A 229,342-nucleotide genomic window follows, 5' to 3' on the forward strand; every position below is an offset into this window, starting at 1 on the left:
GCTTCATCACGGGCAGTAGAACCAAATAGAGCCAGTGACTTCACCCCAAATTTTTCGAGCTGATCGCGGCATTTTGCGAGGCTAGAAAGAACAAAACTTTGCTTAAGTATTTCGGGTTTCATAAAATTAACTGCTGACAGCGACGCACTCCCCCTTGTGATTGTCGTTATTGTACTGAATACTTTGGCGATCGCCTTCTATTTTTTCTCTGTCAATAAAGGTTTTAAGAAGCGTCCCGTGTGGGATTGGGGATGCTGGGCTACCACTTCTGGCGTCCCCGTCACGAGAATTTCTCCACCACGATCGCCTCCCTCTGGCCCGAGGTCAATGAGCCAATCACTACAGCGGATCACATCCAAGTTATGCTCAATCACGAGGACAGAGTTGCCTTTGTCTACTAGCCGTTGCAACACATTAAGCAAGTGGTGCACATCATAAAAAGAAAGCCCCGTTGTGGGTTCATCGATCAGGTACAAAGTTTTACCCGTGGCCCGTCGCGCTAACTCTGAGGCCAGTTTTACCCGTTGTGCTTCTCCCCCGGAGAGAGTCGGTGCGGGTTGGCCCAGGCGAATATAGCCCAAGCCCACATCCACCAAAGTTTGGAGCCTGGTTGCCGCCGCCGTAATATTTTCAAATACTCCCAGGGCCTCTTCTACGGTCATATTCAGCACATCGGCGATGGAATAGCCCTTAAATTTCACCTGGAGAGTTTCACGGTTATATCTGGCTCCTTTGCACACTTCGCACTGCACATAGACATCAGGCAGAAAATTCATCTCAATGACGTTCACCCCTTGGCCGCCACAGGCTTCACAGCGACCGCCCTTGACGTTAAAGGAAAACTGGCCTTTTTTATAACCACGGGTTTTGGCTTCTACCGTTTCTGCAAAGAGATTCCGAATTGGGTCGAAAATGCCTGTGTAGGTAGCAGGGTTGGAGCGGGGTGTCCGGCCAATGGGGGATTGATCAATGACGATCACTTTATCAACGGACTTTAAGCCCTTGACGCCGCCTAAATTTTTTGGGAAAGGGACATTGCGATTCAGGCTATGTTGCAGGGCTGGATAGAGCAATTCATTAATGAGCGTCGACTTCCCGGAACCTGATACCCCAGTTACTGACACCAATTTACCGAGGGGAATTTCGACGGTGATGTCTTTGAGGTTATTTTTTGTGCAATGTTCTAGGCGTAAACGTCCGCCGTTACCAGCGCGCCGTTCTGTCGGGGTTTCAATGGCGCATCGGCCAGAAAGATAGGCACTGGTGAGGGATTGTTTATTTTTGAGGAACTTGTCAAAACTGCCCTGGAAAACAATTTCTCCGCCATGGACACCTGCTTTCGGGCCGATATCAACAATGTGATCTGCCGTGCGAATCGTATCTTCGTCATGCTCCACGACAATGAGAGTATTGCCCAAATCCCGCAGTTTTTGCAGGGTATTGAGTAGCCGCTCATTGTCCCGTTGGTGGAGGCCAATGCTGGGTTCATCAAGGACGTACAAAACCCCCGTCAACCCTGCACCGATTTGGGTGGCCAGGCGAATCCGCTGGGCTTCGCCGCCGGAGAGGGTCATGGCCGCCCGGTCGAGGGTGAGATAATCGAGGCCCACATCCAGGAGAAATTTGAGGCGGGCACGGATTTCTTTGAGGGCGAGTTCACCGATTAATTTTTGGCGATCGCTTAACTGGAGATTTTCCACCCGTTCGAGGCAATCACGGATCGAGACACTGGTCAGCTCATCGATGTTGTATTGGCCGAGGCGAACAGAAAGGGCTTCTGGTTTGAGGCGTTTGCCGTGGCACACTTCGCAGGGCTGATTCACCAGATATTTTTCTAATTTTTCTTTGATCGCCTCAGAATTGGTGTCTTCATAGTTGCGTTCTAAAAGTTTTAGAATTCCTGAATAATGGCGGAAATAACCTTTACCAGTACCGTAGCGGGATTCTTCCTCAAACCAAATCGGTTCCTCGGTGCCATAGAGCAAAATATCTTGGTGTTCTTTACTGAGTTTTTCCCAGGGGGTCTGGATTTCAAAACCGAAGTTTTGTCCCAGGTTATACAGCAGTGATAAATAATAGGTATTTTCCTTTTCTGACCAGGGGGCGATCGCCGCGTAGAGCGCTTGGGTCGGGTCGGGGATCACCAGTTCTGGAGAAAAGCGCCGGTGACTTCCTAAACCATGACAGGCAGGGCAAGCACCATAGGGGGAATTAAAAGAAAATAGGCGGGGGGATAGCTCCTCCATCACTGCGCCATGTTCGGGGCAGGCAAAGTTTTCGGAGAAGACAATGTGTTCACCAGTGTCCATTAAGTCAACAATTGCCGTCCCTTCAGAATGCTTTAAACAGGTGGTTAAAGAATCAACTAAACGTTCCTGAATGCCTTCTTTTTTGACAAGGCGATCGACGACAATTTCAATGGTGTGATAGTGATTTTTATTGAGGGAAATATTGTCACTCAATTCGCGGGTTTCACCATTAATTCTCACCCGGGCAAACCCTTCAGCGGCAATGCTCGATAGGGTCTTTTTGTGGGTGCCTTTTTGGTGGCGCACCACCGGGGCCAGCAACTGAAATTTAGTGCGGTCCGCCAAGTCTAAAACGCGATCGCACATTTCATCAATGGTCTGGGGAGCAATGGGGCGATCACAATGGGGGCAGTGGGGCTCCCCGGCGCGGCCAAAGAGAAGGCGCAGATAATCGGCAATTTCCGTGACGGTGCCGACGGTGGAGCGGGGATTGTGGGAGGTGGATTTTTGGTCAATGGAGATCGCTGGACTCAGCCCTTCGATGGCGTCCACATCAGGCTTATCCAGTTGGCCCAAGAACTGGCGGGCGTAAGCACTGAGGGATTCCACATAGCGCCGCTGTCCCTCGGCGAAAATGGTATCAAAAGCCAGGGAGGATTTCCCCGATCCTGACACCCCCGTAAACACAATCAACTGATTGCGGGGCAAATCGAGATCCACATTTTTGAGGTTATGCTGCCTTGCGCCACGGATGCGGATTTGGTCGGATTTGCTCATGGGGCGATCGCCATTATCGAAAAAAAGTGCTTAAACATTATAGATAGAGCAGCGGCGAATTTCAGGGCAGTCCTTGAATCTTGGGCCTACGATTAGGTAGGTGGAAATTCCATCTGGGAGAAAAATTCGACTACCTGCTGCCCACTTGGATGCATAAACTGTAAATAATGGGCATTTAGAAAGTAACCACAATCCCCCGGTAAGGCCGTCCGTTGGTCACCATTCGCAACTTTGGGGAGTCCCCCAGGCAGATAGAGCGGGTCGCCCACAAGGGGATAGCCGATCGCCGCCATGTGAATGCGGATTTGGTGGGGACGTCCAGTAAAAATCTGCACCTGCACCAGAGATAAATCATTGAATCGTTGCAACACCTGCATTTCGCTGTGGGCAAATAGGCCATCCGCTTTTGCCACAAAAATCGTTCCTAAAGTTAAGTGAGCAACTTTCCCGATGGGAGTTTTAATCGTCACTTGGTCGGGATAGTCCCCCGCTGGAATCAGGGCGCGGTAAATTTTCGTAATTTGGTGCTCCCGCAATTGCTGGGTTAAATGTTGCTTGCCCAGAGGCGATCGCCCAAGGATCATCAACCCCGATGTCCCCCGCCCGAGGCGATGAATCGGCGCCAGATTTTCCTGGGGAAATTGGGTTTTGAGCTGCCCCAAAAGGGTATTTTCTAAAAAGTTTCCCGCCGGCATCACCGGTAAACCCGCCGGTTTTTCAATGATCCAAAAGTGAGGATCTTGATGCAAGATTGAAAAATTTAACGGCACATCTGGCTCTTCCCAAGGTTCGCGATGATATTCCAAGGTTTGATTTGCCGCTAAAATTTGCCCCCAGAGCGCCGGTTTGCCATCGACAAAGATTTGTTGTTTGTCAATCCGTGCCGCCCATTCTGGCCGCGTTGAATGGCGGTAATTTTGAGCATAAAAATCTAGGACGGACAAACCTGCCCAAGCGGGTTTGACCCGGTCTCGATACACCCAACCTTGATTCAGCATTTTAGGAATACTGATAGATATTTTTGCGGGGGTTAAAACTTTCTACTTCCCGTAATTTTTCGTATAGCGCTTTCTCTTCTTCGGTGATTTCTGGCGGTAAAACCAACTGTACCTCCACCAACTGATCGCCCCGATTACCCGAGCTACGCGGATAACCTTTGTTGGCTAATCTCAATCTTTGGCCTGGCTTGACCCCCTTGGGCACAGTCATTTTTACTAACCCATCAATGGTCGGAATTTCGATAGAGCCCCCCAAAACAGCCTCACTGGGACTGAGGGGAACTTGGCAATAAATATCAGCCCCCTGCACTTCAAAGAAAGGATGGGCGGCCACTGTGATTTTTAGATATAAATCGCCGCCGTTAATACCTTGATTGCGCAGCCGAATCCGCTGACCATCGACCATGTGGGGCGGCATTTCGACTTCAAGCGATCGCCCGTCTTCGAGGCGAATCCGTTCCCGGCCACCCCGGTAGGCTTTTTCGAGGGGGAGTGTTAGGCGAGCTTCCACATCTCGTTTCGAGGGGGATTTAGGCGTCGCCACTTTGGTTGTTTTCGTTGTGCCAGGACGAAAATCGTCATAGTTTGTGCTGCGTACCCGAGCCGTAGACTGTTGGCGGTCTTTGTCTCCAAAGGGACTCACTGTGCCAATATTGGCAAATTGACTGAAATCATTGCGTTGGGGCCGATTAGGGCGAGAAAAACCAGGGCGACTATATTTTCCACCCATGGCCCGGCTGAATTGATCATATTGCGATCGCCGCACATCATCGGAAAGGACTTCGTAGGCCTCATTGAGGTCTTTGAATTTTTCCTCTGCGACCTTGTCTCCGGGGTTGACATCCGGATGATATCGCCGTGCCAGCCGCCGAAAAGCCCGCTTAATCTCCTCGCTGGAAGCATTGCGGGGTACACCTAAAATTTCATAGTAGTTACGCAAATTGTTCATATTTAGGCGACAGGGTGAGGATTTCTCTCCTTAGATAGTGACGCGCTGTTCCAAACCGTGATGTTTATTATGCGGTAATTGGGCTCGAAAACAAGTCCCTAGAACCATTCATCATCTTCATCCCAATCATTTTCGTAGGGGATGTTCCGCCCTTGGCCCTGGCTATAGTATTTGCGGGACACATTGCGCTGCTCGTAAGGGTCGCGGCTGGTGGGCCGGGGCGCCCGGGGTTCGGGGGGGCGACGGGGCGGTGTGCCATTGCTATAGCGGTCATCCATGGGGCGATCGCCCCCATAGTTTTGTCGGGGCGGCACCGCACGATAATCATAATTTCGCGTCGGTTGCGGTCTTTGGGGCGGACGGGGACCATAATCGTAATTGTCTTGGGGCGCCCCATAACCCCGTTGGGGCGAATAATCTACACCAGGTCGGTAGGTAGAGCGAGAATCATAGTAAGAATCCTCCTCATCATCGCCAATCAACGTTTTCTTGATCGTACTAAAGAAAGAATCATCTCCTTCCTTGTCATATTGCAAGCGCACTTCCCGGTTTAGCTCATAGAGCGCATCCTGGAGATCAGCTTGGGCCCGATCAAGGCGGCGATCGTCATTCTGCTTGAGACTATCTAAAATTTCCTGGGATAAGCTTTCAATGCGGCGACGATAATAACTAGCAAACTGACTGCCAAAATCGAGGGTCACTTCCTTCAGGCGCCGGGAAGCTTGGTCGGTTAGTGCCTTGGCCCGGTTGCGTTTTTCAACTTTTTCCCGTCGTTCCCGGTCTTCCTGGGCAAACTGTTCTGCATCCCGCATCATCCGGTTCACTTCACTGTCTGTTAAGGTCGAAGAGCCTTGAATGGTGATACTTTGCTCCCGGCCCGTGGTCTTATCCCGTGCCGACACCTGCAAAATGCCATTGGCATCGATATCAAAAGACACCTGGATTTGGGGCACACCTCTGGGGGCCGGGGGAATGCCAGTGAGCTTAAACCGACCGAGAGATTTATTCCCCTGGGCCATTTCCCGCTCTCCCTGGAGCGCATGGATTTCCACGACAGTTTGGTTATTTTCTCCCGTCGAAAAAATATCAGAGCGGCGCACGGGGATCGTCGTGTTCCGGGGAATCAGCTTTTTCGTCACCCCACCAATGGTTTCCAAGCCCAGGGAGAGGGGGGTCACATCGAGCAACAAAATATCCTTTACTTCACCACCGAGGATACCTGCTTGGATTGCCGCACCGACGGCAACGACTTCATCGGGATTGACATTTTGGTTCGGCTCGCGATCAATGAAACTCCGTACTAACCCTTGTACCATCGGAATCCTCGTCGAACCGCCCACGAGCACCACTTCTCGAATTTGCACAGGGCTAATACCGGCGTCCTGGAGGGCCCGCTTAATGGGGCGACGCAGACGACTGACTAAATCACCGCATAGGCTTTCAAAGGTGGCGCGGTCCAGCTGAGTTTCAATGTGTTTTGGCCCTTCCTCAGTGGCGGTAATAAAAGGAAGATTGATTTCTGTGACAGTGACACCAGAGAGTTCGATTTTTGCTTTTTCCGCCGCTTCGGTGAGCCGTTGTAAAGATTGACGGTCTTTACGGAGATCAATATTTTCGGCCTCAAGGAACTGCTCGGCGAGCCAATCAACAATTTTTTTATCAAAATCGTTACCACCGAGCTGGGTATCACCGCTGGTGGCTTTGACTTCAAAGACCCCATCACCCACTTCCAGAACAGACACATCAAAGGTGCCACCTCCCAGGTCAAAGACCAGGATTGAGGAGCTTTCTTTTTGCTCTAAGCCATAGGCAAGGGCAGCGGCAGTAGGTTCGTTAATAATCCGTAAAACTTCCAAGCCAGCAATGCGGCCTGCATCCCTGGTTGCTTGGCGCTGGGTGTCATTAAAGTAGGCAGGAACCGTAATCACTGCCCCTGTGATTGGTTCCCCGAGATAGCGTTCTGCTTCGTCGGCGAGGCGGCGGATAATTTTGGCAGAAATTTCTTCGGGGGCAAATTCTTGGCGCAGCCGGGGACAGCGAATTTTAATTGTGTCTTCTTCGGTACGGCGGATGGTGTAAGGAACTTGCTTGGAGTCGGGGTTGAGTTCGCTGTAGCGGCGTCCCATGAAACGTTTAACGCCGTAATAGGTATTTTGGGGGTTGAGCACGGCTTGGCGGCGGGCCATTTGTCCCACAAGCAGTTCGCCATCTTTGTTAAAGCCCACAACGGAGGGGGTGGTTCTAGCTCCTTCGGAATTGGCAATGACAAGGGGTTTACTGCCTTCCATCACTGCAACGACGGAATTGGTGGTTCCGAGATCGATGCCGACTACTCTACCCATGCGCTTCTTGTTTCTCCTTGGTGTGGCTCGACAATCTCTATATATTAGGTTGCGCCACGGTTGTTAACAATATTTACTCTTCATTTTATCGAAGCGGTCAGGGATTTTCAGGGTTGGGCTTGGAGCTGCTCAAGAATTTGTTCTGCCTGGGTCTGGTAAGTGCTATGGCCCTGTTGACCAAAGAGGATGGCCGCCCGTTCCATGTCGGCGATCGCCTGGTCGAGATTTCCTAATCTGTAGTGGGTGATGGCGCGGTTGTAATAGGCTTCGGCAAATTCAGGATTTCCTGCCAGGCTAGCGGTGTAGTCCTGGAGGGCTGCACTGTGATTCTCGAAGCGGTTGTGGGCGAGGGCACGATTGTAGAGGGCTTTGGGGTAGTTGGGCCGAAGGGTGAGGGCGGCATTATAGTCGGCGATCGCCCGGGCATGGTGACCGTTGGCCTGTTGTAGCTGATTGGCACTTTTTGCCTGGAGAGCGAGATCATCGTAGGCATTCCCCCGGTTAATGAAAAAGTCGGGATTGGTACTGTTTAAGATAATCGCTTGGTCGCAGTCAGCGATCGCCTGTTGATAATTGCTGAGGAGATAGGCCGCATAGCAACGGTTCCCATAGGCATCGGCAAATTCAGGCTTTAGTTGGATCGCCTGACTATAGTCTTCAAAGGCGGCCTGGTAATCGCCTAAAACATGGTAGCTATAGCCCCGGTTATAAAAAGCCTCTGGGTCCGTAGCATCGAGGTCAATGGCCGCAGAAAATTCGGCGATCGCCCCCTGGAAATCTCCCTGGGTGAGGGCCTCAACGCCGGCGTTATAGCGTTGAATAGCACTGACTTCTGGAGCATCGGGGGTTTCGGCAACCGTGGGCATGCTCTGGGGCCAAAAAAGGAGGGCACTACCCAAAAGCACCCAAGGTAAGCTGCTAATTTTCATACGGGAAGTCCTCACATGTAACTCAGTGATGATAACTGGCCTACTTCCATCTTAGAGGGCAGGGACGGCCTGAAGTTCCCCTGCTTAAGACTTTGCATTAGTTTTGGCCTGTGGGAGATTAACTTTACGAAAAAACGGCTGTTATCGTCTGGACAGTATGGAGCGATCGCCTAATTACAGCTCAACATCTGCATAAATATCGGTCAAGGCAATGTCACAGTTCACAGATTCTAGACGAATGATCTCATCAATGGCTGTGTATTCTGTGAGACTCCATTGTTTGGGACTGTTCCGGTGGTAATGCTCGACAAATAGCCGTTCCGGTTCGATGAGCAAATAGTCTTGAAATTCTGGGATCGAGCGGTAGTAATGGAATTTTTCGCTCCGGTCATAATTTTTGGTCGCCGGGGATAAGACTTCGGCAATCAGGCAGGCATTGAGCACCGTATCTTTGCGCCCTTCTTGCAACACTAGGGGTTTCCTAGTGACCATCACATCAGGGTAAGTATAAATTTCCTGGGAAGGAACCCAGAGGCGTTGATCAACGTGAAACACGCGATATGGCTGTTTTTTTAGCCCTAGCTTCAAGGCGATGTACAGATTGCCGCTAATTTCATTATGGGTGGGTGTCCCGCTAGCCATGGGCTTGATTTCTCCTTGGATATATTCGTGGCGATCGCCTGCTTGTTCTTCCTGGGCTAAATAAGCTTCTGGGGACACGGGTTGGACCAATGTTTGCGGGGTCATAAGTTTTCTCTCACCTGGGATTTGCCCGTCCACTGTGCTCTCAAGCTAACACAGGTTTTTTGGGGCTGTTTAGGATTCGGAATTGTTTTGGTCGTTGGGCAATTCTTTTGTTTTAAAGACTGTCATAATCCCCTTGTCATAGTTGGAGGCGATCGCCAAAAAAGCCCCCCCAAGGATATACAGTGGCAAGGGCACAAAAAAGCCTTTTAGTAGCTGGAAGACCTGGACGACGATGAAGAGCACAACGACACTGGTTAACCAAACACGCATAATTTTCCCATCCAAGGAGTTTCGATTATTTTTAGCTTACCCGACCGGGCGATCGCCAGCTGTTTAGGCTGTGGGTTGGAGATCGCGGCGGACGATGCGCCCCCGGGGCGTGTCAATCTGGCTGGGGAGGGTACTTTGATTTATCAGGCTGAGACGGTCCATATCGTAGGTGGTGTAGAGCAAATTGGGGCGATCGCGGGGAATATCAATCACCGTTAAGGTCCGATAGGGAGTCAGGTTGCCTTGAACCAAAGAACGCGGCCCGTCCCCCAAAGCACCCGTATGGAGCAATTCCAACTGGCCCCGATAGGCCGGGTAGTAGGCATGTTGGTGGCCGCTGATGTAGGTATGGACGTTATACCTTTCGAGCAAAGTCTGGAGGCGATCGCCCTCGTGGAGATAGTTGCCTGGCTCTGAGCGGCTCCCCGAGGCAACAGGATAGATGGACAAATGGCCCAGGGCTAATCGCAGGCGGCTGCGTTGGGCCTGTTCACTGGCAAGACTACTCTCGATCCAAGTCCATTGTTCTGGGCTAAGGCGCGCGGTAGAAGCATCCAGTACCAAGTAGAAAATATCCTGCTGGGTAAAGCTGTAATAGAAGGGAAAATGGCGGCGATCAATGAAGTCTAGAGTGGGCGTGTGATTCGCATTGAGCCAATAGTTAATGGCTGCTTGGCGGTCAGCGGCGAAAGTATATCGGCCATTGCTAATCGAGCCGGATGCATCGTGGTTCCCCAGGGTAAAAGCTAGGGGCAGATTTGCCCGGCGTAGGGGTTGGGCAATATGACGATCAAAGCCTTGCCACATGGCACTTAGCTGGGCGGGGGTGAGGCTACTTTTTTGGCCCGCGACCATATCCCCCACGCAGAGCACCAGATCTGGCTGCCAATCGGGAATCAGGGCGATCGCCCGCTTCACCTGGGGCAGATAATCTGTGGAACCATAGGCACTGTTGAGATCGCTAATCACCACCAGGCGCACATCCCCTTTGGGGGGGGCACTCAGCCCAGTAGGGGCAGGATTCATGATGGTGGTTTGGGCGATCGCCTGGGATCTTGCCATCATCCCGCGCGAAATGAGTAACCCCCCCAGGGCCAAGCCCCCATAGGTCAAAAATTGTCGTCGATTCCCTTGCATTGGTTTTAGCCCATCACAATTTTTAATTCATCGAGGCTGGCGATCGCCACATCGGCAGTTTCTAAGTGGGCTTGGGTGGCATCTCCCCAACAGATCCCAATGGAACCAGCCGCCTCAGCCGCTTTAGCCATCTGAATATCCCCCGGTGCATCGCCGACCATCAAGGTTTGTCCAGGGGCTGTACCCAACTCAGCGCAGGCTTTGAGAAATAAATTAGGGTCGGGTTTGAGGCCAAATTCAGCGCCCATTTCCAGTTGAATATAGTCCTGCAGCTGGTAGGTTTTGACGAAAATCTCCACATTGGCGGTGCTATCCATCGAGAGAATGCCCAACTTTAAGCCCGCATCATGGCAAAATTTCAGCACCTCTAGGCTCCCGGCAAACAATGGTGAAGTATGACTGCGATCGCCCAACATCTGTTCCGCCTCGGTAAAGGCTTTTTTCGCGATGTCGAGGGCCTCAAACCAACTACGGCCCGTTTCGGCAATGTAGGCGGCGGCGGCGATCGCATTTTCCTGGTGACTGCCCACCGCCATCAACCCCGTCGGGTCTAAAACGCTGTCTACCATCCCAAAGGCCATCAGGAGTGGTTCCCCCACCCCCGGAATTTGGGCATCGATCAGCCGCGCCCGTTTTTGGGCCAGTTCCCGCAAATAACTCTGGGAATCGGCGAGGGTGCCATCTTTATCAAAAATGATCCCTGTGATGTTTTCAAAAAGGCGATCGCCCACTTGCACTGTAACCATGATGCCTTAAGTAAGTTTTTGCTCAAACTGCCACAATGTAACCCATGCTGGCAACTTTCCGACCCCAGAACCAGATCTTTAAGAAGGAGGATTTTCTGGGGTCAGGCGCAACAGTTGCCCTGAGTTGGCATCAGTAAGGACATATAGGTAACCGTCAGGGCCCTGGCGTACGTCTCGCACCCGTTGACCAATGGGAATCCGTGATTCGGCGATGACATTTCCCTGGTCATCTAATACTAGGCGACGGATATCGCGAGAAACTAAGCCCCCCGCGAAGATATTCCCTTGCCAACCCTCCAGGCGATCGCCTGTATAGACCGCCAACCCAGAAGGGGCGATCACCGGCGTCCAAACCCGTTGGGGATCCATAACTCCCGGGGCTGAAGTTTGGGAAGCAACAGGTCGCCCTGTCGAATATTCTGCGCTGAAAGAAACCACTGGCCAGCCGTAATTTTTACTCATTTCCAATAAATTCAGTTCGTCGCCTCCCCGGGAGCCATGCTCCGTAGACACGACCTGTTGTCGGAGCGGATCAAAGGTAAGCCCCTGGATATTGCGGTGGCCATAACTCCAAATCTCCGGTTGCACCTCTGGGTCTCCAAGGAAGGGATTATCTTCCGGGATAGAGCCATCGTCGTTAATGCGAATGACCTTACCCAGATGACTATCAAGGTTTTGGGCCTGATTGCGGATCAATTCACCTTCCAATTCCAGGGGAGGGTTTCCCCCATCACCAATGGCCACTAGTAAGGTCTGGTCTGGCAGCCAAGTGAGCCTTGAGCCAAAATGTTGGGCGCCTGGTTTGGTTAAGGAGCCAGGGAAAATCACTTCCCAGTTATTGAGCTGTTCCCCATCAAACTCGGCCCGTGCCACTTGGGTACGATTCGCATTCTCAGTCCCAGCGGCATAGGTGAAATAGATCCAGTTATTCTCAGGGAAGTCGGGATGAAGGGCAATGTCTAGTAGTCCCCCCTGGCGGGATGCAAAAATTTCGTCGGTCGGGATGCCGGCGATCACCTCAGGCTCCAAGACCCCATCCCGCACAATCCGTAGGCGCCCTGGTCGTTCCGTGATTAACATGTCCCCATTGGGCAACCAAGCGACTCCCCAGGGATGCTCTAACCCCTCGACAATGGGGGTGACGGTCATGGTTTCAACCGGTAAATCCTCAGCCTGGGGGCTCATTATGGAGGGAGATTCCGTCGTTGCAGAGGGGGTTTCACTGGGCATCGAAACCGATTGAGATGAACAGGCGGCTAAGGGTAAAGCCCCCCAACATAGTGCTGTGACAATGAGCTTGAGCTGCAGTTTCATGGTTGCTACTCCGTAAGGACAAACACCCCTAGGGTAGACCACAGCTCTTATTTTTGACCGGCCTCGACTTCTTTCCAGCGCTTGAGGGGGACACAATCAATTTCAAATTGGTCTAAGGCCCGGGCGACGACAAAATCTACCAGATCTTCAATGGTTTGGGGATGGTGATACCAAGCGGGAATGGCGGGAACGACCTTAACCCCCACCTCTGCCAGTTGGGTTAAATTACGCAGATGAATCAAACTCAAGGGGGTTTCCCGGGGGACAATCACCACTTTTCGACCCTCTTTGATGGACACATCCGCCGCCCGCTCCAGGAGGTCGGAACTGAGGCCATTGGCAATTTTTGCCACGGTACTCATGCTACAGGGAATCACGAGCATCCCCTGGGTGCGGTAGGAACCACTGGCAATGCCTGCACCCACATCACCCCAACGGTGGCAGCGCAAAATCCCTTTTTCAGGAACCCCCGCTTGCGATCGCCAAAAGATCGCTTGGTGCTCTGGGTCGGCGGGCATCGTAATGCCATCTTCTGCTTGCCACACCATAAAAGAAGCTTTAGAGGCCACCACATCCACTGTTAAGTTAGCTTCTAATAAATATTTAAGAGTCCGCACAGCATAAATGAGCCCCGATGCGCCACTAATGCCAACTGTGAGGGGTCGATCCATAAGGTTATTGATTTTTTAGGGGGATTTTTTTTGTAACGTTTTTTTAAATCAAACCTTCAAATTCTAACGCTTCAATCATTTGCAGGCCATTGGGATCTCCCACCCGTAGGAGGGCAGCCCTGGCGTCTTCTTTGACACCCACATCTTCATCTTCGACGAGGGCTTCGATTAGGGCGTCAATCGCCGTGGCATAGATGACATTGGAGGGCATTTCCCGGGACAGTTGCCCTAGAGACCAAGCACAATTACTCCGGACAGCGGCCATTTTGTCACGGCGTAGTCCCCGGATAATCGGGGGGATTGCACGCGAAATATCTTCATATTGAAGTTTGGCTACCTGGGCAAGGCTACTGGCAGCCCACAAACGGACAGCGGAAATATCGTTTTCGAGGGCATGGATGAGGGGATCTACGGAGCGGCGATCGCCACAATTACCCAAAGCCCAAACAACCCCTTTGCGGACATAGCCATTCCAATCTTGCTTGAGTACATCAATGAGGGCAGGCACTGCGGCCTCAGCTGCATTACGGCCCAGGGCATAGGCGGCACTCACCCGGGTTAGGGGGCAAACATCCCGTTGGAGGAGCTCAACTAGGGGCAGCACAGCCCGTTCGTCTCGGTGGTCGCAGAAGTAACGGGCGGCGATCATCCGTTGGGTTTTATCGGCATTTTCCAGCTTGGCCAGCATTGATTCTGCCGTGGCTGCGTCTTCTGAGGCGTTTGCTTGGAGCGTCTCTCCAAAGGTCTCGTTAATTAGGTTAAGGTCATTCGGACTTGGCATAATTATTACCCTACTATCGTTGTTGTCCCAGGGGCAACTGTTTTGCGGGGTCTACGGTCGGCGATCGCCACCACCATCGCGTCAAAGTCTACCGGAGCTCCTTTTCTTTGCAAAGAAATAAAACGAAAACTTTATAATGGAGGCTGATCCCTTTGTTTACCCGAAAAAATTATGGCTCTAGCACTGACGACCGAAAACGTCGAAGCAACCCTCGATGAACTGCGCCCTTACCTAAAAGCCGATGGTGGCAACGTTGAGCTCGTTGAAATTGATGGCCCCATTGTGAAGCTTCGTCTCCAGGGAGCCTGTGGCTCCTGCCCCAGTTCCACCATGACCCTGCGCATGGGCATCGAGCGCCGTCTCCGGGAAAACATCCCCGAAATCGCAGAAGTAGAACAGGTTTTCTAAGTATTTTTTCACTGTCTCTAAATTTCTAGGGGTTTGCGACTACCGTAAACCCCTATTTTTTGCATTTAACTGAACTGTTGGCGATCAACCGGTATTGCGCATCCCCGCTGCAATGCCGTTAATCGTGAGGAGGGCGCCCCGCAGTAATTCTTCTTTGCTGTAGCGGAAGTGGACAATACTGGCCTGGGTTTCACGGGTATATTGTCGAAGCCGTTTGAGTAAAGAAACCTGGAGAAAGCCGAGGGGCACAATGGTGGCATTTCTCAGTTGTACTGATCGTTGTAGGGGGCGATCGCTATCGAGCAGAGCCTCGTTTTCTGTGATCTCTAGGATCAGCTTTTTGGTGAGTTTGTACTCTTGGCTGATTTGGTCTAGGAGTTTTTCAAAGCGAGGAATATCTTCCCTTTCGGCCAGCTCATGGACATAGTGACTTGCCATTTGCAGGTCTACCTTTGAGAGGGTCATTTCTACTTTAGAGATTACCATCCGGAAAAAAGGCCATTTGCTGTAGAAATAACGCATCAGCTTGAGATTTTCGACAGGATCTTGTTCAAAGAAACCTTGGAGCGCTGTACCCACACCATACCAAGCCGGCACGAGGAAGCGGCTTTGGGTCCAGCTAAAGACCCAGGGAATTGCCCGGAGGCTACTGAGATCCTTGTTGCCTTTTTTTCGACGGGCCGGTCGAGAACTGATTTGCAGTTGGCTAATCTCTGGGATCGGTGTTACGGACATAAAGAAGTCGATAAAGTCAGGATCTTCGTAAATTAACGCCCGATAAGCGGCCCGCGATCGCTGGGAAAGATCTTCCATGATCCGGTTCCAGGGCTGGATATCATCAAAACCACTGGCCAACAAACTCGATTGAATCACAGCGGTGGAAACACTCTCCAAATGATAGAGGGCCAGATCCGGCAGGGAATATTTTGAGGCGAGGACTTCCCCCTGTTCGGTGATCTTGATGCGGCCATTGATTGTATTGGGCGGCTGGGCCAGAATTGCCGCGTAGGCGGGGCCACCACCCCGACCGACCGAACCGCCCCGACCATGGAAAATACGTAGATCGATGCCATAGGGGTCGGCGACCTGCTGGAGATTTTTTTGAGCCTTGTGAATTTCCCAGTTGCTACTCAGGAAGCCGGAATCTTTATTACTATCGGAATAGCCGAGCATAATTTCCTGGAGATCGGGCATGAGGCGATCGCCAAAGGTTTCATCACAATTAAGATCCTGGGAGGAACCATAGCCCCCCGCTAAACAGGCCCGGTAGAGGGGAATATCAAACAGTGCCTGCATGATTTCTGGGGCATTGCGTAGGTCATCCACCGTTTCAAACAGGGGCGCAATGCGAATGGTTGTTGTCCCCGTAACTGGGTCATATAAACCCGCTTCTTGGGCCAAGAGCAGCACTTCCAATACATCGCTGACTTCGTTGGTCATGCTGATGATGTAGGTCTGGCAGATACCGATGCCAAATTCCTGTTGGAGACGGCGCAGCACCTGGAGCGTTTGGATGGTTTCTACTGTTTTTTCCGAGAATTGCATTTCCTTCGGAATCAGGGGGCGGCGGGTTTTGAGCTCCTGCACCAGCCAATCGGTTTTCTCCTGGTCGCTGAGGTCGTTGTAAGATTTCGGTAATACCCCCAGATAATCAACAATTTCGGCGATCGCATCGGAATGTCTTGTGGATTCCTGCCGAAAATCAAGGCGGGTCAGCACAAAGCCAAAAATTTCCACCTGACAAATCAACTTATCCAGGGCAGCACAGTGAATTTCCGTTTGCACCAAGCTTTCGCGAATCAGTTTTAAATCAGCCAGAAAATCTTGTCCACAGAGGTAAACCGTATCGTCAGCTGCTTCTACTTTATTTTCCCAGGCGGGCATATTCGCCAGGCGACGGTTGCGATCAAGGGTATTTTCTAAGCGCTGCTTGATGTAGGCCAACTTGAGACGATAGGGCTCTTGGCGGTAACGGATGGCGAGAGTTTCGTAGATATCTGGGAAAATATTTTGTTCCTGTTCCAGGGAATCTAATAGATCTGGCAGGACATTACTCCAGTGCAAAGAAAGACTCAACACATCTGAAAGGGAGTCAACGGAAGCCACGTAGCGCTCTAGCACTAAACCCCGCTGGTAGCAGGCTGTCTTCCAGGTGACATCGGGGGTGACGGAAGGATTTCCATCGCGATCGCCCCCGACCCAGGAGCCAAAATTACAAAAATTGGTGGCTGGCGGCTTGAGGCTCGAAAAAGATGCTTTCAGAGCTTGTTGTAAGCGCACTGATAATTCTGGCAGGGTATCAAAAAGCACTTCCTCGAAGTAATGGAGGGCATAGTCCACTTCATCTAAGACCTGGGGCTTAAACTGGTGCAGCTCGTCGGTCCGCCACCAGAGCCGAATTTCTTCTGTGAGTTGCTGCTTGATATTTTCAATTTCCCAAGATTCTGCGGTGCCTGTGTGTTTGACCCCTTCTTCTGTTTGGTCTAACTGCCGCAAAATACCTGCGATGCGTCGTTGCTTGTTACGGATGGTGTGGCGGACAATTTCTGTGGGGTGAGCTGTAAAGACTAGGCGAATGTCCAATTGATCCAAAAGCCTCTGGATCGTCTGAGGGGGCATGTTTTGGCGCTTGAGGTGGGGAAAAAGCCAGTCAAAAGTACCCGCCTGGGTGGGGGCAATTTCTGTATAGACACTTTGACTGTCGCTCTCGGTATCGCTAGCGGCGGCAAGATTCCGGCGAAATTGCTGCTGTTCGCGCTGCTCGTAGTGCTGCTCAACGCTATTGATTAACTGGAAATAAAGGGCGAAGGCCCGGGCGGCCCGGATCGCATCTTCGAGGCTCAGGGTTTCGATGAGCGCTGAAATTTCACTCGGAGAAAAATAAATACTTTGGCCATCATCGGCGCGGGTCGCCCGGAGATGATTCAGGCGATCGACGAGTTTTTGACCACATTCTTTCTGCAACACCGCCTGCCAAAGATCTTCAACCAGCACCAGACGTTGCCGCAGGAGAGATTGGGAAGTGGACAAAAGTTCAGCTTCGGCACTGGGGGGATGCAGGACTTGGTTCATGGTACTTCTTAGGCGTTTCTGGGGATGAGGGAAAGGGGCTGTCTGCTGTGAGAGAAGATCTTGACGATTGTAAGGGCTAAGGTTCGATTGGGGTAGTCCAATGGGACACGGAACGGGCGATCGCCCCCAGGATTCTGGCGGCTATGGGCAGAAAAGACAATGGCAAACCCGAGACAATACGGTGTAAAAGGCTTGGTTAATCTGGTTGCTCTGTTTCAGGAAATGGCAATGAGGGGAGGCGATCGCCGCGAAAAATTTCTTCACTCCAGACGCCAGTACTGACCAGAGCTTGGGTACAGACATGGCCCAAGCGGTGGCCAATGAGATAGATGGGAGCGCAAGGGCTAAGAAGATAGGCAGGAGAAATCGGCAATTGAACTTTCATGGGCGTAGAGAGCGATAAGCCATCCCCATCCTACTAGACCTGTTTGATACAGAACAATTCCGGTGAGTTTCATTGGTCAAAAGTGGCCGTAAAACCTCGTTTTTTTTACGACAATTACAAAAAGAAAATTTTAGGTAAACAAGGCGATCGCCACTTCCCGAAAAACTATCGTTTTGTCAGGGCAAGTTAAATCTCTGGGCAAAGCATCCCCTTGCCTTTTTAGGTCGAGGAATGTCAACTTGGTGGGTGAATGATATTGCCCCCATTAAATTAGCGATCTTCAACTTCTAGCTGTGACCACCGCCCCTCCAACCGATCTGCGCTCCCATTTAGCACCCTGGCTCCGGGATGCGATCCGGCAGGCTGTGCCCTTAGGCGCTTACTTGCGGCTGCAGGTGCGACTCCGGGGCAACACGCTCCACTTGCTCTGTGAAACCACTTGTCCCACAGAAAAAGAAGATATTACCCCAGAAATTCTCCGGGCACTCCAAAGGCAACCAAAACCGATTGTGCTATTGCAACCGCCGCCCTCCCCTGAGATTTACCGATTGGTGGTGTATGGGCGGCTTCGTCAAGCAAAAAAGAGCCTATGGCTGAGTCTAATTGAGCTAGAAACACCCCAGAAACAAAAAGCGGCCATCCCGTCTGCCCAACATTTCAAGAAACAGGCCCGTTCCGGTTCCCCGACAGCGATCGCCCAGTATCTGAGTCAGAACCTAGGCATCTTAGGGGTCAGCATGCGGGTAGAAACCCAAACGTTAAGCAACCCCGAAGCCCACCAAGCCAAACGACGCCTTTGGATTACCTGTGAATGCGACTACAGTCCGGATTATAGCCTCTTGACAGAGCCCCTCGTCCAACGGCTCCGGGAACTGCAAATTAAGGGATTTCGAGATGGGGCCATCCGCTGTCAGATTCGGGGAGAAGCCCAGCCAGAATGGTTACTCTGGGTTGATCTGACGCCGCCGGAGGTAATGTTGCGCCAGTGGGCCCGCTGGGGAGATGCTGAGGCGATCGCCACCCTGTTGACCCAAACCCTCAAGGCCCAAGGCTTCGCGTTCCAGGCTGCCACTACAGACTATCGACTCGCACTCACCTGCGCTATTCCGCCCCATTCAACCATCGGCCAAGCACAAATCCTCGCTGTGATCGAAAATATTTTGGCAGGGTTAGCGCCCCAAGGCTTGCACCAAGTGAGCCTCCAAGGGCGAGCAAAAACATCTCAGGCAGTCCTCTGGGAAACAACATGGCCTCTGCCTGGCGCAACACGATCCGGACGACAGGCGACCCCAGTACAACTGGCCCAACAGGGAAATTTAGTTGCCCTTAAATTTTTGCTCCAGCGGTGCCTTAATCCTCAACTCCAAGAACGCCTCGCCACTGGGGGAGTTCACATTACTCTCCGACGGCGGGAGGCGACCCTCTATGTCATGGTTGAGGCGATCGCCTGCCCTCCCCAAGGGGAAACAATCAAGGCAATCAGCGCTTTATTTCGGACCCTAGAGACCCAACCCTTTACCTGTTTGAACATTTATGGTCGTCGCTCTGGGCAGAGTCAAGCGCTCTGGCAACAGGTGCTCAAGCTTGCCCCTACGCCGTCAGCCCCAGCAGATGTCTCAGAGCCCTCTTCACAGCCCCTGGCCGCGGCAGTGGCAGTAGAGCCGCCCCTACATTTTCGAGAAAATATTGCTCAAATTACCTGTGATCTCCTGAAGGCGACGAAGATTTGGTGTCCAATGCCCGATCGCCATGGCCTGGTTCTCCACCGTGATGCGCCCCGCAGTTATCATTTGTCCTCAAGGCCGCAGCGACGAAAACTGGCCTGTCTTTGGGGTTTGCTGGGTGTCCTGATGGTGGGGCAGTTGGACTGGCTCGCAGGCCGATGGCTCCAGGGAAATATCCTCAATCAAGGGACAATGATCGCCGTTTCTCAGGATGACCCTTCAACCCGCTCCGAAGTGCTCAATGCTCAGCTCCCTCACCCTGACCAGCGTACCACTGCATCTCAGGCGATCGCCTTGTCCGAAACCACTGCTTACCCATCCTTTGACAATGACCTCATCGATGACAAACTAGCCCTCTATCAAAAACGGGTGGCCACCAATGGTGTACCCGACATTCTCATCATTGGTAGCTCCCGAGCACTGCGTGGTCTTGATCCTTTTGTGCTCCATACGGCTCTCCAGGAACAAGGTTATCCGCCCCTTGATATCTTCAATTTTGGGGTCAATGGTGCAACGGTGCAGGTATTTGACTTCCTTTTGCGCCAGGTCATCCCCCCAGAACAATTGCCCAAGCTGATTATTTTGGCCGATGGAGCCAGGGCGTTTAATAGCGGTCGCCAAGATTTGACCTATGATTTGCTGACCGCTTCGCCTGGGTTTCAAGCCCTCCAAAGGGGAGATTTGCCACAGTTTACCCATCGCTCCAAGCAACGACTTAACCCGGCAGACTTGAACCAAGCGGCTGCCCAGTGGTTTGGTGATGTTTCTCAGGTTTACAACCAACGGGCCTTACTGAAAGACTATGTCTTGTCTGGGATGGCCCTTTCCCCTGCAGGCGATCGTCCCCCAGAAGTCTCCCCCACATCGACACAAATCAATTTTAATTTAGACGGTTTTTTGCCCCTCGACCGTCGGTTTGACCCAGAGAGCTATTACCAAAACCATGGCCGGGTCACAGGAGATTATGACGGTGACTACGCTGCCTTTAGCCTTAATGGATCACAGCAGGAAGCCTTTCTGACTCTGTTAGCCCATCTTAAAGCTCACCACGTTGATTTAGTGTTTCTCAATCAACCCCTGAGCGATCATTACCTCGACCCAGTGCGTCAGCGCTATGAAAAGCAGTTTCGGGTTTATTTTCGGCAGTTGGCAGCCCAACAAAACTTTGATTTTGTTGACTTCGTGCACCAACCATCTTGGCGACGTCGCTATGATTTTTTCTCAGATCCTAGCCACCTGAATCAATTTGGGGCCGCCCAGGTCGCCCGGGAACTTGCGGCCATAACGGAGCTCCCTTGGCCCCAGAATCCTTAACTGTTAGAAGAGCGGTATTGTTGAACGACGGCTTGCACCCCAGGTGATAGCCAACTGTCATAGGCAGGATAAACAGCCAGACGGGGTTGTAACTGCCAGCCTTTGGTCGCCAGGAGAAGTTCTAGGCGATCGTGGTCCAGATGGAGATAATCCGGGTTCACCTCATCTTTAGGGACGATGCCTCCTAAGTCCCTGGCTCCCGCTTCGATACATTGGAGCAGCCACTGGGGATCTGCCACCAGATTTGGGGGAATCTGGATTGTCACCTCCGGGGGGAGGATTGTGCGGGCCATTGCAATAATTTTGGGCAGCTGATCTGGGGAAAAAGCTTGACCGGAGTAGTGTTGTTGGCTCCCGGGCCGATGGGGCTGCAAGATCACTTCTTGGATATGGCCATATTGTTTTTGTACCGAGGCGATCGCCTCCAAGGTATTCCAGCAGTCCTGGGGGGTTTCACCAATGCCCAACAGAAGCCCTGTCGTAAAAGGGATCTGGAGCTCTCCTGCCCAGATCAACTGCTGTAAACGCATCTTTGGATCTTTACTTGGTGCCTGGCGATGAACCGGCAGATCCGAGCGTATCTGTTCCAGCATCAGCCCCATCGAGCCATTGACTTCTTTTAAAAATTCCATCTCCGCCCAACTCAAGGGACCTGCATTGGTGTGGGGGATAAAGCCATGCTCCAGGGCCAACTGGCATAGGTCGTAAATGAGTTGGATCAAAGGCGATCGCCGACTCGACGCCGGATGCACCTCCCCGCTCAAGATTAAAATTTCTCGGACACCCTGTTCCCACAACCCATCTAAACGCTCTCGGGCCTCGTCGCGAGACAACCAGGTGTCTTTGCCCGGATCAACCCGAAAATTACAGTACTCACAACGATTAAAACACTCATAGGTCGGCACCAAGGTAAAGGCTGGACTATAGGTCACAACAGCCTTCCGACCTCGAAGCATTTCCCCTGTGGGGCAATTTGCCCTTGACATTTCCAGCGCAGACCCTTTGAAATTCAAAACATTTCCTTAAAACACTTTACAAAAAGCAATAGTTTCACTAATATTAAGGGCATAAGGTTAAGCACCTTGATAATTTCATAGCAATCATAAACACATGACTACTACACTACAGCAGCGCGAGAGCGCTTCCTTGTGGGAGAAGTTCTGTCAGTGGATCACCAGCACCGAGAACCGCATCTATGTCGGTTGGTTCGGCGTCCTGATGATTCCTACTCTTCTCACTGCCACCACCTGCTTCATCATCGCTTTCATCGCTGCTCCCCCCGTGGACATCGATGGTATCCGTGAGCCCGTCGCAGGTTCTCTTCTCTACGGTAACAACATCATCTCTGGTGCTGTTGTTCCTTCTTCTAACGCAATTGGTCTCCACTTCTACCCCATCTGGGAAGCTGCTTCCCTCGATGAGTGGTTGTACAACGGTGGCCCTTACCAGTTGGTAATTTTCCACTTCCTCATCGGCGTATTCTGCTACATGGGTCGTGAGTGGGAACTTTCTTACCGCCTTGGTATGCGTCCCTGGATCTGTGTTGCTTTCTCTGCTCCCGTAGCCGCAGCAACTGCAGTATTCCTCATTTACCCCATCGGTCAAGGTTCCTTCTCTGATGGTATGCCTTTGGGTATCTCTGGTACGTTCAACTTCATGATCGTATTCCAGGCTGAGCACAACATCCTGATGCACCCCTTCCACATGCTCGGTGTGGCTGGTGTATTCGGCGGTTCTTTGTTCTCCGCAATGCACGGTTCTCTCGTAACCTCTTCTTTGGTACGTGAGACCACTGAAACCGAATCTCAGAACTACGGTTACAAGTTCGGTCAAGAAGAAGAAACTTACAACATCGTTGCAGCCCACGGCTACTTCGGTCGTTTGATCTTCCAATATGCATCTTTCAACAACAGCCGTTCCTTGCACTTCTTGCTTGGTGCATGGCCTGTAGTCGGTATCTGGTTCACTGCTCTTGGTGTATCTACCATGGCATTCAACCTGAACGGTTTCAACTTCAACCAGTCCATCTTGGACAGCCAAGGTCGTGTAATCAACACCTGGGCGGACATTCTGAACCGTGCGAACCTCGGTTTTGAAGTAATGCACGAGCGTAATGCTCACAACTTCCCCTTAGACTTGGCAGCTGGCGAGCAAGCTCCTGTAGCTCTGCAAGCTCCTGCAATCAACGGTTAAGAACCGCTTGAGTTTTAGGGTTTAGTTGAAAAGAATGATTGCTTTGACAGAAAAACTGAATAAGTAATTGTTAGCGAGAGCCCCTGCCATTAATGGTGGGGGCTCTCGCTTGTTTGTGCTTTAAAGTGAGGATGCTTCACCCTGGGTTTTTACTTGCCTTTGATGTTCGATGTGCGTAACTAATGGGTATTTGGGCGATCGCCCAAAAACTTTTCTCTGAAAAATACGGAGATCGCCACGAAAAAAATACAATACAACTCAGCGTCGGCCCAGCTTTTGCCAGGAAATTTCCATAATCTATCGAAGGGAATATGGCAAAATGAACAGATTAAAGAAATTGTTAACGGAACGGGTATCGGTTCATGTCTAAATTTATCTTTGTCACCGGTGGTGTGGTATCCAGCATCGGGAAAGGCATTGTGGCGGCAAGTTTGGGGCGTCTACTGAAATCCCGAGACTATTCCGTGTCGATCTTGAAGCTCGATCCTTATATTAACGTCGATCCCGGTACCATGAGCCCGTTTCAGCATGGGGAAGTTTTTGTCACCGAAGATGGGGCCGAGACCGACCTTGACCTCGGCCACTATGAGCGCTTCACTGATACCTCCATGTCCCGTCTCAATAGTGTCACCACCGGCTCTATTTACCAAGCGGTAATCAATAAAGAGCGTCGCGGTGATTATCAGGGGGGCACAGTGCAGGTGATTCCCCACATCACGAACGAAATTAAAGAGCGGATTTTCCGGGTGGCAGAGAATACGAACCCTGATTTTGTGATCACCGAAATTGGCGGCACCGTCGGCGATATTGAGTCTTTACCGTTCCTCGAAGCCATTCGACAATTCCGTAAAGAAGCAGGCCGGGATAACGTTCTATACATGCATGTGACCTTGATTCCCTGGATTCCCTCGGCGGGGGAAACGAAGACCAAGCCCACCCAACATTCTGTAAAAGAGCTGCGCTCTATTGGCATTCAGCCGGATATTCTCGTCTGCCGTTGCGATCGCCCCCTGCCCCAAGGCCAACGGGAAAAAATCTCAGAATTCTGTAATGTGCCAGAGGAGCAAGTGATCACCTCCCAGGATGCCAGCAGTATTTACGAAGTGCCCCTGATGCTGGAACGGGAAGGGCTAGCAGAACAGACTTTAAAATTGTTGCGGCTGGAAACTCGCCAGCCGAACCTGGAGCAGTGGCAGAATCTGGTAGAGCGAATGAAGCGCCCCAGCCGCCAGATGGATATTGCGATCGTTGGTAAATATGTGCAGCTCAATGATGCCTATCTGTCCGTGGTGGAATCCCTCGGTCATGCGGCGATCGCCAATGACATTGATATCAAACTCCACTGGGTGAATGCCGAAGATCTTGAAAAACAAGGTGCCGCCGCCTACCTCACAGAAATGAGCGGCATCGTTGTCCCTGGGGGCTTTGGGGTGCGGGGTGTCGATGGGAAAGTGGCGGCGATCGAATATGCCCGCGTCAACCGGATTCCCTTCCTCGGTCTCTGTTTGGGGATGCAGTCTTCTGTGATTGAATGGGCCCGTAACGTGGCGAAACTCGAAGATGCCCACAGCGCCGAATTTCATCCCGATGCCAAAAACCCAGTCATTAACCTTCTGCCCGAACAGCGGGATGTGGTGGATCTCGGGGGCACCATGCGTTTGGGCTTATATCCTTGCCGTTTGACACCTGATACCCTGACCCATCAGCTCTATGGTCAAGAAGTTGTCTATGAGCGCCATCGCCACCGCTACGAATTTAACAATGCTTACCGGAGTTTATTTCTAGAAACGGGCTATCAGGTCAGTGGAACATCTCCCGATGGGCGCTTGGTAGAAATTGTTGAATATGCAGATCATCCCTTTTTTATTGCCACCCAGTTTCACCCAGAATTTCAATCCCGTCCTAACAAGCCACATCCTCTATTTTTTGGCTTTATCCAGGCGGCAGGCAACCATAAATCGAAACCCGTTGCCGAGCAAGGGGCGTCAGTCACTGAAGAGCTTTCCGCTTCCTTTTCTTAGAAAATCCCTTTGGGTACTCTTACTATGGCAAATTCTATCCATCACATTGTTTTATTCACTTTGGCCGACACCACGGGAGCCACAGAAACCCAGGCGATTATCGACGATGGTCTGATGCTTTTAGGGGCTATTCCTGGGGTTTTAAGGGTTGATCTGGGGTTAAAAGCTCGCGCTGATCGAGATGTCCATCTTAAGAATTATCAGTTGGCTTTGTACGTGCAGCTAGAGAGCGAGGCGGCTCTTGATCACTATGGCCCCCATGCTAATCATCAGGAATTTCTCCAGCGCCACAAGGCGAAATGGACAAAGGTACAGGTGGTCGATTTCTTCGGTCAATAAATTTTGGATATTTCATTATCGTTTCTAGGGGGTAATTCCTTGAGTTCTTACGAAAGTCGTGGTCACCTGTTGACAGAACAGGTGAATCCAGAGAGCCAAAATCTTGACCAAATGTCGGCCCTGGAATTAGTTGATCTGTTTAATCGGGAAGATCAAAAAACCCTGGAGGCGATCGCCAACGCTCGCAAGGAACTCGCCCAGGCCATTGAGATTACCAGCGCTGCTCTGAAACAAGGGGGCCGCCTCTTCTACATTGGTGCGGGAACCAGTGGCCGCCTCGGGGTGTTAGATGCCGCCGAATGCCCACCCACCTTTTGCACCCCTCCCGAACTGGTCCAAGGCATTATTGCTGGGGGCGCAGGGGCTCTCGTGCGCAGTTCTGAAGATCTCGAAGACCGAGCTGAAGATGGCAAGGAGGCGATCGCCCAACGGCAAATTACCGAATTAGATGTGGTTGTTGGCATTACCGCTGGCGGCACAACGCCCTACGTCCAAGGTGCATTGTTGGCAGCCCAGCAACGGGGGGCCAAAACAGTGTTTATCAGTTGTGTCCCCGCTGACCAGGTGCCTTTTGCCGCCGATGTGGATATTCGCCTCCTTACAGGGCCCGAAATTCTGGCAGGATCTACCCGTCTAAAAGCAGGTACGGTCACTAAAATGGCCTTGAATATTCTTTCCACCAGCGTCATGGTCAAACTGGGAAAAGTGTACGGTAACCGGATGATCGATGTGGCGGTGACAAACCATAAACTCCATGACCGCGCCCTGCGCATTCTCCAAGATCTAACGGAGCTGAGCCGCGAAGATGCCGCACTTCTCCTCGAAAAAGCCCACCGTCGCGTTAAAGTCGCCCTCCTGATGCACTGGAAAGAAATTGATTTTGAGACAGGCGATCGCCTCCTTCAGGAATGCCAAGGTAATTTGCGCGATGCCCTTGCAGAATAGCCATTGAACTAACTCCTAACGTCAAATTAGTTCGAGATGGTCCTACTCAGCAAACTGTGGGGCTTTTTTTTGTTAACGGTACATATCCAGTAGCATAGGTTTTAAGCAACCATTGCCTCGGTTATCGATGTTAAACTCAGGGGAAGATATTACAAAACTTTACAATTGGCCCATGACTGCAACATTGTCCAACCAGCAAAAAAACTATGACCAAACGGCTTGGCAAAAAGGTTATGAATCCCAGCGGGAAGAAGCAGCCTACGAAATTACGGAAGTTGAAGGACAAATTCCGGCAGCACTAGAAGGGACTTTGTTTCGGAATGGGCCAGGGCTACTAGATATTGGTGGTACGCCGATTAAGCATCCCTTTGATGGCGATGGGATGATCTGCTCAGTGACCTTTCGCGGGGGGCGGGCTTACTTCCAAAATCGTTTTGTGCGAACAGAAGGATTTGTGGCGGAACAGAAAGCAGGGAAACCCCTTTATCGTGGTGTATTTGGTACGCAAAAATCGGGCGGTCTTTTCAATAACGTGTTTGATATGCGGCTGAAAAATATCGCAAATACCAATGTGATCTATTGGGGGAAGAAGTTATTGGCCCTCTGGGAAGCGGCAGAACCCCACCGCCTCGATCCAGAAAATTTAGAGACAAAAGGACTTGATTATCTTGGGGATATCTTAAAAGCTGGAGATGGGTTTTCGGCTCATCCCCGCATTGATCCGGCCAGCATTTGGGATGGGGGCGAGCCCTGTTTGGTTAATTTTGCGGTGAAGCCTGGTTTGCCGACGCGTTTAGTCATCTATGAAATTAGCCCCAGCGGTGAACTACTGCGCTATCGGGAACATGAGGCCCAGGGATTTGCCTTTATCCATGATTTTGCGATCACGCCTAACTATGTGATTTTTTTCCAGGCGTCGGTGAAGTTTAATCCATTGCCCTATGTGATGGGACTAAAAGGCGCAGGGGAATGTGTCAAATTTGAAGCAGATAAGCCCACTAAGATGATCGTGATTCCACGAGATCCAGCGCGGACGGATGTGCAAACCCTAGAGGCGGAGGCGGGCTTTGTATTCCACCATGCCAATGCCTTTGAGCGGGACAATCAAATTATTGTGGATTCGGTTTGTTATCAGTCGATTCCTCAGGTGCAGCCAGATTTAGATTATAAAAATGTTGATTTTAATGCTTTAGATCCGGGTCAGTTATGGCGCTTTAGCCTGGATCTGGAAACGCAAAAGGTCACCAGGGAATTATTAGATACCCGCTGTTGTGAGTTTCCGGTGGTGCACCCAGCCTATGTGGGACGCGATCGCCGTTATACCTATATTGGGGCAACCGATGCGGCCACGGGGAATGCACCGCTCCAAGCTGTTTGGAAAGTAGATCATCAAGGGGATAATGCTCAGCTCTATTCCTTTGCGCCGAGCGGATTTACCGGAGAACCGATCTTTGTGCCCTGTCCGGGGGCTACGGCAGAAGATGAAGGCTGGGTTCTATTGATGGTTTATGATTCGGCCCGCCATGGTTCTGATGTGGTGATCTTTGATGCTCAGGATTTCACCCAGCCTGTCGCGACATTACGTCTCAAACAGCATATTCCCTACGGGTTGCATGGCAGTTGGACGCCGGAAGTGTTTGTGAGCTTTTAGGAAGAGAGCATCGTTAATCGACAGATTGTTTGGGGCCAGGCGATCGCCAAATCCACCAGGCTCCTAAACAAAGGGTACAATTGCCCACGAGGGTCAGGGCGGCTTGGACGGTGACGAGCCATTCCAGGCTGGGGTCATTGTCGAAAAAATGCCAAGTACAAGCACACATCGCACTGACCAAAGATGGCAGCATCCCCCAGGCGAGGGCCGTCCAACTTTTGTCCTGGGTGAGCTGACCATAAGTTTGAATTAGCCAGATGGCTAAAATCCATTCAAAGACACTGGAAATGTGCACAATCCAGGTGGGAAAAGAAAGGGCATTCATTGGGGCGGGTAAAATTGCTGGCTACAGTTGCTTAATAAAGTCTAATAGATGGTGGGCGATCGCCCCTTTGCTGGCTTGGGGAATCGTCGCTTTGCGGCCCTCTTTGTCGAGGAAAATCAATTGATTTGTTTCACTGGCAAAACCAGAGTTTTCTTGATCTACGGCATTGGCGGCGATCGCATCGAGGTTTTTCCGCTGGAGTTTCGCTAAAGCTGGGGCGGTAATTTCTCCCGTTTGGGCCGCAAAGCCGATCAATTTTTGGTCAGGGCGTTTCCGTTGACCCAGTTGGGCCGCAATATCCGGAATTTCCTCTAGGGCAAGACTTTCGGGCAACTCTGCCTTCGCTAACTTATGGCCATAGTTCACCGTCGGCCGCACATCGCCCACCGCTGCACACAGCACAATCCAGTCGAATTGATCTGCCTGGGACAGCATCATTTGCTCCATTTCAGCGGCGCTGGTCACAGGAAAAAGATTGATATTAGGCAAATTTTCTAATAAACGACTTTCGATCGGCCCATGCACCAGGGTGACCACTGCGCCCCGGTAGGCCGCTGCTTCGGCGATCGCCAAACCCATTTTGCCTGTAGAAGGATTGCCAATAAAGCGCACCGGGTCGAAATGTTCCCGCGTGCCCCCAGCACTCACGAGAACTTTTTTGCCTGCTAGATCCGCTTGGCCCCGACTGTGGATCAGAGCCTGGACCGCTTTAATGATTTGTACTGGTTCTGCCATGCGCCCTTTTCCTCGGCGATCGCAGGCAAGCAGGCCGCTATTTGGATCGAGGATATGATAACGCTGGTCTCGCTGCATTCTGCGCCAGTTAGACTGTACCGACAGCTGTTGCCACATATCCGTATTCATCGCTGGGGCCACCAAAACAGGACAGGTAGAGGCCAAAATGATGTTCGTCAACAACGTATCGGCTAAACCCAGACTTACCTTTGCCAGGGTATTCGCTGTTAGGGGCGCCAGCAAAATTAAATCAGCCCATTCCCCCAGGTCAATATGCACCGGGCGGGGGCGATGGCTATCCCAAAAATCTTCATCGGTGTAGGCGGGATGACGACTTAGGGTTGCGACAGTAAGGGGGGTAATAAAGCGTTGGGCTGAGTCTGTTAAAACAACCCGCACCTCTGCCCCTGCCTGGAACAGCTGAGAAATTACCTCACAGACCTTGTAGGCGGCAATACCCCCACTAAGGCCGACGACAATTTTTTTTTCCTTGAGCATTTACGATTCGTCGTAGGCTTCGATATCTAACAGGTGCCAGTAGGGTTCAACTAATTCTTGTCTCTGGAAGGCGATCGCCCGGAGCAGATGCCAATCCTGGAGTGCCTCAAAGGGCGTCGGATAATCATCCAATTCTAACCGTGCGGCAAGTTCGGCCACTTCTCGTTCGTCCATGTGGTCGATTTCCTGGGGGGTTTTTGTTAAGACTGTCATAGTAAGACCTCCCTGACGCTGCACGTGCTGATAATTCTGTTCAACCCCTATTCTACCCCTAGCGATCGCCAAAACTATTCCCCGTCACGGTTCTTAATTGCTCCCTTGATCTGTCGCGTAAATTAGACGTATCTTAGGGGGAGATTCTGTTCCCCAAGGAGTCAGGCCTTCCATGTTAATTGAACCCAGCGTGTTACGGGCTGCCCAGCAGATCTATAACCAATATGCCGCCGTTCATCCTGTGCGCTTTCAATATGTCACCGGGGTTTCAATCAACTCACAAACTCTCCAGGGATTTGTTAGTTTTCGGGAACATGCAGTCCTTTTGCCCCAAGAAGTTTTTGTGCCCGTCGAGCAGCTCATGAACTACAGCGCTTAACCCCCCTCAAATCAACCTACTAATCCACAACAGAATTATCAAGGCGACAAGCAACCGCCGCCCCACAGGTTTTTCTGTCCTCTTGGGCCTTGATTAAAGTAATCAAATCCGGTCTTCCGGTCAGTTGCAGACGATATTTTGCCCAGACACCATAAATTCCATCGGCCACCTGGCCGATCAGGGGCAATCTTGTAATGCCATAAACCCAGCCCATGCCCAGAACTGAATAGACGTAGCGAAAAACCGCCACATTTTGTAGCACAGTACCATCGGGCAAAACCCCATGAATCCGTTCCATCGCCGCTTGAAAAGTGACACCACCATGGCAGCTCGGCTCATAATCCACCGCCATCACATCCACAAACCGTACTAAACCGCGCCCTTGGTCCTTGCGTCGTAAAAAATTGACTTCCCGGAGACAGAGGGGACATTGGCCGTCGTAGAGCAGGGTGATTTTCCAAGTAGCGGGCGAAGACATATGAAAATTTTGGAGTAATGGGGGCAAGGTTCTATTCTAAAAAATTTTCCCCTAAGAAGCTGGGAGTAAATCAGAATTCACTGTCAACGGCTCCCATCTATTACCACTATCCCCAGTTTTTCCCCCAGGCTGGTACTCGTGGGGTTGATAACGCTTACTCTCCGGCGAATATCAGTGGGGTTCTAGGCTGTTAATTGAGCGAGGGTTGCACTTCGACTTCCTGCCATTGGTAAATGTGTCGGCGATATACTGGGCGGCACTATAAGTCATTTCGACGCGATAGGCTCGAAGTATCCTAACGGCTTTTTAAAACTAAACCAGCGGCACGATAAAAGGGGCGTAAATGCCAGCCATCTGTGCCCCATGGTCCTGGTGAAAACTAGGCATGATGGCTCAATAACAGGGCGATAATACTATCGAAATTGGCAGGATTGAAAAGATGTTTTTCTTGGTAGCGAAATAGAAATTTGCGGGCGATCGCCCAGGCGGCTACCCCCATCAAAATGGGAGGGTGGTTTCCTGTAGTAGCAGTGAGAGGCTTAACCCCGTGATCATGGCGCTACGGAAACCAGATATTAAAAGGGGTTTCACCGGGCGAGATTGTTCCTCTGAAATAAACTGAGGCTCCATTCGGTCACGATATAGGTGGCGATCGCCAAGCAGATCCCCCGTTAAATCGAGCGGCCAGTCGCGGGTACAGACCCTAAAGACTAAAAAAGTGCTCAGAATAGCGATTTGATAATCACAGACATCACTAAAGGGCCCTAAAGCCACTCCCTCACGCAGTGAGAATGGATTGCCCAGAGTATCTATGACAGTAGACTAATTGCTAGAAAGGTTTCTTTTTTTGTAACAAAAAGTCGAAGCAACTTCCCTCCTCCTAAACTTAAATCAGGTCAGCATCTAAGGACATCACTAATTGTTAAAAAGTGTGAACCTTAATTGCCTCAGAAAGAAGTTTTTTCTATCTGAGAAGCGTGCCTAATTATTCTTTTTCAGTGTGTAGGAGTTTTGTGATGCAACTTAAAAAAGTTTTTGTTCCTGTTTTAGCTGTCCTTCTCTGTCTTGGGGGAACTTCTGAGGCGATCGCCCAAGAACTATTGCGGACGATCACTGTAACAGGCCAGGGAGAAGAAGCTGTTTCTACAAGTATTTCTGAAGTGCGCCTCGGGGTAGAAGTACGGGGAGAAACCGCCACCCAGGTCCAGGCTGATATCGCCCAACGTAGTAACCAAGTGGTAGATTTCCTGAAAGGGAAAAATGTCGATAAGCTCACCACCACAGGCATTAACCTCCAGCCAGAATATGACTATAACAATGACAATCGCCGCTTAGTCGGCTACCTGGCTACGAATATTGTCAGCTTTGAAGTACCCACCTCCCAAGCCGGGAGCATCATGGATGAAGCAGTCAGAGTTGGGGCCACTCGCGTTGACGGCATCTATTTCCGGGCCACCGACGATGCCCTGGCAGCCGCCGAACGGACAGCCCTCGCTGAAGCCGCCCAGGATGCTCGGAACCAAGCACAGATTGTTCTTGGTTCTTTGGGTCTGAGTGCCCAGGAAATTGTTCAAATCCAGGTAAATGGTGCCACCCCCCCCGCGCCTCTTTTTAGAGCCATGGATACTGCGCGGACAATGGCCTTCGAAAGTGCAGCCCCTTCCCCCGTTGAAGGGGGTGAACAGACGGTCAATGCTTCTGTGACCCTGACGATCCGTTACTAAAGCCGCCCGTTTAGGGTTAAATTAGGGGCGATCGCCTTTCGGGAGCGCAGACACATTCGGCCATGCTGGATCTCATTAAACTTGCGAGACAATTGCCGGACATGGGGGCCCACCTCCAAGAGCAGGCCGCCATTGGGCACGAACGCATTGGGCGGGGCTTAAGTCTACTCCAAGAGGCCCAAGAGGATTTCAAGGTTCTCCAGGCCCAACAACAAACCTGGGGCGATCGCCTAATTTTTAACTGCGGCATTCCCCTGGAGCCCCTCGATACCCGCATTTCCATCTCGACCCCAGCCCGGGCCCACACCGTTTTTGCCACTGATGGTTCCCAGATTGCCCCTTCCCACCACGAAATCGCCTATTGCTACTTGATTAATATTGGCCGGGTGATGCTCCACTATGGCCAAAGCTTGCATCCCCTTTTGGATCATTTACCAGAGGTTTTTTATCGCAACGAAGATCTCTACACCTCTCGTAAATGGGGTATCCGCACCGATGAATGGCTCGGTTATCGTCGCACCGCCGCCGAAGCGGAAGTGCTTGCCGAGATGGCCTGTAAGTGGGTATTGCCCCCCGGTTCCCACGCCCATATCCCCAATGTGGCGATGGTGGATGGTTCCCTGGTGTATTGGTTTCTAGAAAATCTCCCCGCCGAAGCCCGTCAACAGATCCTTGAACCCCTCCTGGGAGCTTGGCAACAACTGCGGGAAACCTGCATTCCCCTAGTGGGCTATCTCAGCTCGACCCGCAGCGTAGAGGTGGTGCATTTCCTCCGACTCCAGGCTTGTCCCCATGGGCAGCCTGATTGTCAAACCCATTGCCTTGATGGGGAAACCAAGGAGCGAAAGCCAGAATTTCGAGAAACTCTACCCTGTCAAGCTATTGAGCCTTTGCGGGATAGTACCCTCTTTGAAACTTTTCTCAAGCCAGGCGATCGCAGTGGCCTCTGGCTCAGTCAGGCGCGTATTTTAAGTCACTATCCGGCGGCGGATCAGGTGTGTTTTTGTTATCTCCATGTGGGTACAGAGGTGGCCCGTGTCGAAATGCCCCGCTGGGTGGCCGAAGATGCGCCGCTACTAGATCAAACCCTAGGGATTATCCTCGCCCAGGTGCAAAAGGGATTTGGGTATCCGGTAGCGATCGCCGAAGCCCACAACCAAGCGGTGATCCGGGGTAGCGATCGCGCCCGATTTTTTGCCTTTCTCGAACAACAGCTCCTGAAGGCAGGCCTCAAAAATATTGGGGTCTCCTCGAAAGAAACCCGGAAGCGGGGCTCCGTAGCCTAATGTTCTTCTAGAGTGGGGCGCAACAAAATCGAGGCGATCGCGTCGACTATTCACAATGGCCGTGTTACTGCTTGGCCCTGAATAATCAGCCTGAGCTTAATTCAGAATCAGACAACATACAATGGATGAATAGCCAAAATTTCCCCTGACCTGCCAGATATCCCTGGTTCAATGGAATTTTTCAATCAGCATGTAGTCCCAAACTGAAATTCGACATATCTGCAATTTTTCTCCAAGTCTTTACCCACTCAATCACAATGACCGACAACCTCAAATCTCCCATTGAACCCACGAAGAAAGCTCAACAACACCAGGAAAATCCTTGGGTAGAGACATTTAAAACCCTCATAACTGCCGGAATTCTGGCGATCGGGATCCGCACCTTTGTTGCTGAAGCCCGCTACATTCCCTCAGAGTCGATGCTGCCGACCTTAGAAGTACAAGACCGCTTGATTATCGAGAAAATTAGCTATCGCTTTCAGGATCCCCAGCGGGGCGATGTGGTGGTATTTAACCCCACAGAGATTTTGCAGCAACAGAACTACCGTGATGCCTTTATCAAGCGAGTGATCGGCATTCCTGGGGATGAAGTGCAAGTGACGGGAGGAGAGGTTTTTGTGAATGGTCAGCGTTTGGAAGAAGACTACATCACTGAAGCACCCGAATATGACTATGGCCCCGTGACAATTCCAGAAAATCATTATCTCGTGCTGGGGGATAACCGCAACAACAGCTATGACTCCCATTATTGGGGCTTCGTCCCCCGCGAAAAATTGGTGGGGAAAGCTTTTATTCGTTTTTGGCCCTTTAACCGGGTGGGCATTCTCAGCGAAGAACCCCAATTCGTGGAAGGGGAAACCCTGACACCCTAGCGCCATTGCCCAGAGCTCGCTAGGATGTAGAGCAGCTTTTTCTTCTGGGGAACTATGAGTGAATCTCCTCTTCTGTTGCAGGCATCAGGACTTTGCAAAAGTTTTGGTGGCATTCGGGCAGTGCAAAATGCGGTCATTGAAGTGCCTCGGGGCCAAATTACGGGTTTAATCGGCCCCAATGGTGCGGGGAAAACAACTTTATTTAATTTGCTATCAAATTTTATTGCGCCTGACCAGGGAAAAGTGATTTTTGATGGCCAGGAGGTGCAGCACTTACCCTCCCATGCGATCGCCGCCAAGGGATTTGTGCGTACATTCCAAGTGGCACGGGTGCTGTCACGATTGTCGGTCTTAGAAAATATGCTGCTGGCAGCCCAAGGTCAAACTGGGGAAAATTTTCTGCAAGTGTGGTGGCAACAGGGCAAGATTCGTCGCCAAGAAAAGGCAAATCGTGAAAAAGCAATGGCAATTTTAGAATCTGTTGGCTTAGCCGAAAAAGCCCAAGATTATGCAGGGGCGATGTCGGGTGGGCAACGAAAATTATTGGAAATGGCCCGGGCTTTGATGAGTGATCCCCAGCTCATTTTGCTCGATGAACCCGCAGCAGGGGTGAATCCGACTTTGATTAATCAAATTTGTGAACACATTGTCCGTTGGAATCAGCAAGGTATTTCTTTCTTGATCATCGAACACAACATGGATGTGATTATGTCTCTGTGTAACCATGTGTGGGTGCTAGCGGAGGGGACAAATCTTGCGGATGGGACACCCGCTGAGATTCAAAGTAATGAGCAGGTTTTAGAGGCTTATTTGGGGGTATAGGTAATGTCCCCCCTTGAGAAGGGGGGACTCGGGTTTTGGGCTATTGGGTGGCAGTATCAACCCAGGCTTTAAGGGTAGAAACGACATCTTCGAGGGCGAGATCTAGGCGATCGCCTTCTTTTCTTTTTACTACTTCCACCTTGCCATCTTTGAGAGATTTGCCCGTGACCACCCGGAAGGGAATGCCGATGAGTTCAGTGTCCTTGAACTTGACGCCAGCCCGTTCGTTGCGGTCATCGAGGATCGTTTCGACCCCAGCGGCATTGAGCTCTGTATAGAGTTTTTCGGCGGCGGCCATCTGTTCGGCGTCCTTGATATTCGGCACCACCACCACCGCATGGTAGGGGGCGATCGCCACCGGCCAAATGATCCCATTGTCATCGTAGGACTGCTCCACGGCGGCCTGGGCGAGACGAGAAACACCAACCCCATAGCAGCCCATCACTAGGGGTTGTTCCTTCCCATTTTCGTCCGTGAAGGTCGCGCCCATGGCTTCGGAATATTTTGTCCCGAGTTGGAAGATGTGCCCCGCTTCAATGCCTCGGGCCGTTTGTAGCACTTGACTAGGGTCATGGACGGCGCGATCGCCTGCCTTCGCTAAGCGAATATCCACTTGCAATTGGGGGAGTTGAAACTCTGTACCCCAGTTAGCACCGAGCACATGGTAATCCGTTTCATCGGCCCCGGTGACAAAGTTTTTCAGAGAAACAGCGGTTTGATCCACCAGGCGCAAAAATTCTGGGGCAATATCTTTATTGGTTTGCAGATAATCATTGCCCAAGTTCGGCGAAATGTAGCCCAGGGGTAGGGGTTTAGCGGCCCATTTCTGTTGCGCTTCAGCATCGGGCACTGTGAGAGAAATGATTGTATTGCCACCGTAGTTGGGGGCAACTTTTGTCAGTTCATTTTGCAATTTAACTTCGTTGACATCCTGATCGCCGCGAATGGAAACCAGTGCTAAAACTGTTTTGCCATTGTCATACACCACTTGATACAGGACGTTTTTCACAACGCAGGTGGGGGAACAATCAAGGCTATTGCAGAGGGATTCAATGGTGGCTGTGCCTGGGGTTTCCCGTTTCTCAAAGATGGTAAAGGGAGATTCGACAGGATCAGCTGGCAGGGAGGCCGCTTTCTCGGTATTGGCGGCGTACTTTTCGTCCTCGGTGTAGAGAATTTCATCTTCCCCCGCATCGGCGAGGATCATGAATTCCTGGGAACCGGAGCCGCCGATCGCCCCAGAATCTGCTTCCACTGCCCGGAACTGCAAGCCACAACGGCGCAACATATTCCGGTAGGCCTGATCCATGTCTGCATAGGTTTTCTTTAAGCACTCTTCGGAGGCATGGAACGAATAGCCGTCTTTCATGATGAATTCCCGGCCACGCATCAGGCCAAAGCGGGGGCGAATTTCATCCCGAAATTTAGTTTGAATCTGGTACAAATGCTGGGGCAGTTGCCGATAGGAGCGGATCATGTCCTTGGCGATCGTCGTGATCACTTCTTCGTGGGTCGGCCCTAAACCTAACTCTCCATCCAGGCGATCGCGCAGCGAAAACATAATCCCTTCCGCTTTGGTGTAGGTATCCCAGCGCCCAGACTCCTGCCAAATATCTGCCGGTTGCAATTGGGGAAGGAGGGTTTCTTGGGCGCCGGTAGCATTCATCTCTTCCCGGACAATTTGTGAAACCTTTTGCAAGACCCGCCACATCAACGGTAGATAAGCGTAGATCCCCCGCCCAATCCGACGGATATAACCCGCCCGTACCAAGAGCTTATGGCTCGGAATCTCCGCCTCGGCAGGTTCTTCACGGAGGGTGACAAACAAACTTTGGGAAAGGCGCATCGTATTTTTCTTTCTCTCCAGGACAGCTAATGAACCACCGCCTATTATGGGTCACTTTCAGGCTTTTAGATCGAGAAAGCATTGGAACGAAGACAGATCCTGGGGCAAGCCATCGTTGCTGCAATTTCCCTCAGGGGTGGACTTTGCTGGTAATTGTTTGGGTTAAGTGATCCCGTAAATAGGATTTTCTCCGAAGCCCATGGTGGGTTGCGCCTCCAAAAATAATGTTTTTAGCTCGCAACGGTTTATTTTTCTGAAGATTCTCTGAAAAAATTGCCAAATCACTAAAAACTGAGTTTCTGCTTGAAAAAGCGAAAGGGAGACATGATTTGAGTTGTTAGGATAGGGGCTTGAGCAGCACAATTTACGGTGATTTTCCGGTATGGCCCTTTCCCTCCCTCCCTCCTGCCACGAACTATCAGAAGCGAACACTCTTCAAGCTCTGCAAAGTAATGCAGAGTCAGGTCTATCACCGGAAGAGGTCGCCCGCCGCTATGAAGCATATGGCTGGAATGAGTTGACCTTTAAGGGGGGAAAACCTGCTTGGTTCCGTTTTCTCTTACAGTTCCATCAGCCGCTTTTATACATTTTGATTATTGCGGGAACGGTGAAGGCTTTTTTAGGTTCCTGGACCAATGCCTGGGTGATTTGGGGGGTCACACTGATTAATGCCATCATTGGCTACGTCCAAGAAGCCAAGGCAGAAGGGGCGATCGCCTCCCTCGCCAAAGCAGTCACCACCGAAGCGACAGTCTTACGGGATGGCAGCACCCTGAGGATTCCTTCTAAAGATCTTGTGCCTGGGGACGTGGTGTTGCTGACGTCGGGGGACAAGGTGCCAGCGGATTTGCGGCTCCTCAAGGTGCGTAACTTGCAGGTGGATGAATCGGCCCTGACGGGGGAGGCGGTTCCTGTGGAGAAAGCTTTGGGAACCCTGGCGCCGGAAACACCGTTAGGCGATCGCCTGAATATGGCCTACGCGGGGAGCTTTGTCACCTTTGGCCAGGGCAAAGGGGTGGTGGTGGCTACGGCGAACCGCACGGAGATAGGACAGATTTCCCAGTCCATGGAGCGGCAGGTGAGTTTAACCACACCCCTGACCCGCAAATTTACGAAATTTAGCCATTCCCTGCTCTATGTGATTTTGACCTTGGCGACCTTGACCTTTGCGATTGGTTGGGGCCGAGGCGGGGCGATCGCCGATATGTTTGAAGCGGCGGTGGCCCTGGCGGTGAGTGCAATCCCTGAAGGTTTACCCGCCGTGGTGACGATCACCCTGGCGATCGGTGTCCACCGGATGGCCAGCCGCAACGCGATTATCCGGAAGTTGCCCGCTGTGGAGGCCCTGGGCAGCGCGACGGTGGTTTGCTCTGATAAAACGGGTACCCTCACCGAAAACCAGATGACCGTCCAGGCAATCTATGCTGGCGATGTCCATTACAAAGTCAGTGGTGGCGGTTATAGCCCTAAGGGAGAAATTTACCTGGCGGCAACGGCTGAGGATGGGGAAGCAAGCTTTGAGGATTTACCCCTGGCCCTGGCGGAATGTTTAACGGCGGGCTTGCTCTGTAATGATTCCCAGTTACAACAAAAGGGAGAAGATTGGTCCGTGATGGGCGATCCCACCGAGGGGGCACTGATTACGGCGGCAGCCAAGGTGGGCTTGAGTCAATCGGGAGAGTTGACCAATCGGCCCCGCCTGGACTCGATTCCCTTTGAGTCGGAATATCAATACATGGCTACCCTCCATGATGGCCCAGACCGGATGATCTACGTGAAAGGGTCAGTAGAATCTCTGTTGGGACGCTGCGAAACGATGTTAACGGACGCTGGGGAAGCGATCGCCTTCGACCCAGTTGCAGTGGAACAGGTGGTAGATCAAATGGCGTCTAAGGGCCTGCGGGTGCTGGCCTTTGCGGGCAAGTCAGTCAATACCCATCAACACAGCGTCGATCACGGAGATTTAACGACTGGTTTAGTGTTCCTGGGTCTCCAGGGAATGATCGACCCCCCCCGCCCTGAAGCGATCGCCGCCGTCCATGCCTGCCAAACTGCGGGGATCCAAGTGAAGATGATCACCGGCGACCACATTGCCACCGCCAAGGCGATCGCCAAGCGTATGGGCATCCAAACCGGAGATGAGGTAATTGCCTTTGAGGGCCATGAACTGGAGCAGATGGATACATCCCAATTGGCCCAGGCCGCCGAAGATGGCTCTGTTTTTGCCCGGGTGGCCCCGGCCCAGAAATTAGCCCTGGTCGAAGCCCTCCAGGCAAAAGGAAATATCGTCGCGATGACGGGGGATGGAGTAAACGATGCCCCTGCCCTGAAACAAGCCGATATTGGGATCGCCATGGGGAAAGGCGGCACCGAAGTAGCCCGGGAATCGGCGGATATGCTGCTCACGGACGATAACTTTGCCTCCATCGAAGCGGCGGTAGAAGAAGGCCGCACCGTTTACCAAAATCTCCGCAAGGCGATCGCCTTTTTACTACCCGTCAACGGTGGGGAATCCATGACCATTTTGATCAGCGTACTGCTGGCGCGGGAGTTGCCAATTCTCTCTCTCCAAGTGCTCTGGCTGAACATGATCAACTCAATCACCATGACCGTGCCCCTGGCCTTTGAAGCAAAATCACCAGGGATCATGCAATTGCCCCCCCGCAATCCCAATGAACCGTTGATCACCGCCAAATTACTACGGCGGATTTTGACTGTTTCCCTGTTTAACTGGATTTTGATCTTTGGGATCTTTGAATGGATCGAAACCACCACAGGTAATATTCCCCTCGCGCGCACCATGGCAATCCAAGCCCTCGTCGCAGCACGGATCATTTACCTGCTGAGTGTGAGTCAGCTGGGCAGAAGCTTGATTGCTTATATCAGCGGCAAAACCAAAACCATCACCCATGCCCCCTTCTTGCTCATGGGGATCGTCATCGCCGTCGCCCTACAAATTGCTTTTAGCCAGTGGGGCTTGATGAACCAGCTCTTTAGGACCGCGCCCCTTTCCTGGGGACAGTGGCTCATCTGCTTCATCCCGATGTTGCCAATGATTCCCGTGGCGATCGCCGCCAATCGTCTCGATCCATAGGTTTTCTAATGCCCATAGACTATCCCCTGGACAGATACCAATCTGGTGCATCTCTCCAGGGGGTGGTTATCCTTGAGAGGATTTTTCTTTTTTTGTTGTTTCAGCCACCGTCCTGATGCCTAAGCTTTTGACCTTTGCCTTTATTTCCACACCAATCCAAGATCCTGTGCCTGTTTTTTTAATGATTTTGGGGATTATGCTTGTCGCTCCCCTGCTCTTTGAAAAATTGCGCCTACCGGGGATTGTCGGTTTGATTCTTGCGGGAGTCCTTGTTGGCCCCAACGGCCTGGGACTCTTAGCGAGAGACGATACCATTGTTCTGTTGGGAACAGTGGGGTTATTGTTCCTGATGTTTATGGCTGGCCTAGAAACTAGCCTTGATGACCTCAAGTACAATGCCGACAAAGCCGTCATTTTTGGGATTGCGACCTTTATTGTGCCGATGATTCTGGGAACGGGGGCGATTATGTTGATCGGCTATGACCTCCTCCCGGCAATTTTGGTGGCCTCCTGTTTTGCCTCTCATACCCTTTTGGCACTGCCTGTGGCGAGTAAATTGGGGATTATGCGCACCCAAGTGATGACCACAACCCTTGGGGGGACGCTCATTGTCAATATTTTAGCTTTACTGGTTTTGGCGGTAGTGGTGCGGGCCCACCAGGGGGATTTGACCCTCAGCTTTTGGCTAACCCTGATTCCCTCCCTGATTGTTTACACGTTTTTGATTCTTTGGGGACTGCCGCGTTTGGGGCGTTGGTTTTTTCGTCGCTTCGGCCATGATGAAGGGGCAGAATTTACTTTTGTGCTAGCCAGTTTATTTGTGGTGTCCTATGGGGCAGAGCTGATCCAAGTAGAGCCGATTATTGGGGCATTTCTAGCGGGAATTGCGATCACTCAGTTGATTCCGCAACTGAGTCCTTTGATGAACCGGATCCAATTTATTGGTAACACTTTGTTTGTGCCATTTTTTCTGATCTCTGTCGGAATGTTGGTGAATCCTTTGATTCTGTTCCAGGAGCCTCAAGCTCTCCTGGTTTCAGGGGTGATGGTGGTGGTGGCGATCGCCGCCAAATTTATTCCCGCTTGGGGAGTCGGTCAACTATTTGGTTTTAGTACCAGTAGCAGGATGGTCATGTTTGGGCTCTCGGTTGCCCAGGCTGCTTCTACCCTTGCGGCGATTACCGTTGCTTTCAATATCGAACTGGTCGATCAGCTGACGGTCAATGGCACGATCGCCATGATTCTCGTTACTTGCATTGCCTCACCTTGGGTGACTGACCGCTGGGGACGCAATGTCAAACCCGAAGTCAGCCGCGAGGTCCCGACTACCGATAACCAGATTGGGAGGCGAGTGTTGGTTCCCGTTGCGAATCCCAGTACGGAAGACAATCTCCTAAAACTAGCTATCTTACTCACGAAATCTTCCCAGGGGACATTGCTGCCTCTCCATGTGCTGCTCGAAAAAGGGGAACCTGTCGATCCCAACGACAAGCTTAAGCAGCAGCAGCTTCTCTCCACCGCTGAAATGATTGCCCATGCTGCCGTGGTTCAGGTACAAACCGTGAGTCGAATTGATGAGGCGATCGACAAAGGTATTGCCCGAGTTGCCGACGAACAGCGAGCCAGTGTCGTGATTTGTGGCTGGAAAGGGTTTTCTACTTACCGAGAAAATATCTTTGGCGGTGTCATTGACAAGACAGTCCAGCGCAGTGCTGTACCAGTGCTTGTCAGTCGCTTCCCTTTCCCCATCGAACATACCCAACGGGTCTTTTTTTCGTTTACTACGCGCCAGTCCTATCATCCCTATTTTGCCGAGAGTATCCAACTGGCTAAAAGCCTCGCCCAAGAGCTAAAAGCCTCCCTAGAGCTTTTGCAGGTGGCCCCCTCCCGCCGTCCGAGCTTGCCCTCTAATGTTGACCCTGACCTGTTGGATCAAATCCCTCTCCACAAGGTCACAGGCAATTTTGTCCACGAAATTTCTAAATTCCTGCTGCCCAACGATCTCTTGATCTTGGCAGGTGTTGTGGCTCAGAAAAGTCAGTTGCTTTCGTTGATGGATCGTTCCCCAGAACTGATCGCCCGGACACACCCAAAAGTGGGCATGATCATTGCCTATTTTCCTGAGACATAACCCAAGGCATTGGGACGCCCTTCCATGGAATATTCTGAACGTAAGGCCGAGGTCCGGTGGCAGTTGTCATAAACCCTGCGAATCATATACACACAGGCACCCGTGATCGGCTTTTGATCAAGGAATTAGTGCCCAAGACAGCTGGCAATATGGACCTGAGTTGGGGGCGATCGCCCCCGTTTTTTTTCGAAGCTGTCATGAATCAGTTGATCTTCCCAAATCACACCATTGCCCCGTATAGAAAGAAACGTCAACTTTTGGGATAATATGAGGCTTGTTTTCCCAACTGACCCGAGAAAATCCACTATGCCTTCCAGAGAAATGCCCCGCCGCACTAAGATTGTCGCTACCATTGGTCCTGCGACTAGCAAACCAGACGTTCTCCGGGAAATCATCGAAGCTGGGGCGACTACTCTACGGCTAAATTTCTCCCACGGCAGCCATGACGACCATCAACGCAACATTCGTCTGATCCGCCAAACCGCCTTTGAACTCAACCAGCCCGTCGGCATTCTCCAAGATCTCCAAGGTCCCAAAATTCGTCTCGGTAAATTTGAAAGCGGTTTCATTACCCTTAAAAATGGCGATCCTTACATCATCACCAGCCGGGAAGTTCCCTGTACTCAAGAAGTAGGCTATGTCAGCTATGACAAACTCGCTGAAGAAGTGCCCGAAGGTTCCACAATTCTCCTAGACGATGGCAAAGTGGAAATGAAGGTCGAGAAAGTAGATATCGAAGCGGCGAATCTCCACTGTCGTGTCGTTGTAGGCGGCAAGCTCTCAAATAACAAAGGAGTTAACTTTCCCGGCGTTTATCTGTCCGTAAAAGCGCTCACTGACAAAGACCGCGAAGACCTGATGTTTGGTCTTGACCAAGGGGTTGATTGGATCGCCCTGAGTTTTGTCCGCAATCCCCAAGACGTCCTTGAAATCAAAGAACTCATCGCCAATGCGGGGAAAAATGTCCCCGTGATCGTCAAGATCGAAAAGCACGAGGCGATCGAGCAGATGGAAACAATACTCTCCCTCGCCGATGGCGTTATGGTTGCCCGGGGGGATCTTGGCGTTGAATTGCCCGCCGAAGATGTGCCCATCCTCCAGAAAAAATTGATTGCCACCGCCAATCGCTTTGGGATTCCCGTAATCACCGCCACCCAAATGCTTGACAGTATGGTGAGTAACCCCCGCCCTACCCGTGCCGAAGTTTCTGACGTTGCTAACGCCATTCTCGACGGTACAGACGCCGTGATGCTCTCCAATGAAACTGCTGTGGGTGAATTTCCGGTAGAAGCAGTCGCTACCATGGCAACGATCGCCAAACGGATCGAAAAAGAACCCGATGGGATTCGCAAGCAACCCTCTGACAAAAAATCTATTCCCAATGCCATTTCCGCTGCCGTTAGCCAAATTGCAGGGCAATTAGATGCCACGGCAATCATGACCCTCACCAAGTCTGGCGCCACCGCCCGGAACGTGTCTAAATTCCGCCCTTCAACGCCGATCCTCGCCGTGACGCCCCATGTGGATGTGGCCCGCCGACTGCAACTGGTCTGGGGCGCAAAACCTCTCCTCGTGATGGATTCCCCCTCTACGACCCAAACCTTTAAAGCCGCGATCAATGTCGCCCAAGAAAGTGGTCTACTCCATGAAGGGGATTTGGTGATCATGACCGCAGGAACACTCCAGGGGGTTTCTGGTTCGACCGATTTAATCAAAGTCGAAATGGTTCAAGCTGTGCTCGGTGAAGGGATCGGTATTGGCCAAGGGGCTGCCAGTGGTCGAGCTCGGGTTGTCCAAAATAGTGATGATGTCAATGACTTTAGCCTGGGAGAAATTCTTGTTGCTCGTACCACGGATGCAACTTACGTGGAAATGATTCGTAAAGCCAGTGGCATTGTGATCGAAGAAGCTAATCAAAATTGTCATGCCGCCACCCTAGGCATGCGTTTAGGTATTCCCGTAATTGTTGGTTTTAAAGATGCCACCCAACTGATTCGCGATGGTTCAATCATTTCTATCGATGCCCGGCGAGGAACAGTTTATTCTGGCATTAACGTCAGCTTGGGAGATGTTGTGAGTGGTTCGAAATTGTCTTTGACCTAGTGATAGAAAAATCTTTTGCACATTTTTATCGCAAGAATTTGCACCTTCCTAAACGCCTTTCACAAAAAAATTCAATGTGTTTCATTGTGGTAAGTGTGATTTGGATATCCACAACCCTGAATCCCTAATTCGGGATCTGTGGGACATTTTTAGGCAGCGGAATAATTGCGATATCCTAGGGGAGTGTTAGCGGTCTTAAAAAGATCTGTGACGTACTGTGTCCTGTGGAGAAAACATGCGGCAACTGAATTTTTTATTGTTTTTTGCCCTGTGCTTGGCCTTGGCGCTGTTTAGTATCGAAAATACTCAACCCGTCGCAATCAATATCATTCCGGGAATCCAGGCTGAAGCTCCCCTTTCCATTGAATTACTCTTAGCGGTGGGGACAGGGGCGATCCTCGCCTGGATATTTAGTCTTTGGGATCAGCTCCAGCGGCAAATTGAATCTTGGAAGGCCCAGCGAGAACTGAAGCTACAAAGCCAAAAAATTGAGGAACTGGAAAAAACGCTGGCTGAGCTGCAGGCGGCTCCAGAAAATGAAATAGAGAGTGTGTCTGAGCGTGTGTCTGAGCCGATCGCCGAAGTTCGCGCTGATGTGGCAAGCTCAGAGGAGATAGACGCCCTCGCACCTGGGGCAGAAAGTCCGAGTTCCCCGACATTGACCAATGAGCCAGAAAAAATAGCAGCAGAAGGCCTCAGTTCCTGAATCAAAGATTTCTCTGTAGTTTGATTTCGACCCCAAAAACTCTTCCATGGCTACCCAACCCCAAGCGGCGATCGCCACTCTTATCGAACTGGCCCAACAGGGGGAGATTGATCCCTGGGATGTGCAGGTTATCGATGTCATTGATCAATTTCTCAGTGAATTAGGCCTCGCAGGGGATACGGACCAACTCCTTAAAGAAGCCGACCTGCCCCAATCGGGCCAGACTTTTTTGTGGGCATCTAAGCTTGTGCTCCTCAAGGCCGATACCCTCGAAAGTCTGACGGCGATCGAAGCAGAAGTTCAAGAAGAAGATTTCTATGAAGACTGGGCCGAAACAGACACGGCCCGACTCCCACTCAAACTCGAAAGCCGGCTGCGGCGGCGCGCCTCTGCACCGCCCCCAAAAAGACGCCGGGTCACCCTCCAGGAATTCATTGAGCAGATCCAGCAGATCGCCAATGAGATCGAAGATCACACGCCGAAAAAACGCCTAAAAACACCGCGTAAATTATCAAACAAGGCTGCCATTAAACAAATTACCCAATTGGCCCACGATGAAAATTTAACAGAGCTGGCTGCGCAATTGGAGCAATTTTTTCAAACTCAAATGCCCCCTGACCCAGAAATACCCGTGGTATTTGAATTGGATGAGTTGATTCGGCAATGGCTTGCCTACAAAAAAGAACATGAATTTTTTCCCCAAGAAATCACCGCTAAGCAGCATCGTCACGAAAAAGTTGGGATTTTTTGGGCGCTACTGCTGCTCTCGGCTCAATCTAAAGTGGAGCTCCGCCAGGATGATTTTTATGCGCCAGTCTTGGTGCGTCCTCTCTATCGGATGGCGATCGCCCCCAATACTCATTGTTAGTTAAAACTATGCCACCAGGGATTTGAGCAGCCAACCCAAGAGGATTCCGGCTCCGGTAAAGCGTATGATTTGCCAGAAGGGCTCTTGCCACCGGAGGAGATGGCTTTCAAGTTGCAATTCTAGCTTTGCAATTTCGTCGGCAATGAGGTGCAATTCGGTCTTTAGGGAGGCTTGTTTTTGGGTTGCTTCGGATTCTGCTTGTAGGGCGGCTTGTTCTGCCTTGAGATTGGCAATCCGGGTCTGGGCCGTTTGAATCTCTAGATAGCGGGCTTTGAGGGTCACAAGGTCTGTTTCCACTTGGGCGATCGCCTGCTCAAATTCAGAGTTAGAAAACGCCATCACCGCCATCCCCAATGATGATTTCAATTAATGCGGACGGAGAGACTCGAACTCTCACGTCTAGGACACTAGAACCTAAATCTAGCGCGTCTACCAATTCCGCCACGTCCGCAAATGCCTTTAGCCCAGTCAATATATCACATCTATTTTCCGCCCGACAAGGGGAACCTTATACGTTTCTATCGCGTCGCTAAAAGCCATAAGATCTCTCCAAAAATTCATTGCGACGCGCGAGAAATTGAAAATGAGTAAAGATTTGCAGTCTCACCCTTGGATACAAAGTAGCAGTATGGCCCTCGGCCTGTTAGGGTTGGCCGCTAGTGGCGTGGTCGCTCAAGTTCCCCCTGATATTGTTGTCGATACAGACCCTAACGCTAGTGGTACATCTGGGACAGTCGTGAACAATCCAGGCGATCGCCGTTTTGTCTGCCAGTACAACCAGGGGCAATACACCGTGATGTATCAGCCCGAAAGTCGCCAGGGAGAAATGTATTCCTGGGCTGTCCCCCGGGCCATGGGCGGCGGTTGGAGTGCCGATCGCCGTTGCGAAGAAATTGCTCGACGCTTAGAAATGTACCGGGATGACGGTTTAGTCGAGTTAACCACTAGCCGCGAAAATGGCTATGACATTGTTTGTGTCAACACTGAGCGGAATCCGACCTGTCAAATTGTCTTCACGGTTCCCCAAGGACAAAATGCGATCGCCACTCGCAATCAAGTCTTTGAAAATCTCCTCAATGCTGATAGTGGCCTCCAAACCCAGGGGGTGAATACTTTCCTCGGTACTGGCTCCTCTCTCAATAGCCTGCTCGGACAACTCCAAGGTCTTCTGGGCGGTGATTCCCCCAGACCGGTGGCCCAAAGCAATCTTTCCGACGGCATTAGCCTCAAGCCTTTCCTTGATCCCTCCGATGGTGGTACAGGGGAGTATTTAACTCAAAATCGAGGGACGACAACTAGCCCTAATTCAACGAATAACGGTCTGAGACTTAATACCGATGCACTCCGTTAACTATCCAAAAATTTTACAGGCTTAATTGGCTTTGATTTTTGAGCTTAAACCCCAGGCGATCGCCTGGGGTTTTTGGCAATATTTTTGATGGCACTTTATGCAAAAACGGATAGGCGTTTTCCGTACTTCAAGATTCCTTACATTGACGAGTACCATGAAACAAAGAATCCCTGCGTCTCTGGGTCAGGGAGTGTGTCACAATAGGAAAAGAGCTTTCGTGACGAATCCCCATCAGCAGCAGTCAATCCTTTCGATTTGCTTAAAACAGGGTCAAACCAGGTTATTCGTCCCGTAGTCCCAAGGAGTGAGACACATTGTGGCCCATAGTTTTTTGTTGGAAGCAGGTCGCTGGACATTAAACGGCAGTTGGATTGAGCGAAATCACTCACCCATTGCAATGCGGGGTAAGACCATTGTGGCTTGGGGGCCAAATAACTGGTTTACGATGGTGACAAAGTTAGCGTTTCAAGATGGCGATCGCCCAGAAATATCCTATCAATATAAAGGACGCCTAGACAGTGGGGAACAACAATATACCTATGTGTTGCAACAGAGCATCCTCGGGCGCGTGGAAGGGGAAGGCTGGGTTGGCCCAGAATCGATCGTTCAGCGTTATTGGGTACTGGGCGATCGCCAACGGCGCAGCGGCTTTGAAACGTTTTACCAAATTAATGATAACGAGTACCGCTATTCTGGGGGGATCCTCGCTGGCCATTACCTGACCAGCACCATTGAAGGGACTCTCCTGCGACAACTTTAATCGCGGTAATATTTTCTTCTAACTCGCCTGATTTTTCCTCCCTTTGGTTTTTTGTTCGTCCACCCCAAACTATGACTACAGATCCCAACGTCAATCGTCTTCTTGCTGGCCGTTATCGCCTGGTGGACCTCGTCGGCCAAGGAGCAATGGGGCGCGTTTATCGGGGTGAAGACACTGTCTTAGGGGGAGTCACCGTCGCCGTTAAATTTTTATCGCAAACCCTCCTCAACGACAAAATGCGCCAGCGCTTCGAGCGGGAGGCGACCATCTGCGCCCTCCTCAGCGAAAAAAGCATTCACATTGTGCGGGTCAAAGACTATGGCGTTGATGACCAAGATGTGCCGTTCTATGTGATGGAATACCTCGAAGGGGAAAGTCTCAGTGATGTCGTTGCCCACTCGACCATGGCCCTGCCTCGCTTTTTTGGGGTTGTGCGTCAGGTTTGCTTAGGAATGGAAGCTGCTCACCAAGGGATTACCTTTAAGGGAGAACAATGTTCAATCATTCACCGAGATATTAAACCCAGTAATATTCTGATTATGCAGGATGCCTCCCTGGGGGAGTTGGTAAAGGTACTTGATTTTGGGATTGCTCGGTTAAGTCAAGCTGGGGCAGCCCAGACCCAGTCTTTCATGGGAACTTTGGCCTATTGTTCTCCGGAGCAAATGGAGGGGAAAGAGCTGGATCAGCGCTCAGACATCTACAGCCTCGGGATCACGATGTATGAGATGCTGACGGGGGATATGCCCATCATGCCGGAGAACAATTCTTTTGGGGGTTGGTACCGAGCCCACCATGACACGCCGCCAATTCCTTTTGATAAGAGCTTACGGATTCCTGATCCCCTAGCGGAAATCATCATGTGCTGCATGGCAAAAAATCCGCGCGATCGCCCCCAGACCGTACATAACATTTGGCAAGCCATGGCTCCCATCGCTAAATATTATGAGCAGCAGCAAGCGGAGACAAAACGGTCTTTTTTCACGACATCCCAAAATTTACAACAGCAAAACTACCAGACAACAACACCAGTCGCTGGTCCCAATGACCGGACCCGAATTACCAGTTCAACGGCAACGCCGACCTTCCAGGGGGCAACGGTCAGCCGCCAGGGTACTCCCACAGAAAAACTGGGCACAACCTTTACTGAGGCTATTTGTGCTGATCAGGCCTGGCCTGCAGACAAACCCCAAAGTAAGATTGTTTTCCCCCGGATTCTTCCAGCAGAACCCACGGCGATCGCCAGTTTATGGGCCATGCTCGATGGACAAGAACTAAGCAAACGCCGTTTTGATACCCGCTACAATCAATTTCTCTTCATTGAAGCACCCCACCCAATGTTGCTGTGGATCACGGTGCTTTATAACAGTACGGAAGGAGCCCGTTGGCTACCTTGTTATCTAGATCTAAAAACGGCGATCGGCCAACAAATGGCTCGTCTTTTAGCGCGTCAAGGAAACTACCGCATTTTATTGTTTGCTTTAGGACATCCCCAACGATATTTTCACATTACCCAGGCGACGATTTCTCTGAAGCAACGGGAACAATTAAATCGCTGGGCTGACATTGGTCAAAAGACGCCAGCTAGTAATCCGGCTGTGAGTAAGCAAAGTCTGAAGCAAGAATATGAAAAAAGTAAAGGAAAAATCTTAATGAAATTGGCTGCTTCTCGCACAAACAGCAATCTTGGTGGTTTCTAAGTAATCAAGCAAGGAAAAGCGATCGCCTCATCTGCAGGCAGCGTGCGCGGCGTTAAAAATTGGTACGAATAACTCCCGATAGGGATGCAGGTTCACCGCAAACTCCGCCAGCTCCCCTAATGCGATTAATGCGATGTCCGTTGGCGACTATCTGGGGCGATCGCCGTGACCACCCCAATGATTCGCCCCCTTGCGATCAGGGCGCAACTTACTGAAAATCTGTTGGTAACTGCTTCTGAGTTACGCTTTAATATGGCTCGAGGCAGATTTGAACTGCCGACCTTGGGCTTATGAGGCGTCCACCCTCTTCCATGCAAAGCTTGTAACTTCTACGTTACAAGCTTTCGCTTATTTAGACAGCATTTAAAAGAGTCTGATAATTGGTCACAAATTCGGGCGTCCCTGCTGGCTCATCATCCCTCCACAAATCAAACCGAACTTGTTCCTGTAGGTAGCGTGTCCCAGCCAGATCCACCACTTCGCCCCGCGCTGATTCTTTCTTTAGAGTAATGATCGCTTCTTCGGGATAAATCGTTTTCCCAAACCGCGTCACCCTGGGGGCCACCTCTTCGATAGTGGCAGTAAGCCTGATCGCTTCTTCGTCGATCAGTTCTTCGATAATTTCCCGCATTTTGGTTATGCCATATTCCCGACTGGGGGCAAAAATAACGAAAGTTACGCGGCTTTCTAGGGTAGCCTCAATCTTCCATGGCCCCCACTCAAAGAACCGAAATACCCGCTTAAAATCACGCCATCTTAAATTAGGTTTCAGGGATTTTAGGGTAATAGTATGGCGGCTGCTAATTTGCCCCAAAGGAGTCACAAAGGGGGGCTTTGCTTTGTCGCCCCTAAGAATGACTTTCCCAGTTCGGAGATAGGGCTTAGACACTTCGTTCCCCAGGTCTGGGTCGCCGCCAAATTCTCCGATCCGTTGTCCGGCGAGGCTTCGATATGTATTCATTTGGTGCTGTAGCCCAGATATTGCGAGGTTTGAGGGAATTTGTCCGAACCTAAACAAAGGGACTCCGGTTTCGTCTTCTGTTTCTCTTAGGAACACGCCCCCGGTCTGACTTTCCCCAAGCACTTCTAGGGTCGTTTCGTTGGTCTGGGCCATGAGGTTGTCCCAATGGCCCGCAATCACAAATCCCCCAGCGATAAAAGCTTCTTCGAAATTTTCGAGAAATGATTCTAGGCCCTCCCTAATTAAATCATTTGGGATTCTCTCTACAACTTCCTCGAATGCTTCTCCAATTGTCCAGCGCGTCCCCTCTTCTTCCCCAAAACCTTTTAAACCAGGAATCAATTGCTTAACAATCCTCCGGAGGCGAATGTATAGTTCGACTGCGACTCCTTGCCCAAAAACACGGGCCGAAATATTCAAAGCATCCCGCATTTCATCGAAGACCTCATCCCCACGCTCCTGGGCGAGCTTGACAACTGTAGAAAGAGCAAGACCTTTCCCTCCAATAGTCGGGATATATAATGCCCCCAATGCGCCTAAAGCCCCTACCGCAATCGTTCCAAATAGTTGCCCCGCAGCCCCTCCCCATGCGTCAGCTAAAGCCAAATTTCGGGACCTCAACTGGTTCCTTAACTCTTCATCCGTGGCTACCCAGTTAAAATTTTTAAAGGCATAAAAAGCCCCTACCAACCATTGGAAAGCGATTGATGCAGAAATGCGAATTACCGGGGCGATCACCCACCAGGCAGCCCCAGCGATTTTTCCGACTAACCGTCCAAGCCCAGAGAAGAAGCCGCCCCCCGATTCTTGCTCAAAAAAATCCAGGATATCTTCAATTACCCGCCCCTCTGGGGCTACTTCTTCGCGTACCTGGCGGCTGACCAGTTCGCCTATATCAAGAGTAAAAGCCATTAATCTTCCCCCTCAACATTGCGATCTCTGACTCGGAATTTAAGATCTTCATTTTGATTAAATTCTGAGTCAGGATTATTTACTAAATCCTTAAACTTCTCCCAGTCCGTTCGCGTATCCTTTAGCACTTCTTCTACTTGATCTTGCAACGTGTCAATATCTTCTTTTCCTCTCAATGTCGCTGCCTTAATCAGGGACACCCCATAAAGCAACTGGGGCAGATATTCGATCAAAATCTCTCTATCATCAAATTCCCACCCCTGATATTTCCCTTCGTAATTGGTGAGGAAATCGACCAGAGTATATTTTTCTTTTTTGCTGGTTTTTGGCGTAAAAGAAAAATTAGTTTTCCTCTGCTTTTTCTTCAGCCTAAAGCCCAGAAATTCATTGGCCGCCATGATTAAATCTTGAGCCACCAGCACAGCGACCTTAAGGGACATCAGTTCGGTTCCAGTCCTCACCAAGGCGTTTGTTTGGGCATGTTGCATAGTGGTTAGATAAAAGCCTTGGGTGTACAGTTCGGCCATAGTTTCGCTGATATTGCGCAGCTTTACTTTTTTCTCGACTTCTTGATATTGCCCTGGAGCGTTGGGGTTCGGTTCACTCGATTTAACATCCACTTCGATCGGAAATTCTCCGGCCAATGCGTCCATCTGATTGGTCAGCCAGAGAAGGAAACCGGGGATGCTTTCAAGAGTAGTTTTCCCCTTATATTTATCGTCACTCAGCAAGTATTTAGGAACACTCCCTGGGAAGTCTGCCACCCCAACTACTCGGCTAAGATCTTTACTCTCAAAATAAAGATCGGCCAATACTTCCGAAATGCTAAAAACTTCCTTCTCTTCAACAATTGCATCTCCTGCCGACCCATCCGAATTTTTTTTGTATCCGGTGATCACCTCACCTTTTATTGGGAAGTCCCCGATCAATGCGTCAAGCTGAATCATCGCCCAGTCGATAAATTGAGGGGTGGATTCTATCGTTTTTTCCCCGGCCTCTCCCACCAAAAGGCTCACAGGAAGGGTTAAAGGATAATCAGGAACCCCTGTTACCTTGGCAATGCGTTCTAATAAATCCCTGTCGGTTAATTCCTCCCAGTTTTGGCCAGCCCCTGCGCCTCCAGAATCTCCATCCCCAAAATCTTCCCCATCGTCCCCCTTTGGGAGAGCAGGGCAGGCGACCGCAGCAAGAGCGCTTTTAACGGTGTGGCTGTTGTTACCACAAGATAAGGAATAATCCCAAACTTCCCCAGGGATACTGTTTATATCCGACTCAAGGGCATTAACAGCATTCTCAATCTCAGAAAGCGTCGATCGCAGGGAATCCAAAGCCCCTTGGATGCTCCCGAGCCGCCCTAAAATCCCATCTTGATAGTCAAGAATCCGTTGCACTCGCTCATTTACCGTCCCTAAAGTGCCTTGCATCTCAGACGTGCGGCCATTGATCGAATCAACAACGCCCTGGACGCTGAATAGGCGATCATCCACTACCGCGACCCCATTCCGCACTTCAACCACCCGGCTATTTACTGCGCTTATTGCCCCTTGAATATCATCTAGATCCTGTTGAAGGGCATTCACTGCCGAATCAACATCCCGAATCCGAGAATTGGCGGTGTTAACTCCTGACCGCGTTTCTAGGGCAACATCTAACAGGTTTCCAATCTCACTATCAACATCCCGAATAAGCGATCGAACAGTAGCAAACGCCCCCTCGATAAACGCTTCAATCGAGTCAAATAGTCCCCTGATTGTTTCGACAATAATGCTCCTAGCTGTGCTGATAATTTCTACCAACGTATCTACAGCCCCATCAATAGCCGACTTGATCGAATCAAAAATCCCCTCAATAAGGGCTCTCTGGGCATTGATCGCCGCCACAATCGGATCGCGGATTAGGCTTACCAGGGACTCTACGATGTTAGAAATTGCATCCCAAATATTACTAATCCGTCCATTTGTCCCTTCCAGCAAATCCTCAATCCGCCGCAAGGCCGCCCCATGGTCGCTTAAGGTTGATTCGATTCCCCCAAGGCGACCATTAAGAGCACCAAAACGATCCTCAATGGTGGACATCAAATTATCGATTTTCGAGCCCAGGGCATCAACATCGGATTTTTTTGCTAATCCCCCCAGAGCATCAAGAATGCGATTTTCTAAGGCATCGAGATCAGATTTAGTCGCAAGATTGGGACAGCTCATAGTTAAAGAAGATCCGGATCGGTTAACGGTTCAGCGCCCACAAAATTAAATTGCAGGGTATAAAGTTCACGGGCGGCGATCGCCGTTCCGGGCGTCCCACTGGCAGAACTACGACTAACCCTGAGCGTATTTGATTGTTTTGCCAACTGCTCCTCAGAGAAGAGAATATTTTGAACCTGAGTGAAATCAATTTGTGTCGAATAAAATAGCCTAAGCAACATCCATAAAAATGGTTCTATCCGGTCTTTTGGATTATTCCAAATTGGCAAGCCATTTGCCTTGAGCAATTCATTCATTTCATAAATAGAAAATGTTATTGTTCCGCCCGATAAACTCCCACCAAAATCTTTTAAAGTCAATTTTTCACTCATTTAAGTTCTCCTGATAAAAGAATCAATCGCAGCCCCACTATCTGGGCCATAACAGCATACTCGCCCGCCCTCGCAGTCAAGCTCACAGCAAGTCTCCGGCGGGCATTTGCGCTCATCGCAAGAAAAGGCGATCGGCTCCCCTTTGTAAGGGCAAATGTCAGCCAAAACGCCCCCTTGATCTGTCACTTCTAAGCACTGGATGGGGGATACATCAGGGCAAGTTTCACCGTATTCAATTTCTTTTGTTGTATTGTCTGTGAAGGCGATCGTTAAAACACAAGGGTCGGGTAATAAGGAAACATCTGGGTCTATATTTGTGTTTCTTGAAGAGCTTGCTCCTGTATTTGTAGTTATTGTTTTAGTTGTTACACTTCCAGAAACAGTTGCACTACCTGCATTTCTGAAAGCTCCTCCGTTTAAGGAAATTCTTCCCCATTCACAGTTATGTTTATGAAATCTCTGACAGGTGATCGTCCCTGGCCCAGTTAAAGAGAAAGGATTAGATCCGCCCCCTGAAACTTTGTATCCTGGGTTAATCGTCATAGTCCCTGTACTGTTAACAAATCCAGAACTATCAAGAGCGGCCTGATTAACGACACTTAGGTCTACAACATTGCTTCCAGACTGACAACTAGAAAGCTGTAATTTAAGGTTATAACTGAGCCCTCCAGTGGCTATGGTTTGATTGCTGGTGTTTGTTTGTCGTCCCCAAGTTTCCCCTGGCAAAATATCAACATCACCGCCACCCCAATCGACGCGAACGCCACCACCTGAGCTGCCGCCGGAAAGGGAAGTGCTTAAAATTTCTTTTGAGAAGGTTTGAAGCTGACCATTTATTAAGAGAGCTTTTGTTTTTGTGTCGTGGCAGATAGGAGGATTAAGGCTCAAGATTTCGCGACGGTCTAGGCTGCTGGGATTGACGATCAGATACGCGCGATCGCTGCCCTCACAATCACAAGTAGCCATCAGTTCTCTATCCCCTTAAGCTTCAATAAAATCGCCCTTTCTCTTAACAATTGTTCATGAACCTCATCTATTGTTTTTCCCGTTTCTTTGCTCAAACGCTCTAATAAATCGCCCCTTGGTTTGTAGTGATATGGGCGGCCATATCGTCTTTTTACCTTGAGAAAAGCTTTCCTAGAATTAGTTGCCAATTTTGGGTATAGCTGAATTTCCATGGCCTTTCATTTTTCCTTAAAATCTAACATAAAAGTACCTGTACAAACATTGGCTAAGCCACTATAAGTACAGGTACTTTTTGAGGTTAATTTTGCTGAAGAATTAGGGCTATAAATGTGGGTGTTAGATTTTTCTTTCTATAGGTTCTCTTATGGTTTTAGCTTTTTTTGATCAAGCAGTCGTTGCAGGGGCCGGGAATGGCGTCCCTGCTGGCCTGTTCTTGCCGATCGCCGATCTCCCTGGTGTGGTAGCAGGTGAATTTGGCAGTGCAGAAAGCACCGCCACAAAAACAGGCAAAGCAGCCCTGGCGATCGCCAACGCAATTCATTCCTATCTATCTGCCAATGCCGCGCAAATTGTGGGCATGGTTTCGACCCGTGCCAAGGCGTCTGCCTCCGATAGCCTTGATAACCTTACTTATTCCTTTGCTTGCCAATATCTAGCGGATTTGGAAACCCAATCCATGGGCCAAATTCCTCTCCCCATGGCTGGGGCAAATGCTGGCATTGGCGGTTTTGCGATCGATGATGTTTTTCCGACTGCAACGGAAGTAGCGGCGGAAGGCGCAATCAGTGGCGAGGGCGTTGTGATTCCTTATGCTGATGTTGCCGAATATGGCGGTGATGATCCGGCGGCGATCGCAGGGGTAGATAACCGGGATTTTGTGGCAGCACTGATCCGGGCGTTCCCTTCTTTGTTGACTGTTCGGACTGCTTCCGTAGCTTCGGCGGTAACGGCTGTTTCTCAGGCTAACCCCACCGTTTTCACTCTCCCGGCAGCGGCCACAGCAGAAACTAACCCCACCACTGGGATTGTTGCGGGGGATTTACCGAAAATCGGGCTCTTGCAGTTCACCACGTCTTGGACGGTCCAGGTTGCCTTGAATCAAACCGCTCAAACTTTTGACGTTAACGTGGTCGCGGGCTAACCTCTCGCGGCTGTTTTTGTACTAACCTCTTGCGGTTGTTTTTGTAATTTATTCAAGGTTTTTTTATGGCTCGTGAATTTGGCTCCGGTGTGTGGCGATATGTCACCCTGAATCTAGGGGGCAGCCCTCTTAAGTACGTTTTTAACTCAAAGCTCAAGGACTCCCTAAAGACGGAATTTGGGCAAACGGATATTACTGCGCAGTTCAACGTCCAGGGGGCTGTTTTGACCCCCCGACGCCCAAAGCCCGCCCGCGCTTCTAAGCGTTTGATCGATGGCTTCGAGGGTTCCTATTGCTCCAGCGATAAAGTGCGAACCCTAAAAGCAGATGGCTGGTCAATCACCCGTGCCAAAATTGGCACATTTAATCAGACTGACCTAAGCCGCGTGTTGTACGTAAACATCAACGGGGTGAAGTACGCATGGCGACGCCCCCGGAACCTGGGCGGGGAAGTTGATTTACAGGCGCTTGGAGTGGAGACGGCAACAGATCAGACAGATCTTGTTTTTGGGGCTGATTTCCCAAAACCTGCCCAAGCGGTGCGTGATATCACCGGACAAGGGAGCTATCGATCCTTTGTCGATAACAGCCGAGTCGATGGAGCAACCCTCGACAATGGCGCGGTTTCTGCGGGCTGGAAACTGGTTCGCCCCCAAGAGATCAGCTCTGATGCCCTGTTAAACCGCACAATCGGAGCGTAACTATGAGCTTGATTCTGACTCCTGGGGATCCGGAATGGGAATGGACGATGGACAACTTGCCACCGCCCCCCAACTGGCGCACCCATGACCCCCACGGGGAAACCGGATTGATTCAGGATTTAGAATCGGGCGTCTGGGTGGCGGCAAACCAAGGCGAGTTTATTGCCGCCATGTACGAACAGGGCGATCGCCTTTTTGAAGAGGAGTAGGGGGAACCGTGGCAATCTTTGACCAGTTCGGCCAATGGGCAAGCATAGGGGTGATCATCCCTAGCTTTGATTGGCAATTTTTCCCACTTTTTGCCACGACCCCTAATTCCACTTTTCGGATCAAGTTCATGGGAATTAAATCTGATGGCTGGTATCCGCCCCTCTATGTTCGCAATGTGTTCTTTACAGGGTCAGAATATCTTTTTGATAGCCATTGGGTGAAACTTTGGGCAAAAGATGAGCCAGAAACCTTTCAGCTCCCATACCCTGCTGACATGATCCGCGATCCACTCCCCCAAAGACAGATACAAATCAAGCTTGCCCCCAGGTGGCGATATAGCGATTTAGGGATGCAAGGCTGGATTGTGGAGATTTGGGAAAAGACAGACTCTAACGTAATTTACCCCGTCCCAAAAACGGCGACAGAGGAACCTGAGCCACAGCCCGCAGAATGAACGATATCACCGAAATCCTTGTAAATATTTGCGTTTTGATTGCCATGGTCTGGGGGGCAGGGAAAGCTGCAATGTCTCTGTACGGGAATTTTCACCGATTGAGCCATTTATCAGAAGAGATCCAGACCGACCAAGGGGAAACAGAGCGGCAATTAAAGGCTATCTGGAAAAAATTAGACCGTATAGATCAGCTGACAGACGCACGACTAGACCGGATAGAACGGCAGCTCAACTATGTGGCGGGTTCGATGCACATTCATTTAAACAACTTGGAAGGCAACCATGATTAACTGGAAAGACCGGAACGCCAAAGTAAGCAGATATTTCACCGTGGGGGAAGTGATCCAGAATGACGATCGCCGCATTCCCACCAGTCCCCAAGTGCAATTAAACATCATTCGCCTCGCGTGGGAACTGGATAAGGTGCGAGCGGAATGGGGGGCCCCCATTGGTGTGACTTCCTGGCACAGGCCCACCGCCATCAATAAGGCAATCGGCGGCGTCGCCAACAGTCCCCACATTGAAGGGCTGGCGGCAGATATTTACCCGATCGGACGGGATTTGATGCAGTTCCAAACATGGCTTGATGCCCGGTGGTATGGGCGGCTTGGCTATGGGGCGAAAAAAGGCTTTGTTCATGTGGACTTGCGCGGCGGCAAGGGTTTTAACAGCGCCGGGGCAAAGGGCACGCGCTGGAATTATTGACCATGCCTGAGTCTGACAAAGCCAAGCTATTCACTGAGGCGATGCGCCGCGACGGACTCCAGGCGGCGGATATCGCCTATTATTTTTTGGTTTTTCTCCCCCTGGTAACCGGGATTATTGGGTTTGCTTTCTGGGGCAGGGCGATCTTATTTTCCCCAGATATTCCAGAGGATCGCCTAAATCCTTTGTTGTATGCGTCTTGTGTTTTAATGGGCGTCCCCGTTGCCGGGGAATTTTGGCTACGAAAGAGATAAACCCTATTCAATGAGCCCTAACTCAGATTGCTTGATCCAGTGGTCGGCCCCGTCCTCATCTTCGCAGAGATAGGAGCGGCTGGCGTAGTAAACCCCCGGGCCAGGGAGGGCTTTAATCACCACGGCGCGATGCTGAGTAGGCCACCAAAGTAGATCCCCTACTTTGTAAAAAAAGCCATTGCGTCCAGAATCGTTTACAGGATCCGCTAAAAATTGCGGCATTACGTCACAAACAGGCTGTGATGCTTGTGGGGCTGGGGTTTCGGCTGTGACGTAATTGCGATCTAATTGCGTCACACCTGGCGATTGTGGATCCACTTGCGGCACATTTTCGGGAGGCTGTGACGTAACTGAAAAATTACGGTGCAAATTACGGCACACCTCAACGCCTTGTAAATCAATGCTTGTGCCATAAGTGACGTAATTACCGTTATTTATAGGGGTTGTATTATCCCAGGGGGCATTGTTTTTCTCTGGGTTGACCTTGACGCGGATTTGCCGCCCTTCTTTTCGGATCCGGCGCTCTTCGGTGTAACCAAGCTGGTTCAAGATTTTATTAAGCCGCCTTAGCTCCCGCTGGCCCTGTTCCTTGGGTTCGAGCTTGAAAACTTCCTCTAGGATTTCTTTGGTGTTGGCGTAGCTGTGCCAAGATAACCATGCCTCCACGTCTTCGAGCCATGGGTCTTGTTCGGTGAAGTCCATGGCGATCGCCTTGAGAATTGCTTTTTCAGTTTCGTCTGGATACCACCGTGCCCCCGCAAAGTAAGCATCCATAGCGGCGGCCCAAATCCCGTCCCGCTCCTGGGTGAGCAACGCATTATCAATATCCCCGGTGATAGGCACTGTCCAGAATCGCCGGTTTTCGTCATCCATCAAAAATCTGGATGGGTTAACGGTTCCACAAAATACGGATCGGCGGTTGTGCTTCTGGGTTTTTCGTTCGTAGGGGGCGCGAAATTCATCCTGTCTGACGGTCAGATAATGTTTGAGGCTGGCTGCATCTTTTTTGCTGGTGATGCCATCTATTTCAGCAAGCTCGATGATCCAGTTCCCATGAAGCGCCATCAGAGAATTTGTTGACTGGATCTCGCTGATTGAGTCGTTAAAGTAAATCTGGCTTAGGGTCTTGAACCATGTTGATTTTCCCCGGCCTTGGCCCCCCTGTAATACCAGGGTGTAATCGGCTTGGCATCCTAAATAGGTGCTGTCGGCTTCCTTCCCTTCTGTCTCCAGTTGCCGCGCTACTGCTGAAATAAGCCACATCTCGATGCAGCGGTTATACATCCAGGCTTTTCGCTTGTCGGCTTCATCGGCATATTTTTCGGGGTCTTGGCCAAAATATCGTGCGGCCAAATTGTGAATCGGTACGCGCTGGGCTTCTCGGTGGCAACGGCGCAAGTCTTCGACTACCGGATCGAAGCTGTTTTTTTTAGCGAAGTAAACCATCGCCTTATATATATCGTTCTCGCTGGCGGTTTCTCCATACTCATCAAAGAACCAGGCTCGCAGCTCATCGGCTACCCGGAACAGCTTCCCATCGAGCAACATCTCTTTTCGCATTGTGTCAAAGCTCAGGCGGTGGGCCATCTCACTTTGGATAAACTCGAAAAGTTCAGCGTAATTTAAGTTCTTTGTCCCACCGTAGATCCGGCGGGTTTCTGGCTTTGGTGTCGTTAGCGGGGTCGTGGTTTCAGCTTCAATGGGGCGATCTGGTTCTGGGGGGGGTTTTGGCAATGGGGGAGGATCTTGTCTGTGCATTGCAGCAGCGATCGCCATCTCTAAAGCCTCATCGAAAAAAAAATCCTCGTCGCCTTGGGTCTCGCCCTGGCTTTTGATTTCCTTAATCCAGTCGGCTACATCGCCTTTTTCTGGGCAATCCCGCCACAGATCGAGCATATCTAGCACCAAACAGGGGAAGCTATGGGCCGCGCAAGCTTCGATCACTTTCTCTGCTTTTTTTGCCCCCGGCGCGTCGTTATCGGGGATAAAAATCAGCCCGCCGCAGTCGTTGGCCTTTAGCTGAATAATGGTGCGTGATAAGTCTTGATCCGTCCATGAGCCGCCTTGCCAAGTAATCGAGGGAACTCCAATCCATCGCATGGCCTCTACGCATTTTTCCCCCTCAACGGCGAAGATCCAGCGGCCACCATTGCAGGCGGCGATCGCCTCATCGATCCGGTAAGCATCCCAAGGGCGATCGCCTTTCCCCATGTTGTCCCCGTCGAAAGGGCGGATCTCTTTTTTATATGGATCGCCAATTTTTTCGCCCCTGGCGTCCCGGTCAAAATAATCAATCCGGCGCACCGTATGCCCATCGCCATAATCGTAAGTCCAGAGATAGGCTTTCCCGGTATCACCTCTCTTTAGATAGGTGCGATCGCCTGGTAATTCTCTCCAGGTGGGAGCATCTTTTATAAAAACAGGTTTTGCTTTTTGTTTTGGCGGTAGCTTTTTCTTGGGGGCTGGGGCATCAGTCGGGGCGATCGCCTCACGAATCAAAGCTGAATCACACTCATTCGACCAGCACTTATAAGCGCCTGTTTTTTTGCTGATCGTAAAGTTCTTAGAATTGCAAACAGGGCAATTGTAGCGACCCCGTCCTAGGTGGTTTAATCTATCAAGATGATCTAAAATATCGAACATAATCCTTGTCTAAAACATTGAACTTAATCCGAAAAGAAAATAAGGCGATCACCTCTAGGGAAACAGGCGATCGCTTCTTTTTTTAATCTGGTGTGACTCTGGCTAAATCTGCCATTGCATTTAATATCTCCGTCTTGGTGCTGCTAGGAAGCTGCCTCGCTTTCTGAAATAAAGATGCTGAAATCGCGAGAGCAAATTCCTTTGAATCTGATGTGGTTTCTCTCTCTCCATCAGAAATCATTAAGGAGCCTTCCATTTCTTTGATGTATCCCAGAAGGTTTTCTAGTTCCTGCATCAGAAAGAAAAATCCAATCATAAATCCGATTTCATCCCGTCTTTTCATAGGTCAATCCCCGAATTGTTTTCTGTGCAGTCTTGGCAATCTTTAGGCAGAGATGGAGTTGTTATGATTGAAGTGATTCTTTCTCGAAAAAGATTCACCTCATATAACAAGTTCTCTAAGGTCTTTTCTAAAAAATCCCTTTGTTCGATTTCGGTCTTAAGGATTTCGTAAGTGTAGAATTTGAACCCACAAGCAGAACATTGCCGCCGCCGTTTTTCGTTATTCTTGAGAGTTCTACGACTTGAATTAACAGATGTTTCCCCCCCACACTTCGGACAAAGAAACATCACTTCCCCTCGCGTTTCAGATAGGAATTTAGGGATAGACAAACCGAAACGGCTTCGGGAATGCTTTTAAATTCCGCCACCAAAAAACGCGCCCCATCACTAGCAAGGAAATAGATGGCGTAGCCACTGGGGACAAACTCACCAAACATTTCTCTAGGTGGGGCATCGGGAAAGGTAACCCGATCGCCTTCGGATGCGATCGCCTTTTTGTGAAATCTTTGGGAGATGTGGATGGCCAGATCAATTTTTTGATCGATGTTGCCCCCAGATTCCCGACTCAACAAAGTAAGCAGGATTTGTAACGCTTCGGAGCGTAGAGAGAATTTATTCATTTTTTGAGCGTTTGTATTACGCCACAGGTAGAGACTCAGTAGCAGTTGGTTTTGGCTTGGCTCTAAATATGGTGCAACTAAACTTTCTAGGGTGGATAAAACCCGCTCACTGCTTGACCTTGGGCCTCCTAAAATGGAGTGGAATGTATATATTCCAATGGGTAGGAATGGACGGCCATCCATTTCCTACCATTTTTTAAGCGTGATTAGGTTGCACGTTTGAGCGTGCATTTTTAGTATAATGATGAGCGTCAAGGAATGCAATAAATTAACGTTGAAGACTTTACGCAAGTTGTTAGGCATGAATCAGGCTGAATTTGCCCAAGCTTTAGGCCTTGAGCGTCGGCAAACAGTATCAGAATGGGAGCGTGGGAAAGCGCGCCCTAGTTTGTCTGTATCTCAAGTCAAAGCATTGGATAATCTTCTTGATACAGTCGGTCTAAGATTAAAAGACCTACCGGACGATGTTTCCCAGTAGGTCATGAGGTTTTGTTGGGGAAGATGATTAAGGGCGATCCATTTGGGCCGCCTTTTTTATTTCCCATAACGTCGCTGGTTGTCTAATCGAGTCTTAATCATCTCCATTTGCTTCTGAATCTGGATTTTTTGATCTGTAAACCCATCTATCTGGGCCTGTTGTTCCTTAACTTTCTGCTCCAGACGTTGAAAATATCCCAATTGGAACATTGAAAAGTACGCAATGGGGAACCAAACCAACGCAAAGGCAACCCATGCCTGATCGGAATAATCAGCTACTACCAGGAAAAACCAAGGTATCCCGGCAAAGAAAGCGGAAAAGTGGGTGATCATGTAGTACAAGAAAACGACCCGCCATTCCCTGTAAAACTTTTTATAAATCCAGACTTCAAAAGCAAAGGCAATCATCAAAAATAATAAAACAGCGATCCAGTCGTCGCTATATCTGGGCGGACTTGCAGTAACACCATTGGCAATAAAGCCAAACCCTACAGAACCCAGAAAAAACACCCCAAACAGCTTCAGGGTTTTTAGCAAAGTATCAATCATAAATCTTCTTCCAGTGGAGCCATGGGGCGATTCGGATTGTTGGCTATCTGTTGGGCGATCGCCAAAACTTCATCCTTCTCATACCAATGATGATAAGTGCGAAAGTGTACATCGAGGCTATGGCCCATCAGCTTCGCCGCATCGATCGGCTTAATCCCGAATTGCTTCGAGCGGCGGGCGTAGCAATGGCGTAAAACATAGGGCGTAAATGGCAAATCGTACCGGTAAAATTGGCGCGTAACTCGACTCCCAAGGGCTGAATAATCTTTCTTCCCTGACCAGGGTGGCGTTGATTCTTCTAGTAGTCCCCACAGCCCGACCCACTCAGGATAAAGCGGCGACACATGGCGCGGCCCGGTTTTCCCTTCTCTGAGATAAAGCAATGGCGGATCACTTAAATCTGCAAAAAATATCTCATGGGGGCGCAGTCCATAGGCGGCCATAATGCCATAGGCCCAGCGCCATGATGGGTTAGGAATAGCCTTGATTGTTTGGGCGATCGCCTCATCCGCCGGCAACGTGCGCGGCGTTAAAAATTGGTGCGAATAACTGCCACGATAGGGGCGTAGGTCTACCGCAATCCCCGCAAATTCTGCCAGCTTCCCTAAGGCGATGCAGGCCCGCATCCGTTGGCGACTATCTGGGGCGATCGCCGTGACCACCTCAATGATTGCCCCCTTGGTTAACTTGCGACCAGGGCGCAACTTATTAAAAATCTGTTGGTAACTGCTGCGATAGGTAGTGCGAGTTTTAGGCGATCGACCCCGCTTAGAAAAATAATCCTGTTCAAAAACTGCGACCCATTCCCCGCAGGTTTGTATGTCATTTTTCCCATACAAGGCCCAATCAAATTCCCCGCAGGCAATCAGTCCACCGAGCTTAATCGCTTCAGCTTTGGCCCGTTGCAATCCCTGCTCATTGGCGAAAACCCCAAGGGCGATCCGCTGGCGTGATGGACCGGTTTTCCCTGTTCCTGGCTTGGGCGGCAAGGTTGCCCGCAGGTAAACCCGCTTCCCCCGAATTTCTACAGACACACCAATGTTTAGGGCGTCCAAATCCCGGTTAATTTCAACAATATTCATGGCTTTTCTGGCCCATATTTGGCCAAGCCACACGGAAGAATAAGCCTTTCAGCCCACCATGGGGAGCAGAACAAAAATACTTTGACCCTAGTGATAGGGTGTCTTTATTTTGAGCTACGCTGTATATATGGCTCGAGGCAGATTTGAACTGCCGACCTTGGGCTTATGAGTCCCCTGCTCTAACCAACTGAGCTACCGAGCCAAAAACCGTAGACAATCATATCTACAAAAAGTTTAGTTGTCAAGATTGTGACAAAAAGAGACCCGTTTGGAGTTAAGGTGCTTGTTGCGAGATTTTCTCTGACCTTCCACAATACGGAGAAATAGCGGGGATTGTCATGTCTAAACTACCCAAAATTGACCGACAACGGGAACACCAAGCCAATGAACGTACTTTTCTTGCTTGGTTACGCACTTCGATCGCCTTAATTGGCTTTGGGTTTGCGATCGCCCGTTTTGGCTTTTTTATCCGTCAACTCGAAGCAACCCTCATCAACCAGGGGAGGGGAGCCTTGTCTTATCTGGCATCTTCAGAAACCCTAGGAATGATCTTTGCGATCGCCGGAATTATAATTATTGCCCTGGCCCTATGGAACTACCACCAACATTTTCGACAGATTGAACAGGGAGACTACCAGCCTAACCGCTGGATGATTACAGTTACCGGTCTAGTGGCCATGGTTTTAGGGGGATTAAGCCTCATTTTGATGTTAGGAACTAGGGGCGCTACCCTACGAGAAGATTTTTCCCAAACAAAAGCAACCCCAAGCATTTCCCAAAGGATTCACCGCAAAACGAGGTACTAATTCCCCGGTCAATACTCAAGGCAGAGGGTTGTGTGTTATATTTCTATACGACTCGGATCTATGCGATCGCGACGCCCAAACCTTGTCAGGACCGGAAGGTAGCAGCAATACGGGATGCTTGTGGTAGGCGTAGACTCCGGGTCTTTTTGCTGCTTAGGGGTCAATACTTTTCCCGGCTCAGGACGAACACACTCCCTTCATTGCCCCGACCAATGCGTAAGTCTTCATCTAAGTAGGTAATGTCTAGCCAACCATTATTATTTTGGCTATTGATCCCCACATCGATGGGAAAAAATTTTTTCCCAGCCAATATTTGCTCGATCAGCCCCTTCGGAAAACGATAGTTCATGAAACGTTGGGCGCCAATCACATAGCGGTTAAAGAAAACATTGACCCGCTGGTCAGAAACTGGCGTGAAAGATGCTTCTACGAGAATCAGCCCTTCTAGAAAGGGGATGCCCTCAATTTCGGCGATATTGTAGATTTTTTGCACTTCGGGGCGGATGCATTGGTAAACTTGGCCCAACTGCACCAGGGGAAAACGATTAATCCCTAAAATACCTCTGCTTGTGGTGTAAATAAGTCGCCAATCCCCTTCCAGTAGGGTGCTTGCCGCCAACGGCTTTGGGGTTGGATTCTGGTCTTCGAGGCGGTCAACCAGGGTGAGAATATTGGCACGGTCTACCTCGGTGGCGATCAAACCGCGATTTTTACCAGCAATGGTTTCGAGGAGATTGGTTTTTAGGTTCATGAAAAGCTCAGCGAGGGTCAACGCAGGCCTGAGAAATTCGAGGCCATAGGTTATTTTCTCATATTGTTTCGGGGGCGATCAGCAGTGCCAGGTTATCCCGATGAATGACGGTATCGGCACCACCATAGCCAAGAATTTGCGGGATTTGGGCGGAATGTTGCCCCTGAATTTTGCCGATGTCTTGGTGGCCATAATTGACCAATCCCCTAGCGATCGCCTGACCTGTTTTTGTCCTTAGTTCCACCGGATCATTGGGGTTAAATGTGCCTTCCACCTGGGTGATCCCCGCCGCCAAAAGGGACTTGCCATTTTTCAACAGAGCTTGGGTGGCGCCATCATCGAGGGTCAAAATCCCCTGGGGCACGAGGCCATAGGCAATCCAGCGTTTGCGGGCATTGTCCGCTTGGGGTTGGGCTTCGAAGTGGGTGCCGATTTCTTCGCCATTAACGATTTTTAAGAGATTTTGGGGGGTTGTGCCCTGGGTAATCACCGTGCGCACCCCGGCGCTGGTGGCAATGCGGGCAGCGGTGAGTTTCGTTTGCATCCCCCCTGTGCCCCACTGGGAACCACTGGATCCGGCATCCACCTGGAGGTTAAATAGTTCACTGGAGCTGACCAGGGGAATGGGGCGGGCATCGGGGTTTTGTCTGGGGTCGGCAGAGTAAAGACGGTCCACATCGGTGAGCAGCACGAGCCAGTCGGCATTGACCAAACTGGCGACCAAAGCAGAAAGGGTATCATTGTCGCCAAACTTGAGTTCATCGACGGCCACGGTATCGTTTTCGTTGATGATGGGAATGACGCCTAAATCTAACATTGCATTCAGGGCTTCCTGGACGGTGAGATAGGAGCTGCGGTCTACCAAATCCCGCCGGGTCAGTAAGACCTGGGCGATCGCCTGTTGCAGACTGGTAAACAGATCATCATAGAGCCGGATTAAACGGCCCTGGCCAACGGCGGCGATCGCCTGTTTTTCCGCAATTTTTTTCGGCCGTTCTGAGCGTTTCAAAACCCCACAGCCCACCCCCACAGCGCCGGAAGAAACCAAAATTACCTGATGACCCATCTGCTTAAGGCGGGTCAACGTTTCCACGAGAGTGCCGATGGTGGCCAGGGCTAACATCCCCGTCTCTGGGTCAGTCAAGCTAGAAGTACCGATTTTGACGACGATGGTCTGGGGCATAGAAGCGGTAAGAACAGAAGGAACTTTTTCCATTATTTCAGGAAAATCAGACTCAGCGATCGCCCAGCTCTTTCTGTGGGCCTTAAAACCCATCAAGACAGCCCAGTCTAAAATTTATGGGCGCTCAGTACCTCCGCATTACAGAGATAAATGATGCCTGAATAATCATTAAAAAATTGAACACTGATCTGATCAGAAATCTGTTGGGCCAGCTCTCGATTAGCGGTGAGTACCTCAATTTTGATATTTGAGTAATCTTCAGAAACATTCGGCTGCCCCGACGAACGGACGTTACGACTACCTCTCCCGCCGGCCGCAACCACCGTGTAACCACTTGCACCAGCGGCATCAATGATTTTGATAATTTTTTTGAGCAGTAGTTTTTCTGTGACAATAACGAGCTTGCTGGCTTGCTGGGTCATGGGTTTACCTCCTGATACAGGGTCTAGAAATTCACTAAAAAAATTAGGTTGTTGTAACAAAACTGGCCCGCAAAACTCAAGATAAAAATCTATGACTTTGCCTTAAACCATCATCATGAGTCTATGGCAAAAAAGACTTTTGTTGGCAGAGATCGCTTCAGATTAGTGGAAGCATTTCATAAAAAAGGCTTATCTGCTTAGCGGTTTGGCGATCGCCTGACTGAAAAAGTTCAACATCGCAAGACTGCTTGGGATTACATAAGTTTTGTTTATAAATAGATACCGCAAGTTTAAAGCCATTTTCTTCGCAAAATATCGCTTGTTGATTGGATTTTTTATAGTCTAAAGAATATGGTCCTAGGAAAAACCATAGACAAAAATCAATGATTTAAAAAAATAGCTTGAAGGCACCAGTGCAGTTTTAGGGGCACTTCTCTGTTTCTTGCAGATCTTCAGTCGCTATCTCGTTCAAAACAAGTAAAGCCCTTGTCGGGGGATATACCAAAACACGATGGAGCAACGGCAATGAATAAGTTTGAATCAAAACCATCACCGCCCAAGCTGAATGTAAACCAAGGGTGGATTGTGCAAATATATGGCAGCAATCGTCAATTACTCTGGGTCTTAGAACCCTCCCATGGGTGGATGTTTTTAATCGGCTGCAGTATCGGTTTACTGCTAGCTGTCATTTGGATTAATCTCGCCCGCCATAGTCCGCCCCCAGAGGCGACGCCAATAGTTGAGCCCCCTACATTACAAGTAGATTAACTCTTCTGACGTCAGGCTCTTTCGATAAAATGCCGTGATCCTGCTCTATCAGGAATTCCAGAAGCTTCGCCGCTCGATTTTAGGTGGCTTTTTTGTGACTGGCTGCAACTGGCGATCGCCATACAAAAGAAAAACTTATCACGTGAATTGGATATTACATTACCCCTGCCGATGGCAAGACGCAGAAATCCATGTATCTTTAAATAGTCTTAAGCAGATAAAAAAACAAACTATCGATAGCTTTTTGTCTATAGTAAATGGTGCAAGTGACGATCGCCTACCAAGCTCGACCTAGGGCAAGGGGGGCACTTCACCAGGACTTTTTTTAATCTTTCAAGCTCACACCATCACAATTGTCCCTTCCTGCGTAGGGAGGGAAAAGGAGGTATTTGTGGATTTCTTGTCCCTCTTCTTTATGGACTTCGTTAAGCAGTTACAGTCTCCAACCCTCAGCTTTTTGATCGGTGGGATGGTGATCGCTGCTTGCGGTAGTCAACTACAAATTCCAGAATCGATTTGTAAAATCATCGTCTTCATGCTGCTCACCAAAATTGGTCTGACGGGTGGCATCGCAATCCGTAATTCTAATCTGACGGAGATGATTCTACCGGCACTGTTTTCCGTTGCCCTAGGGATTCTCATCGTATTCATCGCGCGCTACACTTTGGCGAAACTACCAAAGGTCAAAACGGTAGATGCGATCGCCACCGGAGGATTATTTGGGGCCGTGAGTGGTTCCACCATGGCTGCCGCCCTGACTCTCCTAGAAGAACAAAATATTCAATACGAAGCATGGGCCGGCGCACTTTATCCTTTCATGGACATTCCTGCCCTCGTCACTGCGATTGTGGTAGCCAACATCTATCTCAATAGAAAGAAACGGGCTTCATTAGATAACCTTGCTGTCCAAGAGTCCTTCAGCAAGCAGCCCGTTGCCGCTGGTGATTATTCTGATGCGCAAGATTACCCCAGCAGCCGCCAAGAGTACCGCAGTATGCAACGGGGGTCAGCGAATAATCGCGTGAGGATATGGCCGATCATTCAAGAAAGCCTCCAAGGACCAGCCCTCTCCGCCATGCTGCTCGGTGTTGCCCTGGGCCTGTTTGCTCAGCCGGAGAGTGTCTATGAAAGTTTCTATGATCCCCTTTTTCGGGGTTTGCTTTCGATCCTGATGTTAGTGATGGGGATGGAAGCCTGGTCAAGGATTGGTGAACTACGCAAAGTGGCCCAATGGTACGTCGTCTATAGCATGGTCGCCCCCTTAGTCCATGGATTTATCGCCTTTGGTCTGGGTATGATTGCCCACTATGCCACCGGATTCAGCATGGGTGGTGTTGTGGTTCTGGCCGTAATTGCTGCCTCTAGTTCTGACATTTCGGGGCCGCCCACTTTGCGTGCTGGTATTCCCTCAGCCAACCCCTCTGCCTATATCGGTGCCTCTACGGCGATCGGGACTCCCATCGCCATTGGTTTGGGGATTCCCCTCTTCCTTGGTCTTGCCCAGGCCCTCATGGGCGGCTGATCAACTATTCTGATCGTCTTTCCGTTCGTTTATTTTTGTTTTTTGCAAACACGCAAGACAAGCATCAAAAAGCCGAGGTTATACCCCGGTTTTTTTGTCATGGGGTGGGTTTTCGGAATGGCGGTAAAATAGACCGATATTTCTTAATTTTCCTTTCATAACGCCCCAATCTTTTTACACTGAGCCATGACCCACATTGCGATCGCCAAAGAAAAACCCGATTGGGCTGGGGAAGACTGGTTATCCCGCCTCGTGAACCGTCTGATCCAGACGAAGCCCCTCTATGCCCTGATGAAACAGCAAGCCCGGCGCGTCTTGATTAAAACCGCCGAAAAAAATGGTGTGCCCTGGCGACAGATTGTTAAAGATTTGGAGAAATCCGAGGCCCAGCAGTATTTTCAGGAACTGACTAAACCTGACTTAGGGTATCCTGACTATTACCAAGTGCCTTTCCACGCCTATAGTGAAGGAAATTTATGTTGGCAAGCGGCTTTTGAAGCAGCACCGGCCACGGCGGCTATGGCCCTTAGGGTCTGGAAAAATGAACCCCTCACCCCCGAGGTCGCCCAGGCCAGACTCCGCAATAGTTTTTTAGATGTTCTAGAACAACATCTGCCCCAAGAGGTAAACCGAGCGCTTGATCTCGGTTGCTCTGTGGGTATTTCGACCTTTGCACTTTTAAAACGGCTCCAGGAAAAAAATCCGGCGGTACAGATGACGGGCCTGGATTTGTCGCCTTATATGTTGGCGGTGGCAAAGGTACAGGATAAAGCCCAGGAGGTGCAATGGTGCCACGGCAAGGCAGAAGCAACGGATTTTGCGGCCAATCACTTTGATGTGGTGACGCTACAATTCGTTCTCCATGAACTGCCGAATCAGGCGACTCGGGAGATTTTCCAGGAATGTCTACGAATCCTGCGGCCTGGGGGCTGTTTGGCGATCGTCGATAATAATCCGAAATCGCCCGTGATCCAGGGTTTGCCGCCAGCGTTGTTTGTCTTAATGAAAAGTACTGAACCCTGGAGTGATGAGTATTACACCTTTGACGTGGAATCGACCCTCAAGCAGGTGGGTTTTGATTATCAAACCACTGTCGCCAGTGATCCGCGCCACCGCACGATCATTGCCCGCAAGCCCCTTTAACGATTGAACTGATGAAAATTGTGATCGCCCAACTAAACCCCACCATTGGGGACTTGTCTGGTAATGCCCAGCGGATTCTGGCGGCAGCAGAGCAGGCGGCGATCGCCAATGTCCGGTTGTTGCTCACGCCAGAATTGTCCCTTTGTGGCTATCCACCCCGGGATCTGCTGCTACACAAGGATTTTATTGAACGGATGCAGGCCGAATTAATAGCTTTGGCGGCAAAAATCCCCCCCAGTGTGGCGGTTTTGGTTGGTTTGGCGACTCCCAATCCAGAGGCAATCACCAAAGGTGAAAAACCTCTCCACAACAGCATCGCCCTCATCGATCAGGGGAAAGTCCAGCACATTTTCCATAAGCAACTACTACCCACCTACGACGTTTTTGACGAAGACCGCTATTTCGAACCAGGCAAGCAATCGAATTGGTTTTTCCTTCAACCCGATCCCACCGCTGCGCCGTTAAAAATTGGTGTCACCATCTGCGAAGATCTCTGGAACGACGACTCTTTTTGGGGCAAGCGGCAGTATGACGTGAATCCCCTGGAGCAACTCGCCGAGGCTGGGGTGGATTTAATTGTTAATTTGTCTGCTTCTCCCTATACCGTTGGTAAACAGCGCCTCCGGGAAGGGATGCTCCACCATGGGGCGCAACGGTACCGGCTGCCGATTCTCTACGCCAACCAGGTGGGGGGCAATGATGATCTTATTTTTGATGGAGGTAGTGTTGCCTTCGATCAAGAGGGTCAACTCATTGGGCGATCGCCTAGCTTTCAGGAATCCCTGCTGGCGGTGGATTATCTCCCTGAGCAACGAGCCCTCAGTCTACCCCAGGGGTTATCCAGCCGCTTTGACCAGGCCATTAGCCCCGAATATGGCGTTGATGAAGCGGAAATTTTTGCGGCCCTGGTGTTAGGACTGCGGGATTATGTGCGTAAATGCGGGTTTTCCCAGGTCGTGCTGGGTCTGAGTGGTGGCATCGACTCGGCCCTGGTGGCGGCGATCGCCGTTGAAGCGGTGGGGGCAGATAAGGTTTTGGGGATCCTCATGCCTTCCCCCTACAGCTCCGACCATTCCATCGGCGATGCCCTGGCCCTGGTCAAAAATCTCAACATGCGTCACGAAATCATCCCCATTGAACCCGCGATGCAAGCCTTTGATGGGATGCTGGGGAATTTATTTACAGGCACAGCCTTCGGCGTCGCCGAGGAGAATCTCCAGTCCCGCATTCGGGGAAATCTACTGATGGCGATCGCCAATAAATTCGGCCATCTCCTGCTTTCTACAGGGAATAAATCAGAGCTAGCCGTGGGCTATTGCACCCTCTATGGCGATATGAATGGTGGCCTCGCCGTGATTGCCGATGTGCCGAAAATGCAGGTTTTCAGTCTTTGCGAATGGTTAAATCGTGACCAAGAAATCATCCCCGCTCAAATCATCTGCAAACCCCCCAGCGCCGAACTGCGCCCGAACCAAGTCGATCAAGACTCTCTGCCCCCATATTCTATTTTGGACGCCATTCTGAAGCGGGTGATCCACCGCAACCAGTCTGCCCCCGAACTTTTGGCAGCAGGCTATGACCCCGATACCGTTGAACGGGTTTTAAAATTACTCCAGCGAGCGGAATTTAAACGACGTCAGGCCGCGCCTGGTCTAAAAATCACTGACCGTGCCTTTGGGACGGGGTGGCGAATGCCGATCGCCTGCTATTGGTAGTTTTTTGAATCAAAAGCTCAAGTGCCTTGAGGTCTTTTGGGCTGTTGATCAATGGGGAGCTTACTACTCCCCCAACCTGCCGCCATCAAGATTTTTTTACCCCCTAGCAACCTTCAATAGTTCAGCGATCGCCTCAGCCGCCGCCTGCACTTCGGGAGCTGCACCATTGGACGAAGCCAGCTCTGCCTGTAACGCCAAACGCATGGCAACTGCCCCATCATTGAGAGCCGTGGGCAAAGCAATCGGATCCCCAGAGGCAAGGGCGGCGCTCAAGTTCCTGAGAATTTGACCAAGGATAACAGAAGTGCCGTTAGGCATCGTAATGGCCATATCTAAAGCATCAGCATTGGTGGTGAGACTGGTGGCGGCTTCTCTTTCATTTGCGGCAGTGATAATCGCCGCCACAGCTTGGGGGTTAGAAGATAAATCAATGACAGCACCACCAGAACCCAGGCCTGTTTCCGCTTGCGCCTGGGTAATGGTGCCCTCATTTAGGGCGATCGCCTGGGAGACCGCCATTGTTTGGATGCCCGCAATCTTGACACTCACCCGATCTTTTTCCGTGGGAAAGTTCACCGCTCCAGTCGGAGTTGAACCACCGGTAGTGACAACATTAAACTGACCAGCAAACGCTTGGTTTGCACCTAAGATGAAAATAGCGCTGGTGGTGGCCACCACACTCAAAACCCCTAGGGTTTTTTTAAGAGTCAGTCGTTCTTGATTCATTGGGGATCTCCTGATCAGAAAAATAAAGGCTTGTGGCGATTATCGTTGGGAAGCAACGATTTGAATCTAGCGTGGGAAAAAACGCCAGACAATTTGACAAAATTGCGGCAGTGTAGCTCACGGTCTATGACGTACCAATGGGCATCGAATAGTCATAGCCTTTACCAACTCAGGGCATAGCCTGCATTGATATTGAAGTTAAGACGATTACCCGTGTTATTCGTGACATCGGTAAGACCCATCGTGAAGGTCAGGGGAGCTCTGAAAGGGGCTAACCCAATACCCAGGTTCAACTGGTTACCCGTCCAACTGGTCGCAAAAGAAACAGTGGGATTAATGACAAGGCCAAGGCTACCAAAGACCTTTGGACTGTTGCTAGGGCCAAAATCCCTACTCTCTGTGAGAGTGCGGAAACTACCACTCCCTAGCCCCAAGCTGACAGATAAAGGTAGCTGATTGTCACTTTCGGGTCTGAGGGCAAAAGTTTTACTGGCAACCCCATAAATCGTATTGGGAGTGTCTACAACGTCTCCCCAAGGGATCGCGTTATCCCAGCCAACCGCCAAGGCTAATCCTTCCGTATTAGGAATAATTTTGTGGAGCTTAAAACCAACGGAGCCACTATCGGCTAAATCCTGAGGGTCAGAACTGGTAAGTGATACGGCAACCTCAAGACCCACTGAATCAAGGGGGTCACCAAAACCAATACCCGTTGCAAAGGAACCATCTGCTGTCCGTTGGCCTCCCGCAAGACCAATGGTACTGGAGACAGTGAAATAGGCTTGCCCCCAAGAAATACCGTAGGCCGTAGGCGTACCAAAGGTGATTCCTGGGGTGGGGCGAGAACGCGTTGGGACATCCGCCAAGGGGGTCAGGTCTTCTAGGAGTTGTTGGAAATCTTCAGGAGAAGTGGCATTTGTCTCGAGGAATTCAGCATCCGTTGCTTGGGTAAAGAAGGTAGGCGTCTCCGATGGATTTTGCTGACCCAAGGGCTCTATCTGGAACGACTCTGAGTTTGATCCAAAGATAAATTCTGACTCAGATGGTTTGCCAAATTCCTCTGATGATTCATCATTGTTTGATGAAACTTCTTTAGATGTTGAATTTTCCGGCATTGCTGTCGCCGGTAGACCCAGGGCTAAAACAGTGCCAGTGATAATCACTGGGATCACTAAATTGCGCACAATAAATTCCTCACACTGATGAAATACACAGTAGCAACCAACAAGGCGATCGCCCATTGACCGTCAAGGATAACAAAGATTTCAGGCATAGACACCATCTCGATCACCAACCAGGGGCACAGAGAGACTTACAGCCTCCAAGACGCGACTAGTCTGCGGGTGAATCGTGAATAACACGGGGTTTGAGGGCGATCGCCGGATTGCCAGCATAAATGGTCATCGGGTCGAGCGATCGCATGGCAACGCCTCCCAAGCAGAGAATGGCCCCTGCACCGATGGTGACACCGGGGGCAACGCTGCTCCGTGCCCCAAGCCAACTGCCTTGCTCGATGTGGATGGAACGGATGATCAGCTTAAACCGAGGATCACTCCAGTCATGGTTTCCGGTGCAGAGATATACATCTTGGGAAATACAAACATGGTCACCGAGGGTGATGGGGGCAAGGTTATCAAACCAGGCATTTTCACCAAGCCAGCAGTGGTCACCAATGGTGAGTCGCCAGGGGAATTTGATCCGAACGCCGGGTTTAATCCGTACACCCCGGCCGATTGTGGCGCCAAAGCGGCGCAATACCCACACCTTAAAGCGAGACAGAGGAATCAGGCGAGTTCGCACCAGAAAGTCACCCAGGAAAAACCACAAGAGTTGCCGCAGCAAAGAAGCGCCGGGAGTGTAGTCTCCGGTAGTGTAGTGATCGAGATGGATGAATGTCACAGTTGTTACATAGAGAGTTTGAATGATTGAGCTATGATACGGCGATCGCGCAGCTGGGGGTGGAGACTGGCTCCAGTGTGGCCGGTGGTCATCCAGAGGATTGATCGTCCGATATCTCGCATCACACGACCTAAGGTTTCCTTCGGTTGTCTAGAAGGGATAGAAATGGGAGTAGTTATAATGCCGCGACTGCCAAAAACAAAGAAGGCGATCGCCCGGGCGCGACGCATATGAAAGTCAGAGGTAATCAAATAGACATGGTGAATATGGCGATCGCGGAAGTCATTGACCAGAGATGTGAAGTTAGTAACGGTATCGATGGCACGGCGATCAATATGGACGCGACTATTAGGAATGCCTGCTTGTTGAAAAATAGCTTGGGCCTGTTGGGTCGGCACTCCAGAAGATACCCAAATATCTAAAGTCGGATGCTCTTGGGCGAAGAGTGCTGTAAATTCTTCTCGACTAAACCCTCCTCCAAGGGTGAAAATCACTTGAGGTGTTGGTGATCGAATCTGGGCAAGAACTAAGCGGATGGGAATAAAACTAACCAGAAGAATAAGAATGGTGAGCGTAAAAACAACCCACATCTTACGGTAGGTTTTTGTTTTTGGATGGGGATACATCAAAGTTCGACTGATGAACATAGTTTCCCCAGTCTATCTATCATAGAGGGGAAATGACTATGGTTCTCGAGATAATGGTCGGGCACTAATTTAGGAAGCTCTTCACAGAGTTCTATACCTGAGTCTTTATCTTTTTAGCTTTATTGGCTTGCATATCAGTTAGCTGCTGTTTTTGAAGTTCGTAGATTTTGGCATCTACTAGGAAACGATACCAAAATCCCTGCAAAAAATGAAAAATCAGACCTTGTTTACCGTCTAAGAACCCTAATCCAAAAATGTATCGAAGCAAAAAGTAAATAAAAGCTCTAAAAAACAAGGGTGAGCTTCCATATAGATTTTTTTTGAGCCAACGTCTTTGTCTGGCTTGGGAATAAGATTGTTTTTCTAGTAGTGGATCTCCATTGCTATCTTGAGAAAGCATATCTTTAACTTCCCGATCTGCATAATGGTTGTGTTTGTCAGTCCAGAAAGTCAAACCCTTTTTGTTTTCATCAATAATGTCATATTGAAGGCTTAAAATTTCTCCCTCTGAAAGAACAATATGTTCGTCCATCCAACGTTGTTCACACAAACCCAAACCATTGCGCCAAATTCTTAAAAGCCATGTGGGATAATATCCTCCATGCTTTATCCATCGCCCCAAAAAGTAAACTCTTCTCTTTAACTGATAACCACTTACCTTTTGACTGGTCTTCGGAAGCTTAGTATTGATTTCAGTGACTAATTCAGGAGTAAGTCTTTCATCCGCATCTAGACGCATTACCCAAGGGGTATCAATAGGCAGATTTGTAATTGCCCAGTTCAATTGTTCAGCATAATTTTTAAAAGGATGTTCATAAACTTCACAGCCAAATTCTCGGGCGATCGCCACTGTATCGTCTACACTGCCAGAGTCAACAATGTAAACTTTTGCTTGTAATTTTTTTAAACTGAATAGGCAAGTAGGCAGATTGGCCGATTCATTCTTTGTCAGAATAATCACAGAAATCATAGAAAAATACCCTTAAATAGGAGCTTATTTCGATCAAATCAGACTGGCTGTATTCTATCTGGTTTCATCAACATTTAAGTTTAAAATATAAGGCACACAGTTTTAAATAGAAGAAAATTTTAAATAGAAGAAAATTGTTTTAGAGATTTTAGAAGTAGAATTTTGATGCCGAATGATAACGAAAATAACTTTTACAGTATACAAATGATTGTTTTTTTTGCAAGACAAGAGATTAGCAGCGTTATGTAATTTTTATCGAAAAATTACATAACGCTTTAAATTTTACATGGGCGATCACCCAAGACTTGTTTATACATATTAACCAACTGGGCGGCAATTTTATCCCAGGTGTAGTTTTCAAGGATAAACTGACGAGAGCGATCACCCATCTCTTTCATTATTTCAGATTGATTTAAACAGTTGAGAATCGCAGTGGCGATCGCTTGTTCATTGAGTTCAGGAACAATTCCCAATTGATATTGTTTGACCACTTCAGAGAGGGCGACCCCAGGAGTGACGATAACTGGAAGACCTGCAGCAAGAGCTTCTAAGACTGCCACACCAAAGTTTTCGGAATAGGAGGTAAGGGCAAAGAGATTAGATCCTTGCAAAAGCAAGTCTTTCTGTTTGCCTTCAACAAAGCCAGGCATGCGAGTGCGATTACTTAGACCGAGTTGATTGATTAAGTGACGTAAATTATTTTCGTAATCAGCATCGCCACTGCCTGCAATGACAAAAGTAAACCGTTGGTCTTGTAGTTGTGCTAAAGCTCGGATTAGCAATTCTAAGCCTTTTTTGGGGTGAATGCGAGAAAGGAACAATATGATGGGTTCATCATTAGGTAAATGAAGCCATTGGCGCAGTTGAATCTGCGCATCAGGAATCAGGGGAGCAACTGTTAGTCCATGGGGAATAATTACTCCTGAGGCTTGTAACCCTAATTTTTTGACTTCAGAATATTCAGCACTAGAAGTAAAATGAATAGCCTGAGCACTATTAAGATTAGCCTGTTCAATTAAGCTTAAATAGAGCTGCTTTTTAAGTTGACTCTGTTGAAGTGACCAATGACATAGTTGACCAAGGGGGCGAACTACATATGGAACTCTTTTTAGACGAGCGATCGCCATGGCAACAGTAGAAGGATAGGAAAAAATTGCATGGATATGAATAAGATCATAATCGTGGAGATGCTGCCACAACCATTGAGTTAGGCTTACAGAAAAAGCAAATTCCCGCACAGCATGAATTTTAGGAGAGAATCGAGCAAAAAATCTAACAGGAATTCCTTGATATCTCTGCAACTTCTCTAGCGACACATCGAGCAATGTTTCTCCGTTGTCGTTTGTAGTGGTAATTTCTATCTCACAATCAGCATTCTGAAGGCTTTGAACCATCTCAATTACTGCTTTACTCGGTCCACCTCTAACAGCAGCAATCGAGGGAATAACATGTAGAATTTTCATGACTATGGGGCCAGAGAATTGACTGGATTTACAAATGACTCTAATGATATCAGAACTTACTTTTTAGGTTCTTGATCACAAAGCTACATTATGGTCACTAATATAGTGTACTCACTGCAGGAAGAATTTAAAAAAAGAACATTACACTTCTCTCAAGCTTTAATGAAGTTACATCAGGATAGGGAGAGATATTTAATCAAAAAAATGGCATGGACTATCAACCTTGCTTTTAATATTCCTTGATCGGGTTATATTCCTGAAGCCTTAAACAAAAGTAGTATGCAACACCCATGTACTACTTATTTAAACTGAGCAGACAAAAGTTTAGATAAGTTTTGTTTGAATTGCTCAAATCCATAAGTTTCAATGACTTTTTTCCTCAAGGTTTCTGGTTGATAAAGAATCGGTAAAGGATATGTTTTCTGAAAGATTTCAATAATTGCTGTACTGATTTCTGTTAAATTATCTGGATCTACTAAAACTCCCAACTCTCCATTACACAATGCATCAATGGCCCCATCTTGGTTACCGCCAATAGTTGGTTTGCCACAGGCCAGGGCTTCTAAATAAACAATACCAAAGCCTTCACCCTTACTAGGCATAGCAAAAATATCACAAAGATTATAGTGATCAGCTAGCTCTGCATCAGGAATAAATCCAGCTAAGGTAACGTGACTTTCTAAGCTTAAATCTTTAATTAATTTTTCAATTCTAGGGCGATCGTCACCTTTTCCCCCAATAAGGTAGTGAACATCAGGGATAACCTTGATTATATCTGGTAGAGCACGGATGATTTGGTCGTAGCCTTTGCCTCGCTTTTCCCCTGCTAATCTGGCTATAGTCAAAATAATATGTTGATCAGAGTTTAATTTATATTTATCTAACAGATACTTGGGTTTTGGGGAGATATTAAATCGAGAATGTTGAAAGGTGCAAGGCAGTAAATCAATTTGTTGAGGATCGATTTTTTCTCTTGCTAGAAGTCGACTGTTTGTATAAGTCCCTATGGATATGATGCGATCACTATTGGCTAAAGTTTTCTTGATCAAAGGATTTTTTATATTCCAGACATCAACACCATAAATAAAAGTCCAGTAAGGAATTCCTGTTAATTTCTTAATAAGATAGGCAACTGGTGTAAAATTAGCATGACCACAAAGAATTAAATCAGGCTTTTTTTGTAAGCTATTAATCAGCAATTGCAAAGCAAAGTAAAGAGTTCTTACTTTAGCAGGAGCATTTCCTCCATAATAAAATTGAGTTGTAGACAGGTAGTTAAAATCAGGAAGAAAATGAGTGTCATTTTTCAAAAAAACATCATACTGATTTTCTGGATAAATCTGCTGAATAGCTTCAAGTAAAAAAGCACAGTAAACTTGAATTCCGCCTTTAAACTGAAATATATCAGGAAACCATAAATGAAGATTATTTTTTGGGTGCATTATAATTAATTTAAACTTATTTTTTGTTGCATTGCTGCAACCATAATTTTAATTGTTTCTTGAATATTCCTTGAAGCAACCCATCCCAGTTTCTCACGGGCTTTACTCGGATTCGCTCGGCTGACTGAAATATCAGTGGGTCTGCATAAAGATGCATCAGAAACTACGTGATCTTGCCAATGTAAGCCCACAGCACTAAAAGCTTCAGAGATAAAATCAGACAAACTAATAGTTTTACCTGTTGCAATAACAAAATCACCTGGCATATCTTGTTGTAACATTAAATACATTGCTTCTACATAGTCTGGCGCATATCCCCAGTCTCTTTCAATATTAATATTGCCCAACATTAATTTTTCTTTTGACCCATTAGCAATGCGACAAGCGGCAGCAATGATTTTTTGAGTCACGAAGCGCTGGGGTCTTAAAGGAGACTCATGGTTAAATAAGATTCCTGAGCAACAAAACAGATTATATGCTTCGCGATAATTAGCCACTTCCCAAAAAGCAGCAGATTTAGCAACTGCATAGGGACTACGTGGACGAAACGGCGTTTGTTCATCAGCGGGTAAACCATGGGTGTCTCCGAAGCATTCACTAGAACCAGCATTATATAGCTTGGTCAGTTTGCCAATAAAGCGAATTGATTCTAATAAATTTAGTGTACCTATAGTAATGCTTTCCAATGTTTCGACAGGTTGATCAAAAGAAAGTCCCACAGAGCTCTGACCAGCTAGATTATAGACTTCGTCAGCCTGCACTTGGTCTAATACTTGTAACACACTACGAAAGTCAGTGAGTGACATAGAAAAACACTGGACTTTATCGCGTATCCCCAAATATTCTAAATTTTTCAAGCTAGACATCTGGGCATCTCGAGAAGTGCCATAAACTTCATAATTTTTATTTATTAAGAGCTTGGCTAAATAAGCTCCATCTTGACCTGAAATCCCGCAAATTAAAGCTTTTTTTGACATTATTACATTTTTATTAATCTAAGTTTCGCCTGTCGTCAGAAATAACGATCAATCAGAAATAACGATCAAGGAACTAAAATCAGTATCTTTGTTTGAACAAATAGAATTGAATGATGTAAAAAAAAGATTCACCAAGTAATATTTATTACTGTCTGATTTTTGTCTATATTTACTCAAGTTTTAATCCATTGGGACGGAACTGAACCAAGTAATAATTCAAGCTGCTTTATGTCTTGTTGATAGTAATCATATAAATCAGAAATTGTGTCAGCGCTTGGATAGTTTTGTTTCCATTTTTTAAGAGGCAGTTTAGACATTATCTTTCTATCTAGCCTTAAAATATTTTGACTAATTAATCCCTGGAATCTATATGCCAATAAAACTCCAATCTCAGTGGATTGAGGTCGGTTCTCCGGTATATTTAATGCTGAAAAATTATAGTGTTCATTCACTTCTAAAAAAGAACAAACCTTATTTAGAGTTTTTTCTGGAGTCTCAATAATATCTTTTTCAAAAAATATGATTAAGACTTGTTTCCGCTCAAAGTATTGAAAATAGTCTGTCAGCTGCTGTGAATAAAGTCCTCGTGTTAGTATCCCAAGCTCATTAACAAAATCATAGCAATCCGGAGATAAAATTTGATTTATACTTATCAAAGGATTAATGCGACCAGCTTGGACATGATGATTCCAAGCAGATATAGCTCGTTTAACTGGATCTCTCAGGATAACTAATAATTTACAATCGGGAAGTAATGATTTAAGACGATTAAGTTTGTCTTTAGGTTCACTGTAAACTTCGCTACAATTAGTCCATAAATAATCAGGTGTTTTTTCACAAAGAATTTTCCTATTCTGAGCATTATCAAAAAATGAAGAATACCATTGAATCCCTTTAGCAAAATTCTGGTCGTTATCAAAATAATGAATCTCCTGTTTAGGAATAAAAACTTCTGGGTGTTGTGAAAGACGACTTGCCAGCCAAGTTGTACCAGCCTTCTGAGCTCCTATAATAAGAGCATTAGGTAACTTGTCCTGATATTTTTGCATAATTAATCACGAGTTACTTTAGTAGATGTCGTTAAAAACCTTTCAAATAATATTTAATTATCAGTTCCATTTACTTACTTTTTCCTCGAATATTAGACCAATTTCTCAAAAATGCAAGCTTGGGAAAAATTAAGTTATTAGTTCGCTAAAGATAATAGTTTATGATAAGTTCGACTTCTATAAAATCAAATCTTAATTTAAATATATTTCTTCAGTTTTGGAGCTATCATTTCAATGTATGAATTTGCATCATAATGATGATTATGAGGATCACTATTGATTAATTTATCATGAACTAGCCCATCTTTTCCTATTGATTCGTCATCAAAATCTAAATATGTAATTTTTTTCTGAAAACAAAATCTTTTCATACTTTTATTGAACTGAATTGTTAGTTGCGTTTTATCTCTTTGGGAAGCTTTGATATCTTTTCTTAGATTTGCAACTTGACCATGATTTTGCCCATCTTTTATAGTTGGCAGTGGTGTACTTAAACAAATAACCTGATATCTCTTTGAAAGGAATAACAAAAAATCTTGATAATTTTTAAGAGCTTTATCGAGCATTTCTTCTACTTTAGTATTATACTTTTCAGACCTATACCAAATCACAAATCCAGTATCAACTTCTCCAAGCAAAACAATAACTATTTTTGCCTTTGAATTTTCTAGATTTGTTTTAAAGATAGAAAAAGCTTGTGTTATAGAATTAGGATTCTCAAGACCTGAAGCAGTTGCTCCTCCAACAGAAACAACATTAAAAAAATACCATGGAAAATTTACACGCATCTTAGGTCTATCAAACACAGCAACATGAGAATCACCGAGGATAAGTATTTCACTAAATAAAAATTTTTGAAATCTTAACGCAATTTTTTTGATGACCCTTAAAACTATAGATGTATTTTTTTTTAAAATCATTTGTTAGACTCCGTATATAGTCAGAAAAATTTAAATTTTGAGAGGTGAGGTTTGTTTTTAAAGAAAAATAATGAAAATGATATTTTTGCCCTATCTAACTTTATTGATGATTGTATTTTTTTAGTGTTTATTATGTAATTTCAGATAAACTTTTGGAAATCCTTAAACTAGATTTTTCTTGAGATTTTCCTGAAACCTAAAAAAACACAAATTGGATAAAATAACTTTATTGCTTGATATAACAAGTTTATATGGTGATACTCAAAGCTTGTCTTTATAGCCAAACAACTCTATATCTTTGCGATAAAAATCGGAGACCCAATTCCAAGCTTCTTGATCATAATAGTCCTTATAATTTTTGTAAAAATCTCCCTTGGAGAATAGTTTAATTAAGCCTTTTTTTATACTATTTTCTGAAATTTTACTCTCTCTCACCTTCAGTAATGCTGGAAAATTTTGTTCAAGAAGTTTTTCAAGCTTTCGAAAATCATCATTTAAATTTTCAAAATAACCAATAAAGTTCATTAAATTTTTACCATCGTTATCAAATATATAGCGATACTGAGGCATCACATGACGCCAACGTAAATCGTCTTTCATCGTTACGATAGAGTCTTCGCTGGGGAAAAATTTAAAAAGCCAATCCTTAAAAGTGTACTTTCGATAATAGCGATGCCATTTATATTCGGAAACTACTCTAGACCAAGGATTACGAACAAAAGCAAATTTAAACAAAATACTGAATTCATCCTGAGTAATATAACCAAATTTAATGTATTCTCGAGAAGTTAGATGTGATAGGCTTTGGGGCCCCTTAGATGGATCATTATTTTTAAGAATCAGTGCTTCATTATGACTAACTTTATAGTGTTGACATAGTGTTTCTTCTATAGAGCTGCCAGCAGTTTTAGGGATGTGAACAAATAAAATTTTTTGATTTTTTAATAGCATTGTTAAAAAAATAAAAATAATCAAATATATATCTCAGAAGTCAATGTTTATGCCTAAAGCATGGTTGGTTCTTTCTGGTTAGTTAACGCATACTGTTTATGATTCCGCTTTTTTTAGTTTGTACAAAGATAATTATGTATGAAAATCAAAGCGCAGGTTTAATTATATCGATTATATCGATTTATGTCTTTGGATTTTATTGTAGATATAAAAATTGTAGACAGTCCAGCATATTCAACAATCCCAGGAAGGCCAGAGCCAGCTGTAAATAATCTAACAAAAAAAGGCAAAGAAGCACACAATAATACACTATCAACTCCATTCGACTCTTTTAACCTTTTTAGGAATAGGCTGAATAGAAGACAAAAAACAATTAACGCGAATAATAATCCTATAAAATCCGAAGAAGCTCCTGCATCTACAATAAAATTATGTGCTGAAGCGGTACCCTCCTCTGGATTTATTTCCGAAAAATAAAGATAATTATCTTCACTAAAGCCGAGTATTTTATTTACATTGTCAAGGAGCACAGATATACGACCTGTGTAAGAAGCTGATTCACCTAATCTTGTTGAAGTCAGCGCAAAAAGCCTAGTTGTAATTGCCGGAAAAAATGTCAATATGGGAACTAAAATAAAAATCAAGTAAAAGAAGCTGTTGGATATCTTTTTTTGATTAGTTATTGATTTTTTAAAATCAAAATTTGAAATTACTAGCCCCAGAAACAAAGCCAACCATGCCGATCTACTCTGTACTATAAAGATAATAAATAAAACAAATGCTTGAGTTGATATAAATAATATCTTTCTAAAATAGCTTTTAGATACTGATTTGGCATGATAAGAAGCAAAAAAGAAAAGTACTGCGAAACTAATACTCAGAGTGTGACGTAAGCCTCTTATTGATTCACCACTTTCTGCTCCAATTAGACCTTGCGCTCCGAAAATCCTGTGAATGATTGATGATGTGTCACCATTAACAATGGCAATACTCATGTAAGAATATAGCTCTGCAGGACTAACTGAGAAATATACAAAAACAGTCAGCAATAAACCTACTATTGCTAATATTTCCGCAGTTAAAAAATCAATCGAGATACCTCGTCTTTCTAAAAAATCATGGCTAGTGAGAAAAAAGACTGAAAAAACAAAGTAAATAAAGGTCTTAATTACATCGAATGGTAACCATAGATTGCTTTCTAGTGTAGTAGACGTTAAAAGATAAAAACAAAATATAATTATTGATAGTGAGATTCCAACATTTTTTTTGATGATTTTTGTCGCATCTCTTCTTATTACTGGATGAATTAAACCGACAAAAACCATTAATATACCCACTAATTGAGGAGGACGTATTAAAAGAGAGCCTAAATTTATTTGTACCCAAAGCGATCCAACTGAAAACCAAAATAAATAAATGAGCCAATTAATTATTTGTTTCACAATAATAAAAATAATCCAAACTAATCAAGCGGGTCCGTAATTGAAGAATTCAAAAAATAGTGATGAAGATCTTTAAAATCAGGTTTTAAGCCTTTTTTCTATAGTTAGGACTTGAGTGTTCTCTAGAAATTAAAAATATTTCCTGGATAGCAGCACACATATTATCGATCTTATTTGAAATTTTCTACTATGAGGGGTATCACAAACTGTACTTATTCTTCTACCTCGACTAGTGATAATTTACTAGTCTACTATTATACTTGATAAAATTAGTGAATTTTGTTTGCTAAAATCAGTTTCAAAAAAAATGCGATTTCTTATGATTTTATCTTCATCCCAATCCCACCAGCAAACTTTCAGAAGCTGTTCGATAATTGAATGACTAAATCGATACTTAATTATTCTTGCAGGATTTCCACCTGCTATGGCATAAGCAGGAATATCTTTAGTAACTACAGCTCCGGCCCCGATAACAGCGCCATCTCCTACAGTAATACCGGGCAGAATGATCACATTGTCTCCAATCCAAACATTATTACCAATGGTTATTGGTCCTTTACTAACGGTAATGTCAGAACCAAAGTATTTTTTTTGGAATTTGACCTGCAAATTTGCATAACCAGTGTGATGATTTGTCGGACGAATCCTCAAATTATGACCAATGGCACAGTATTTGCCAATCAAAACTGGAGAATTTTTGTTGCTGCCAATGAATGCGATCCCATTAATATTTGTTCCTTTGCCGACTTTAGTGTTATTACCAAGAAAACTTTTAGTATTGTTAAAAGCTTTATTCGGGTTGTATACAAAAAAATTTTTGATCCTAATAAAAGCAGTAGTTACTGATTTGAATAAACTCATGATGGTTGGCCTAAATGTAACTTGCTATAGTAACCGCTGGAATTCAATAATGCCAAATGTTTTCCTTGTTCAACGATCTTACCTTTATCAAGTACAACAATATTATCTGCACTTTCAATAGTTGAAAGCCTGTGAGCGATTACAATTACAGTACGGTCATGACTAAAACTATCAATCGCCTGTTGAATCATTTTTTCTGAAGCACTATCTAGGGCACTAGTGGATTCATCGAGAATTAATATATCAGGATTCCTGACAATAGCCCTAGCGATCGCAAGTCTTTGACGTTGTCCTCCAGATAAATTGACACCTCTTTCTCCTAATACTGTTTCATAACCTTGGGGTAAACGGTCTATGAATTCACTTGCATAGGCTTTTGTTGCTGCCTCAATTACTTCCGAATGACTAGCAGACCAATTTCCGTAAAGGATATTTTCATACACCGAGCAGTTAAAAATAAAACTTTCTTGGCTAACATAGGCAATCTTCGCCCGCAGGGAGTCAGTATCTAAGTCTCGCAAGTTATGACTATCGAACAAAATAGCACCTGCCTGGGGTTGATAAAATCCCATAATCAGGCTAGCAATGGTAGACTTTCCTGAACCAGATGCTCCTACTAGTGCAGTTACCCTTCCTTTAGGGATAAAAAGGTTGAAATTTTCTAGCACTTTTCCCGAATTGGATTGATAAGCAAAATTGATGTTTTCAAAAGTAATTCCCTTAGATAGTCCCTCAAAGAGGATATTGCCATTAGACATCTGTAGTCCTTCAGTTTCTTCAAAGAAAGTTTCAATAACATTGAAACTACCAGCATAGTTAGCAGTCGTTGCTCTTAAGTTATTCAAGCTATTTATTCTTGGCACCATCCTGACTAAAACAATTAGAAATGCCAACGAAACTGATGTAGAAGCATCACTCAAAAAAAGTTGGTTAGCTAGAAAAAGAATCACAAAGATCATGAGCACACCAGAAATATCTGATAGCGGCATGACCAGCGACTGTCCAATGGATGAGCGAACCTCTGACTGAAGTCTTTCGTCTAATATCTTGAGAATTTTGGCAGACTCAATCCGTTCTGCAGAATATGCTTTGACAATTCTAATCCCACTAAGTAGTTCAGAAATGCTAGCCGAAAATTCACTGATACTTTGTGCAACTCGTCTGGCTTCCCGCCTGACGCCTCTGATAATTGATTGTAAAAAAAAAGCAATAATTGAAATACAAAATATTGCAATTCCACTTAATTGCCAGGAGAGACTGATTAGCAAAACAAAGAGCGATGTAACTGTCAAAAATTGGTTAAATGTTATCCCAACATTTAGAGTTAACTGTTCACAGCGTTGGGCTTGCTCATTTGTATAACTCGATAAAGTTCCTGTATTTAATTTGTCATAGGCAGATACTGGCAAGTTTAAAAATCTGTCTAGACAACGCTGTCGCAACTCAGTGCTGACTTTCACAGATAAGACTCTTAGGCGATGATTGCCCAGAAACAAAAATACTCCTTTGATCAAAACCAAAATAAAAAAGCAAATACCAATAGCTAGTAATTGATTCTGAGGTGAAAACTGGCCAAAGAAACTGAATAGTAAGCTAACTGATTTTGATTCATTATTTCCATCGCTCTCCAAACTTCCCTCAACCAAAATTTGTAATAAGGGCACAATGATCGCCAAGCTTACCCCCTCTAACAAAGAGGCAATTGTTGAAAAAACAACTGTTTGAGTTAATTCTTTGGGAAACTGGGTTGAGACAAATAGTAGAGCAGATGGTAACTTCATTTAAATCCTAAAAGCAGTAAACATAACAAGTTTTTGCTTCCTAAGAGCATCAGAATGGAGCTGGAGCTTAGCATAAATGCTAAGTCATTAATTCATTCCAACCAGGAGCATCACTTTACCTGAGCTATCTAGACTGTTGAGCTTATACATGTATAAGTACTAACTTGAAGAAAAATCAGCTCATGCTTGCCTGAAATCACAGTGTTCTTGTTGAATTTTGTAGCACCTCTAAATACTGTTCTGCAATTCGTCGGGGCGTGAAATGCGCCTCTAAATATCGCCTTCCTGCTTGGCCCATACTAGCTGCCAAGTCACGATCGCCTGCCAACTCACGAATAAAATTCGCTAACCCTTGACCATCACCATTGGCGATCGCCCGGCCACAGTGTGCCTCTTGAACTAGATCTTTCAAATAGCTATCCGGCGGACATACTGCAGCAATAGGGCGTCCGGCTGCCAGCGCTGAGTAAAATTTACTGGGCGCCAATAGTCGTTCTATACCTGGGCTCACACTCACCAAAGATAAATCACAGGCTGTCAATGAATAGGGCAATACCTCTTTATCTTGGTAAGGCAGCAAGAGTAAATTTGATAGGCCCAATTGTTCACTTTGTTCAATTAATATTTGCCGTTTGGCACCATCACCAATACAAACAAACTGAATTGGCTCGTCTTTTAGCAAAATTGCTGCTTCTAAGAATGTTTCAACATCATGGCAGCGCCCCATGTTGCCAGAGTAGAGTACGGTAAACGGCTGGACTAGCTGATGTTCCTGGGCAAACCAATTTTCCTGCTTGGGTATGGGGACGATTAAATCCGGATTCGCTCAACTGTGAATAACTGTTATTTTTGATTCAACCTCTGGACAAAGTTGCGCAATATGCTGTTTCATCGCTGGACTTAGCACAATCAAGCCCTGGGCACGACGCCAGGCCCTCTTGTTTAGCTCTTGCCAAATGCCAACAATCCAATGCTGCTCCCTAACAACCCCAAGCTCAACGGCAATGTCAGGGTAGAGGTCATATAGCAGACACACATAGGGGGCACGGAAAATAAGATTTACGAAATAGCCCACTACGGGGAGAAAAGGAGGTGCTGTTGTGATTAAGAGCAATTTTGTTTTGCGTCGACGTACTGCGAGATGGAGAATTGTCCGCAGCAAGAACAAAATACCATTGATTGCTTTGCCCCGAATCCGTCGCGGCCAGAGCTGGGCTATACGTGATCGTTTAACTTTAATTCCGTCAACTTGCTCCAGTGTTGGCGCTTCCATTGAACGAAACGCATATCCCGGCTGACCCGTAAAGATATCGATATCTAACCCTTGTTGACTCAGATGTCGTGTTAATTCTTCAATGAGCTGGCCTGTGGGCGCGAAGTCAGGAGGAAAGAACTGAGTTAGAACCGTCAAACGAGGCTTTGGTTTAATCTTGGATGTAGGAAGAGTTATTGACACTTGGATTAAGAATAAATTAAGAGTACAAAAAGAACAGTATTCTGGATTGGAGTAATGGATTATGTATAGATTTCTATCGAGCTAAGGATTAAGCTACTATCCCCCAATCCCAGTAAATTTAATCTATCTAACAATAAACAGGCAGATTACTTCTGCAAAAACTTCACTTTCGTTTCCAAAGTAATGGAACCATGCAAGTGAAGGGATACTGGAGGAACTGAGATTGCAAGAACCGTCAAAGTTCACTCTAGCGCACCAAGACACTAAATGTATATTCTTCAATAAGGTAATTGAAATGTATTCAATTTATTTTAATTAGTCAAGTACCAAAATGTAGAGCATAACTTATTCCAAGTATCATCTTGTCTACATATAAGTATTTCCATACAGCACTAATTTTAGTAAAAATGGCAACAAATTAAACGTTACATCAAACTCTTTTTTGTTGCATCTTATCAAAAAAAATACCGTACCTTTAGGCCCTATGGAGAACTAGTTGACATAGCGAAAGTCTCTGACAGTAGTGGAACTGCGGCATTGTGATTGGCGACGTGTAAATTCACCAACTGAAGGATTGCCTTGGGCTGAGATCACGCCTGTTGCCTGTTGCCATAATTCAGGGGATGCCAATGATATTTGGTACTTATGATCTTGTTTTCGGACATGATACCATTTTGTCTCTTGACAACATCTGCACCAAAAGGCCTCTAGCCATTCTCCTTGTAGTGGGACAGCTGTTCTCGTTGCGACGAGCAGTAGCGCTTTCCTTCGGCTTATGCCACGATTTTGGAGCAGATCTACTCTATCCGCATAAATTGGGTATTTTTGGCTGGTGCTATCTAAATAACACTGATGAATTGGACATAAAATAGCCCGGCGTTTGGAGCGATTGCGGTTGCGATCGCGACGCTTTGTAGATGGCTGGTTATCTGAGTTTCTGGAAGAATTGTGCTTCTGGTTCGTTAGTTTCATACGAGAAATCAGGGTTTCGGCCACTTGCAGCTTTCCCATTCTAGTCTCAATAAATCTGATTTCACTGGGTTGCAGGAGTTTTTAAGACACCAAGCATGGATTATAGGTTCCCCTTCGATCTATGAAACTCGTTCAATTGGCGTAAGATGTTTCTGTATTTTCATGTGTTGAACCGTTGGCAGGACAAGGAATTCGCGTCTTATTAACTTCTATGGCCACTAGCCCAATAATATTCAGAGAGTCCTATTTCTAGTTTTTCTTGTACACTGGGGCTAATGTCAGCCCATCGCTGCCCTGAAACAGCCCATCAGCCGTTATATTGTTGTGTTAAATTTTAAATTCTTGGATTAAGTCATAAATTCCAGGAGCTTGCTCAATGCAATTTTTTATCCTGCTTTGTACATCAGCCTTTGTTCTAATCCCTGGTGCATTAAGGGCTGCTACTGCTTCCAGCATTGCCACAACTTCTAGCTTTGCAGAATATGAATCTTTGCAAGCGCAAAACCCCCAGCGGATGAACATACCGTCAATCTCCGTGCCGGGAATGGATTTTGATCGTACCTATATTCTTGGTGTAGGTGATCAGCTAGAAATCAGTGTGTTTAATGTTCCTGAATATAGTGGCAACCAACGGGTGCTTGCGGATGGCTCCCTTAATTTACCTGCCATTGGCAAGGTCCCCGTTGCGGGGTTAACTATTGAAGCGGCAGAGCAGGCGATCGCCACCCGCTACCAGTCAGAATTACGTCATCCCCGAATCACCCTTGTTTTATTAGAGCCTCGTCCTCTCCGGGTAACTCTCTCTGGAGAAGTGAACACACCTGGTTCATATACCCTAGATGGCAGCGAATCGCCCACCATTGTGCAAGCTATTCAATCCTCAGGGGGACTCACCCAAACTGCCGATTTACGGCAAGTACAAATTCGCCGCCTCACCTCATCTGGATCGAGACAGAGCCTTGCCATTGATCTGTGGGAACTTCTCCAAAACGGAGACGCAAGCCAAAATATTGCTCTCCGGGATGGAGATACTATTCTTATCCCAGCAGTAGAAACGGTGAACTTAATGGAGTCAGCTCAAATGGCTTCCTCCAATTTGATGGGCACTCCTTCTACACTAGACATCGGTGTTATTGGCGAGGTGTTTCGTCCGGGAATCTACCGTCTCACAGGCAGTGGGTCCCAAGCAAATCCCACCGTATCCCAAGCCATCCGAGAAGCAGGAGGGATTAAACCCTCAGCCGATATTCGTAGTATCCAAGTTCGTCGCCTCACTCGTAGCGGTGCTCCCCGCACCATTGACATTGATTTTTGGGAGCTTTTTCAATCAGGGGATCTTACCCAGGATTTGGTCTTACAACAGGGGGATACTATTTCTATTGCGATGGCTGAGTCCTTATCCGATGCCGAAGCCGCCCAAATTGTCTCAACTAATCTATCCCCTGATGAAATTCTTGTGAACGTGGTAGGCGAAGTCGCGAGTCCTGGCGCTGTTCGTGTTCCTGCAAATACGACCTTAAATCAAGCTTTGTTCGCTGCTGGAGGATTCACTGATCGCTCACGTAAAAAAAGTGTGGAACTTATTCGATTGAATCCCAATGGCACCATTCTCCAACAACAATTTGAAGTTGATTTTTCCCAAGGTGCTGACACCCAAGCCAACCCAATACTATGGAACAATGACGTTGTTATTGTTGATCGAAATGCGGCGGCTAGCTTTACGGACGGGCTTTCACTTATTTTGAGTCCATTGCGAAATCTCCTACCTTTCCGTTTCCTATTTTAAAAATTGATTCATGGATAAAAACACTACCAATAACACTATTGCTCAATACAGGAATAACGGAACACCCATTTCGATGTCTGCTCCCGTCGCTCCCTCGTTACAACTGGTAGAGGAGGAAGACTTTGATCTGGGTCAATTTTTATCTGTCGTTCGGCGCCGGGTCTGGTTAATTCTGGGAGTAACCACCGTTAGTATGGGGCTGATCACCGTTAACACGTTATCCCAAGAACGGGTATATGCTTCTCGCTTTCGTCTATTGGTCGAGTCGGTCAACTCTAATAACGACATTTCTAGTCTTTCTAATCTAGCCCAAGGCCTCCAGCAAAATCTTGGCGTCAGAGCAGGCGGCCTAGACTATGAGACTCAAATTCAGGTTTTGCGCAGTCCTGAATTGCTTCAAAAGGTTATTCAACCTCTACAAGAACAGTATCCTGACCTCGACTACGAAAGCTTGTTTGGTAATCTCAGCATTACTCAACCGGGAGATACAAAGATCCTAGAAGTTAGTTATCAAAGCGCGGATCCTGATCAAATCGAAGCAGTATTAGAACAACTAGCCTCGGTTTATTTGGAGTACAGTTTGGCTGAGCGACAAACCAATTTTAGACAAGGCCTGCAGTTTATTGACCGACAGCTGCCTAGTCTACAGCAGCAGGTAGATGACCTACAGGGAGAACTGCAAAACTTTCGTCAAGAATATAATTTCATTGACCCAGAGGCGCAAGCCGATCAACTGGCCGAAACAGCAGCAACCATAGAACAACGGCGTCTCCAACTCCAGCAAGAAATTGCCCAGGCTCAAAACCGAGTCCAGGCTCTCCAAGGAGAAACTGGAGCATTGGCTGCTCTAAAAGATGCGCAGACCTATCAGCAACTGCTTGGTCAACTCCGGTCAATTGACGCCAATATTGCCAAAGAATCAACGCGTTTCCAAGATGATAGTTTAAACATTCAAGTATTGGAGGAAGAGCGCCAAAATTTATTACCTATTCTCGAACAAGAAGCCGAACGAGTGGGGACAACCCAACTGGCAGATGCGATGACTCAGCTGCAAATTTTACAGGCCCAGATCCCCTCCCTTAACCAAGCGGAAGCGGAAGTTGAACAATCTTTTCAGGATTTAGCTGCCCTCAATCGTCAGTATACGGATCTCCAGCGGCGACTCCAAATTGCGACCGGAGCGTTAACGCAATTTCTTACAAATCGCCAAAATCTCGAAATACAAGCAGCTCAGACAGAAATTCCCTGGCAAGTTATTGAAGCCCCCATTCGTCCTACCTCGCCCATTTCACCCAATATCCAACGTAGCTTAATTTTAGGCTTTGTCTTCAGCTCTATTCTTGGCCTGGGCGCTGCTGTACTTCTCGATAAGCTTACCGACGTTTACTACTCCACAGAGGACCTCAAAAATCAAACGAAGCTACCGTTGTTGGGGAATATTCCTTACAACGAGGAGAAGTATGAAGTCATGGAAGGTACGGAATCATTGTTGCCCCCCATGCTTCGCTTCAAACGTTGGTTTGCATCACTTGTTCCAACTCCGGTTGCAGAAACATGGCAGAAATTAGTCGGTGGTAACCGGGCCCGATCCCGTGATTACTATGGTGCATCTGGATTTTCTGAATCACTACGGGTTCTGCATACGAACCTAAAACTACTGAGTGCCGATCGCCCCTTGCGTTCCATTTTGATTACTTCAGCTTTACCAGGGGATGGTAAATCAACAATTTCACTGAACCTGAGCCCAACGGCTGCTATTCTGGGTCAAAAAACATTGCTTGTGGATGGCGACATGCGACGTCCTCAGGTTGCTCAGAGACTTGATCTACGGCAAAATGACGGCCTCAGTACCATTTTGACAAGTGATATTAGCGACGCTGAGATCAAGGACTTTTTTCAGCAACCAATTCCGTTCGTGGACTTTTCTGTGTTGACATCTGGTAACCCACCGCCTGATGCGGCAAAGTTGCTAGCTTCGCAAAAAATGAAGCACCTAGTCCAGGATTTTGAACAAATGTTTGACTTGGTTATCTATGATATGCCTCCCATATTGGGGCTCGCCGATGCCAGTCTGATTGCCTCCCATGCCGATGGTGTGATTTTAGTCGTCACTTTAAATAAAACCCCACGTTCGGCTGTTGCTGAGGCGATCGCCACCCTCAAACAAGCTAATATTCCTATTCTGGGTGTGGTGGCCAACAGCCAAGATAGAAGTACATCTACTGGTCACTCTTCATATGCCTACTATGGAGCAAAGCCAGAAGAAGTCGGCGTTCCGATGATGTAAATGGTTAAATGGTGTCAGCCCCTTGGCTATACCATCGGCATAGGTTCACGACTAATCCTGGCGCCATAGATACAGCCAAGGGAGTGCTGGCTTATTCTCTCGTCTACCCTATTTAATCTGAGATTGACCGTGAATAGGGGGCTTGTCTGGTGCGGTTAAAACTCAAGCCATACCAAGCACAGTCAGTTATAAAAATGAGGGCGCTTCGGCCACCTCCCAGGGGGCTAAACCCAAATAGCGAATACCCGCTGGGTTGACAGCAAAACGACAGGGTAAAATTTTTACACCGGCGGCGATCGCCTGACGAAAAAGTTTGCCATATTTAGGATCTTTGCTATCGCCGGGAGCAAAGCGGTTGCAGTCGGCCCGATTAATAAAATAGAGCATCACCGCCTGAGCATCGGGTAATAGATCCTTCAATTCCTGGAGGTGCTTTTGGCCCCGGGTGGTTTCAGTATCTGGGAACAGTGCCATTTCCCCTTTGGTCCAAGTGGTATTTTTCACCTCTACATAGAAAGGCGATCGCCCCGGTTTTGTCAGGAGAAAATCAATCCGGCTCTTGTTGTCTATGCCATAACGAACTTCTGGGCGCACGGTATCGTAATGATCAGCTAATTCCGGGATTTGTTTAGCCAGCAACATCGCTTTAATGACCCGGTTTGGCAGGGCTGTATTCACCCCGACCCAGGTGGGTTCTGGGGTCTGCAATTGGATCATTTCCCAGGTGTAGGCTAATTTGCGCTTCGGGTCATCGCTTTTTGAGAGCATCACGGGGGCACCCAGCTCACAGACCCCGGTCATAGGCCCCGTATTCGGACAGTGGGCCGTTACCATTTCGCCAGAATTTAGCTCAATGTCGGCAAGAAAGCGTTTGTAACGTCGACGTAAAATGCCGGGAATTAGTTCAGGATAATGGTAAACCAGGGGGAAATCGGTTTCAGGCATGGCGTCGAAGAAAAAATAAGGCAGGCGATCGCCCCTAGAATTTATAATGGGCGTCTTGCCAGTCAAACACTGGGGGGATATAGTCCCGGTGTTCCCAATCGAAAATCACATCTTCAATGTGACGGTGGAGTGCTCCTTGCACAGCTGATTTTTTCAGCGCTTTCGCAATAATCACCTTTAAGGTGTCCCAATTCATTTCTGGGGCGTCAGACTCAATGAGGTAAGAATCCCGCAGGAGTTTTTCGAGGTCCCGCAGGGAAGCCTCGGCCATTTCATATTGGGCATACTTCGGCGGTGGCAAAGGACTAGAAGAGCGAATTGGGTCCCGCTGTACAGCGGCGATCGCATGACGTACAGCCGTATTAACGTCCGCTTTTAGATCTGCCATGCCCTTTTCTTCTTGCTTTTCTTTACCCCGTTGACTAGACGCATAGAGGGGAGGCAAACGGTTTAAGGCATATGTTGCCACTTCAACTGTGTCAATATATTCCAGCAATGATTGGGGCAGGCGCTTAAGCTGTCGATGAATCTCTTTATGCACCAAGCTCTCCATCACATTTTGGTAAGCATGAGAATTATGTTGTTCAGGAGAGGGCACAGCAGCTTGACTCATAATTATGAACCCCGGAAAGCGAAGAAATATTTTAGGCGTAGACCTTCTGTTTCGAGAAAAACAAAGGTAGGAAAAGCTTTTTAAGTGCTTTTTTCTTAAGATACCCTCTCCATCCTACAATGCTCACTGGGGGAGACTAGGGTTTGATGAACAATTATTGCGTTTGGGTACTATGCGCATCAAGTCCGGTGGGCAAAGACCGCATAGAACGGATCTCGGGTTCCAATCCCAAATATTTGCAACAGGTGCGGCTGGGTTGAGCGTTGGGCAATGACCTCTGGGGGAGCAAAACCCGGGGTCTGCTGGAAGTAACGTTTGACCAGTTGCAGATGCTCTTCATCAGAGCTATCCCGCCAGGCGGCGATCGCCTTTTGGTAGAACATCCGATTCGAGAAACTCACCACACAGACACCACCTGGGGCCAACACCCGTTGAATTTCGGCAAAAACCGCTTCTGGATATTGTAAATATTGCACCGACACAGCAATCAACACGGCATCGAAACTTTGATCAGCAAGGGGAAGCTTGGGTGCAACATTGAGATTTTGGACAAAATAGCGGTCAAGACGCGGGTTTTTCGCCAGTTCCGCTGCGTTCATCCCGTGGCCTACCACTTCCTGAAAACGATAATCTGGCAAATGGGAGACCCAGCTCCCCATTAAATCCAGGACACGATTACCCGGCCCGAGGAGTTTTTCGTAGAGTCCGGTGAGTTGGGCGATGAATCCATCATCCACATGGGTGACGAAACGGGGATAGTCATAAAAAAGCTGGTCATCGCTGGGATCGAGCTTTTGGCGTTGGTCAAGGGACAGAATCATTGAAAGTGCAAGGCAAAGAATACGTTAAATTAGTGATTATGTGGGGAATTCCCCTGCTAATCTGCCCCCATCAGGCACAGATGTAATGGATATTTCTAAGGTAACGATTTCTTGTGGAAAAAACGACTGCCCTGGGGTAGCTTCGTTGGCTCAATCCCACTGTCCCCTCTGTCAAACACCGGTAATCAAGCGTTATCTCCGGCTTGTTGGAGCCCCCCATTTACAGCTCACTCCCCGGACATTCGTAGGGGAAGGCGATCGCTATTGGGTTACAGACACGCCGGATATCGTCCTCGATACTAAACCACGGCTTTTACCTGTGCTCACCGAGACCTTTCCGGCGGCCATCGAAAGCTATCTACGTCTGTCCCCACACCTCCTCCACATCCCCGAAGTTTTTGGCTTACTCACCCCCCAAGAGGGCTGGCTACTCGAATATCCCTCGGTACCATTGGGGCAAGATGGCCTCCCCCAATTTCCGCAGCTGTTTGCTGCTCTCACGGAAGCTTGGGCCACGGCGACACCGCTACAACACTTGAATTGGTTGATGCAAATCGCCGGGTTACTGCCAGATTTTCTGGAGCAGGGCGTCGTTCCCACTGCCTATTATTTGGAAGACTGGGCGATCCATGGGGGGATTGTGCAGGTCCAAAAGTTGCGTTTTGAACCGAATCAGCCCCTTAATTTGCAGCGCCTCGGCAAGGTCTGGGAAGATCTGCTCAATCAGGTGGATCCTGTGATTCAACCTTTTTGTACTCGTCTTCAACAGGGGTTACTCCAGGGACACATTCAACAGCCTCAACAGCTCTATGAGATTCTACACCAGGGCGCTTTAGAGCTTGGGCGATCGCAATATGACTACCACTACCGGGTCTATACCCAGACAGATGCGGGGCCAAGCCGTGACCACAATGAGGATGCCTGTTTTCCTCCCCCCGGAAAGCTCTACCCAGAGGAACCTTTAGCCATTGTTTGTGATGGTATTGGCGGCCATGAGCAGGGGGAAGTGGCTTCGGCGATCGCCATTGAGCAGTTACAGAAACAATTGATTATTCTCGCGGCCAATCCCCCCAGAAATCGAGCTCTCATCCAAGAAAAAATTGCCGAAGCGGTCCTGGGAGCTAACGATGTTATTTGCGAGCAAAATGACCAGGAGCGTCGCCAAGACCGCAACCGGATGGGCACGACCCTTGTAATGGGTTGGATCCACGGCCCGGAACTCTATCTGGCCCATGTGGGCGACTCCCGAATTTATCGCATTACCGCTACTAGTTGCCATCAAATGACCTACGACGATGATCTCGGCTCCCGGGAAGTGCGCTTGGGTTATGCCCTCTACAAAGATGCCCTTTCCTACCCGGGGGCCGGGGCTCTGGTACAGGCCTTGGGAATGAGCCCTTCCCATTCGATCCATCCGACGGTAACAACTTCTATCCTTGACCAAGATGCGATCTATCTGCTCTGCTCCGATGGGTTGAGCGATGAGGGTCAAGTAGAAGCCCATTGGCAAACGGAAATTGCCCCTCTTCTACAGGGAGCAAAAGATCTAACCCAGGTGGGTGAGCGATTGATTGAAATCGCCAATACGAAAAACGGCCATGACAACAGTACCATTGCTTTGCTTGATGTGAGGGTACAAAATCACCCCCAGGATCTGGCGATCGCCTTCCCGAAATTGACCCAACTACAACCGACCCTCGTCCAGGCCAAATCCACTGCACCGCCCGCCAAAACCCAAATGCCCAGGTTACGGGGCCAGGCCCCGGCAAGTAGGACCTCTAATCGCTTGCTGCTCATGGCCATTGGCGCTTTTTGTTTATTGGGCATTAGTGGTCTTCTGTGGCAACAATGGCGACGGTCCTCCACCAGGGAGGCGACCCCGCCAGCGACCCCACCCTTGATTAATCCAGTCCCGATTACTGATGCCCCCGAACCCTCCTCCCCGGTCACGCTACCCGGCGGCGAACTAGAAACTGAACCCATTGCCCTCACTAAAAATCAAATCTTGCAGCTCCAAGATGAAGCGAACTTGACCGCCGCGACCATCCCAGGCGCAACCGTACCCGATACGCTTGTGATTCCAGGGGGGAGTATCCTCCGGGTTGAGGAAATTACCGCTGACTTCCAAGTGATGCTCAAGTTATGCCGCAGTAGTGCGCAAACTATTCCCGCCAATTCTCAACCCTTGACAGAAGGCAACAATGGTTGGGTTGCCCTCACTGACTTGGAGGGGCAACTGGTTGAAGATTTTGTTGTGCCGGCGGTGAATCCCTGTGGGCCAGAGGTGGAATAGTTAAGATTCAGGGGGAAAAGTTCCCAGGGACGATAGTCGGTCAGCACTGCCATTGCATAATAGGATGGAACCTAGAGGCGATCGCCTAACTATATTTTTGGCTAGAAAGATCCGTTGCTAATCCTCACCTCTGTGTCATATTTCCCCTTGTCCCAAGCGCCATGGCCGAATCTCCTTCCTATTCTCGAAGTGATGACAGTTCTCCCGTTTTTCTCCGGGCTTTACCATTTTTTCAAGGGGTGCCAGAAATTAGTCTCCAGAAAGCCATTGGCCACCTTGTGACACGACCCTATCCGGCCCATCAAACTATTCTTCTCGAAAAAGATTGGGGCGGATCGGTCTATTTCATTCAAACTGGCTGGGTAAAAATCCGCACCTACAACCTAGATGGCAAAGAAATTACCCTCAATATCCTTGGCCCTGGTGAACTCTTCGGTGAAATGGCGGCTCTCGATGAAGCGACTCGCTCTACGGATGTGATTACCTTGACCCCGACTCTCATCAGTAGTGTCCCCGCCGCTGATTTTGTGGAGCTCGTGCATACAGAGCCTTTGGTGGGGGTGCGCTTGGCACAATTAATGGCTAAACGCCTACGACAGATCAATCGTCGTCTCCAGGTTAGGGAAACAAATAGCGTTGCCCGAGTTGCTGACACCCTGGTCTTTTTGGCAGAAGGTCAGGGGATCAGCAGTGACCAAAGTGGTATGCAAATTCCCAGTTTACCCCACCGAGAATTAAGTAGCCTCAGTGGTTTGGCCCGGGAAACAGTAACGCGGGTTTTGACTAAGCTAGAGAAGAAGGGTTTAATTAGGCGCACTCCTGATGCCATATTTATTCCAAATATGAGCGCCCTCGATGACATCATCCATTAGGCGATCGCTGTGACTGAGCATTTTTCTGATCCGACCAATTCTCCTGAGGAAGTAAACTGGGTAGACTTAGACACACCTCCTGCCGCCGTCACCCCAGCAACTGTCTTATCCCCAGTCGACGAACCCGAAATCATTGCGCCGCCATCGCCTACCTCCCCCACCAAGCACCGTAAAACCTTGGTAGTTGTAGAAACAGCTTTTTTGGCGAGCACGGCGAGCCTTATTTGGCTGATTAATTACTATTTTCCCATTGGCCCTCTCCTGCGCCTTTTCTTCCCCTTGCCGATCGCCTTAGTATATCTGCGTTGGGGTTCCCGGGCTGCTTGGATGTCCACATTGGTCTCAGGGCTACTGCTTTCTATTCTCATGGGGCCAACCCGTAGCATTATTTACACGATTCCCTATGGCTTAATCGGTGTGCAGCTCGGCTGGCTATGGCGTCGGCAAGGATCTTGGTATTGGTCGATTGCCCTAGGCACAATTTTGGGAACCCTGGGTTTTTTCTTTCGGGTCTGGCTGCTGTCGCTGTTGCTCGGGGAAGATCTCTGGATCTATGTCATTTCCCAAATTTCCCAGATGGCCGATTGGTTATTTTTGCGCTTGGGCCTATTGACTTCGCCCAGTTTATTCGTCATTCAGCTTTTGGCCCTGGTCATGCTGATTATTAACAGTATGCTATACCTATTCGTGGTGCATCTGGTGGCGTTGTTGATGTTAGACCGCCTGGGTAATCCGATTCCCCGTCCCCCCCATTGGGTGCAGGTTTTGATCGAATACGAAGATTAAAGAAAAGATTCAACAAGGAAACCCCTATGGCAGCGCAGCTTTATCAGCAAATCCGTGAATTTTATGATGCCTCAAGTCCTCTATGGGAATCAATTTGGGGAGAACATATGCACCATGATTTCTATGGCTTTGGTGGCACAGAGCGGCTCAATCGGCGCCAGGCACAAATTGAATTGATTGAGGAATTTTTGGCTTGGGGTAAAGTTGAGCAAATTGAACGTTTTGTCGATGTAGGTTGCGGTATTGGGGGTAGTACTCTCTATCTCGCAGAAAAGTTTAATGCAGAAGGCGTTGGGATCACCCTCTCGCCAGTACAAGCAAACCGGGCCACAGAGCGGGCAGCGGCGCACAATCTAACAGAACAAACAGAATTTAAAGTCGCTGATGCTCTAAACATGCCCTTTCGAGATGGAGAATTTGATCTGGTATGGACCCTCGAAAGTGGTGAACATATGCCCAATAAGCGGCAATTTCTCCAGGAATGCACGCGTGTGCTCAAGCCGGGCGGCAAACTACTAATGGCCACCTGGTGTCATCGCCCAACAGATTCGGTGGCGGGGAGTCTCACCCCTGCTGAACAAAAGCATTTAGAGGAGATCTATCGGGTGTATTGTTTGCCCTATGTGATCTCCTTACCGGATTATCAGGCGATCGCCGCCGAATGTGGTTTAGAGAATATTGAAACCGCCGATTGGTCTACCGCCGTTGCCCCCTTTTGGGATCAGGTGATTGATTCTGCCATTTCTCCCGATGCTGTGATTGGCGTAGTCAAAGCAGGCTGGCAAACGATTCAAGGGGCATTAGCTTTGGATTTAATGAAAAGCGGTTTTCGACGGGGTTTAATTCGCTATGGTTTACTGCAGGCCACGAAACCTCAGTAACTATTCTTTCGCAAATTTCCCTAGGAACCAATTTCGGGCGATCGCCGCCAAGGCACTTCCCACCAGAAAAAGAACAATGCCAGGAGACCTGCCAATAACTGTAGGCCGCCAAAAATTCCCAAGGCCCAATCAAAGCCCCAGTTTAGTAATTCTCCGAAAATTAGACTCCCAACACCAAACCCCGTAAAGAGCGTGAACACCTTCAAACCCATCGTTTGGCCGAGGTTATCGTCATCGCCTAAATCCGTGACAATACCCACAAAGAGCGGCTGCGTCAGATCATAGCCAATGGACAAAACAATGACCGCCACCGTCGTCATCCAGGGGGTAATTGGCAAAATCATCACCAAACCCGACAACGCCGCCATCACCAGGCCCGCTGGCACCAACCATCGCCGCCCCCAACGGTCCACTGCTTTTCCAATCCAAGCACTCAGTAACAAACCGGGGATGCCGTAACCAAGGATCGTCAGACCAATATTTAACGGACTCATCGCGAACCGTTGGGACAAATATAGACCGAGCCACGTAAAAACCCCCGCATGGTAAATCCCATTCCACAGAACATAGGCGTAGGTGCGCTGACCCCGAAAACTCCGTAACACCTGCCAGTAACCCCGAAAAACCTGCTGCATGGAAGGGAGTTTTTTCTGGGGCGCTTCGTCAAACAACGCGCCATAAGGTTGCAACCGCCACAGGACCAAAGCTGCGGCGATCGCCGTCCCGATAAACAAAGTCCGCCAACCGATAAAGGGTTCTAAAATTGCTCCCCCAGCGGAACCTGCCGCCATGCCCCCTTCCATTGCTGCGAAAATGAGGCCCAACATTGCCCCCCGTCGCTCAAAGGGAAACAAATCACCAATCAACGCAAAGGTCATTGGAATAATGCCGCTCGCGCCAATCCCCGTCAGTAAACGCCAGGTCGCCAATTGGGAAACATTTTGGGAGGTCGCCGTTAATCCCGTGAAAATAACAAAAATTACCAATGCGACTTGAATAATCGCCCAGCGTCCGAAACGATCCGAGAGAATACCGTAGAAAAGGGCAGTGAGGGCGTAGGACAGCATATAAATGGGCACAATAAAGCCAATTTCCTGCACAGAAGACCCAAAAATTTCTGCTAATCGGGGAATCAAAGGGGCAATCATATAGCCCTGTAAAAAAATCAAACCCGCTGCTACTGCTAATAGATAAAATAGGTTGCCATGATTTTTTAGCCGTAATCCTTGGTCTGCTGGCTCTGTGTGGCGTTGAAAGTCTGACGCTTGCTTCATGGCACATAAAAGTGAAGATTTCCTAACAATATCCTAGGGGATATTTTTGTGAGGAACAATCTCGCCGCTTACAACCGAGAAAGTAGAACGCTTGTCATCCAAAGCTTCTGGCTTTTTTTTGAACATTGGAACAGGATTTGTAATTCCTCTGATTAGAAAATAAAATCTATGGCTCAATTTTTCTTTTAAGGCATACTGATCACCCCATTTCAACGACGCATTTTTAGTGCCAATTTGGTGTGATCAACCATGGCGATTTTCAAGAAAATTACTTTAAAAATTGGTGGCGATCGCCTGAACGGGACAAGCAGGCAAGCACTGTTCACAAACAACACATTTTTGGCGGGCAAACTTGAGGCGGAAAGTTTTCGGGTCTAACGAGAGGGCTCCCGTCGGGCAAACCCCTGTACAAAGGCCACAATCGACACAAATCTCTTCATTGATCACAATTTCTCGACTGGCCAGGGAGACTAAAATCCCTTTTCCCTTCATCCATTCCAGGGCCATTTCGATCGCATCAATATCCCCCTGGAGCTCTACGACTAATTTCCCCACCTGATTGGGGGCTACCTGGGCACGGATAATATTGGCCGCAATGTTGAAATCCTTCGCCAAACGGTAGGTGACAGGCATTTGTACCGTGTCTTGGGGAAAGGTTAGGGTCACGCGTTTTTTCATCTTTCAAATTTCCCCTGAATCTGATTCCTCTATGACTATTCTAAGGGAGTTACCAGTTCTATGTATTGGAATAGAACACTAAAGATTTAGTCTTGAGCTTTGGGGGGTAGATGATGATTTTTTTCAAAGAAAAGGCCAATAGCAATCAGGAAAATCTAACTCACTTCCAGGGTGAAAAGATTTGATGATGGCAAACTGCAAAACACCGAATCTGTACAATTTTAATAATTAATTAGCAACTTCAACGTCCTCTAATTCTTCAGTATTTAAAGCTTCTGGATCATCTAACATTTCAAAAGCAGAGGCAAATTCTTCTAGCATTACTTGTTGGCTAATGTCCACCATGGCAGGGGTCAACTGCTCACTAAACAGCGCCGTGGAACGTTCAGTCATTTCAGGAAAAATTGCGGCGGTTTTTTGGCCGGTGGGGGTTTTGTAAAAAGCGATTAAATCTTGTAGTTCAGCTTCTGTGAAATATTCGTTGTAAAGCGTAAAATCAATCTCCCGCTGGAGAGCGACGAAGTCGATTCTTTCCTGCATCAGGGTGTAAATGCGATCAGTGATGCGGGTGACACTTTCTTGAATGGTGGCCAAGGTTTCGGGATCCATTTCTTCGCCAAAAAATTCATTGCCCATGTTGCCCATGCCGGTGGCTTGATCTTGGATCTGTTTCAGCATCAGTTCCAACATCTGGGTCGCATTTTCATCACGGAAGGTCAAGGCGCGGAGTTCATTGATTAAGGCAGTTTTAGTTTCGCTCGGGGGTTCGATTTCAGCAAAGACAAGGCTCGGATTGACACTAATAGCCAAGGCGATCGCCACCGTGCTACAGAGAGATTTAAAGGACTTCAGCATCATTTTGCAGTTAATTCGTAAATAAGATTAGGATGAGGTTCTCGCCATAGAAGGATTGCAATAATTTTAAACTTAAACAAAAAAATGCGATCACCTTCAGGGCGATCGCATGCCGCATGATTCAAATAAAATTCAGTTCACAAAAGCTGCTGAAACCTTAGTAGCGGGTTTGGTTGGGCTTGTAAACAATGAAGCTCACAGTCTGACACTGCTTGATGTTGTCGAAGCCAACAACCCGGATGTAGCAGTCAGAGTACTCACTACGGCACTCACGCACTTCATTAAGCACCTCTTGGGCAGAAGATGCGTTGAAGAGGGGAAGCTTCCAAAGAGTCCAGTGGTGCAGTTCAGGAGTGGGGTCTTTTTCGAACTCAACGCCAGGAATATAGCCCTGGTCAATCATGAATTGAACCTGGCGAGCAATCTGCTGATCGCTGAGGGGGGGCAGATAAGAAAGAGTTTCGTAACGCTTTTCTTTAGGTAAAGTTTTCATTGATTTATGTCCTCTTTATAGGATCAAAGTTTATTCAGAATCTTCTGAAAGATCGGACTCAACGCTGTTGGCTTGGGCCCTATCAGTTGATGAAGAATCAACCTGAGTTAAACGCTCTAGGAGAGAACGACGATGTTTTCCATTGGACTGCTTAATTTGGCTTAAAACCATTTCTGGTAAAAATTCCAAAACATTCTCTGCCAGAGTTTCCCGTACCGTCAAAATTCTGAGGACGAGTTCTTTGTTTTCTGCCATCATCGCTTCGAGGTACAGATCACTGGCCTGAACGGGATGGCGTTCCGAAAACTCACTGAGCCAGAGGGCTTGTCCAGGATTGGTCTCACTAAGCTGTTGACTAATTAGACGAACGGCCTGATAGGTCAAGTAATTCTGCAAAGTGATCGCCGTTTCCTGCGCAACTTTTTTAAACTCCATGGGAGGGAACCATCAGTGAATAGGTCAATTTTGGCAAACTTTCCCATTCACTGATGCTCACCAAGAGCTTAGAGAGTGTCAACGGTGTCGAATTCGAACTTGATTTCCTTCCACAGGTCGAGGGCAGCCGCCAATTCAGGAGACCACTTACCTGCTTCACGGAGGACATCATTACCTTCACGGGCCAAGCTACGACCTTCGTTACGGGCTTGAATACAAGCTTCAAGGGCAACACGGTTTGCAGTTGCACCAGGTGCGTTACCCCAGGGGTGACCAAGAGTACCACCACCAAACTGGAGGCAGGAATCATCACCGAAGATTTCAACGAGGGCAGGCATGTGCCATACGTGAATACCGCCGGAAGCCACAGGCATTGTGCCGGGGAGGGAGGCGTAGTCTTGGGTGAAGAATACACCGCGAGAACGATCTTCCTCGACGTAGTCTTCACGCATTAGGTCTACGAAACCGAGAGTACCAGCGCGATCGCCTTCGAGTTTACCGACGACAGTACCGGAGTGGAGGTGGTCACCACCAGAGAGGCGAAGACACTTAGCGAGAACGCGGAAGTGAATCCCGTGGTTCTTCTGACGGTCGATGACCGCGTGCATTGCCCGGTGGATGTGGAGCAGGACGCCGTTATCACGACACCATTTCGCCAGGGTAGTGTTCGCAGTGAAACCACCAGTTAAGAAGTCGTGCATCACGATGGGAGTACCGATTTCTTTTGCGAATTCAGCCCGCTTGAGCATTTCTTCGCAGGTACCAGCGGTGACGTTGAGGTAGTGACCCTTAACTTCGTTGGTTTCAGCTTGGGCTTTTTCGATGGCTTCTTGAACAAACAGGAAGCGATCGCGCCAGCGCATGAAAGGCTGAGAGTTGATGTTTTCGTCGTCCTTGGTGAAGTCGAGACCACCACGGAGACATTCATAAACCGCACGACCGTAGTTCTTCGCAGACAGACCGAGCTTGGGCTTAATCGTACAACCGAGTAGAGGACGACCGTACTTGTTGAGGAGGTCACGCTCTACAGTGATACCGTGGGGAGGACCTTGGTAGGTTTTGATTAGCGCAACGGGGAAGCGGATATCTTCTAAACGCAGGGCCCGGAGAGCTTTGAAACCGAATACGTTACCAACCAAAGAGGTCAGAACGTTAGTGATCGAACCTTCTTCGAACAGGTCGAGGGGGTACGCCACAAAACAGAAATACTGGTTGTCTTCACCGGGAACAGGTTCAACACTGTAACAACGGCCTTTGTAGCGATCGAGATCAGTGAGACCATCGGTCCATACAGTGGTCCAAGTACCAGTAGAAGATTCAGCGGCAACAGCTGCAGCACACTCTTCGGGGGGGACTCCAGGTTGGGGAGTCATCCGGAAACAAGCGAGTAAGTCGGTATCTTTCGGGGTGTAATCGGGGGTGTAGTAAGTCAGGCGGTAGTCCTGTACACCGGCATTAAACCCAGCAGATTTGGTCTGAACCATGCGGTTTTCCTCCAGCAAAAATGCTTATCTTGAACAGATAAATACCCTTCCGGGTATCGTTGGTCGAAAACTTCAAAAATCTTATGTTGGCAAAGTTGCTTTTTAAAATTCTGAAGATTCAAGTCTTATGACTTTCTTTAATCTGTGGGATATGTTACCACAGCGCCGACTTATTTTTTTCTTTTGTTACCAAAAAAAGATTGCTTTTATTTTTTGAGTTGATTAGCATTTCTAATGCTGTGATCTTGACGCCTACAGAAACACCCCAAGCTGACCCATAAAAACAATAAAACACCCAGCAAACTCAATGGTTTTCCTCGCTGGGGTTCTCACTAAAATTGCTTGCAGGGAGAGGCTTTTCCCCTATGGGCAATCATGAAGGAAAAGATGAATATTTTGGGTGTTTCCCAATGATTTTTCTAGGGAATTTTGGAGATTTAATTGCCTCTCAATAAATCGCAAGCTTAAAGCTCAAGTTATGGGTGATCGGGTTTATTTAGATTATTAAGAGAGTTCTGGTGAGGGAATAGGGTCATTAACAGTTGATTAATATAAACTTGTCCCACAACAGGTGCTTTTTCGGTAGGCGCTGAGGGAGAGGGAAGATCTGGTGTTGTGGAGATAACTTCGGCCTTAGTTTCAGGAGGAGTGGCATTTTCTACGACGGGAGAAGTTGGCGATCGCCCTTGGTCTAGGGGCTGAGTGGGAACACTTTCGGCTTGCCAAGGATCCTGCTCGGCCGATGTTGCCCCTGGGTGAGGTGCCGATGGAGGGGGCGCAATTGTTGACCGCGAAGTGTCTCCGACTAAACTGTTCGGGGGCAGGAGAGTCGCGGCAAGGATCGAAGCTTGAAAAATAGTCGAACCATAGCCAATGCAGACATTTTCACCCACAGAACAGTGACCGAGGATCAGACAACCAGCTCCAACAATCGCACTGCTGTGGATCTCAATGTTTCCTCCATGGGCCTGAATCACTGCCCCGGCACCAATACAAACCCCAGCGGCGATCGCCACATAGCAGCCAGCAGTTGCCTGCAGGATTACACCGGGGGCAATAACCGCTTGGGGGTGAATTCTAACATCACCACTGATTTGAATATCGGAACAGGTAATTGCCGGAGAAGTCACAATAGTTCGTTAAACAGTGATCTACAAAGGATCACTAGGGGACTAAAAGCGGGGGGATGTTACGAAATCCCCCATCTAAGCGTTATAGGAAAAGCGATTAAGGACGCTGGATAATTTCCTCAAGCACCCGTCTTCTTGCTGCTTCATCCACACCAATTAGGCGCACATACTCACCACTATGGTCCTGGAGGCAGGTTTCTAGACGACGCAATACTTCATTTTCTTGGGTGCTATCGATCGTGCCACAGCTACTCCAGGACTTAACCCGGAAGCGACGCTTATCTGCATGCTCCGTGCCGATCTTATAGCCCTGCATCAAGAGCGATCGCACCTTTGAGACCACGTCGCCAGTGAGCTTATTGCCACCATGATTGCTGCTAAAGCCAATATTGGTGGTGTTTGCCGGAGCACTACTTGCAAAACTTGTGGTGGTGTTGCTAGTTGCCTGGGTGGGAGCGCTGTTGCCTGGACGCTGGACGATAATTTCCGCTACTCTCGTCTTCGTGCTGGGGTCAACGGCAATCAGTTGCACATATTCATTGGGAAACTGCCCGGCGATCGCCTGAACATTCCCTAAAATTTGACCCGCAGAATGACCATCGACAAACCCCGCCCCTAACCAAGATTGGGTCTTAAAGCGACGAGTACTGGCATGCTCTGCCGTGAAAGTGCATCCCTGACTTGCCAAGGCAGCAATTTGACTCGCAACATCACCTCCCACTGCGGTGTTGACAATACCACTGCCTCGGTGGGTATTGGCGGCCCCACCAGTAGCGAGGGTCGTTGTTTCTCCAGGGCGCTGGACAATGATTTCTGCAACACGGGATTTGCTGTTAGGGTCCACGGCAATCAGCTGCACATACTCACCAGCATATTGGCCCAATAGAGCACTAACGTTAGCAATGATCTGTTCAGCGGAATGGCCTTCCACAAAACCGGCACTCAACCAAGATTTGGTCTTGAAGCGCCGTTTGTTCGCATGTTCTGCCGTGAAGGTACATCCCTGGGCCGCGAAGGAGCGAATCTGAGAGGTTAGATCGCCACTAACAGCCCCTGACTGTACACCACCACCACTGCTGCGAGCAGGTGCACTGTAAGCATTACCAGAAGCAGCTTGAATCGGGGCATTATCCCCAGGACGCTGGACAATAATCTCTGCAGAACGTGATTTGCTATTGGGGTCAACCGCAATCAATTGCACATATTCCCCAGCGTGATTTGCAAGAATTCGGCTCAAATTAGCAATGATTTGATCAGCAGAGCGACCCTCCACAAAGCCAGCACTCAGCCAAGATTTGGTCTTGAAGCGTCGTTTGTTCGCATGTTCTGCCGTGAAGGTACATCCCTGAGCCGCGAGGCCACGCACCTGATTGTAAAGATCTCCGTTTGAACTCATATTTCCCACCGATTGGTTGTCACTAGTACCGCTTATATTTTTAGAAGAGGAAGGGGTAATTGGTTGGTCTGTGGTTGGTTCCACATTGCTAGAATTAGGAGCCTCCCCGAGTAGAGCACCATTGATTTCGATGACTCGCTTCGCAAAAACACGATCTGCATCGGTCACATTGGAGAGACGTTCTACCTGTTGTTGACTGGTAATCACGGCCCCAGAGGGGACGTATTTGCCAGGGGGAATGTCTACATCTTGAATGAGGGCGTGCATCATAATGACACAGCCGTCCCCAATTCGGGCATTGAAAACCGTAGACCGAAATCCAATAAAACAGTCGTTGCCAATGTAGGCAGGGCCGTGGATCAAGGCCATGTGGGTGATGCAACTGCGATCGCCAATCCAAACAGAATAGTCTTGGCCATCGGCGCCAACCACTCGCCCTTGTTCTAAGCCATGGATGACTACACCATCCTGGATATTTGCTGCCGACCCAATATAAAAAGGCGCGCCCTCATCTGCCCGGATGGATGTCCCCGGAGAGATGAGCACGTTTTCACAAACTGTGACGTCACCAATTAGATTCGAGAAAGAATGCACATAGGCGCTTTCGTGGATCTTGGGCTCTGCTAGGTCTTTAGACCAAGGTGTTGGGGGCGCCGCGGCACTGCGGACTACCATGGATCAATCCCTCCTCTCAATGTCATTGATTGCCTATCTTGCTCGTCTCAGACCATTTGCCATAAATCACTTGCATCTACCAAGGGAGCGAGCTAGTAGATGAGCTCTGGAACAGTTGATAGGGCTTCACTTTTAGCCCGCATCTTTTTTACTGTAGAGGGAGCGGTTGTCAACATTTACGGTGTCAATAATCCCGACTACCATTGCATCTAATGGTCTTTCCCCCATTCCCGTTTCTGTACGGGCAGCACTCCCCCGGCTCACCAAAACCCACTCATTGACACCTGCACCTACGAGGTCCCCTGCCACTTCATATTTGGGTAGGGCTTGACCTTGTTCGTTGATAAATTGAACGAGCAAAAACTTAATCCCCCGGAGGCTTTCGGTTTTGTAAGTGCTAACGACAGTGCCACGTACTTTGGCAATTTGCATGGAAATTTATAACTCAGTTTTTTGACTTAAACTCTTCTCAGAGGTTGGGGGTTGACACTTTCCCGGAATTGCTCAACAGCTTCGGTGTAGCGGATGGGCAGAACGTATTCGAGGTTTTCGTGGGGACGGGCGATGATGTGGGTAGAGAGAACTTGCCCGCCGTTAACGCGGCTAACATTCTCGGTACCGGCAGAAACAGATGCTTGAACCTCAGAAACGTCACCACGAACGATAACTGTGACGCGACCGCTACCGATTTTTTCGTAACCAACTAGGGTGACGCGAGCGGCTTTTACCATAGCATCAGCGGCTTCGACAACTGCGGGGAAACCGAGGGTTTCTACCATTCCGACTGCAATAGACATTGAGTTTTTCCTCTTGCTTTTTTATAAAAGATAGGTTTAGGGCGCTACAGAGGTTGCGAAACCGTTAGGAGTGGCGATCGCCCCTCTGTGCTGAAAATCTAATAAGTTCTGAATTGCTCGACTTCTTCGGTGTAGCGAATGGGCAGAACGTATTCGAGGTTTTCGTGGGGACGGGCGATGATGTGGGTGGAGAGAACTTCGCCACCATTGACACGGTTAGCACTTTCAATCCCAGCGGAAACAGATGCTTGAACCTCAGAAACGTCACCACGGACGATAACTGTGACGCGGCCGCTACCGATTTTTTCGTAACCAACCAGGGTTACACGGGCAGCTTTCACCATCGCGTCAGCGGCTTCTACGACTGCAGGAAAGCCACGGGTTTCAATCATTCCAACTGCAATAGGCATTTACTTTAATCCTCGCTTATCAAGCTTAAATGTCTTAAAAATAATTTTAAGGAACAGGTGTCCCCTTAGGGTGTTTGTCTGCTTCTAGTTGGGGGTCACGGAAGCGGTGTTGGCTCGCCACGGCCGCTATGGGGAGCAAAGTCTCCTCAATGGTGTTGCTGTGGCTAGGGCCAAGGGGGGCGATCGCCAAGAATCGCGTTTATTACCAATTTTTGGTTTTGGCAAGCTATGAAGAGCATAAGCAACTATGGCACCTTTGACAACATAAACAGTAATGATATTTCGTAATACCAAGGTTAAGCAGAGTCAATGCTTTGCTGATGGAAATCGCCGTGTTTTGTGGGGAGACTCATCCAGGGGTTTAGGGGCTAAGCTTTTGGGTGCTGAATTAGGGTGATTGCCTGCTGGAGGGCATCTAAACGATTCGTTACACGATTGCGCGGTGGTAGTAGGCGTAAAACCTCTAATTTTTTGAGGCGATCGCGCACTTGCCCCCTGGCTCCTACCAAGAAAATTTCCCGTTGGCGATCGTAGGCATCCCGGATCATCGTCTCCACAGCTAAAGAAGCCGTCACCCCCATGCGGGGAACCTCACTCAGGTCTAAAATCAACACCTCATATTGGGCGACAATCGCCATGCGTTGGGCGATCCCCTTCGCCGCCCCAAAGCTCATGGGCCCACTCAGACAAAACAAAATAATTCGCCCCTGGGCCTGTTCTAATAACTCCCGCTCCCGAGCATTCAAGGTTGTTGTGTCGCTGCCTGCCGTGATCGTCTCGAGTCGTTGCATTTGTAAATCAGTCAAGCTCTTAACGGTCAGTAAATTGGCGATAAAAACCCCAATTGCCACAGCTGCAATCAAATCCACAAAAACAGTCAAGAACAAGACACCATACATCAGGCCAGTTGCTTTCCAGGAAATTTTGTGGGCCCGCTTCAAAAAACTCCAGTCAATAATGTCAAAACCCACCTTGATTAAAATGCCGGCTAAAACCGCATGGGGAATTGGGGCCGTCAGAGGTGCTGCCCCCAACAAAACTACGACAAGCACCGCCGCATGAATTATCCCAGCTAGATTACTTTTGCCACCAGAGCGGACATTGATCACCGTACGCATGGTCGCCCCTGCCCCCGGTAATCCCCCAACCAACCCCGAAAGAATATTTCCGATGCCTTGACCAATCAGCTCTTGGTCTGAATCATGTTGAGTCCGGGTGATGTTGTCGGCTACGAGGGAAGTTAGGAGGGAATCAATCGCCCCCAAGGTGCCAAGAATTGCACCATAACTCAGCATTTGCCGCAGTAAGGACACATCAAAATAAGGCCAGTGGATGCGCGGTAAACCCTGAGGAATTTCACCAATACGTGCTAAATCAGGATCAGGGATAGCTAAAGAAAGTAAGGTACAGATAACCAGCGCCAAAAGGGGGGATGGAATAATCTGGTTAAAACGACTGGGATTCAGAACAATAATTAAGAGGGCGAGGATCCCGAGTCCTGTGGCGCTTGGGTTGAGTTGCACTAGATTTTGGGGCAAGGCTTGGACTGTGGCCCAGATATTGGCATTTCCCTCGGCCCCTAGGAGCGGCGGTAGTTGGAGAATCAAAATGATTACCCCAATGCCAGACATAAAACCAGAAATGACGGTATAGGGGATCAAGGTAATGTATTTCCCGAGGCGGAGCACCCCCAAGAGAATCTGGAACAGCCCTCCCAACATCACCACCGTAAAGGCGATCGCCAACCCAGTTATTGGGTCTGTGGCCCTCGTTGCCGCTGTTATCACTGTCGCCATTACCACGGTCATTGGGCCAGTTGGCCCCGTAATTTGCGCGGGGGTTCCCCCAAAGAGAGCAGCAAAGAAACCGGTAAAAATCGCCCCATACATCCCGGCGATCGCCCCTGCTCCCGAAGAAACCCCAAAGGCCAAGGCAAGGGGGAGAGCGACAATCGCTGCAGTGAGCCCACCAAACAGATCTCCCCGCCAATATTTCAAGTTAGGGAGAGGCATAGAGGCGATGAATTTAACCATGAAAGTACTGCGGCAGATGGGGTAAACCAGGAAAAAGTCAGTGCAGAGGAATTGTTTCCTTCGGGGCTTCTGATGCCTCAGCATGGACTTTTTCCGTGGGCTCTCCGCTCATCATAGAAGTGGCTCCATGGGGATGAATTTTTAGAAAAATTAAAAAATGAGCAAAAGCTGACATTTGCCCAGGATGATGGTAAAAGTGCCCTGGGCGATCGCCCCAAGATCAAGGAGAGTGATCATTACACAAATCAAGGCTCCAGGCAGGAAAAAGCAATGAAGTTTTGGGGAAGAGGTAACTAATCGATTACACTCTCTTAAAAGACTTCAGAGTTGATCCGTTAAATACATTCTGGCCCCTAAGCGATGTCGGCGGCCTTCTGTTGTGATTATTTTAGAAACCCTCCATGAGTGAATTTCTGTTACAAAACGTATGGCTGATCCCAGTCTACGGAATTACGGGGGCGCTCTTGACTTTGCCTTGGTCCCTCGGGTTGATTCGGCGTACGGGGCCGCGGCCGGCCGCCTATGTGAACCTGATTATGACCTTTTTGGGTCTACTGCACGGATCCTTTGCGTTTACTTCCCTGTGGAATAGCCCCCCCCAACAATTATCACTGGAGTGGCTTCAGGTCGCCGATCTACACCTATCCTTGGTGATTGAGATTTCGCCGGTTAACCTTGGGGCGATGGAGCTGGTTACTGGCATCTGCTTTATGGCCCAACTCTATGGCCTGGGTTACTTAGAAAAAGATTGGTCCATCGCCCGCTTCTATGGGTTGATGGGCTTTTTTGAAGCTGCCCTTTCAGGTTTGGCCATTAGTGATTCTCTGCTCTTTAGCTATGGCCTGCTGGAGGTTTTGACCCTTTCTACTTATCTTCTAGTGGGTTTCTGGTATGCCCAGCCCCTGGTTGTGACGGCGGCTAGGGATGCTTTTTTAACGAAGCGGGTCGGTGATATTTTGCTGCTGATGGGCATTGTCGCCCTTTCTAGTTATGGCACTGGCTTAACCTTTAGTGAACTAGAAACCTGGGCTGCAAACCCGCCTTTACCACCCTGGGAGGCTAGTCTAGTGGGTTTAGCTTTGATTGCTGGGCCGATTGGAAAATGTGCCCAGTTCCCGTTAAATCTATGGCTAGATGAAGCGATGGAAGGGCCAAACCCCGCCGGGATTATTCGAAATTCAGTCGTTGTCTCAGCCGGCGCTTATGTGCTCCTAAAGATGGAACCGGTATTTACGATCACGCCGATTACATCTGACGCCTTGATTTTGATCGGTACCTTGACGACGTTGGGGGCTTCCTTGGTGGCCTTGGCGCAAATTGACATTAAACGGACTCTTTCCCATTCCACCAGTGCTTATCTCGGCTTGGTGTTTATTGCGGTGGGCTTAAATCAAGTGGATGTAGCCCTGTTACTGTTGCTCACCCATGCGATCGCCAAAGCACTTTTATTCATGAGTATCGGTGCTGTGATCCTCAACACCCATGGCCAGAACATTACGGAAATGGGAGGGCTCTGGTCGCGGATGCCCGCAACAACCAGCGCTTTTGTGGTCGGTTCGGCAGGATTGGTTTGTCTCTTTCCCCTGGGGACGTTTTGGACGATGCGCCGCTGGGTTAATGGTTTTTGGGAACTCCCCCTCTGGCTCCTGGTGATTTTGGTGGTGGTTAATTTTTGCTCCAGTTTTAACTTGATGCGAGTGTTTCACTGCGTTTTCTTAGGGAAACCGAAACCGAAAACCAGGCGATCGCCAGAGGTGGTGTGGCAGATGGCTGTCCCCATGGTTAGCCTAATTTTAATGACCTTAATGGTGCCCTTTTTCCTCAACCAGTGGCAGTTACTATTTACCTCGGCAATTTCTCCCCTGGCAGAACGTTCTTGGCATGGAATCCTGGCACTTCCCGCTTTGATGGTGGCCGGGGCCCTTGGGGTGGTGGTAGGCCTGACAATTCCCCTCAATCCCATTAGCCGTCCCCGGCAGTTTGTCTTGCGCTTTGTTCAAGATCTACTGGCCTATGACTTCTACATTGACCGGATCTACAACGTGACGGTGGTGTGGCTGGTCACTGCCCTTTCTAAATTAACGGCTTGGTTTGACCGCTATGTGGTTGATGGTTTTGTGAACTTAACCGGTTTAGCGACTCTCTTTAGCGGCAGTGCTCTGCGGTATAACGTCTCAGGGCAATCCCAGTTTTATGTTTTAACCATTGTTTTGGGGATGATTCTCGGCTTGGCATGGTTTATGGTGACGGGCCAATGGACGATCATCACAGATTTTTGGACGAATCAATTCGCTTAGATAGATCGGTAAATCCCTTGCTATTGGCGCTATTTTTTGTGAACTATCGGAGGAAAGCATGCTGAGTGCCTTGATTTGGTTGCCCCTGGTTGGAGCCCTGCTGGTGACCATTCTCCCCCAGGGAGAAAAAAGTCAGTTATCCCGGACTGTGGCCCTTGTTACTGGCGCTCTGGTCTTTGTTTGGACTGCTTGGGTTGGCCTAAATTATGATGTGGCGATCGCCGGTCTCCAGTTTGGCGAACACTACCCTTGGATTGAATGGCTGGGGCTGAATTATGACCTGGGGGTTGATGGTCTTTCGCTACCCTTACTGGCCCTCAATGCCCTCTTGACCCTTGTTGCCCTCTGGATTAGCGCCAAAGATCTGCAGCGGCCCCGCTTTTATTACGCCCTTTTTCTCCTGTTGCAAGCGAGTGTTAATGGCGCCTTCTTAGCCCAGGATGTACTGCTGTTTTTTCTGTTTTACGAAATTGAAATCATCCCTCTCTACTTCCTGATCGCCATCTGGGGAGGCAAACGGCGGGGTTATGCGGCGATAAAGTTTTTACTCTACACCGCTGTTTCTGGGATTCTTATTTTGGCGGCTTTCCTCGGTTTGACGTTTCTCACCGGGGCGAATACCTTCGCCTATAGCGCCCTCCACAGCGACTTACTCCCTTTAACCACGCAGCTGATTTTGCTCGGTGGCCTACTTATTGGTTTTGGGATCAAGATTCCTTTTTTGCCTTTTCACACCTGGTTACCCGATGCCCACGTGGAAGCTTCGACGCCAGTTTCGGTGATTTTGGCGGGGGTTCTCCTCAAGTTAGGCACCTATGGTCTGTTGAAATTTGGCATTGGTCTATTTCCCACCGCTTGGGCTGTTGTTGCCCCTTGGCTCGCGATCTGGGCCGCGATCAGTGCTTTGTATGGAGCCTCCTGTGCGATCGCCCAAAAAGATATGAAAAAAGTGGTGGCCTATTCCTCCATTGCCCACATGGCCTTTATTCTGTTGGCGGCAGCGGCGGCAACCCCATTGAGTTTGGCGGCGGCGGAAATTCAGATGGTCAGCCATGGCCTAATTTCTGGCTTGCTGTTTTTGCTGGTGGGGATTGTTTACAAAAAAACCGGCAGCCGCGATGTGGATTATCTACGCGGTTTGCTCACCCCGGAGCGGGGTTTACCCTTAACGGGGAGTTTGATGATTCTAGGGGTGATGGCCAGTGCCGGTTTGCCGGGGATGGCGGGCTTTATCGCCGAATTTTTGATTTTCCGGGGGAGTTTTCCGGTGTACCCTGTGGCGACGCTTCTTTGTATGGTGGGTACTGGTTTGACGGCGGTATATTTCCTGCTGATGATCAACAAGGTCTTTTTTGGGCGCTTAACCCCAGAACTCAGCAATATGTCGCCAGTGAATTGGGCAGACCAGTTCCCGGCGGTGATGTTGGTAATTTTGCTGTTTGTCTTTGGCCTGCAACCCCAATGGCTGGTGCGCTGGAGTGAAGCCGATACTGCGGCCCTGGTGGCGTCCCCAACGGCGATTGAGATTTCTTTAAAATAAACCTTAAGAATTGCGGATATTGGTTATGGTTACTACGGTCTTAGAGCCTTCAAAACATGCCCTCGCTCATTTCATCCATCGCCTAGAACAGGGACTGCCGATGCTGGAAGATAGCGAACAAAATGTGATGGAGGTGGTCGGTATCCTCAAAAGCTATGGGGTAGTGCTGGACGCCTATTCAAAAAATTTGAACTATGTGGCAGAATCCCAGTTCCTCAACCTGTTTCCGTTCTTTAAATATTTCAATGGGCAACTGACAGGCGATCGCCTCCTGAAACATTGGTGGCATGACCGGATCAATTTTGAATATGCCGAATATTGCATGAAATCGATGTTCTGGCATGGGGGGGGTGGCCTGGATGCCTACCTCGACACCCCAGAATTTATCGCGGCGGCAAAAAAGGCGATCGCCGCCCGTTGGCGCAACAATCCCCTGATGTTGGGGCTAAACAAGCTATTTCCTGATTTTCTATTAGAGCAAACCCGACAGATGGCCTACTACACGGGCCTCGGGCAGTTTTGGCGGGTGATGAGCGATATGTTTATCGATCTGAGCGATCGCTATGATGCCGGCGAAATTAAAAGTACTACCGATGTGACCCATCATGTTTTAGCGGGCTTAGTGGCCGATGCCAGCCGGCCAATTACTTACAAAGTCGAAATTCGGGGGGAAGTCTATGAACTAATTCCCGAGTCTGCCGGATTAACGTTCCTGATGGATACCGCAGTGCCCTATGTGGAGGCGATCTTTTTCCGGGGGACGCCCTTCGCTGGCACGATTTCTTATAATGCCCAGGCAGCCCAAGTGCCCGCTGACCAACCCAGTTTTACCTATGGGGCGCTGTACGCCGATCCGTTGCCCATTGGGGGATCTGGGATTCCGCCGACATTATTAATGCAGGATATGCGCCACTTTTTGCCCGATTATCTCTGGGATTTTTATATGAATACGCCCCGCAAGGAACAGGATCTGCGGGTGAAAATTTGTCAAACCTTCCAAAAGTCGATGTTTTGCGTCACCAGTGCGGCTTTGCTCGGTCTGGCCCCCAGTGGCCTGGAGCCGAAAACCCTAGAAGAAAAACAGGCTAACCGGGAATTTTTTGAACATTGGATGGACCGCTTCCTTACTTCTCAGATCAAAGCCGTTAACGCTTAGTTTTTTGGCATAAGGCTATTTCTCCCCAAATCTCCCTTTTTTTAAGGGAGATTTTTTTACCTGTGACAGTTGCTTAGTGAAGATAGGTATAACTCTCTAAACTCTGGCGATAGTGATTAATCAACAGTTGGGATTGTTTTAGGGTGAGGCGTTTTTCACTGAGGGCTTTTTCCGTACGGCAACGCATGGTTTCCAATAGATCGGCCACATCGTATTGCACATATTGCAAGACTTCTTTGATCGTATCTCCTTCTACGAGGTGTTCTAGGTGATAACCATCATCTGTGAGGCGCACATGCACCACATGGGTATCACCAAAAAGGTTGTGGAGATTGCCCATGATTTCTTGGTAAGCGCCCATCAGAAATAAACCAAGGTAATAGGGCTGACCATTGGGGGTGTGGAGTTCGAGGAGATTTTTGCTTTCGGCCTTAGTGTCGATAAAGCGGTTGATACGGCCATCGCTATCACAGGTCAAATCCGCCAAAATGCCTTTTTTCGTTGGCTCTTCATCGAGACGGTGGATCGGCATGATCGGGAAAAGCTGGTCGATCGCCCAACTGTCGGGCACCGATTGGAAGACGGACAAATTGACATAATAAAGGGTCGCCATATTTTGCCAGAGCTCCTCGAAGTCTTCGGGGATGCTGTCCTGGCACTGGATAATCGAAAAAATCTTTTGGCAGCAGGACCAGTAGAGTTCTTCGGCATTGGCGCGATCGCCTAGGCTCAGATACCCCAAATTAAAGAGGCTAATTGCTTCATCCTTGAACTGCACTGCATCGTGGTAATTTTCCTGGTAATTTTCGGGGGTGATCGTATCGTAGGTTTCCCGCAAATTTCGCAGCACCAAATGCTCTTTATAGTCCGGCTTCGGGGGCAAGACGGGATTCACTTCACTGCTGCCGAGGGCATCAAAAATCAATACTGCCTGGTGGGAGGCGATCGCCCGGCCACTTTCACTTACCAACACCGGGACAGGAATATTCGTTTCATCGCAGGTATCCTGTACCGTCGCCACCACGTCGTTAGCGTAGTTTTGCATGTTGTAGTTTTTCGAGGAGGGGAAATTATTTTTTGAGCCGCTGTAGTCTACTGCGAGGCCGCCCCCCACATCCAGAAAGCCCATGGGGGCACCGAGTTTGACCAGTTCCACATAAATTTGCGACGCTTCGCGGATCGCCGATTTGACCACACTGATCGAAGAAAGCTGGGAGCCAATGTGGTAGTGCAACAGTTGCAAGCAATCGAGGAGATCCGCCGCCCGCAATTTTTCGACAATCCGGAGAATTTGAGGAATGGTCAGGCCAAATTTCGCGCGATCGCCAGAGGAACCGCCCCAGCGACCAACACCCCGGCTGGCTAATTTGGCACGAATACCGAGCATTGGGCGAATGCCAAGGCTCTGGCTGGCCCGGATCACCAGATCGAGTTCTTCTGGCTGCTCGATGACAATCAAGGCTTGGTGACCCAGTTGGGTGGCAAGGAGGGCTGTTTCGATGTAGTGCTGGTCTTTGTAACCATTACAAATGAGCAGGCGGTCTTGAGACATGTCCGGCTCTAACATGGCGATCGCAATCATCAACTCCGGCTTGGAACCCGCCTCTAGGCCCAAGTGATGGGTGCGGCCCAGTTCTACCAAATCTTCTACCAAGTGGCGCTGTTGATTACATTTGACCGGATACACGCCCCGGTAATGGTTTGGGTATTCATAACGGGCGATCGCCGTGGCAAAGCAATGGTGGAGTCGTTCGATGCGATCGCGCAAAATATCCGGGAAGCGAATCAAAAAAGGTAGACCAATATCGCGCTGTTTGAGGGATTCTACCAGCTCAAACAGATCGAGGCTGACTCCCGCTTCCCCCAGGGGAGACACCTGCACATGGCCCTGTTGATTAACCGAAAAATAAGGCTCACCCCAGCCCCGCACTTGGTACAACGTCTCGCTGTCCGTCACCGTCCAACGGGTATCAACTGACTGCTCCAAACAACCAAGGGTTTTGTTCATCGTGGGGGATAACCTACTCATTAAATTTTCACCTGGGCCAGACAATTCCTTAAAACTGTCGCTGATTTATTCTCCCAGAGACGCCTTATGATACACAATGTTTTTTAAAAATGTCAGCGGCGATCGCCTATAAGAGTGGTTTCGCCCCATTAATTGCGCCAAACCCCCAAATCTTTTCTATACTGCGAGGAAGATTCCCTCGCTTTACACTATTGCTAATCTGGTAATAACAAAATAGACCTCTATCCTTTGAGGCGATCGCCAAGCCCGATACCTGTATATGTCACAATCCCTCGTTCCTCACCAATCGGTCATTGCCCAACAGCCGACTCCACCACCAAGCGCCTCAATCTCCGGAGAGAGCTTATTTTGGGTAGGACTAGCCGCCGCTCTTTTTTGTAGCACCTTCGGGCTTCTTTTTTATGTCCGTAGCCTCAACCAGAAACATCAAAAAGAAACCAAAGTAAATCGCTACAAAATCCATGATCTCAAGAAAAAATTAAAACTGGCCCTCAATACCATCAAAAAGATGGAAAGCAATCCCGACCTGGTCCACTCTCGGGAATTCAACCTCGACTACCTACGCATGCGAATGGAAGAAGACCAGTTCCATTACGTCATTGTGAACCAGCTCAAAATCAAAATTCGGCTTTTGATCAGTGTTGCCCTCCGTCCCAGTACGGCCGATGTCGCCACCGTCGGTATTGCCAATACCAGTGGCCGCCCCGTAGATGAAATTTTTGATGTCTATTACGACACCACTGACCACCAAGGCCAACGGAAAGAAGGCGTTCTCTTCCGGGTCAAAGTGCAATTGACGAAGCTACCCGCCCAAGCCAGCAGTATTACTGTCGAACAAATCATTGACTGCCTCGAAAAATTTCTTAACCCCAGTGAAGCCCCAGAATACTGGCAGCCCACTGTCCAAGGTCGTGTCGTCACCATCGAGTGGGATCAAAAAGCAAAGCCGACGCCCCTCCTTCTATTCAACCAGTCTGAAGAGGGGGATAACGTCAGTTTTCGGAGTAATATTGCCTAGTTTTTGGTTACGGTCTTGGTACGAAGTGATTTTCGTGCCAATTTATTCGTTAGCTGAGAACCTGGCCAATGTATATGGTGCAGGATATATACCGTTTTCAAGGTACATATCCTAGACTAAGCGCCCATACTCAAGAAAAAATCAATGGTTTCCTTGAGAGCAACGATAAACTGATCGATTTCGGTGGTGGTGTTGTAAAAATAGAGGCTGGCCCGGGCGCTGCCAGAAGCGTCAAAAAGACGGTGGAGCGGTTGGGTACAGTGGTGGCCGGAGCGGATCGCTACTCCCTCATGGTCTAACAGAGTCGCGAGATCGTTGGCATGGATCCCCTGGACATTAAAAGCAGCCAGGGCAGCGCGGCCTTCCCCTTGGGCATTGGGTTGTTTGCCGTAGATCTTCAGGTTGGGAACTTCCGCCAAGCGTTTAAACAAATGGCTGGTTAATTCAGCTTCATAGGCATGAATTTTATCCATCCCAATATTTGAGAGGTAATCCACGGCGGCACCGAGGGCGATCGCCTCCCCAATGGCCGGAGTTCCCGCTTCAAATTTGTGGGGAAGCTCTCCGTAGGTGGAATGGTCAAAAAATACCTCGGCGATCATTTCCCCGCCCCCAAGAAAAGGCGGCATTGCTTCGAGAATTTCCCGTTTGCCATAGAGGAAACCGATGCCTGTGGGGGCACACATTTTATGACCAGAGCCCACGAGCCAATCACAGTCTAGTTGTTGCACATCGATGGGCATGTGGGGCAGACTCTGGCAGGCATCAAGGAGAATTTTGGCGCCGTATTTCCGCGCTGCCTGAATGATTTCCGTCACCGGATTGACGTTTCCCAGGGTGTTAGATACATGCACCACTGTGACCAACTTGGTTTTGTCGCTCAGGAGTGCCTGATATTGTTCAAAATCAAAGGCTTCGTCCTGGGTTAAAGGAACATATTTCAGCACCGCCCCCGTTTTAGCGGCGATCATCTGCCAAGGGACGATATTACTGTGGTGTTCCATCACCGAGAGGATTATTTCATCTCCCGGACCCAGGTTACTCAACCCCCAACTGTAGGCGACCAGGTTAATCGCTTCACTGGCATTGCGGGTGTAAACAATTTCATCGCGGCTGGCGGCATTGATAAACCGTGCCACCTTATCCCTGGCTCCTTCGTAACCATCCGTTGCCCGGGCACTGAGGCTGTGGATGCCCCGGTGGACATTGGCATTATCCCGCTGGTAGTAATTTAACAACGCATCCAGCACCGCCTTGGGTTTTTGGGAGGTGGCGGCGTTGTCTAGATAAATCAGGGGCTTGCCGTGGACAGTCTGTTGCAGGATAGGAAAATCATCGCGTACCTGGTCGGCCAGGGATTGGGCTTGGGTTGTGATCATCGAGAGTCACCAGGTCAAAGGGTTAGAGGAGGTCGGCACGGAAAAGGTTCTTGTTAGTCAACGGTGCGGCAAGCGACACAAGCAGTGAGGGCATCTCGTAGGTGGGCGATCGCCACGGTGTCGAGAATTTCAGCGGCAAAGGCATCGATCAGTAGATGGCGGGCATCGTATTCATTTAGACCGCGACTGCGCAGGTAGAAAATTTCCTCGGCTTCCAGTTGGCTGACGGTGGCACCATGGGCGCATTTGACGTTGTCGGCGGTGATTTGCAATTCCGGTTTCGTATCTACCTTGGCCTTGGGCGAAAGGAGCAAATTCCGGTTGAGCTGGGCGGCGTTGGTCATCTGGGCCTTTTGGGGCACGTTGACTTTTCCGTTAAACACAGACCGGGCAGCACCATCAATGATGCATTTGTGGAGTTGATCTACCATGCCATGGGGATGCTGCAGGTAAACGCCGGTGTGGGTATCGCTGAGTTGTTCTGCGCCAACCATGGTTAAGCCCTTGAGGACAGTCTCTGTTTGGGGGCCATTTTGCACTAGATTCACGCTGTGGCGGCTCAGTTTCGCCCCAAAATTCACCTCAGTGAGCTGGTAATGGCTGTCTTGGGCCTGGGCGATCGCCGTATTGCCAATGTGGACTGCGCCGCCCGCTTCCTGTTGGACTCGGACATGGTTGACCCGGGCGTTGGCTTCGACCCACACTTCCGTCAGGGCATTGTTGAAATAACAGTGGGTATCTGGGTCAGTGGAGCCCTGGGCGATCGCCCCGTAATATTCCACCAGATTCACCTGGGAGCCGGTTTCTGCAATCACCAAACAGCGGGACTGCATTGCCGTAGCCTCTTCGGTAACATAACCGACGAATAGCAGTTGGATCGGCTGCTCGACAACGGTATTTTTCGGCACCCAAACAATGGCGAGATCCTGTAAACCAGCGTCATTAAGGGCCGCAAACACATCGAGATTGTCCCGTTGTTGACCTAAATATTGGGCGATCGCCTCTTTTTTTTCTGCCGCTAAGGTCGCAAAATTACCGACAAAAACACCATCGGGTAGACCAGAAGCGCAGGACTGTTCAGAGGCGTAGTGACCATTCACAAACACCAAACGGCTAGTGGCGGTTTCTGGCAGGGCAAAAATTTCCGTTTCTGTCTCGTTGAGGGTAACTGCCTTAGCCTGCTGGAAGGTTGTATTTTTCAGGAGAGATAAATCCGTGACCCGCCAATCTTCATCGCGGCGCGTGGGGAATTTTGCTGCGCGAACCTGCGCTTCTCCCCGGTTACGGACGGTTTGAAGTTCTACAGCTTCAATCGGTTCAAGCAAATCGAGAAATTTCGCAAGATTCGGATCAAGGTCTGTAGTGTTCAGAGATTCCAAGGCGATCGCCGCTGTAACTGTACCGCTAGCCATTGTTATGCAACCCCCACAGCCATTTCTTGATCGAGGAAATCATAGCCCGTTTCTTCCAGTTCCAGGGCCAGTTCCTTGCCGCCACTCTTGACGATCCGGCCGTCGTACATCACATGAACAAACTGGGGGGTGATGTAATCCAAAAGGCGCTGGTAGTGGGTAATTAGGAGAAACGCATTATCTGGAGTGGCCAATTGGTTCACCCCTTCGGCGACGATCCGCAGGGCGTCAATATCTAAGCCCGAGTCAATTTCGTCTAAAATGCCGAGGCTCGGTTCCAGGAGAGCCATTTGCAGAATTTCGTTCCGCTTTTTCTCCCCCCCAGAAAAACCTTCATTGAGACTTCTTTCCAAAAAGCTGGGGTTCATCTTCACCACATCTAGCTTTTCTTCGATCAAATCTTCAAAATCAAAGGCGTCGATTTCCTCTAGACCCTGATGTTTACGTTTGGCGTTGTAGGCCACCCGCAGAAAGTCGAGATTACTTACCCCTGGAATTTCTAAGGGATATTGGAAGGCGAGGAAAATTCCTTCTAAAGCCCGTTCTTCTGCTTCTTTTTCCAGAAGGTTTTCGCCCTTATAGATAATTTCGCCGCCAGTAACTTCATATTCTGGGTGGCCGGCAATAATTTTAGATAGGGTGCTTTTTCCCGAACCGTTGCGGCCCATAATCACATGGATTTCTCCAGCTTTAATTTCGAGGTTAACCCCCTTCAGGATGGGTTGACCATCAACGGTTGCAGTCAAATTTTTAATCTGTAAAATAACGTCACTCATCGGGTGAATCTGAACCTATTAACGAATTAACTAAAAAATGAATCAGAGGTTGGCAGTAAAACCTTAGCCAACGGTGCCTTCGAGCTTGAGGCTAAGGAGTTTGTCCGCCTCGGCTGCAAATTCCATGGGCAGCTCGCTCAATACGTCCTTACAGAAACCACTGACGAGCATTGAAATGGCATCTTCTTCAGAAATGCCCCGCTGGGCAAAGTAAAAGAGCTGTTCTTCGCCAATTTTTGCGGTGGAGGCTTCATGTTCGACCTTGGCGTTTTGGTTATCCACCTGGATATAGGGGAAGGTGTTTGCCTCGGCGGTATCGCCAATCAGCATCGAATCACACTGGGAATAGTTACGGGCGCCATCGGCCTTCGGGTGCATTTTCACGAGGCCCCGGTAGCTATTCTTCGACTTTCCTGCAGAAATCCCTTTAGAAATAATCGTGCTGCGGGTATTTTTGCCGATGTGGATCATCTTTGTCCCTGTGTCGGCCTGTTGGAGATTGTTTGTTAAGGCGATCGAATAAAATTCACCCACGGAATTATCCCCAAGCAAAACGCAACTGGGATATTTCCAGGTGATCGCAGAACCGGTTTCCACCTGGGTCCAGGAAATTTTTGAATTCACGCCCTTACAGAGGCCGCGCTTCGTAACGAAGTTGTAGATGCCGCCCTTACCGTTTTCGTCCCCGGCAAACCAGTTTTGCACCGTGGAATATTTAATGTCTGCATTGTCGAGGGCCACCAATTCCACCACAGCGGCATGGAGCTGGTTTGTATCAAACATTGGGGCGGTACAGCCCTCGAGATAGCTCACGGAAGCACTTTCTTCGGCGATGATCAGCGTCCGTTCAAACTGGCCTGTATCGCCGTCATTGATCCGAAAATAGGTGGACAGTTCCATCGGACATTTCACCCCCTTGGGGATAAACACAAAGGAACCATCACTAAAGACAGCGGAATTGAGGGCCGCAAAGTAGTTATCGGAGGTGGGGACTACGGTGCCAAGATATTTTTTGACCAGTTCGGGATGTTCATGGACCGCTTCGGAAATCGAGCAGAAAATCACACCGTGTTTGGCGAGGTCTTTTTTGAAGGTGGTGGCAATGGAAACACTATCGAAAACGGCATCAACCGCCACATTCGATAGGCGTTTTTGTTCGGAAAGGGGAATCCCCAGCTTTTCAAAGGTTTCGAGGAGCGCAGGGTCGATTTCGTCGAGACTCTCAATTTTCTGCTTGTCTTTTTTCGGCGCAGAGTAATAGACGATATCTTGGTAGTCGATCGCCGGATAATTAACATGGGCCCAGGTGGGCTCGGTCATTTTTAACCACTGCTGGTAGGCCTTGAGACGAAACTCCAGCATAAATTCGGGTTCGTTTTTCTTTGCAGAAATCAAACGCACGACATCTTCACTGAGACCACGGGGGATTTTCTCCGTCTCAATGTCTGTGACGAAACCGTATTTATAGGGCTGATTGACAAGGGTTTTGACAGTCGCACTCATGCTGGGGTCAGTCTCTCTACGGAATGGGTAATGCTTCGGGGGATAGCGTTGCCGGATGGGGAAAACGCGATATGATTAGTTTAACAACTGGCTCGTTGTTTTAGTCTCTATTCAAGGTACTTTAACAACAAAAAAGTTGTCAAATATTTGTGCTAGATCCTGCTGACGGTTTATCCATGACCTTTTCTGACACCCGTGCCGAAACCCGTTCAACGAAGCATGACATTTTGGAATATTTACTGAAACATGGTCAAGTGAAGGCCGTGCAGTTGGCAGAATCTTTACATATCAGCCCCCAGGCGGTGCGGCGTCACCTCAAGGATTTGGAAGAGGAAGGTTTGATCGAACATCGCGCCAAACAGGAAGGTTTGGGGCGGCCCCACTATTTTTATGAATTGAGTCGAGCGGGGCGCGATCGCTTTCCGAGTCGCTATAACGATTTTGCGGTGTCTTTTCTGGATACTTTAGTGGAAACGGCTGGGGAAGAACAGGTCAAGGAAATTCTCCGGAAGCAGTGGCAAAAGAAGGCCCACAGTTATCGCGATCGCCTGGGGAAAGGTTCTCTGCAGGATCGTCTGCTCCGTTTGGTAGATCTACGCAAAGAAGAGGGCTACATGGCAGAGGTGATCCCGGCCACAGACCACGGCCATGACGGCTTTTTGTTGACGGAACATCACTGTGCGATCGCCGACGTGGCAGAATCCTTTCCGGTGGTCTGTGGTAATGAACTGGAGATGTTCGAGGAGATCTTGCCCGACTGCACCATCACCCGCACCCAATGGATTAACGAGGGGGAACACCAGTGCGGCTACATTATTCAGGCGAAAAACTAGCTTAACGCTGACATTGGGGACAAAAATGAGTCGATCGCCCGCCGAGTCTAATCCGTTCGATGGGGTGGCCACAGGCACGACAGGGTTCCCCAGTGCGACCATAGGTGAGGGCCATGCCGCCATAGTTACCATTGGTGCCTGTGGTGCTGACAAAATCGCTAAATGTGGTTCCCCCTTGGGCAATGGACGTTTCAATCACCTCAATGATCGCTCGATGCAGTTTTTTAATTTCTGCCGTTGTTAAACTACTGGCCTTGCGCGTGGGGTGAATGCCCGATTTGAATAGTGCCTCGTCGGCATAGATATTCCCCAAGCCTGTCACAATGCTCTGGTCGAGCAAAAAAGTTTTCATTGGCCGGTGGCGCTTTTGGCATTTTTCAGCGAGAAACTCCGCCGTAAATCCAGGGGAGAATGGTTCGATTCCCAATTTTGTCAGTCCCGTAATCACTGATTCCACCGGAATGTCACTGGGGACCCACCAGATTTGCCCAAAGGTGCGCAGGTCAACGAATCGCAGTTCGCGATCGCCTGCTAGAAAAAATCGCATGCGGGTGTGCTTTTGTAGGGGCGTATCCGGCGTGGTCCAGAGAAATTTTCCCGTCATCCTCAGGTGCACTCCGAGGGTTGAACCGTCTGACAATTGCCCTAAAAGATATTTACCGCGCCGCTGCCAATCTTGAATGATTAACCCTCGAATGGCACCAAGGAAATGGTCAGGGTCTGTGGGGTGAGCTAGGGTTTTTCGCAAGAGAATCTCGGCCCCAGTGAAGCGCTGATTCAAACTGATTTGCATTAGACCGCGACGAACGGTTTCCACCTCTGGAAGTTCTGGCATGAATTTTCTCAAAAAATGTCTTGGGACAATATAACAAGGCTTTCTTGGAAATTCTTTGCGATCGCCTAACCCCATCCTCTATGTTGGAGAGATCAAATTTTTCTTCCTCCAAGCATCATCATGTCGAAGGTCGTTGTCACAGGCGCAGCGGGATTTATTGGCTCGAACCTTGCCGAAACCTTACTCCAGAAAGGGGTAACAGTGGTAGGCGTCGACCAAGTCAATGATTATTATGATCCAGCCCTCAAGCACAAAAATTTAGCGGCCCTTACCCAGTATCAAAATTTTCAACTGGTAGAAGCGGACATACAGCATCTCAACTGGGAAGATCTGCTCCAGGGGGTAGCAGTGGTCTACCATCAAGCAGCCCAAGCCGGGGTTCGAGCCAGCTGGGGGAGTAATTTTCGAGACTATACAGAACGAAATATCAATGCCACCCAAGTGATCCTAGAAGCCGCCAAAAATCTTGGCACCCTAGAACGCTTTGTCTATGCGAGCACATCTTCGGTTTACGGTGATGCGGAAGCAATGCCCACCCCAGAAAATATCGTGCCCCAGCCCGTTTCTCCCTACGGCATTACAAAACTGGCAGCGGAACGGCTCTGTGGGTTATATCTAAAAAACTACAGTGTACCAGTCACTTCCCTGCGTTACTTTACGGTGTATGGCCCCAGGCAACGACCTGATATGGCTTTCCATAAGTTTTTTCGGGCGGCGATCCTGGGGGAAACCATTGACATCTATGGTGATGGCAAACAAACCCGCGATTTCACCTATATCAGTGACGCAGTCAAAGCGAATCTTTTGGTGGCCCAGGAACCGAAAGCGATTGGCGAGATTTTTAATGTTGGCGGTGGCAGTCGGGTGATTTTAAATGATGTGCTCGATGAAATTGATCAAATCGTCGGTCAGCCCATGACGCGGAACTACGGCGATCGCGTCCGGGGTGATGCCCGTCATACCAGCGCTGATGTGACTAAGGCGAAAGTGATTTTGGGTTATGCTCCCCAGGTGACGCTTGCGCAAGGACTACGGCGAGAATGGGATTGGATTCAAAGTCTTTATTAGTTTTTCTTGAAAGCCCTGAGGCAAATTGATTATGGCGCAAAATTCACCAGTACCAGCACCTCCTCAAGCTCTACCCGATGAATTATGGGGGGAGCAATGGCGTTTTGGGAGTATCCCCGCCGGAGATCTGTGGGATATGTTTGGCGATCGCCCGCTGCCCATTTTGTCACTGCCAGAGGCGTTACAACCCGTGAAATTAGGTTTGGCCTCTAATGTACTGATTCCGGGGACAATTATCTACGGTGGCCGCCAGTCGATGCCATTGGCCCTGTGGCTTCAAGATCAGCAGCCCCAAATGGTGTTTTACCAAGAAACAGAAGCGAATTTGGCAGGGGGGCTCATTCTCACCGGGGCTGATACCCAACGGTGGGTACTGATGACTTTTCAGGACCAGGCGATCGCCAGCGCCGGACAACGCTACCAACAACGACTGCAACAGGCCCAAGGGTTACATTTCCTCCTCGTCCAACCCGATGATTCAGATGTGACCCATACTGCCCTCTGGCTCCTCAAGGCATAGGAATCGACAAAAATTTGCCAACAAAAAGCGATCGCCACCTGAGAGGAATTAGGAGTAGGGCGATCGCCATCTAGATCAAATCAAGCAAAATTTAGCTTTCTGTCAATTTGGCAAATAAGTTGTCCTTCACCAACATTTGCCGAAACATCTCCATTAAAAATTCTTGGGCTTGCTCTAGGCTCAGGTCCTGGGTACGAGTTTCAAAAATCTGGACCTGTAGCTTCTGTTCGAGGGTCAAATTCGTTTCTGGGGACATGGGCAGCTCCTTGCCAGTAACGCTGGCGAATATTGCGAATGTCTCTACTGCATTTAATCTAACCTCTGTCAACTTTTTTGTCAAAAATGAAACAAACTGAAACAAAAAAGGCGATCGCCCATTTTTTGGGACAACTCAAAATTCGCTAAGCTGATAAAAACTTTTAAAAATCACTAACCGGACTGTATTTTTATAATCAGCCCAGACCGAGAGGAGCCTATTTCACTATGCAAAGCTTTGCCAATGCCAAAGAATTTTTTCAATTCAGTGCCGGACAGTGGCAATCCAGGCGTGTTACCCACCATCTTCCCTTCCGGCGGGCCGAATCCGGTGGCTCTAAAATCCAGGTTGAAACTCTCGAAAAAGACGATCCCCGGATCATCGAAATCTGCCAAATGCACGATATGGATGCCAGCCTGAGCGTCGGCGGTTCCTACGTGACCTGGGCAGGGACAATGCAGTGGGACAAAGACGACGAAAATCACGAAGGCAGCACTGTTTTTGCCCTAATTCCCGATGCAGATAATCCGCGCCAAGGGAAGCTGCTCCGGGAGCGTGGCTACGCAGAGATTGTTCCTGTGGCAGGGGAATATCACCTTGATCAAGAAGATGGCCTGGTTCTCACCACTGAATACGAAACCATGACCATCTACGAGCGGTTTTGGTTTGCCAATCCTGATTTACGCCTCAGAACCAGCACGGTAAAACGCTTTGGCGGCTTTAATACCACGACTTTTTGCATGGAAGAACGGATAACGGCAGTGGCAGCTTCTCCGGCGCAACTCGAAAAAAGCCCGATCTATGCTGTCAGTGGCTGGTAAGTCTTGAGTTTGAGTTATGGTTGTCCCTCAGCTTTGGCCCAGATGTCAGAAAACCTTTTCACCACGAATGGGCTTTCTGGGCAAACAATGGTAGCATTATAGACTGCAATATTTGTATCTTAACTTTCTACAAAAACAGATTATGGCTTTAACGCAAGAGCGTAAACAGGAACTCATGGGCGAGTATCAGGTGCACGAAACTGATACTGGGTCTGCGGATCTCCAAGTTGCTTTCCTCACGGAACGCATTAACCAACTGACTGAACACCTCAAAATCAATAAAAAAGACCATTCTTCCCGACGCGGTTTGTTGAAAATGATTGGGAAGCGGAAGCGTCTTTTACAATTTATTAAATCCCATGACCAAGAACGTTATCAAACCCTGATTGGTCGTCTCGGCGTTCGTCGTTAAGTTTCTCGCAAATCCATGGCCCCTAAACCAAAACAGGACCGACTGCCCTTCGAGCCAAAGCAAACGAAGCAGAAAGCGCCTAAGAAAGTACCTGCATCAACAGCGGTAGCAACGCCAGCAACAAAAGGGCGATCGCCTAAAGATGACGCCAGCTTATCGGTGATTCCCGATGCGGTGAGCAAGCGGATGATCCGGCGCATGGCCTTGTTTTCTGGGGTGCCGACAGCCTTGGGCATTAGCACCTTTGTGGTTGCCTACTATGTTGTTTCTAATCAATTGCTAGAACTGCCCACTGTCGCAGTTTTACTAGTCAGCCTAGGTTGTTTTGGCATAGGGGTTGTGGGCCTGAGCTACGGCATTTTATCCACATCCTGGGACGAAAACCGGGTAGGCAGTCCCCTGGGTTGGGAAGAATTCAGCCTCAACCTTGGTCGGATGGTGGAAGCTTGGCGGGCTGGTCGCCAGGAATCTCGCAGCAAATCTTAAAGTTTAGAGCCTTGGTTTTTCAGGGTTTCCGAGCTTAAATAGCACGTATGAGCATTGTCGGTTATCTAATATTTTCTCAGATGTATGTGTTAAAGATAGAGCTGAGAAGGTGGCGATCGCCGACAAATTCATTTTTAAGCGCGTTATCAATAAAAAACACGTTATTAAATCGTTACTCTATATCTAGAGTTTATAAAAGTATTTTTCTTCAACCTGTCGTAATCTTCGAGGAAAAAACATGATCGTAGTCATGAAAGTTGGCACCCCTGAAGCCGAAATTGACCGTCTGGGGGGTGAACTAAAAGAGTTAGGTCTCACGCCTGAAAAAATTGTTGGCGCCCACAAAGTGGTCATTGGTCTCGTGGGGGACACCGCCACTTTCAATATTGAACTGATCCAAGAAATGAGCCCTTGGATTGAAGCTGTGTTACGAGTAGAAAAGCCCTTCAAGCGAGTTAGCTTAGAATACCGCCATGGTCAGTACAGCGAAGTTGTTGTGCCGACTCCCAATGGGGATGTAATTTTCAGTCCGACCCATCCCGTTGTTGTCGTTGCTGGCCCCTGTTCTGTCGAAAACGAAGAAATGATCGTTGAGACGGCCCTGCGAGTCAAAGCAGCTGGCGCGAAATTCCTCCGGGGCGGTGCTTACAAGCCCAGAACTTCTCCCTATGCATTCCAGGGCCACGGCGAAAGCGCCCTTGAGTTGCTCGCTGCCGCCCGGAAAGCCTCTGGCCTCGGCATTATCACTGAGGTGATGGATACAGCGGATGTGGAAAAAATTGCCGAAGTGGCAGATGTGCTGCAAATTGGCGCCCGTAATATGCAAAACTTCGCCCTTCTGAAAAAGGTAGGTGCCCAGGGTAAGCCAGTCCTACTCAAGCGGGGTTTGGCCGCAACCATCGATGATTGGTTAATGGCAGCAGAATATATCCTCGCAGAAGGCAATCCCAATGTGATCCTCTGTGAGCGGGGCATTCGCACCTTTGACAGCAAGTACACCCGCAACGTTCTTGACCTATCGGTGATCCCGGTACTGCGCAGCTTGACTCACCTGCCAATGATGATTGACCCAAGCCATGGCACTGGTGTGTCTGGTTTTGTGCTGTCTTTGGCTAAGGGGGCGATCGCCACGGGGACTGACTCTCTGATGATTGAAGTGCACCCGAACCCCAAGAAAGCGCTTTCGGATGGGCCTCAATCTTTGACCCCCGACGCCTTTGACCAAGTGATGAAAGAATTGGCAGAGGTGGAAAAATTGACGGGCCGTAGTCAAAAGGAATTAGCAACAGTTTAGTTCGACGGCAACTGATTTTTAATGTCAGTGCACTGATGCGATATCCCTGCTAGCTTGAGTGGGGATTTTTTATTTACGGCCTGAGGTTGCCGCAAAAATCTTGGCCGTTGTAGCTTAAAGGAATGCACTAGCAATAGAAGGCGATGGAAAAAATGGCACAGCAAGGGGATATTTTAATTTTGGGGGGTGGCATTATCGGTTTGGCGATCGCCATCGAGCTCCAACAGCAGGGCGCTCAAGTTACTGTCCTCAGTCGTAATTTCACCGAAGCTGCCTGCCATGCTGCCGCTGGAATGTTGGCCCCCGAAGCGGAAGGCTTAACGGGGGAAATGCTTGAATTGGGGCGGCGATCGCGTGATATGTATGGCGAATGGTGTCGCAAAATTGAACAACTCAGTGGCATCGATGTCGGTTATCTCCCCTGTGGCATTTTTGCGCCTAAATCAATTCCTCCCCGTCACACCACAACGGACGGTCGCTCTATTTGGCTAGATCGCGGCCAACTATCTCACCATGAACCAGGCTTTGGTGAAAGTGTGATGGGAGCCTGGTGGCATCCCGAAGATGGTCAAGTGGACAATCGTCGCCTGAGCCAAGCCCTCCTGCAAGCGGCCCAAGGTTTGGGGGTTGTGATCCAAGAAGGCATTAATGTTTTAGGGATTCAGCAAATACGGGGCCAGGTGAAAGCAGTTCAAACCGATCGCGGGCTTTTTCATGCCGGTCACTACATTTTAGCGGCGGGCTCTTGGTCTAGCCAGATTACCCCCCTGCCCGTCTATCCGGTCAAAGGGGAAATGATGTCTTTAAAAATGCCCAATCCTGACGCCCTGCGGCGGGTGATTTTTGGTGATAGTCTGTACCTTGTCCCCCGTACTAACGGCACGCTGATTATTGGTGCCACCGCAGAAACCGTGAAATGGCGACCCCAAAACACCCCTAAGGGTATTCAAACGCTCATTAGTAAAGCAATTCAGCTTTTTCCCAGATTAAAAGACTGGGATATTGCCGAACTTTGGTGGGGTTTCCGGCCCGCTACCCCCGACGAAAAGCCGATTTTAGGCGCTTCTCCCTGCGAAAATCTCACCTACGCCACAGGTCACTACCGCAACGGGATTTTACTCGCTCCCATTACGGCAAAATTCATCGGCGATCGCCTGATCCATGGCCAAGCCGATCCCCTCCTCCAAGCATTTTCTTACCAACGTTTTCTTGAACCTAATCCGATGCAAAGCGATCGCAATGGCCAAAATAATGGCAATGGCCATTGCAATACTGCCCCCAGCTTTTTTATCACCCCAAAAGCTGTTGTACGATCAAACCCCACAACTATTCCCCAAGGAGAGCCGATGGATTCCCTCGTTATTGCTGGTCGCCGTTTTTCCTCCCGCCTCATGACTGGTACAGGAAAATATCCCTCGATCTCAGCAATGCAACAAAGCATTGAAAGCAGTGGCTGTGAAATCGTCACGGTGGCAGTACGGCGCGTCCAGACCAATGCCCCTGGTCACGAAGGCCTGGCAGAAGCCCTCGACTGGGAAAAAATCTGGATGCTCCCCAACACTGCCGGCTGTCAAACGGCCGAAGAAGCGATTCGAGTGGCGCGCCTAGGTCGAGAAATGGCCCGTCTATTGGGCCAGGAAGATAACAATTTCGTGAAATTGGAAGTGATCCCTGATGCGAAATATCTCCTACCTGATCCTATCGGCACCCTTGAAGCAGCAGAACAATTGGTCAAAGAGGGCTTTGCCGTGTTGCCTTACATCAACGCCGATCCTCTCTTGGCAAAACGCCTTGAGGAAGTGGGCTGTGCTACCGTGATGCCCCTGGGTTCTCCCATTGGTTCTGGCCAAGGGATCCAAAATGAAGCCAATATCAAAATCATCATTGAGCAAAGCAAGATCCCTGTAGTCATCGATGCAGGGATTGGTTCCCCCAGTGAGGCGGCCTATGGCATGGAGCTGGGGGCGGATGCGTTGTTGATCAATTCGGCGATCGCCCTCGCGAATAATCCTGTACAAATGGCCCAGGCCATGGGTCTTGCCACCACTGCTGGCCGTCTTGCTTACCTGGCGGGGCGAATCCCTGTCAAGGCGATCGCCAGCGCCAGTTCCCCCCAGACTGGACTGGTTACCACCTAGGTCTGATGGGAACATGATGCGATGACCGCATTGAGAATATTCTGATTTCGCAAAAAATGGGCGGCCTCGTAGTGCACACTACAAAATCCCCCCAGCTGAATGTTTACCTTGGCAGAACTCCCTGGATCTCTCGCCGACGCCCGAAGCAACCTCAGTATTGAAATCAGGATAAATTCCATGACCGACGCCGCCACCCTCCAACAAATCAAACTCACCAAAATTGAACAAGCAAAGCAGGCCAAACCGGGTTTGGCGATTAAAGATGAGTTGACCACCCTCGCCCAAGCTGGCTGGGAAGCGATGGATCAAGACGATCTGATTATTCGTCTGAAATTCTTGGGGCTGTTTCATCGGCCCGTGACCCCAGGGAAATTTATGCTACGCCTACGGCTGCCCCATGGCATTCTCAGTAGCCAGCAAATGCAAACCCTCGCGGAAGTTGTCCAACGCTATGGCGAAGATGGTAGTGCCGATATTACTACGCGGCAAAACCTACAACTGCGTGGTATTCGTCTTGAAGATGCCCCTGATATTTTGGCCAAGTTAAAACAAGTGGGTTTAACCACCGTCCAATCGGGCCACGATAATGTACGAAATATTACGGGTTCCCCTGTGGCGGGCATTGATCCGGCAGAGTATTTCGATACACGGGCTCTGGCCACCCAACTCCAGGATATGATCACTGACTACGGCGAAGGAAGCTTAGAGTTTAGCGATCTGCCCCGCAAGTTTAATATTTGCCTTGAGGGTGCTCCTGATAACTCTTCCCATGTGGAAATCAATGATATCGGCTTTGTCCCTGCCTTTAAGGATGGAGAATTCGGGTTTAACGTCCTTGTGGGGGGCTATTTTTCGGCCCAGCGCCAGGCGGAAGGAATTCCGATTGATGTGTGGGTTCCCCCCAATGAAGCCGTGTTGGCGGTGAGCCGTGGCATTTTAAATCTATACACTCGCTATGGTGCCGAAGCGGGCCTCCGGGGAAATCGGGCCAAGGCGCGAGTTCTTTGGTTAGTCGAAGCTTGGGGAGTAGACGTGTTTCGGGCCAAATTAGAGGCTGAAATTGGCGATCGCCTAGAAACGGCCGCCCCCGAAAATGCCTTCACTATGGATAAACGAGATCACATTGGTGTCTATCCTCAGAAACAAACAGGTTATTCCTATGTAGGTTTGCATGTACCAGCAGGGCGCCTGACAGCAGAAGATATGTTTGAGGTGGCCCGCTTAGCAGAGATCTATGGTAGCGGTGAGATTCGAACCACCGTTGAGGAAAATTTAATCATTCCCTATGTGGCGACCGAAAATGTCGATACCCTTTTGATGGAGCCCCTCCTCAAAAAATTCTCGGTAAACCCAACACCTTTGTTGCGATCGCTTGTTTCCTGCACCGGAAATCGCTATTGCAACTTTGCCATGGTAGAAACCAAAGAACAGGGTTTAGCCCTGGCCCAAGCCCTAGATGCAGAACTAGAGATTCCCCAGCGGGTGCGCATGCACTGGACAGGCTGCCCCAATTCCTGTGGTCAAGCCCAGGTCGGTGATATTGGCTTCATGGGCACTAAAGCCAAGGTCGCTGGGCAAATGGTGGAAGCGGTGAATATTTTTACCGGGGGAACCGTGGGGCGTCACGCCAGTCTCGGTTCAACGGTTGCCCAAAAAGTCCCCTGTGGCGATGCCCTTAAAGAAAAGGTTAAGGAAATCTTAATTGAACAGTTTGGGGCCACGCCTAAATAAACCAAAACCAGGCGATCGCCTGGTTGCTTCCCAAAAAAAGCTCCCGTGGACTTGATGGTTAGTCTACGGGAGCTTTTTTTAAAGAAGGACGTCTAACTTTTGACCGTCTCGTTGACCCAGATGCGATAAAGTTTACCGCTACTATCCTTGAGCCAGTGAGCGACAAGACGTTTTGAAGCGCTTTGGTCTTGCTTAGGAAAAAAGGAGCTGGTAGCAGGGCGGGTGATTGGGGAGGCAATAATTTGCATGGTTCGAATCTCCTGGGTCGTGGCAATAGGTAATGAACTGATTAAGTCATAATTTACTTTTTCTTAACCTGATTTTCAGTATACACCAAATATTTTTCCTTGGTTTTACGAGGGCGTAGGATCTTTACGGAGATAGAGGGCACTTTTTTCTTAACCTAACCTTAATTAAATGGTCGGTGGGGCGATCGCCTCTGGGATAAAAAGCCCCGATCTGACCGATATTCTTGTGATTATTTGTTACAAACTTCACGAAAAATCACATTTATCGCAGGCAAAAAGACGCCAATTCAGGTTAGTCTGGAATACGAGTTTGCCCTATGCCAAACCCCAAAAAGCCTTGCATCATCAGCCTTTTAGGTTCTCGGGCAAACAATTTTTAATACACCTGTAAATATTTTTTCCCGCGCAACCATGACAGCTTTGCAAACAGAATCCGCCACTGCCGCAACATCCAAGCCTGTGCCTCCGAGCGATTCAAAGGAACGGGTCAGTCAGTTTATGCAGCAAATCCAAGACAAAATTTGTCAGGGATTAGAAGCCGCTGATGGTCAAGGAAAATTTCAAGAGGATTCTTGGCAACGGCCAGAGGGGGGCGGTGGCCGCTCCCGAGTCATGCGCGAGGGAGATGTTTTTGAACAGGGGGGCGTCAACTTCTCTGAAGTGTGGGGCGATCAACTGCCGCCATCGATCTTGCAACAACGTCCTGAAGCCGCGGGCCATGGCTTTTATGCGACGGGGACTTCGATGGTGCTACACCCCCGTAATCCTTACATTCCCACAGTCCACCTCAATTATCGTTATTTTGAAGCTGGTCCCGTCTGGTGGTTTGGTGGCGGTGCTGACCTGACCCCTTACTATCCTTTTGCTGAAGATGCAGCCCATTTTCACAAGACCTACAGGGCGGCTTGTGATCGTCACCACAAAGAGTATTACAACGTCTTTAAGCGCTGGTGTGATGAATATTTTTACCTGAAGCACCGCGATGAAACCCGTGGGGTGGGCGGTTTGTTCTTTGATTACCAAGATGGCACCGGGGAGCTCTACAAAGGCCCCCATCCCGATAAGGCGGCTGCAGAACATAGCAAAGTCCTAGGCGCGCAACCCCAACGCAGTTGGGAAGATATTTTTGCCTTTGTCCAGGACTGTGGCGGGTCTTTCTTGGATTCCTACGTGCCAATTATCGAGCGTCGCAAAGATATGGAATATGGCGATCGCGAACGACAATTCCAACTGTACCGTCGGGGCCGTTATGTAGAATTCAACTTAGTCTACGACCGGGGGACGATCTTCGGCCTGCAAACCAATGGCCGCACCGAATCGATTTTGATGTCCTTACCGCCCTTGGTGCGTTGGGAATATAGCTATAGCCCTGAGGCTGGCACACCGGAAGCTGAACTCTATGAGCGTTTCCTCAAACCCCAAGATTGGGCGAATTGGGAAGGTTAACTTAAACGACGCTTAAATCCCCCTGAGCCAGAGAAAACTAGGGGGACTTTTTTGGGCAACTGTGTCATCGTTTCTCCGGGAGATTGGTTGGACATTACGAGGTATTTGTCCAGAGCTGTGATATTTGGGGCATAATAGCTCAGGTGTTTTGGGACAAAATTACAACAGTTCACCTTTGATGGTTGTCCTTGTTCCCAAACGGACTTTGTTGTGCCCTAGGAAATAATTAATGCGGGTTACACCGAGAACATTACAGAAATATAAGGAAACGGCGCGCCCCATTGTGACCTTGACGGCTTGGGATTACGCGATCGCCCGGCTGGTAGACCAAGCGGGAGTAGATGTTATCCTCGTGGGGGATTCCCTGGCGATGGTCGCCCTCGGCTATGAAAATACCCTACCAGTGTCCCTAGAAGCGATGATTCACCATACCCAGGCGGTTTGTCGCGGTGTCGAAAAGGCTCTGGTGGTCAGTGATTTGCCTTTTTTGACCTACCAAGAAAGTCTGTCCCAGGCGATTAATACCGCTGGCCGCATCCTCAAGGAAACGGCAGCCCAGGCCATTAAACTAGAGGGGGGCCATCCGGCAATGATAGACACGGTAGCGCGCCTAACCCAATTGGGGATTCCGGTGATGGGCCATGTGGGTCTAACTCCCCAGTCGGTGCATACCCTCGGCTACCGGCAGCAGGGGAATAATGAATTAGAGGCCACTAGGGTCACCCAGGAGGCGATCTCCCTCGAACAGGCCGGCGCCTTTGCGGTGGTACTGGAACATATTCCCGCAACCCTGGCCCAAACTATCACCGAAAAACTTGCTATTCCCACCATCGGCATCGGCGCCGGCAATTACTGTGATGGCCAGGTATTAGTGACAGCAGATCTCTTGGGTCTGAGCGAAAAATCTCCCCCCTTTGCTAAACAGTATTTAGACTTAGGAAAACTGATCACCGACGCAGTCCAAAGCTATAGCGATGATGTTCGTACGCGGCAATTTCCCCCGAATCTGGTCCCCTAAATTTCTGCTATTTGGTGCTGGAATTTTAATGGGGATGGCCAGTGCCCCCGTAGAAGCTTGGTATTTTGCTTGGGTTGCCCTGGTTCCCCTCTGGCTAGTGGTCGGGCGATCGCCCCAAAAACTTGAACCGAATTTATCCAGCAGAACCTGGAACCCCACGGCGTTTAGCCGTTACTTTTGGCAGAAATATCGCCAACCCCTAACCCTGAGCTTTTGTTGGGGATTGGGCTACCAAGGATTGACCCTGTTTTGGATTACGGGATTGCACCCAATGACCTGGATGGGAGTGCCCTGGCTGGCGAGTTTGGTGATCGCCATGGCCTGCTGGGTGATCATTACCCTTTGGGGGGCCGGGATTCCCCTATTGTGGGCGGTGGGGATGGCCTGTTTTCAAGAATTTCAGCCCATTGGCTCTAAACTACTGGGCCGTCTGTCTCGCATTCTCTACGGTGCATCCCTCTGGTGTGTGGTGGAATATCTCTGGAGCCAGAGTGATCTGTTTTGGCACTTTCTGGCCTTTAGTCAGAGCCCGCACAATTTACCGATTCTTCAATTGGCGCAACTGTCGGGGTTTACCGCGATTTCTTGGATTCTTGTGCTGATTAACGGTTGCCTCGCCGAAAGTTGTTTAGCAGACGATGGTACTGTTCGCTTTCATCCCAAAAGCTTAATCGTATTGATTTGTGGCCTAATCATCATTGGTAGCGCCCATCTTGTCGGCTGGATCCTCCTGCAATATACTCCGACCACAAACGGCAATTCTGTCCAAATTGGGATTATTCAAGGAAATATTCCCAATGACATTAAGCTCTACCAAGACGGCACTCAACGGGCGATCGCCAACTATCGCGCTGGCTATCAAACCCTCGCCCAGGAACCTCTAGGTCTGATTATTACCCCAGAGACAGCCCTGCCATTGCAAATTGAACAAATTCTCCAAGCCACCTTTTGGCCCCGTCTGATCCGCACTGAAAATATTCCTCTGGTGCTCGGCGCTTTCGGTAGGGAGGGCAACAATTTCACCAATAGCCTCTTTACTTTCGATGACCAGGGTTATGTTCTCAGCCGTTATAACAAACAACGCCTCGTCCCCCTGGGGGAATATATTCCCTTTGAGCCACTATTGGGGCGACTAATCAACCGCCTCTCTCCCCTAGATGCTCACCTGGTACGGGGCGAAAATCCACTGATTACGAATACTCCTATCGGCCCTGCCACCGTTGCCATTTGCTATGAATCGGCCTATCCAGAGCATTTTCGCCGCCAAACCGCCGCCGGAGGTGAGTTTATCATTGTCGCTTCTAATGATGCCCACTACAGTGAAACCATGCCAGCTCAGCACCATGCCCTCGATGTGATGCAGGCGATCGCCAATGGCCGCTGGCTCATCCGGGCCAACAATACTGGCTATTCTGGGGTGATCACCCCTACTGGTGAAACCCTCTGGCTGTCAGAACTCAACGAATTTGTTACCCATGGCGATCGTATCTATCTACTCACCCACCAGACCCCCTATGTGCGTTGGGGGAACTGGCTTGTTAAGGCCCAGGGATTATTCCTTTTCGGGATGGCCTGTTATGGTTTAATCACCCGAAAATTATCAACCCCAACCCTATAATCCCCACGAGTAAGGCGCTTCCTACTTAAATACCAATACTTTCTAAAACACTGTCAATGGGTTTGCCTTTGCGAAATTTAGACACTAGAATCGCCGCCTCCGCCCGGGTTACTGCTGCTTTAGGCTGATATAAACGGGTTGTCCCATAGAGGCGTTCAAAATTTCGTCCACCTGCTGCATTACCTACATCAAAAGCAATGTAACTTAAATAGCGATCATCCATCTCGGCGACATCATGAAATCCCCGAGTATGTTGGAGATATTGACGTAATTGCGCAGGACTGCGACGAGAATTTCCTTTAGAATCCAATTGACTTTTTAAAGCAATCATTTGCTCCCTCGTTAAAGGATCATTCGGTCTAAATCCTCCATCTTCAAAGCCCACAATAAAACCAGCTTCATAGGCGGATTGGATATAAACAGAATAGGGATTATCTGGCAACACATCTGGAAAAATAGTGCTAGATCCACCAGAAAGCCGAATGGGTGCATCATGCATCACGTTGTAGGCTTTTATGAGCCAAGCAATAAATTCATCCCGTTGGATAGGGGCATCTGGATTAAAACGATCACTGTTCGCTAGAATAACACCTAGGTGAGTTAACTGCAGGATTGCTGCTTTTCCCTCTATTGCTTCAATGTCAATAAAGGGATTAGGGAGATCAAGACGTGCCAAAATAAGCGGTGCTTTTAACTCTAAAGCCTGGACTTGTGTCGGGAGAGATAAGGCTTGGCCCAATGCAACAAACAGAGGAAAAAAAAGTGCGATTTTTGTGAATTTAGAAGGCTTCATTTTCTCGCTCCTAACCTTTTTGGATATGGGGATATGATGTTAAAAATTAGGGACTAATCCTGTCGGATATTCCAGGTAGAAATCCCTAAAAAAGTGCTCGATTAAGGGATGTCTAAACGGAATTTGCTCTTAGACATCCCCTGGATGGTTTCAATCGAGACAAGACGCTATGTGGGCGATCGCCTGTTAGAAAGAAAAGATAGAGTTTTGGTTCTGGAAGCTGTTCTGGAAACTGCTGTTATCAACATTGTTCCCAAAACCAATCCCTGCGCCAGTTTGGCTCGCTCCCACCTGGGCCACGCTGCCATTGTTCCCAAACCCGAAGGCATCAGATTGCTGTTGGGTAGTGGATTGACCGAGGGTATTGTTGACATTATTGAAAAGACCATCAGCCACCGCAGTTTGGGAGCCGATAATCGTCGATTGAGCGCCGTTGTTACCACCACTAAAGAAGCCGCTCTGGTTCTGGAAGCTGGATTGGCCCATAGTGTTAGAGGTGGAGTTGCCCACGCCAACGGCAGCACTGGTTTGTTCAGAAATCATCGTGCTGACAGAGGAGTTGTCGGCTTTAGCAGGTTGGGCGAGGCTGAGAACACTGAGGGCGAGAAAAGCACCAGCAGTGGCGAGCTTGAAAGATTGGGAACGGGAGGAGAGGGAAAGAATCATGGGTCAGTTACCTGTTTGATTGGATGTATGTTGCCAGGTGATAGTGACCCCAATTTTTGGCTTATGCAGTTTTTGATCTTTCTCAGAGAAAACCTTTTTCTAAAACAGTTCAGTCGTGATTTTCTGGAGGGGATTTTCGGTGGTGATAGGCGTTTTCGTTGAGGGAGTCAGGGTGAAATAGGGGGCGATCGCCTCGGCTTCGACCCAGCCTGAGAAGTAATCGACAATGGTCACATCTTGGGTGAGGGTAAAGAGCTGAAAATCCCCCCGCAGCACATTGGTATCTTGCACCCCTTCAGCGGTATAGCCCTGTTCACTGATGCCCACAGGCCCTAAACCCACGGCATTTTCCTGGACTTCATCAAAGGCCCTTGTAAAGCGATCGCCTGCCCAATGCCATTCCTCTCCGGGCCAATAGATTCCTTTTTCCCAACGAAAAGCCCCTTCCGGTACTGTCACCCGAAACCCAGGGCTATAGGCAATTTCGTAACGGCCTTGTTTGGGTTGGCCGTCAATGCCCAAAGGCACTGTGTTTGCCCACCAAAGCACTTCAGCGGTGGTTTCAGTCAGGGTCGCACTGGGGGTTGGGGCCAACAAACTGCGGTAGACAGGGACACCCGATGGGGGCAATTGGGTTTCTAGGGCGAACCACCAGCAATCCCAAGCGTCCCACTGCTGGATTTCACGCCACTGAATTTGGCAAATGCCGTTGCCTGTTGCTACCCAAAGCAAATCTTCCTCAGCATGAAGCTGTGTTGGAATCGCCCCCACCAGAGGGCTGTCTGTGATGGTGTAGAAAGTCAGTTCCCCCTGGCGCCAGTCATTGGTGAATTCATAAACCCCCAAGCCCCGAGCCGGAATTTGTCGGGAGCCTTCGGCGGCATATTTCGTCCCGAACCAGAGAATCGTTTCGCTATCTGTAGTTATCCCCTGGAGGTCGGTGATTTGGGTGGCGATCGCCTCTGAGGGTTGATGCAATTCGAGAGAGTTTGTCGTCAAATCATAGCGAATAAAAGTGCTAAGGCCGCTAAACCCTTCCCCCTGTTCCGAAGAAACTGCAAAAAATAGCGCATCGCCCAAGGGAAGCGCCGCCGTTACCGTCGGGATCCCCAGGTCATTGCCGATACCACTAGCCTGTAACTGTTCGAGGGTATAGAGATCGAGGGCGATCGCCTCGGTTTCTCCAGGGGGAATGAGTTCAAAAATGGTCTTTTCTGGGGGATTTTCAAAACTTAAAAAAGGATTGGGGCGCAAAAAAACGCGATATTGATAAGTCTTCCCCGCCAGTTCTAAAGTTTGAAAAGCGGGATCTTCTCCCGTGCGTAGTCGCTCCAGGTCAGGTTCTTGATCTGGGGTAAAAACAGCCGGTGGCAAAATAGCCCAAGCCTGGGTTTCACGACAAAAAATTAATTGATGCTGCTTGGTCTGCACCATCACAGTATCCGCATCGGCCTGGATATCCCAAGCCATAAAATCAAACTGCTCTGCCACTGAAAGATCTGCTTTGATCGTAAACCGTTGGGCTTCAGGGTCAGTCTGGGGGCAGTTTGTTGCATCGTTTGCTGTCGGCGAGAGCACCTCATCTGAAGCAGTCGAGCCCCCACAAGCATTGAGGAGTATTAAACTGACCCAGAGCCAAGGCGATCGCCTCAGATACCGCCTGAAATTCTGCCCTATTATGCCCATTCGCCTTACCGTCAAATTTTGCTATCTTCATTTTCCGGTCAGACCTTTTCCCTAGGGAGCCCTTGCGTCGGAACTTCATAAAGATTTATCTTTATTGTCCCTAGACTTTTTTGATTTCCGCATCCACCCCCTAGCCCCGGCCACATTTCACCATGGCGCACATTCAGATCGACCCCCTGGCCATCCAACTCCAGACCCTAGAAACCGAAACCCTCCTCAAGGCGCTCCTCCGGGCCAAGGTAAACCTGGCAGCTATTTGTGGTGGCAAAGGCTATTGCGGTACTTGCGTTGTCGCGATCACCAGCGGCGGTGATCAACTCAGCCCTGTGACAGCCCAGGAACAAATCATTTTAGATAACCTGAAAAAATCCAGCACTACCCACCGCCTCAGTTGCCAAGCCTATCTTCGGGGCCATGAAACCGTCGCCTGTGATCTGCCACCCAAGGCCCTAACGAAATTACAACAAATCTTTGATCGCCTCAAAAATCGCTATGCTCCCAGGGATATTCGCCATCCCCGCACCGGGGAACTGCTCGTTGCCCAGGGTGGGATCGTGACCCAAGATATTCTGGAACGCCTCCTTAGTGCTTAGTTAGGTAAAGAAATCGCAAAGCATTTCGTCAATTTGCATGAAGAAAAAGTAAAGTTTTGTTGACCAATATTATCCCCAGGTAGGGGGCGGAATTTTCCATGTTATGTTGGTCTCTCATAACAAAACTGCAGATTTATGCCGAGTTTCTCAGCATTTACAGTCCTAAAAAGGGCTCATTGTATAGATCGTTTAGAGTGAGGCATCTAAGAGTCGTTTTGCTAAGTTTTTTGGCAACATTTAGCGCTTTTTAGTTAGATATTGCTGAATGTTGTTGCATTGTTTTTGAGTTGGTCTAGGTAACTGGATTATGGTTGGGACATCCACGCTACATAACCAAACAATTTTGATCGCCGAGATGGATGAGCTTGTGTATGAACCCATCGCGGCTCACCTCACCCAGGCAGGAGCGGTGGTTCATGTCTTTGGGACAAGACAGGCACTGCTCAAAGAATGTGATCGTCACTGCCCCCAGTTGCTCCTACTGGGAAGTTTACCGAACACCAATAGTCTTGATTTATTCCGCCAGTGCCGTGATTTTTGGCAAGAGCTGCCCGTGATTTTGTTGGCCCATCAGCCCCTGGTCAATGATCACTTCCGGGAGTGGGCGATCAAGCAAGGGGTGCGAGAGGTCGTCAGTAGCTACACTCAGCATTTAGCCCAGTTACAGTTGGCGGTTAAGGATGCTTTATTTCCGCTGCTTGAACCTGTTTCTGTGCGGGCAAAACGGACGATTCCCCCCACGACGATTACAAAAATCACCAGTCCCGATACCACCACTGATATTTCCCGTGAGCGGGCGGCGATCGCCTTGAATCAAATTAGCGAATTTGGCAAAAAATATTTTGGAAACCTCGCCATCGGCAACTATTGGCGCAAATCCCAACAGGATCTCCAAACCGAACACCCTCTCCTCGATTTTTGGGCCGTTGACCATTGGGGGGGCTTTGCCGCTAATTCGGAGGCGATCGCCCCACCCACCCCCAAGCTTACTCAGGCCGAACTTCTCAGTCTCAAGCTGTGGGTGAGCACCTTCACCCACGAGTGCGAACGCATTGTGGTGGACTTCCCTAAGCTCCTCCAGCAATATGCCCTGGGTGAAGCTGACTGCCGCTTTCTCCTTTAAATAAATCAAGTTTTTTACCCACCCCCTGATCTCCTGTGAAAAAAATCTCAATCCAACCCCTCGACAAAACCGTTCCCGTCAATAATGAAGCAACCCTGCTTGATGTCTTGGTGCGGGAAGACATGAATGTCATGCAGGCCTGCGGTGCCCAGGGTCGCTGTGCCACCTGTCATATCTATGTCAAATCTGGGGGAGAAGCTCTCAGCCCAATGAATGACCAGGAGCGTTTGACCCTGAGTTTCATTGCCACGGCCCAGGCGAATTCCCGCCTTGCCTGTCAAACAAAAATTCTCGGGGATGGCGCCACCATCGAAGTCCCCCGGGGCATGTATATCGGCTCGATGAACGAACTGAAGTCTCTGGTGGGAACCCGCGCCAGCCAAAATATTATTCACCCCCTCACCGGGGAAGTACTGGTAGAAGAAAGTAAATTGATTCTCCGGTCTGCCCTAGAAAAAATGGCTAGTATTGATGCCGCCCTAGAGACAAACTTATTAGATGTGTTTCAACCATCTTCGGTGTCTAACATCGCCAACTACTTTGATTAAGTTGCGCTGTTTTTGCTTTTGTTTTAAACCTCTCTACTGCTCCCCTTGATTTAGCCATGGTTTCTTCTGCTCGCCCCCAAACTCTGCCCTATCACCGCTCTTGGCAAAAAGCCTGCCACTACAGCCGCCATACGTTTTTTAAATTTGACCCTGACCAAGGTACGGTATGCGATCGCCATGGCCAGCGTAATCTCTTGACCACCGAAGATTTTATTATTGGTCTTCAAAAAGGTCTTGAACATGAAGTAGGCGAAGCCTCTGGCTGGTTGATGTACCTCATTGGCCAAGAATGGGGCGTAGAAGATGCGGCCCAATTTAAAGGGTGGTTCCAGGATGAATTTGGCATGTACTTTAAAGATGCCTCCCTCCGCTTCGCCCTCGAAACCTGGTGGTGGCCCCTCACGGCCCAGGGCTGGGGAAAATGGCAGGTGGATCTATCTTCTGTAAAGGAAGGGTTTTTGTTTGTAGATCTGTATGATTCGGCAGTGGCTAAGACCCTCGGGGATGTGGGTAAACCGGTGTGTTTTCTCTATGCGGGTCTATTTGCGGGATTTTTCTCCAGCTTTTTTGACCGGGCCCTCAGCAGCACCGAAATCCAGTGTTATTCCATGGGGAATGAGTTTTGTCGCTTTCTGATTGGCTCTGAAAAGCGGGTCAAGGCAGCGGAATTTTGGCTCACCTCCGGGGCGACGGCTGGGGATATTGAAGCACGGCTCCAAGACATTAGAACCGAGGCCGACCTCGATGCCGTCAATCGCAGCTAAGAAATTAGGTTAAAAGACCATGGCACAGGACTCTTTGTTACGACGCTGGTTTCCGACCTTTGTAGGACTCTTTGAGAAGTTAGCTCCGTCCTCTAAAAATCTCCCAACTCCGCCTGAGGTCAAAGCGCCGACGGTTCAGAGCCCGAGGCGATCGCCCCCCAAACCCAGTGGCCCATTTTTTCTCCAGGGTTTAGAGTCGGCTGATTTTTTGTCCCGGGATGATTTGTTGCTTGATCTGCAATGGCTGGCCCCCCCCTCAGCCTTGGATCAATACGCCGCCACCTTGCAACCGCCGACCCCAGAAACGCCGAGGCGATCGCCCAAAGAAGCCGTAGATCCAGACGCTGATTCCGACTTCTTCATTCGCGGTCTCCACACCATTGGTAACCTCGAAACCCTCAAAAACCTCGACCTCGTGGCCCATCTCACCTGGGAAGAACAGGGCCAGACCCTCCTGGAGGTGGATCCCGATGACTATGACCTCCTCGATGACCTCTTGGACATAGCCGATATTTAGACTACGTTAGGCAAAATATTAAAAAATCCAACGTTTTTACCGACTTCTTGCAGAAAAATTTAAAATCTTTCCATCTTAATTCCCTTCCCTCGCTTTAGCTGAATCTGAAAAACAATGATTACACTCCTTGAAAACTTGCTTGAACGCTCGGACGGCGCCTACATTGAGCCCCAAGACCTCGATCAGGTCGATCAAACCCTCCAATCTTGGGGCGATCGCCGCATCACCTACCAACTCATCCAGGAAAAAGAAGAAAAAATTGTCGATGAAACCCTTAAACGTTTCCAGACAGACCACGAAATTCTCTTAAAATCAGCCCCGGCCAATGTTCTAAAAAAATGTAAAGGTGACCTTGTTTCCGTACTGCGTAACTGCGCCACAGCAATGCTCCTTCAGGATGAAGAGTTGCTCAAGGACCGCTTTTTGTACTGGATGCAAAACATCATGCGGGCGGTGAAAAACCAGAAATATAACGACCAGGTTTATCGCATTATCCAAGACGTTGTTCAGGAAGAATTACCGGCCCAATACGCCCAACAGATGCTCCCCTACCTCCAGCTCACCCACCAATACCTCAGCGAATAACCATGACCCTCTCTGCGATTCCTGGTAACTATTTCACCCCCCGGGGCTATATCAAATCTGAACCTGATACGGGCCTTTTAAGAACCCGCCACGGCAATCGTCTTTTGGCTGTGCCAGAAGTCCTCCTGCGGAGCATCCACAAAGCACTCCGGGAAGAAACCGGAGAAGCAACGCCCTTTGCCCTCTATACCTTTGGCTTTTGGTGGGGAGGCGCATTCTATGACCGTCTCAAAGAAGAAATAGAAGAATATTACCAACGGACCATCCCCCAGATGAACGCCCTAGAATTTTTGGTGATGATGCGCCAGATCTGGGAAACCCATGGTTTTGGTCACCTCAATCTAGACTTTAAGCACCGTTCTTTGGGTCTGATCAAGGTGCAGGTGGAAGCGTCAATGATGCAATTGGGCACTGAGGTCGGTCTCAAGGAAGGACAAATGCCCTCCTATCACCTAGAAGCAGGCTTCATTGCCGCTTGGTTTTCCCGCTGGGCAGGGAAAGGTATTCGAGCTTGTGCGGTAGATCTCCCGCCGGATGGCGCAGTGGCGATCGCCCAACCAACAACCCTAGCCACTTTCTTTGTTGGGCTGGCGCCCAAGATTGAACAGGCAGAAATGTGGGTCAAACAGGGTTTATCTAGCGCTGAGATCATCGAAAAGTTTGCCGCGACAGATTCCTAATCTCAATCAAGTATTCTTCATCAAATTTTCTGGCTCAGGGATGTTTAATCAATTGAGTTAAAATTTTTTTGCCTATTTGCGGGAATGTCTGATTTTAGAGCGACTAAACAGCTCGATTATTCTCCTTAAGTTATTGAGTTAGGTTTTTTTAGAAAATCTACAAAGGGCCGCCACCAAAATAGAATGGCCATTGCCCAAAAGAAATTATCCGGCTTCAAAAAATCAATCAGCCCTAGGATTTGAGAAAAAATCTATCTAAATCCTCTTCATTTTCTATTTTTATTAACGGCTATAAACGTATTTATAGCTTCAATAGTATTTCAGAATAGAGATTGTTTTAATTATGTTAATTGAGAATATTTGATTATTTTCCAAGCAGAGAAAATATACATTGGCTTTAGTCAGATGATTGTGGCTTCGATACAAGTTATCACCATTTCTTTAAGACACCTTGTAATATTCAAGGTCATTTAAAAAGAGATAATAATTGTTGTTGGTGGCGAAGTTTTTCGGGCGATCGCCTCACCCAGCAACTCACATGGTGAAGGTAGTTGGATGCTTGACAAGCCCATGGGGCTTTCAGTTTAGCAAGACCAGTAAAGAGCAACTTTGGCGATCGTCTAATCAAATTTTGTTTGCATAGCATCCCCCCTTAGACATGCATACAAAAAAATTATGTGCAAATTTTAAAAAAGAGTGTTGTGCACAGAAATCTAAATGTAGATAGCACTTCAAAAAATTTATGGTCAGGGTTTGTGCTCCTGGCTGGGGTTCACTATAGAGGCGATCGCAATGAGCCGTTTCAATCTGGATCAAATCACTAATTAGTAACCATTTCAAAATTTCATTACATGTATTTGTTTTTCGCCCATCGTTGAATTCTAAGTTGTAAACTGCATTACCATCGCGCTTAGAATAATTGACTAGCATATTAGAAATTAAGCATGAATATCTAAAATCCATCGCCTAACCACAAAAAATAATGGCTCATCTCTGCAAGTAGCAGTTCTCAAAATTGTTTTGCCCAGGTCACGGTATCAACTTAATAAAGGAGCCAAGCACAATGGACAAGGCACCGATTCTTGATTTCATCAGGGACCACATAAATGCGGCAGATAAATCGTCCCATGAGCAAATACAAAAAACATTACAAACTATTCGTGCACACCTAGGCTTAGAAGTCGCCTTTCTTGCCGAATTCACCGAAGGACAACGGGTTTTTCGTTACGTTGATTCATCCCATCCGCAATCACCGATTCGCGTGGGGGGAGCTGATCCCCTCGAAGAGAGCTATTGCCAACGGATCATTGATGGCCGCTTACCCGAACTCATTTTAGATGCGACCCAGTTGCCTGCTGCCCAGGAATTAGCGGTGACAACCGCATTACCTGTGGGAGCTCATCTCAGCGTTCCGGTGAGGCTCAAGGATGGGACTCTTTACGGTACTTTTTGTTGTTTTAGTTTTACGCCAAACCAGTCTCTCAATGAGCGTGATTTGGCCATTATGAGGGTTGCGGCCGAATTTGCAGCGGCTCAAATCGAACACTACCTAGAGGCAGAAAGACTTAAATCAGAGATACGTGAACGCATCCACGCTGTTTTATCCGGCGATGCGCTATCTATGGTTTACCAGCCTATTTATCACTTGGCGGAAAACCGGGTTGTCGGCTTGGAGTCTTTGGCGCGTTTTTTCACCACACCCATGCGATCGCCTGACATCTGGTTTAACGAGGCAGCCTATGTTGATCTCAGTATTCCCCTCGAATTAATGGCGATCCAACTAGCCCTGGACGGCATTAAGCACTTCCCGGCGGATACTTATGTCGCGGTAAATATATCTCCCAAAACTATTTTAGATGGCAAGTTGGGGGACGCCCTGGCTGGGTGGCCGCTGGGGCAAATCGTACTAGAAGTCACCGAGCATGCCGTTATTGATCATTACGATGACATCACTAGGGTTGTAAATCCGTTGCGGCAGCGCGGGTTACGCATCGCCGTAGACGACGCTGGGGCAGGCTATGCAAGCTTCCGGCATATCCTAAACCTGGCTCCCGATGTGATCAAGCTTGATATCAGTATCACCCGCAACATCGATACTGATCGTTCGCGGCGTGCCCTAGCTGCGGCCCTCATCAGCTTCGCCCAAGAAACCGGTAGTAAAATCGTGGCTGAAGGTGTTGAAACGGCATCAGAGCTTGCTGTATTGCAAGAACTCGGTATCAACAAAGCACAGGGATACTTCCTCGGCAAACCTATGTCCCTGAAAGATGCGAGCCAACTTGTGCAGAGTGGTTGTAGCTCTTTAGTCTAGTCTTGGTGTAACCCATCAAAAAATCGCCCTTAAACCCAGCTTCGATGGTGCAATGCTGGAGGCGATCGCCTGCATAGTTCCCGAAAAAAAATTTCCACAGTTCGCAGAGGAGATTCTCGGTTTCCCTGGGGGCGGGGTCCTGTGTACATCATCCATTAAGATAATTCGTGCTATGCATAGAGTTGCATTTCAATGGTTGCTCGATGATTTTATCCTTACACCATGGCCATGCTTGGGATGTCTCTCCGGCGATCGCCCGTGATCTACAAGCTTCGCTGCAGCAGTGGGTCATCACTGAAAATCGGCTTCCTTCGAATATCACAACCATTGTCGGGGTTGACGTAGGCTTTGAAGAGCAATTTACTGTGACTCGGGCAGCAGCGGTGCTGCTTACCTTTCCAGAACTAACCGTATCAGCAACGGCGATCGCCACACGGCCCACAACTTTTCCCTACGTCCCGGGATTACTTTCTTTTCGAGAAGTTCCTACAATTTTCGATGCTTTAGCACAACTCCCGCAGTTGCCAGACCTCATTTTCTGCGATGGCCATGGCTACGCCCATCCCCGACGCTTCGGCCTGGCCTGTCACTTGGGTGTACTCTTAGATTTGCCGACCATTGGCATTGCCAAATCTCGTTATATCGGCATTCACTCAGATGTTCCCCTCGAAAAAGGAGCCTGGGTTCCCCTTGAGGATCAAGGAGAAATCATCGGGGCAGTGCTCCGCAGTCGGACAAAGGTACGGCCCCTTTATATTTCTGTCGGCCACCGCTTAGATCTAGCCACGGCCCTTGGTCTAGTGCTGGCTTGCACCCCTAAATATCGTCTCCCAGAACCAACTCGTCTAGCGGATAAATTGGCCTCCCGCCGATAAGGGGTTGCCAACATTCTCTGAAAAAAATTTCCCTGGGACAGCCTGGGTCAATCGCGTTGATAGTTTTCGTTAGGTTTCCTTTAGGTGATCGCACAGGTTTGACGGTAACACCAGCGGAGGAGAATCACGCCTAAAATGAATTTCGTCGCTTCTAGGGCCCAGTACAATCCATGCCAAACAAACATTTTTAGGGGCATCGTCGTCACCTCTGCAAAATCCAACATCTCTAGACTAAATCCGGTGAGATGTGGCGTGATGAGATAGGTATAAATTAGGGTGATATTAAACAAAATACTGGCAATGACAAGGCCATTGAGGGCTTGGCGATCGCTAAATAAATGTTGAGATCTAAACCCAAAGAAAGCGGTGAGAATTGTCGCGGCACAAACCACTTCTAGACGGTTGAAAACACCAAATAAGAGGTAACCCGCAGTGAGAAATCCACGATCATTCATCATGCCTGCCATGGATAGCACTGGCATAATCACAAAATCTAACAGCAAAGAAGCACTGAGCCAAAACCCCAAGGTTGCCATCACAACGGCCGGCAAATTAAGGGAAAAAAGCTGTTTTTTCAGGGCATCATTCAACATGGTTATTCTCCCAAGTGGGGCCTTACTTTTTTAGCTTAAAAGTTTCAGGGAACCCGGTGGGAGATTACCGATAAAACTGCATTATCTAGTAATACTCTTTCACAAATCGCAATGATTTACCGGATGATCTTCGGGTGATTCTGCCGCATGGTAGGAGCTGCGCACCAACGGCCCAGAGCGCACATGGGAAAAACCCATTTCCCTGGCGATCGCCCCGAGGCGATCAAATTCCGCTGGTGTCCAGTATTTCTGGACGGGTAAATGGGCCAAAGAAGGCCGTAAATATTGTCCTAAGGTGAGGCGATCGCAGCCCACCGCCCGTAAATCGCGCAACGCTTGAATAATTTCCGCTTCCGTCTCCCCATGGCCCAGCATTAATCCCGATTTTGTCGGCAGTTTAGGATCGCATTGCTTCACCCGTTCAAGCACCCTGAGCGATCGCCCATATTTTGCCCCCCGACGCACTGGCCCCTGGAGCCGCTCTACCGTTTCAATGTTGTGGTTATAGCAAGCAGGTTGCGCCGCCACCACCGTTTGAACCCGTTCTGCTTGGGTAATCTCTGCCCCTTGCCCACTCCAGAAATCGGGGGTTAGCACCTCAATTTGGGTATTGGGGTTTTTCGCCCGAATCGCCGCCATAACCCGCACAAACCAGCTCGCTCCCCCGTCCGCAAGATCATCTCTGGCCACCGAAGTCAGCACTACATAATCTAAACCCAATAGCTGCACCGACTCTGCCACTTTCTGCGGCTCTTCGGGGTCTAAGGGGAGAGGAATTTGCCCCTTATCCACCTGACAAAAGGCGCAGGCTCTCGTACAAACTTGCCCCATGAGTAGAAAAGTCGCCGTTTTGTTGGCGTAGCATTCTCCCCGATTGGGGCACTTTCCTTCCTCACAGATGGTGTGAATACCCCGCTGTTTGATAATGCGTTGGACGGTCGAAATTTCGCTGGCCTTACCCAGGGGGGCCTTGACCCAATTGGGCATCGGTAAAATGGGTTGGTCGCTAAAACGGGGGGGAATTGAAGCCATAAGTTTCACAAAAGGCTACTGAGGGGGATCTGGCGCTTTAAAATTAGCTTACACTGGTGAAACCTGAATCGCTCAACTTCTAAGGGTCTGTAGATTGTGGCTAATTTCGACCATGGTCAAGGCCGTATCATCGTAAGGAATGAGCCAGTCAACTATTCGAAGTTGTGAAGGAGTACACTGTGACCCACAAAATTCTAGTGATCGACGACAGTAAGGTGATCCGCATGCGGGTTAAAGATATGCTGCCCGATGGCAATTTTGAGGTGATCGAGGCCAAAAATGGACTAGAGGGTTTCAATCTCATCAATACGGAACACCCTAATTTGATCATGTTGGATTTTTTACTCCCAAAGATGAGTGGCTGGGAAGTGTACCAAGAAATCCAAAAGCGGCCGGAACTAAAGGCAATTCCCTTAGTGTTAATGTCTGGGCGCAAAGAGGAAGTCACGGAAAAACTACCGGAGCCCTTTGAAGAATTTTCGTTTATTGAAAAGCCCTTTGACCAAAAACAGCTGATTAATGCCATCAAAGAGGCGATGGCCAAGGCGAAAAAGTATTCCCAAACGCTACCGACTCAGTCGATACCTGGGCGTACTGTGGATACGACTGGGGATCCGATGGCGGCAGAAATTGTTGCTCTCCAAAGTAAAGTTAATGCTCTCCAAGGGGAAATTGAAGTCCTCAGGAAGCAGATGGGACAGTTGGTCAGCTTTGTGAAACAAAAGCTCAAGTAGGCGATCGCCCAGAGCCGCTCAGGCTTGCCCGAGGCAACTCGGACTGGGAGCATAATTTTTTTGAAGACAGTAATGTAGATGATGGGTGCGCAGTTTTCTTCTCTGGCAAAGGTATTGGGGCTGTCGGCTTTGGGTTCGGCGCTGATCAAGTATGGTCTGCCCTATGGCTTCGGTATCGGGGCGATCGCCCCATCGAACCCGGTGGCAGTGGTGGCGGTTCTGGGCCCATCCCTTGTGATGGGGGGGCTGCTATGGTGGCGCTCTACCCAGGTCAATGGCTCCTAAGGGTAACGAAACTGATCCAAGGGACAACGGTCAGTGAAAGCCTGGGAGATAATACAAAAAAATGAGTGATTGAGGCAGATGAACGAGGTGGATTTTCGGAAATGGAGCGGCTTTATTATTCTGCTCAGTTCCTTCTATATTCTCTGGCAAATTAAATCGTTTCTGCTGCTCCTCTTGACGGCAGTAATCTTGGCCAACGCTCTCAATGTTTTAGTACGCAATCTGCAGGTGTGGGGCGATCGCCTGGCGGCTCGCTGCAATCAACCCCTATTTCGAATCAAACGCTCCTTCGCTGTCTTCCTTGCCCTCTTCCTCGTATTGTTCATCCTTTGGATTGCCCTCACGATCGTTGTTCCCCCCTTCATTGGCCAGTTCCAAACCCTCTTTAGCAAAATCACCACTGGTTTCTACCGTTTTGATGAATGGCTCAATACCCAAATTCTGATGGTTGAAGATCGGATGGGCCTGCCCATTAGCGAACAATTGCCCAACCTCGATGACTTGGTGCGCCAAGTTCCGCCCCTATTAAACGAAGTTCTTAACCGTGGTTGGACTCTCTTTTCTGATTCCCTGAGGGTCTTGCTCAATGCCCTATTGCTGCTGATGCTGACCTTGATGTTCCTGAGCAATCCCCAACCCTATCGTCGGGGATTCATCCGCCTATTTCCCTCGTTTTATCGGCGGCGGGTCGATGAAATTCTCAATATCTGCAATATTGCCCTTACTGGCTGGGTGATTGGTGTTTTGATCAATATGGTCTTCATCGGGACCTTGAGCTACATCGGCCTGGTGATTCTTGGGGTCCCCCTGGCCCTCCCCCAAGCAATTTTGGCTGGCCTCTTAAATCTGATTCCGAATATTGGCCCCTCCCTGAGTGTGATTCCGCCGTTGCTTGTCTCTCTTTTGGAAGCTCCTTGGAAAATTTGGGCAGTTTTGATCCTTTACTTTGTGATCCAGCAGGTCGAATCGGGCCTGTTGACCCCCTGGATGATGGCGAGGCAAGTCTCAATTCTCCCGGCGGTGACGCTGCTGGCCCAGGTCTTTTTTGCTGTGACCCTAGAGTTAGGCTTCCTGGGTTTATTTCTTGCCTTACCCTTGGCGATTATTGGTCAAATTATTGTGCGGGAAGTCATTGTGAAAGATATTCTTGACCCTTGGCAGAGCGAACATCCTCATTCAATCTTGGCGACAGTGTCTGGCATGATCGGAGCCGAAACCCACAAGGAGACGACAGCACCAGAGTCACCATCAATGGAACCCCCGGCAGACCCAGCTTAAAACCCAGAAAACTGTTATGCAATCGAAAATTCGGAGGATGGAAAACCGGCCCCCTATCTGGGCGGCGAACCTTGGGAGGAAAGGCATAGTGCCAAGGCGCTTAAATTCCTGGGAACAGGTTTTGCTAGGAGAGTTTGATGCGTAATCTGTTTAAATCAGAGCCGGCGAGATCTCACCCAATACCAATGACATATTTGCGCCATTCATGATTGACATCGTCGCGGGTATATTTGAGGAGCTCAAAGTAAAGGCTGCTATGGGGTTTGCGGGGCTGGCTCAACAGCTCCATGTTGGCTTCTCTGGGGGTGCGATTGCCTTTGCGGACATTGCAGCGCATGCAGGCTGTGACGAGATTTTCCCAGCTATCGACGCCCCCCCGTGACCGGGGAATGATGTGGTCAAGGGTGAGTTGTTCGCCACGCTTGCTGCAATATTGGCAGGTGTGGCGATCGCGTTCCAGAATATTTTTGCGGGTGAGGGGGATATCCCGGTAGGGAACTTTGATGTAATGACGTAGGCGGATGACCGTCGGCAGGGGCAGATTGTGATAGATGACACGGCCATTGTGCTCTAAACTCTCTGCCTTATCCTTGAGTAACAGCACGATCGCCCGGCGCCAACTGGTGATGTTGAGCGGTTCGTAGGACGCATTGAGCACTAATACCTTGGCCATATTTTCCTCACCGATTTTTGCAGGAATAATAGGGGACTCAATATTTCCGCATATGCTAGCACAGCTCCCAAAAGTGGTGGGACATTGGCGTTGGGCAGGCCATTGCGTCACAATCTGTATATAGTTTTGATTCTCTACAGCAACTATTTTTTCAATGAAAATCGCGATTACTGGTGCTACGGGGCTCGTGGGCAAACGTTTGGTTGAACGGCTTTATCCCACCCATCAGCTCTTGATCTTGACCCGCAACGAAGCCAAAGCCCAGAAAACTTTTCCGGCCTCGGCCTACCCCAAGCTAGAGATTGTCACTTACCTGCCCACAGAAACGGGGCCCTGGCAAGGGGCCATTTCTGGCTGTGATGGGGTGATCAATTTGGCGGGAGCCCCGATCGCCGAACAGCGGTGGACAGCGAGCTATAAACAAGAAATTCTGCGTAGTCGCCAGGTGGGTACAGACAAACTCGTTGAGGCGATCGCCAAAGCCCAGACCAAACCCAAAGTGCTGATCAATGCCTCGGCGATCGGTTATTACGGCACCAGTGAAACAGCGACCTACATCGAGACCAGTGCCATGGGGAGCGATTTTCTCGCTGAAGTTTGTCAAAAATGGGAAACCGCAGCGCGACAGGCCGAAGCCCACGGCACACGCACAGTGATTCTCCGGTTTGGCATCGTCCTCGCCAAAGAAGGGGGCGCCCTCGGAAAGATGTTGCTAGCCTTTAACACCTTCATGGGTGGGCCATTGGGCACAGGCAAACAGTGGGTGTCTTGGATCCACCGGGATGATCTGGTGGCCCTAATCACCACGGCCCTCGCGGAAGACAGTTGGCAGGGGGTCTATAACGCCACCGCCCCCAACCCAGTGACCATGGGACAACTGGCCCAAGCCCTCGGTGCTGTGATCAAACGCCCATCTTGGCTCCCAGTGCCGGGCTTCGTTCTTGAATTGCTCCTGAGTGACGGTGCAAAAGTTGTCCTGGAAGGACAAAAGGTACTCCCCCAACGCACGGAAGCAGCCGGGTTTCAGTTTAAATTTACAAATGTTGGTGCCGCCCTCAAAGATCTACTACATCCTTAGGCCAAATTTCCCTTTAAAATTCCCCAAATCATCGGGCATTTGACGTGGATTTTCGCAGTCATTCTCCCCAGATTTGGGGATCTTCAAAAAATCTTGGAAGATGTCTCCGAAGCACTCTGGAATTTTCAAATAGCATTCAATTTAAGCGTTCTTCACGTTGCCTTAATCGCCCTTGATAGCGCGTCTCCAATACAATAAAAGCCTCCGTTTGAAAAATATTTTGCCCCCAAGAAATAATCAAAAAATTTATGTTAGAGTCGGAACCGTTGACGCGATTGAGATGATATTTTCTCAGCCATGGCCAATAGGTGTGACAATTTCCAGAATGGAACTCTGATTTATGGGAGCGCGTCTCTAAACTACCTTGACCAACGGCGATCGCCTCCATCCCCAGAACCCTCTAGTTCAGATAGTGGACTTGCTTGAATGGGGATTTATTCGGTGCAAGGCAAGCCGGTTTTGTTGGTTGATTTTTGGGATTATTTTTTCTAATCTCGCAAATATTTTTTTGAGGTTTTATTTATGAAAAGTCTGGTTCATTTGGGTCAAAAAGCATTGTTGATGGGAACGGCGATCGCCGGAACAGTCGCTGGTTTTGCTGGGGGAGCCCTTGCCTTACCAGAAGCAACTGTGATCGAAAAATTGCGGCCAATCCCAATGTATATGCTGATCAACGACGAGGGGCAGCCCATTTTTGCGACGATTACCGATCAATCTGGCAATGAATCAGGCGTTACGGGTGTATTTGTGAGCCCATCGGATGCAGAAAATTTGGTAGCTAACCGTCGCACCGAATCTAACCAACTTTTGCAAGAAGAACGGGCGAAAGCCGATGCAAACCCCGAGGTAATTGCGGCATTGGAAGAGCAAGCCAACCTCTGGGAAGAAGCGACAATCTTACCGATTGGCCTCGACCGGATTTATCAGTTTGCCCGGAGCAATGAGGCCGAAAATCTGACCTTTAAGTTTCTGCCGACGATGGAGCAGCTCAATGCGGCGGCCGAGGTGACTCAACAGGAAGATTTTCCTGGAGTACCGCTATTTTTCCTCTCGGTGCAGGAAAAGGATGCCAATGGCCAGGATGTAGTTTCTTTCCCGACCCTCGCTAGTAATGGGGGCGATGGCCAAGGGGAAATTCCGGTGTTTTTTGAGGTAGACCCGATCCTTGAGCAGCTCGATGATTTTCCTGAGAATGAAGACCTGAGCATCAATGTAATGCCCCTCGAAGTGTTTATCGCCAAGCTATTGGATTCTGATTTACCTGCTGAGGAGCAGGAATTTTTAGAGGCGATGACCTTGATCCCGCCCATGGAGTCGGCCCAGTTGATCCAGTCGATCCTTGAGCAACAGCAGCAACAGCAGCAGTAAGGCCTTGGTTGAGTTGATTGCGGCTCAGGCAGTGATGCAGTGGCGACAGTGGGCTCAGACCCAGGCGATCGCCACTGCGGTTCCCATTTTTGAGGTGGACTGGTTTTTGCAGGGAGTCACGGACTTAACGGCCCTCGAATTGCGCTTGGGTATTGGTCGCCCTGTCCGTAGTGCCCATAGTTTAGACAAATTGGTGGCCCTCTGGGAAAAGCGCACCCAAGAAGCCTTGCCGGTGCAATACCTCGTCGGTAAGGCGTCGTGGCGCGACTTTGAGTTGATCGTTACACCAGCGGTATTGATCCCTCGGCCGGAAACAGAATATTTGATTGATTTGGTGCACAGTCTACCCGCAGATTTACAACAAGGCCCCTGGGTTGATCTCGGCACGGGGAGTGGGGCGATCGCCCTGGGTTTGGCAGACTGTTTTCCTGAGGCGATAATCCATGCCGTAGACCAGAGTGAGGCGGCCCTAGGGGTGGCCCGTCACAATGCTGCAGCCTACGGTTTCCAAGAAAAAATTCAATTTTACCAGGGCAGTTGGTGGAAACCGCTGGGCCACCTCCGGGGAAGAGTTTCTGGGATGATTTCAAATCCGCCCTACATTCCTTCAGGAATGCTGCCCGATTTGCAGCCGGAAGTGTATCGCCACGAACCCCACAGCGCCCTCGATGGGGGCACAGACGGCCTGGATGATATTCGAGTGCTGGTCAATGAAGCACCACAATATCTGGTTTCTGGGGGAATTTGGCTGATTGAGATGATGTTAGGCCAGGGGGAAAGGGTCGCCCAATTACTCGCTGATAATGGCCAATATGAAAATATTCGGGTGATTAATGACTTTGCTGGGGGCGATCGCTATGTGTGGGCTCAGCGCAAGTAAATATTAATATCGACGTGATCTTTATCACGAGAGACTAAATCGGAAAAATTTAAGATGAATTCGAGCTAGTTATTCCCCTCAATCTGGGCATAATAAGCATAGGTAGAACTATGGCTTAAGCCATGAGCGGCATCATGACCGAACGAACACTATGAAATTTTTCCTGTTCCAAACCTGGCTTAAAATCCGTCGGCGACATCTAAAATCGTCTATCAACGAAAAGGGTTTTGTGTTGCCATTGGTATTTGGGTTGGGATTTTTCATGCTCATCATCGGCGCCACCATGATCTACCGCAGCCAGGATGATCAAACTACGGCGATCGCCCAACGGGAAACTTCATCAGGTCTTGCTGCTGCCGAAACAGGTATAAACCGCGTCTATAACTTCCTCACAGCAAATCGTGTTTTTTCCCAATATCCATCAAGTGATGGTCTCCAATCCTATTCCTGGCAAAATGACCAAACTTGGGAAACATTGGTCGCTAATGCTGACACCAATCCAATCATTGTCGATCAATGCTTTACAGAAACTGCCATTAATGAAGCTGTTGACGAATTGGAGCTTTACGTTGGCGGTGTTTGGGTTCCTATTGACGAAAATCGACCAGAAGAAGGACAGTTTCAAGTCATCAGCTATGAATACATCGGCGCTGACAAAGATGATGAGAAAAACATCGATGCTGGCGTACTTATCGGGCGTGGAATTCTCCACGTAAAAGGGCGTGTCAATACTGATAGTGAAGATGATACAGGTGATAGTGACCTGGGTACTGCTATTAGTTCCCTCCAAGTGGAAATTCCTATTCTCAAAAACCAGCCAGCCGTGCGCAGCGTACCTGGCCTCTGGAGTTTATCCCCTTACCTAGAAGGGAACCAGAAGGTAGAAGGAGATATTATGGTGAGTGGCGTCACTGGCTCAGGGTGCGATATTTTTGCTGACGGCGTATTGGACGCTCTACAGGAATCAATTGTTGGCCCCGGACAGGTCATCCCAGCACCAGGAGTCAGCCAACCCGATCTTCCTCCTCTCCCTGCCCTTGAGAACCGCAATGAAATCGCAGCCATCACTGGTAATGCCACCTTTCCTCGGGAAGGTGGGACGCCAGATAAATTTGTTACACGCACCATTGATGGCGTCACAACCGAGGTCTATCACTACAACATCGGCACGGTTCCCAATGGTTCTAAAAGTCCCCTGAGTATTAACTTAGGGGGAAGCAGCACCGTTACAGTTCGCACGGGTACAAAGACTGTTGCTGGGGAAACCCGTCAACAAATGGTTATTTTTCATGTCAATGGCAGCGTCAGCGTTGGGGGGAATGCTTCCATCCGTCACTTGGAAATGAACACTGTGAATGCTGCTAACAATAAAGCTTTTTTCCAGCTTTATGGTCGAGGGATCACAGGTACGCCAGCCGGCTCTTTCGCAACCCCAGACTTTTTTCTGTGTATGAATGGGACCCCAGAATCTAGTTATTTCGTGCTTGGCCCAGACTATACCTATGGAGTCAATGGTGGTGGTGGCGCTGCTGCGACAATTTATGGCACTGTTTGGGTTAAACAAGTTTCAAACAGTGAAATCACGCTGCTTAGTGGGGCGACTTTGCCCTGTGGGTCAAGCTCTAACTAAATTATCGTTAAACAAGAATTAACAATGGACGACCTGACAGCCGTTGAAGATATTCTTGGACAAACTGGTGTGTTAGATGGAGATACGCCTACACCGCCCGTCCTCCGGCCTTTTATCAACTGGAGGCGTTTATCTAATGACTAATTTGTGGTCACTGCTCTTACGTTTAAACCAAAAGCAATACCGTGGGTTCACTTTTATTGAGGTGCTTGCGGGAATCTTGATTGCGACAACATTTACACTGATCGCAACCCAGGCGATCGTGATCGGTACAGTGTTTAAAGTAAGAGCGCGTCGTGTCAGTGAAGCGACTAACGTCATCCGTGCTGACTTGGAGGAACTACGTTTTTTGTCCACTTCTGCTAATCCTGAAAATATTGACAGTCAGCTAATTGCTTTATGTCGACAGAGCTTCTCTACAGCCTTTATTGAGTCTTTCGCAAATACTTTGCCACCAGTAAACTCACCAGTAGTACTTCTCAACAAAAGCTATAACTTAAACCGAACGGAGACTTTTTCGGCGTGGAATGTACTGCGGCTTAGTTATTCTGTTGAGGATGCAGAAAATGCTAATGTCGTGATCGCTGAACTCCAAGCAGAAATCACTCCAGAAGCATCTGGTAGTTGTCCTTTTATCCGGTAATCAGTATATGAGTGATGTGACGATTAAAGAATGATCAATCAACTACGCCTTGTTCCCACCACAAAAGGGTTTACACTCATTGAATTACTCACAGGCATGTTAATTGTGGGCATTTTGGCATCTATTTCTGCCCCTAGTTTTTTGGGATTAGTTAACCGAGGCCGAGTCAATGAAGCTTTGGATCGCACCAGAGGCGCCCTGCAAGAAGCACAACGGGAAGCTCTTAAAAAAAGTAGCAATTGCGACCTTGCCTTTAGTCCATCGGGTGAGACTATAAATATCACTGGAGGATGCTTAGTTACTGGCCCTAGAACAATGTCTCAAGTTACCTATCGACACACCTTGGCAAATAATGATCCGAACAATGTTATTCAATTAGACTTTAAGGGAGTACCTACAGACGACAATTTTAATGATGGTCAAGAAGTATTCGTTTTTCGTGGCAATGGCAACTATGAGCGCTGTTTAGTTATTTCCAGAGCTTTAGGTTTGATTCGTGTCGGCACTTATGAAACTTCAGGCCCCAGTGATACATCTACTGATGAAGCAAAATGTATCACGGGTCAGGTTTAAGAGTTAAGTTCAAAATCATCTGAATTAAACCATTTTAATCTACTTAAGTCTCTCTAAAGTCTTTATTCCTGTTCATTACCAACTCAATTCTTTTTCAGTGTCCTAAAACCATGAAACTTGGCAAACTTGCACGCTACAACTCTCCAAAAAATAACGGCTTTACACTGATAGAAATTTTGCTGGCGATCGCCTTGAGTTCTATTGTCGTGAGTGCAGCAGGTTATGCCATCGTTTATGTTAGTCGGAGAAACCAAGTTTCCGAGTTGCAATCTGTGCGCCGGATCGAACTCAACCGCGCTTTAGATTTTATTGCCGATGATATCCGTGAGGCAACAAGAGTTCAAGGGAATGAAGATAGTCCGGTTGATACGCGACTACAAATCGTCAAAGCAGACAATAGTATTATTGAGTATTACTATGACCCTGTTACTGCCAGTGATGTTTGGTCTGGGCCTGGGGTAATTCGAAGAAAAGAAGGAACCCAACCGGCAGAAGTGCTCGTTGATGGCATCGCTAGTGATATTAGTAGTCTTCCTGATACCGGTTGTTCAGGTAGTGATGATTTGATTGCCATCCCAAACACAGGCTTTGTCGTCTGTATCAATAGTGCTTTCCGTACTGCTGACCTTGCGTTATATGGCCGCCTCAACGTCGAAGATCGAGAAACACTCTCTGCAGAAGACTTTTTAATTGTTGCAACTAAATTTGTGACAAGAAATGCCCCACCACCCCAAAGATGTATCATTCCTGATCTAGCTGGTAAAACAAAAGCTGAAGCTGAAGAATTATGGGACACAGCTGGTTTTAATTTAAGCAACTTAGATCTCATCGGAGCCGATGGTGAAACGATCGCCATTCAAGGGCTGCCAGCTAATAGCCAGCAAGACTGTACAAATACAACCATGGATGCAGGCGACGCAGACGATGTCTGTACAGTTCCTAACTATGCCGATGGCTCAACAACGATTAGTTCAGCTAAAAGTAATTGGGATAGTAGTGCTTTTACGGGTAATTTTACGGCACAAGGCTTTAACATTGACTCAAGCACAGACCTTAGTACGATCAACCAGACAATTGGTGAACAAGTTCTTTCGCCTCAGCCATTTGCAGAAAATGGTACTGAGGTTATTTGTACTGCGTCTATTCAAGTTACGGAAAAAACCTGTACTGTACCCAATGTCGTCAATAAATCTAATACTGCCGCAACCACAGATTTAACCACTGCTGGTTTTACGACGATTACCAACGATGTTCGTCCAGGGATCACCACCTTTACTGTTGGCACCCAATCACCCGCAGGAACAAGCACGACATTCTGTTCTGCGCCAGTAACGATTGGTGAGAAAAAATGTACTGTTCCTGAATTCCGAGGTACAAACTCCAATAATCGCACCACTCTTTGGAGTGGGGCTGAATTTACTGGGACTTTAACCTATGCGGGTCCTAGTGGGGCAAATTTGACCTGGCAGAGCATTCCCCCTGGAGAAGTGCAGTTTTGTGATGCTAGTATCGAAGTCAAGGAGGCCAAAACTTGTACAATTGACCCTGATCTTATTATTGGTCAAAACGCCAGTACAGCCCAGACGAATTGGACAACAGCTGGCTTCTATGGCAATACTTTTGATGCTACGGCAGTGGCTGATGGTGAAACAATTGATGCCTTAGAATTTAGAAATCCTGTATCTGGGGAAATGATTACCCCCACCCTGACAGGTGGTAACTACAGTATCGATTGTGCGACTCTCGTTAAGGTTGATGACCAAGCCTGCACAGTGCCAGAAATGGCCCGTCCGGTAGGAGATCCAGCGAGAAAGAGTCTGACAGAAGCGCAAAGTGACTGGGTGGCCGCGGGCTTCCAAGCGGATCAGCTAATTACTGAAAAGTTTTTAAGCGATAGTGACAAAGTAAGTGCTCAAAGCGTTTCGGCCGGGACTGATCTGATTTGTAGCTCGTCAGTGACGATCACTGGTACTGGTTGCGTCGTTCCGGATCTAGTCGGCAAAACTGCTTCTGCTGTAACGAGTCTTTGGACGGGCGCTGGTTTTACAGGGAGCCTATCTTCTTCACTCACCGGTTGGAACAATGGCAGTACCTTGAATGTATCAAATAATTTGTCGAGTACTAGTTGGAACGGTTTTACTACATTTGCGCAAACACCAACGCGGGGCGACTTAAGAGCTTGCTCAACAACAGGTCATGTTTATAATACTGCCCCTACCAATGTCGATGCTCGGACAACAACAGCGAACACCAGTAATGGTGTCACAGAATACACAGTCAATATTACTTGGGATTTTCCATTCCCAGCGGGTCGATATTATGTTTTTACCTGTGAAAGCAACAACAAAAATTCAACATGCAATCCAGTTGTAGACCGGAATAACATCGAAAGTTCAGCTTCAATTGTTCGTTTCAATGAGAATCCCGTCTTTACAGATAAGCCAGCAACTCATATTTTCACGACATCTTCGACCAACAAACGAAGATGCTACTCCGTGGTCGCAAGAAATATCAGTGGTGATTCTTTAACACCACAAAGCGTAGTGACCAGTACGACACCTGGAGCATGTGTTATCTACTAATGCAAACTAAAGCTCTGTGCTTATCTTTAATATGAGTCAACTGTCGAGCGTGACTGACCCGTGACTTTTCTTTTTCAAATCATCAACTCCAGTTTCCCATTGGGTTCTTACAACTACTCCGAGGGGCTGGAGTTTCTCGTGGAGCATTCCTCCCAACTAGACACCCCCGAAAAATTCCAGCACTGGCTAAACCGAGAACTAAGCTATGGTTCAATCCGCATTGATGTCCAGGTAATGCTGGCAGTCGTGGAGGCGATCGCCTGTGATAACCTGGCTCAGTTGCAATATTGGAACAGTTGGCTCAACGGCACCCGGGAAACCAAAGAACTGCACCAACAAAGCATCCAGATGGGGAATAGCTTCCTGAAGCTCCTGGGAGATTTAGACCCAGATAAAAAAACAAAACTTGAGGTGCTGCGATCGCCCCTCGGCAAAAATTGCCACTATGCGATCGCCTTTGGGGTGGCGATCGCCCTCTGGGACATTGACCCCAAGCAGGCAATTTTAGGATATCTGCACAGCTGGGTGAGCAATTTGGTCAGCGCCGGCGTGAAGCTGATCCCCCTGGGACAGACCCAAGGTCAACAAATTATTTACCACTTACAGCAGGCGATCGCCTCCTTAGCAGACACTCTAATTACCCAAGAAGAAATGGATCTGTGCGCCTGCACCTGGGGCTTAAGTCTCGCGAGCATGAACCACGAAACCCAATATACTCGCCTTTTTCGGAGTTAATTGCCGAGAGAACGGGGTAAGATAGGGGGCATTCTTTTTGCAGAGACTATCCCCCATGACGATGCACCTCAAGCTCGGCTGGCTCTATCCGACCCTGATGGGAACCTATGGCGATCGTGGCAATGTCATTTGCCTCGAAAAGCGAGCCCAATGGCGACAGATCACCGTGGACGTGGTGGCTTTGGACAAAGAAGCACCCCTTGAAGCGTGGGATGCAGTGGATCTGATCGTCGGCGGTGGCGCCCAGGACCGACAGCAGGAAATCGTCATGCGCGATCTCCAGGGGGCCAAGGCCGAAAAATTAAAAGCCCTAATCGAAGACCAAGTACCCGGGGTGTTTACCTGCGGGTCACCGCAACTGCTGGGGAAATATTACGAACCCGCCCAGGGACAGCGGATCGACGGCCTGGGGATTTTAGACCTCGTCAGTAAACATCCAGGCTTTGGGGCAAAACGCTGCATCGGCAATGTGGCCTTTGAAATCACCGCCGAGCCCCTGGCCACAGAACTGAAGGCCAAATTAGGCGATCGCCCCGTGGCGATCGGTTTTGAGAACCATGGCGGTCGCACCTATCTGGGCAATGTACAACCCCTCGGCAAAGTGCTCAAAGGCTATGGCAACAATGGTGAAGATGGTTGGGAAGGGGCATTTTATCAAAAGGCGATCGCCACCTATGCCCACGGGCCGCTCCTGCCGAAAAATCCATTTCTGGCCGATTGGCTCCTCGAAAAAGCCCTCCAGCGCAAATATCAAACAGAGATTAACCTGGCGCCCCTGGACGATGAACTCGCCAGACAAGCGCGACAGACGATGTTTCAGCGCCTCGCTTTAGCGTAACCTCCCCTTTGGACTCTCCCGTTGGAGAAGGCAACCATCCCCCTAAGTCCCCCCTCCGAAGGGGGCTTTTAAGAGTCGAGCAATTATTTTGGAGGGTTATTCGGCATGTTTGCGCAGGTGGTCGCGGAAAAATTTTATAAAAGCGTCAGCAGGTAAGGGGCGACTAAATAGAAAGCCTTGGAAAGCATGGCAGTGGAGTTGACGGAGAAATTCCATTTCTGCCACGGTTTCGACCCCCTCGGCAATGACAGAAAAGTTGAGCTGCTGGGCCATATTAATCAAGGCCGTGGTGATGGCGGCATTTTTGGGGTTTTGGTGGATATTGGCCACAAAGCAACGGTCAATTTTGAGGGTGTCAAAGGGAAAGTGTTGCAGATAACCCAGGGATGCATAGCCCGTCCCAAAATCATCAATGGCGATCGCCACCCCAAGGGCTTTAATTTTTTGGAATTGACTCAGGGTGAGATCAATATTGTCCACCAGGGAGCTTTCCGTCAGCTCTAGCTTTAGCCACTGGGGATCGAGTCCGGTCTCGGTTAAAATTGCTTTGATCCGGGTCACCAACTGCGGATCTTGCAGTTGCCGGCTCGAAAGGTTCACCGAAATTTGTAGGGGCGGCAGACCGAGTTGTTGCCATTGTTTCCCCTGGCGACAGGCTTCGCGCAAAATCCATTCTCCCAGGGGCACGATAAACCCCGTCATTTCGGCCAGGGAGATAAATTCTCCCGGTGGAATCATCCCCCGTTCCGGTGACTGCCAACGGACGAGGGCTTCGGCCCCGATAATTTGTCCTGTGCGGATATCGAGTTGGGGTTGGTAATGGAGCAGAAATTCCCGTTGGTCGAGGGCTTGCTGGAGCTGGAGATTTTCGCGGGGGAGCAGGCGATCGCGGTCTTCACTCAACTGCTTTACTCGCCGCTGCAAAATTTCTAGCATGCCGAACAACTCTAGAGGATCGAGAATTTGGGATAAATTCGTCTCTGTTAAAATCCCCTGGAGTTCACCGTTTTTCCCCGTCACCACAATCCGGCGCACCTGATGGTATTGAAATAATTCCTGGGCGATCGCCAAAGATGAATCAGGCTGCAGTTGAATCACCGGCTGACTCATCACGACCCCGGCGGTCAAGGTTTTAAAATCAGCTTCTGCCCCCTGGAGTTTGACGATATCCCGCTCGGTGATGATGCCGATAGGTTTGAGCAGATCCGCCTCTGTCGCCACGATCACTAGACAACTAATGCGCCGTCGGGCCATGATCTGGGCGACTTCTAGCACGGGCGTCTCTGGCTCAGTCGAAATGACCTGGGCTGACATCACTTCGCGCACTTCCCGAAACCGTAAAAAATACCCTAAATGGAGCGCCTGGCGTAGGGAACTTAGGGTCGCCACGCCAACCACCCGCTGCTGCGCGTCCACCACGGGTAAGTGACGAATCCGGTGGCGGCGCATTAAATTGTAGGCTGAAAAAACATCCGTAAAATTTTTCGATTCGATGGTCACCACGGGGCTGGTCATGATGTCCTGGACCCGAGTTTCGTTGAGGGTTCTCTCAGATAAAGAAAGTCGCACCAAGTCCCGCTCGGTCAGAATGCCGACCAGGCGATCGCCTGTGGTAATGATCAAACAGCTCTGGGGTGACTCCGTTTTTGTACCCGTCATGAGGGCGATCGCCTGCTTTAAGGGCGATCGATGATCAAGAAAAATCGGTGGGTCTAACTTAATATCTTGTTCCTTAAAGAATTCATCACCCTGCAGAAAAAAAGTCATACCGCTCCGTCAGGATTTTCATTGAATTTTAAGGAATTCTAACCTAAAGACTTAGACAGACCATGGGCTGCTGGTTGCCAGTTTTTTACATTGCCCAGATTAAAGAACATTGCTTAGCCCTCCAAATGCCTCAATTCGGGGGACCTTTTCGGCATTAGGCCACCCCAAAAAAAAGAGTAAAAACGCTATAAATGGCCTGTTTTTACATAGATAATGCACCCCTCCCGACTGAAGGGGGTGTGGATACTATCAGGAGGATTGCGCAGCCAAGTTCCCGCTGGATAAATTCCCTGTTCATCCTCAAAGGTGCCTTCTAGAACAAAAATTTCTTCCCCACCCCAATGGCGATGGGTCTGAAAATAAGTCCCCGGCTCCCAGCGCACAAGGGCGACATTTTCCCCCTGGAAGTTATGTAAAGGCATCACTAATAAGCCTTTTACTAAGCCAGGCACCCAAGGTTGCTGACGGGTATTCACCCGCACAAAGGTTTGGTCGGCCGGATCCATCTGCCAGAGTTTCACAAAAATTGTGCAGCCCGTTTCACTGTGGGGGCGATGGCTGGAGCCAACGGGATTGCGCACATAGGTGCCCGCCGGATATTCCCCGTAGTCGTCGGCAAAGGTGCCTTCAAGGACAAAAAATTCCTCACCGCCACCGTGGGTATGGGCCGAAAAATAACTGTCGGGAGCATAGCGTACTAGGGATGTGGCTCGGGCCACCTCTGCTCCATCACGGTCTAATAGACGCCGCTCTACCCCGGCCATCGGGGAAGTTTGCCAGGGCAGAGTTTGGGTATCGAGGACGACCCGCTCCTGTAAATTGGCGTGGAGTTTCATTGGATTAAGCTAAGAATTTTTCAACGCAGCGCACAAACATTTCGACCCCCATCCCGAGGGCACTTTCATCAAAGTTAAAGCGGGGGTGGTGGTGGGGATAGGCTAGGTCAAAGTAGGGATTCGCCGAACCCAGGAAAAAATAACAACCAGGCACTTCCCGCAGGAAGAACGACATATCTTCGCTGCCCATGGTCTGACATTCGGGCATCACGCCGAGGGGAGTTTCGATCGCCTCTTCGGCCACGGAACGCACCAGTTCGGCCATGGCCGGATCGTTGATCGTTGGTGGATAGAGGTGCACATGGTCGAGTTTGTAGCTGGCGCCGTAGCTCTGACAAATGCCGTTGACGATGGTTTCGAGGCGATCGCCGATGGTTTTTTCCAATTGGGGATTGAAATAGCGGATGGTCCCTTTGAGGTCGGCATAGTCAGCGATCACATTCATCGCGTGGCCTGCTTTAAACTCTCCCACGGTGACCACCGCCGCATCGAGGGGATTCACAATGCGCGAAACTAGGGTTTGCAGAGCCCCAACGATCTGAGCGCCGACGACAATTGCATCGACGGTTTGGTGGGGTAAGGCGCCGTGGCCCCCCTTGCCTTGCACCCGCAGATTAAAGCTTTCCACGGCCGCCATCAACGCGCCGGGGCGTACACCGACAGTGCCTAAGGGCAAGTTATTCCAGAGGTGTAGGCCAATGATCCCATCCACATCGGGGTTCCGCAGCACGCCTGCTTGGATCATCGGTTTCGCACCACCGGGACTTTCTTCGGCAGGTTGAAAAATTATTTTTACGGCCCCCCGGAAGCGATCTCGATTTTCCTGGAGATATTTGGCTGTACCCAGGGCGATCGCCACATGGCCGTCGTGCCCACAGGCATGCATCACCCCTGAATGCTGGGAACGGTAATCAACTTCGTTTTCTTCTTGGATGGGCAAGGCATCCATATCGGCGCGGATTCCCAGCACTTTCCCGGTTGCATGGCCTTCAATCAGGGCAACAATACCCGTTTCAGCAATGCCCGTTTCGTGGGGGATCCCCCATTCTGTAAGCTTGTGGCTGATTAATTGGGCCGTCGCATTTTCCCGGAATGCCAATTCTGGTTTCTGGTGAATTTGACGACGCCATTGGACGATCTCCCCTTGGAGGGCTTGGATGTCTGGGCGAATCCGATGTTTATGGAGAATGGCATCTAAACTGACGGTGGCAACCATGGCAAACTCGGCATCAACCCGTAAAAATCTGTCCCTCTAGTGTAGAAGATTCTTTTTTGCCCCGCCCATGGCTAAACCACGAATAGGCCGTAAATAACCCCGAGGGCGATCGCCACGCTGGCCCCCACGAGGGTGTTGAAAATATTGACCACTTCATTGGTTAAGAGGGCGAATTTTTCCTGAATCGTTGCGCCGATTACACTTTCGATATTGGTCGCCACAAATGCCGCCACCCCACACCAAAAAATTCCCAGTCCATCGATTAAACCAACTCCATAACCGACGAAGGCGATCGCCACCGAAGCAACGATCCCAGCGAGGGTGCCTTCCAAACTCACAGCCCCTTCTGTGCCTCGGGGGACGGGCTTGAAGGTGGTGATCAAAAAAGTGCGCTTGCCGTAAGCTTTCCCCACTTCACTGGCGCTGGTGTCAGACAGTTTGGTGCTAAAGCTGGCCACATACCCAAGCCATAGCAGGGGTTGGAGATTTTCTGGGGCGAGGAGCGTGCCAAGGGCGCAGAGCGTCCCGACCAGCGCTGAGCCCCAAACATTTTCTGGGCCCCGCAAACCACCACGACCTTCGGCAATGCCAGCGGCTTCTTTGATTGCTTTGCCAACCTTGGTAACGGCGACCCCCACCAAGAAGTAAAACATCACCACGGTGTAACCCTGCCAACTGAGACAGCCCCACACCAGCACCCCTAGCAGCCAAGCATGGAGATAGCCCCAAGGGGTGAGGAGTTTTTTGGGGAGGCTAAAGGCCAGCAAAATAAGGGCCGAGTTGAGGGCGATCGCCGCGAACCAAGGATTTGCGAAAAAATTCATGCACAAATTATGACTAATTTTTTAACTGATGGGATATGTGGACTCCCACCAATGGAGTGCAACAGGCAGTCTAAACCTATGCTAACGTAATGAAATTATCATTATTCACTAGTCAATAGTGATTCACTAGTCAATAGTGCTGACAATGCCTAGGGCAGGCAAATACAAAATCTATTGCGTCACATTGCGTCACAAAACAACCCAGGGTCGTTCCCTTGAAGCGCTTAATTTGGCCATAAAAAAAGGAGAGAACAAAACGTCTCTCCGGGGATGACCAGAATGATTGAAAATGTTAATGGGATAGTGTTTTAATATGACCCAATCCAAAAAAGGCTTGTCTTAAACGGGTAGAATTTAGTAAGCCAGACCCATGCTACGGGTGGTCTCGGCACCGAGGTAAACCCGGATACTAAGGAAGTCGGTGGGGCAAGCAGTTTCACACCGCTTACAGCCTACACAATCTTCAGTACGGGGGGAAGATGCAATCTGACCGGCTTTACAGCCATCCCAAGGAACCATCTCTAGGACATCAAGGGGACAAGCACGGACGCACTGGGTGCAACCAATGCAAGTGTCGTAAATTTTAACGCTATGAGACATTGAGTGTTAACTCCTACAAGAATGTGGTTTGATTATGTCAGCATTCTGGATTATGGGTTAGTTTACCGCAGGGCCAGAAGTCCCTTGGCGAAAAGGTGATATAAGTTTACGTTGCGTTACATATCCGGGAAAATCCTTGTTCTTGCGTCAATTTTGGGCCTTTTGGGGAATTTTCTCGATGTCGTTTTTGGGCCAGCCCGAGAAGGTTTCTCTGTATAGATGTAAAAGTTGAAATTAAGTTGTTATTTTCTATGGCCATTCGATTCCATGCCCTCGAAGCGATTTCTCTCTCTGTGCCAGATGCTCCCCGGCCAATTCAGGAGTATCTACGGGAGATTGATACCCTTGTGGGGGCGATCGCCGACCCAGAGCGTACGAAAAAATTGGCCCCTGATCAATATCAATTGCAGATGCGGCCTATCGGCTTTCTAGATTTGTATCAATTTCAACCCATTGTCACCCTACAGATTTGGTGCGATCGCCATGGCCATGTCCATATCAAAAGCATCGATTATCAACTGCGGGGTCTTGAGGCATTTATGAAGGGATTTTGCCTTGAAGTAAAAGGTTTGCTGCGACCAGTGCGTCACCATCGGCGATGGTCACTCCAGGGTCAGGCGGATCTGCAGGTCAAGCTCGAATTACCGCCCCCCCTATGGTTGACCCCCAAAGTCCTCATTCGCAAAACAGGCGATCGCCTCCTCAAAGAAATCCTCCAGCGCATCAAAAAACAGCTCCTCACAAAACTGATTACCGACTATGAAGCCTGGGCCGAGACTACTGGCAATTACAGCGGACTCTCTATTTCCCCTAATCCCTAACAAAATCGCAAAATTTCCCGTAAAATCTGCCATTTTACCGCCACAAAAGTTAATTTCTTCCCCCAAGAAAAATCGTTATGATAAAACCGTAAGCTCCAGTTGTAGATTCTCCATGGATATCAAATTATTGTTACTGGCCCTCACTGGCATTTTCACCATTGCTTGCCTATTTTTTGGCACAAAAAATGGTTTTTATGATTCAGATGACTACCATGGCAACGGTTCTGCCCATTAGTCATCAAGCCCTATGGCGGGCTCTCCTCTCCCCTTTTCGAACAAGGTCCACTCCTTAAATTTCTTTGCGATGCTCTAGGATCTCCCGCGGCGATCGCCTTCCTGGGATTCTAGGATTTTTTGTGCCTAATGTCCCCTGTCACGACCCCAGATTTGTCCCCCTTAGCCTGCTATCCCCATGCCGTTGGGTATCAGGCAGAAGGCGTCTGTCTACAGATAAAACTAGGCCCCTATCAACTGCTCTTAGACTGTGGCATTACTGATTTAGAACCTTTACTCAACCAGGCAAACCCCCCGGACATGGTGTTTTGTAGCCATGCCCATCGAGACCATGCCGAGGGACTGCTGAAGCTTCATCGCCATTGGCCAGAAGTCCCTATTTTTCTCAGCGCAGCAACTAAAACCCTGTTGCCCCTCAATTGGCCCGGTGCAGTGATCCCAGAGAATTTGGGAAACATTATTCCCTGGCGATCGCCTGTGGCAATTGCCGAAAATTTGACGATCCAACTATTCCCCGCGGGGCATCTCCCTGGGGCGGCAGCGGCCCTCTTTACCCTCCAGACCCCTGAGCGGAACTATTCCCTCTTCTATACCGGAGATTTTGCAGTTTCCCACTTCCAACTGGTCAATGGTCTGTCCATCGAAGCTCTACGGGGTCTCCAGCCAGATGTGCTGATTTTGGAGGGGAGCTACGGAACCATGCGCCATCCCCACCGCCGCCAGCAGGAAAAGTACCTCACCCAAAGAATCCTTGAAGCCTTAGAAGTGGGGCAATCTGTAATTTTGCCAGTGCCGCGCCTGGGTCTCGGCCAAGAAATTCTCAAACTGCTGCGATCGCACCATCAGTTTACGGGGAAAAAAGTTGATATCTGGGTTGAAGGTCAAGTGGCGCGGGGCTGCGATTTGTATTTAGAGCTCTTGGCCGAATTACCGAATCCTGTCCAGAATTTTGCCCGCCATCAGGCTCTTTTTTGGGATGATCGGGTTTATCCACGCATGCACCGCCTGGCTCCAGGAGAATATCCCGATCTCACGGCGGGGAACCATGTGATTATTACCGACTATGCCAACGACTTCGCTAAATATTGCGAAGGCTCTTCCTCCCCTTGTTTGCTGCTTTTACCGGAACACCCTGGGGTTTGGCTGAACTTTGACACGCCTCCCCTGGCGGCGATCGCCCCCCAGAAAAATGTCCAGATCGAAACCTATCTCCTCGCTGAACATAGTGATGGCCGCAACACCACCCAACTCATCCATAACCTCCGGCCCCAGCATGTGGTCTTTTTTCATGGTTCCCCCCAAGATCTCGAAGATCTCACGGCCCTTGAAGAGCTCCAGAGTCGCTACCAGCTCCATTGCCCAGCGCCAGGAAAATGGGTTGATCTGCCCATCGGCGCCACATTTCTCCAGCCCCAAGGCCCAGAGCAGACCGAGTATGAAGGAGAAATCAACGAAGTGGGCACTTGGATCACCATTAGCCTGCCCAATGGCCTCGCGGAGGATCCCCGTTGGCAAACCTTTGCTGACACAGGTCTAGTGGAAGCCCGTTGGCAGGGGGAAGAACTGGTGCTGCGGGGTATCCACGAACGGGAATTGCTGCGCCACAATATGGATGCCCAGCGATTTGAGCATCTGGACTGCTGTTTTAATTGTTGTTTTCAAAAAGGGTTGCGCTGTCACCAACCAAAATCCCCCCTGTATCGCTTTAAGGTGACACCGGAGGGATATTGTCCAGAATTTAGGGCGATCGCCAAGACCGACGAGCTCATCCAGGAATCCTAGTCCTGGTTTTTAGCATCCGGAAAATGGGGGAAAATCTGTTCCGCCGCCGGACAATCCTCAGAAACGGCAATTTCCACGTCCATTTTTGGTACCGAAGCTAGTTTTTGGGTGATGGCCCCAACACTTTCTAAACGAACCAGTTCTTCCCAGGAGGAAATTTCGTCTTCTTCTTCCGTTTCATAACGAATAGTCAGAATTTCCCCCTCAAAGGCTGTGATTGTTGCATTTTCAATCCAGCGCTGTTGATCCCGCAAGAATATGCAAACTTCCTTTTCATCATTGCAGATTTGATTAATCTTGCGGTGTAGCATAAGCTTCTCCAAAGTTTGAGCAGGGCGCATTAATATTTCTCTACTAAGCATTGTAGACAATCTCTCTACACTTTTACAGTCCCCTTAGAGGCTATGTTGACTTAAAATTTTGCGGATATTTTCTGCCACTTGTGCCACTTGTTCTAACATCGCCAAATGGCCACATTGTTCAATTTCCAGAACATTGTCCCCCCGACAACCAAAACCATGGTGGAAACTGGCTAAATGGCGCACATATTTTAACTCCATCACCATATCTTGCTGACCCGCCAAGAAATAAACAGGTTGAGATAATGTTGCGATCAATTGGGGAAGATGATGGACTTCCTGTTCGGTGGTGGTTTCTAGGAGAGAGCCCAGGGCTGCTTGGGCATCAGCTTGGAGAAAGTCATGGATTCTCTGCTTTCCCCAATGGCGTTTGAGAGGCCGGTGGACCATCAGTCGAGAAAAGACCACATCTAACAGGGGTAAGTGCTTGAGCATCGGCCAGCGATTTTTAACCAATGCTTGCCCTGCAGTGCGAAATTTTTCAAAATCTTCTTTGAGGTAAATGCCACCGCCGGAGTTGAGGCAGATGACCCCTCGCACGCGGTCAGCACAGGCCGCCGCTCCCCAAAGGGCAATACTGCCCCCTAGGGAATGACCGACAAGCCAGACATTTTCTAAATGCAGGGTTTGGAGTAAGTGCTGGAGGTCAGTGGCATATTCGGCAAGGGTATAGCCTTGATTTGGATAGCGATCGCCCTTGATTTTGGCTGCCGATTCCCCAAAACCACGCAAATCATAGGTGAGACAATCATAGTCTGACTGCAAGGATTGGATTAGGGGTTGCCAATAGATGCGACTGAGGAGCCAGCCATGGATAAAAACGAGGACAGGCCGCTCCGCGCAACCGCCGAGGTGATGGTGCGGGTGGGGGGCCGGCGTTAGCTCATAGGTATGGAGCACATCCCGAATGATCGTTGTTGCCATAAAGTTTCGCGGTTGATGGGCTCATACTGCGCCGTCTTTTATTGTAAACAAAGGATGGCTTTCGGGAAAAATCACAGCAAAGCTAATGCTGGGGACGGAGGAGGCGATCGCGCACACTGACAGCGATCCGCTGGCCCAAATAGTCTGGAATTGCACTTTCATTGGGGCCAAACAGATAGAGAATTAATCTTGTGCGGCCGCGCCAGGAAACAAGGTTGGCATTAATCACCAACAGATCTTCTTGCCAAATGGCATACATGACCCGGTAAAGCAGCCCCACCTGTTCTTCTGCTTCGATAATCAGGGTCGGCAGATGAAATACCGGATCGATATAAAACTCTGTGCTCACCTGATCGAGGCCCTGATCGAAGTTAAATTCAACTGCCAGCATTTCTTCAACCTCAAATCGTCCGGCGATCGCCTCCCGGATCGCCCGACAGAGATTGTCCGCTGTTTTTGGGCTTAGGGACTGATTGTTGCGGGAGATACTGAGTTTGATGAAAACCAACATCGGCGCTTGGGTCTGGCCATAGAGACTCAAATTGTGGATGGTTAGACCATAGGCCGTCAGGATGCCGAAAATATCGCTCAGAAGGAAGGATTGGTTGCGGTAGGCAAATTGAAACGTACTCCGGGAGCCATCGGTGTTAACTTCGATCAGTGGTTCCTTGGAACGATAGAGCTGATAGGCCAATTGCAGGTTTTGAAATTGGGCGTCACTACTGACAAACTGTTCATAAAACTCGGGAAATGAACGGTTAAAGCGCTTGAGCAGCTCTAGGTTGGATGGTTTGAGCGCATCGGTCATGGTGGGTGTGGGGCCTTTTTTAGAATACTGACGGGACAGTCGCGGTAATTTGAGTTAGATCTCCGAGCAACCCTGACCCCTTCAGTGTACTTCAGGAACTCCGTTGCTTCTCCCTTTTGGCGCCTTGGGAACAATCCCCCAGGCTTGATCAAAAAATCTTGTAAGATTATCAAGCATATCGATTTTTCTTGTCCTGCGATTTCACCCGAGGCGATCGCCCCAGCCAATGAACATGGGTTTCCTGAAACGACTCCTTAATCCCACCGTTGACGTTCCGAGCGCCCAGCTCAATGATTCACAACTCGAATCTGCGGGGCAACCCCGGATCTTTTTTAGCCTTGATCGAGACCTAGACCTCTACGAATTAGAAGAACTTTGTGACCAAGTGGGTTGGGCGAGACGGCCCATTCGAAAAGTACGCAAGGCAATTCAACATAGTTTTTTGGTGGTCACGGTCTGGGAAGTACGCAATGATAAACGGCGTCGCTTAATTGGTTTTGCCCGGGCCACCTCCGATTGTGCGTTTAATGCCACGGTTTGGGATGTGGTGATTCATCCCCAATTCCAAAGCCAAGGTCTGGGTAAAGGCTTGATGCAGTTCATCATCAAAAAATTGCGGGAATCGGACATCAGTAACATCACCCTATTCGCAGATCCCCAGGTGGTTGATTTCTATCGGCGTTTGGGCTTTATCCTCGATCCCGAAGGGATTAAAGGGATGTTTTGGTATCCCAGTTAGGGATTGGTATCGTTGCACCCAGACAAAATTTTTTTCTTTTAAAAGACTGGGTTCTGGGGTCAATTTGTCCTAGAATAGAACTCTAGTACAACGGAATGTAGCGCAGTTTGGTAGCGCATCGCGTTTGGGACGCGAGGGTCGCAGGTTCGAATCCTGTCATTCCGATTTTTATCCAAATCCTGGCCCTGGGCGATCGCCCTCCGGGTAAAATCCGATCAGTGCAGCGCGAACCTCAGTCGCTGCCAATTTGTTGCAAACATTTTTTATTTTTTAAAAAACCACTAACCATGTCTGAAATTATTACCCAAGCCGTTAGCGATCGCATTTGCCGCCACATGAACAAAGACCATGGAGAGGCCGTCTTACTCTATGCCAAACATTTTGGCCATTGTGAAAACGCCGCAGCTGCAGAAATGTTGTCCCTTGATGCCACAGGGATGCAGCTCGAAGTCCGCACCACCACTGGCGCCACAACAGCGGTCACGATACCTTTCCCGAAAACCCTAAAAAATGCGAAAGAGGCTCATACCGTCCTCGTTGAAATGATGCAGATGGCCCAGGGCACAGCGACGACTTAAGCGCGTCAGTGCTTGAAAAATACGAGGAAAAGAGCATCCCGGAAAAGGTTGCGGTACACTTTTCTGAATAATTTGCTCGTTTAAAGAAGAAATGCTCACGGAAAATCCTCCCACCTTGACAACCTCAGAGACTAGGCGTCTGTGGCTAGCTGCCCTGAAACCCCCCATCTATACGGTGGCGATCACCCCGGTGCTTGTCACTACGGCGGCGGCCTATGGAGAATTAGGTGTCTTTGATTTAGGGCGGCTCGGGCTTTTTCTGGGGATTTCGATTTGCTTGATTGCCTGGATGAACCTCAGCAATGATGTTTTTGATGCAGCCACGGGGATCGATGTGAACAAAGCTTCTTCCCTGGTGAATCTCACGGGTGATCGCCCCCTCGTTTTTCGTGTCGCCCTTGGTTTCCTCGGGCTAGGCCTGGGCGGTGTTGCCTTCATGAGTTACCTCCAGCAGGATTGGATGGTCTTTAATTTGATCTTCATCGCCACGGCGATCGCCTACACTTACCAGGGGCCACCGTTTCGTCTGGGTTATTTGGGCATCGGTGAATGGATTTGCTTTCTGGCCTACTTCATTACCGGGTTAGGGGTGTTTTATAGCCAAGCCCAGACCCTGACAATGAATGCAGTGTGGGCTTCCCTTTGGGTTTCTTTTACAACCAGTATTATTCTTTTTTGCTCCCATTTTCACCAAGTCGAGGACGATTTCGCCGCTGGCAAAAAATCACCCATTGTTCGTCTGGGCACGGAGCGGGGGGCGGCGGTCTTGACTTACAGCCTTGTGGGAGTTCTGGCCTTGACTTGCCTGTTAGTGGCCGCCGGCATTTGGTCTCCCTGGATGCTCCTTAGTTTTGGCAGTGCCCCCTTTGCCCTGGAGCTGATCAACCATGTCCGCCTGAACCACGACAAGCCAGAAAGAGTGAAAAACTGTAAGTTTATCGCTGTGAAATTTCACTTTTTTAGCGGGCTTCTGTTGGCGATCGCCTACATTTTGTCCTACTACGATTTAACATTTCTCAATGTTACTGGCCTGGGCTATTAACGGTAATTATTAAACTGAATTGGCATCGGAAAATCTAGATCACGAATTGCCTGCATTACATCTTGGAGATCATCTTTGGACTTTGCAGAAATCCGTACCGCATCCCCTTGAATTGCCGCTTGCACCTTTTTAAAATCGGTTTTAACAAGCTTCGTAATCACTTTGGCATCATCTTTAGAAATGCCCCGGCGCAGTTTAATTACTTGGCGGATCCGCCCGCCGCTGGCCGATTCTGGGTTGCCATAATCAAAGAGCTTCGGCGAGAGATTGCGCTTAATCGCTTTTGTCACCAGGATTGTTTGCACCGCATCCAGGGTGAAGTCACTGGTGGTATTGATCGTAATTGTATCTTCGCCTAATTCGATGGTGGTATTGGTATCCTTGAGGTCATAGCGGGTTTTAATATCCCGGAGCGCTTGATCAATAGTATTGACCAACTCTTGACGGTCAAAGTCGCTCACCACATCAAAGGAACTTGTAGAAGCCATAGAATGTTTTCGTTGAATGCAACAGGTAAAAAGCTACGATAAAACTTGGGTCGAATACAGCATTTTTCAAACCCAAGGACAACAAACTGTTAATAACCCTGGACAGCTATGACACTCAGGGAAAACAGAATGATGTTTGCCACATTCCCCACTGCGAACATCATTGACCGCAGCACAGGAATATTCAGGATATAAAACAGGGGATAGAGGGTGCGGGCAACCAGAAAGGCGATCGCCGCTCCCATGGCCCAGGGGGAATCAACCCCCGTCACCAAGGCCGTTAAACAAGCTACACCGTAAACTGTCAGCGCTTCAAAGGCATTTTGATGGGCCCAATTCGCCCGTTTCGCATAGCCTGGCAACCGATCAACCGTGGCCCGAGGCTGCCGGAAAACCTCTAGGCGATCGCTCATTTGGCTTGCCATCTTGACCCGCGCGTAACCCACCACACCATAGGGGAGGTACACCAGAAAAACTGCACCAACCAAGGAATAGACAAGAACAGCAGTAACGGACAAATTCATTGATCAATCCTACAAATGTGGCAATATTTAGTCAAAATAAAAGAGGGTGACCAGCTTCCGCTGCTCTTCTGCTTCCTGACAGGTCTGCAGGAGGGTGTCACTATCGTGGAAGGCAAAGCAAATTAATTGCTGACAACGGGAAATAATTTCACTATTGCAAAGGCTACTGGCTTCCCCGAGGGATAATTCATCATTTTCGGGGTGTTCTACCAAGTGAACAACCTTCTCAAGCTCAACGCGGGATTCGCGGGGTTGTCGTTCCAAACTCTGGGGGAGGATCACGGTCAAAAGGCTAGAGTCTGCCCGCATGACCCCCTTAATTGCGGCTGAATTCGTCCCTGTCGCGCCAGAAGTGATAATCCGGTTTCCCCCAAGGGCAAGGGCGTAGCTCATCATTTCGATCAGGTGCTGGTGGGTAATCGGGACATGCCGAGAACCGAGAAGGGCAATGCGTTTAGAGCCAGTTTGTTGGATGGCAGCTAGCTCTTGCGCCAGGGTATCAAGGGTCGGAATATCTAAAGATTGACTCAAAGATCGTAGGGGGACGCGATGGCCTAAATAGTCGATGCTATTCTAATCAAACATTCTTGATAAAGCAATCCTTGATCTTTCTTTCGTCTGGCTCTTGCGCATTTTAAAGGTCTAATGCTAGATTTATATACTGTTTGCAGCTTGGACGTATAGCTCAGTTGGTTAGAGTACATCGTTGACATCGATGGGGTCACTGGTTCGAATCCAGTTACGTCCATACAATTAAAATCAGTAAATCTCCTTTCCTTTGTTTGTCTGAGCAAGGTTGTTCTGGGCTTGAATTTTCGGAGAGTCTTTGGGGCTGCACATGGCGCGCGTGGGGGTGATCGCCTTTTGGTGGATGGGTCTATTGCGGGAGCCCAAACCAGAAAATATGCAAAGGCGGTCAGCCTTAGGTTATATTGCTGCGTAACAAAATCCGCAAACTCTTTTATTATTCCTTAAAGTCAGGGTTCATTATCGTTGCGTTCCCCTCGCTTTTACCTACTGCTCTATGACGTTTCTCCAGCACCCTATCCAGGCCCAGGCATCGTTGCTCGATATTCTTGATCAACGAGCACAAACCCAAGCTGATGCCCAAGCCTATCTTTTTTTGCAAAATGGAGAAACTGAATCTGGGAGTTTAACCTACGGAGAATTGGCCCACAGAGCAAAGGCGATCGCCAAGCAGTTAGCGCCCTGGCGCGGCGAACGGGCTCTTCTGCTGTATCCCTCAGGGCTAGAATTTATCACTGCCTTTTTTGGTTGTCTCTATGGGGGGGTGATCGCTGTGCCAGTGTATCCCCCCAAACGTAACCAAAAATTATCGCGTCTGGTGGCGATCGCCCAAAACGCTGAGGCCGCCCTTGCCCTTACTACCGAGGCTTTTTTGCCAGATATTCAACAAAAATTCACCCAAGATACCCACTTTGCCACCCTGACGCTCCTGGCCACGGACGGGATGGAAAATATCGGCGGTGAGTTTGAACCCCAGGCCGTTGCTGGGGAGGGTCTTGCTTTTTTGCAGTACACCTCCGGTTCGACGGGGACACCGAAGGGAGTGATGGTTTCCCACCACAACATTCTTCATAACCAGCGACTGATTCAAAAGGCCTTTGGTCATCACGAAAAGAGTATTGGGGTCGGCTGGTTACCCCTTTTTCATGATATGGGGCTAATTGGTCACGTTTTTCAACCCCTTTATGTGGGTTTTCCGAGTATTTTGATGCCTCCGGTGGCTTTTTTAAGTCATCCTGGCCGTTGGCTCCAGGCGATCGCCAAATACCGTGCAACCACCAGTGGTGGGCCAAATTTTGCCTATGATCTTTGCCTAGATCGTCTGACCGATGGCGACTGCGCCGCCCTTGATTTGAGCAGTTGGAGCCTCGCTTACAGCGGCGCTGAACCAGTGCGAGCCAGTACCCTGGAAAAATTCAGCGAAAAATTTGCTCCCCATGGATTTCGCCCAGAGGCATTTTATCCTTGTTATGGCATGGCAGAGGCGACCCTGTTCATCACTGGTGGTGACAAAACTAAAGCCCCCATCACCACAAAAGTGCTTGAATCAGACAACGTCTTTGTTAGTTGCGGTCAGCCTGCTCAAGATACTCAAGTGGCGATTGTTGATCCAGAATCTTTCCTCCCCTGTGCTGAAGGGGAGACGGGGGAGATCTGGGTCCAGGGCGAGAGTGTGGCCCAGGGCTATTGGCAGGCCCCCATGGCTACCCGGGAAACCTTTGGAGCTTCCCTGACGCATCAGGGGAAACCTTTTTTACGCACGGGCGATCTAGGGTTTGTGAAGGCAGGAGAACTTTTTATCACGGGTCGCTTAAAGGACTTGATCATCATTCGCGGCAAAAATCACTATCCCCATGACATTGAGTTGACAGCGCAACAGGCCCATCCAGCGCTGCGGGAGAACTGTGGGGCGGCCTTTACAGTAGAGGTTGATGGAACGGAAAAACTCATGGTTGTCCAGGAGGTGAAGCGCACTTTTCTCCGGAATTTAGACCCAGGGGCGATCGCCCAAACTGTCCGCCAGGCGATCGCCCAAAACCATGAACTCCAGACCTACGGCATTGTGCTGATTAAAACCGGGAGTATCCCCAAAACTTCCAGCGGTAAAATTCAACGACATCGCTGTCGCCAAGCCTTCTTACGAGATGAATTAGTGATTGTGGGGAAAAGCATTCTTGGGGAAAACAATGCCGAATATCTCCAGGCGATCGCCCAGGCGAAACAATCCCCCCAAACCCCACGTGAGCTCATCGATCAGCTGCGGGGACAATTGGCCCAAGCCCTTTCTCTCCCCCTAGAAACCATTCAACCAGACCAACCCATTGCCGCTCTCGGTTTAGATTCCGTGCAGGTGGTGGAGATTAAGCACTACATCGAGCAGCAATTTGACTTGACTGTGCCCCTAGAAAAGTTTTTTGAAGAGATTACCGTCTCCCAACTGGCCCAGGACATTCTCAATCTCTCCCAGCATCAACCCCCACAAAATATCACTTCTGCCAATTCTCTCAATGGGCAACAGCCCAAGGCGTCCCCACAACATTCAGCCATTGATCTCGACGAACGGCTTCGCTTGGCCTACAAACCCAGTCGCAATGTTTTAGATAAAGCACGGGAATTTAACCTGGCCGATCAACTGCGGGCCAATGACCTGTTGCCCTATTTTCGCGCCCTAGAACGCAACGAAGGGGCCACCTGTATTTTTGAAGGGCGCCAGCTGATTATGTTGGGCTCTAACAATTACCTGGGTCTAACCGCCGATATGCGAGTCCGGGAAGCGACTGCAAAAGCAGCCCTAGAAGAAGGGCCGAGTTTGACGGGGTCGCGTTTGTTAAATGGTTCTACCAAGCAACATCGAGCATTTGAGGAAAAATTAGCCGCCTTTGTGGGCCATGAAGATGCCCTCGTCTTCACCACAGGCTACCAGGCGAATCTGGGGTTTATTTCGGCCTTGATGAACGAAAATACGACGATGATCCTCGATAGCGAAGCCCATGCTTGCATCTATGATGGGGCGTTTATGAGTCGCTGTAAGGTGGTCCAGTACCACCACAATGATCTCCAAGATTTAGAAGCAAAATTACGTCAAATTGCCCCCCATTCCGCAACGATGGTCACCATCGATGGGCTGTATTCTATGACAGGAGATATTGCCCCCCTTCCAGAAATCCGTGCGTTGTGCGATCGCCATGGAGCAACTCTAGCGGTAGATGATGCCCATGCCCTAGGAGTTCTCGGAAAAGCGGGCCGGGGAACCGAGGAACATTTCGGGATGATTGGTGGCAGCGATCTTCTCTGTGGCACCTTTTCAAAAAGCTTAGCCTCTATTGGTGGCTGGGTTGCAGCGGAGGCAAAGGTCATTGACTGGATTCGTTTCAATGGTCGGTCGATGTTGTTTTCTGCCTCAATTCCCCCGACTTCCTTGGCGGCAGCTTCGACCGCGCTGGATATCTTAATCGCTGAACCCTGGCGCGTTCAAAAGCTCCATGAAAATGCTCAATATTGGCAGCAGGGATTGCAGTCCCTCGGGTTTACGGTGGGGGCGGCCCAAACCCCGATTATTACAGTGCATATTGGTGATGATTTTAAATGTATGCAGTTCTGCAAAGCCCTTCTGGATGCAGGGGTCTATGTCAATGCGGCGGTGTATCCGGCAGTACCACGCAATAAAGCGGCTCTCCGCACCAGTGTGATGGCCACCCATACCCGCGATCATCTGGATCAAGCCTTGGCAATTTTTGCTGAGGTGGGCCAGAGGTTCCAAGCTGAGGTCGAGGCTTGACCATGCAGCATGTCATTATTACGGGGGGATCTAGTGGGATCGGCTTGGCGATCGCCTGTCAGTTAGCCCGGCAGGGAGACATAAATCTTTCGATTATTGCTCGCAACCCCGCGAGACTCCAAGGGGCCAAAGAAGAAATTCAGCAAGCCTTTGGGACTCCCCAGCAACGGTGTTTAACCCTTGCGGCGGATGTTTCTCAACAGACTGAAATTGCCTGGGCGATCGCCCAGGCAATCGAGAAATTTGGCGCTCCGGATATGTTGATTACTTCAGCGGGTATTGCCCATCCTGGTTATTTTCAAGAACTGCCTTTAGGCATTTTTGAGCAAACCATGGCGGTGAATTATTTTGGTACGTTGTACGCGATTCGGGCGGCCCTACCGGCCATGACTACCCAAAAGCAGGGACAAATTGTGCTGATCTCTTCTGGGGCAGGTTTGGTCGGTTTATTTGGCTATACCCCCTACAGTCCGAGTAAATTTGCCCTGCGAGGCTTGGCAGAATCCCTCCGGGGAGAATTAAAATCATTGGGGATCCGGGTGGCGATCGCCTATCCTCCCGATACTGATACCCCCCAACTGGCGGCCGAAAATTTGACAAAACCGCCGGAAACCAAGTTAATTACAGGAACAGCCCAAATGTGGACAGCCCAGGCGGTGGCAGCCACAATTCTCCGGGGAATCCGTCGCCAACAGTTCGTCATTGCCCCTGGCCTCGAAATGCAACTGCTTTATCGTTTGCATAGCCTTTTCGCCCCCCTCCTGCAATGGTATTTTGATCAGTTGGTGGCCCGGGCAAAACCGGACTAAATTTTTGATTTTTTTGATGACCTCTTCCCATGGAACCCCACCCCATGAACCATTCTGCGAAAACCATTGTCGATCTCCTGCGTCACCGTGCCGATAGCACCCCCGACCGCCTCGGCTATCATTTCATCTCCGGGGAAGAGGCGATTAAGCAGTTCACTTATGCTCAACTGGAACAGCAGGTGAAGGCGATCGCCGCCCATTTACAAACTTTTATCAGTCTTGGCGATCGCATTTTATTGGTCTTTCCCTATGGAGCGGGTCTCGAATTTGTCGCTAGTTTTTATGGCTGTCTCTACGCCGGGGCGATCGCGGTAACGATCAATCCCAGCCGCAGTGACGATGCCATTGACAAGCTCCTCGAACGGGTAGAAGACTGCCAAGCTACCGCGATTTTAACCACTCGCCCCCTCATTGATTATTTCCAAGGCAAGCTCACAAAGGCTCCCCTCCAAGCTGCGGGCCTCGCCCAGAGATTTAGCCAAATCAAAGTCGTTGCCATGGATGAAATCCCCCAGGCGATCGCCACCCATTGGCAAGTCCCAGATATTACCGATGAAACCCTTGCTTTCTTGCAGTACACATCCGGTTCCACTGGCAAGCCCAAAGGCGTAATGGTTACCCATGGCAATGTCCTACACAATTCCGCGACTATCTACAAATCTTTTAACCATTGCCCCGAAAGCAAAATGGCCAGTTGGCTACCGATGTTCCACGACATGGGGCTGATTGGTGGTGTGCTCCAACCCCTCTATGGCGGTTTTGAAACCTTCTTGATGTCTCCCGTTGAGCTAGTGCAGAAACCCGTGCGTTGGCTAGAAGTCATTTCCCAGTACCGCATCACCACCAGCGGTGGCCCGAACTTTGCCTACGATCTCGTTGCTCGACAAGTGACCCCAGAGCAGCTGAAAAACTTGGATCTCAGCTCCTGGGATGTGGCCTACAGTGGTGCCGAAACAGTCCGGGCCCACACCCTTGAAAAATTCACCCAAACCTTTGCCCCCTGCGGCTTTCGCCATGAAGCCTTTTATCCCTGCTATGGTATGGCCGAAGCAACCCTCTTCATCAGTGGTGCCAGCACCAAAAAAGCACCTGTAATCCAGCACATCGCTGCCGAAGCCCTCGAACAGAATCAGGCGATTATTAGCACTGATGGTAGTCGCGGGATTGTCAGTTGTGGCTGGCCCTGGTTGGGGGATGAAGTGATCATCGTTGACCCCGAGACAAGAACAAAACTCCCAGAAGGTCAAGTGGGAGAAATTTGGGCTGCCGGGAAAGGTATCGGTAAAGGCTATTGGGAACGCCCTGAAGCGACAAAAGAAACGTTTCAAGCTTATGTCGAGGGCCAAGGCCCCTATCTACGCACAGGAGATTTAGGTTTTCTAAAAGATCGAGAGCTTTTCATTACTGGGCGCATGAAGGATGTGATGATTCTCTGGGGCCGCTATCGCTACCCCCAAGATATCGAACTTACCGTTGAACAATGCCACCCGGCCCTCCGTCCTTGTGCCGGCGCTGCTTTTTCTCTGGAGGTAGCCGATGAAGAGCGGCTGGTAGTAGTGCATGAATTAGAGCGCAGCTATGTGCGCAACTTTAACCTAGAAGAAATTGTGGGGGCCATTCGCCAGGCGGTTTACCAAGAGCATACCGTAGAAGTTTACGGCATTGCTTTACTAAGAACGGGTAGCATCCCCAAAACCTCCAGCGGTAAGATCCAACGACACGCCTGTCGCCAACAATTTGTGGATGGAACCCTCAATAGCGTCGCCGTATGGCGTTTGCCCATTACAGAGAGCAATGTTGCCGCCTTAGCGAATAGCCTCTAAGAGATGCTATGAAAGTCGCAATTATCTCGAGTACTTTCTTGCCTTCCCATGATGGGGTAAGCATTACCTTATTTGAGCGCCTCAAGGCACTCTCTAATCGAGGGCATCAGGTTATTTGTTTTGTCTCTAGTTATCAAGAGGTGGCAGATATCTATCCCCGCTGGTCTGACTATGTGGGGGATTTGTTTGAGAATGTGACAATTGTGCCATTGCCGAGCGTTGCTTGGTTAGGCATTCCCCAAGAGCGTAATCCAAAACGGGGTAGCTTAGGGTTGCTAGAAATGACCTTAGGGGAGTTTGCGCCGGACTTAATTCAAATTGAGGAACCAGAAAGAGTTTGGACAACGCTTTTTACTTTGCCGGGGTGGTTGTACGCCCAGAAAAAGCAGATTCCCTACATTGGCTGCTATCGGACAAATTTTGTGGATTATCTCCAGGATTATGCCCCTGTTTGGTTGGTTTATCCGGCAAAATTGATGGCTGTGATTTTAACCCGTCGTCTGTATAAAAAATGCTCTGTAACTTTAGTGGGCAGTGATTTTGTGGCGGAACGCTTGAATCAGTGGCGATTACCTAATGTGGTGTGTATGCCAGTGATTGGCCCGCCACAAATTGCCAATCCACAGATGTTAAAACAGGCCGATTTTTTTCAACAGCACTATGGACTGTCTGATCTTGATCAACGGGTAAAGGTTTTATTTTTAGGGCGACTTTCTCCGGATAAAAATTGGGCGTTTACCCTCCAATATTTGAGCGCTTTACGGGGGCAACGCTTAACTCAGGATTTTGTGCTGCTTATTGCGGGCCGGGGCGAATTAGCTGAGGCGATCGCCCAGAGTGAATTTGCCCAAACATTGCCGACAGTGATGTTGGGAGAAGTGCCCCATCAGCAAGTCCCTCGGTTATTAGCAAATGTCGACCTCCATGTAACCACTTCCCTGAAGGAAACCTTTGGGCGGACGGTACAGGAATCTCTTTATGTGGGGACACCAGTGCTAGCCCCAGACTGCGATTGGGCACGCAATTTAATAGAACCCCAGGTGAATGGTTATCTTTACTCTGCCGATAGTGGTGAGGATTTTATTGAAAAATTAGCCCAATTGATTGATTCCCCAGGCGATCGCCAACTTTTGCAAAATAACATCCAACGCTATCACCAACAACGAACAGCCCAACCAGACCCCAGCCAACGGTGGATTGACTATCTAGAAAGTCAAGTACACCTAGCGCAACAAAAGCTCAGGCATGGTTAAAATACGCCGCTGGAGTTCGCGCCAAGTCCCTAGTAGATTTAGACTAAACCCAAAGCCATTGGCAATCACAGTCGCAATGCCAGCCCCCAAGGCACCATGATAATAAGTGAGTACCACCAGGAGCGGGAGATAAACGAGCAAAATAGCAGTGGCATTATTTCGCAGTGAAATCTGGGGTTTATCCATCGCAAATAGAGCCGGCTCTAAAAGATTATTGCCCATCGTAAAAATCCCAGCCATCATCAGCAGCACCAGGGGGCCATAGGCAGCAGTAAAATCAGCCCCCATCGCATAGTAGAGGAGCCATTGCCCAGTCAAGAGGATGGCAAGCAAAAGGATGGCCCCAATGCCTTGCAGGATGCGGCCCAGTTTCCATAGGAGTTTGCGGAACTGTCGCCAGCGGCTTTGGGCACTGAGATGGGCGAGTTCTGGGTAAACAGATTGGGTAAAAAGCAACGCTAAATCCCTGAGGGGCGTTGAAAATTCGTACCCCGCTCGAAAAAGGGCTACAGCACTGGGGTTGGCAAAGACTCCCACAATCAATGGACTAAGACTAAGGGCGAGGGGTAAGGACGCATTGAGGTTAGAGACAAGACAAAATTTCAAAAGCTGGGGCTTGATGGTGAGTAACGGTTTTAAGGAGCGATTGATTTGAGACAGAGCGCCGCGTTTGTAGGCTTCTCGCCATCCCCAAAACAGTAAAATCACCGCATTTAAGACTTCCCCCAGGAGCCAAGCGAACAGATAGGCACTCAGGGGGGCTTCGAGACGAAAGGCGATCGCCGTACCCAGTAGCCGCGTGAGAGGAGCCACCATTTGCAGGATGGCTAAAAGATCAAAGCGATCGCAAAGCCGCAGTAAGCCCATCGGCGTTGAGCTGAGGGTCAACAAAATTAAAAGACTCAGACGCTGTACATCCTGAACCATCGGTAGATCCCAGCCCACCAAGGGCCCGACTAGGGGGGCCGCTCCCACCGCAATCAAATATCCGCCCAAAGAGCCTAAAAGATCAAGGCAGGTAGTCAGTTTAAGTAAATTTTGAAAACTGAGATGGTCTTGATGCTTGAGATAATCAGCGCCGTAACGAATCAGGGCTTGCCAGGATTGGAAAGTCGTTAGGCCGATGATCAGCTCCATATAAGCGCGCACTAGAATCAGCTGACCAAAAGTGGAGACACCGAGGGCATGGGCCGTCAAACTGAGATAGCCGAAATTGGCGATCGCCATCAAAACTTGACCACAGAGCAACCAGCTGAAATTTTTTAAAATTTTACGGAGAATGCGGTCAGCCCAAAAAAACTTAGTCATTAATTCTTGATGAAATAAAGCTTTGATCCCAAGGGTCTAGCTAAGACATTGCAAAGCATGAGCAATGCAGGGGAGATTATAATACCAAAGTTTACAAAGTGGCCCCAGGTCAGCACCCGGCCACCTGTTCTGCCCATGGAGATTTCACTTAAAGTGCCAGTGCCATTTATGGAAATTTTGCTACCCTTGTTGATCTTTAGTCTCTCCTTTATTTTTGGAAGTTTCCTAGAATATTGGATTCATCGTGTTTTCCATGCCCACCCAAAGCATTTCCTCAAGCGTATTTTTCCAAAACTAGGCCAAGGTCATACCCAACACCATATTGGGGGTACAGGCCAAGGTTTTTTGTGGGAATTTCGTAATTATGTCGTGGGCACCAGTGTGGTGATGTTTCCTTTATTTCTCCATTCTTTCACCCTGGGAGTGAGCTGGTTTATGGGCTGTTTTATCTATGCTGCCTTTGCCGCCTATGCCCACCAACTACAGCATGACAATCCAGTGAAATGTTTCTGGCTGCCGATGCCTGTCCACTATGTCCATCACAAATACAACCAGTGGCATCATAATTTCGGCATTGGTGTGGATTGGTGGGATCGCTTATTTGGGACCTATCGTCCGAAATCAGATTGGCTTACAGAAAAAGAACAACGTACTGCTGGCCAAAAGCTTTGGCAAATTAAATGGCTTTAAGGGAAATGCCCCAGGAATTAGTGCAGTTTTGGGGCCATAAAAAAGGATGGGCAATTTCGCCCATCCCTCACCCATAATTTTTTCCAAGTTTATGGCGCCGGGACATCTGTTTGAGGCTTTCCCCAGCCAGTTGCCCGGTGATCGCTACCTCAATTGAGGTGCAATTAGAGCAGGAGCTTGGGGCGTTAACCAAACATGGGCTTGGCGATCGCCTTTTTCCGCAATCTGTTCTGCATAAATCGGCAGAGCAGAACGGACTTTTGCCGCCACTTCAACAGTCTTGAGATCGTAGGTGGTCGTTGCTAATTTCGGATACAGACCAATGGCAATGATCGGCGCTAAGAGACAAACTGCAATAAAGACTTCCCTCGGTTTTGCATCGGTTCCAACCGATAGCATGACGGGAGACTCAGACGCTTTGCCGTAGAACACTTCCCGCAACATAGAGAGCAGATAGATTGGTGTTAAAATCACGCCGACCGCAGTCAGGAAAATGGCGATCGCCTTAAAGCCATAGCTATAGGCATCACTGTTGCTCAAACCCAAGAAAACCGTCAGTTCACTCACAAAACCACTCATGCCTGGCAGAGCCAAGGACGCCATCGCCGCAGCCGTGAACATCGCAAAGGTTTTGGGCATTAGCCGCGCGATTCCACTCATCTCATCCATCATTAAAGTATGGGTACGCTCATAGGTCACCCCAGAGAGGAAAAAGAGAGCTGCCGCAATAAAGCCATGGGACAACATCTGAAGCACAGCCCCATTCATGCCCAAATCGGTAAATGAAGCAATGCCAACGAGCACAAAGCCCATATGGGAAATCGAAGAAGACGCAAGACGACGTTTTAGGTTGGTCTGACCAAAAGCCGTCAGAGCGCCATAGACAATGTTGACAATGCCGAGAATGATCAGCAATGGTGCAAAACGAATGTGGGCCTCTGGTAGCATCTCCATATTGAGACGAATCAGACCATAGCCTCCCATTTTTAGTAAAACCCCAGCAAGAATCATCGATACCGGTGCAGAAGCTTCACTGTGGGCATCGGGGAGCCAAGTATGGAGCGGGAAAATCGGTAATTTCACCCCAAAACCAATCAAAAAGCCAGCATAGGCAAGGAGTTCCAAAACAGGCGGGTAATCCTTAAGACCCAGAGCCTGCATATCAAAGGTTACTTCACCGCCATAGAAGGCCAAAGCTAAAGCAGAGGCAAGGATAAACACCGAACCCAGGGCAGTGTAGAGGATAAATTTGGTCGCCGCATAGAGACGCTTCTTACCACCCCAAATAGAAATAAGGAGGTACACAGGCACCAACTCAAGCTCCCACATGATGAAAAATAAGAGCAAATCCTGCACGGCAAACACGCCGATTTGGGCGCTCAACATCACCAAAATCAAGGCAGAAAACAGCTTTGGTTTCTTTGTAACGTTCCAGGCGGCGAGGATGGCCAGGGTGGTGATCAAGGTCGCCAACAGAATCAAAGGCATCGACAGACCGTCAACCCCAAGGGACCAGTTCAAACCTAATTGGGGAATCCAGGAGAAATTTTCAGTGAGTTGAAATTCCGTACGACCGAGATCGTAGTTTTGCCAAAAAGCAGTGATCAAGAGAGCAAAATCTGTGAGGGCTACACCCAAGGTATACCAACGGATGGTTTTACCTTCTTTGTCCGGAATGAGGGGAATGACAAGGGCAGCAAGGAGCGGCAAGGCGATCGCCACGGTGAGCCACGGAATTTGCAGGCTATCCATAGGACTAGGAAAAAATACTTATTATTGCGTTTGGCTTTGATTATATGAACTTTTATTACAGATTGCCAAGGGGATCTGAAAACTTTTTGTCCATGAATCACAAGAAACAAAATTCTTGGCGGGATCATGCAGCACAAGAAAAAATCAATGTATTTCCCACAAGGCCATAGCGTTTTTCATTGCTATTTTTAGAATTGCCGCAGCAAAATCTCCCCCTGACCTAAAAGGCAGGAGTGTTTTTTGGTCTCTACTCAGAAATCTTGATGAGGGGGTAGATTGATTACTTACCGATTACAGGGGCGCTCTTTATTGGGGCGATTCTGTAGCACTGGCAAGTTTTGGAATTTGTAATACGGGGCGATTTAGAACCACAGCAAGGGCTTCATCCTCTACGGCAGCATTCGTTTCGACTGAAAATGTTGTGGTTGGGGTCAGAGGGGAATTGTCGGCGAATAGGGTCCGGCCCCACTGAGGGGCTTGACCAACAAATCCGGCCACTAACAAGGCGGCGATCGCCCCACTACCCCAGAGGGAGATGCTTCTTAACTGAGTGCGGCGTAATCTTGCCAGAACCCGTTGACCCAGATATTGGGCAGAGATACCAGTGGGAATGGGAATTAATTGTAAAGCTTGCCGCAGTTGGCGGAGTTGATGATATTGGCGCTTGACCTCAGGATTGGTATCCAAGAGATGCTGAATTTCGCGGCGTTCGTCTGGGGTGGCTTCTCCATCAAAGTAAGCACTAAGACGTTGAAATTGTTCAAAGTCTGGGGTTACTGGAGCCTCATCATAGATTGGTTGCTGATAAAAAGAGCGGATTTTTTTCATTGCTATGTCACCCCCGAAAGGCGATCGCCACTAAAAATTGATTGATCACTTAAAAAATTTTAAAACTAGCACCCTATTCGGCGAGATAAGGCTGAAGAATATCTTGGAGCTTGGCGCGGGCACGGGCAATGCGAGACTTTACCGTACCTAAAGACACACCAGTAATTTCGGCGATTTCTTCGTAGGGGAGACCTTCAATTTCCCGGAGGACAATAGTTGTTCGAAACACCTCTGGTAGTTCGGCGATCGCCTGCCGTAGATGTTCATAAAACTCCTGGGTTGCCAGATCATCATCAGGACTAGGGTCATCGGCCGCTACATCCCAGGTCACTTCCCCATCTTTTGTTTGTAACGGATTATCGAGGGAAAGGGGACGCCGGATCCGCTTCCGTTTACGGAGCTCATCGTAAAAAAGATTGGTAATGATTCGGCTAAGCCAACCTTTAAACTTTTGGGGTTCATTGAGCCGCTGCAAATTACGATAGACCCGAATCCAAACTTCCTGGGAAAGATCAGAGCGGTCTTGCCAGTCCGGAGCAAGGTGATACAAAAGTCGATCCACATGGGACTGATAGCGTCGGAGGAGCTCCACAAAGGCCGCTCTATCCGGTTTACTACCTGCCTGGCACTGGAGGATTAAATCATAGTTAGAGAGTTTTTCCGGAGACACACCACTCTGGGGAACGACGCCCCCATGGGAAGGGATGGAAATATAAAGGGATTGGCTCATGCTCTCGTCACCCATGCAGTGAAGTCATAACAGGATTGCCTATTCCATGACCCACTTTAGGTAAAAAAAGTTCCCGTTTTCCCGCCTTGTATTTCCCGCACTAAACCTGGACTGCAATTTTTAGGAAAAGACGTTTTCTTCACTTTCAAAGCCAGAAGCATAGCCTTCTAGGAGTTTACTGACTTGGGCAATAACACTCTTGTCTTGGCCTGGGGAGGCGATCGCCTGACGCTCAGGATAAAAATCAGGCCGATCGAGATACCGAGACAAAGCCGCATCAACCTGCTCATTAATCAAATCTTGCAACTGCTCATGGGCCTTTTGCCGTTGATAGCTCGCCCCCTCCTCCGTCGTTGCATATAGAGGAGGTAGACGGTTAAGAGCATAGGCCGCAATATCCCCCACGTCTAAGTTTTGGGTTCCCCCAGCTTCAACTTCCGCAACCCGAGCAATGGAGCGACTAATCACCAATTCTTCCATCACATTGATAAATTGCTTTCGGGGAACAGCCACAACTTCCCCCGTCAACAAAGCTCCCATGAGGCGATCCAACGCCATATACTCCTCGATGGAAAGCTCCGATGACATATCGCAAATACGTCCGACTTCGGCTTCCATGCTGGGGGTGAGATAGCCATCTTTGAGGGCTTGTTCAACAATCTGGTCAATACTCATAGGTTTCTTGGAATAGTCCGGAACAATGGGGGCCAATCACTTCACTATCTTTGCTTAAAAATCGCGGAAAAACCACGATTCTGTCGGGAAAGCACATCTCGCTACTATTATTCCAATTTATAGCAAGGGGATGAGCAATCTTTTTGCTTGACTTACACAGATTTACAAATGTTCTATATCCCTAGGGGGGATGTATCTCACTCTAAAGGATTTTTGTCCTTTTGCTGATCTATTTTGTGACTCTCTTCCCCTGGTGAGTTTTCTCGGCCTTAGGCACTCATGGCCAACATTTTTTGGATCGGCTTGAGGGCAGCGACAGCAATCTCGGGAGGAAGGGTGATTTCTGGGGTTTTGTTTTTCATAGCTAAGTAGAGCTTTTCGAGGGTGTTTAAGCGCATGTGGGGGCATTCATTGCAGGCGCAGTTGTTGGTAGAAGGAGCCGGGATAAAGGTTTTTGTCGGGCTGGCTTTTTCCATCTGGTGAATAATGCCCGGCTCAGTGGCCACAATGAAAATATCACTGTTACTTACTTGGGAACGCTTGAGGAGGGCTGTGGTTGAACCGATAAAGTCGGCATGGTTCAGCACCGGAGTTTCGCATTCAGGGTGGGCGAGCACTTCAGCGGTAGGGTGTTCTAGCTTCAATTCAATGATGCGTTTTTCGGAGAACGTTTCGTGGACAATACAGCTCCCTTGCCAAAGGAGGAGGTCTCGCCCTGTTTGTTCGCTGACATAACGGCCAAGATTTTTGTCGGGAGCAAAAATAATTGGCTGGTCTGCGGGAATTTGTTCAACAATTTTCACGGCGTTTGAGCTGGTGCAGATGATGTCGCTCATGGCCTTGATCTCGGCGGTGCAGTTGATATAGGAAATAACGATGTGGTCGGGGTGCTGAGCTTTGAATTGGGCAAATTCTTTTGGAGGGCAGCTATCGGCAAGGGAGCAGCCCGCTTCAAGGTCTGGGAGAAGCACTAATTTATTAGGGTTGAGAATCTTTGCTGTTTCGGCCATGAAGTGGACTCCAGCGAAGACAATGACCTCGGCATCGGTCTGGGCGGCTTGGCGGGCTAAACCCAGGGAATCACCGATGTAGTCGGCAATGTCTTGGATGTCGTTTTCTTGGTAGTAGTGGGCCAGGATAATCGCGTTGAGGTCTTTTTTGAGGTCGGCGATCGCCCCAAAAAGATCTTGGGGAATGGTGGTAGTTGTCGGGAAACGGGGGGCTGCAGTAAACATGGCAGTGTTTTGGGGTAGGGAGAAGAAGAAAGTGTGGCGGAGATTCAGTCTAACAAGGATTGGCGAGGGACAAAACTGAAGGCAAGCTTTAAAGGGTTAGCTGGGCGTCAGCGTTAAAAAATTGTCGATAAATGCCTTCGGTCACAAGGGAAGCGCAAATTAAATTGATTGTGACGATGAGAAACAGAATCAGAATTTGGTAGGAGGCGGCATTGAGGGGATCGATGCCTGATAAAACTTGCCCGGTAAACATTCCAGGCAGACTCACCAAGCCCACCACCATCATCGCGTTGATAGTTGGAATGAGGCTAGCCCGAATCGACTCGGTGCGATAACAGGCGATCGCTTGCTTGGGAGTCGCCCCAAGACAAAGTTGAGTTTCGATCTCCAGTCGACTCGACTGAATGCGGCTGCTGAGTCGCTCCCCCGCCAGGGAAGCACTATTCATGGCATTGCCCATCACCATCCCAGCTAAGGGAATTAGGTATTGGGGATCATACCAGCGCTCCGGTTGAATAATAATCAGCAAGGCATACATTAAGGGTAAACCAACACTAATAAAAATACTACCCCAAACCAACGGTAATTTCACCCGCTCTTGGATACGATTGCGGGCGGCGATCGCCGCAATGGTCAACATAACTAGGACAATGCCAAAAATGACTAGGGGTTGAGCTAAGGCAAAGACCATTTCTAAGGTGTAACCCACGACCACCAGTTGTAACACTGTGCGTCCTGTGGCCAGGAGGAGTTCCCCTTCTAGGTTTAAGCGCTGCCAACGGGACAGGGCGATCGCCAACGCAATGAGCCCCAAAGCCCAACCCAAATCGCCTAGATCTAATTCAATAAATTCGCCCATAGCCTTCCAATTTTAACTCCCATCACCTATAACATTTATATTTGCCATATTCGCGTCAAAAAGCGATTCTCTACCCCCAAACGCACCCTTCCCATGAGCCAAATTCCCCCCGTTGATTTAGGGCGACAGTACGCAACCATTGCCGAAGCAGCCAATGCCGCTGTCCTAGAAGTGCTCAGTTCCGGTCGCTATATTGGGGGGAGTAGTGTCACAGAATTTGAAAACCATTTCGCTCAATATCACCAAGTCGAATACAGTGCTGGGTGCAACTCGGGGACTGATGCTCTATACCTAGCACTTAAGGCCCTTGGGGTCACCGCTGGGGATGAGGTGATCACCTCAACATTTACCTTCATTGCCACCGCCGAAGCGATTTGTATGTGTGGAGCGACGCCTGTTTTTGTGGATATCACCACTGAAACATTTAACCTCGATCTTGACCAGGTGGAAGCGGTCATTACTCCCCGTACCAAAGCTGTGATCCCAGTGCATCTGTTTGGTCAGCCTGTGGATATGACTCGCCTGGGGGCGATCGCCCAAAAACATGGCTTATATATCGTCGAAGATTGTGCCCAAGCGACAGGGGCTAAATGGGGCGATCGCCTGGTGGGTTCCCTAGGAGATATCGGCTGCTTTAGCTTTTTTCCGACGAAAAACCTTGGGGGATGCGGCGATGGTGGCGCGATCACAACCCATCGCCGTGACCTTTACGAAGCCATTAAAATGCTGCGAGAACATGGCTCAAAAATTCGTTACCAACATGAAGTGATGGGGGTCAATAGCCGCTTAGATGCCCTCCAAGCCGTTATTCTCGACATTAAATTGCGTCACCTCGACCAGTGGAATCAGCAGCGTCAGGCGATCGCCAAAAACTATGACTTCCTCCTCAGCGATGTCCCAGGGATTCAACGGCCCCAAGCGATCCCAGGTGGAACCCATGTCTGGAATCAATACACCCTCCTGCTCAAGGCCAAAGAACGAGATACATTGCGCCAAGAGCTCTTGGCCCAAGATATTATCACCATGGTCTACTATCCCAAACCCCTACATCTCCAGCCTGTCTTTGAAGACCTAGGTTACCAATCCGGACAATTTCCCTTGGCTGAGCAATGTTCCCATCAGGTCTTGTCCTTACCGATGTTTCCCGGCCTCACACCCTCCGAACAAGAACGGGTTGTGGCTGCTCTCAAGGAACAATTGACCGTCTAGTGAAGATAGGCAATAAAAAAGCCCAGATAATCAATCCCTTGACGATCCAAGCCTCCAACAAAATTCTGTAGTTTATTCGGCCTAGGCCGATCACTATTTCGGTGCAACCATTTCCTTAAACTGTTTCCCCGCAGAAAACGCAGGTACAGTAGTAGCCGGAATCTGCATTTTTTCGTTAGTTTTCGGGTTGCGTCCCTCTCTTGCTTTACGGTGGCGAGGTTCAAAGGAGCCAAATCCAACTAAGGTCACCTTATCGCCATTGGCTACGGTTTCCATAATTGCTTCTACGGTGGCGCTAATCACAGAATCTGCTTGTTTTTTGCTGATACCAGCTTTCTCAGCAACTAAATCGACTAATTCGCCTTTATTCATTAAAAATCTCCTGAATTTTAGATATTGTGAGAAGTATAGGTAAAAAAACCAGGCAAAACAAGGATTCCAGAAGAGGTATTTTGCACTGTTGCGGCTCAAAAGTATCTTGTTGCAAGGTTTTCCTGCATTATTCTAAGCGTTCTTTGCCCAATATGGATCGCTGAAAGGGTTAATTTACATAGATTTCAACAATTTTTCTGTTTCAAAACTTCAAAAAAAAGACCCAAGGCTCAAAAATTTGTCCAAGGCTGCCATGATGAACAATCATCAAGTTTGATTATTTTGAGAATTATGGACAGCAACAGGGGACGTAATCCCAGTTCCCGAAGGGACTACAGGTGCAGCTTTCATCTTGATATAGAGATTGTCGAGTAGTACTGCTGTTCCGGCGACCCAGGGAGGAACAATTACTGCCCCTAAAATGCCAAGAACCTGGGCTCCACCCAGCACTGCTAAAAGTTGGTAGAGAGGATTTACTTTTACAGAAGAGCCCACTAGGAGAGGATCGAGCACATAGGTTTCGAGATTTTGGATAATGACAAAGAGTAGAAAGACAGATAAAAACGTCCAGCCTCCCTGGGCAACGGCAACGATTAAAGCTGGAATTGCTCCTAACACAGGCCCAAAAAAAGGAATCAAATTAGTCACAGCGGCAATCACTCCGAGGCCGAGGGCCAATTCTGAAATACCGAGCAATCTTAGGCCGATGGTAATCACAATTCCTAAGATTCCCGAAACAACAATGCGACCCTGGATGTAGCTTCCCATTCGTTCGCTCATGGGCTGTACCTGGGCCAGTAATCTCTCATCCCAAGGAGCCGGAAATAAACTCACAAAACCTTGGATTAACTTATTAGACCCCGACAGCATGTAGCCCGACAGCATAAATGCGAGAATCAAGCTCAAAATACCGCCAATTACCCCCCGTGTAATGCCATAGGAACGGATGAGAAGTTCTTGGGACGACCGGAAGGCCCAGGCCGTTAGAGCTTGCACATCAAAAAGACGATTGAGCTGTTCTAAAACTTGAGGCTCTGTCATGCCAAGGCGTACAACCCAGGATTGGACAAGCACACCAAGAATTTCTAGATACAGTGGGAGTTTTCGGATCAACCGTTGAATCTGATCAACCACCGTTGGGCCGATGAGGAGCACCACCCCTGTGAACAGGGAAACAAGACTCAGATAAACACCAATTACCGCCAACCATCGAGGAATCCGAAAAGATTCAGCGATTTTAATCACTGGGGCGAGGGTTGAGGCGATCACAATGGCAATCATCAACACCACAAGTAAACTCCGTAACTGCCAAAGCAGAAACAGTAAAAGGACTGCCCCCACAATAAGTAGCAGCGTTGAAAAGGGAACTGTAATTTTGCGCTCAGACATACCGAAGTTCACTATTGATTGATCAAAGGCTTTTTCCATTGTCAGGGTAAAACCAAAAGAATGTCACAGGGGTGAAGCAGTTTTCTGAATGCTTTCGCAAATTAACCCCCATAACAAAACCCCCTGCCTTAGAGACAAGGGGTTTTGAAGTTTAGCTAGTTAACTAACAGCCCAGGCTGCAACATTAACCAAACTTGCCTGATGTCGAAGCAATCAGGAAGGCAGCATAGGTAAGGACATAGCCCACAGTGAAGTGTGCTAGGCCGACCAAACGAGCCTGAACGATGGAGAGAGCAACGGGCTTGTCCTTCCAACGAACGATGTTCGCAAGGGGAGTACGCTCGTGCGCCCAAACGATGGTTTCGATCAGCTCTTGCCAGTAACCACGCCAAGAGATGAGGAACATGAAACCAGTTGCCCAAACGAGGTGTCCGAAGAGGAACATCCAAGCCCAGACGGAGAGATTGTTTACACCGTAGGGGTTATAACCGTTGATCAACTGTGCAGAGTTTGCCCAGAGGTAATCACGGAACCAGCCCATCAGGTAAGTGGAGTTTTCGTTGAACTGAGCAACGTTTCCTTGCCAAATGCCGAGGTGTTTCCAGTGCCAGTAGAAAGTCAACCAGCCCAAGGTGTTCAGCATCCAGAACATGGCGAGGTAGAAGGAATCCCATGCAGAGATATCGCAAGTACCGCCACGACCGGGGCCGTCACAGGGGAAGCTGTAACCGAAGTCTTTCTTGTCGGGCATCAGCTTAGAACCACGGGCATCCAAGGCACCTTTGACCAAAATCAAAGTGGTGGTGTGGAGACCGAGGGCGATCGCATGGTGAACGAGGAAGTCACCAGGACCGATGTTGAGGAAGAGAGAATTAGAACCACTATTGATGGCATCTAACCAACCAGGCAGATAAGCTGCACCGGTGCCAGAAGCAATGCTGTCAGCGTTGGAGAGCAACACATCAAAGCCATAGAGTGCTTTACCAGAAGCCGCTTGGACAAACTGCGCAAACACAGGCTCGATGAGGATTTGCTTTTCAGGGGTTCCAAAAGCAACTACAACATCGTTGTGGACGTAGAGACCGAGGGTATGGAAACCAAGGAAGAGAGATACCCAGCTAAGGTGAGAGATCAGCGCTTCTTTGTGTTCCAGCATGCGATAAAGAACGTTGTCTTTGTTCGCTTCGGGATCGTAGTCACGGACGAAGAAGATTGCACCGTGGGCAAACGCACCAACCATCAAGAAACCAGCGATGTACTGGTGGTGAGTGTAGAGCGCTGCCTGGGTGGTGTAGTCCTTCGCGATGAATGCGTAGGAAGGCAAGGAGTACATGTGCTGTGCTACCAAGGAGGTAATTACACCCAAGGAAGCAAGCGCCAGACCCAACTGGAAGTGCAGGGAGTTGTTGACGGTATCGTAAAGACCCTTGTGGCCAGCACCAAGTTTACCGCTGGGGGGCTGGTGGGCGTTGAGGATCTCTCTGATGCTGTGACCAATACCGAACTTGGTGCGATACATGTGACCCGCGATGATGAAGATCACGGCGATCGCCAAGTGGTGGTGTGCAATATCAGTGAGCCACAGGGACTCAGTCTGAGGATGGAAGCCACCGAGGAAGGTCAGAATCGCAGTACCAGCACCTTGGGAAGTCCCAAATACATGGCCAGCAGTGTCAGCATTCTGGGCATATACACCCCAATTCCCGGTAAAGAATGGCATCAAACCAGCGGGGTGGGGCTTCACAGAGAGGAAGTTATCCCAGCCGACATGGACACCGCGAGACTCAGGAATCGCAACGTGGACCAAGTGACCAGTCCAAGCCAAAGAACTTACACCGAACAAACCAGCCAAGTGGTGGTTGAGGCGAGACTCAGCATCCTTGAACCACGCAAGGCTAGGACGGAACTTGGGTTGCAAGTGCAGCCAGCCTGCGAACAAAAACAGAGAAGAAAGGATCAGGAGGAATACTGCGCCTTGGTAAAGGTCAGCGTTGGTGGTCATCCCAATGGTGTAGAACCAGTGGTAAACCCCGGAGTATGCGATGTTTACAGGGTTAGAAGCACCCGCTTGGGTAAAGGCATCAATGGCGCCCTGACCAAAGTGGGGATCCCAGATCGCGTGGGCGATGGGACGGATATTCAGGGGATCTTTGATCCACTGTTCGAAGTTGCCTTGCCAAGCAACGTGGAAAAGTGTACCGGAAGTCCACAGGAAGATGATTGCGAGGTGACCGAAGTGGGACGCGAAGATCTTTTGGTAAAGATTTTCCTCTGTCATCCCGTCGTGGGTCTCGAAATCATGCGCCGTGGCAATTCCGTACCAAATCCGACGTGTAGTGGGATCTTGAGCAAGGTCTTGGCTAAATTTTGGAAATTTAGTTGCCATAACTATGCTGGAGGTTCTCCTCGTGAAACAGATGAGGGTGAGGCTTTTTTAATTAACCTCGATATTTTTCCCGCAGGGAAAAGAAAGGAGCCAATTGGGAGGGAAGGTGCATCCAGTGAATAACAACTCCCCCTGAAATTGGCGATCGGTAAACCATTTCAGAGTTAACCGATGGACAAGCTTCTCGCTAGGAAGAAGGCCCAGGTTGTCACAATCCCACCAAGGAGATAGTGAGCAACGCCAACCGCACGACCTTGAACAATGCTCAAAGCGCGGGGTTGAATTGCCGGAGCCAACTTGAGCTTGTTGTGTGCCCAAACGATGGACTCAATAAGTTCTTGCCAATAGCCACGTCCACTGAAGAGGAACATCAAGCTAAAGGCGAAAACAAAGTGACCAGCTAGGAACATGATGCCGTAAGCCGACAGTGCAGAACCGTAGGAGTTGATCACCTGGGAAGACTGGGCCCAGAGGAAGTCACGGAGCCAGCCGTTGATGGTGATCGCACTTTGGGCGAAGTTCCCACCAGTGACATGGGAAACGCTGCCATCAGGAAGTACAGTGCCCCAAACATCGGATTGCATTTTCCAGCTAAAGTGGAAAATTACGATGGAGAGGGAGTTGTACATCCAGAACAGCCCGAGGAATACGTGATCCCAGCCAGAAACTTGGCAAGTGCCACCACGACCGGGGCCGTCACAGGGGAAGCGGAATCCGAGTTGACCCTTATCGGGAACAAGGCGAGAGCTGCGGGAATAGAGAAGACCCTTCAGCAGGATGAGTACAGTGACGTGGATGGTAAACGCATGGATATGGTGCACCATAAAGTCAGCTGTACCAAGGGTGATGGGCATCATGGCAACTTTGTTACCGATCGCCACAACATCACCGCCAAATACTTGGCTTACACCGGCGATCGCATTGGGTGCGGTATTCCCGGGAGCCACAGCATGGATATGTTGAATCCATTGGGCAAAAATGGGCTGTAACTGAATCGCAGAATCAGAAAACATGTCCTGAGGACGACCCAAAGCACGCATGGTGTCATTGTGAATGTATAGACCAAAGCTATGGAAGCCTAAGAAGATACAAACCCAGTTAAGGTGAGAAATAATGGCATCACGGTGACGGAGAACGCGGTCTAAGAGGTTGTTGACGTTCTTAGCCGGATCGTAGTCACGCACCATGAAGATTGCGCCGTGGGCGCCAGCACCAACAATCAAGAAACCGCCAATCCAGGTATGGTGCGTGAACAGAGACAGCATGGTGCCGTAGTCTGTCGCCATATAGGGATAGGGAGGCATCGAGTACATGTGGTGGGCGATGATGATGGTCAAAGAACCCAACATCGCTAAGTTGACTGCCAATTGAGCATGCCAAGAGGAAGTCAGAATTTCATAAAGACCTTTGTGACCTTCACCAGTGAAAGGGCCTTTGTGCGCTTCAAGGATTTCTTTCATGCTGTGACCAACACCGAAGCCAGTGCGGTACATATGACCAGCAATGATGAACAACACAGCGATCGCCAAATGGTGATGCGCAATGTCAGTCAACCAAAGACTGCCAGTTGTGGGGTTTAATCCACCCTTGAAGGTCAGGAAATCAGAGTATGCAGCCCAGTCTAAGGTAAAGAAAGGCTTCAGACCCTGGGCAAAACTGGGGTACAGCTCCGCCATTGTCGCCGCATCAAAGAATTCATGGGGGAGCGGAATATCCTTCGCCGCAACACCAGAATCTAAGAGTTTGTTCACAGGTAAAGAAACGTGGATCAAGTGACCAGTCCAACCTAGAGAACCACATCCGAGCAATACGGATAAGTGGTGGTTCATCATGGCTTCGGCATTCTGGAACCACTCCAGTTTCGGAGCTGCTTTGTGGTAATGGAACCAACCGGCAAACACCATAAGGGCTGCCATAACAAGACCGCCAATGGCAGTCACATAGAGCTGATAAGAGTTGGTAAAACCACAAGCACGCCAGAGGTAGAACAGACCAGAGGTAATTTGAATACCACTAAAGCCGCCACCGACGTCTCCGTTTAAAATGCCTTGACCGACAACCGGCCAGACCACTTGAGCACTTGGCTTGATAACGGTGGGGTTATTCAACCAAGCTTCATAGTTAGAAAATTTTGCGCCATGGAAGTACATGCCGCTGAGCCAAACAAAAACTACAGCAAGGTGACCGAAGTGCGCGCTAAAAATTTTGCGCGAAATATCTTCTAAGTCACTTGTTTGGCTATCGAAATCATGTGCATCAGCATGGAGGTTCCAAATCCAGGTGGTGGTTTTTGGACCCCGTGCCAGAGTTCGGTCAAAGTGACCCGGCTTACCCCACTTCTCAAAGGAAGTTGGTACCGGATCCTTATCAACCTTTACTGCCATGAGGATTCTCCTCTCTAGACAATCGACGTAATAAAGGTTCTATCTAAATAGATTTATTCAAATAGATAAGCTGTGAGCGAATCACCAGCTTGCAAGGTTTCCAGTGATTTAGGATTGCTTTGTACCTATTGGGCAAAAAGCATTGATGTAAATAATAGGGCCTACTTTCCAAGGATGCCGGGGACATTAACAATATTTAAAACTCCCTGGAATCCTTGCCTGACAACGGCTGGGATCTATCAATTTTCTGTAAAAAGCTGAAAGGCGACGATTTTTTTTGTAACAAAAAGCAATGTAACGTTACTTTCTCTTGTGAGTTGGACACAGTAACTAAATCTATTCCTAGCTGGGACTCATCCAATGAAAGGTTACTTCGACCCGAGGGAGGCGATCGCCTTCCTCCCCGAAAAAAGTTCAAAAAATCCTCCAGTAAGGGACTTGACCAAAGGCTACCTATGTTAAGCTGGTAGGGTTGTTCAAAACTCGCACATCTGGGATTCTTTCGGGTGTTTCGCACAAGCTGAAATATCCCCAGATGAAGGTTTAACCCGAAAAGGAGTAAACAGAATATGCCCGTTGTATCTCTCGCTGAGCTACTCGAATCTGGCGTCCACTTTGGCCACCAGACCCGCCGTTGGAACCCCAGAATGGCGCCTTACATCTACACATCTCGTAATGGCGTTCATATCATCGACCTTGTTCAGACCGCCCAGTTGGTAGAACAAGCTTACAAATACATGAAAGAAGCTTCCGAAAGCGGCAAACATGTTCTTTTTGTGGGAACTAAGCGTCAAGCCGCCGGCATTATTGCCCAGGAAGCCAAGCGCTGCGGCGCTTTTTACATCAACCAGCGCTGGTTGGGGGGGATGCTTACCAACTGGGAAACAATCAAAACCCGTGTTGAACGTCTCAAAGAATTAGAAGCCATGGAAGAGAGCGGCAATCTCGCTCGCCGTCCAAAGAAAGAGGCATCCATGCTTCGTCGTGAGCTCGACAAGCTACAGAAGTACCTTGGCGGGATCAAAAACATGCGCAAAATCCCCGATATCGTTGTGATCATTGACCAACGACGGGAGCATAATGCGATCCAAGAATGTCAGAAGCTAGGGATCCCCATTGTTTCTCTACTAGATACCAACTGCGATCCTCAAACCGTTGATATGCCAATTCCGGCAAACGACGATGCAATTCGATCCATCAAGCTCATTGTCGGCAAGCTCGCCGATGCTATCCATGCCGGTCGCCATGGTCAACCCGTTGATAACAACGATGACTATGAAGAATTCGATGAAGTGATCGATGAATACGCAGATGAAGCCGATGCATCTGAGGCTGAATAAGCTTAATATCTTCTTGAATTGACCTGATAATTTTTTGGTGAACAGCAAAATGGCACAAATTTCCGCAAAGCTTGTCAAAGAACTGCGCGAAAAAACCGGCGCAGGGATGATGGACTGTAAAAAAGCCCTGGGGGAAACCGATGGGGACGTCTCTAAAGCAATTGAGTGGCTCCGTCAAAAAGGCATTACCTCCGCTGAGAAAAAAGCAGGTCGAGTTGCCGCTGAAGGGTTAGTTGAAAGCTACATCCACACAGGCGGTGGAATCGGTGTCCTTGTAGAGGTTAACTGTGAAACTGACTTCGTGGCCCGGGGCGACATTTTTAAAGATCTCGCTAAAGGGATTGCGATGCAGATTGCGGCTTGTCCCAACGTTCAGTATGTGAAAGTTGACGATATTCCTGCCGAAATCGCGGATAAAGAGCGCGAAATCGAAATGGGCCGTGATGATCTCGCTGGCAAGCCCGACAACATCAAAGAAAAAATTGTTGAAGGTCGCATTGCTAAGCGCCTGAAAGAGCTTTCTTTGATGGATCAGCCCTATATTCGTGATCAGAATTTGACCGTTGAGGAACTGATTAAGCAAACGATCGCCACCATTGGTGAAAATATCCGTGTGCGTCGTTTCCAACGCTTTGTTCTGGGTGAAGGCATCGAGAAGAAAGAAGAGGACTTTGCAGCGGAAGTTGCAGCTCAGATGGGTAAATAAAGCCTGCGCATTTTAGCAATTATTGATTGATTTAACCTTCCTCAGAATTGGGGGAGGTTTTTTGTTGCGCGCTGAGATTGGCTTGGGCGTTGCGGCGCCACATGGCCGGTTTGATCCGTCGCAGGGCCGATCCGGTGAAGCGACGGTCCCATTCATCTTCAGTAAGTTCAGCCAGTTCGGTTAATTTTGGGGCCAGATTTTCGGGATAGGATTGAAAATCGAGAATATTTGTTTCTTGGGCAAAACGCTGATTCCAGGGACAAACGTCTTGGCAAATATCACAGCCGGCCACCCAATTATTGAGATTTTGGGCGATCGCCTGGGGCAAAGTTTCCGTACGATTTTCGATGGTGTGATAGGCGATACAGCGATTGGCATCGACGGTAAAGGGGGAGGCGATCGCTCCGGTGGGGCAAGCTTCAATACAGCGGGTACAGGTGCCACAATGCTTTAAATGGGGGCGATCGGGCGCTAAATTTAGGGTCGTTAAAATTTCCCCTAGGAAAACCCAACTACCATAGTCGCGGGTGATCAAATTACTATTTTTGGCGATCCACCCTAAGCCCGCCCGTTCCGCCCAAACCTTGTCCTGCACCGGGCCTGTATCTACATAAAAGCGGTGCTGTGCGTCAGGAAACGCTGCCGTCAGCCAACGACAAAGTGCTTTTAATCTTTTCGTTAAAACCTTATGATAATCGCGGCCCCAGCCATAGCGGGCGATTTTTCCCACTTCTAGATCATCAGAATGTTGGTGAGGGGTGTAGTAATTGAGACCCACGGCAATGACCGATTGTACCCCTGGTAGACATTGCTGAATATCTTGACGTTTTGGGTTGGCCATCCAAGCCATCTCCGCCTGAAAACCTTGATACAACCAACTTTGTAAACGCTGTTGATTTTGAGAATCGGTGACTGTTGCGTCGGCAATTCCTACCAGATGAAAGCCGAGCTTGAGCGCTTGTTGTTTGATTTCATTGGTGACAGTTTGGCGATCGCCCATCGATTATCACCTAGCCGACCAAGCCAGAACGGAGCGCTCGCACGGCCGCCTGGGTACGATCATCCGCACACAACTTATTTAAAATATTGCGGACATGGGTTTTGACGGTCCCCACAGTAATAAACAAACGGTCGGCGATTTCAGAATTACTGCAACCATCAACAATGAGTTGTAGAACCTCCAACTCCCGGTCTGTCAAAGGGCAACTTTCGAGCAACTGCTGATCTTCCAAAGAAGCCGCCTGGATAGCGATCGTCTCATTAGGGGGAGCATTCCCATTGTGGACTTGATTTAAGACAATGCGGGCGATCGTCGGATCGATCCAATTATTCCCAGAGTCCGTTGTTTTAACCGCTTCAACCAAATGAGTAAACGTAATATCTTTCATGCAATAGGAATCTGCCCCTGCTGCAAAAGCTGCCAGTACCACCTCATCATCATCCTGGAGCGTCAAAATTAAAACCTTCGGACACTGTTCCCAGCCCTGTTCCTTACTCTGCTTTTGCTTGAGGAGCCGAGTTAATTCAATTCCGTCAATTTCCGGTAAGCCAATGTCAACAATCGCCAGATCTGGCTGAAATTTCTCTAATAGACGTAGTCCATCCGCCCCATTAGTCGCCTCTCCTAGCAGTTCAATATCCGCACATTGTTGTAGAGAAGTGCGCAGACCAATGCGTGTCAGATCATGATCCTCAATAAGAACAACCCGAATTTTGTCCATGGTCTTTCCGGAGATTTCCCAAAATATACCATGATCGATATACATTTATATGCAGTGAATGCTGTCATCCCTCTGAAAAAGCCGTGTTAGAACAATCCGTCATCACCTCAACCCTCCTGCTGACCATACTACTGATGGTGGGTCTTTTCTTCTTCATCCGCGCTTCTACCAAAGACCGCACTGAACAAGTTGAACTTTTAGCCACCGAACCCGAAGAATCCATTTTTGAGCGCCTCCAAACCTATTTTGAACAACGAGCCTATCGCATCACCAACATAGATGGGGTAAACAATGTCGTTACCTACGAAGGATTTGTCCCCCCCAGTGGCTTTATGGCGGTTTTTTTAAGTCTTCTGGCGGCCCTCGGCCTAGTTTGTATCGCCCTCGTCCTCGCCCTTTTGTACCCAACCCCAGGGTTTGGTTTTCTGGGAATCTGTCTACTGGCTCCCATGGCAGGTCTTTTTTATTGGCGAAAAGCGGGAAAAGTTGAAAAAGTCAGGTTGCAAATTACCCAACAAACTCCCATCACTGCAACACCCACACAACTCATTACGGTAACGGGCCACCGGGATGAATTGATCCAGCTACGTCAGGTGATGCCCTATCAACTTTATGACGCTTAGGGTCACTTATTTCGCAACTTAAACCTACATTCTCGATTAAAAGCGCGTGGGATTTAGGCAGTAAACAGGGACTATTGCAGCCTAGCTAGGGCCAGAGAATAAAGAGCCCAACCCATTTTTTTTGGGCCGGGGCAAAAAACTGAAATTAAGAGAAGGGAATATGGAATATCTAGGGCTTACAGGTGAAATGAGCTCTCGTTGTAAAAGTGAAAACCTAAGCTTTGCTTGAAGTTGCCACCTGTTCAGCCATTTCTTCTTCTTCGTCAACGCTATTACAGAGCACCCGTAGACTAGGGAATAGGAAGTGATTCTCCTCTACATATTGAGCTCCAAATAAACCTTTTTCTGCCCAAAAGTACCGATCAGTGGTATGCTCATTACGCTTAACCACAACGACAGCCGGGGGCACAATGCCATTCGCAGAGATATGCTTGCGAGCTGCAGTCACAGGTTTGTCATCACCACTTTCGATGTTATATTGTGGGACGATCTCTAAAATTTTTCTTCCTTCCTGACGACGCCGACTTTTCCGTTTACGCTTTCTTGCCAACCTAGTACCTCCGCTTCTTTACTTTTAGGACAGCTGTAACAGGAGTTACAGAATGTCGAGCAAAGTATATCGGCTCTGTGGAAAAAAATCAAGGGACAATCTGCGTCTTTTTGTTAACCCCTGGGATGTAATATGCAGAAAATCTATCACAAGCCAATGGGAATAGGGTCTTAACCCGGAGCTAAAAAAAGGATTAAGTTTTTTTTCGAAACCCCTGATTTATCAAGGTTTCTTGGGAAACTCCCGCTGGGATTGCGGCTGGAGAGGCTGGGATTTTATGACAACGTTACCGCAATTATTACCGGTCAGTGCTGAATTTGTGTCTCTTTGTCAAGGGCAGTTGCAATTAATCGCTCAGGGGATTGGGGCGCAGTGGGGGGTTGTTTATTTAGCTCAACCCGATTGTGAGGGACAAGGGGCCACTTTGCAGGCGATCGCCGCGTTTCCAGACCGACTGATTACGGCAATGGCGGCAGAACAAGAGTCTACTGAGACAGTGATGGGAGAACAGCTTGCTTGGGTTGATCTTCCCATTGGGGAAGAAAAAGGAGATGTGGATCCGCATTTAATGGGTCTTTTGGGAGAGCCCAGTACGGCGTTTCCCCTGTGCCATGGGGATTTGATTTTGGGGATTTTGGCGACAGGACGACGGGACCGGCCTTGGCGATCGCCCGAGGTGGCTCATATTGCCCTAGTGGTGGACAGTTTGGTTTTGGCCTGTGTGCTGGATCAACAAAAAAGCTGGGCAACGCAGCAGTTAGCACAACAACAACATTTACAGACGTTAGAGCAGGATCATTTCCATGACCTGCTGCACCAGTTGCGCAATCCCACCATGGCCATTGGTACTTTTGGGAAATTACTCCTGAAGCGGCTCATGCCAGAGGAAAAAAACTATGGGGTAGCAGAGGGGATTGTGCGAGAAAGCGATCGCCTCAAAGATCTACTCGCAGAATTTAGTGCGGAAGTGGATTTTTTAACGGCACAAATTCCTCAACTCGAAAGTCAAGCGAATCTCGCCTTACCCCCCGAAACGCCATCCCAGCAAAATTTAGAACGAGCTTTACCACTGCAGCCAGTTGTTCTCACAGAAGTGCTTTTGCCGTTGGTGACTTCCCTAGAGGCGATCGCCGCTGAGCGGGGGGTGCTTTTAAACTACAGCCTGTCTGATGCTTTACCCCCAGTACTGGGAAATCAAACAGCACTTTTAGAAATTTTGAATAATTTGCTCGAAAACGCCATTAAATACACCCCTCCAGGGGGCCAAGTCCTGTTGCAGATTCAAAGCCAGGCCCAAGAAGTGACGATCGCGGTCCATGATACGGGCTATGGTATTCCGGCAGTGGATCTGCCCCATGTCTTTGAGCGGCGCTACCGGGGTGTCCAAGGGGAAGGCGCCATTGAAGGGACGGGTTTAGGTTTGGCGATCGCCAGTGATTTAGTCCATAAACTGGCCGGCGATCTGGAAGTTTACAGTCCGACCCTGGGTTTACCCCACACCGAACAGTTGCCTGGTAGTACCTTTATTCTCTGGCTCAAGGTCGCACCAACATCTCGTTGACGCACCAGCACATCGCAACGGCGATCATTGGCTTTTCTAATTGAAACCATTGAAAATTCTGCCCCTATACGCCCTTAAACCCTTAAAATTGGCCTCCTTTGCCAGTACAGTGGGGACATTTATGATGCAATCTGAGGAATAAACAATTCACCATGGGACAGTTAGAAGCCCTTATTTTTGATGTGGATGGCACCCTGGCCAATACGGAAAAAGATGCCCACCGAGTCGCGTTTAATCGTGCCTTTAGCGATGTGGGTTTATCTTGGGACTGGTCGGTAGACCTATATGGTCAGCTCCTCAAAGTCACAGGCGGAAAAGAAAGAATTCGCTTTTACATCGAATCTTGGCAGCCTCAAATGCCGACGGTGAAAGATTTAACGGCCTTTATCAAAGATCTCCATGCCCGTAAAACCCAGCATTACTGCGATTTACTCGCGAATGAGGTTTTACCCTTGCGTCCCGGTGTGAAGCGGCTGATCCAGGAAGCCCGTGATCGAGGGATTCGCTTAGCGATCGCCACCACCACTACCCCAGCGAATGTGACAGCCCTACTCACCCATTCCTTAGCCCCCGATGCGATGGATTGGTTTGAGGTGATCGCCGCTGGGGATATGGTTCCCCAGAAAAAACCCGCCCCTGATATTTTTCTTTATGCCCTCGAAAAAATGAATCTCCGGGCCGAGCAATGTGTGGCTTTTGAAGATTCGGGCAATGGCTGGCTCTCTTCCCGGGATGCGGGTTTAACTACGGTTGTCACGGTCAATAACTACACCGCTAACCAGGACTTTACCGGGGCTGACCTGGTGCTCAGTGACCTTGGCGAACCTGACCAGCCCTTCACGGTTTTAGCCGGAGAAGTGGGAACTTGGCCCTATTTTGATGTGGCTTTGGCCGCCGCATTACTGAGCCGGAAAAGCAGTAGTTGATTGACTTGGCGATCGCTAAAATTATCATCACTGATCAGCAACAGACTCTGGCCGCCATCGGCAAACTTTGGCCCCAGGGTCATCCCCTCCAGGTTATCTAGGCCAATGCCTAAATTGCCGAGATCCAATAACAGTTGTTTTCGCATCGGCGTCACTGTCTCTGGATTGCCGGCGAGGGAATCGATCCGGGCGGTGTCGGTGGCATTACCAATCGTCACTTGGAATAATTTTGCACCGCCCCCTAGCAGGCTGTAGGTGCGTTCGAGGCTTAAGAAATAACCTTCTTGGGGGAGGGCAATGAGGGCTACTAGGCCATTCAGAAAGACCCCTGGAGGCGTTGGCTCAAGGGGATAAAGATGCTCGCCGATCAATACCGGATCGCCGACGGGATTGACAACGTAATGCAAAAAGCGAATCGGTTCATTGCGATTACCTGGACGAGAATCTTGGGCTAAGGAAGACTCTGGGGCAACAAAAACCCGGAAAGGATCTGCGGGTGCTTGGGAAGGGGCAGAAATGGCTAAGGCTTCGAAACCTAAATTGTTGCGCACCCCCCGGCCATTATTTCCTAGCAAAAAACGTTGGGGAATTCTGAGGTCACTGATTTCTTGGCCCCCAAGGTTAAATTCTTTCACAAAGGGATCAATGCCTAACCTGGAATCCCCTTCACTGCTGATTAACAGGGTATTTCGAGGCGAAAGGGCTAAGGCCTCTGGGTCAATGCTGCCTGGGGCAAAGGGTTCACCGCTGCGGTTACTGAGAGTAATTACTGACTCTAGATTGAGGTCTTGAATCTGAGGGATCACTCCCGTTTCATCCAGTTTTAGTTTGAAGGTGTAGAAACGGGCCGGGGCAAACTGGGAACGGTCATCACTGATCGCATAGTAGGTGGCAGTTTTGGGGTCATAGTCTAACTCTGATAGGCCGCCTACCGGTGTTCCTTGGAATTCTGTTTTCGGCAAGCGGTATTCGTCTAAAAAATCTAACTCTAAGGGCAAAAAAGTACGAGGATTACTTTCGGCGGCCAAGGCTGCTGGCAGGCAAACCAGCAACATACTCATACTAAGGATCCAGACTGCTGACCATTTTTTGAGCAGCGCCCAGGAAAAGTTTTGGGGCGATCGCCTGATTTGATTATCTTGACGCATCCGTCGTTATCCTTCACAACACAACAAAAAAAAGGAGGTGTCTTGCCTCCCCGCTAAGGTAACAAAAATTGCTTCATGATCTAGAAATAGGAAATTTTAAATTTCCCCATAGGCCCGTGTAATCAAGCGCCGCGCCACGGTTTGGGTACCCGTATGTTCGTAGTAGTTGGTGCTGAGGTCGAGAAAGGCCGCCACATAATCAAGCTTATTGTTAGAAACATCCACAAAACCCTGAATTTGGTTCATGATTTTTTCTGGGGTGAGGCCGCGATCGCGGACAAAATTTCCCATCCAGCCCTGCATCGAACCAAAGCTCTGGTTAATAAACGCAAGTTTCCCGGCGGTGTTGCCCCCAGGGAGAAATTCCCCCATTCGTTTAAAGGCTGCATTGCCATTGAGATCGCCCGCTGAGAGATTTTTCAAGGTCTGGTTAATTTTTTCGAGAAAATCGGGGCCGAGGGGAATCAACCCATCCACACAAATAAGGGCGGCAATGCGCATGATTTCTTCACCACTGTAGTCGGCGATCGCCTTCATGAAATCCCCCAGGCTATCACCGGGGATGCCATTAATTTGACAGAAGCAGGTGATTTCGGCGACGAGTTTCAGACTCAGATCGATCGCCTGGGCCTTGTCCGTATTGGGGGTCACCTTTTGCATCAGGCCGCCCACCAAAGGGATTTTATCGCCCACCTTGTTAGCCAGGGCCGCTGCTGCTAATGCTTTATCGGCTTGGTCTACGGTTTGGTAAATCCACATCGCCCGTTGGTAACCCTGGGATTTATCGCTGTAGAGCACGATCACGCGATCGCGTACCGCCTGAAGAATCGCTGGGTCCGTCTCTCTGGTGACGACCTTGACCATATTGTCGAAGCCCACGGTGTTCTGCCACTGTCCCGGCACGACGAAATCGAGGCCGTTAAGGAGCATGGTCGTCAGATTTTTTTGGGGTAACTGATCCATCAACTCTACAATTGAAGCGCTCATGAAAAACTCCTGATTTCACTGTATTTGCAAGGAAAATTTACCTGTTACTGCAGGGCGGCCAGGCCGTTGAGATTGACTTTCGCCAACCAAGCTTGGCGCGCCTCAGGGCCAAAACTGGGATCCCGGGACATGACTTTGACCTGATAGCGATCGCCGACTAAAACCACATGGGCATTAGCGCCCTGGGCCACGAGGGGAAAGCCATTAATATTTTCCTGGGCTTCGGCAAATTTGTTGCGTGCCGCCAGATTCGTCGCCGTATCCGAGATGGAAATCAGCGCCATTTCAGTGCCATTAAGACTCAGCTTAATTTCAGCAAAGCCTTCTTTTTCTTGGGTAAACACCCGGTCATAACCGTCGGTTTTATCCGCCGGAAAAAATGGATTAAACGCACTGCCTTTTTGGGGAGTTTGCACAGTTTCAGGGGCCGTTAATTCCGTCCCAGGCCCGGAATCCAAACCCGATGACACCGGTGAACTACCGCCACAAGCCGTCAGAAACAGAAGACTGGCGAGTAACACAGGGGCGATCGCCCGATAGAGAGAGTGAAAAAAACGCATGGGAAAAAGGGGAATTTACAATTACTCACCTTTCAATTTTGGACGCAAATTTTTGAAATTCCCCAAAAATTCACAATTCCCCCAGAAAGTTAGGCCAAAATACGCGGCTGGCGACCCTTTTGGCCAGTCATCAGCTTGAGGGCAAATAGACGGAAGGGATTGAATTTTGCCAGGAAGATCAACCCCAAACGCCGCAGCCAGACAATCGGCAAAATGCGATTAGAAAAAAGCCGATTGAGAAAATCAGTAAAGCCAAGGATCACCAGATTTTCGCCCTGGCGCCACCGTTCATAATGTTTCAGCACAGATAAGCGCCCCAAATCTTGACCCTTTTGCTGGGCGGCAATTAAAGTTTCTGCCAGGGCTGCCGCATCCCGCAGCCCCAAGTTCAACCCCTGACCCCCGACGGGATGGCAGCAGTGGGCGGCATCCCCCACCAGGGCTAAACGATGGCCCACATAGCGATCGCCCTGCATCAGTTGCACCGGAAAGATCTGGCGATCGCCCATGAGTTTTAACCGACCCAATTGGGGGCCAGTGTGCTGTTCTAGGCGTTGTAAAAAGACTTCAGGGGGCAGTTCCTTCAGGCGTTGGGCTTCAGCATGGGGATTGGTCCAAACAATTTGGCAGCGATTGTCTGTCAGTGGTAAAACGCCCATCGGCCCTGTGCCCCAGAACCGTTCAAAGGCCACATCATTGCGGGGCGCTTCATGTTCGACCACGCAAGTCACGCAGGACTGTCCATATTGCCAGCCCTTCGTTTGAATCCCAGCCCCTCGACGCACGAGGGAACGTGGCCCGTCCGCACCGACCACTAAAGCGCCTTGCAGCGTCATTTCACCCTGGGTTTCACTGGAGAGCTCGACGGTTGCTTGATCCTGTTCGTAGTGAATCTCTGTGACCTGGGCTGGACAGAACCAGTGAATATTGTCATGGCCCCGGAGGGAAGCTTGGAGGGTTTCGAGAATCACTTGGTGCTGCCCCGAAAAGCCAAGAAAATCTCGCTGCAGATCTTGACGGACAAATTTCACCACACCGGAAAAATTTTCGTCGGATAGCTGAATTTGGCGATAGTGACCACTGCGGTGGGCGATCGCCTCCCAAACCCCCAAATCTTGAAAAATCCGCTGGGAAAGCAAGGACATGGCATAGGCCCGCTGCCGTTGGGTAACCACATCGAGGGGTCGCGCTTCCACAATGGCCAGCCGTAGACCAGTGTTTTTGAGGCAGGCGGCGAGGGTTACCCCCACAATGCCACCACCAACGATAATCACATCAAACCCAAGGCGAGATTTTTCCATAACCGATCACGAAAATTGCAACGCTAGAAACCGCTTAGTTCCACCCAAAAGGTAACATTTTCGCATCTGGGAATGCTATGGGTCTATCGCCGTTGACGCAACTGATCCCGCACTCGCATCAGCAATTTACCGAGGTGATTTTGGCCACTGCCATCGGCCCCGCAACCCCAGTAATAATCCACGGGGGAATTTTCGATAATGAGCGCTTCCCCCGTGGCGAGTAGGATTTGGGCAATGTCTGTATGGGTCGTAAATTTCGTCCAGATGGCCTGCCACATCACCTGTTGTTTAATATCTTCCCAATCAGGGCGCTTGGGGTACTGGGAATCGCGACCAAGGGCGGCAGCCGATTCCGGCGTGGGTACTTGACGAATTTTGTCGATCAAGGCCTGTTGGGTAGCAGGTAAAAATTTGTGGGCTTGGTAAAAATGCTCGGCTGTGGGCCAAATGCAGCCTTCGCAGTGGATTGGGTGGGGAGAAAAATTAGAGAAACAGCCATAGGGGTCATAAGCCTTATAGAAATAAATCGGTTCGGCGTTTGACTCCATAGTGACTCCTAGGGACGGGCAATTTTCATTATAGATTTTCCTTGGGTGAGTCGATCCCAGGTAGTGGCGGAATCTGCTGTGCTTGGGCAGATATGGGGATCAAGGTTTGCCATTCACGGCCTGTTTCGCCGGTGACGACCCATAACAGGGAGCGGATCCCATCACGGATCGATTTCAGTGTGGTTTCGGGGGGATATTCGGACGGCACAGGGATTGGTTTGACTGCAATATTGTTGGTGCCAAAAACGATCTGGGCTACTAGCTTGGCGCGGTTCATGTGATTTTCGGAAGTAACCAAATAAACACTATCGATGCCTTCTCGTTTGAGCTCTTCTACCAGGCTTGTGAAATTGGTGACGGTGTCTTCGGCACGATAATCGAGCTGGAGGCGATCGCCTTCGATTTGATATTTTGCAAAGATCTGCCGGGCATATTCCGGTGGGCTCCCGGAAGATACCCACACTTTTAAATCTGGATGTTGTTGGGCAAATTGGGCGGCAAACTGTTCTCGCTCTTCGTGGCCCCCCAGGACAAAGATCGCCTTGGGTTGGCGTAAGGCAGCCTCAATCTGGTGGTAGGCGATCGCCCCCATTAGGGTAATCACACTGAGGGCGAACCAACGCCGCCGCCGAAATTTTGCTTTCTGTCGCCGGGGCGATCGCTGTCGTATAACTTTTCGAGGAGAAATAGCCATGCCGATGGAAGGAGAAGGAGCGAAACACGCCAATTATAATGAACGGCCGCTGCCATTGGCCGTACTGTTTCGATCTTAGCCCCGCCGCTGGAAGGGTTGTCCCCAGTAACGCCAGCATTCTTTGTTAAAAGGCGATCGCCACTTCAAAATTAGCTCCCGCTCCAGGGCCAGCCGCTGGGTCCGGTCGGCGGGAACAGATACGTTGAACGCTAGATTGACCGCCACTGCCAAGTCATACTGACGGTGCAGACTGATGTAGGTATCAATGTAATCCTTGCAATCGTGGACCCCTTGCCAACGCTGTTTAATCGAGAGTTTCGTTTCCCCCACGTAGAGCAACAGCGGCACCGCATGGTCGAGGACAAAATAAATATTTGCCTGACTTTCCCGCAGCGGATCATAGCGTTCCCGGTAAAAATCCCAGGGTTTCGGCGGCAAACCAAAGGGATCGATTTTTTCGGCATCCCAATGGTCCGGCTTCGGTGCTGTCTCAAAAATTAAACTGGTTTGGCTTGGGGGCGGATTGAGGCGCACCTTGTCTTGAAATTTTTGAAGGCGCTGTTTCCACTGCAACAAACTGTCTTTGCCCAAGGTGAGGCTGGGAGGCCGTTCCGTACGATAGGGATTAGGGGCATCGGCCACAGAAAAAAGCTTGAGCTGTTCGTCGGTCATGGGCGGGCAAAAAGTCGCGGGCTCTCCAGTGTAGCAAAGGAAAAATCCTAAGCTCGCTCCCCCTGCAAGCGGATAAATTCTAGGGGCAGGCCATCGGCATCGGCGAGGAACATCACCTCATAAATGCGATCGCCAATCATCTGCTGTTGCGGTTTGAGGAGCACCGTGATCGGCTTAGGGGCAGTCTCTTGTAAATTTGTGAGCCAAGTGGATAAATCAGGGGTCATTTCAGTCAGATCAAAGGACAAATGGTAATAACCGACGTAATGCTCATCCCCAAAGGCATCGGGGGCGGGTTTTGGCTGGGGGATTTGAATCAACTCCAGGCGACCGAGAGGACCTTGGAGCCAACAGGCAAGGGTATAGCCCGTGGTGAATTGGGTTTCTATGGCAAAACCGAGCTGCCCATAGAAGGCGATCGCCCGGTGAATATCAGCAGTCCGGATCGAGGCATGGTGCATAGTTGGGGAGAGTGGGTGCAGGACATCTCAAATTTTCCCCCAGGGGTCGGGGCGATCGCCAAAAAAATTCCCTGCGCTACATTAGTGCTGAAGGTTTAAAAAATTTTTGCGGTAAGAAATGATGGGCACATGGCGCAAAGCTTGGGGTTGGCTGTTGTGGGGCAGTCTTTTTTTCTGTGGTTCTCTGGCCTATGCCGATGACAACATCGGCGATCGCCTCAACGCCATCACCCTCAAAACCGCCCCTTTAGCGGATACAAACGCATCCCTGACGGCCCTGAAAACAGCCCAGATTATCTACTTGGGAGAACACCACACCAGCGCAGCCGACCACCTCGCCCAACTGGAAATTATCAAAGCCCTCCATGGGCATAATCCCCAGGTGGCGATCGCCATGGAAATGTTTCAACGGCCCTTTCAAGACGTTTTAGACCGCTACATTGCCGGGGAAATTAGCGAGGCCGAACTGGTGGCCCAAACAGAATATGAAACCCGCTGGGGCTTTGACTGGGAACTCTATGCGCCGATTCTCCGGTTTGCCCAGGCAAAACAGATTCCAGTGCTTGCCCTTAATGCGCCGAATGAAGTGGTGCGGCAAGTTTCCTCGGCGGGTCTGGCCAGTTTAGAAGCGGCGGATTATGAATACTTACCGCCCCGCGATGAGCTGGATTTGACCAATGAAAATTACCAAGCACTCCTCCAGGAAGCCTTTTCCGGCCACGGGCAGCATGGCAACTTCAACTTTGAAAATTTCTTCGCTGCCCAGGTGGTGTGGGATGAAACCATGGCCGAGGCGATCGCCCAGTTTGCCACTGAAAATCCCGACACCCAAATCATTACCCTCGCTGGTCAAGGCCATGTGGTCTATGGCTATGGCATCCCTGACCGGGTACAACGTCGTCTGGGCGACGATCTCAGGCAACAAAAAGTTTTATTGAATCCCAGCCCTGAGGTGGCCGTGGTACCAGATGCAGCGGATCTGCTCTGGTGGACAGAAATTCCGGCGATCGCCCCAAGGCTTCCTTCAGATTAACCGCCACTCACTTTGGCCTTGTAGCCTTGGTCAAGGAGGAGGGTCAAAATAGGTTGCCGCTGATCCCCTTGGATTTCGATAACTCCATCCTTGAGGCTGCCCCCGCAACCGCACTTATTCTTCAGTTGTTTTAAAAGCTTTTGCAGATTTTCTGGGGAGTGTTGCAGGCCCGTAATCACCGTCGCTGTTTTACCTTTCCGGCCCGCACGACTCGCTTGGATGCGGGGACTTTGTTGTTGGGGCGGCAGATCTAAGACCTCTGGGGCCACTGCTGCCACTGGATCACCAAACTCTTGATAGACAACCTTTTTTCGGGCCATAGTTCCTGTGGGATTTAAGCCATTTTTTTCATAGCTTAACGGTTTTGGGGTCAAGGCGAGTGATTGAGAAAAATCCACTTAAAAATTGCTTAGAAAACAGCAATGGAGAAAAATAGCGATATTTCGGCTCAATACCCCGAAGACGTAGATAGTGCATCGGGGTAGAGTTGAGGTCAAATCCTGTGATAGTCTGGTTTGGTGGCGATCGCCTACAGATGACAGCCTATTCAATATTGACGCAACATACATTGGGGAGAAACAGCTTACATGGAGGCAACCAGCGATTTACTGCAAGAATTTTCGGCCCTATCGGCGAAAAAGCAGCTTGAGCGGATCCCCCAACTCATTGACGAAGGCGATACTGGTTTTGCGCTCCTCCGGGATTTTCTCCTCGCCCAGCAAGATCAAGAGGCAACCCCCGTGATGGGGCGCATTTGCCAAGTGCTGACCCAAAATCAAACAGCAGATAATTTATTGTTTATGCAGCGGGAGTTTCCGGAAGGCGTTGTCGAACTCCAGTCCGCCCGCAACATTGACTACCAGATCATCCAAGACAAACTTATCGAAGAAGAATTTCTTGAAGCAGACCTGCTGACCATTCAAAAGATGTGTGAGCTCGCTGGCGAATCTGCCATGAAGCGAAAATGGCTTTACTTCACGGAAGTAGAGCGGTTCCCAGCCGAAGACTTACTCACTCTCGATCGCCTCTGGCAGGTTTATTCTGGGGGGAAGTTTGGTTTTTCAGTGCAGCGCAAGCTGTGGAACTCCCTCGACAAAGATTTCAATGCCCTCTGGGAAAAAATCGCCTGGCGGGATGGCCGCACCTTTGCCCGTTACCCAAAGGCATTTATTTGGGACCTCGAAAAAGCGCCCCTGGGTCATTTGCCCACCACAAACCAACTGCGGGGCTCGAAGATGATTACGGCGCTCTTTCTCCATCCAGCTTGGACAAAAGCCTAAGACTTCACCGAACCTGCTAAAATTCCCCGCACGAAATAGCGCTGTAGGCTAAAGAAAACCGCGAGGGGAACAACCATCGAAATAAAGGCCCCAGCGGTGAGCAAATGCCAATCCTGGCCCCGGGAGCCTACGAGATTACTGAGCTGGATCGTCACAGGGGCGACATCGTTGGTGGTGCCGAGATATACCAGGGCAACGAGTAAATCATTCCAAACCCAGAGAAATTGGAACACCGCAAAAGAGGCGATCGCCGGCATTGAGAGGGGCACGATCAGTTTTGTGAAAATTTTCAGATGGGATGCTCCATCCACCTGGGCCGCTTCGATCAAATCCTTGGGCAGCTCGCCGATATAGTTGCGCAATAGATAAATCCCCAGGGGTAATCCATAGCCGGCATGGGCAAGCCATACCCCCAGAAAACTGTTAGACAGGCCAAAATCTCGATAGGCGCGCAAAATCGGAATCAAGGTTGTTTGCAGGGGGACTACCAACAGACAAACCACCAAGATAAAAAGAAACTGCCGCCCCGGAAATTTCATCCAAGCGAAAGCATAGGCAGCAAAACAAGCGATCGCAATGGGAATCACCGTCGCGGGAATGGCGATCGTTAAACTATTCAAAAAAGCCTGGCCCATGCCTTGGGATTGCAACACATTTACATAATTCTCAAGGTGATATTGAGTCAGTTCAAAGGGGTGTTGAAATACCGTCCACCACCCTGTCGCCAGCATCGCCTCCCGTTGTCGAAAGGAACTGATCAGGAGCCCCACCGAGGGCAATGTCCAGAGAAAGGCGATCGCCAACAAAGCGATGTGAATCGGGGCTTTTTGCCAAAATTGAACTTGATTGTGTTTTGCCATTATCGTCATCTCTCCTGTGCCCTAAACCGTCGAATATTACTGACCATCACCGGGATAATGAAAATAAGCAGCACAATGGCGATCGCGCTGCCTCGCCCAAAATTTCGGTAGTTAAACATTTCTTTGATCATCCGGCTGGCAATCACTTCCGTCCCAAAATTGCCGCCCGTCATCACAAAAACAATATCGAACACCTTTAGAACCAAAATAATAATCGTGGTGCTCACTACCAAAATCGTTGAACGAATCATGGGGATCGTAATGCGCCAAAAAATTTGCCAACTGTTCGCCCCATCGATGCGGGCCGCTTCGATCACTTCTTCAGGAATACCTTTGACCGCGGACGAAAGGATCACCATCGCAAAGCCTGTATAGAGCCAGATCATGATCGCGATCAAGGCGAAATTATTCACTGACTGTTCGACAATCCAGCCCACAGGTTCAAAGCCAAAAGTCACCAGGAGCGCATTTAAAATTCCAATTTGATCAGCCCCGGCTGGTTTGTAGGCATAGATAAATCGCCAGATCACACTGGCCCCCACAAAGGAGATGGCCATCGGCAAAAAAATTAGTGATTTAATGATGGGTTCATAGGGCACCTTATCAACGAGGACCGCAATAATTAAACCCAAACTAACACTCACCCCTGTAACCAAAGTCAGCCAGAGCAGATTATTTCTAAAAGCCTCCAACATCGCCGGATCACTAAAGGCGAAAATATAATTTTGTACGCCGACAAAGTTTTGCGATCGCCCGTCAAAGAAACTGAGATAGAAAGTTTGCACCGTCGGCAAAATTAAGTAAGCAGACAGGAGCAGCAGTGCCGGGGAAATATAAACCCAGGGCAAGAGTCGCCGATTCCAAGGTTTCGGCAGAGCATTAATCCCGATATTCGCTAAATAAAATAAGCCAATGACGCCGCCACAGCCGATGGCGATCGCCAAGACGACGTTCAAGAGACGCGCCCAGAATTCCATCATGACCTCCGTTACGGATTGAATTTCCTTTTTGCCAAGGGATTCATAGCAAATCAATTTTGAAAAAAAACAAGCCATTGAGATCCCTCTGACCCCTTTTTAGGGGGGTCTTAGAGATGTTAATCGGGCCAACTATTCTCGATATTCGTCAAAACTGTGGCCGCATCCGTGCCGCCGACATAATCCACCATGCCTGACCAGAATGTCCCCGTGCCCACCGCACCAGGCATCATATCCGACCCATCAAAGCGAATCACATCCGCATTATTCAGAATTTCTGCCTGTTTCCGACTCAGATCTGTGGGATAAAGGGCCAGATCAATGCCCTGCCGGGGCGAGAGATAGCCCCCCAAACTGGCCGCCACCTCGTGGGGCGTTTCACTGGCGAGATATTCCATCAACTGCCGCGCTTCTGGGGTGTCATTAAACATGGCTACCACATCGCCTGCGACTAAAATCGGCAAACCTTGGTCGGGGTTGATCGGCGGTAGGGGGAATACATCCACATCTTCATTGAGGTTAATCTCTGCGGGTAAAAATGCCTCGATAAAGTTGGCTTGCCGGTGCATATAACAGTCGGGGTCTTCGCCAAATAAACCCTGGATCGAATCCCCAAAAGGCGTACTCAAAACACTCACCATGCCGCCATAGACAGATGCTTCATTGCGCACGATCTCTCCGAAAAGATTCAGCGCATTTTCTACTGCTGGGTCATTAAAGGGAATGTCGTTGGTAATCCACTGGTCATACACCTCGGGGCCGGCAGTACGCAGCATAATATCTTCGACCCAATCCGTGCCGACCCAACCTGTGGCATCACCGCTTTCCATGCCGATACACCAGGGGGTTTTGTCTTCAGATACTAGGCGATCGCCCAGGGCCAACATTTCATCCCAAGTGGTCGGAATCTCATAGCCATTCGCGGCAAACTGCTGGGGACTGTACCAGACCAAACTTTTGACCGAAGCTCGATACCAAACCCCATAGGGCACATCATCCACACTACCGAGCTGGAGCCATGATTCATCGTAGGCCGCCTGCAAATCCTCAAGACTCATAAATTCTGTGAGGGGCACTAACCTCCCTTCCCGGGCAAAATCCGCCATCAAGCCTGGCTGGGGAAACATTGCCAGATCGGGCGGATTACCCGAATCAACCCGAATCGGTAGGGTGGTGGCAAAGGTGTCAGTGCCTTCGTAGACCACTTCAATGCCCGTTGCTTCCGTAAAAGGGGCAAGGGCTACTTCGATCTTTTCCTGCTGCTCACCGACCATCACCCCGACCATGGTGACCTGTGGTGTACCCCTTGCATTGTCATCCCCCTCGGTTGTGGGTTGGCCACAGGCGGCTAAACCGACAACGGCACCAATCGCAAGGATCGGTACATTAAACAGAATTTTCTGGTTTAAAAAAAGCATCCATAAAGGTTGAATTCAACAAAAATCATGGAGGAAGAATTTAAAAATAGCGTTGGATTTTTTGAACACATGCCATTACATGAGTACCGTTTCCATCTCTCGATCAAAGAGATACAAACGATTGACATCCCACAACACATTGAGGGCTTCTCCCTGTTTTACCGTAGCACGGGGGTCAAACCGCGCGACAAACTCGATCTGATTGGCTGTCTCAAGGTAAACAATCAGTTCATTCCCCATCATTTCTAGTAAATTCACCGTCGCTTTGATCGCGATGGTGACAATATCAGCGGGCAGATATTGGGGATGATAAATATCTTCAGGACGAATCCCTAGGGTAAGAGGACGGTCTTTAAAGGTGACCCCCCCATCCACCATGAACTGCGGCAAATAATCGGGAATTGAGATTAAATTTTCAGCCAGTTTTAAGGACGGTTTTCCATTGCTGATCGCCTGTTCGACCTCAAAAAAATTCATCGCCGGACTACCAATAAATCCGGCGACAAACATATTACTAGGATGGTTATAGAGATTACTGGGACTATCGACTTGCTGCAAAATGCCATCCTTCATCACTGCAATGCGATCGCCCATGGTCATCGCTTCCACTTGGTCATGGGTGACATAGACAAAAGTGGTATTCAGGTCTTGGTGCAGTTTACTAATTTCTTTACGGGCTTGGACCCGTAATTTTGCATCGAGGTTCGAGAGGGGTTCATCCATCAGGAAGACAGCGGGTTTACGGACGATCGCCCGCCCTACAGCGACCCGTTGCCGCTGTCCCCCAGAAAGTTCTTTTGGTTTACGGTGTAGTAATTTTTCGATGCCTAATTGGGCGGCAGCGCCCTGGACTCGCTTACGAATCTCCCCTTTTTTAATCCCTTGCAATTGCAGACTGAACGCCATATTTTCGTAGACGCTCATGTGGGGATAGAGGGCATAGGATTGGAACACCATCGCAATGTCGCGGTCTTTTGGGGAAAGGTGATTCACCGGGCGATCGCCAATGCAAATTTGCCCAGCGGTAATCGATTCAAGCCCGGCCAAAAGACGCAGGGAAGTCGTTTTGCCACAGCCTGAAGGCCCGACAAATACTAAAAATTCACCATCCTCGATCTCTAGGTTGAGGTTGTTGACAGCGACAAAATCATCAAATCGCTTCGTCACCTGCTCAAAGGTTACGCTAGCCATGGAAAGTCTCTGGTTAACAACAATTGTCTCCCATTAAAGCGAATGATTCCCAAAAACCCAAATTTTGCTACGCCTCATGACGATGATATCGCCTGTAATTGCGCCATAAATCATTGGGCAACTTGGGCATTGCCAGCGGTGACCACTCTCTTCGCATAATGCTTTAGACAAGCCCTTTAAAAGGGGCGATCGCCCCTCTAGCGCGTGAATTTTTCATCTGAACTTTTTCGGCGAAGCGACCATCGGTCATCCTCCAAAGCCCTCCTACCTTTACACTGATTGGATGTAATGTTGATTGAGCAAGCCAAGATGAGCGCCGATTTTCGCATTGAAAAAGATTCTATGGGCGATCGCCAAATCCCCAATGATGCCTACTATGGGATTCAGACCCTGCGGGCGACGGAAAATTTTCCCATTAGTGGCCTAAAACCACTGCCCACCTATGTGGATGCCTGCGTTTTGATTAAAAAAGCGACGGCGATCGCAAACAGTGAATTGGGTTGCATTCCCGAAAATCTGGCCACTGCTATTGTGCAAGCCTGCGATGAAGTGCTCCAGGGCCGTCTGCGCGACCAATTTATTGTCGATGTCTACCAAGCCGGGGCTGGCACATCCCATCACATGAACATTAACGAGGTTTTGGCGAACCGTGCCCTCGAACTTCTCGGCGGCGAAAAAGGCGATTACAAAACCGTCAGCCCCAACGACCATGTGAACTACGGCCAATCCACCAATGATGTCATCCCCACAGCCATCCGCATTGGGGCATTACTCGCGTTAGAACATTGTTTATATCCCGCCCTTTCAGAGGCGATCGCCACTTTAGATAATAAGGCCGCGGAATTTGCCCACATCGTCAAATCAGGACGCACCCACATGCAGGATGCCGTTCCGGTACGCTTAGGAGAAGGGTTCCGGGCTTGGGCGGAAATTTTAACCGCCCACCTGGGACGGATCGAAACCGCCGCCAAGGATTTAACCATCTTGGGCTTAGGGGGTAGTGCTTCTGGTACAGGTTTAAACACCCATCCCCAGTACCGTTTTCGAGTCGCTGAAATTCTCAGTGAACTCATTGGCCAACCCTTAACTTCTGCTCCTCACCTCATGGCAGCAATGCAAAGTATGGCACCCTTTGTGAATGTGTCGGGTTCTCTGCGCAATTTGGCTCAGGATCTGGTGAAAATCTCCCATGACCTGCGCCTGATGGATTCAGGGCCAAATACAGGTTTTAAGGAAATCCAACTGCCCCCCGTCCAACCGGGTTCCTCGATTATGCCGGGGAAATATAATCCGGTGATGGCAGAAATGACCTCTATGGTGTGCTTCCAGGTGATGGGCTATGATACGGCGATCGCCTTTGCAGCCCAAGCTGGACAACTCGAACTAAATGTGATGATGCCCCTAATTGCCTACGATCTGATCCACAGCATCGAAATTCTCGGTAACACGATCAAAGCCCTCAGCGAAAAATGTTTGGCTGGAATCACTGCCAATAAGGAACGCTGTCACAATTACGCCGAAAGTAGTTTATCCCTCGTGACAGCTTTGAATACCCATATCGGTTATCTCAATGCCGCCGATGTCGCCAAGGAATCTTTGCAAACCGGAAAAACCCTCCGCCAAATTGTATTGGAACGGGGCTTAATGGATGAAGCGACCCTCGCCCAAGTCCTCGATCTCGAAAAAATGAGTCAGTTACCTGATTAAAAGCAGATTAGGCGATCGCCCAATTATTTTTTGAGGGGCGATCGCCATGGGTTGGATTGGATATTACTTTTGCGGTCGAGCTTATGGAGCAACAAAACGCTTACGCAAAGATTCAGCCCGCTTTTTTGCTGTCTTATTTTCGGGTTCCGCTTGTAGAGCAAGCTCATAGGTTTCTAGAGCCTTGGCCGTCATTTGCTTCTTTTCGTAGATATTGGCGAGGTTATTGAGAGCCGTCACATAATCCGGGAGCTCTTTGAGGGCAGCTTTATACTGACGAATGGCCAAATCATACTGCTCTTGAGCGAAATAGGCATAGCCGAGGGCGTTGTAGATGAGCGCCTGGTTTTCTGGCTCTAGCTCATCATCAACCTTGAGGGCTTTTTGAAGCAGCTGTGCCGCTTGGACATAGAGTTTCTTATCGAGATAAAGGCTACCCAACTCATAATATTCTTTTGCTGTGCCTTTGCCATCCTTGAGCTGGGCCTGTAAATTCGAGAATGTATTTTCGACGCGCCGGGTCTTGAGCACTTGGCGGAACAGGAAAAAAGCCAATCCTCCCAGTAGGGCAACGAGGATCGATAGATAGAAAACGGGTAAAAACTCTTGATCCATAGCAACAGACAATCAGTAGCAAGTTTTATCTTAAAAAAATTTTGATTATTCTCTCAGTGCACCGTTAGGAAAATGACACGGCGACTTCGGCCCTGCTAGTGTATCAGGTCTCTAGGGTAGGCCCCAATGATTGATACGTTCCGTTAACCAGCCGTTATTTTGCCAATTGTTGAGAGTGCGATGAAGGGCTTGGTTGAGGCTCTGGTGTTGGCGGCCTTTGGGGTAGGCGATCGCCAAGGGATTTCCTACTAACCAAGCGGGTAACAGCTGGTAGCTGGGATATTGTTGAATCCAGCCCGTCAGCACAGAGTGATCGCCGGCAAACAGTTCGGCTTCGTCGTTTTCGAGGCGCTGTAATGCTTCACCATAGGAAGCGACCCCCACCAAAGTCGCATTGGGAAAATAGGCGCGTACGGCGGCGATCGCCTCAGACCCTTCTAGCACCAGAATCCGTTGATTGGTAATTTGATGGGCGGCGGTCAAGCGGGGATTTTTCGACACAAACCCAAGGCCATCTAGGTAATAGTAAGGGCTAAAGTTCACGAGTCGCTGCCGGGAAGCATTAAACCCCAACTGGGCGATCACTAAATCTACTTCCCCCGTCAAAACCGCATCAAGGCGCTCTTGGTTGCTGAGGGGAATTAATTCTACCGCCAGGCGATCGCCTAACAGCTCTGCCGCTAGTTGGTGGGCAATATCAATTTCCAAACCCTGCAAGTTGCCCTGGTCGTCCCGAAAACCGAGGGGGCGCACATTGTCTTTCACCGCTACCCGCAGCACTCCCCGCTGTTGGATCCTCTCCAAAGGAGTTGCCCTGACCAGAAGAGGCGATCGCAAAAGATAAACCGTGGCGATCGCCAGTCCAATCGCGAATTTATGGCGGCCCATGGTTACTTCTCTCCCATAATAAAAAACCCCAGAATCACTTCAGGGGCTTATATTTAGCAATTCTTTGCTCTTTATGATGCCATAACCTAGGCAGCTTTGGCGGCTTCGACGACCTTAGCAAATGCCTGAGGATCAACAACCGCCAGTTCAGCAAGCATCTTACGGTTGATCTCGATATTGGCTTTCTTCAACTGACCAGTCAGTTGACTGTAGGACAAACCATTGAGCCGGGCAGCCGCATTGACCCGGACAATCCATAAACGACGAAAATCGCGCTTTTTCTTCCGGCGATCGCGGTAAGCATTCCGCAATGCCTTCATAACCTGCTGATTTGCTGTGCGGAAGAGCTTGGAATGAGAACCCCGGAAGCCTTTCGCTAACTTAAGAATTTTTTTACGACGCTTACGGGCGACGTTACCGCGCTTGACTCTTGGCATAGGAAGTTACCTAATATTTTCAGTAAAAATAAAACTTTGTTTCAGGACGATGGACGATGTCAGAACTATGGCTAGAACCCTAGGCGTAGGGAAGCATTAGGCGGACATTTTTTTCATCTGCTTTGTCTACAAGGGCCATTCCAGACAGACGACGGTGCTTCTGTTCTGCGCTCTTGTGATCGAGGAGGTGATTCTTGAACGCTTTGCGGCGCGCGATTTTCTTGCCGCTACCAGTCAGCTTGAATCGCTTTGCAGCAGCGCGGCGGGTCTTGAGTTTAGGCATATAAATATCTATAAATCGACACAGCTTACAATATTACCCTGTTTACGCCAAATTCTTCAAGAGGGCGTAAGTGGCCTAGGTATATTGACTCTGTCTGGCAGAAACTTAACGATCAACCAACGAATAAGACGCAGGTGAAAGTGATTTCTCGTACCTAGA

222 protein-coding genes, 4 tRNA genes and 1 other RNA gene (1 of these 227 only partly in view) are annotated in these 229,342 nt (G+C 49.0%); 100 read left to right on the plus strand and 127 right to left on the minus strand.

The window, feature by feature from the left end:
* From ACZ45B_RS07450 to ACZ45B_RS07510, 13 genes are all read right to left on the minus strand, one after another.
* Positions 1–122 carry the beginning of a nucleotidyltransferase family protein gene (locus ACZ45B_RS07450; protein ID WP_024545513.1) on the minus strand. Its footprint begins 184 nt before the window's first position, so 122 of the gene's 306 nt are visible here — the first part of the coding sequence; it begins with the start codon at positions 120–122; its stop codon lies off the left edge, out of view.
* A gap of 75 nt (positions 123–197) precedes the next feature.
* Entirely contained in the window at positions 198–3,026 is a 2,829-nt protein-coding gene (gene uvrA / locus ACZ45B_RS07455; protein ID WP_024545512.1) for an excinuclease ABC subunit UvrA, read from the minus strand.
* A gap of 92 nt (positions 3,027–3,118) precedes the next feature.
* Entirely contained in the window at positions 3,119–4,024 is a 906-nt protein-coding gene (locus ACZ45B_RS07460) for an RluA family pseudouridine synthase (protein WP_024545511.1), read from the minus strand.
* 1 nt (position 4,025) lies between these two features.
* Entirely contained in the window at positions 4,026–4,973 is a 948-nt protein-coding gene (locus ACZ45B_RS07465) for a DnaJ C-terminal domain-containing protein (RefSeq protein ID WP_024545510.1), read from the minus strand.
* Positions 4,974–5,071: 98 nt separating this feature from the next.
* A complete protein-coding gene (gene dnaK / locus ACZ45B_RS07470; protein ID WP_024545509.1) occupies positions 5,072–7,315 on the minus strand; it encodes a molecular chaperone DnaK in 2,244 nt (747 codons plus the stop codon).
* A 107-nt stretch (positions 7,316–7,422) separates the two neighbouring features.
* Positions 7,423–8,244 carry a tetratricopeptide repeat protein gene (locus ACZ45B_RS07475; RefSeq protein ID WP_024545508.1) on the minus strand — a complete coding sequence of 274 codons (822 nt, stop codon included), beginning with the start codon at positions 8,242–8,244 and terminating at the stop codon, positions 7,423–7,425.
* 174 nt (positions 8,245–8,418) lie between these two features.
* Positions 8,419–8,991 carry a Uma2 family endonuclease gene (locus ACZ45B_RS07480; RefSeq protein ID WP_024545507.1) on the minus strand — a complete coding sequence of 191 codons (573 nt, stop codon included), beginning with the start codon at positions 8,989–8,991 and terminating at the stop codon, positions 8,419–8,421.
* A 69-nt stretch (positions 8,992–9,060) separates the two neighbouring features.
* Entirely contained in the window at positions 9,061–9,261 is a 201-nt protein-coding gene (locus ACZ45B_RS07485; RefSeq protein WP_024545506.1) for a hypothetical protein, read from the minus strand.
* Between the two features lie 63 nt (positions 9,262–9,324).
* On the minus strand, positions 9,325–10,398 hold the full coding sequence (locus ACZ45B_RS07490) for a metallophosphoesterase family protein (protein ID WP_024545505.1): 1,074 nt from the start codon (positions 10,396–10,398) through the stop codon (positions 9,325–9,327).
* A gap of 5 nt (positions 10,399–10,403) precedes the next feature.
* Entirely contained in the window at positions 10,404–11,144 is a 741-nt protein-coding gene (locus ACZ45B_RS07495) for an HAD family hydrolase (RefSeq protein ID WP_024545504.1), read from the minus strand.
* 78 nt (positions 11,145–11,222) lie between these two features.
* The gene (locus ACZ45B_RS07500; protein ID WP_315862130.1) at positions 11,223–12,329 is read right to left on the minus strand and encodes a PQQ-dependent sugar dehydrogenase; all 1,107 of its coding nucleotides are present in this window, start codon (positions 12,327–12,329) and stop codon (positions 11,223–11,225) included.
* Positions 12,330–12,505: 176 nt separating this feature from the next.
* A complete protein-coding gene (locus tag ACZ45B_RS07505) occupies positions 12,506–13,129 on the minus strand; it encodes a flavin prenyltransferase UbiX (protein WP_024545502.1) in 624 nt (207 codons plus the stop codon).
* Positions 13,130–13,172: 43 nt separating this feature from the next.
* On the minus strand, positions 13,173–13,910 hold the full coding sequence (locus ACZ45B_RS07510) for a HEAT repeat domain-containing protein (RefSeq protein WP_024545501.1): 738 nt from the start codon (positions 13,908–13,910) through the stop codon (positions 13,173–13,175).
* A gap of 171 nt (positions 13,911–14,081) precedes the next feature.
* On the opposite strand from ACZ45B_RS07510, the gene ACZ45B_RS07515 reads away from it, so the two are divergent.
* Positions 14,082–14,318, plus strand: a complete 237-nt coding sequence (locus ACZ45B_RS07515) for a NifU family protein (protein WP_024545500.1) — start codon at positions 14,082–14,084, stop codon at positions 14,316–14,318.
* An 84-nt stretch (positions 14,319–14,402) separates the two neighbouring features.
* Here the strand turns inward: ACZ45B_RS07515 and ppc are convergent, their stop codons facing one another.
* Complete coding sequence (ppc, locus tag ACZ45B_RS07520) at positions 14,403–17,390, minus strand: phosphoenolpyruvate carboxylase (RefSeq protein ID WP_024545499.1); 2,988 nt, start codon at positions 17,388–17,390, stop codon at positions 14,403–14,405.
* A gap of 196 nt (positions 17,391–17,586) precedes the next feature.
* A complete protein-coding gene (locus ACZ45B_RS07525; protein ID WP_024545498.1) occupies positions 17,587–17,775 on the minus strand; it encodes a hypothetical protein in 189 nt (62 codons plus the stop codon).
* A gap of 293 nt (positions 17,776–18,068) precedes the next feature.
* Between ACZ45B_RS07525 and ACZ45B_RS07530 the strand changes: the two genes are divergently transcribed.
* Entirely contained in the window at positions 18,069–20,813 is a 2,745-nt protein-coding gene (locus tag ACZ45B_RS07530) for an SGNH/GDSL hydrolase family protein (protein ID WP_024545497.1), read from the plus strand.
* On the opposite strand, the gene cofG is transcribed toward ACZ45B_RS07530, so the two are convergent.
* Positions 20,810–21,769, minus strand: coding sequence for a 7,8-didemethyl-8-hydroxy-5-deazariboflavin synthase subunit CofG (cofG, locus tag ACZ45B_RS07535; protein ID WP_024545496.1), 960 nt, complete (start codon positions 21,767–21,769; stop codon positions 20,810–20,812). The genes ACZ45B_RS07530 and cofG overlap by 4 nt on opposite strands.
* A 154-nt stretch (positions 21,770–21,923) precedes the next feature.
* On the opposite strand from cofG, the gene psbA reads away from it, so the two are divergent.
* The 5 genes from psbA (at position 21,924) to ACZ45B_RS07560 (ending at position 27,962) form a co-directional block, all read left to right on the plus strand.
* Entirely contained in the window at positions 21,924–23,006 is a 1,083-nt protein-coding gene (gene psbA, locus ACZ45B_RS07540) for a photosystem II q(b) protein (protein WP_096415623.1), read from the plus strand.
* 362 nt (positions 23,007–23,368) lie between these two features.
* Positions 23,369–25,027: a CTP synthase gene (locus ACZ45B_RS07545; RefSeq protein WP_024547109.1), complete on the plus strand. Its 1,659-nt coding sequence runs from the start codon at positions 23,369–23,371 to the stop codon at positions 25,025–25,027.
* A 24-nt stretch (positions 25,028–25,051) separates the two neighbouring features.
* Complete coding sequence (locus ACZ45B_RS07550) at positions 25,052–25,366, plus strand: Dabb family protein (protein ID WP_024547108.1); 315 nt, start codon at positions 25,052–25,054, stop codon at positions 25,364–25,366.
* Positions 25,367–25,405: 39 nt separating this feature from the next.
* Positions 25,406–26,311, plus strand: coding sequence for an N-acetylmuramic acid 6-phosphate etherase (murQ, locus tag ACZ45B_RS07555; RefSeq protein ID WP_024547107.1), 906 nt, complete (start codon positions 25,406–25,408; stop codon positions 26,309–26,311).
* Positions 26,312–26,483: 172 nt separating this feature from the next.
* Complete coding sequence (locus tag ACZ45B_RS07560; RefSeq protein ID WP_024547106.1) at positions 26,484–27,962, plus strand: carotenoid oxygenase family protein; 1,479 nt, start codon at positions 26,484–26,486, stop codon at positions 27,960–27,962.
* Positions 27,963–27,975: 13 nt separating this feature from the next.
* On the opposite strand, the gene ACZ45B_RS07565 is transcribed toward ACZ45B_RS07560, so the two are convergent.
* From ACZ45B_RS07565 to isiD, 3 genes are read right to left on the minus strand one after another with little or no spacing between them, the layout of a single operon-like run.
* Positions 27,976–28,287 (minus strand): DUF2499 domain-containing protein, encoded by a 312-nt coding sequence (locus ACZ45B_RS07565; protein WP_024547105.1) that lies wholly within the window; start codon positions 28,285–28,287, stop codon positions 27,976–27,978.
* Positions 28,288–28,308: 21 nt separating this feature from the next.
* Positions 28,309–29,520: a bifunctional phosphopantothenoylcysteine decarboxylase/phosphopantothenate--cysteine ligase CoaBC gene (coaBC, locus tag ACZ45B_RS07570; protein ID WP_024547104.1), complete on the minus strand. Its 1,212-nt coding sequence runs from the start codon at positions 29,518–29,520 to the stop codon at positions 28,309–28,311.
* On the minus strand, positions 29,521–29,733 hold the full coding sequence (isiD, locus tag ACZ45B_RS07575; RefSeq protein WP_024547103.1) for a protein IsiD: 213 nt from the start codon (positions 29,731–29,733) through the stop codon (positions 29,521–29,523).
* Between the two features lie 172 nt (positions 29,734–29,905).
* On the opposite strand from isiD, the gene ACZ45B_RS07580 reads away from it, so the two are divergent.
* Positions 29,906–30,112: a hypothetical protein gene (locus ACZ45B_RS07580; protein ID WP_024547102.1), complete on the plus strand. Its 207-nt coding sequence runs from the start codon at positions 29,906–29,908 to the stop codon at positions 30,110–30,112.
* 19 nt (positions 30,113–30,131) lie between these two features.
* Here ACZ45B_RS07580 and ACZ45B_RS07585 read toward each other — a convergent pair whose 3' ends face one another.
* Complete coding sequence (locus ACZ45B_RS07585; protein WP_024547101.1) at positions 30,132–30,590, minus strand: thiol-disulfide oxidoreductase DCC family protein; 459 nt, start codon at positions 30,588–30,590, stop codon at positions 30,132–30,134.
* Positions 30,591–31,088: 498 nt separating this feature from the next.
* On the minus strand, positions 31,089–31,364 hold the full coding sequence (locus ACZ45B_RS07590; RefSeq protein ID WP_024547100.1) for a hypothetical protein: 276 nt from the start codon (positions 31,362–31,364) through the stop codon (positions 31,089–31,091).
* Positions 31,365–31,606: 242 nt separating this feature from the next.
* On the opposite strand from ACZ45B_RS07590, the gene ACZ45B_RS07595 reads away from it, so the two are divergent.
* The 4 genes from ACZ45B_RS07595 (at position 31,607) to ACZ45B_RS07610 (ending at position 35,294) form a co-directional block, all read left to right on the plus strand.
* Positions 31,607–32,314 carry an SIMPL domain-containing protein gene (locus ACZ45B_RS07595; RefSeq protein ID WP_029682030.1) on the plus strand — a complete coding sequence of 236 codons (708 nt, stop codon included), beginning with the start codon at positions 31,607–31,609 and terminating at the stop codon, positions 32,312–32,314.
* A gap of 62 nt (positions 32,315–32,376) precedes the next feature.
* The gene (locus tag ACZ45B_RS07600; protein ID WP_024547098.1) at positions 32,377–33,600 is read left to right on the plus strand and encodes a DNA double-strand break repair nuclease NurA; all 1,224 of its coding nucleotides are present in this window, start codon (positions 32,377–32,379) and stop codon (positions 33,598–33,600) included.
* Positions 33,601–33,857: 257 nt separating this feature from the next.
* On the plus strand, positions 33,858–34,472 hold the full coding sequence (gene lepB, locus ACZ45B_RS07605) for a signal peptidase I (RefSeq protein WP_024547097.1): 615 nt from the start codon (positions 33,858–33,860) through the stop codon (positions 34,470–34,472).
* Between the two features lie 54 nt (positions 34,473–34,526).
* Positions 34,527–35,294 (plus strand): ABC transporter ATP-binding protein, encoded by a 768-nt coding sequence (locus ACZ45B_RS07610; RefSeq protein ID WP_024547096.1) that lies wholly within the window; start codon positions 34,527–34,529, stop codon positions 35,292–35,294.
* 40 nt (positions 35,295–35,334) lie between these two features.
* Here the strand turns inward: ACZ45B_RS07610 and proS are convergent, their stop codons facing one another.
* On the minus strand, positions 35,335–37,140 hold the full coding sequence (proS, locus tag ACZ45B_RS07615) for a proline--tRNA ligase (RefSeq protein WP_024547095.1): 1,806 nt from the start codon (positions 37,138–37,140) through the stop codon (positions 35,335–35,337).
* Positions 37,141–37,522: 382 nt separating this feature from the next.
* Here proS and ACZ45B_RS07620 point away from each other — a divergent pair, with 382 nt between their 5' ends.
* The 5 genes from ACZ45B_RS07620 (at position 37,523) to ACZ45B_RS07640 (ending at position 46,042) form a co-directional block, all read left to right on the plus strand.
* Positions 37,523–40,234, plus strand: coding sequence for a cation-transporting P-type ATPase (locus ACZ45B_RS07620; protein ID WP_464674842.1), 2,712 nt, complete (start codon positions 37,523–37,525; stop codon positions 40,232–40,234).
* 115 nt (positions 40,235–40,349) lie between these two features.
* Complete coding sequence (locus tag ACZ45B_RS07625) at positions 40,350–42,365, plus strand: cation:proton antiporter domain-containing protein (protein ID WP_464674843.1); 2,016 nt, start codon at positions 40,350–40,352, stop codon at positions 42,363–42,365.
* A gap of 306 nt (positions 42,366–42,671) precedes the next feature.
* Positions 42,672–44,468 carry a pyruvate kinase gene (gene pyk / locus ACZ45B_RS07630; RefSeq protein WP_024547167.1) on the plus strand — a complete coding sequence of 599 codons (1,797 nt, stop codon included), beginning with the start codon at positions 42,672–42,674 and terminating at the stop codon, positions 44,466–44,468.
* A 235-nt stretch (positions 44,469–44,703) separates the two neighbouring features.
* Positions 44,704–45,174, plus strand: coding sequence for a lipopolysaccharide assembly protein LapA domain-containing protein (locus tag ACZ45B_RS07635; RefSeq protein WP_024547166.1), 471 nt, complete (start codon positions 44,704–44,706; stop codon positions 45,172–45,174).
* A 46-nt stretch (positions 45,175–45,220) separates the two neighbouring features.
* The gene (locus tag ACZ45B_RS07640) at positions 45,221–46,042 is read left to right on the plus strand and encodes a segregation/condensation protein A (RefSeq protein WP_024547165.1); all 822 of its coding nucleotides are present in this window, start codon (positions 45,221–45,223) and stop codon (positions 46,040–46,042) included.
* 6 nt (positions 46,043–46,048) lie between these two features.
* On the opposite strand, the gene ACZ45B_RS07645 is transcribed toward ACZ45B_RS07640, so the two are convergent.
* Positions 46,049–46,381: a sll0565 family protein gene (locus tag ACZ45B_RS07645; RefSeq protein WP_024547164.1), complete on the minus strand. Its 333-nt coding sequence runs from the start codon at positions 46,379–46,381 to the stop codon at positions 46,049–46,051.
* 31 nt (positions 46,382–46,412) lie between these two features.
* A tRNA-Leu gene (locus tag ACZ45B_RS07650) sits at positions 46,413–46,493 on the minus strand.
* A gap of 132 nt (positions 46,494–46,625) precedes the next feature.
* Here ACZ45B_RS07650 and ACZ45B_RS07655 point away from each other — a divergent pair.
* From ACZ45B_RS07655 to ACZ45B_RS07665, 3 genes are all read left to right on the plus strand, one after another.
* Positions 46,626–47,393 carry a COP23 domain-containing protein gene (locus tag ACZ45B_RS07655; protein WP_024547163.1) on the plus strand — a complete coding sequence of 256 codons (768 nt, stop codon included), beginning with the start codon at positions 46,626–46,628 and terminating at the stop codon, positions 47,391–47,393.
* 316 nt (positions 47,394–47,709) lie between these two features.
* Positions 47,710–48,153, plus strand: coding sequence for a hypothetical protein (locus ACZ45B_RS07660; RefSeq protein ID WP_024547162.1), 444 nt, complete (start codon positions 47,710–47,712; stop codon positions 48,151–48,153).
* A gap of 71 nt (positions 48,154–48,224) precedes the next feature.
* Positions 48,225–49,853, plus strand: a complete 1,629-nt coding sequence (locus ACZ45B_RS07665) for a serine/threonine protein kinase (protein ID WP_024547161.1) — start codon at positions 48,225–48,227, stop codon at positions 49,851–49,853.
* A 352-nt stretch (positions 49,854–50,205) separates the two neighbouring features.
* Here the strand turns inward: ACZ45B_RS07665 and ACZ45B_RS07670 are convergent, their stop codons facing one another.
* The 5 genes from ACZ45B_RS07670 to ACZ45B_RS07690 form a co-directional block, all read right to left on the minus strand.
* Positions 50,206–51,726 carry a hypothetical protein gene (locus tag ACZ45B_RS07670; RefSeq protein WP_024547123.1) on the minus strand — a complete coding sequence of 507 codons (1,521 nt, stop codon included), beginning with the start codon at positions 51,724–51,726 and terminating at the stop codon, positions 50,206–50,208.
* Entirely contained in the window at positions 51,726–53,606 is a 1,881-nt protein-coding gene (locus tag ACZ45B_RS07675; protein ID WP_148293462.1) for a phage tail family protein, read from the minus strand. Before ACZ45B_RS07675 ends, ACZ45B_RS07670 begins: the two co-directional genes overlap by 1 nt.
* A 323-nt stretch (positions 53,607–53,929) precedes the next feature.
* On the minus strand, positions 53,930–54,298 hold the full coding sequence (locus tag ACZ45B_RS07680) for a hypothetical protein (protein WP_024547125.1): 369 nt from the start codon (positions 54,296–54,298) through the stop codon (positions 53,930–53,932).
* Positions 54,299–55,264: a hypothetical protein gene (locus ACZ45B_RS07685; protein ID WP_148293463.1), complete on the minus strand. Its 966-nt coding sequence runs from the start codon at positions 55,262–55,264 to the stop codon at positions 54,299–54,301. It abuts the gene before it with no gap.
* A complete protein-coding gene (locus ACZ45B_RS07690) occupies positions 55,264–55,476 on the minus strand; it encodes a hypothetical protein (RefSeq protein ID WP_024547126.1) in 213 nt (70 codons plus the stop codon). The genes ACZ45B_RS07685 and ACZ45B_RS07690 overlap by 1 nt, the downstream gene beginning before the upstream one ends.
* Before the next feature lie 152 nt (positions 55,477–55,628).
* Here ACZ45B_RS07690 and ACZ45B_RS07695 point away from each other — a divergent pair, with 152 nt between their 5' ends.
* The 7 genes from ACZ45B_RS07695 to ACZ45B_RS07725 all read left to right on the plus strand — a co-directional run bounded on the left by ACZ45B_RS07695 (position 55,629) and on the right by ACZ45B_RS07725 (position 58,729).
* Complete coding sequence (locus ACZ45B_RS07695; RefSeq protein ID WP_024547127.1) at positions 55,629–56,405, plus strand: hypothetical protein; 777 nt, start codon at positions 55,629–55,631, stop codon at positions 56,403–56,405.
* 65 nt (positions 56,406–56,470) lie between these two features.
* Positions 56,471–57,106 (plus strand): hypothetical protein, encoded by a 636-nt coding sequence (locus ACZ45B_RS07700; RefSeq protein WP_024547128.1) that lies wholly within the window; start codon positions 56,471–56,473, stop codon positions 57,104–57,106.
* Positions 57,107–57,108: 2 nt separating this feature from the next.
* Positions 57,109–57,315 (plus strand): hypothetical protein, encoded by a 207-nt coding sequence (locus tag ACZ45B_RS07705; RefSeq protein ID WP_024547129.1) that lies wholly within the window; start codon positions 57,109–57,111, stop codon positions 57,313–57,315.
* An 8-nt stretch (positions 57,316–57,323) separates the two neighbouring features.
* Positions 57,324–57,770: a hypothetical protein gene (locus ACZ45B_RS07710; protein WP_024547130.1), complete on the plus strand. Its 447-nt coding sequence runs from the start codon at positions 57,324–57,326 to the stop codon at positions 57,768–57,770.
* A complete protein-coding gene (locus ACZ45B_RS07715) occupies positions 57,767–58,060 on the plus strand; it encodes a hypothetical protein (protein ID WP_024547131.1) in 294 nt (97 codons plus the stop codon). Before ACZ45B_RS07710 ends, ACZ45B_RS07715 begins: the two co-directional genes overlap by 4 nt.
* Positions 58,053–58,475 (plus strand): D-Ala-D-Ala carboxypeptidase family metallohydrolase, encoded by a 423-nt coding sequence (locus tag ACZ45B_RS07720; RefSeq protein WP_024547132.1) that lies wholly within the window; start codon positions 58,053–58,055, stop codon positions 58,473–58,475. Before ACZ45B_RS07715 ends, ACZ45B_RS07720 begins: the two co-directional genes overlap by 8 nt.
* A 2-nt stretch (positions 58,476–58,477) precedes the next feature.
* On the plus strand, positions 58,478–58,729 hold the full coding sequence (locus ACZ45B_RS07725; RefSeq protein WP_024547133.1) for a hypothetical protein: 252 nt from the start codon (positions 58,478–58,480) through the stop codon (positions 58,727–58,729).
* A 3-nt stretch (positions 58,730–58,732) separates the two neighbouring features.
* Here the strand turns inward: ACZ45B_RS07725 and ACZ45B_RS07730 are convergent, their stop codons facing one another.
* The 4 genes from ACZ45B_RS07730 to ACZ45B_RS07745 all read right to left on the minus strand — a co-directional run bounded on the left by ACZ45B_RS07730 (position 58,733) and on the right by ACZ45B_RS07745 (position 62,334).
* Positions 58,733–61,372: a virulence-associated E family protein gene (locus ACZ45B_RS07730; RefSeq protein ID WP_024547134.1), complete on the minus strand. Its 2,640-nt coding sequence runs from the start codon at positions 61,370–61,372 to the stop codon at positions 58,733–58,735.
* 82 nt (positions 61,373–61,454) lie between these two features.
* Entirely contained in the window at positions 61,455–61,715 is a 261-nt protein-coding gene (locus ACZ45B_RS07735; protein WP_024547135.1) for a hypothetical protein, read from the minus strand.
* Positions 61,712–62,002: an NrdR family transcriptional regulator gene (locus ACZ45B_RS07740; protein ID WP_024547136.1), complete on the minus strand. Its 291-nt coding sequence runs from the start codon at positions 62,000–62,002 to the stop codon at positions 61,712–61,714. The genes ACZ45B_RS07735 and ACZ45B_RS07740 overlap by 4 nt, the downstream gene beginning before the upstream one ends.
* Positions 62,002–62,334, minus strand: coding sequence for a hypothetical protein (locus ACZ45B_RS07745; RefSeq protein ID WP_024547137.1), 333 nt, complete (start codon positions 62,332–62,334; stop codon positions 62,002–62,004). Before ACZ45B_RS07745 ends, ACZ45B_RS07740 begins: the two co-directional genes overlap by 1 nt.
* Before the next feature lie 241 nt (positions 62,335–62,575).
* Between ACZ45B_RS07745 and ACZ45B_RS07750 the strand changes: the two genes are divergently transcribed.
* Positions 62,576–62,812 (plus strand): helix-turn-helix transcriptional regulator, encoded by a 237-nt coding sequence (locus ACZ45B_RS07750; RefSeq protein WP_024547138.1) that lies wholly within the window; start codon positions 62,576–62,578, stop codon positions 62,810–62,812.
* A 56-nt stretch (positions 62,813–62,868) separates the two neighbouring features.
* On the opposite strand, the gene ACZ45B_RS07755 is transcribed toward ACZ45B_RS07750, so the two are convergent.
* From ACZ45B_RS07755 to ACZ45B_RS07765, 3 genes are all read right to left on the minus strand, one after another.
* Positions 62,869–63,360: a hypothetical protein gene (locus tag ACZ45B_RS07755; protein WP_024547139.1), complete on the minus strand. Its 492-nt coding sequence runs from the start codon at positions 63,358–63,360 to the stop codon at positions 62,869–62,871.
* Complete coding sequence (locus ACZ45B_RS07760) at positions 63,357–64,442, minus strand: site-specific integrase (protein WP_024547140.1); 1,086 nt, start codon at positions 64,440–64,442, stop codon at positions 63,357–63,359. Before ACZ45B_RS07760 ends, ACZ45B_RS07755 begins: the two co-directional genes overlap by 4 nt.
* Positions 64,443–64,570: 128 nt before the next feature.
* Positions 64,571–64,644, minus strand: a tRNA-Met gene (locus tag ACZ45B_RS07765).
* A gap of 136 nt (positions 64,645–64,780) precedes the next feature.
* Between ACZ45B_RS07765 and ACZ45B_RS07770 the strand changes: the two genes are divergently transcribed.
* Positions 64,781–65,248 carry a YidH family protein gene (locus tag ACZ45B_RS07770; RefSeq protein WP_024546402.1) on the plus strand — a complete coding sequence of 156 codons (468 nt, stop codon included), beginning with the start codon at positions 64,781–64,783 and terminating at the stop codon, positions 65,246–65,248.
* A 49-nt stretch (positions 65,249–65,297) separates the two neighbouring features.
* Positions 65,298–65,394: signal recognition particle sRNA small type (ffs, locus tag ACZ45B_RS07775), an RNA gene on the plus strand.
* 14 nt (positions 65,395–65,408) lie between these two features.
* On the opposite strand, the gene ACZ45B_RS07780 is transcribed toward ffs, so the two are convergent.
* The 3 genes from ACZ45B_RS07780 to ACZ45B_RS07790 form a co-directional block, all read right to left on the minus strand.
* The gene (locus ACZ45B_RS07780) at positions 65,409–65,999 is read right to left on the minus strand and encodes a PAP/fibrillin family protein (RefSeq protein WP_024546401.1); all 591 of its coding nucleotides are present in this window, start codon (positions 65,997–65,999) and stop codon (positions 65,409–65,411) included.
* Between the two features lie 58 nt (positions 66,000–66,057).
* Positions 66,058–67,182 (minus strand): glutamate 5-kinase, encoded by a 1,125-nt coding sequence (gene proB, locus ACZ45B_RS07785; protein WP_024546400.1) that lies wholly within the window; start codon positions 67,180–67,182, stop codon positions 66,058–66,060.
* A 107-nt stretch (positions 67,183–67,289) separates the two neighbouring features.
* Entirely contained in the window at positions 67,290–67,604 is a 315-nt protein-coding gene (locus ACZ45B_RS07790) for a P-II family nitrogen regulator (RefSeq protein WP_024546399.1), read from the minus strand.
* A 525-nt stretch (positions 67,605–68,129) separates the two neighbouring features.
* On the opposite strand from ACZ45B_RS07790, the gene ACZ45B_RS07795 reads away from it, so the two are divergent.
* The 4 genes from ACZ45B_RS07795 to ACZ45B_RS07810 all read left to right on the plus strand — a co-directional run bounded on the left by ACZ45B_RS07795 (position 68,130) and on the right by ACZ45B_RS07810 (position 72,752).
* Positions 68,130–68,372 (plus strand): hypothetical protein, encoded by a 243-nt coding sequence (locus ACZ45B_RS07795; RefSeq protein WP_024546398.1) that lies wholly within the window; start codon positions 68,130–68,132, stop codon positions 68,370–68,372.
* Between the two features lie 391 nt (positions 68,373–68,763).
* On the plus strand, positions 68,764–69,894 hold the full coding sequence (locus ACZ45B_RS07800; RefSeq protein ID WP_024546397.1) for a sodium-dependent bicarbonate transport family permease: 1,131 nt from the start codon (positions 68,764–68,766) through the stop codon (positions 69,892–69,894).
* Between the two features lie 186 nt (positions 69,895–70,080).
* Positions 70,081–71,037: a class I SAM-dependent methyltransferase gene (locus ACZ45B_RS07805; RefSeq protein ID WP_024546396.1), complete on the plus strand. Its 957-nt coding sequence runs from the start codon at positions 70,081–70,083 to the stop codon at positions 71,035–71,037.
* 11 nt (positions 71,038–71,048) lie between these two features.
* A complete protein-coding gene (locus ACZ45B_RS07810) occupies positions 71,049–72,752 on the plus strand; it encodes an NAD+ synthase (RefSeq protein ID WP_024546395.1) in 1,704 nt (567 codons plus the stop codon).
* Positions 72,753–72,848: 96 nt separating this feature from the next.
* Here ACZ45B_RS07810 and ACZ45B_RS07815 read toward each other — a convergent pair whose 3' ends face one another.
* The 17 genes from ACZ45B_RS07815 to ACZ45B_RS07895 all read right to left on the minus strand — a co-directional run bounded on the left by ACZ45B_RS07815 (position 72,849) and on the right by ACZ45B_RS07895 (position 90,830).
* On the minus strand, positions 72,849–73,478 hold the full coding sequence (locus ACZ45B_RS07815; RefSeq protein ID WP_024546394.1) for a hypothetical protein: 630 nt from the start codon (positions 73,476–73,478) through the stop codon (positions 72,849–72,851).
* A gap of 161 nt (positions 73,479–73,639) precedes the next feature.
* The gene (locus ACZ45B_RS07820; protein WP_024546393.1) at positions 73,640–74,719 is read right to left on the minus strand and encodes a hypothetical protein; all 1,080 of its coding nucleotides are present in this window, start codon (positions 74,717–74,719) and stop codon (positions 73,640–73,642) included.
* Positions 74,720–74,810: 91 nt separating this feature from the next.
* Entirely contained in the window at positions 74,811–75,377 is a 567-nt protein-coding gene (locus ACZ45B_RS07825) for a putative colanic acid biosynthesis acetyltransferase (protein ID WP_029681902.1), read from the minus strand.
* Between the two features lie 5 nt (positions 75,378–75,382).
* Positions 75,383–76,024 (minus strand): YdcF family protein, encoded by a 642-nt coding sequence (locus ACZ45B_RS07830; protein ID WP_024546391.1) that lies wholly within the window; start codon positions 76,022–76,024, stop codon positions 75,383–75,385.
* Between the two features lie 91 nt (positions 76,025–76,115).
* Positions 76,116–76,994 (minus strand): glycosyltransferase family 2 protein, encoded by an 879-nt coding sequence (locus ACZ45B_RS07835; protein ID WP_024546390.1) that lies wholly within the window; start codon positions 76,992–76,994, stop codon positions 76,116–76,118.
* Positions 76,995–77,269: 275 nt separating this feature from the next.
* The gene (locus ACZ45B_RS07840) at positions 77,270–78,457 is read right to left on the minus strand and encodes a glycosyltransferase (protein WP_024546389.1); all 1,188 of its coding nucleotides are present in this window, start codon (positions 78,455–78,457) and stop codon (positions 77,270–77,272) included.
* Between the two features lie 299 nt (positions 78,458–78,756).
* Complete coding sequence (locus ACZ45B_RS07845; RefSeq protein WP_024546388.1) at positions 78,757–79,899, minus strand: glycosyltransferase; 1,143 nt, start codon at positions 79,897–79,899, stop codon at positions 78,757–78,759.
* 5 nt (positions 79,900–79,904) lie between these two features.
* A complete protein-coding gene (locus tag ACZ45B_RS07850; RefSeq protein WP_024546387.1) occupies positions 79,905–80,876 on the minus strand; it encodes a GDP-mannose 4,6-dehydratase in 972 nt (323 codons plus the stop codon).
* 173 nt (positions 80,877–81,049) lie between these two features.
* Positions 81,050–81,925 carry a sulfotransferase family protein gene (locus tag ACZ45B_RS07855; RefSeq protein ID WP_096418081.1) on the minus strand — a complete coding sequence of 292 codons (876 nt, stop codon included), beginning with the start codon at positions 81,923–81,925 and terminating at the stop codon, positions 81,050–81,052.
* A gap of 197 nt (positions 81,926–82,122) precedes the next feature.
* Positions 82,123–82,845, minus strand: a complete 723-nt coding sequence (locus ACZ45B_RS07860; protein ID WP_464674846.1) for an SGNH/GDSL hydrolase family protein — start codon at positions 82,843–82,845, stop codon at positions 82,123–82,125.
* A gap of 261 nt (positions 82,846–83,106) precedes the next feature.
* The gene (locus ACZ45B_RS07865; RefSeq protein ID WP_024546385.1) at positions 83,107–83,796 is read right to left on the minus strand and encodes a sulfotransferase family 2 domain-containing protein; all 690 of its coding nucleotides are present in this window, start codon (positions 83,794–83,796) and stop codon (positions 83,107–83,109) included.
* A gap of 158 nt (positions 83,797–83,954) precedes the next feature.
* Positions 83,955–85,238 (minus strand): O-antigen ligase family protein, encoded by a 1,284-nt coding sequence (locus tag ACZ45B_RS07870; protein WP_464674847.1) that lies wholly within the window; start codon positions 85,236–85,238, stop codon positions 83,955–83,957.
* A 243-nt stretch (positions 85,239–85,481) separates the two neighbouring features.
* Complete coding sequence (locus ACZ45B_RS07875; RefSeq protein ID WP_096418091.1) at positions 85,482–86,099, minus strand: CatB-related O-acetyltransferase; 618 nt, start codon at positions 86,097–86,099, stop codon at positions 85,482–85,484.
* Positions 86,096–87,880, minus strand: coding sequence for an ABC transporter ATP-binding protein (locus ACZ45B_RS07880; RefSeq protein WP_024546381.1), 1,785 nt, complete (start codon positions 87,878–87,880; stop codon positions 86,096–86,098). Before ACZ45B_RS07880 ends, ACZ45B_RS07875 begins: the two co-directional genes overlap by 4 nt.
* 196 nt (positions 87,881–88,076) lie before the next feature.
* Positions 88,077–88,691 (minus strand): glycosyltransferase family 4 protein, encoded by a 615-nt coding sequence (locus tag ACZ45B_RS07885; protein WP_201766595.1) that lies wholly within the window; start codon positions 88,689–88,691, stop codon positions 88,077–88,079.
* Positions 88,692–88,706: 15 nt separating this feature from the next.
* Entirely contained in the window at positions 88,707–89,291 is a 585-nt protein-coding gene (locus ACZ45B_RS07890) for a glycosyltransferase (RefSeq protein WP_201766593.1), read from the minus strand.
* A 1,344-nt stretch (positions 89,292–90,635) separates the two neighbouring features.
* Positions 90,636–90,830: a hypothetical protein gene (locus ACZ45B_RS07895; protein WP_024546380.1), complete on the minus strand. Its 195-nt coding sequence runs from the start codon at positions 90,828–90,830 to the stop codon at positions 90,636–90,638.
* 22 nt (positions 90,831–90,852) lie between these two features.
* Between ACZ45B_RS07895 and ACZ45B_RS07900 the strand changes: the two genes are divergently transcribed.
* The gene (locus ACZ45B_RS07900) at positions 90,853–92,094 is read left to right on the plus strand and encodes an SLBB domain-containing protein (protein WP_024546379.1); all 1,242 of its coding nucleotides are present in this window, start codon (positions 90,853–90,855) and stop codon (positions 92,092–92,094) included.
* Positions 92,095–92,167: 73 nt separating this feature from the next.
* Complete coding sequence (locus ACZ45B_RS07905; protein WP_051352949.1) at positions 92,168–94,381, plus strand: GumC family protein; 2,214 nt, start codon at positions 92,168–92,170, stop codon at positions 94,379–94,381.
* A 186-nt stretch (positions 94,382–94,567) separates the two neighbouring features.
* On the opposite strand, the gene sfsA is transcribed toward ACZ45B_RS07905, so the two are convergent.
* From sfsA to ACZ45B_RS07920, 3 genes are all read right to left on the minus strand, one after another.
* Complete coding sequence (gene sfsA / locus ACZ45B_RS07910; RefSeq protein ID WP_024546377.1) at positions 94,568–95,326, minus strand: DNA/RNA nuclease SfsA; 759 nt, start codon at positions 95,324–95,326, stop codon at positions 94,568–94,570.
* A gap of 34 nt (positions 95,327–95,360) precedes the next feature.
* Positions 95,361–95,939, minus strand: a complete 579-nt coding sequence (locus tag ACZ45B_RS07915; RefSeq protein ID WP_024546376.1) for a late competence development ComFB family protein — start codon at positions 95,937–95,939, stop codon at positions 95,361–95,363.
* A gap of 179 nt (positions 95,940–96,118) precedes the next feature.
* The gene (locus tag ACZ45B_RS07920) at positions 96,119–96,760 is read right to left on the minus strand and encodes a class I SAM-dependent methyltransferase (protein WP_024546375.1); all 642 of its coding nucleotides are present in this window, start codon (positions 96,758–96,760) and stop codon (positions 96,119–96,121) included.
* Between the two features lie 85 nt (positions 96,761–96,845).
* On the opposite strand from ACZ45B_RS07920, the gene ACZ45B_RS07925 reads away from it, so the two are divergent.
* The 4 genes from ACZ45B_RS07925 (at position 96,846) to ACZ45B_RS07940 (ending at position 101,592) form a co-directional block, all read left to right on the plus strand.
* Positions 96,846–99,053, plus strand: a complete 2,208-nt coding sequence (locus ACZ45B_RS07925) for a PP2C family protein-serine/threonine phosphatase (RefSeq protein ID WP_024546374.1) — start codon at positions 96,846–96,848, stop codon at positions 99,051–99,053.
* A 161-nt stretch (positions 99,054–99,214) separates the two neighbouring features.
* Positions 99,215–99,925 (plus strand): Crp/Fnr family transcriptional regulator, encoded by a 711-nt coding sequence (locus ACZ45B_RS07930; RefSeq protein ID WP_024546373.1) that lies wholly within the window; start codon positions 99,215–99,217, stop codon positions 99,923–99,925.
* 9 nt (positions 99,926–99,934) lie between these two features.
* On the plus strand, positions 99,935–100,711 hold the full coding sequence (locus tag ACZ45B_RS07935; protein ID WP_024546372.1) for a DUF2232 domain-containing protein: 777 nt from the start codon (positions 99,935–99,937) through the stop codon (positions 100,709–100,711).
* 26 nt (positions 100,712–100,737) lie between these two features.
* Entirely contained in the window at positions 100,738–101,592 is an 855-nt protein-coding gene (locus ACZ45B_RS07940) for a methyltransferase domain-containing protein (RefSeq protein WP_024546371.1), read from the plus strand.
* 20 nt (positions 101,593–101,612) lie between these two features.
* Here ACZ45B_RS07940 and ACZ45B_RS07945 read toward each other — a convergent pair whose 3' ends face one another.
* From ACZ45B_RS07945 to ACZ45B_RS07995, 11 genes are all read right to left on the minus strand, one after another.
* Positions 101,613–102,866, minus strand: coding sequence for an MFS transporter (locus ACZ45B_RS07945; RefSeq protein WP_024546370.1), 1,254 nt, complete (start codon positions 102,864–102,866; stop codon positions 101,613–101,615).
* 273 nt (positions 102,867–103,139) lie between these two features.
* Positions 103,140–103,544, minus strand: coding sequence for an NIL domain-containing protein (locus ACZ45B_RS07950; protein ID WP_024546369.1), 405 nt, complete (start codon positions 103,542–103,544; stop codon positions 103,140–103,142).
* A gap of 228 nt (positions 103,545–103,772) precedes the next feature.
* Entirely contained in the window at positions 103,773–104,402 is a 630-nt protein-coding gene (locus tag ACZ45B_RS07955) for a DUF2059 domain-containing protein (RefSeq protein ID WP_024546368.1), read from the minus strand.
* Between the two features lie 154 nt (positions 104,403–104,556).
* A complete protein-coding gene (locus tag ACZ45B_RS07960; RefSeq protein ID WP_024546367.1) occupies positions 104,557–104,892 on the minus strand; it encodes a ribulose bisphosphate carboxylase small subunit in 336 nt (111 codons plus the stop codon).
* Between the two features lie 30 nt (positions 104,893–104,922).
* Complete coding sequence (rcbX, locus tag ACZ45B_RS07965) at positions 104,923–105,327, minus strand: RuBisCO chaperone RbcX (protein WP_024546366.1); 405 nt, start codon at positions 105,325–105,327, stop codon at positions 104,923–104,925.
* Between the two features lie 68 nt (positions 105,328–105,395).
* Entirely contained in the window at positions 105,396–106,811 is a 1,416-nt protein-coding gene (locus tag ACZ45B_RS07970; protein ID WP_024546365.1) for a form I ribulose bisphosphate carboxylase large subunit, read from the minus strand.
* A gap of 476 nt (positions 106,812–107,287) precedes the next feature.
* Positions 107,288–107,941: an LbetaH domain-containing protein gene (locus tag ACZ45B_RS07975; RefSeq protein ID WP_024546364.1), complete on the minus strand. Its 654-nt coding sequence runs from the start codon at positions 107,939–107,941 to the stop codon at positions 107,288–107,290.
* A 97-nt stretch (positions 107,942–108,038) separates the two neighbouring features.
* A complete protein-coding gene (locus tag ACZ45B_RS07980) occupies positions 108,039–110,012 on the minus strand; it encodes a ribulose bisphosphate carboxylase small subunit (RefSeq protein WP_024546363.1) in 1,974 nt (657 codons plus the stop codon).
* A gap of 132 nt (positions 110,013–110,144) precedes the next feature.
* Complete coding sequence (locus ACZ45B_RS07985) at positions 110,145–110,444, minus strand: EutN/CcmL family microcompartment protein (protein WP_024546362.1); 300 nt, start codon at positions 110,442–110,444, stop codon at positions 110,145–110,147.
* Between the two features lie 26 nt (positions 110,445–110,470).
* Entirely contained in the window at positions 110,471–110,809 is a 339-nt protein-coding gene (locus ACZ45B_RS07990; protein WP_024546361.1) for a carbon dioxide-concentrating mechanism protein CcmK, read from the minus strand.
* Between the two features lie 98 nt (positions 110,810–110,907).
* Positions 110,908–111,219: a carbon dioxide-concentrating mechanism protein CcmK gene (locus ACZ45B_RS07995; RefSeq protein ID WP_012307414.1), complete on the minus strand. Its 312-nt coding sequence runs from the start codon at positions 111,217–111,219 to the stop codon at positions 110,908–110,910.
* Positions 111,220–111,307: 88 nt separating this feature from the next.
* Here ACZ45B_RS07995 and ACZ45B_RS08000 point away from each other — a divergent pair, with 88 nt between their 5' ends.
* Positions 111,308–111,451: a hypothetical protein gene (locus tag ACZ45B_RS08000; protein ID WP_236612487.1), complete on the plus strand. Its 144-nt coding sequence runs from the start codon at positions 111,308–111,310 to the stop codon at positions 111,449–111,451.
* Between the two features lie 136 nt (positions 111,452–111,587).
* On the opposite strand, the gene ACZ45B_RS08005 is transcribed toward ACZ45B_RS08000, so the two are convergent.
* Positions 111,588–113,252 (minus strand): SulP family inorganic anion transporter, encoded by a 1,665-nt coding sequence (locus ACZ45B_RS08005; RefSeq protein ID WP_029681891.1) that lies wholly within the window; start codon positions 113,250–113,252, stop codon positions 111,588–111,590.
* Positions 113,253–113,653: 401 nt separating this feature from the next.
* Between ACZ45B_RS08005 and ACZ45B_RS08010 the strand changes: the two genes are divergently transcribed.
* Genes ACZ45B_RS08010 through ACZ45B_RS08020 form a run of 3 tightly spaced genes read left to right on the plus strand, consistent with a single transcriptional unit; the run spans position 113,654 to position 118,245 of the window.
* Positions 113,654–115,549: an NAD(P)H-quinone oxidoreductase subunit F gene (locus tag ACZ45B_RS08010; protein WP_024546359.1), complete on the plus strand. Its 1,896-nt coding sequence runs from the start codon at positions 113,654–113,656 to the stop codon at positions 115,547–115,549.
* 58 nt (positions 115,550–115,607) lie between these two features.
* Positions 115,608–117,089 (plus strand): NADH-quinone oxidoreductase subunit M, encoded by a 1,482-nt coding sequence (locus ACZ45B_RS08015; protein ID WP_024546358.1) that lies wholly within the window; start codon positions 115,608–115,610, stop codon positions 117,087–117,089.
* A gap of 25 nt (positions 117,090–117,114) precedes the next feature.
* Positions 117,115–118,245, plus strand: a complete 1,131-nt coding sequence (locus ACZ45B_RS08020; protein ID WP_024546357.1) for a CO2 hydration protein — start codon at positions 117,115–117,117, stop codon at positions 118,243–118,245.
* A gap of 73 nt (positions 118,246–118,318) precedes the next feature.
* On the opposite strand, the gene speA is transcribed toward ACZ45B_RS08020, so the two are convergent.
* A complete protein-coding gene (speA, locus tag ACZ45B_RS08025; protein WP_038027935.1) occupies positions 118,319–120,253 on the minus strand; it encodes a biosynthetic arginine decarboxylase in 1,935 nt (644 codons plus the stop codon).
* 280 nt (positions 120,254–120,533) lie between these two features.
* Between speA and ACZ45B_RS08030 the strand changes: the two genes are divergently transcribed.
* Entirely contained in the window at positions 120,534–121,292 is a 759-nt protein-coding gene (locus ACZ45B_RS08030; protein ID WP_096418119.1) for a hypothetical protein, read from the plus strand.
* A 116-nt stretch (positions 121,293–121,408) separates the two neighbouring features.
* Here the strand turns inward: ACZ45B_RS08030 and ACZ45B_RS08035 are convergent, their stop codons facing one another.
* The 4 genes from ACZ45B_RS08035 to sufB form a co-directional block, all read right to left on the minus strand.
* The gene (locus ACZ45B_RS08035; protein WP_024546355.1) at positions 121,409–122,671 is read right to left on the minus strand and encodes a SufS family cysteine desulfurase; all 1,263 of its coding nucleotides are present in this window, start codon (positions 122,669–122,671) and stop codon (positions 121,409–121,411) included.
* Positions 122,672–122,724: 53 nt separating this feature from the next.
* On the minus strand, positions 122,725–124,083 hold the full coding sequence (gene sufD, locus ACZ45B_RS08040; protein ID WP_024546354.1) for a Fe-S cluster assembly protein SufD: 1,359 nt from the start codon (positions 124,081–124,083) through the stop codon (positions 122,725–122,727).
* 2 nt (positions 124,084–124,085) lie between these two features.
* A complete protein-coding gene (gene sufC, locus ACZ45B_RS08045) occupies positions 124,086–124,859 on the minus strand; it encodes a Fe-S cluster assembly ATPase SufC (RefSeq protein ID WP_024546353.1) in 774 nt (257 codons plus the stop codon).
* Positions 124,860–124,922: 63 nt separating this feature from the next.
* Positions 124,923–126,362, minus strand: coding sequence for a Fe-S cluster assembly protein SufB (sufB, locus tag ACZ45B_RS08050; protein ID WP_024546352.1), 1,440 nt, complete (start codon positions 126,360–126,362; stop codon positions 124,923–124,925).
* A gap of 176 nt (positions 126,363–126,538) precedes the next feature.
* Here sufB and sufR point away from each other — a divergent pair, with 176 nt between their 5' ends.
* Positions 126,539–127,195 carry an iron-sulfur cluster biosynthesis transcriptional regulator SufR gene (gene sufR, locus ACZ45B_RS08055; protein ID WP_024546351.1) on the plus strand — a complete coding sequence of 219 codons (657 nt, stop codon included), beginning with the start codon at positions 126,539–126,541 and terminating at the stop codon, positions 127,193–127,195.
* 1 nt (position 127,196) lies between these two features.
* Here sufR and ACZ45B_RS08060 read toward each other — a convergent pair whose 3' ends face one another.
* Complete coding sequence (locus ACZ45B_RS08060; RefSeq protein ID WP_024546350.1) at positions 127,197–128,030, minus strand: DNA-formamidopyrimidine glycosylase; 834 nt, start codon at positions 128,028–128,030, stop codon at positions 127,197–127,199.
* 120 nt (positions 128,031–128,150) lie between these two features.
* On the opposite strand from ACZ45B_RS08060, the gene ACZ45B_RS08065 reads away from it, so the two are divergent.
* Both ACZ45B_RS08065 and ACZ45B_RS08070 read left to right on the plus strand, forming a co-directional pair.
* Entirely contained in the window at positions 128,151–129,098 is a 948-nt protein-coding gene (locus ACZ45B_RS08065) for an NAD-dependent epimerase/dehydratase family protein (protein WP_024546349.1), read from the plus strand.
* Between the two features lie 31 nt (positions 129,099–129,129).
* Entirely contained in the window at positions 129,130–129,618 is a 489-nt protein-coding gene (locus ACZ45B_RS08070) for a Tab2 family RNA-binding protein (protein ID WP_024546348.1), read from the plus strand.
* A gap of 91 nt (positions 129,619–129,709) precedes the next feature.
* Here the strand turns inward: ACZ45B_RS08070 and ACZ45B_RS08075 are convergent, their stop codons facing one another.
* Positions 129,710–129,874, minus strand: coding sequence for an NblA/ycf18 family protein (locus tag ACZ45B_RS08075; protein WP_024546347.1), 165 nt, complete (start codon positions 129,872–129,874; stop codon positions 129,710–129,712).
* Positions 129,875–130,101: 227 nt separating this feature from the next.
* Between ACZ45B_RS08075 and ACZ45B_RS08080 the strand changes: the two genes are divergently transcribed.
* The 6 genes from ACZ45B_RS08080 to ACZ45B_RS08105 all read left to right on the plus strand — a co-directional run bounded on the left by ACZ45B_RS08080 (position 130,102) and on the right by ACZ45B_RS08105 (position 136,756).
* Positions 130,102–130,695 (plus strand): phycobiliprotein lyase, encoded by a 594-nt coding sequence (locus ACZ45B_RS08080; protein WP_024546346.1) that lies wholly within the window; start codon positions 130,102–130,104, stop codon positions 130,693–130,695.
* 142 nt (positions 130,696–130,837) lie between these two features.
* Positions 130,838–131,107: a 30S ribosomal protein S15 gene (gene rpsO, locus ACZ45B_RS08085; protein WP_024546345.1), complete on the plus strand. Its 270-nt coding sequence runs from the start codon at positions 130,838–130,840 to the stop codon at positions 131,105–131,107.
* Positions 131,108–131,122: 15 nt separating this feature from the next.
* Positions 131,123–131,593, plus strand: a complete 471-nt coding sequence (locus tag ACZ45B_RS08090; RefSeq protein ID WP_024546344.1) for a PAM68 family protein — start codon at positions 131,123–131,125, stop codon at positions 131,591–131,593.
* A gap of 238 nt (positions 131,594–131,831) precedes the next feature.
* Complete coding sequence (gene aroF, locus ACZ45B_RS08095; RefSeq protein WP_024546343.1) at positions 131,832–132,887, plus strand: 3-deoxy-7-phosphoheptulonate synthase; 1,056 nt, start codon at positions 131,832–131,834, stop codon at positions 132,885–132,887.
* Positions 132,888–133,039: 152 nt separating this feature from the next.
* Positions 133,040–135,025, plus strand: coding sequence for a glycine oxidase ThiO (thiO, locus tag ACZ45B_RS08100; protein WP_024546342.1), 1,986 nt, complete (start codon positions 133,040–133,042; stop codon positions 135,023–135,025).
* A gap of 177 nt (positions 135,026–135,202) precedes the next feature.
* Complete coding sequence (locus tag ACZ45B_RS08105) at positions 135,203–136,756, plus strand: ferredoxin--nitrite reductase (RefSeq protein ID WP_024546340.1); 1,554 nt, start codon at positions 135,203–135,205, stop codon at positions 136,754–136,756.
* A 92-nt stretch (positions 136,757–136,848) separates the two neighbouring features.
* On the opposite strand, the gene ACZ45B_RS08110 is transcribed toward ACZ45B_RS08105, so the two are convergent.
* Positions 136,849–137,004 carry a hypothetical protein gene (locus tag ACZ45B_RS08110; RefSeq protein WP_464674848.1) on the minus strand — a complete coding sequence of 52 codons (156 nt, stop codon included), beginning with the start codon at positions 137,002–137,004 and terminating at the stop codon, positions 136,849–136,851.
* Between the two features lie 411 nt (positions 137,005–137,415).
* Here ACZ45B_RS08110 and hemF point away from each other — a divergent pair, with 411 nt between their 5' ends.
* The 3 genes from hemF (at position 137,416) to lnt (ending at position 141,086) form a co-directional block, all read left to right on the plus strand.
* Positions 137,416–138,450 (plus strand): oxygen-dependent coproporphyrinogen oxidase, encoded by a 1,035-nt coding sequence (gene hemF / locus ACZ45B_RS08115; RefSeq protein WP_024545937.1) that lies wholly within the window; start codon positions 137,416–137,418, stop codon positions 138,448–138,450.
* 229 nt (positions 138,451–138,679) lie between these two features.
* Entirely contained in the window at positions 138,680–139,468 is a 789-nt protein-coding gene (gene panB, locus ACZ45B_RS08120) for a 3-methyl-2-oxobutanoate hydroxymethyltransferase (protein ID WP_024545936.1), read from the plus strand.
* Between the two features lie 28 nt (positions 139,469–139,496).
* A complete protein-coding gene (gene lnt / locus ACZ45B_RS08125; RefSeq protein ID WP_024545935.1) occupies positions 139,497–141,086 on the plus strand; it encodes an apolipoprotein N-acyltransferase in 1,590 nt (529 codons plus the stop codon).
* 25 nt (positions 141,087–141,111) lie between these two features.
* Here lnt and ACZ45B_RS08130 read toward each other — a convergent pair whose 3' ends face one another.
* From ACZ45B_RS08130 to ACZ45B_RS08140, 3 genes are all read right to left on the minus strand, one after another.
* Positions 141,112–141,879, minus strand: coding sequence for an S-layer homology domain-containing protein (locus ACZ45B_RS08130; RefSeq protein WP_024545934.1), 768 nt, complete (start codon positions 141,877–141,879; stop codon positions 141,112–141,114).
* Between the two features lie 186 nt (positions 141,880–142,065).
* Positions 142,066–142,545, minus strand: a complete 480-nt coding sequence (locus ACZ45B_RS08135; protein WP_024545933.1) for a hypothetical protein — start codon at positions 142,543–142,545, stop codon at positions 142,066–142,068.
* Between the two features lie 99 nt (positions 142,546–142,644).
* Complete coding sequence (locus tag ACZ45B_RS08140; protein WP_148293428.1) at positions 142,645–144,231, minus strand: hypothetical protein; 1,587 nt, start codon at positions 144,229–144,231, stop codon at positions 142,645–142,647.
* 152 nt (positions 144,232–144,383) lie between these two features.
* Here ACZ45B_RS08140 and ACZ45B_RS08145 point away from each other — a divergent pair, with 152 nt between their 5' ends.
* The 9 genes from ACZ45B_RS08145 to nfi all read left to right on the plus strand — a co-directional run bounded on the left by ACZ45B_RS08145 (position 144,384) and on the right by nfi (position 152,227).
* Positions 144,384–144,824 (plus strand): 2Fe-2S iron-sulfur cluster-binding protein, encoded by a 441-nt coding sequence (locus ACZ45B_RS08145; protein ID WP_024545930.1) that lies wholly within the window; start codon positions 144,384–144,386, stop codon positions 144,822–144,824.
* Between the two features lie 307 nt (positions 144,825–145,131).
* On the plus strand, positions 145,132–145,947 hold the full coding sequence (locus tag ACZ45B_RS08150) for a DNA-binding transcriptional response regulator (RefSeq protein WP_024545929.1): 816 nt from the start codon (positions 145,132–145,134) through the stop codon (positions 145,945–145,947).
* 35 nt (positions 145,948–145,982) lie between these two features.
* Positions 145,983–146,495: a 2Fe-2S iron-sulfur cluster-binding protein gene (locus ACZ45B_RS08155; protein ID WP_024545928.1), complete on the plus strand. Its 513-nt coding sequence runs from the start codon at positions 145,983–145,985 to the stop codon at positions 146,493–146,495.
* Positions 146,496–146,551: 56 nt separating this feature from the next.
* On the plus strand, positions 146,552–147,259 hold the full coding sequence (locus tag ACZ45B_RS08160) for a V4R domain-containing protein (protein WP_024545927.1): 708 nt from the start codon (positions 146,552–146,554) through the stop codon (positions 147,257–147,259).
* Between the two features lie 19 nt (positions 147,260–147,278).
* Complete coding sequence (locus ACZ45B_RS08165; protein WP_038027886.1) at positions 147,279–147,776, plus strand: hypothetical protein; 498 nt, start codon at positions 147,279–147,281, stop codon at positions 147,774–147,776.
* A 114-nt stretch (positions 147,777–147,890) separates the two neighbouring features.
* Positions 147,891–148,361 carry a globin family protein gene (locus ACZ45B_RS08170; protein ID WP_024545925.1) on the plus strand — a complete coding sequence of 157 codons (471 nt, stop codon included), beginning with the start codon at positions 147,891–147,893 and terminating at the stop codon, positions 148,359–148,361.
* Positions 148,362–148,363: 2 nt separating this feature from the next.
* Positions 148,364–149,041, plus strand: a complete 678-nt coding sequence (locus ACZ45B_RS08175) for a hypothetical protein (protein ID WP_024545924.1) — start codon at positions 148,364–148,366, stop codon at positions 149,039–149,041.
* 1,063 nt (positions 149,042–150,104) lie between these two features.
* Positions 150,105–151,352 carry a sensor domain-containing phosphodiesterase gene (locus ACZ45B_RS08180; protein WP_024545922.1) on the plus strand — a complete coding sequence of 416 codons (1,248 nt, stop codon included), beginning with the start codon at positions 150,105–150,107 and terminating at the stop codon, positions 151,350–151,352.
* A 203-nt stretch (positions 151,353–151,555) separates the two neighbouring features.
* Positions 151,556–152,227 carry a deoxyribonuclease V gene (nfi, locus tag ACZ45B_RS08185; RefSeq protein ID WP_029681817.1) on the plus strand — a complete coding sequence of 224 codons (672 nt, stop codon included), beginning with the start codon at positions 151,556–151,558 and terminating at the stop codon, positions 152,225–152,227.
* A gap of 80 nt (positions 152,228–152,307) precedes the next feature.
* Here the strand turns inward: nfi and ACZ45B_RS08190 are convergent, their stop codons facing one another.
* Positions 152,308–152,820: a hypothetical protein gene (locus ACZ45B_RS08190; protein WP_029681816.1), complete on the minus strand. Its 513-nt coding sequence runs from the start codon at positions 152,818–152,820 to the stop codon at positions 152,308–152,310.
* Positions 152,821–152,919: 99 nt separating this feature from the next.
* Positions 152,920–153,852, minus strand: a complete 933-nt coding sequence (gene lipA / locus ACZ45B_RS08195; protein WP_024545919.1) for a lipoyl synthase — start codon at positions 153,850–153,852, stop codon at positions 152,920–152,922.
* Between the two features lie 224 nt (positions 153,853–154,076).
* Between lipA and ACZ45B_RS08200 the strand changes: the two genes are divergently transcribed.
* The 3 genes from ACZ45B_RS08200 to ACZ45B_RS08210 all read left to right on the plus strand — a co-directional run bounded on the left by ACZ45B_RS08200 (position 154,077) and on the right by ACZ45B_RS08210 (position 156,149).
* Positions 154,077–154,586 carry a response regulator gene (locus tag ACZ45B_RS08200; protein ID WP_051352928.1) on the plus strand — a complete coding sequence of 170 codons (510 nt, stop codon included), beginning with the start codon at positions 154,077–154,079 and terminating at the stop codon, positions 154,584–154,586.
* A gap of 78 nt (positions 154,587–154,664) precedes the next feature.
* A complete protein-coding gene (locus ACZ45B_RS08205) occupies positions 154,665–154,871 on the plus strand; it encodes a hypothetical protein (protein ID WP_024545917.1) in 207 nt (68 codons plus the stop codon).
* Between the two features lie 78 nt (positions 154,872–154,949).
* The gene (locus ACZ45B_RS08210) at positions 154,950–156,149 is read left to right on the plus strand and encodes an AI-2E family transporter (protein ID WP_236612458.1); all 1,200 of its coding nucleotides are present in this window, start codon (positions 154,950–154,952) and stop codon (positions 156,147–156,149) included.
* A gap of 172 nt (positions 156,150–156,321) precedes the next feature.
* Here the strand turns inward: ACZ45B_RS08210 and ACZ45B_RS08215 are convergent, their stop codons facing one another.
* On the minus strand, positions 156,322–156,822 hold the full coding sequence (locus ACZ45B_RS08215; protein WP_024545915.1) for an HNH endonuclease: 501 nt from the start codon (positions 156,820–156,822) through the stop codon (positions 156,322–156,324).
* 154 nt (positions 156,823–156,976) lie between these two features.
* Between ACZ45B_RS08215 and thyD the strand changes: the two genes are divergently transcribed.
* From thyD to ACZ45B_RS08260, 9 genes are all read left to right on the plus strand, one after another.
* Positions 156,977–157,900 (plus strand): thylakoid membrane protein ThyD, encoded by a 924-nt coding sequence (gene thyD / locus ACZ45B_RS08220; RefSeq protein WP_024545914.1) that lies wholly within the window; start codon positions 156,977–156,979, stop codon positions 157,898–157,900.
* Positions 157,901–158,422: 522 nt separating this feature from the next.
* Positions 158,423–159,268, plus strand: coding sequence for a Tic22 family protein (locus ACZ45B_RS08225; RefSeq protein ID WP_024545913.1), 846 nt, complete (start codon positions 158,423–158,425; stop codon positions 159,266–159,268).
* Positions 159,240–160,148, plus strand: coding sequence for a peptide chain release factor N(5)-glutamine methyltransferase (gene prmC / locus ACZ45B_RS08230; protein WP_236612457.1), 909 nt, complete (start codon positions 159,240–159,242; stop codon positions 160,146–160,148). The genes ACZ45B_RS08225 and prmC overlap by 29 nt, the downstream gene beginning before the upstream one ends.
* 262 nt (positions 160,149–160,410) lie before the next feature.
* Complete coding sequence (locus ACZ45B_RS08235) at positions 160,411–161,778, plus strand: hypothetical protein (protein WP_024545911.1); 1,368 nt, start codon at positions 160,411–160,413, stop codon at positions 161,776–161,778.
* Positions 161,779–161,914: 136 nt separating this feature from the next.
* Complete coding sequence (locus ACZ45B_RS08240; protein ID WP_024545910.1) at positions 161,915–162,421, plus strand: type IV pilus modification PilV family protein; 507 nt, start codon at positions 161,915–161,917, stop codon at positions 162,419–162,421.
* A gap of 30 nt (positions 162,422–162,451) precedes the next feature.
* Positions 162,452–162,994, plus strand: coding sequence for a pilus assembly FimT family protein (locus ACZ45B_RS08245; RefSeq protein ID WP_024545909.1), 543 nt, complete (start codon positions 162,452–162,454; stop codon positions 162,992–162,994).
* Positions 162,995–163,104: 110 nt separating this feature from the next.
* On the plus strand, positions 163,105–165,576 hold the full coding sequence (locus tag ACZ45B_RS08250) for a PulJ/GspJ family protein (RefSeq protein WP_024545908.1): 2,472 nt from the start codon (positions 163,105–163,107) through the stop codon (positions 165,574–165,576).
* Positions 165,577–165,636: 60 nt separating this feature from the next.
* Positions 165,637–166,311 carry an urease accessory protein UreF gene (locus ACZ45B_RS08255; RefSeq protein ID WP_464674849.1) on the plus strand — a complete coding sequence of 225 codons (675 nt, stop codon included), beginning with the start codon at positions 165,637–165,639 and terminating at the stop codon, positions 166,309–166,311.
* A 61-nt stretch (positions 166,312–166,372) separates the two neighbouring features.
* Positions 166,373–167,149: a type 1 glutamine amidotransferase gene (locus tag ACZ45B_RS08260; RefSeq protein WP_024545907.1), complete on the plus strand. Its 777-nt coding sequence runs from the start codon at positions 166,373–166,375 to the stop codon at positions 167,147–167,149.
* Positions 167,150–167,245: 96 nt separating this feature from the next.
* On the opposite strand, the gene ACZ45B_RS08265 is transcribed toward ACZ45B_RS08260, so the two are convergent.
* The 5 genes from ACZ45B_RS08265 to psaC form a co-directional block, all read right to left on the minus strand.
* Entirely contained in the window at positions 167,246–168,916 is a 1,671-nt protein-coding gene (locus ACZ45B_RS08265; RefSeq protein ID WP_024545906.1) for an EAL domain-containing protein, read from the minus strand.
* A 185-nt stretch (positions 168,917–169,101) separates the two neighbouring features.
* On the minus strand, positions 169,102–169,752 hold the full coding sequence (locus ACZ45B_RS08270; protein WP_024545905.1) for a cupin domain-containing protein: 651 nt from the start codon (positions 169,750–169,752) through the stop codon (positions 169,102–169,104).
* A gap of 4 nt (positions 169,753–169,756) precedes the next feature.
* Positions 169,757–170,968 carry a M20 metallopeptidase family protein gene (locus ACZ45B_RS08275; RefSeq protein ID WP_024545904.1) on the minus strand — a complete coding sequence of 404 codons (1,212 nt, stop codon included), beginning with the start codon at positions 170,966–170,968 and terminating at the stop codon, positions 169,757–169,759.
* 71 nt (positions 170,969–171,039) lie between these two features.
* Positions 171,040–171,792 (minus strand): TIGR00297 family protein, encoded by a 753-nt coding sequence (locus tag ACZ45B_RS08280; RefSeq protein WP_024545903.1) that lies wholly within the window; start codon positions 171,790–171,792, stop codon positions 171,040–171,042.
* 354 nt (positions 171,793–172,146) lie between these two features.
* Positions 172,147–172,392, minus strand: coding sequence for a photosystem I iron-sulfur center protein PsaC (gene psaC, locus ACZ45B_RS08285; RefSeq protein ID WP_012307203.1), 246 nt, complete (start codon positions 172,390–172,392; stop codon positions 172,147–172,149).
* Between the two features lie 251 nt (positions 172,393–172,643).
* Here psaC and ACZ45B_RS08290 point away from each other — a divergent pair, with 251 nt between their 5' ends.
* From ACZ45B_RS08290 to ACZ45B_RS08300, 3 genes are all read left to right on the plus strand, one after another.
* Positions 172,644–173,213: a DUF1997 domain-containing protein gene (locus ACZ45B_RS08290; protein ID WP_024545902.1), complete on the plus strand. Its 570-nt coding sequence runs from the start codon at positions 172,644–172,646 to the stop codon at positions 173,211–173,213.
* Between the two features lie 112 nt (positions 173,214–173,325).
* On the plus strand, positions 173,326–173,448 hold the full coding sequence (locus tag ACZ45B_RS08295) for a membrane protein (RefSeq protein ID WP_038027883.1): 123 nt from the start codon (positions 173,326–173,328) through the stop codon (positions 173,446–173,448).
* A gap of 128 nt (positions 173,449–173,576) precedes the next feature.
* Positions 173,577–175,229, plus strand: coding sequence for an MBL fold metallo-hydrolase (locus tag ACZ45B_RS08300; RefSeq protein WP_029681809.1), 1,653 nt, complete (start codon positions 173,577–173,579; stop codon positions 175,227–175,229).
* Here ACZ45B_RS08300 and ACZ45B_RS08305 read toward each other — a convergent pair.
* The 3 genes from ACZ45B_RS08305 to ACZ45B_RS08315 form a co-directional block, all read right to left on the minus strand.
* Positions 175,226–175,540, minus strand: coding sequence for a DUF6679 family protein (locus ACZ45B_RS08305; protein WP_024545900.1), 315 nt, complete (start codon positions 175,538–175,540; stop codon positions 175,226–175,228). The genes ACZ45B_RS08300 and ACZ45B_RS08305 overlap by 4 nt on opposite strands.
* A gap of 84 nt (positions 175,541–175,624) precedes the next feature.
* Positions 175,625–176,512 carry an alpha/beta fold hydrolase gene (locus tag ACZ45B_RS08310; RefSeq protein WP_024545899.1) on the minus strand — a complete coding sequence of 296 codons (888 nt, stop codon included), beginning with the start codon at positions 176,510–176,512 and terminating at the stop codon, positions 175,625–175,627.
* A gap of 82 nt (positions 176,513–176,594) precedes the next feature.
* Positions 176,595–177,320, minus strand: a complete 726-nt coding sequence (locus tag ACZ45B_RS08315) for a hypothetical protein (protein WP_024545898.1) — start codon at positions 177,318–177,320, stop codon at positions 176,595–176,597.
* Positions 177,321–177,552: 232 nt separating this feature from the next.
* On the opposite strand from ACZ45B_RS08315, the gene ACZ45B_RS08320 reads away from it, so the two are divergent.
* The 4 genes from ACZ45B_RS08320 to menA all read left to right on the plus strand — a co-directional run bounded on the left by ACZ45B_RS08320 (position 177,553) and on the right by menA (position 179,679).
* On the plus strand, positions 177,553–178,059 hold the full coding sequence (locus ACZ45B_RS08320) for a GNAT family N-acetyltransferase (RefSeq protein WP_024545896.1): 507 nt from the start codon (positions 177,553–177,555) through the stop codon (positions 178,057–178,059).
* 91 nt (positions 178,060–178,150) lie between these two features.
* A tRNA-Pro gene (locus tag ACZ45B_RS08325) sits at positions 178,151–178,224 on the plus strand.
* 122 nt (positions 178,225–178,346) lie between these two features.
* Positions 178,347–178,637 carry a DUF2470 domain-containing protein gene (locus ACZ45B_RS08330; RefSeq protein ID WP_024545895.1) on the plus strand — a complete coding sequence of 97 codons (291 nt, stop codon included), beginning with the start codon at positions 178,347–178,349 and terminating at the stop codon, positions 178,635–178,637.
* 91 nt (positions 178,638–178,728) lie between these two features.
* Positions 178,729–179,679: a 2-carboxy-1,4-naphthoquinone phytyltransferase gene (gene menA, locus ACZ45B_RS08335; protein ID WP_024545894.1), complete on the plus strand. Its 951-nt coding sequence runs from the start codon at positions 178,729–178,731 to the stop codon at positions 179,677–179,679.
* Here menA and ACZ45B_RS08340 read toward each other — a convergent pair.
* From ACZ45B_RS08340 to ACZ45B_RS08350, 3 genes are all read right to left on the minus strand, one after another.
* Entirely contained in the window at positions 179,676–180,167 is a 492-nt protein-coding gene (locus ACZ45B_RS08340; protein WP_024545893.1) for a YajQ family cyclic di-GMP-binding protein, read from the minus strand. The genes menA and ACZ45B_RS08340 overlap by 4 nt on opposite strands.
* Positions 180,168–180,256: 89 nt before the next feature.
* Complete coding sequence (locus ACZ45B_RS08345) at positions 180,257–180,691, minus strand: MAPEG family protein (RefSeq protein WP_024545892.1); 435 nt, start codon at positions 180,689–180,691, stop codon at positions 180,257–180,259.
* 27 nt (positions 180,692–180,718) lie between these two features.
* Positions 180,719–181,222, minus strand: a complete 504-nt coding sequence (locus tag ACZ45B_RS08350; RefSeq protein WP_024545891.1) for a hypothetical protein — start codon at positions 181,220–181,222, stop codon at positions 180,719–180,721.
* A 143-nt stretch (positions 181,223–181,365) separates the two neighbouring features.
* Between ACZ45B_RS08350 and ACZ45B_RS08355 the strand changes: the two genes are divergently transcribed.
* The 5 genes from ACZ45B_RS08355 to ACZ45B_RS08375 all read left to right on the plus strand — a co-directional run bounded on the left by ACZ45B_RS08355 (position 181,366) and on the right by ACZ45B_RS08375 (position 188,882).
* A tRNA-Val gene (locus ACZ45B_RS08355) sits at positions 181,366–181,439 on the plus strand.
* A 276-nt stretch (positions 181,440–181,715) separates the two neighbouring features.
* Positions 181,716–184,997: an aminotransferase class I/II-fold pyridoxal phosphate-dependent enzyme gene (locus tag ACZ45B_RS08360; protein ID WP_024545890.1), complete on the plus strand. Its 3,282-nt coding sequence runs from the start codon at positions 181,716–181,718 to the stop codon at positions 184,995–184,997.
* A 2-nt stretch (positions 184,998–184,999) separates the two neighbouring features.
* A complete protein-coding gene (locus ACZ45B_RS08365) occupies positions 185,000–185,806 on the plus strand; it encodes an SDR family oxidoreductase (RefSeq protein ID WP_024545889.1) in 807 nt (268 codons plus the stop codon).
* 44 nt (positions 185,807–185,850) lie between these two features.
* On the plus strand, positions 185,851–187,629 hold the full coding sequence (locus ACZ45B_RS08370; protein ID WP_024545888.1) for a fatty acyl-AMP ligase: 1,779 nt from the start codon (positions 185,851–185,853) through the stop codon (positions 187,627–187,629).
* 8 nt (positions 187,630–187,637) lie between these two features.
* Positions 187,638–188,882, plus strand: coding sequence for a glycosyltransferase (locus ACZ45B_RS08375; protein WP_024545887.1), 1,245 nt, complete (start codon positions 187,638–187,640; stop codon positions 188,880–188,882).
* On the opposite strand, the gene ACZ45B_RS08380 is transcribed toward ACZ45B_RS08375, so the two are convergent.
* Positions 188,853–190,190, minus strand: coding sequence for a lipopolysaccharide biosynthesis protein (locus tag ACZ45B_RS08380; protein WP_096418192.1), 1,338 nt, complete (start codon positions 190,188–190,190; stop codon positions 188,853–188,855). The two genes, ACZ45B_RS08375 and ACZ45B_RS08380, sit on opposite strands and share 30 nt — an antisense overlap.
* Before the next feature lie 168 nt (positions 190,191–190,358).
* Between ACZ45B_RS08380 and ACZ45B_RS08385 the strand changes: the two genes are divergently transcribed.
* Positions 190,359–190,880 (plus strand): sterol desaturase family protein, encoded by a 522-nt coding sequence (locus ACZ45B_RS08385; protein WP_029681808.1) that lies wholly within the window; start codon positions 190,359–190,361, stop codon positions 190,878–190,880.
* Between the two features lie 144 nt (positions 190,881–191,024).
* Here ACZ45B_RS08385 and ACZ45B_RS08390 read toward each other — a convergent pair whose 3' ends face one another.
* From ACZ45B_RS08390 to ACZ45B_RS08415, 6 genes are all read right to left on the minus strand, one after another.
* On the minus strand, positions 191,025–192,632 hold the full coding sequence (locus tag ACZ45B_RS08390) for an NAD(P)H-quinone oxidoreductase subunit 4 (protein ID WP_024545885.1): 1,608 nt from the start codon (positions 192,630–192,632) through the stop codon (positions 191,025–191,027).
* Positions 192,633–192,938: 306 nt separating this feature from the next.
* Positions 192,939–193,460, minus strand: coding sequence for an anti-sigma factor family protein (locus ACZ45B_RS08395; protein ID WP_024545884.1), 522 nt, complete (start codon positions 193,458–193,460; stop codon positions 192,939–192,941).
* Between the two features lie 73 nt (positions 193,461–193,533).
* Positions 193,534–194,190, minus strand: coding sequence for a sigma-70 family RNA polymerase sigma factor (locus tag ACZ45B_RS08400; protein WP_024545883.1), 657 nt, complete (start codon positions 194,188–194,190; stop codon positions 193,534–193,536).
* 120 nt (positions 194,191–194,310) lie between these two features.
* Positions 194,311–194,865, minus strand: a complete 555-nt coding sequence (locus tag ACZ45B_RS08405; RefSeq protein ID WP_024545882.1) for a late competence development ComFB family protein — start codon at positions 194,863–194,865, stop codon at positions 194,311–194,313.
* A gap of 269 nt (positions 194,866–195,134) precedes the next feature.
* Positions 195,135–196,100: a quinolinate synthase NadA gene (gene nadA / locus ACZ45B_RS08410; RefSeq protein ID WP_024545881.1), complete on the minus strand. Its 966-nt coding sequence runs from the start codon at positions 196,098–196,100 to the stop codon at positions 195,135–195,137.
* Between the two features lie 88 nt (positions 196,101–196,188).
* Positions 196,189–196,959, minus strand: a complete 771-nt coding sequence (locus ACZ45B_RS08415) for an ABC transporter permease (protein ID WP_024545880.1) — start codon at positions 196,957–196,959, stop codon at positions 196,189–196,191.
* A 93-nt stretch (positions 196,960–197,052) separates the two neighbouring features.
* On the opposite strand from ACZ45B_RS08415, the gene ACZ45B_RS08420 reads away from it, so the two are divergent.
* Complete coding sequence (locus ACZ45B_RS08420) at positions 197,053–198,168, plus strand: DegT/DnrJ/EryC1/StrS family aminotransferase (protein WP_024545879.1); 1,116 nt, start codon at positions 197,053–197,055, stop codon at positions 198,166–198,168.
* Between the two features lie 93 nt (positions 198,169–198,261).
* Here the strand turns inward: ACZ45B_RS08420 and ACZ45B_RS08425 are convergent, their stop codons facing one another.
* The 4 genes from ACZ45B_RS08425 to psaA form a co-directional block, all read right to left on the minus strand.
* Positions 198,262–198,540 carry an HU family DNA-binding protein gene (locus ACZ45B_RS08425; protein ID WP_012307575.1) on the minus strand — a complete coding sequence of 93 codons (279 nt, stop codon included), beginning with the start codon at positions 198,538–198,540 and terminating at the stop codon, positions 198,262–198,264.
* Positions 198,541–198,807: 267 nt separating this feature from the next.
* Positions 198,808–199,929, minus strand: coding sequence for an AI-2E family transporter (locus tag ACZ45B_RS08430; RefSeq protein ID WP_024545878.1), 1,122 nt, complete (start codon positions 199,927–199,929; stop codon positions 198,808–198,810).
* Between the two features lie 184 nt (positions 199,930–200,113).
* Positions 200,114–202,315: a photosystem I core protein PsaB gene (psaB, locus tag ACZ45B_RS08435; protein ID WP_024545877.1), complete on the minus strand. Its 2,202-nt coding sequence runs from the start codon at positions 202,313–202,315 to the stop codon at positions 200,114–200,116.
* Between the two features lie 164 nt (positions 202,316–202,479).
* Entirely contained in the window at positions 202,480–204,699 is a 2,220-nt protein-coding gene (gene psaA, locus ACZ45B_RS08440; RefSeq protein WP_024545876.1) for a photosystem I core protein PsaA, read from the minus strand.
* A gap of 569 nt (positions 204,700–205,268) precedes the next feature.
* Here psaA and rpsB point away from each other — a divergent pair.
* The gene (gene rpsB, locus ACZ45B_RS08445) at positions 205,269–206,039 is read left to right on the plus strand and encodes a 30S ribosomal protein S2 (RefSeq protein WP_024545875.1); all 771 of its coding nucleotides are present in this window, start codon (positions 205,269–205,271) and stop codon (positions 206,037–206,039) included.
* 49 nt (positions 206,040–206,088) lie between these two features.
* A complete protein-coding gene (tsf, locus tag ACZ45B_RS08450) occupies positions 206,089–206,745 on the plus strand; it encodes a translation elongation factor Ts (protein ID WP_024545874.1) in 657 nt (218 codons plus the stop codon).
* A 31-nt stretch (positions 206,746–206,776) separates the two neighbouring features.
* Here tsf and queG read toward each other — a convergent pair whose 3' ends face one another.
* Positions 206,777–207,745 (minus strand): tRNA epoxyqueuosine(34) reductase QueG, encoded by a 969-nt coding sequence (gene queG, locus ACZ45B_RS08455; protein WP_024545873.1) that lies wholly within the window; start codon positions 207,743–207,745, stop codon positions 206,777–206,779.
* Between the two features lie 10 nt (positions 207,746–207,755).
* The gene (locus ACZ45B_RS08460) at positions 207,756–208,466 is read right to left on the minus strand and encodes a response regulator (protein ID WP_024545872.1); all 711 of its coding nucleotides are present in this window, start codon (positions 208,464–208,466) and stop codon (positions 207,756–207,758) included.
* Positions 208,467–208,549: 83 nt separating this feature from the next.
* Between ACZ45B_RS08460 and ACZ45B_RS08465 the strand changes: the two genes are divergently transcribed.
* Positions 208,550–209,089, plus strand: coding sequence for a cofactor assembly of complex C subunit B (locus tag ACZ45B_RS08465; protein WP_464674850.1), 540 nt, complete (start codon positions 208,550–208,552; stop codon positions 209,087–209,089).
* Between the two features lie 214 nt (positions 209,090–209,303).
* Here the strand turns inward: ACZ45B_RS08465 and ACZ45B_RS08470 are convergent, their stop codons facing one another.
* Positions 209,304–209,639, minus strand: a complete 336-nt coding sequence (locus ACZ45B_RS08470; protein ID WP_024545871.1) for a DUF3155 domain-containing protein — start codon at positions 209,637–209,639, stop codon at positions 209,304–209,306.
* Between the two features lie 277 nt (positions 209,640–209,916).
* Here ACZ45B_RS08470 and ACZ45B_RS08475 point away from each other — a divergent pair, with 277 nt between their 5' ends.
* Both ACZ45B_RS08475 and ACZ45B_RS08480 read left to right on the plus strand, forming a co-directional pair.
* Positions 209,917–211,200 carry a GAF domain-containing sensor histidine kinase gene (locus tag ACZ45B_RS08475; RefSeq protein WP_024545870.1) on the plus strand — a complete coding sequence of 428 codons (1,284 nt, stop codon included), beginning with the start codon at positions 209,917–209,919 and terminating at the stop codon, positions 211,198–211,200.
* A 152-nt stretch (positions 211,201–211,352) separates the two neighbouring features.
* Entirely contained in the window at positions 211,353–212,126 is a 774-nt protein-coding gene (locus tag ACZ45B_RS08480; protein WP_024545869.1) for an HAD family hydrolase, read from the plus strand.
* On the opposite strand, the gene ACZ45B_RS08485 is transcribed toward ACZ45B_RS08480, so the two are convergent.
* The 8 genes from ACZ45B_RS08485 to ACZ45B_RS08520 all read right to left on the minus strand — a co-directional run bounded on the left by ACZ45B_RS08485 (position 212,072) and on the right by ACZ45B_RS08520 (position 218,497).
* The gene (locus ACZ45B_RS08485) at positions 212,072–213,274 is read right to left on the minus strand and encodes an esterase-like activity of phytase family protein (RefSeq protein WP_024545868.1); all 1,203 of its coding nucleotides are present in this window, start codon (positions 213,272–213,274) and stop codon (positions 212,072–212,074) included. The two genes, ACZ45B_RS08480 and ACZ45B_RS08485, sit on opposite strands and share 55 nt — an antisense overlap.
* Before the next feature lie 96 nt (positions 213,275–213,370).
* Entirely contained in the window at positions 213,371–214,261 is an 891-nt protein-coding gene (locus tag ACZ45B_RS08490) for a hypothetical protein (RefSeq protein WP_024545867.1), read from the minus strand.
* A 44-nt stretch (positions 214,262–214,305) separates the two neighbouring features.
* Positions 214,306–214,821 (minus strand): hypothetical protein, encoded by a 516-nt coding sequence (locus tag ACZ45B_RS08495; protein WP_024545866.1) that lies wholly within the window; start codon positions 214,819–214,821, stop codon positions 214,306–214,308.
* Positions 214,822–214,910: 89 nt separating this feature from the next.
* The gene (locus ACZ45B_RS08500; RefSeq protein WP_024545865.1) at positions 214,911–216,122 is read right to left on the minus strand and encodes an FAD-dependent hydroxylase; all 1,212 of its coding nucleotides are present in this window, start codon (positions 216,120–216,122) and stop codon (positions 214,911–214,913) included.
* Positions 216,123–216,205: 83 nt separating this feature from the next.
* Positions 216,206–216,670, minus strand: coding sequence for an NADAR family protein (locus ACZ45B_RS08505; RefSeq protein WP_029681806.1), 465 nt, complete (start codon positions 216,668–216,670; stop codon positions 216,206–216,208).
* A gap of 28 nt (positions 216,671–216,698) precedes the next feature.
* Entirely contained in the window at positions 216,699–217,364 is a 666-nt protein-coding gene (locus ACZ45B_RS08510) for a YdcF family protein (RefSeq protein ID WP_024545863.1), read from the minus strand.
* 75 nt (positions 217,365–217,439) lie between these two features.
* Positions 217,440–218,036, minus strand: a complete 597-nt coding sequence (locus tag ACZ45B_RS08515) for a hypothetical protein (RefSeq protein WP_024545862.1) — start codon at positions 218,034–218,036, stop codon at positions 217,440–217,442.
* Between the two features lie 47 nt (positions 218,037–218,083).
* Positions 218,084–218,497 carry a VOC family protein gene (locus ACZ45B_RS08520; protein WP_024545861.1) on the minus strand — a complete coding sequence of 138 codons (414 nt, stop codon included), beginning with the start codon at positions 218,495–218,497 and terminating at the stop codon, positions 218,084–218,086.
* A gap of 118 nt (positions 218,498–218,615) precedes the next feature.
* Between ACZ45B_RS08520 and ACZ45B_RS08525 the strand changes: the two genes are divergently transcribed.
* The gene (locus tag ACZ45B_RS08525; protein ID WP_236612454.1) at positions 218,616–219,530 is read left to right on the plus strand and encodes a ChaN family lipoprotein; all 915 of its coding nucleotides are present in this window, start codon (positions 218,616–218,618) and stop codon (positions 219,528–219,530) included.
* Here the strand turns inward: ACZ45B_RS08525 and ACZ45B_RS08530 are convergent.
* Entirely contained in the window at positions 219,527–219,850 is a 324-nt protein-coding gene (locus ACZ45B_RS08530; protein WP_024545860.1) for a translation initiation factor, read from the minus strand. The two genes, ACZ45B_RS08525 and ACZ45B_RS08530, sit on opposite strands and share 4 nt — an antisense overlap.
* Before the next feature lie 267 nt (positions 219,851–220,117).
* Here ACZ45B_RS08530 and ACZ45B_RS08535 point away from each other — a divergent pair, with 267 nt between their 5' ends.
* Positions 220,118–220,810, plus strand: coding sequence for a GUN4 domain-containing protein (locus tag ACZ45B_RS08535; RefSeq protein ID WP_024545859.1), 693 nt, complete (start codon positions 220,118–220,120; stop codon positions 220,808–220,810).
* Here ACZ45B_RS08535 and ACZ45B_RS08540 read toward each other — a convergent pair.
* The 4 genes from ACZ45B_RS08540 to ACZ45B_RS08555 all read right to left on the minus strand — a co-directional run bounded on the left by ACZ45B_RS08540 (position 220,807) and on the right by ACZ45B_RS08555 (position 225,256).
* The gene (locus ACZ45B_RS08540) at positions 220,807–221,670 is read right to left on the minus strand and encodes a carbohydrate ABC transporter permease (protein WP_024545858.1); all 864 of its coding nucleotides are present in this window, start codon (positions 221,668–221,670) and stop codon (positions 220,807–220,809) included. The two genes, ACZ45B_RS08535 and ACZ45B_RS08540, sit on opposite strands and share 4 nt — an antisense overlap.
* Before the next feature lie 5 nt (positions 221,671–221,675).
* Positions 221,676–222,725, minus strand: a complete 1,050-nt coding sequence (locus ACZ45B_RS08545; protein WP_236612453.1) for a carbohydrate ABC transporter permease — start codon at positions 222,723–222,725, stop codon at positions 221,676–221,678.
* 41 nt (positions 222,726–222,766) lie between these two features.
* Complete coding sequence (locus ACZ45B_RS08550) at positions 222,767–224,065, minus strand: ABC transporter substrate-binding protein (RefSeq protein ID WP_024545857.1); 1,299 nt, start codon at positions 224,063–224,065, stop codon at positions 222,767–222,769.
* A gap of 75 nt (positions 224,066–224,140) precedes the next feature.
* Positions 224,141–225,256: an ABC transporter ATP-binding protein gene (locus tag ACZ45B_RS08555; RefSeq protein WP_024545856.1), complete on the minus strand. Its 1,116-nt coding sequence runs from the start codon at positions 225,254–225,256 to the stop codon at positions 224,141–224,143.
* 309 nt (positions 225,257–225,565) lie between these two features.
* On the opposite strand from ACZ45B_RS08555, the gene ACZ45B_RS08560 reads away from it, so the two are divergent.
* A complete protein-coding gene (locus ACZ45B_RS08560; protein ID WP_024545855.1) occupies positions 225,566–226,963 on the plus strand; it encodes an aspartate ammonia-lyase in 1,398 nt (465 codons plus the stop codon).
* A gap of 81 nt (positions 226,964–227,044) precedes the next feature.
* On the opposite strand, the gene ACZ45B_RS08565 is transcribed toward ACZ45B_RS08560, so the two are convergent.
* The 4 genes from ACZ45B_RS08565 to rpmI all read right to left on the minus strand — a co-directional run bounded on the left by ACZ45B_RS08565 (position 227,045) and on the right by rpmI (position 229,183).
* Entirely contained in the window at positions 227,045–227,575 is a 531-nt protein-coding gene (locus tag ACZ45B_RS08565; RefSeq protein ID WP_024545854.1) for a tetratricopeptide repeat protein, read from the minus strand.
* A gap of 111 nt (positions 227,576–227,686) precedes the next feature.
* The gene (locus ACZ45B_RS08570) at positions 227,687–228,463 is read right to left on the minus strand and encodes a transporter substrate-binding domain-containing protein (RefSeq protein ID WP_038027881.1); all 777 of its coding nucleotides are present in this window, start codon (positions 228,461–228,463) and stop codon (positions 227,687–227,689) included.
* A gap of 86 nt (positions 228,464–228,549) precedes the next feature.
* Positions 228,550–228,900 carry a 50S ribosomal protein L20 gene (rplT, locus tag ACZ45B_RS08575; protein WP_024545852.1) on the minus strand — a complete coding sequence of 117 codons (351 nt, stop codon included), beginning with the start codon at positions 228,898–228,900 and terminating at the stop codon, positions 228,550–228,552.
* A gap of 79 nt (positions 228,901–228,979) precedes the next feature.
* Positions 228,980–229,183, minus strand: coding sequence for a 50S ribosomal protein L35 (gene rpmI / locus ACZ45B_RS08580; RefSeq protein ID WP_024545851.1), 204 nt, complete (start codon positions 229,181–229,183; stop codon positions 228,980–228,982).
* Between the last annotated feature and the right edge of the window lie 159 nt (positions 229,184–229,342).

The organism is Picosynechococcus sp. NKBG15041c, assembly GCF_055380235.1.

Coding starts and splice junctions, on each gene's coding strand:
- ACZ45B_RS08110 (WP_464674848.1), bottom strand. CDS start 137,004: ATGCAAATTATTGCCTCCCCAATCACCCGCCCTGCTACCAGCTCCTTT.
- ACZ45B_RS07995 (WP_012307414.1), bottom strand. CDS start 111,219: ATGCCTATTGCAGTTGGAATGATTGAAACCCGTGGCTTTCCTGCAGTC.
- rpmI (WP_024545851.1), bottom strand. CDS start 229,183: ATGCCTAAACTCAAGACCCGCCGCGCTGCTGCAAAGCGATTCAAGCTG.
- ACZ45B_RS07550 (WP_024547108.1), top strand. CDS start 25,052: ATGGCAAATTCTATCCATCACATTGTTTTATTCACTTTGGCCGACACC.
- ACZ45B_RS08340 (WP_024545893.1), bottom strand. CDS start 180,167: ATGGCTTCTACAAGTTCCTTTGATGTGGTGAGCGACTTTGACCGTCAA.
- thyD (WP_024545914.1), top strand. CDS start 156,977: ATGAAAATCGCGATTACTGGTGCTACGGGGCTCGTGGGCAAACGTTTG.
- ACZ45B_RS07960 (WP_024546367.1), bottom strand. CDS start 104,892: ATGAAAACTTTACCTAAAGAAAAGCGTTACGAAACTCTTTCTTATCTG.
- ACZ45B_RS07690 (WP_024547126.1), bottom strand. CDS start 55,476: ATGGAAATTCAGCTATACCCAAAATTGGCAACTAATTCTAGGAAAGCT.
- ACZ45B_RS07895 (WP_024546380.1), bottom strand. CDS start 90,830: ATGTTCATCCGCTGGGGGTTTTGCGCTTGCAAAGATTCATATTCTGCA.
- lepB (WP_024547097.1), top strand. CDS start 33,858: ATGACCGACAACCTCAAATCTCCCATTGAACCCACGAAGAAAGCTCAA.
- ACZ45B_RS07515 (WP_024545500.1), top strand. CDS start 14,082: ATGGCTCTAGCACTGACGACCGAAAACGTCGAAGCAACCCTCGATGAA.
- ACZ45B_RS07595 (WP_029682030.1), top strand. CDS start 31,607: ATGCAACTTAAAAAAGTTTTTGTTCCTGTTTTAGCTGTCCTTCTCTGT.
- ACZ45B_RS07740 (WP_024547136.1), bottom strand. CDS start 62,002: ATGTTTCTTTGTCCGAAGTGTGGGGGGGAAACATCTGTTAATTCAAGT.
- ACZ45B_RS08320 (WP_024545896.1), top strand. CDS start 177,553: ATGGGTTTCCTGAAACGACTCCTTAATCCCACCGTTGACGTTCCGAGC.
- ACZ45B_RS07645 (WP_024547164.1), bottom strand. CDS start 46,381: ATGGCGTTTTCTAACTCTGAATTTGAGCAGGCGATCGCCCAAGTGGAA.
- ACZ45B_RS07990 (WP_024546361.1), bottom strand. CDS start 110,809: ATGTCTATTGCAGTCGGAATGGTAGAAACCCTCGGTTTCCCCGCAGTT.
- ACZ45B_RS08425 (WP_012307575.1), bottom strand. CDS start 198,540: ATGAATAAAGGCGAATTAGTCGATTTAGTTGCTGAGAAAGCTGGTATC.
- ACZ45B_RS08235 (WP_024545911.1), top strand. CDS start 160,411: ATGCTCATCATCGGCGCCACCATGATCTACCGCAGCCAGGATGATCAA.
- ACZ45B_RS07905 (WP_051352949.1), top strand. CDS start 92,168: ATGTCTGCTCCCGTCGCTCCCTCGTTACAACTGGTAGAGGAGGAAGAC.
- ACZ45B_RS08565 (WP_024545854.1), bottom strand. CDS start 227,575: ATGGATCAAGAGTTTTTACCCGTTTTCTATCTATCGATCCTCGTTGCC.
- ACZ45B_RS08365 (WP_024545889.1), top strand. CDS start 185,000: ATGCAGCATGTCATTATTACGGGGGGATCTAGTGGGATCGGCTTGGCG.
- ACZ45B_RS07700 (WP_024547128.1), top strand. CDS start 56,471: ATGGCTCGTGAATTTGGCTCCGGTGTGTGGCGATATGTCACCCTGAAT.
- ACZ45B_RS07635 (WP_024547166.1), top strand. CDS start 44,704: ATGCGGCAACTGAATTTTTTATTGTTTTTTGCCCTGTGCTTGGCCTTG.
- ACZ45B_RS08060 (WP_024546350.1), bottom strand. CDS start 128,030: ATGCCAGAACTTCCAGAGGTGGAAACCGTTCGTCGCGGTCTAATGCAA.
- ACZ45B_RS07545 (WP_024547109.1), top strand. CDS start 23,369: ATGTCTAAATTTATCTTTGTCACCGGTGGTGTGGTATCCAGCATCGGG.
- ACZ45B_RS07720 (WP_024547132.1), top strand. CDS start 58,053: ATGATTAACTGGAAAGACCGGAACGCCAAAGTAAGCAGATATTTCACC.
- coaBC (WP_024547104.1), bottom strand. CDS start 29,520: ATGCTCAAGGAAAAAAAAATTGTCGTCGGCCTTAGTGGGGGTATTGCC.
- ACZ45B_RS08535 (WP_024545859.1), top strand. CDS start 220,118: ATGGAGGCAACCAGCGATTTACTGCAAGAATTTTCGGCCCTATCGGCG.
- proB (WP_024546400.1), bottom strand. CDS start 67,182: ATGCCCCAGACCATCGTCGTCAAAATCGGTACTTCTAGCTTGACTGAC.
- ACZ45B_RS08500 (WP_024545865.1), bottom strand. CDS start 216,122: ATGGAAAAATCTCGCCTTGGGTTTGATGTGATTATCGTTGGTGGTGGC.
- ACZ45B_RS07505 (WP_024545502.1), bottom strand. CDS start 13,129: ATGGATCGACCCCTCACAGTTGGCATTAGTGGCGCATCGGGGCTCATT.
- ACZ45B_RS08280 (WP_024545903.1), bottom strand. CDS start 171,792: ATGAATTTTTTCGCAAATCCTTGGTTCGCGGCGATCGCCCTCAACTCG.
- nadA (WP_024545881.1), bottom strand. CDS start 196,100: ATGTTTACTGCAGCCCCCCGTTTCCCGACAACTACCACCATTCCCCAA.
- ACZ45B_RS07685 (WP_148293463.1), bottom strand. CDS start 55,264: ATGGCTACTTGTGATTGTGAGGGCAGCGATCGCGCGTATCTGATCGTC.
- sufR (WP_024546351.1), top strand. CDS start 126,539: ATGACCTTTTCTGACACCCGTGCCGAAACCCGTTCAACGAAGCATGAC.
- ACZ45B_RS07755 (WP_024547139.1), bottom strand. CDS start 63,360: ATGATTGATACTTTGCTAAAAACCCTGAAGCTGTTTGGGGTGTTTTTT.
- ACZ45B_RS07475 (WP_024545508.1), bottom strand. CDS start 8,244: ATGAAAATTAGCAGCTTACCTTGGGTGCTTTTGGGTAGTGCCCTCCTT.
- ACZ45B_RS08305 (WP_024545900.1), bottom strand. CDS start 175,540: ATGCTACACCGCAAGATTAATCAAATCTGCAATGATGAAAAGGAAGTT.
- ACZ45B_RS07565 (WP_024547105.1), bottom strand. CDS start 28,287: ATGAATGCCCTTTCTTTTCCCACCTGGATTGTGCACATTTCCAGTGTC.
- ACZ45B_RS07625 (WP_464674843.1), top strand. CDS start 40,350: ATGCCTAAGCTTTTGACCTTTGCCTTTATTTCCACACCAATCCAAGAT.
- ACZ45B_RS08550 (WP_024545857.1), bottom strand. CDS start 224,065: ATGCTTTTTTTAAACCAGAAAATTCTGTTTAATGTACCGATCCTTGCG.
- ACZ45B_RS07845 (WP_024546388.1), bottom strand. CDS start 79,899: ATGCACCCAAAAAATAATCTTCATTTATGGTTTCCTGATATATTTCAG.
- cofG (WP_024545496.1), bottom strand. CDS start 21,769: ATGCTTCGAGGTCGGAAGGCTGTTGTGACCTATAGTCCAGCCTTTACC.
- ACZ45B_RS08145 (WP_024545930.1), top strand. CDS start 144,384: ATGGCGCACATTCAGATCGACCCCCTGGCCATCCAACTCCAGACCCTA.
- sufD (WP_024546354.1), bottom strand. CDS start 124,083: ATGGCTAGCGGTACAGTTACAGCGGCGATCGCCTTGGAATCTCTGAAC.
- ACZ45B_RS07640 (WP_024547165.1), top strand. CDS start 45,221: ATGGCTACCCAACCCCAAGCGGCGATCGCCACTCTTATCGAACTGGCC.
- ACZ45B_RS07500 (WP_315862130.1), bottom strand. CDS start 12,329: ATGAGCCCCCAGGCTGAGGATTTACCGGTTGAAACCATGACCGTCACC.
- ACZ45B_RS07770 (WP_024546402.1), top strand. CDS start 64,781: ATGTCTAAACTACCCAAAATTGACCGACAACGGGAACACCAAGCCAAT.
- lipA (WP_024545919.1), bottom strand. CDS start 153,852: ATGGCTTCAATTCCCCCCCGTTTTAGCGACCAACCCATTTTACCGATG.
- ACZ45B_RS07460 (WP_024545511.1), bottom strand. CDS start 4,024: ATGCTGAATCAAGGTTGGGTGTATCGAGACCGGGTCAAACCCGCTTGG.
- uvrA (WP_024545512.1), bottom strand. CDS start 3,026: ATGAGCAAATCCGACCAAATCCGCATCCGTGGCGCAAGGCAGCATAAC.
- ACZ45B_RS08560 (WP_024545855.1), top strand. CDS start 225,566: ATGAGCGCCGATTTTCGCATTGAAAAAGATTCTATGGGCGATCGCCAA.
- ACZ45B_RS08555 (WP_024545856.1), bottom strand. CDS start 225,256: ATGGCTAGCGTAACCTTTGAGCAGGTGACGAAGCGATTTGATGATTTT.
- ACZ45B_RS08360 (WP_024545890.1), top strand. CDS start 181,716: ATGACGTTTCTCCAGCACCCTATCCAGGCCCAGGCATCGTTGCTCGAT.
- ACZ45B_RS08160 (WP_024545927.1), top strand. CDS start 146,552: ATGGTTTCTTCTGCTCGCCCCCAAACTCTGCCCTATCACCGCTCTTGG.
- ACZ45B_RS08430 (WP_024545878.1), bottom strand. CDS start 199,929: ATGTCTGAGCGCAAAATTACAGTTCCCTTTTCAACGCTGCTACTTATT.
- ACZ45B_RS07820 (WP_024546393.1), bottom strand. CDS start 74,719: ATGGGCGATCGCCTTGTTGGTTGCTACTGTGTATTTCATCAGTGTGAG.
- ACZ45B_RS08520 (WP_024545861.1), bottom strand. CDS start 218,497: ATGCACCATGCCTCGATCCGGACTGCTGATATTCACCGGGCGATCGCC.
- ACZ45B_RS07840 (WP_024546389.1), bottom strand. CDS start 78,457: ATGAAAATTCTACATGTTATTCCCTCGATTGCTGCTGTTAGAGGTGGA.
- ACZ45B_RS07670 (WP_024547123.1), bottom strand. CDS start 51,726: ATGGCTTTTACTCTTGATATAGGCGAACTGGTCAGCCGCCAGGTACGC.
- isiD (WP_024547103.1), bottom strand. CDS start 29,733: ATGACAGTCTTAACAAAAACCCCCCAGGAAATCGACCACATGGACGAA.
- proS (WP_024547095.1), bottom strand. CDS start 37,140: ATGCGCCTTTCCCAAAGTTTGTTTGTCACCCTCCGTGAAGAACCTGCC.
- ACZ45B_RS08330 (WP_024545895.1), top strand. CDS start 178,347: ATGTCTGAAATTATTACCCAAGCCGTTAGCGATCGCATTTGCCGCCAC.
- ACZ45B_RS08175 (WP_024545924.1), top strand. CDS start 148,364: ATGACCCTCTCTGCGATTCCTGGTAACTATTTCACCCCCCGGGGCTAT.
- ACZ45B_RS08180 (WP_024545922.1), top strand. CDS start 150,105: ATGGACAAGGCACCGATTCTTGATTTCATCAGGGACCACATAAATGCG.
- hemF (WP_024545937.1), top strand. CDS start 137,416: ATGACAGCTTTGCAAACAGAATCCGCCACTGCCGCAACATCCAAGCCT.
- ACZ45B_RS08405 (WP_024545882.1), bottom strand. CDS start 194,865: ATGAGTATTGACCAGATTGTTGAACAAGCCCTCAAAGATGGCTATCTC.
- ACZ45B_RS07815 (WP_024546394.1), bottom strand. CDS start 73,478: ATGAATCAAGAACGACTGACTCTTAAAAAAACCCTAGGGGTTTTGAGT.
- ACZ45B_RS07705 (WP_024547129.1), top strand. CDS start 57,109: ATGAGCTTGATTCTGACTCCTGGGGATCCGGAATGGGAATGGACGATG.
- pyk (WP_024547167.1), top strand. CDS start 42,672: ATGCCTTCCAGAGAAATGCCCCGCCGCACTAAGATTGTCGCTACCATT.
- ACZ45B_RS08250 (WP_024545908.1), top strand. CDS start 163,105: ATGAAACTTGGCAAACTTGCACGCTACAACTCTCCAAAAAATAACGGC.
- ACZ45B_RS07810 (WP_024546395.1), top strand. CDS start 71,049: ATGAAAATTGTGATCGCCCAACTAAACCCCACCATTGGGGACTTGTCT.
- ACZ45B_RS08030 (WP_096418119.1), top strand. CDS start 120,534: ATGTCACAATCCCTCGTTCCTCACCAATCGGTCATTGCCCAACAGCCG.
- ACZ45B_RS08495 (WP_024545866.1), bottom strand. CDS start 214,821: ATGCGTTTTTTTCACTCTCTCTATCGGGCGATCGCCCCTGTGTTACTC.
- ACZ45B_RS08515 (WP_024545862.1), bottom strand. CDS start 218,036: ATGACCGACGAACAGCTCAAGCTTTTTTCTGTGGCCGATGCCCCTAAT.
- ACZ45B_RS07925 (WP_024546374.1), top strand. CDS start 96,846: ATGGATATTTCTAAGGTAACGATTTCTTGTGGAAAAAACGACTGCCCT.
- ACZ45B_RS07880 (WP_024546381.1), bottom strand. CDS start 87,880: ATGAAGTTACCATCTGCTCTACTATTTGTCTCAACCCAGTTTCCCAAA.
- ACZ45B_RS08210 (WP_236612458.1), top strand. CDS start 154,950: ATGAACGAGGTGGATTTTCGGAAATGGAGCGGCTTTATTATTCTGCTC.
- ACZ45B_RS07865 (WP_024546385.1), bottom strand. CDS start 83,796: ATGCTATTAAAAAATCAAAAAATTTTATTTGTTCACATCCCTAAAACT.
- nfi (WP_029681817.1), top strand. CDS start 151,556: ATGATTTTATCCTTACACCATGGCCATGCTTGGGATGTCTCTCCGGCG.
- ACZ45B_RS08065 (WP_024546349.1), top strand. CDS start 128,151: ATGTCGAAGGTCGTTGTCACAGGCGCAGCGGGATTTATTGGCTCGAAC.
- rpsO (WP_024546345.1), top strand. CDS start 130,838: ATGGCTTTAACGCAAGAGCGTAAACAGGAACTCATGGGCGAGTATCAG.
- ACZ45B_RS07945 (WP_024546370.1), bottom strand. CDS start 102,866: ATGAAGCAAGCGTCAGACTTTCAACGCCACACAGAGCCAGCAGACCAA.
- ACZ45B_RS08295 (WP_038027883.1), top strand. CDS start 173,326: ATGGATATCAAATTATTGTTACTGGCCCTCACTGGCATTTTCACCATT.
- ACZ45B_RS08400 (WP_024545883.1), bottom strand. CDS start 194,190: ATGAGCCAATCCCTTTATATTTCCATCCCTTCCCATGGGGGCGTCGTT.
- ACZ45B_RS07465 (WP_024545510.1), bottom strand. CDS start 4,973: ATGAACAATTTGCGTAACTACTATGAAATTTTAGGTGTACCCCGCAAT.
- ACZ45B_RS08150 (WP_024545929.1), top strand. CDS start 145,132: ATGGTTGGGACATCCACGCTACATAACCAAACAATTTTGATCGCCGAG.
- ACZ45B_RS07695 (WP_024547127.1), top strand. CDS start 55,629: ATGGTTTTAGCTTTTTTTGATCAAGCAGTCGTTGCAGGGGCCGGGAAT.
- tsf (WP_024545874.1), top strand. CDS start 206,089: ATGGCACAAATTTCCGCAAAGCTTGTCAAAGAACTGCGCGAAAAAACC.
- ACZ45B_RS07490 (WP_024545505.1), bottom strand. CDS start 10,398: ATGCAAGGGAATCGACGACAATTTTTGACCTATGGGGGCTTGGCCCTG.
- ACZ45B_RS08165 (WP_038027886.1), top strand. CDS start 147,279: ATGGCACAGGACTCTTTGTTACGACGCTGGTTTCCGACCTTTGTAGGA.
- ACZ45B_RS07830 (WP_024546391.1), bottom strand. CDS start 76,024: ATGTTCATCAGTCGAACTTTGATGTATCCCCATCCAAAAACAAAAACC.
- ACZ45B_RS08395 (WP_024545884.1), bottom strand. CDS start 193,460: ATGAAAAAAATCCGCTCTTTTTATCAGCAACCAATCTATGATGAGGCT.
- ACZ45B_RS07970 (WP_024546365.1), bottom strand. CDS start 106,811: ATGGTTCAGACCAAATCTGCTGGGTTTAATGCCGGTGTACAGGACTAC.
- ACZ45B_RS08315 (WP_024545898.1), bottom strand. CDS start 177,320: ATGACCGATGCGCTCAAACCATCCAACCTAGAGCTGCTCAAGCGCTTT.
- ACZ45B_RS08105 (WP_024546340.1), top strand. CDS start 135,203: ATGACCGACGCCGCCACCCTCCAACAAATCAAACTCACCAAAATTGAA.
- ACZ45B_RS08525 (WP_236612454.1), top strand. CDS start 218,616: ATGATGGGCACATGGCGCAAAGCTTGGGGTTGGCTGTTGTGGGGCAGT.
- menA (WP_024545894.1), top strand. CDS start 178,729: ATGCTCACGGAAAATCCTCCCACCTTGACAACCTCAGAGACTAGGCGT.
- ACZ45B_RS08485 (WP_024545868.1), bottom strand. CDS start 213,274: ATGCGTCAAGATAATCAAATCAGGCGATCGCCCCAAAACTTTTCCTGG.
- psbA (WP_096415623.1), top strand. CDS start 21,924: ATGACTACTACACTACAGCAGCGCGAGAGCGCTTCCTTGTGGGAGAAG.
- ACZ45B_RS08270 (WP_024545905.1), bottom strand. CDS start 169,752: ATGAAACTCCACGCCAATTTACAGGAGCGGGTCGTCCTCGATACCCAA.
- ACZ45B_RS08130 (WP_024545934.1), bottom strand. CDS start 141,879: ATGAAGCCTTCTAAATTCACAAAAATCGCACTTTTTTTTCCTCTGTTT.
- ACZ45B_RS08300 (WP_029681809.1), top strand. CDS start 173,577: ATGTCCCCTGTCACGACCCCAGATTTGTCCCCCTTAGCCTGCTATCCC.
- ACZ45B_RS07760 (WP_024547140.1), bottom strand. CDS start 64,442: ATGAATATTGTTGAAATTAACCGGGATTTGGACGCCCTAAACATTGGT.
- ACZ45B_RS07745 (WP_024547137.1), bottom strand. CDS start 62,334: ATGAATAAATTCTCTCTACGCTCCGAAGCGTTACAAATCCTGCTTACT.
- ACZ45B_RS08225 (WP_024545913.1), top strand. CDS start 158,423: ATGAAAAGTCTGGTTCATTTGGGTCAAAAAGCATTGTTGATGGGAACG.
- ACZ45B_RS08370 (WP_024545888.1), top strand. CDS start 185,851: ATGAACCATTCTGCGAAAACCATTGTCGATCTCCTGCGTCACCGTGCC.
- ACZ45B_RS08075 (WP_024546347.1), bottom strand. CDS start 129,874: ATGTCCCCAGAAACGAATTTGACCCTCGAACAGAAGCTACAGGTCCAG.
- ACZ45B_RS07860 (WP_464674846.1), bottom strand. CDS start 82,845: ATGATTTTAAAAAAAAATACATCTATAGTTTTAAGGGTCATCAAAAAA.
- ACZ45B_RS08545 (WP_236612453.1), bottom strand. CDS start 222,725: ATGGCTTGTTTTTTTTCAAAATTGATTTGCTATGAATCCCTTGGCAAA.
- ACZ45B_RS07805 (WP_024546396.1), top strand. CDS start 70,081: ATGACCCACATTGCGATCGCCAAAGAAAAACCCGATTGGGCTGGGGAA.
- ACZ45B_RS08010 (WP_024546359.1), top strand. CDS start 113,654: ATGAGTGAATTTCTGTTACAAAACGTATGGCTGATCCCAGTCTACGGA.
- ACZ45B_RS08540 (WP_024545858.1), bottom strand. CDS start 221,670: ATGGCAAAACACAATCAAGTTCAATTTTGGCAAAAAGCCCCGATTCAC.
- sfsA (WP_024546377.1), bottom strand. CDS start 95,326: ATGCCTGAAACCGATTTCCCCCTGGTTTACCATTATCCTGAACTAATT.
- sufC (WP_024546353.1), bottom strand. CDS start 124,859: ATGAGTGACGTTATTTTACAGATTAAAAATTTGACTGCAACCGTTGAT.
- ACZ45B_RS08385 (WP_029681808.1), top strand. CDS start 190,359: ATGGAAATTTTGCTACCCTTGTTGATCTTTAGTCTCTCCTTTATTTTT.
- ACZ45B_RS07790 (WP_024546399.1), bottom strand. CDS start 67,604: ATGACCCAGCAAGCCAGCAAGCTCGTTATTGTCACAGAAAAACTACTG.
- ACZ45B_RS07835 (WP_024546390.1), bottom strand. CDS start 76,994: ATGATTTCTGTGATTATTCTGACAAAGAATGAATCGGCCAATCTGCCT.
- ACZ45B_RS08090 (WP_024546344.1), top strand. CDS start 131,123: ATGGCCCCTAAACCAAAACAGGACCGACTGCCCTTCGAGCCAAAGCAA.
- ACZ45B_RS07480 (WP_024545507.1), bottom strand. CDS start 8,991: ATGACCCCGCAAACATTGGTCCAACCCGTGTCCCCAGAAGCTTATTTA.
- ppc (WP_024545499.1), bottom strand. CDS start 17,390: ATGAACCAAGTCCTGCATCCCCCCAGTGCCGAAGCTGAACTTTTGTCC.
- lnt (WP_024545935.1), top strand. CDS start 139,497: ATGGGGATGGCCAGTGCCCCCGTAGAAGCTTGGTATTTTGCTTGGGTT.
- ACZ45B_RS07585 (WP_024547101.1), bottom strand. CDS start 30,590: ATGTCTTCGCCCGCTACTTGGAAAATCACCCTGCTCTACGACGGCCAA.
- ACZ45B_RS08380 (WP_096418192.1), bottom strand. CDS start 190,190: ATGACTAAGTTTTTTTGGGCTGACCGCATTCTCCGTAAAATTTTAAAA.
- ACZ45B_RS08170 (WP_024545925.1), top strand. CDS start 147,891: ATGATTACACTCCTTGAAAACTTGCTTGAACGCTCGGACGGCGCCTAC.
- rpsB (WP_024545875.1), top strand. CDS start 205,269: ATGCCCGTTGTATCTCTCGCTGAGCTACTCGAATCTGGCGTCCACTTT.
- ACZ45B_RS07780 (WP_024546401.1), bottom strand. CDS start 65,999: ATGAACCTAAAAACCAATCTCCTCGAAACCATTGCTGGTAAAAATCGC.
- ACZ45B_RS08420 (WP_024545879.1), top strand. CDS start 197,053: ATGAGCCAAATTCCCCCCGTTGATTTAGGGCGACAGTACGCAACCATT.
- ACZ45B_RS08005 (WP_029681891.1), bottom strand. CDS start 113,252: ATGGTTAAATTCATCGCCTCTATGCCTCTCCCTAACTTGAAATATTGG.
- ACZ45B_RS08530 (WP_024545860.1), bottom strand. CDS start 219,850: ATGGCCCGAAAAAAGGTTGTCTATCAAGAGTTTGGTGATCCAGTGGCA.
- aroF (WP_024546343.1), top strand. CDS start 131,832: ATGATCGTAGTCATGAAAGTTGGCACCCCTGAAGCCGAAATTGACCGT.
- ACZ45B_RS08375 (WP_024545887.1), top strand. CDS start 187,638: ATGAAAGTCGCAATTATCTCGAGTACTTTCTTGCCTTCCCATGATGGG.
- queG (WP_024545873.1), bottom strand. CDS start 207,745: ATGGGCGATCGCCAAACTGTCACCAATGAAATCAAACAACAAGCGCTC.
- ACZ45B_RS07735 (WP_024547135.1), bottom strand. CDS start 61,715: ATGAAAAGACGGGATGAAATCGGATTTATGATTGGATTTTTCTTTCTG.
- ACZ45B_RS08135 (WP_024545933.1), bottom strand. CDS start 142,545: ATGATTCTTTCCCTCTCCTCCCGTTCCCAATCTTTCAAGCTCGCCACT.
- ACZ45B_RS07920 (WP_024546375.1), bottom strand. CDS start 96,760: ATGATTCTGTCCCTTGACCAACGCCAAAAGCTCGATCCCAGCGATGAC.
- speA (WP_038027935.1), bottom strand. CDS start 120,253: ATGAACAAAACCCTTGGTTGTTTGGAGCAGTCAGTTGATACCCGTTGG.
- ACZ45B_RS08190 (WP_029681816.1), bottom strand. CDS start 152,820: ATGTTGAATGATGCCCTGAAAAAACAGCTTTTTTCCCTTAATTTGCCG.
- ACZ45B_RS07855 (WP_096418081.1), bottom strand. CDS start 81,925: ATGCAAAAATATCAGGACAAGTTACCTAATGCTCTTATTATAGGAGCT.
- ACZ45B_RS08070 (WP_024546348.1), top strand. CDS start 129,130: ATGGCGCAAAATTCACCAGTACCAGCACCTCCTCAAGCTCTACCCGAT.
- ACZ45B_RS07875 (WP_096418091.1), bottom strand. CDS start 86,099: ATGAGTTTATTCAAATCAGTAACTACTGCTTTTATTAGGATCAAAAAT.
- ACZ45B_RS08475 (WP_024545870.1), top strand. CDS start 209,917: ATGACAACGTTACCGCAATTATTACCGGTCAGTGCTGAATTTGTGTCT.
- ACZ45B_RS08205 (WP_024545917.1), top strand. CDS start 154,665: ATGATGGGTGCGCAGTTTTCTTCTCTGGCAAAGGTATTGGGGCTGTCG.
- ACZ45B_RS08480 (WP_024545869.1), top strand. CDS start 211,353: ATGGGACAGTTAGAAGCCCTTATTTTTGATGTGGATGGCACCCTGGCC.
- ACZ45B_RS07525 (WP_024545498.1), bottom strand. CDS start 17,775: ATGAAAGTTCAATTGCCGATTTCTCCTGCCTATCTTCTTAGCCCTTGC.
- ACZ45B_RS08215 (WP_024545915.1), bottom strand. CDS start 156,822: ATGGCCAAGGTATTAGTGCTCAATGCGTCCTACGAACCGCTCAACATC.
- ACZ45B_RS07560 (WP_024547106.1), top strand. CDS start 26,484: ATGACTGCAACATTGTCCAACCAGCAAAAAAACTATGACCAAACGGCT.
- ACZ45B_RS07665 (WP_024547161.1), top strand. CDS start 48,225: ATGACTACAGATCCCAACGTCAATCGTCTTCTTGCTGGCCGTTATCGC.
- ACZ45B_RS07680 (WP_024547125.1), bottom strand. CDS start 54,298: ATGAGTGAAAAATTGACTTTAAAAGATTTTGGTGGGAGTTTATCGGGC.
- rcbX (WP_024546366.1), bottom strand. CDS start 105,327: ATGGAGTTTAAAAAAGTTGCGCAGGAAACGGCGATCACTTTGCAGAAT.
- ACZ45B_RS08240 (WP_024545910.1), top strand. CDS start 161,915: ATGACTAATTTGTGGTCACTGCTCTTACGTTTAAACCAAAAGCAATAC.
- ACZ45B_RS07915 (WP_024546376.1), bottom strand. CDS start 95,939: ATGAGTCAAGCTGCTGTGCCCTCTCCTGAACAACATAATTCTCATGCT.
- ACZ45B_RS07955 (WP_024546368.1), bottom strand. CDS start 104,402: ATGATGCTGAAGTCCTTTAAATCTCTCTGTAGCACGGTGGCGATCGCC.
- ACZ45B_RS08015 (WP_024546358.1), top strand. CDS start 115,608: ATGCTGAGTGCCTTGATTTGGTTGCCCCTGGTTGGAGCCCTGCTGGTG.
- ACZ45B_RS08390 (WP_024545885.1), bottom strand. CDS start 192,632: ATGGATAGCCTGCAAATTCCGTGGCTCACCGTGGCGATCGCCTTGCCG.
- ACZ45B_RS07930 (WP_024546373.1), top strand. CDS start 99,215: ATGGCCGAATCTCCTTCCTATTCTCGAAGTGATGACAGTTCTCCCGTT.
- ACZ45B_RS08415 (WP_024545880.1), bottom strand. CDS start 196,959: ATGGGCGAATTTATTGAATTAGATCTAGGCGATTTGGGTTGGGCTTTG.
- ACZ45B_RS07620 (WP_464674842.1), top strand. CDS start 37,523: ATGGCCCTTTCCCTCCCTCCCTCCTGCCACGAACTATCAGAAGCGAAC.
- ACZ45B_RS07850 (WP_024546387.1), bottom strand. CDS start 80,876: ATGTCAAAAAAAGCTTTAATTTGCGGGATTTCAGGTCAAGATGGAGCT.
- ACZ45B_RS07715 (WP_024547131.1), top strand. CDS start 57,767: ATGAACGATATCACCGAAATCCTTGTAAATATTTGCGTTTTGATTGCC.
- ACZ45B_RS08460 (WP_024545872.1), bottom strand. CDS start 208,466: ATGGACAAAATTCGGGTTGTTCTTATTGAGGATCATGATCTGACACGC.
- ACZ45B_RS08505 (WP_029681806.1), bottom strand. CDS start 216,670: ATGGAGTCAAACGCCGAACCGATTTATTTCTATAAGGCTTATGACCCC.
- ACZ45B_RS07725 (WP_024547133.1), top strand. CDS start 58,478: ATGCCTGAGTCTGACAAAGCCAAGCTATTCACTGAGGCGATGCGCCGC.
- ACZ45B_RS08200 (WP_051352928.1), top strand. CDS start 154,077: ATGCGGGTTAAAGATATGCTGCCCGATGGCAATTTTGAGGTGATCGAG.
- ACZ45B_RS08080 (WP_024546346.1), top strand. CDS start 130,102: ATGCAAAGCTTTGCCAATGCCAAAGAATTTTTTCAATTCAGTGCCGGA.
- psaB (WP_024545877.1), bottom strand. CDS start 202,315: ATGGCAACTAAATTTCCAAAATTTAGCCAAGACCTTGCTCAAGATCCC.
- ACZ45B_RS07985 (WP_024546362.1), bottom strand. CDS start 110,444: ATGCAAATTGCCAAAGTACGTGGCACTGTCGTTAGCACTTACAAAACC.
- ACZ45B_RS07600 (WP_024547098.1), top strand. CDS start 32,377: ATGCTGGATCTCATTAAACTTGCGAGACAATTGCCGGACATGGGGGCC.
- ACZ45B_RS08290 (WP_024545902.1), top strand. CDS start 172,644: ATGGCCATTCGATTCCATGCCCTCGAAGCGATTTCTCTCTCTGTGCCA.
- ACZ45B_RS08020 (WP_024546357.1), top strand. CDS start 117,115: ATGGTTACTACGGTCTTAGAGCCTTCAAAACATGCCCTCGCTCATTTC.
- ACZ45B_RS07980 (WP_024546363.1), bottom strand. CDS start 110,012: ATGGTAGTCCGCAGTGCCGCGGCGCCCCCAACACCTTGGTCTAAAGAC.
- ACZ45B_RS08310 (WP_024545899.1), bottom strand. CDS start 176,512: ATGGCAACAACGATCATTCGGGATGTGCTCCATACCTATGAGCTAACG.
- ACZ45B_RS07610 (WP_024547096.1), top strand. CDS start 34,527: ATGAGTGAATCTCCTCTTCTGTTGCAGGCATCAGGACTTTGCAAAAGT.
- ACZ45B_RS08510 (WP_024545863.1), bottom strand. CDS start 217,364: ATGGCTATTTCTCCTCGAAAAGTTATACGACAGCGATCGCCCCGGCGA.
- psaC (WP_012307203.1), bottom strand. CDS start 172,392: ATGTCTCATAGCGTTAAAATTTACGACACTTGCATTGGTTGCACCCAG.
- rplT (WP_024545852.1), bottom strand. CDS start 228,900: ATGCCAAGAGTCAAGCGCGGTAACGTCGCCCGTAAGCGTCGTAAAAAA.
- ACZ45B_RS07580 (WP_024547102.1), top strand. CDS start 29,906: ATGTTAATTGAACCCAGCGTGTTACGGGCTGCCCAGCAGATCTATAAC.
- ACZ45B_RS07730 (WP_024547134.1), bottom strand. CDS start 61,372: ATGTTCGATATTTTAGATCATCTTGATAGATTAAACCACCTAGGACGG.
- ACZ45B_RS07485 (WP_024545506.1), bottom strand. CDS start 9,261: ATGCGTGTTTGGTTAACCAGTGTCGTTGTGCTCTTCATCGTCGTCCAG.
- panB (WP_024545936.1), top strand. CDS start 138,680: ATGCGGGTTACACCGAGAACATTACAGAAATATAAGGAAACGGCGCGC.
- ACZ45B_RS08260 (WP_024545907.1), top strand. CDS start 166,373: ATGCACCTCAAGCTCGGCTGGCTCTATCCGACCCTGATGGGAACCTAT.
- ACZ45B_RS07940 (WP_024546371.1), top strand. CDS start 100,738: ATGGCAGCGCAGCTTTATCAGCAAATCCGTGAATTTTATGATGCCTCA.
- ACZ45B_RS07795 (WP_024546398.1), top strand. CDS start 68,130: ATGAATAAGTTTGAATCAAAACCATCACCGCCCAAGCTGAATGTAAAC.
- dnaK (WP_024545509.1), bottom strand. CDS start 7,315: ATGGGTAGAGTAGTCGGCATCGATCTCGGAACCACCAATTCCGTCGTT.
- ACZ45B_RS07900 (WP_024546379.1), top strand. CDS start 90,853: ATGGATTTTGATCGTACCTATATTCTTGGTGTAGGTGATCAGCTAGAA.
- ACZ45B_RS07950 (WP_024546369.1), bottom strand. CDS start 103,544: ATGAAAAAACGCGTGACCCTAACCTTTCCCCAAGACACGGTACAAATG.
- ACZ45B_RS07750 (WP_024547138.1), top strand. CDS start 62,576: ATGATGAGCGTCAAGGAATGCAATAAATTAACGTTGAAGACTTTACGC.
- ACZ45B_RS08265 (WP_024545906.1), bottom strand. CDS start 168,916: ATGACTTTTTTTCTGCAGGGTGATGAATTCTTTAAGGAACAAGATATT.
- ACZ45B_RS08035 (WP_024546355.1), bottom strand. CDS start 122,671: ATGATCACAACCCAAGCCCAATCCCTGGCCGACCAGGTACGCGATGAT.
- ACZ45B_RS08140 (WP_148293428.1), bottom strand. CDS start 144,231: ATGGGCATAATAGGGCAGAATTTCAGGCGGTATCTGAGGCGATCGCCT.
- ACZ45B_RS08345 (WP_024545892.1), bottom strand. CDS start 180,691: ATGAATTTGTCCGTTACTGCTGTTCTTGTCTATTCCTTGGTTGGTGCA.
- thiO (WP_024546342.1), top strand. CDS start 133,040: ATGGCACAGCAAGGGGATATTTTAATTTTGGGGGGTGGCATTATCGGT.
- ACZ45B_RS07510 (WP_024545501.1), bottom strand. CDS start 13,910: ATGCCAAGTCCGAATGACCTTAACCTAATTAACGAGACCTTTGGAGAG.
- ACZ45B_RS07655 (WP_024547163.1), top strand. CDS start 46,626: ATGAGTAAAGATTTGCAGTCTCACCCTTGGATACAAAGTAGCAGTATG.
- ACZ45B_RS07495 (WP_024545504.1), bottom strand. CDS start 11,144: ATGGTTACAGTGCAAGTGGGCGATCGCCTTTTTGAAAACATCACAGGG.
- ACZ45B_RS08570 (WP_038027881.1), bottom strand. CDS start 228,463: ATGGGCCGCCATAAATTCGCGATTGGACTGGCGATCGCCACGGTTTAT.
- ACZ45B_RS08245 (WP_024545909.1), top strand. CDS start 162,452: ATGATCAATCAACTACGCCTTGTTCCCACCACAAAAGGGTTTACACTC.
- ACZ45B_RS08490 (WP_024545867.1), bottom strand. CDS start 214,261: ATGAGCGCTTCAATTGTAGAGTTGATGGATCAGTTACCCCAAAAAAAT.
- sufB (WP_024546352.1), bottom strand. CDS start 126,362: ATGAGTGCGACTGTCAAAACCCTTGTCAATCAGCCCTATAAATACGGT.
- ACZ45B_RS08275 (WP_024545904.1), bottom strand. CDS start 170,968: ATGGTTGCCACCGTCAGTTTAGATGCCATTCTCCATAAACATCGGATT.
- psaA (WP_024545876.1), bottom strand. CDS start 204,699: ATGGCAGTAAAGGTTGATAAGGATCCGGTACCAACTTCCTTTGAGAAG.